The sequence below is a fragment of the Planctomicrobium mucosum genome, assembly GCF_051466335.1.
Taxonomy (GTDB): domain Bacteria; phylum Planctomycetota; class Planctomycetia; order Planctomycetales; family Planctomycetaceae; genus Planctomicrobium.
In genome coordinates, this window is the sequence record NZ_CP195793.1 from 1,872,672 (window position 1) to 2,103,357 (window position 230,686).

Annotated in this window: 183 protein-coding genes and 1 tRNA gene (2 of these 184 only partly in view); 89 read left to right on the forward strand and 95 right to left on the reverse strand. The window is 52.5% G+C overall.

Annotated elements, in window-relative coordinates; genetic code table 11:
- The 5 genes from pheS to guaA form a co-directional block, all read right to left on the reverse strand.
- On the reverse strand, window positions 1-71 hold the 5' end (the start) of the coding sequence (gene pheS, locus SH668x_RS07630) for a phenylalanine--tRNA ligase subunit alpha (RefSeq protein WP_437188097.1). It extends 1,462 nt beyond the left edge of the window; only the first 71 of its 1,533 coding nucleotides appear in the window; it begins with the start codon at window positions 69-71; its stop codon lies beyond the left edge, outside the window.
- A 363-nt stretch (window positions 72-434) separates the two neighbouring features.
- Entirely contained in the window at window positions 435-845 is a 411-nt protein-coding gene (locus SH668x_RS07635; protein ID WP_437188098.1) for a hypothetical protein, read from the reverse strand.
- Window positions 846-917: 72 nt separating this feature from the next.
- A complete protein-coding gene (locus SH668x_RS07640) occupies window positions 918-2,417 on the reverse strand; it encodes an OprO/OprP family phosphate-selective porin (protein ID WP_437188099.1) in 1,500 nt (499 codons plus the stop codon).
- A gap of 404 nt (window positions 2,418-2,821) precedes the next feature.
- Window positions 2,822-4,345 (reverse strand): sugar ABC transporter ATP-binding protein, encoded by a 1,524-nt coding sequence (locus SH668x_RS07645; RefSeq protein ID WP_437188522.1) that lies wholly within the window; start codon window positions 4,343-4,345, stop codon window positions 2,822-2,824.
- A gap of 105 nt (window positions 4,346-4,450) precedes the next feature.
- The gene (gene guaA, locus SH668x_RS07650; protein ID WP_437188100.1) at window positions 4,451-6,025 is read right to left on the reverse strand and encodes a glutamine-hydrolyzing GMP synthase; all 1,575 of its coding nucleotides are present in this window, start codon (window positions 6,023-6,025) and stop codon (window positions 4,451-4,453) included.
- Window positions 6,026-6,615: 590 nt separating this feature from the next.
- On the opposite strand from guaA, the gene dnaK reads away from it, so the two are divergent.
- Together dnaK and SH668x_RS07660 are read left to right on the forward strand one after the other, a co-directional pair.
- Window positions 6,616-8,505, forward strand: a complete 1,890-nt coding sequence (dnaK, locus tag SH668x_RS07655; protein WP_437188101.1) for a molecular chaperone DnaK — start codon at window positions 6,616-6,618, stop codon at window positions 8,503-8,505.
- 216 nt (window positions 8,506-8,721) lie between these two features.
- Window positions 8,722-9,789: a zinc-binding metallopeptidase family protein gene (locus SH668x_RS07660; protein WP_437188102.1), complete on the forward strand. Its 1,068-nt coding sequence runs from the start codon at window positions 8,722-8,724 to the stop codon at window positions 9,787-9,789.
- Window positions 9,790-9,814: 25 nt separating this feature from the next.
- Here the strand turns inward: SH668x_RS07660 and SH668x_RS07665 are convergent, their stop codons facing one another.
- On the reverse strand, window positions 9,815-10,681 hold the full coding sequence (locus SH668x_RS07665) for an NYN domain-containing protein (RefSeq protein ID WP_437188103.1): 867 nt from the start codon (window positions 10,679-10,681) through the stop codon (window positions 9,815-9,817).
- 191 nt (window positions 10,682-10,872) lie between these two features.
- Here SH668x_RS07665 and SH668x_RS07670 point away from each other — a divergent pair, with 191 nt between their 5' ends.
- Entirely contained in the window at window positions 10,873-11,337 is a 465-nt protein-coding gene (locus tag SH668x_RS07670) for an ATP-dependent zinc protease family protein (RefSeq protein ID WP_437188104.1), read from the forward strand.
- Between the two features lie 195 nt (window positions 11,338-11,532).
- Window positions 11,533-12,513, forward strand: a complete 981-nt coding sequence (gene rimK / locus SH668x_RS07675; RefSeq protein WP_437188105.1) for a 30S ribosomal protein S6--L-glutamate ligase — start codon at window positions 11,533-11,535, stop codon at window positions 12,511-12,513.
- A gap of 48 nt (window positions 12,514-12,561) precedes the next feature.
- Here rimK and SH668x_RS07680 read toward each other — a convergent pair whose 3' ends face one another.
- Window positions 12,562-13,866 carry a YkgJ family cysteine cluster protein gene (locus SH668x_RS07680; RefSeq protein WP_437188106.1) on the reverse strand — a complete coding sequence of 435 codons (1,305 nt, stop codon included), beginning with the start codon at window positions 13,864-13,866 and terminating at the stop codon, window positions 12,562-12,564.
- Window positions 13,867-14,137: 271 nt separating this feature from the next.
- On the opposite strand from SH668x_RS07680, the gene hflX reads away from it, so the two are divergent.
- Both hflX and SH668x_RS07690 read left to right on the forward strand, forming a co-directional pair.
- On the forward strand, window positions 14,138-15,466 hold the full coding sequence (hflX, locus tag SH668x_RS07685; protein ID WP_437188107.1) for a GTPase HflX: 1,329 nt from the start codon (window positions 14,138-14,140) through the stop codon (window positions 15,464-15,466).
- Window positions 15,467-15,596: 130 nt separating this feature from the next.
- Entirely contained in the window at window positions 15,597-16,478 is an 882-nt protein-coding gene (locus SH668x_RS07690) for an RAD55 family ATPase (RefSeq protein WP_437188108.1), read from the forward strand.
- A gap of 111 nt (window positions 16,479-16,589) precedes the next feature.
- Here SH668x_RS07690 and SH668x_RS07695 read toward each other — a convergent pair whose 3' ends face one another.
- Window positions 16,590-17,498 (reverse strand): hypothetical protein, encoded by a 909-nt coding sequence (locus SH668x_RS07695; RefSeq protein WP_437188109.1) that lies wholly within the window; start codon window positions 17,496-17,498, stop codon window positions 16,590-16,592.
- Window positions 17,499-17,746: 248 nt separating this feature from the next.
- On the opposite strand from SH668x_RS07695, the gene SH668x_RS07700 reads away from it, so the two are divergent.
- Window positions 17,747-17,992, forward strand: a complete 246-nt coding sequence (locus tag SH668x_RS07700) for a hypothetical protein (protein WP_437188110.1) — start codon at window positions 17,747-17,749, stop codon at window positions 17,990-17,992.
- Between the two features lie 129 nt (window positions 17,993-18,121).
- On the opposite strand, the gene SH668x_RS07705 is transcribed toward SH668x_RS07700, so the two are convergent.
- Together SH668x_RS07705 and SH668x_RS07710 are read right to left on the reverse strand one after the other, a co-directional pair.
- Window positions 18,122-19,045 (reverse strand): hypothetical protein, encoded by a 924-nt coding sequence (locus tag SH668x_RS07705; RefSeq protein WP_437188111.1) that lies wholly within the window; start codon window positions 19,043-19,045, stop codon window positions 18,122-18,124.
- Window positions 19,046-19,785: 740 nt separating this feature from the next.
- Complete coding sequence (locus tag SH668x_RS07710) at window positions 19,786-20,703, reverse strand: HEAT repeat domain-containing protein (RefSeq protein ID WP_437188112.1); 918 nt, start codon at window positions 20,701-20,703, stop codon at window positions 19,786-19,788.
- A 436-nt stretch (window positions 20,704-21,139) separates the two neighbouring features.
- Between SH668x_RS07710 and SH668x_RS07715 the strand changes: the two genes are divergently transcribed.
- On the forward strand, window positions 21,140-21,337 hold the full coding sequence (locus tag SH668x_RS07715) for a carbon storage regulator (RefSeq protein ID WP_437188113.1): 198 nt from the start codon (window positions 21,140-21,142) through the stop codon (window positions 21,335-21,337).
- 218 nt (window positions 21,338-21,555) lie between these two features.
- Here SH668x_RS07715 and lpdA read toward each other — a convergent pair whose 3' ends face one another.
- Window positions 21,556-22,980, reverse strand: a complete 1,425-nt coding sequence (gene lpdA / locus SH668x_RS07720; RefSeq protein ID WP_437188114.1) for a dihydrolipoyl dehydrogenase — start codon at window positions 22,978-22,980, stop codon at window positions 21,556-21,558.
- Window positions 22,981-23,057: 77 nt separating this feature from the next.
- On the opposite strand from lpdA, the gene SH668x_RS07725 reads away from it, so the two are divergent.
- Both SH668x_RS07725 and glpK read left to right on the forward strand, forming a co-directional pair.
- Window positions 23,058-23,186 carry a hypothetical protein gene (locus tag SH668x_RS07725; RefSeq protein ID WP_437188115.1) on the forward strand — a complete coding sequence of 43 codons (129 nt, stop codon included), beginning with the start codon at window positions 23,058-23,060 and terminating at the stop codon, window positions 23,184-23,186.
- 24 nt (window positions 23,187-23,210) lie between these two features.
- Window positions 23,211-24,692 carry a glycerol kinase GlpK gene (glpK, locus tag SH668x_RS07730; protein ID WP_437188116.1) on the forward strand — a complete coding sequence of 494 codons (1,482 nt, stop codon included), beginning with the start codon at window positions 23,211-23,213 and terminating at the stop codon, window positions 24,690-24,692.
- A 199-nt stretch (window positions 24,693-24,891) separates the two neighbouring features.
- On the opposite strand, the gene SH668x_RS07735 is transcribed toward glpK, so the two are convergent.
- The 5 genes from SH668x_RS07735 to ligA form a co-directional block, all read right to left on the reverse strand.
- On the reverse strand, window positions 24,892-25,371 hold the full coding sequence (locus SH668x_RS07735; protein ID WP_437188117.1) for a hypothetical protein: 480 nt from the start codon (window positions 25,369-25,371) through the stop codon (window positions 24,892-24,894).
- A 182-nt stretch (window positions 25,372-25,553) separates the two neighbouring features.
- Window positions 25,554-26,480: a DUF1559 family PulG-like putative transporter gene (locus SH668x_RS07740; RefSeq protein WP_437188118.1), complete on the reverse strand. Its 927-nt coding sequence runs from the start codon at window positions 26,478-26,480 to the stop codon at window positions 25,554-25,556.
- Window positions 26,481-26,866: 386 nt separating this feature from the next.
- On the reverse strand, window positions 26,867-27,781 hold the full coding sequence (locus SH668x_RS07745; RefSeq protein WP_437188119.1) for a metallophosphoesterase family protein: 915 nt from the start codon (window positions 27,779-27,781) through the stop codon (window positions 26,867-26,869).
- Window positions 27,782-27,886: 105 nt separating this feature from the next.
- Window positions 27,887-28,561, reverse strand: coding sequence for an ExbD/TolR family protein (locus SH668x_RS07750; protein ID WP_437188120.1), 675 nt, complete (start codon window positions 28,559-28,561; stop codon window positions 27,887-27,889).
- An 87-nt stretch (window positions 28,562-28,648) separates the two neighbouring features.
- Window positions 28,649-30,688, reverse strand: coding sequence for an NAD-dependent DNA ligase LigA (gene ligA / locus SH668x_RS07755; protein ID WP_437188121.1), 2,040 nt, complete (start codon window positions 30,686-30,688; stop codon window positions 28,649-28,651).
- Window positions 30,689-30,978: 290 nt separating this feature from the next.
- Here ligA and SH668x_RS07760 point away from each other — a divergent pair, with 290 nt between their 5' ends.
- The 5 genes from SH668x_RS07760 (at window position 30,979) to SH668x_RS07780 (ending at window position 38,823) form a co-directional block, all read left to right on the forward strand.
- Window positions 30,979-31,800 carry a ParA family protein gene (locus tag SH668x_RS07760; protein ID WP_437188122.1) on the forward strand — a complete coding sequence of 274 codons (822 nt, stop codon included), beginning with the start codon at window positions 30,979-30,981 and terminating at the stop codon, window positions 31,798-31,800.
- 367 nt (window positions 31,801-32,167) lie between these two features.
- Complete coding sequence (locus SH668x_RS07765; RefSeq protein ID WP_437188123.1) at window positions 32,168-33,175, forward strand: DUF1559 family PulG-like putative transporter; 1,008 nt, start codon at window positions 32,168-32,170, stop codon at window positions 33,173-33,175.
- A 206-nt stretch (window positions 33,176-33,381) separates the two neighbouring features.
- Window positions 33,382-33,846: a carboxypeptidase-like regulatory domain-containing protein gene (locus SH668x_RS07770; RefSeq protein ID WP_437188124.1), complete on the forward strand. Its 465-nt coding sequence runs from the start codon at window positions 33,382-33,384 to the stop codon at window positions 33,844-33,846.
- 437 nt (window positions 33,847-34,283) lie between these two features.
- Window positions 34,284-37,394: a DUF1553 domain-containing protein gene (locus SH668x_RS07775; RefSeq protein ID WP_437188125.1), complete on the forward strand. Its 3,111-nt coding sequence runs from the start codon at window positions 34,284-34,286 to the stop codon at window positions 37,392-37,394.
- Window positions 37,395-37,455: 61 nt separating this feature from the next.
- Window positions 37,456-38,823: a DUF1501 domain-containing protein gene (locus SH668x_RS07780; RefSeq protein WP_437188126.1), complete on the forward strand. Its 1,368-nt coding sequence runs from the start codon at window positions 37,456-37,458 to the stop codon at window positions 38,821-38,823.
- A gap of 79 nt (window positions 38,824-38,902) precedes the next feature.
- Here the strand turns inward: SH668x_RS07780 and SH668x_RS07785 are convergent, their stop codons facing one another.
- The 5 genes from SH668x_RS07785 to SH668x_RS07805 all read right to left on the reverse strand — a co-directional run bounded on the left by SH668x_RS07785 (window position 38,903) and on the right by SH668x_RS07805 (window position 45,302).
- On the reverse strand, window positions 38,903-40,039 hold the full coding sequence (locus SH668x_RS07785; protein ID WP_437188127.1) for a sialate O-acetylesterase: 1,137 nt from the start codon (window positions 40,037-40,039) through the stop codon (window positions 38,903-38,905).
- 54 nt (window positions 40,040-40,093) lie between these two features.
- Window positions 40,094-41,782: a potassium channel family protein gene (locus tag SH668x_RS07790; RefSeq protein ID WP_437188128.1), complete on the reverse strand. Its 1,689-nt coding sequence runs from the start codon at window positions 41,780-41,782 to the stop codon at window positions 40,094-40,096.
- A gap of 96 nt (window positions 41,783-41,878) precedes the next feature.
- Complete coding sequence (locus SH668x_RS07795; RefSeq protein WP_437188129.1) at window positions 41,879-43,996, reverse strand: hypothetical protein; 2,118 nt, start codon at window positions 43,994-43,996, stop codon at window positions 41,879-41,881.
- Entirely contained in the window at window positions 43,993-44,910 is a 918-nt protein-coding gene (locus SH668x_RS07800) for an ABC transporter ATP-binding protein (RefSeq protein ID WP_437188130.1), read from the reverse strand. Before SH668x_RS07800 ends, SH668x_RS07795 begins: the two co-directional genes overlap by 4 nt.
- Window positions 44,907-45,302, reverse strand: a complete 396-nt coding sequence (locus tag SH668x_RS07805; RefSeq protein ID WP_437188131.1) for a GntR family transcriptional regulator — start codon at window positions 45,300-45,302, stop codon at window positions 44,907-44,909. Before SH668x_RS07805 ends, SH668x_RS07800 begins: the two co-directional genes overlap by 4 nt.
- Window positions 45,303-45,476: 174 nt before the next feature.
- On the opposite strand from SH668x_RS07805, the gene SH668x_RS07810 reads away from it, so the two are divergent.
- Window positions 45,477-46,076 (forward strand): hypothetical protein, encoded by a 600-nt coding sequence (locus SH668x_RS07810; protein ID WP_437188132.1) that lies wholly within the window; start codon window positions 45,477-45,479, stop codon window positions 46,074-46,076.
- 73 nt (window positions 46,077-46,149) lie between these two features.
- On the opposite strand, the gene SH668x_RS07815 is transcribed toward SH668x_RS07810, so the two are convergent.
- Together SH668x_RS07815 and SH668x_RS07820 are read right to left on the reverse strand one after the other, a co-directional pair.
- Window positions 46,150-47,685, reverse strand: a complete 1,536-nt coding sequence (locus SH668x_RS07815; protein ID WP_437188133.1) for a Do family serine endopeptidase — start codon at window positions 47,683-47,685, stop codon at window positions 46,150-46,152.
- Between the two features lie 214 nt (window positions 47,686-47,899).
- Window positions 47,900-48,616: an NAD(P)H-hydrate epimerase gene (locus tag SH668x_RS07820; RefSeq protein WP_437188134.1), complete on the reverse strand. Its 717-nt coding sequence runs from the start codon at window positions 48,614-48,616 to the stop codon at window positions 47,900-47,902.
- Window positions 48,617-48,822: 206 nt separating this feature from the next.
- Between SH668x_RS07820 and SH668x_RS07825 the strand changes: the two genes are divergently transcribed.
- From SH668x_RS07825 to SH668x_RS07835, 3 genes are all read left to right on the forward strand, one after another.
- Window positions 48,823-49,854 (forward strand): zinc-binding alcohol dehydrogenase family protein, encoded by a 1,032-nt coding sequence (locus SH668x_RS07825; protein ID WP_437188135.1) that lies wholly within the window; start codon window positions 48,823-48,825, stop codon window positions 49,852-49,854.
- Between the two features lie 1,431 nt (window positions 49,855-51,285).
- Window positions 51,286-54,783 carry a hypothetical protein gene (locus tag SH668x_RS07830; protein WP_437188136.1) on the forward strand — a complete coding sequence of 1,166 codons (3,498 nt, stop codon included), beginning with the start codon at window positions 51,286-51,288 and terminating at the stop codon, window positions 54,781-54,783.
- Window positions 54,784-54,940: 157 nt separating this feature from the next.
- Window positions 54,941-62,896, forward strand: coding sequence for a hypothetical protein (locus SH668x_RS07835; RefSeq protein ID WP_437188137.1), 7,956 nt, complete (start codon window positions 54,941-54,943; stop codon window positions 62,894-62,896).
- A 37-nt stretch (window positions 62,897-62,933) separates the two neighbouring features.
- On the opposite strand, the gene SH668x_RS07840 is transcribed toward SH668x_RS07835, so the two are convergent.
- From SH668x_RS07840 to SH668x_RS07885, 10 genes are all read right to left on the reverse strand, one after another.
- Window positions 62,934-63,323, reverse strand: coding sequence for a hypothetical protein (locus tag SH668x_RS07840; protein ID WP_437188138.1), 390 nt, complete (start codon window positions 63,321-63,323; stop codon window positions 62,934-62,936).
- 775 nt (window positions 63,324-64,098) lie between these two features.
- Complete coding sequence (folP, locus tag SH668x_RS07845; RefSeq protein WP_437188139.1) at window positions 64,099-64,980, reverse strand: dihydropteroate synthase; 882 nt, start codon at window positions 64,978-64,980, stop codon at window positions 64,099-64,101.
- 59 nt (window positions 64,981-65,039) lie between these two features.
- Window positions 65,040-66,227: a M20/M25/M40 family metallo-hydrolase gene (locus SH668x_RS07850; RefSeq protein WP_437188140.1), complete on the reverse strand. Its 1,188-nt coding sequence runs from the start codon at window positions 66,225-66,227 to the stop codon at window positions 65,040-65,042.
- Window positions 66,228-66,355: 128 nt separating this feature from the next.
- Entirely contained in the window at window positions 66,356-67,930 is a 1,575-nt protein-coding gene (locus SH668x_RS07855; protein WP_437188141.1) for an MFS transporter, read from the reverse strand.
- 304 nt (window positions 67,931-68,234) lie between these two features.
- Window positions 68,235-68,465: a carbon storage regulator CsrA gene (gene csrA / locus SH668x_RS07860; protein ID WP_437188142.1), complete on the reverse strand. Its 231-nt coding sequence runs from the start codon at window positions 68,463-68,465 to the stop codon at window positions 68,235-68,237.
- 231 nt (window positions 68,466-68,696) lie between these two features.
- Complete coding sequence (gene lysS / locus SH668x_RS07865) at window positions 68,697-70,271, reverse strand: lysine--tRNA ligase (RefSeq protein WP_437188143.1); 1,575 nt, start codon at window positions 70,269-70,271, stop codon at window positions 68,697-68,699.
- Window positions 70,272-70,329: 58 nt separating this feature from the next.
- Window positions 70,330-71,571, reverse strand: a complete 1,242-nt coding sequence (locus tag SH668x_RS07870) for a M16 family metallopeptidase (protein WP_437188144.1) — start codon at window positions 71,569-71,571, stop codon at window positions 70,330-70,332.
- Window positions 71,572-71,865: 294 nt separating this feature from the next.
- On the reverse strand, window positions 71,866-72,978 hold the full coding sequence (locus tag SH668x_RS07875; protein ID WP_437188145.1) for a formylglycine-generating enzyme family protein: 1,113 nt from the start codon (window positions 72,976-72,978) through the stop codon (window positions 71,866-71,868).
- Between the two features lie 220 nt (window positions 72,979-73,198).
- A complete protein-coding gene (locus tag SH668x_RS07880) occupies window positions 73,199-73,633 on the reverse strand; it encodes a hypothetical protein (RefSeq protein ID WP_437188146.1) in 435 nt (144 codons plus the stop codon).
- A gap of 121 nt (window positions 73,634-73,754) precedes the next feature.
- Window positions 73,755-74,786: a DUF1559 family PulG-like putative transporter gene (locus SH668x_RS07885; protein ID WP_437188147.1), complete on the reverse strand. Its 1,032-nt coding sequence runs from the start codon at window positions 74,784-74,786 to the stop codon at window positions 73,755-73,757.
- 492 nt (window positions 74,787-75,278) lie between these two features.
- Between SH668x_RS07885 and SH668x_RS07890 the strand changes: the two genes are divergently transcribed.
- The 5 genes from SH668x_RS07890 (at window position 75,279) to dgt (ending at window position 82,907) form a co-directional block, all read left to right on the forward strand.
- Complete coding sequence (locus SH668x_RS07890) at window positions 75,279-77,618, forward strand: serine/threonine-protein kinase (protein WP_437188148.1); 2,340 nt, start codon at window positions 75,279-75,281, stop codon at window positions 77,616-77,618.
- 798 nt (window positions 77,619-78,416) lie between these two features.
- The gene (locus tag SH668x_RS07895) at window positions 78,417-79,436 is read left to right on the forward strand and encodes a DUF1559 family PulG-like putative transporter (protein ID WP_437188149.1); all 1,020 of its coding nucleotides are present in this window, start codon (window positions 78,417-78,419) and stop codon (window positions 79,434-79,436) included.
- Window positions 79,437-79,619: 183 nt separating this feature from the next.
- A complete protein-coding gene (locus SH668x_RS07900) occupies window positions 79,620-80,078 on the forward strand; it encodes a hypothetical protein (RefSeq protein ID WP_437188150.1) in 459 nt (152 codons plus the stop codon).
- Window positions 80,079-80,449: 371 nt separating this feature from the next.
- A complete protein-coding gene (locus SH668x_RS07905) occupies window positions 80,450-81,331 on the forward strand; it encodes an alpha/beta hydrolase (protein WP_437188151.1) in 882 nt (293 codons plus the stop codon).
- A gap of 199 nt (window positions 81,332-81,530) precedes the next feature.
- Window positions 81,531-82,907 (forward strand): dGTP triphosphohydrolase, encoded by a 1,377-nt coding sequence (gene dgt, locus SH668x_RS07910; protein WP_437188152.1) that lies wholly within the window; start codon window positions 81,531-81,533, stop codon window positions 82,905-82,907.
- 26 nt (window positions 82,908-82,933) lie between these two features.
- Here dgt and SH668x_RS07915 read toward each other — a convergent pair whose 3' ends face one another.
- Window positions 82,934-83,686 (reverse strand): hypothetical protein, encoded by a 753-nt coding sequence (locus SH668x_RS07915; RefSeq protein WP_437188153.1) that lies wholly within the window; start codon window positions 83,684-83,686, stop codon window positions 82,934-82,936.
- 76 nt (window positions 83,687-83,762) lie between these two features.
- Entirely contained in the window at window positions 83,763-84,584 is an 822-nt protein-coding gene (locus SH668x_RS07920; RefSeq protein WP_437188154.1) for an OmpA/MotB family protein, read from the reverse strand.
- Between the two features lie 730 nt (window positions 84,585-85,314).
- Between SH668x_RS07920 and rpsD the strand changes: the two genes are divergently transcribed.
- Complete coding sequence (gene rpsD, locus SH668x_RS07925) at window positions 85,315-85,920, forward strand: 30S ribosomal protein S4 (RefSeq protein ID WP_437188155.1); 606 nt, start codon at window positions 85,315-85,317, stop codon at window positions 85,918-85,920.
- 175 nt (window positions 85,921-86,095) lie between these two features.
- Window positions 86,096-87,229 (forward strand): A/G-specific adenine glycosylase, encoded by a 1,134-nt coding sequence (gene mutY / locus SH668x_RS07930; RefSeq protein ID WP_437188156.1) that lies wholly within the window; start codon window positions 86,096-86,098, stop codon window positions 87,227-87,229.
- 168 nt (window positions 87,230-87,397) lie between these two features.
- On the opposite strand, the gene SH668x_RS07935 is transcribed toward mutY, so the two are convergent.
- The 3 genes from SH668x_RS07935 to SH668x_RS07945 all read right to left on the reverse strand — a co-directional run bounded on the left by SH668x_RS07935 (window position 87,398) and on the right by SH668x_RS07945 (window position 89,889).
- Window positions 87,398-88,177, reverse strand: a complete 780-nt coding sequence (locus SH668x_RS07935) for a hypothetical protein (RefSeq protein WP_437188157.1) — start codon at window positions 88,175-88,177, stop codon at window positions 87,398-87,400.
- Window positions 88,178-88,510: 333 nt separating this feature from the next.
- Entirely contained in the window at window positions 88,511-89,080 is a 570-nt protein-coding gene (locus SH668x_RS07940) for a 5-formyltetrahydrofolate cyclo-ligase (protein ID WP_437188158.1), read from the reverse strand.
- Between the two features lie 38 nt (window positions 89,081-89,118).
- Window positions 89,119-89,889, reverse strand: coding sequence for a biotin--[acetyl-CoA-carboxylase] ligase (locus SH668x_RS07945; RefSeq protein ID WP_437188159.1), 771 nt, complete (start codon window positions 89,887-89,889; stop codon window positions 89,119-89,121).
- A 268-nt stretch (window positions 89,890-90,157) separates the two neighbouring features.
- Between SH668x_RS07945 and SH668x_RS07950 the strand changes: the two genes are divergently transcribed.
- The 8 genes from SH668x_RS07950 to SH668x_RS07985 all read left to right on the forward strand — a co-directional run bounded on the left by SH668x_RS07950 (window position 90,158) and on the right by SH668x_RS07985 (window position 99,471).
- Entirely contained in the window at window positions 90,158-91,561 is a 1,404-nt protein-coding gene (locus tag SH668x_RS07950; RefSeq protein ID WP_437188160.1) for an MBL fold metallo-hydrolase RNA specificity domain-containing protein, read from the forward strand.
- 131 nt (window positions 91,562-91,692) lie between these two features.
- Window positions 91,693-93,129, forward strand: a complete 1,437-nt coding sequence (locus SH668x_RS07955) for an aldehyde dehydrogenase family protein (RefSeq protein WP_437188161.1) — start codon at window positions 91,693-91,695, stop codon at window positions 93,127-93,129.
- A gap of 380 nt (window positions 93,130-93,509) precedes the next feature.
- Entirely contained in the window at window positions 93,510-94,937 is a 1,428-nt protein-coding gene (locus tag SH668x_RS07960) for a YeiH family protein (protein ID WP_437188162.1), read from the forward strand.
- Window positions 94,934-95,227, forward strand: a complete 294-nt coding sequence (locus SH668x_RS07965; RefSeq protein ID WP_437188163.1) for a hypothetical protein — start codon at window positions 94,934-94,936, stop codon at window positions 95,225-95,227. The genes SH668x_RS07960 and SH668x_RS07965 overlap by 4 nt, the downstream gene beginning before the upstream one ends.
- Before the next feature lie 436 nt (window positions 95,228-95,663).
- Window positions 95,664-96,056: a CAP domain-containing protein gene (locus SH668x_RS07970; RefSeq protein ID WP_437188164.1), complete on the forward strand. Its 393-nt coding sequence runs from the start codon at window positions 95,664-95,666 to the stop codon at window positions 96,054-96,056.
- A 243-nt stretch (window positions 96,057-96,299) separates the two neighbouring features.
- Window positions 96,300-96,617, forward strand: a complete 318-nt coding sequence (locus SH668x_RS07975) for a DMT family transporter (protein WP_437188165.1) — start codon at window positions 96,300-96,302, stop codon at window positions 96,615-96,617.
- A gap of 122 nt (window positions 96,618-96,739) precedes the next feature.
- Window positions 96,740-98,362, forward strand: coding sequence for an alkaline phosphatase (locus SH668x_RS07980; protein ID WP_437188166.1), 1,623 nt, complete (start codon window positions 96,740-96,742; stop codon window positions 98,360-98,362).
- A 326-nt stretch (window positions 98,363-98,688) separates the two neighbouring features.
- Window positions 98,689-99,471, forward strand: a complete 783-nt coding sequence (locus SH668x_RS07985; RefSeq protein WP_437188167.1) for a metal-dependent hydrolase — start codon at window positions 98,689-98,691, stop codon at window positions 99,469-99,471.
- A 684-nt stretch (window positions 99,472-100,155) separates the two neighbouring features.
- Here SH668x_RS07985 and SH668x_RS07990 read toward each other — a convergent pair.
- Window positions 100,156-100,404: a hypothetical protein gene (locus SH668x_RS07990; protein ID WP_437188168.1), complete on the reverse strand. Its 249-nt coding sequence runs from the start codon at window positions 100,402-100,404 to the stop codon at window positions 100,156-100,158.
- 424 nt (window positions 100,405-100,828) lie between these two features.
- Between SH668x_RS07990 and SH668x_RS07995 the strand changes: the two genes are divergently transcribed.
- The 3 genes from SH668x_RS07995 to SH668x_RS08005 all read left to right on the forward strand — a co-directional run bounded on the left by SH668x_RS07995 (window position 100,829) and on the right by SH668x_RS08005 (window position 103,467).
- Entirely contained in the window at window positions 100,829-101,425 is a 597-nt protein-coding gene (locus tag SH668x_RS07995; RefSeq protein ID WP_437188169.1) for a hypothetical protein, read from the forward strand.
- Between the two features lie 262 nt (window positions 101,426-101,687).
- The gene (locus SH668x_RS08000; RefSeq protein WP_437188170.1) at window positions 101,688-102,029 is read left to right on the forward strand and encodes a PEGA domain-containing protein; all 342 of its coding nucleotides are present in this window, start codon (window positions 101,688-101,690) and stop codon (window positions 102,027-102,029) included.
- 169 nt (window positions 102,030-102,198) lie between these two features.
- The gene (locus SH668x_RS08005) at window positions 102,199-103,467 is read left to right on the forward strand and encodes a multidrug effflux MFS transporter (RefSeq protein ID WP_437188171.1); all 1,269 of its coding nucleotides are present in this window, start codon (window positions 102,199-102,201) and stop codon (window positions 103,465-103,467) included.
- A 221-nt stretch (window positions 103,468-103,688) separates the two neighbouring features.
- Here the strand turns inward: SH668x_RS08005 and SH668x_RS08010 are convergent, their stop codons facing one another.
- The 6 genes from SH668x_RS08010 to SH668x_RS08035 form a co-directional block, all read right to left on the reverse strand.
- Window positions 103,689-104,744 (reverse strand): hypothetical protein, encoded by a 1,056-nt coding sequence (locus SH668x_RS08010; RefSeq protein WP_437188172.1) that lies wholly within the window; start codon window positions 104,742-104,744, stop codon window positions 103,689-103,691.
- Entirely contained in the window at window positions 104,741-106,825 is a 2,085-nt protein-coding gene (locus tag SH668x_RS08015) for a hypothetical protein (RefSeq protein WP_437188173.1), read from the reverse strand. Before SH668x_RS08015 ends, SH668x_RS08010 begins: the two co-directional genes overlap by 4 nt.
- Before the next feature lie 458 nt (window positions 106,826-107,283).
- Window positions 107,284-108,030 (reverse strand): DUF4142 domain-containing protein, encoded by a 747-nt coding sequence (locus tag SH668x_RS08020; protein WP_437188174.1) that lies wholly within the window; start codon window positions 108,028-108,030, stop codon window positions 107,284-107,286.
- A 455-nt stretch (window positions 108,031-108,485) separates the two neighbouring features.
- Window positions 108,486-109,628 carry a tetratricopeptide repeat protein gene (locus SH668x_RS08025; protein WP_437188175.1) on the reverse strand — a complete coding sequence of 381 codons (1,143 nt, stop codon included), beginning with the start codon at window positions 109,626-109,628 and terminating at the stop codon, window positions 108,486-108,488.
- 113 nt (window positions 109,629-109,741) lie between these two features.
- Complete coding sequence (locus SH668x_RS08030; protein WP_437188176.1) at window positions 109,742-111,142, reverse strand: sigma-54-dependent transcriptional regulator; 1,401 nt, start codon at window positions 111,140-111,142, stop codon at window positions 109,742-109,744.
- A 215-nt stretch (window positions 111,143-111,357) separates the two neighbouring features.
- On the reverse strand, window positions 111,358-111,939 hold the full coding sequence (locus SH668x_RS08035; protein WP_437188177.1) for a redoxin domain-containing protein: 582 nt from the start codon (window positions 111,937-111,939) through the stop codon (window positions 111,358-111,360).
- Window positions 111,940-112,507: 568 nt separating this feature from the next.
- On the opposite strand from SH668x_RS08035, the gene SH668x_RS08040 reads away from it, so the two are divergent.
- Entirely contained in the window at window positions 112,508-114,232 is a 1,725-nt protein-coding gene (locus tag SH668x_RS08040) for a serine/threonine protein kinase (protein WP_437188178.1), read from the forward strand.
- 119 nt (window positions 114,233-114,351) lie between these two features.
- The gene (locus tag SH668x_RS08045) at window positions 114,352-115,443 is read left to right on the forward strand and encodes a PA0069 family radical SAM protein (protein WP_437188179.1); all 1,092 of its coding nucleotides are present in this window, start codon (window positions 114,352-114,354) and stop codon (window positions 115,441-115,443) included.
- Window positions 115,444-115,507: 64 nt separating this feature from the next.
- On the opposite strand, the gene SH668x_RS08050 is transcribed toward SH668x_RS08045, so the two are convergent.
- Window positions 115,508-118,432: a secretin N-terminal domain-containing protein gene (locus tag SH668x_RS08050; RefSeq protein ID WP_437188180.1), complete on the reverse strand. Its 2,925-nt coding sequence runs from the start codon at window positions 118,430-118,432 to the stop codon at window positions 115,508-115,510.
- A 185-nt stretch (window positions 118,433-118,617) separates the two neighbouring features.
- Window positions 118,618-119,604: an AAA family ATPase gene (locus SH668x_RS08055; RefSeq protein WP_437188523.1), complete on the reverse strand. Its 987-nt coding sequence runs from the start codon at window positions 119,602-119,604 to the stop codon at window positions 118,618-118,620.
- 320 nt (window positions 119,605-119,924) lie between these two features.
- Between SH668x_RS08055 and SH668x_RS08060 the strand changes: the two genes are divergently transcribed.
- Window positions 119,925-121,139, forward strand: coding sequence for a serine/threonine protein kinase (locus SH668x_RS08060; protein ID WP_437188181.1), 1,215 nt, complete (start codon window positions 119,925-119,927; stop codon window positions 121,137-121,139).
- Between the two features lie 18 nt (window positions 121,140-121,157).
- On the opposite strand, the gene murA is transcribed toward SH668x_RS08060, so the two are convergent.
- Genes murA through prfA form a run of 3 tightly spaced genes read right to left on the reverse strand, consistent with a single transcriptional unit; the run spans window position 121,158 to window position 124,592 of the window.
- A complete protein-coding gene (gene murA, locus SH668x_RS08065) occupies window positions 121,158-122,513 on the reverse strand; it encodes a UDP-N-acetylglucosamine 1-carboxyvinyltransferase (protein WP_437188182.1) in 1,356 nt (451 codons plus the stop codon).
- Window positions 122,514-122,570: 57 nt separating this feature from the next.
- On the reverse strand, window positions 122,571-123,476 hold the full coding sequence (gene prmC, locus SH668x_RS08070) for a peptide chain release factor N(5)-glutamine methyltransferase (RefSeq protein ID WP_437188183.1): 906 nt from the start codon (window positions 123,474-123,476) through the stop codon (window positions 122,571-122,573).
- 45 nt (window positions 123,477-123,521) lie between these two features.
- Window positions 123,522-124,592, reverse strand: coding sequence for a peptide chain release factor 1 (gene prfA / locus SH668x_RS08075; RefSeq protein ID WP_437188184.1), 1,071 nt, complete (start codon window positions 124,590-124,592; stop codon window positions 123,522-123,524).
- A gap of 29 nt (window positions 124,593-124,621) precedes the next feature.
- On the opposite strand from prfA, the gene SH668x_RS08080 reads away from it, so the two are divergent.
- A complete protein-coding gene (locus SH668x_RS08080; protein ID WP_437188185.1) occupies window positions 124,622-124,798 on the forward strand; it encodes a hypothetical protein in 177 nt (58 codons plus the stop codon).
- Here SH668x_RS08080 and SH668x_RS08085 read toward each other — a convergent pair.
- Window positions 124,795-125,052 carry a type B 50S ribosomal protein L31 gene (locus tag SH668x_RS08085; RefSeq protein ID WP_437188186.1) on the reverse strand — a complete coding sequence of 86 codons (258 nt, stop codon included), beginning with the start codon at window positions 125,050-125,052 and terminating at the stop codon, window positions 124,795-124,797. The genes SH668x_RS08080 and SH668x_RS08085 overlap by 4 nt on opposite strands.
- A 402-nt stretch (window positions 125,053-125,454) precedes the next feature.
- Between SH668x_RS08085 and SH668x_RS08090 the strand changes: the two genes are divergently transcribed.
- Both SH668x_RS08090 and SH668x_RS08095 read left to right on the forward strand, forming a co-directional pair.
- The gene (locus tag SH668x_RS08090) at window positions 125,455-126,651 is read left to right on the forward strand and encodes a peptidase (RefSeq protein ID WP_437188187.1); all 1,197 of its coding nucleotides are present in this window, start codon (window positions 125,455-125,457) and stop codon (window positions 126,649-126,651) included.
- A 256-nt stretch (window positions 126,652-126,907) separates the two neighbouring features.
- Window positions 126,908-127,306, forward strand: a complete 399-nt coding sequence (locus SH668x_RS08095) for a bifunctional nuclease family protein (RefSeq protein ID WP_437188188.1) — start codon at window positions 126,908-126,910, stop codon at window positions 127,304-127,306.
- A 227-nt stretch (window positions 127,307-127,533) separates the two neighbouring features.
- Here the strand turns inward: SH668x_RS08095 and SH668x_RS08100 are convergent, their stop codons facing one another.
- Complete coding sequence (locus tag SH668x_RS08100) at window positions 127,534-127,986, reverse strand: hypothetical protein (RefSeq protein WP_437188189.1); 453 nt, start codon at window positions 127,984-127,986, stop codon at window positions 127,534-127,536.
- 115 nt (window positions 127,987-128,101) lie between these two features.
- Here SH668x_RS08100 and SH668x_RS08105 point away from each other — a divergent pair, with 115 nt between their 5' ends.
- The 6 genes from SH668x_RS08105 to SH668x_RS08130 all read left to right on the forward strand — a co-directional run bounded on the left by SH668x_RS08105 (window position 128,102) and on the right by SH668x_RS08130 (window position 136,152).
- Window positions 128,102-129,772: a glycine--tRNA ligase gene (locus tag SH668x_RS08105; protein WP_437188190.1), complete on the forward strand. Its 1,671-nt coding sequence runs from the start codon at window positions 128,102-128,104 to the stop codon at window positions 129,770-129,772.
- A gap of 136 nt (window positions 129,773-129,908) precedes the next feature.
- Window positions 129,909-130,904 (forward strand): zinc-dependent alcohol dehydrogenase family protein, encoded by a 996-nt coding sequence (locus tag SH668x_RS08110; RefSeq protein WP_437188191.1) that lies wholly within the window; start codon window positions 129,909-129,911, stop codon window positions 130,902-130,904.
- A gap of 269 nt (window positions 130,905-131,173) precedes the next feature.
- Entirely contained in the window at window positions 131,174-131,671 is a 498-nt protein-coding gene (locus SH668x_RS08115) for a hypothetical protein (protein ID WP_437188192.1), read from the forward strand.
- A 252-nt stretch (window positions 131,672-131,923) separates the two neighbouring features.
- Window positions 131,924-132,781, forward strand: coding sequence for a sensor histidine kinase (locus tag SH668x_RS08120; protein WP_437188193.1), 858 nt, complete (start codon window positions 131,924-131,926; stop codon window positions 132,779-132,781).
- Window positions 132,750-134,108, forward strand: a complete 1,359-nt coding sequence (locus tag SH668x_RS08125; protein WP_437188194.1) for a hypothetical protein — start codon at window positions 132,750-132,752, stop codon at window positions 134,106-134,108. The genes SH668x_RS08120 and SH668x_RS08125 overlap by 32 nt, the downstream gene beginning before the upstream one ends.
- 301 nt (window positions 134,109-134,409) lie before the next feature.
- Window positions 134,410-136,152, forward strand: coding sequence for an ExeA family protein (locus tag SH668x_RS08130; protein ID WP_437188195.1), 1,743 nt, complete (start codon window positions 134,410-134,412; stop codon window positions 136,150-136,152).
- A gap of 29 nt (window positions 136,153-136,181) precedes the next feature.
- Here the strand turns inward: SH668x_RS08130 and SH668x_RS08135 are convergent, their stop codons facing one another.
- Window positions 136,182-136,592 carry an HIT domain-containing protein gene (locus SH668x_RS08135; protein WP_437188196.1) on the reverse strand — a complete coding sequence of 137 codons (411 nt, stop codon included), beginning with the start codon at window positions 136,590-136,592 and terminating at the stop codon, window positions 136,182-136,184.
- A 256-nt stretch (window positions 136,593-136,848) separates the two neighbouring features.
- On the opposite strand from SH668x_RS08135, the gene tpiA reads away from it, so the two are divergent.
- The 6 genes from tpiA (at window position 136,849) to SH668x_RS08165 (ending at window position 140,768) form a co-directional block, all read left to right on the forward strand.
- Entirely contained in the window at window positions 136,849-137,619 is a 771-nt protein-coding gene (tpiA, locus tag SH668x_RS08140) for a triose-phosphate isomerase (protein WP_437188197.1), read from the forward strand.
- An 80-nt stretch (window positions 137,620-137,699) separates the two neighbouring features.
- Window positions 137,700-138,374 carry a preprotein translocase subunit SecG gene (secG, locus tag SH668x_RS08145; protein WP_437188198.1) on the forward strand — a complete coding sequence of 225 codons (675 nt, stop codon included), beginning with the start codon at window positions 137,700-137,702 and terminating at the stop codon, window positions 138,372-138,374.
- 18 nt (window positions 138,375-138,392) lie between these two features.
- The gene (locus SH668x_RS08150) at window positions 138,393-139,274 is read left to right on the forward strand and encodes a YicC/YloC family endoribonuclease (protein ID WP_437188199.1); all 882 of its coding nucleotides are present in this window, start codon (window positions 138,393-138,395) and stop codon (window positions 139,272-139,274) included.
- 60 nt (window positions 139,275-139,334) lie between these two features.
- On the forward strand, window positions 139,335-139,748 hold the full coding sequence (locus tag SH668x_RS08155; RefSeq protein WP_437188200.1) for a VOC family protein: 414 nt from the start codon (window positions 139,335-139,337) through the stop codon (window positions 139,746-139,748).
- Between the two features lie 247 nt (window positions 139,749-139,995).
- Window positions 139,996-140,193 (forward strand): hypothetical protein, encoded by a 198-nt coding sequence (locus SH668x_RS08160; RefSeq protein ID WP_437188201.1) that lies wholly within the window; start codon window positions 139,996-139,998, stop codon window positions 140,191-140,193.
- A 239-nt stretch (window positions 140,194-140,432) separates the two neighbouring features.
- A complete protein-coding gene (locus SH668x_RS08165; RefSeq protein ID WP_437188202.1) occupies window positions 140,433-140,768 on the forward strand; it encodes a hypothetical protein in 336 nt (111 codons plus the stop codon).
- A 32-nt stretch (window positions 140,769-140,800) separates the two neighbouring features.
- Here the strand turns inward: SH668x_RS08165 and SH668x_RS08170 are convergent, their stop codons facing one another.
- Both SH668x_RS08170 and SH668x_RS08175 read right to left on the reverse strand, forming a co-directional pair.
- Window positions 140,801-141,637, reverse strand: a complete 837-nt coding sequence (locus SH668x_RS08170) for a hypothetical protein (RefSeq protein WP_437188203.1) — start codon at window positions 141,635-141,637, stop codon at window positions 140,801-140,803.
- Entirely contained in the window at window positions 141,637-142,299 is a 663-nt protein-coding gene (locus SH668x_RS08175; protein ID WP_437188204.1) for a MotA/TolQ/ExbB proton channel family protein, read from the reverse strand. The genes SH668x_RS08170 and SH668x_RS08175 overlap by 1 nt, the downstream gene beginning before the upstream one ends.
- Window positions 142,300-142,635: 336 nt before the next feature.
- Between SH668x_RS08175 and SH668x_RS08180 the strand changes: the two genes are divergently transcribed.
- Entirely contained in the window at window positions 142,636-143,763 is a 1,128-nt protein-coding gene (locus SH668x_RS08180) for a hypothetical protein (RefSeq protein WP_437188205.1), read from the forward strand.
- Window positions 143,764-143,935: 172 nt separating this feature from the next.
- Here the strand turns inward: SH668x_RS08180 and SH668x_RS08185 are convergent, their stop codons facing one another.
- The 3 genes from SH668x_RS08185 to SH668x_RS08195 form a co-directional block, all read right to left on the reverse strand.
- Window positions 143,936-144,373 (reverse strand): hypothetical protein, encoded by a 438-nt coding sequence (locus SH668x_RS08185; RefSeq protein ID WP_437188206.1) that lies wholly within the window; start codon window positions 144,371-144,373, stop codon window positions 143,936-143,938.
- Between the two features lie 211 nt (window positions 144,374-144,584).
- Window positions 144,585-145,562, reverse strand: coding sequence for a DUF1559 family PulG-like putative transporter (locus SH668x_RS08190; RefSeq protein WP_437188207.1), 978 nt, complete (start codon window positions 145,560-145,562; stop codon window positions 144,585-144,587).
- A gap of 665 nt (window positions 145,563-146,227) precedes the next feature.
- Window positions 146,228-146,314, reverse strand: a tRNA-Ser gene (locus SH668x_RS08195).
- 312 nt (window positions 146,315-146,626) lie between these two features.
- Between SH668x_RS08195 and SH668x_RS08200 the strand changes: the two genes are divergently transcribed.
- Together SH668x_RS08200 and SH668x_RS08205 are read left to right on the forward strand one after the other, a co-directional pair.
- Window positions 146,627-147,139, forward strand: coding sequence for a shikimate kinase (locus SH668x_RS08200; protein ID WP_437188208.1), 513 nt, complete (start codon window positions 146,627-146,629; stop codon window positions 147,137-147,139).
- Between the two features lie 157 nt (window positions 147,140-147,296).
- Window positions 147,297-148,697 carry a prepilin peptidase gene (locus SH668x_RS08205; protein ID WP_437188209.1) on the forward strand — a complete coding sequence of 467 codons (1,401 nt, stop codon included), beginning with the start codon at window positions 147,297-147,299 and terminating at the stop codon, window positions 148,695-148,697.
- A gap of 70 nt (window positions 148,698-148,767) precedes the next feature.
- Here the strand turns inward: SH668x_RS08205 and SH668x_RS08210 are convergent, their stop codons facing one another.
- Window positions 148,768-149,787, reverse strand: coding sequence for a sugar phosphate isomerase/epimerase family protein (locus tag SH668x_RS08210; protein ID WP_437188210.1), 1,020 nt, complete (start codon window positions 149,785-149,787; stop codon window positions 148,768-148,770).
- Between the two features lie 272 nt (window positions 149,788-150,059).
- On the opposite strand from SH668x_RS08210, the gene SH668x_RS08215 reads away from it, so the two are divergent.
- Both SH668x_RS08215 and SH668x_RS08220 read left to right on the forward strand, forming a co-directional pair.
- On the forward strand, window positions 150,060-151,277 hold the full coding sequence (locus SH668x_RS08215) for an argininosuccinate synthase (RefSeq protein ID WP_437188211.1): 1,218 nt from the start codon (window positions 150,060-150,062) through the stop codon (window positions 151,275-151,277).
- 84 nt (window positions 151,278-151,361) lie between these two features.
- Window positions 151,362-152,060, forward strand: a complete 699-nt coding sequence (locus tag SH668x_RS08220; RefSeq protein WP_437188524.1) for an ATP-binding protein — start codon at window positions 151,362-151,364, stop codon at window positions 152,058-152,060.
- 69 nt (window positions 152,061-152,129) lie between these two features.
- Here the strand turns inward: SH668x_RS08220 and gdhA are convergent, their stop codons facing one another.
- Window positions 152,130-153,473 (reverse strand): NADP-specific glutamate dehydrogenase, encoded by a 1,344-nt coding sequence (gdhA, locus tag SH668x_RS08225; protein ID WP_437188212.1) that lies wholly within the window; start codon window positions 153,471-153,473, stop codon window positions 152,130-152,132.
- Between the two features lie 512 nt (window positions 153,474-153,985).
- Between gdhA and SH668x_RS08230 the strand changes: the two genes are divergently transcribed.
- The 3 genes from SH668x_RS08230 to SH668x_RS08240 all read left to right on the forward strand — a co-directional run bounded on the left by SH668x_RS08230 (window position 153,986) and on the right by SH668x_RS08240 (window position 159,296).
- On the forward strand, window positions 153,986-156,694 hold the full coding sequence (locus SH668x_RS08230; RefSeq protein ID WP_437188213.1) for a HEAT repeat domain-containing protein: 2,709 nt from the start codon (window positions 153,986-153,988) through the stop codon (window positions 156,692-156,694).
- 172 nt (window positions 156,695-156,866) lie between these two features.
- Window positions 156,867-158,243, forward strand: coding sequence for a tRNA modification GTPase (locus tag SH668x_RS08235; RefSeq protein ID WP_437188214.1), 1,377 nt, complete (start codon window positions 156,867-156,869; stop codon window positions 158,241-158,243).
- A gap of 48 nt (window positions 158,244-158,291) precedes the next feature.
- Window positions 158,292-159,296, forward strand: a complete 1,005-nt coding sequence (locus tag SH668x_RS08240) for a hypothetical protein (RefSeq protein ID WP_437188215.1) — start codon at window positions 158,292-158,294, stop codon at window positions 159,294-159,296.
- A gap of 23 nt (window positions 159,297-159,319) precedes the next feature.
- Here the strand turns inward: SH668x_RS08240 and ispF are convergent, their stop codons facing one another.
- Window positions 159,320-159,808 carry a 2-C-methyl-D-erythritol 2,4-cyclodiphosphate synthase gene (gene ispF, locus SH668x_RS08245; RefSeq protein WP_437188216.1) on the reverse strand — a complete coding sequence of 163 codons (489 nt, stop codon included), beginning with the start codon at window positions 159,806-159,808 and terminating at the stop codon, window positions 159,320-159,322.
- A gap of 430 nt (window positions 159,809-160,238) precedes the next feature.
- On the opposite strand from ispF, the gene SH668x_RS08250 reads away from it, so the two are divergent.
- Together SH668x_RS08250 and SH668x_RS08255 are read left to right on the forward strand one after the other, a co-directional pair.
- A complete protein-coding gene (locus tag SH668x_RS08250) occupies window positions 160,239-160,445 on the forward strand; it encodes a carbon storage regulator (RefSeq protein ID WP_437188217.1) in 207 nt (68 codons plus the stop codon).
- Window positions 160,446-160,509: 64 nt separating this feature from the next.
- Complete coding sequence (locus SH668x_RS08255) at window positions 160,510-162,444, forward strand: S41 family peptidase (RefSeq protein ID WP_437188218.1); 1,935 nt, start codon at window positions 160,510-160,512, stop codon at window positions 162,442-162,444.
- Window positions 162,445-162,683: 239 nt separating this feature from the next.
- On the opposite strand, the gene SH668x_RS08260 is transcribed toward SH668x_RS08255, so the two are convergent.
- The 3 genes from SH668x_RS08260 to SH668x_RS08270 all read right to left on the reverse strand — a co-directional run bounded on the left by SH668x_RS08260 (window position 162,684) and on the right by SH668x_RS08270 (window position 165,565).
- Complete coding sequence (locus tag SH668x_RS08260) at window positions 162,684-163,727, reverse strand: DUF3500 domain-containing protein (RefSeq protein WP_437188219.1); 1,044 nt, start codon at window positions 163,725-163,727, stop codon at window positions 162,684-162,686.
- A 519-nt stretch (window positions 163,728-164,246) separates the two neighbouring features.
- Entirely contained in the window at window positions 164,247-165,239 is a 993-nt protein-coding gene (locus SH668x_RS08265; RefSeq protein ID WP_437188220.1) for a hypothetical protein, read from the reverse strand.
- Between the two features lie 59 nt (window positions 165,240-165,298).
- The gene (locus SH668x_RS08270) at window positions 165,299-165,565 is read right to left on the reverse strand and encodes a hypothetical protein (RefSeq protein WP_437188221.1); all 267 of its coding nucleotides are present in this window, start codon (window positions 165,563-165,565) and stop codon (window positions 165,299-165,301) included.
- Window positions 165,566-165,996: 431 nt separating this feature from the next.
- Here SH668x_RS08270 and SH668x_RS08275 point away from each other — a divergent pair, with 431 nt between their 5' ends.
- Entirely contained in the window at window positions 165,997-167,316 is a 1,320-nt protein-coding gene (locus SH668x_RS08275) for a Gfo/Idh/MocA family protein (RefSeq protein WP_437188222.1), read from the forward strand.
- A gap of 80 nt (window positions 167,317-167,396) precedes the next feature.
- Window positions 167,397-168,584 carry a lactonase family protein gene (locus SH668x_RS08280; RefSeq protein ID WP_437188223.1) on the forward strand — a complete coding sequence of 396 codons (1,188 nt, stop codon included), beginning with the start codon at window positions 167,397-167,399 and terminating at the stop codon, window positions 168,582-168,584.
- A 13-nt stretch (window positions 168,585-168,597) separates the two neighbouring features.
- Here the strand turns inward: SH668x_RS08280 and glpQ are convergent, their stop codons facing one another.
- From glpQ to SH668x_RS08300, 4 genes are all read right to left on the reverse strand, one after another.
- A complete protein-coding gene (glpQ, locus tag SH668x_RS08285; protein ID WP_437188224.1) occupies window positions 168,598-169,533 on the reverse strand; it encodes a glycerophosphodiester phosphodiesterase in 936 nt (311 codons plus the stop codon).
- 224 nt (window positions 169,534-169,757) lie between these two features.
- Window positions 169,758-170,255 carry a host attachment protein gene (locus SH668x_RS08290; RefSeq protein ID WP_437188225.1) on the reverse strand — a complete coding sequence of 166 codons (498 nt, stop codon included), beginning with the start codon at window positions 170,253-170,255 and terminating at the stop codon, window positions 169,758-169,760.
- A 201-nt stretch (window positions 170,256-170,456) separates the two neighbouring features.
- A complete protein-coding gene (locus SH668x_RS08295; protein WP_437188226.1) occupies window positions 170,457-171,446 on the reverse strand; it encodes a malate dehydrogenase in 990 nt (329 codons plus the stop codon).
- Window positions 171,447-171,620: 174 nt separating this feature from the next.
- Window positions 171,621-172,118 carry a DinB family protein gene (locus SH668x_RS08300; RefSeq protein WP_437188227.1) on the reverse strand — a complete coding sequence of 166 codons (498 nt, stop codon included), beginning with the start codon at window positions 172,116-172,118 and terminating at the stop codon, window positions 171,621-171,623.
- Window positions 172,119-172,373: 255 nt separating this feature from the next.
- On the opposite strand from SH668x_RS08300, the gene SH668x_RS08305 reads away from it, so the two are divergent.
- The 10 genes from SH668x_RS08305 to SH668x_RS08350 all read left to right on the forward strand — a co-directional run bounded on the left by SH668x_RS08305 (window position 172,374) and on the right by SH668x_RS08350 (window position 182,902).
- Window positions 172,374-173,033 (forward strand): hypothetical protein, encoded by a 660-nt coding sequence (locus SH668x_RS08305; protein WP_437188228.1) that lies wholly within the window; start codon window positions 172,374-172,376, stop codon window positions 173,031-173,033.
- Window positions 173,034-173,601: 568 nt separating this feature from the next.
- Window positions 173,602-174,462: a transposase gene (locus SH668x_RS08310; protein ID WP_437186800.1), complete on the forward strand. Its 861-nt coding sequence runs from the start codon at window positions 173,602-173,604 to the stop codon at window positions 174,460-174,462.
- 174 nt (window positions 174,463-174,636) lie between these two features.
- Window positions 174,637-175,032 (forward strand): transposase, encoded by a 396-nt coding sequence (locus SH668x_RS08315; protein ID WP_437185515.1) that lies wholly within the window; start codon window positions 174,637-174,639, stop codon window positions 175,030-175,032.
- Window positions 175,032-175,436 (forward strand): transposase, encoded by a 405-nt coding sequence (locus SH668x_RS08320; RefSeq protein WP_437185516.1) that lies wholly within the window; start codon window positions 175,032-175,034, stop codon window positions 175,434-175,436. Before SH668x_RS08315 ends, SH668x_RS08320 begins: the two co-directional genes overlap by 1 nt.
- Window positions 175,437-175,681: 245 nt before the next feature.
- Window positions 175,682-176,734, forward strand: a complete 1,053-nt coding sequence (locus tag SH668x_RS08325) for a DUF1559 family PulG-like putative transporter (protein WP_437188229.1) — start codon at window positions 175,682-175,684, stop codon at window positions 176,732-176,734.
- Window positions 176,735-177,063: 329 nt separating this feature from the next.
- The gene (locus SH668x_RS08330) at window positions 177,064-177,546 is read left to right on the forward strand and encodes a hypothetical protein (RefSeq protein ID WP_437188230.1); all 483 of its coding nucleotides are present in this window, start codon (window positions 177,064-177,066) and stop codon (window positions 177,544-177,546) included.
- 398 nt (window positions 177,547-177,944) lie between these two features.
- Complete coding sequence (rsmH, locus tag SH668x_RS08335) at window positions 177,945-178,832, forward strand: 16S rRNA (cytosine(1402)-N(4))-methyltransferase RsmH (protein WP_437188231.1); 888 nt, start codon at window positions 177,945-177,947, stop codon at window positions 178,830-178,832.
- Complete coding sequence (locus tag SH668x_RS08340; RefSeq protein ID WP_437188232.1) at window positions 178,727-180,499, forward strand: LysM peptidoglycan-binding domain-containing protein; 1,773 nt, start codon at window positions 178,727-178,729, stop codon at window positions 180,497-180,499. The genes rsmH and SH668x_RS08340 overlap by 106 nt, the downstream gene beginning before the upstream one ends.
- Before the next feature lie 73 nt (window positions 180,500-180,572).
- On the forward strand, window positions 180,573-180,845 hold the full coding sequence (locus SH668x_RS08345; RefSeq protein ID WP_437188233.1) for a hypothetical protein: 273 nt from the start codon (window positions 180,573-180,575) through the stop codon (window positions 180,843-180,845).
- A 107-nt stretch (window positions 180,846-180,952) separates the two neighbouring features.
- Window positions 180,953-182,902 carry a peptidoglycan D,D-transpeptidase FtsI family protein gene (locus SH668x_RS08350; RefSeq protein ID WP_437188234.1) on the forward strand — a complete coding sequence of 650 codons (1,950 nt, stop codon included), beginning with the start codon at window positions 180,953-180,955 and terminating at the stop codon, window positions 182,900-182,902.
- Between the two features lie 74 nt (window positions 182,903-182,976).
- Here SH668x_RS08350 and pyrH read toward each other — a convergent pair whose 3' ends face one another.
- The 12 genes from pyrH to SH668x_RS08410 form a co-directional block, all read right to left on the reverse strand.
- Window positions 182,977-183,726: a UMP kinase gene (pyrH, locus tag SH668x_RS08355; protein WP_437188235.1), complete on the reverse strand. Its 750-nt coding sequence runs from the start codon at window positions 183,724-183,726 to the stop codon at window positions 182,977-182,979.
- Window positions 183,727-183,800: 74 nt separating this feature from the next.
- Window positions 183,801-185,009 (reverse strand): pilus assembly protein CpaE, encoded by a 1,209-nt coding sequence (locus SH668x_RS08360; RefSeq protein ID WP_437188236.1) that lies wholly within the window; start codon window positions 185,007-185,009, stop codon window positions 183,801-183,803.
- 179 nt (window positions 185,010-185,188) lie between these two features.
- On the reverse strand, window positions 185,189-187,105 hold the full coding sequence (locus tag SH668x_RS08365; protein WP_437188237.1) for a hypothetical protein: 1,917 nt from the start codon (window positions 187,103-187,105) through the stop codon (window positions 185,189-185,191).
- A gap of 336 nt (window positions 187,106-187,441) precedes the next feature.
- Window positions 187,442-188,512, reverse strand: a complete 1,071-nt coding sequence (gene cpaB / locus SH668x_RS08370; RefSeq protein WP_437188238.1) for a Flp pilus assembly protein CpaB — start codon at window positions 188,510-188,512, stop codon at window positions 187,442-187,444.
- 431 nt (window positions 188,513-188,943) lie between these two features.
- Window positions 188,944-189,498, reverse strand: coding sequence for an A24 family peptidase (locus tag SH668x_RS08375; RefSeq protein ID WP_437188239.1), 555 nt, complete (start codon window positions 189,496-189,498; stop codon window positions 188,944-188,946).
- A gap of 387 nt (window positions 189,499-189,885) precedes the next feature.
- A complete protein-coding gene (locus tag SH668x_RS08380) occupies window positions 189,886-190,059 on the reverse strand; it encodes a Flp family type IVb pilin (RefSeq protein WP_437188240.1) in 174 nt (57 codons plus the stop codon).
- A gap of 219 nt (window positions 190,060-190,278) precedes the next feature.
- Window positions 190,279-190,452 (reverse strand): Flp family type IVb pilin, encoded by a 174-nt coding sequence (locus tag SH668x_RS08385; protein WP_437188240.1) that lies wholly within the window; start codon window positions 190,450-190,452, stop codon window positions 190,279-190,281.
- A gap of 703 nt (window positions 190,453-191,155) precedes the next feature.
- Window positions 191,156-193,888 carry a GDSL-type esterase/lipase family protein gene (locus tag SH668x_RS08390; RefSeq protein WP_437188241.1) on the reverse strand — a complete coding sequence of 911 codons (2,733 nt, stop codon included), beginning with the start codon at window positions 193,886-193,888 and terminating at the stop codon, window positions 191,156-191,158.
- 516 nt (window positions 193,889-194,404) lie between these two features.
- A complete protein-coding gene (locus SH668x_RS08395; RefSeq protein WP_437188242.1) occupies window positions 194,405-196,006 on the reverse strand; it encodes an amidophosphoribosyltransferase in 1,602 nt (533 codons plus the stop codon).
- A gap of 281 nt (window positions 196,007-196,287) precedes the next feature.
- Entirely contained in the window at window positions 196,288-196,509 is a 222-nt protein-coding gene (locus SH668x_RS08400) for a hypothetical protein (RefSeq protein WP_437188243.1), read from the reverse strand.
- 452 nt (window positions 196,510-196,961) lie between these two features.
- Window positions 196,962-197,267, reverse strand: coding sequence for a Dabb family protein (locus SH668x_RS08405; protein WP_437188244.1), 306 nt, complete (start codon window positions 197,265-197,267; stop codon window positions 196,962-196,964).
- Between the two features lie 65 nt (window positions 197,268-197,332).
- Entirely contained in the window at window positions 197,333-198,052 is a 720-nt protein-coding gene (locus SH668x_RS08410) for a CvpA family protein (protein ID WP_437188245.1), read from the reverse strand.
- Between the two features lie 334 nt (window positions 198,053-198,386).
- Between SH668x_RS08410 and argB the strand changes: the two genes are divergently transcribed.
- Both argB and SH668x_RS08420 read left to right on the forward strand, forming a co-directional pair.
- Window positions 198,387-199,262 carry an acetylglutamate kinase gene (argB, locus tag SH668x_RS08415; RefSeq protein WP_437188246.1) on the forward strand — a complete coding sequence of 292 codons (876 nt, stop codon included), beginning with the start codon at window positions 198,387-198,389 and terminating at the stop codon, window positions 199,260-199,262.
- Window positions 199,263-199,402: 140 nt separating this feature from the next.
- Window positions 199,403-200,599: an aspartate aminotransferase family protein gene (locus tag SH668x_RS08420; RefSeq protein ID WP_437188247.1), complete on the forward strand. Its 1,197-nt coding sequence runs from the start codon at window positions 199,403-199,405 to the stop codon at window positions 200,597-200,599.
- A 227-nt stretch (window positions 200,600-200,826) separates the two neighbouring features.
- Here SH668x_RS08420 and SH668x_RS08425 read toward each other — a convergent pair whose 3' ends face one another.
- The 4 genes from SH668x_RS08425 to SH668x_RS08440 all read right to left on the reverse strand — a co-directional run bounded on the left by SH668x_RS08425 (window position 200,827) and on the right by SH668x_RS08440 (window position 205,130).
- Window positions 200,827-202,023 carry a hypothetical protein gene (locus tag SH668x_RS08425; RefSeq protein WP_437188248.1) on the reverse strand — a complete coding sequence of 399 codons (1,197 nt, stop codon included), beginning with the start codon at window positions 202,021-202,023 and terminating at the stop codon, window positions 200,827-200,829.
- 184 nt (window positions 202,024-202,207) lie between these two features.
- Window positions 202,208-203,389, reverse strand: coding sequence for a hypothetical protein (locus SH668x_RS08430; RefSeq protein WP_437188249.1), 1,182 nt, complete (start codon window positions 203,387-203,389; stop codon window positions 202,208-202,210).
- A gap of 16 nt (window positions 203,390-203,405) precedes the next feature.
- Entirely contained in the window at window positions 203,406-204,257 is an 852-nt protein-coding gene (locus SH668x_RS08435; RefSeq protein WP_437188250.1) for a hypothetical protein, read from the reverse strand.
- Between the two features lie 99 nt (window positions 204,258-204,356).
- The gene (locus SH668x_RS08440; protein ID WP_437188251.1) at window positions 204,357-205,130 is read right to left on the reverse strand and encodes a hypothetical protein; all 774 of its coding nucleotides are present in this window, start codon (window positions 205,128-205,130) and stop codon (window positions 204,357-204,359) included.
- A gap of 298 nt (window positions 205,131-205,428) precedes the next feature.
- On the opposite strand from SH668x_RS08440, the gene SH668x_RS08445 reads away from it, so the two are divergent.
- The gene (locus SH668x_RS08445; protein ID WP_437188252.1) at window positions 205,429-206,208 is read left to right on the forward strand and encodes an EF-hand domain-containing protein; all 780 of its coding nucleotides are present in this window, start codon (window positions 205,429-205,431) and stop codon (window positions 206,206-206,208) included.
- A 118-nt stretch (window positions 206,209-206,326) separates the two neighbouring features.
- Here the strand turns inward: SH668x_RS08445 and bshB1 are convergent, their stop codons facing one another.
- Window positions 206,327-207,034 (reverse strand): bacillithiol biosynthesis deacetylase BshB1, encoded by a 708-nt coding sequence (bshB1, locus tag SH668x_RS08450; RefSeq protein WP_437188253.1) that lies wholly within the window; start codon window positions 207,032-207,034, stop codon window positions 206,327-206,329.
- 248 nt (window positions 207,035-207,282) lie between these two features.
- On the opposite strand from bshB1, the gene SH668x_RS08455 reads away from it, so the two are divergent.
- From SH668x_RS08455 to SH668x_RS08475, 5 genes are all read left to right on the forward strand, one after another.
- Window positions 207,283-207,552 (forward strand): hypothetical protein, encoded by a 270-nt coding sequence (locus tag SH668x_RS08455; RefSeq protein WP_437188254.1) that lies wholly within the window; start codon window positions 207,283-207,285, stop codon window positions 207,550-207,552.
- A 681-nt stretch (window positions 207,553-208,233) separates the two neighbouring features.
- Window positions 208,234-209,211: a sugar phosphate isomerase/epimerase family protein gene (locus tag SH668x_RS08460; RefSeq protein WP_437188255.1), complete on the forward strand. Its 978-nt coding sequence runs from the start codon at window positions 208,234-208,236 to the stop codon at window positions 209,209-209,211.
- A gap of 209 nt (window positions 209,212-209,420) precedes the next feature.
- A complete protein-coding gene (locus SH668x_RS08465; RefSeq protein WP_437188256.1) occupies window positions 209,421-210,122 on the forward strand; it encodes a PTS sugar transporter subunit IIA in 702 nt (233 codons plus the stop codon).
- 46 nt (window positions 210,123-210,168) lie between these two features.
- Window positions 210,169-211,206: an SMP-30/gluconolactonase/LRE family protein gene (locus SH668x_RS08470; protein ID WP_437188257.1), complete on the forward strand. Its 1,038-nt coding sequence runs from the start codon at window positions 210,169-210,171 to the stop codon at window positions 211,204-211,206.
- A gap of 469 nt (window positions 211,207-211,675) precedes the next feature.
- A complete protein-coding gene (locus SH668x_RS08475) occupies window positions 211,676-212,518 on the forward strand; it encodes a CPBP family intramembrane glutamic endopeptidase (protein WP_437188258.1) in 843 nt (280 codons plus the stop codon).
- 4 nt (window positions 212,519-212,522) lie between these two features.
- Here the strand turns inward: SH668x_RS08475 and SH668x_RS08480 are convergent, their stop codons facing one another.
- Both SH668x_RS08480 and SH668x_RS08485 read right to left on the reverse strand, forming a co-directional pair.
- Window positions 212,523-213,392, reverse strand: a complete 870-nt coding sequence (locus tag SH668x_RS08480) for a hypothetical protein (protein ID WP_437188259.1) — start codon at window positions 213,390-213,392, stop codon at window positions 212,523-212,525.
- Window positions 213,393-213,527: 135 nt separating this feature from the next.
- Window positions 213,528-215,231, reverse strand: a complete 1,704-nt coding sequence (locus tag SH668x_RS08485; RefSeq protein ID WP_437188260.1) for a response regulator — start codon at window positions 215,229-215,231, stop codon at window positions 213,528-213,530.
- 845 nt (window positions 215,232-216,076) lie between these two features.
- Here SH668x_RS08485 and SH668x_RS08490 point away from each other — a divergent pair.
- From SH668x_RS08490 to SH668x_RS08505, 4 genes are all read left to right on the forward strand, one after another.
- Window positions 216,077-217,375 (forward strand): DNA-directed RNA polymerase subunit alpha C-terminal domain-containing protein, encoded by a 1,299-nt coding sequence (locus SH668x_RS08490; protein WP_437188261.1) that lies wholly within the window; start codon window positions 216,077-216,079, stop codon window positions 217,373-217,375.
- A gap of 223 nt (window positions 217,376-217,598) precedes the next feature.
- Window positions 217,599-218,741, forward strand: coding sequence for an aminofutalosine synthase MqnE (gene mqnE / locus SH668x_RS08495; protein WP_437188262.1), 1,143 nt, complete (start codon window positions 217,599-217,601; stop codon window positions 218,739-218,741).
- A 69-nt stretch (window positions 218,742-218,810) separates the two neighbouring features.
- Complete coding sequence (locus tag SH668x_RS08500; protein ID WP_437188263.1) at window positions 218,811-219,398, forward strand: LutC/YkgG family protein; 588 nt, start codon at window positions 218,811-218,813, stop codon at window positions 219,396-219,398.
- A gap of 6 nt (window positions 219,399-219,404) precedes the next feature.
- Window positions 219,405-220,562, forward strand: a complete 1,158-nt coding sequence (locus SH668x_RS08505; RefSeq protein WP_437188264.1) for an aminotransferase class V-fold PLP-dependent enzyme — start codon at window positions 219,405-219,407, stop codon at window positions 220,560-220,562.
- 18 nt (window positions 220,563-220,580) lie between these two features.
- On the opposite strand, the gene SH668x_RS08510 is transcribed toward SH668x_RS08505, so the two are convergent.
- The 8 genes from SH668x_RS08510 to SH668x_RS08545 form a co-directional block, all read right to left on the reverse strand.
- Complete coding sequence (locus SH668x_RS08510) at window positions 220,581-221,456, reverse strand: NAD(P)H-hydrate dehydratase (RefSeq protein WP_437188265.1); 876 nt, start codon at window positions 221,454-221,456, stop codon at window positions 220,581-220,583.
- 20 nt (window positions 221,457-221,476) lie between these two features.
- Window positions 221,477-221,914: an ExbD/TolR family protein gene (locus tag SH668x_RS08515; protein ID WP_437188266.1), complete on the reverse strand. Its 438-nt coding sequence runs from the start codon at window positions 221,912-221,914 to the stop codon at window positions 221,477-221,479.
- Window positions 221,915-221,935: 21 nt separating this feature from the next.
- Window positions 221,936-222,577 carry a MotA/TolQ/ExbB proton channel family protein gene (locus tag SH668x_RS08520; RefSeq protein WP_437188267.1) on the reverse strand — a complete coding sequence of 214 codons (642 nt, stop codon included), beginning with the start codon at window positions 222,575-222,577 and terminating at the stop codon, window positions 221,936-221,938.
- A gap of 69 nt (window positions 222,578-222,646) precedes the next feature.
- Window positions 222,647-224,479: a phosphomethylpyrimidine synthase ThiC gene (thiC, locus tag SH668x_RS08525; protein WP_437188268.1), complete on the reverse strand. Its 1,833-nt coding sequence runs from the start codon at window positions 224,477-224,479 to the stop codon at window positions 222,647-222,649.
- A 410-nt stretch (window positions 224,480-224,889) separates the two neighbouring features.
- Window positions 224,890-225,780, reverse strand: a complete 891-nt coding sequence (locus SH668x_RS08530; protein WP_437188269.1) for a Gfo/Idh/MocA family protein — start codon at window positions 225,778-225,780, stop codon at window positions 224,890-224,892.
- 166 nt (window positions 225,781-225,946) lie between these two features.
- The gene (locus SH668x_RS08535) at window positions 225,947-227,323 is read right to left on the reverse strand and encodes a hypothetical protein (RefSeq protein ID WP_437188270.1); all 1,377 of its coding nucleotides are present in this window, start codon (window positions 227,321-227,323) and stop codon (window positions 225,947-225,949) included.
- Window positions 227,324-227,357: 34 nt separating this feature from the next.
- Window positions 227,358-230,423, reverse strand: coding sequence for a PVC-type heme-binding CxxCH protein (locus SH668x_RS08540; RefSeq protein WP_437188271.1), 3,066 nt, complete (start codon window positions 230,421-230,423; stop codon window positions 227,358-227,360).
- A gap of 33 nt (window positions 230,424-230,456) precedes the next feature.
- Window positions 230,457-230,686, reverse strand: the final stretch of a protein-coding gene (locus SH668x_RS08545; protein WP_437188272.1) for an alpha/beta hydrolase family protein. It continues 928 nt past the right edge of the window; 230 of the gene's 1,158 nt are visible here — the last part of the coding sequence; the start codon falls outside the window, past its right edge; the stop codon is at window positions 230,457-230,459.

Consider the following 230,686-nt stretch of genomic DNA (forward strand, 5'->3'; position numbering starts at 1 on the left):
GAATTCGGATGCTGGGCAAGGGCCTGCCAAAGGGAGTAAGCGATGTCATCAAGTTGGAGCGAATCGGCCATATGTCGATCGGTTGTTTGCTTTTGTGGGCGAGAATTCCCCGTATCGTAGCAGTCGAATGAGAGTTCGGGGAGTGGCGGACAGGTGATCTTTCCAATTGACCGGCGTCTGGTAAGATTGGAAAAATCGCTACAATTGAAAAGGTTGGACCTGCGGATGAATCCCCTGCGAATTCTCGTTGCTCGAAGCGTCCTGCTCTGCATTGTCGGCGGGATTTACGTCGCCAATTTCGGGGTTCCGAAAATCACCCTTGATTCAAATTGGAGCCATTCCGGGGAAAGCGAATCCGCGAATCTGACGGGCCAGTTAGATCGTAAGTCTAATTGAATCAGCGTGTTGCATTTGAGTTGTAGTTTTGTTGCAGCCTATTGAGTACACGCTTCCGAGTGTGCAGCCCCATTTGCCAGACAACGAGGGCACTCATTCACAACAACCCATTTGTATTTCGTTTCGGGCTTCTCTTCAGTCTTTTTGACGAGTGTGGTGGTCTGGTAGATCGAAGCGGATTGGGCGAGCAATTGACTGCCGTCGCCGGTGCAATTTTCAACGGAGCTATTGCGCCCCTGACAGAACCCGTGCTCCGGAAGACAAATTTCACCAGTGTTTACCGAGTACGTGTCCTTGGGGACCATCTTGGTTTCGGTGATGACCTGACAGCGTTTCGAGGTGAGCTCGGTTCCGCACTGTCCACAAGTGCGGTGCGATGATAACTGGGAGCAGGCGTTGCTTCCCAACGTCAGTAAGGTGGCAAAGAGAGTTTGGACGACGCGATTCATGCTGCCACTTCTTATCACTGAAATTGAACGACCTTCGGTTGGTCCACCTGATTCGCGTCCGGGATGGCGGAATCAGAAATCGACCTGAACTCGGGAAACGAACAGGTTGGCTGTGCTGTGACCTTTCTCCACGTTGTTCAACATGCAGTGAATCCAGTTCCCTTGAAGTTTGGTGTGCTTGTTGAGGAACCAGGTGAATCCCAGCGTGGTGTCGTGGAGAATTCCGTTCCCGTTCCTGCTGGTTCCATTCAGGTAGTGTCCGTTCAGAGAATCTGGATTGCGGATATCCACAAAAGACCACCGGGCTCCGACTTCCCATGCTCCCCATCCACGAATTCCATCTTTCTTCAGTGGGATGAAATCGGCGAATGGAGTCAGGCTGGTCAGCGTTCCGGTTTTTTTGTTGTATGACCGGTGTTCACCTGTCAGACGATAGGCCACCTGCGCGTAGGCCCCGTGGTAGACGATTGTGCCGACATCGCTATCGACTGCTGTCACCATGTACTCAGAGGTGACGCCCCACGGACCGTTTTGATAGACCGTCTCCAGCCCAGCGAGATTGAAATGGCTGGCAGGGTATCGTCCGGAATCAATAAATGACGGGGTTGAGCTATGCGCTGAACCAAATGACTGAGAGCCTTCGGAATAGCCGAGTGGACCGAATTCCGGCAGAACCCGGGTCTGGTAGAACGGGGTCTTCGTGGTGCTTAGCGGAGCATCATTCGCCCCGAGCATGCTGAAGTTATAGCTTCCTCCGATGTGCCACAAATAGCGGTCATCGGCATGAGGATCGTATTGAATGAGGTGCGTTGAACGCATCGAGAAGGAAACGCCCCCGATGTCACCAAAGTCTGTCCCGTAGCGATTATCGCCTAGCGGAGCATTTTGGTAGGCACCTGTCCGAAAGACGCTGAATGCAAAGTTCGTCATCTCGTCATCCGAAATCATGGAGGACTGTGCTCCGATGCGGCGGAAGGGGACGAATGCCAGGAACGGGAGAGAGCGTTCCAGAAAAGTCAGGTTGCGAAATCCCGTAAGTGAGTCCACGCTGAAGGGCTGGCAGAACTGTCCAACTTTGACTTCATTGAGGTAAGGGACATTGCTCTGCGACACCCATGTGTCGAAGAAGCTGGGACGGCCAGCGGTCGCGAAATCCATTTCCAGCTGATAGTTTGTGAATTCGGCAACTTTTCCGTACACAGCCAGACGGGCGCGACGAAAGCCTGTTCCGTCCTGAGCATCTCCGACTGTCGCCACGTTATTGGGGCTCTGTACGTAAACTACGGAGTCGAGTTGCGTAAATCCTGTGATCTTGAAGGATGGAAAGTCGTTCTTCTTCGGCGCTGGTGCCTCAGATTTCTTTTCTTTTCCTGCTTTCTCCAGCTTGTCGAGACGGGCTTGTAGATCGTCGATCCGACTTTTTAGGAAACTCGATTCGTCCGCTTGGATTGATGTCTCTGGGGCCGGCGGCAGTTGGTCGTAGGCTGCCAGCGTAGATTCCAATGTGATCGTGGCAGGTTCCGCGAAGATCTCGTCAACAAGTTCTTCACTTCCGAACAGCGGCATGCTCATGAAGATGCACGCCATCAGTAAACTGAAGGAGAGCCGAGTGAACTGGAGAATTTGCGGGAGTGGCGACACGCGAGAGATCTTGTTTGCGGATGTTGTTGGAAACTTGAGGGAGAATTCCAAAACGGTCGCAGAATTCGAAAGGAGATGGCGGTGGGGAAGGTTGGGGAGAGTTTGCGATGGGCCCGCATGTGATGTATCGGCAATTCATCTGTTCTGGATGAATTGATTTAAGTCCGTCATGAAATTGTCATTTATAACTGCCGGAGTGACGCAAATGAGCGCACTGAGTCACAGTTTTGACGGGCGAATTGCAGCGAAGAATAGGCAGCGCAATTCTGCGTCGAGTCCCTGAGCGGGAACATCTGCTTGGCGACAATCTCTTTTCCCGCGACGGTTGACCAGAACTATGCGGTAACCGCTAACGGAGATTGTGTCGCGAATTCCATGATTCGCTCTTCGGAAAACTCATGGCGAGCGAGTTCCCCGGTCAGGCGTCCTTCGCAGAGAACCAAGATCCGATCGGAAACGGTGATCAACTCGGGCAATTCGCTCGAGGTCACAATGATGGAAAGGCCTTCTCGGCACAGCGAATCGATGATCTCATAGAGTTCGGCCTTCGCCCCGACGTCGATTCCCCGTGTCGGGTCATCGAGCAACAGGATGCGTGGGTGCGTGCGAAGCCATCGAGCGATGATGCACTTCTGCTGATTTCCTCCGGACAATCCGGTGATGGCGGATTCCACGCTCGCAGTTTTCACGTTGAGTTGAGTGACCGAATCCTGAGCGCATCCACGTTCCAGTCGGGAGCTGACGAGTCCATTTCTGACGGACTCCTCCAATGTACAGATCGTAATGTTTTCTCGCACAGTCATCTGTGCCAGCAAGCCGAGACGTTTACGGTCTTCAGTGACCATTGCGATGCCGGCATCTTTGGCTTCCGCCGGATGGCGGAAGCGGACAGATTTTCCATCGAGGAGAATGTCCCCCTGAATCGGATGTGTATTTGCCCCGAACAGGCATTCCAGAAGTTCAGTCCTTCCCGCGCCCATCAGGCCAGCGATGCCGAGGACCTCACCTTTTCGCAACTTGAACGAGACGTTTTCCAGTCGCCACTTGCGCGCGTGTCCGGGCCACTGCATGGACAGGTTGCGAACTTCCAGCAGTGTTTCACCGGGTGAACGGTTTTCCCCGAGCCGTTGCTGGCTAATCTCCCGGCCCACCATCAGATGAGTGATCTGTGTGGGAGTTGCTTCATCGCGAGTCAGTGTTCGGACATGCTGGCCGTCACGCATCACTGTCATACGGTCGGAGAGTTTGAAAACCTCTTCCATTTTGTGAGAGATGTAGAGGATCGTCACTCCGTTTTCGCGAAGAGTCGCAATCACCCGGTAAAGTCGCTCGACTTCATTTTCAGTGAGGGCGCTTGTCGGCTCATCCATGATGAGAATGCGGGAATTGAGCGACAACGCCTTGGCGATTTCCACCAGTTGCTGATCACCGACTCTCAGTTCTTTGACCGGTTGATCGGGGCGAATCGGGCAGCCGAGTTGATGGAAGAGGGCGATGGTCTTTTCGTGCATCGCCCGTTCATTCAGGAAGAGTCCCTTGCGGATTTCCCTACCGAGAAAGATGTTGGCTGTAACGCTCAGTTCATCCACCAGATTCAGTTCCTGATGAATGATGCTGATTCCTGCGGCTTCGGCGTCGCGAGTTCCAGAGAATCGGGCCGGTTCGCCGTTGACGAGAATCTCTCCTTCGTAGTCTAAAATGACTCCCGAGAGAATCTTCATCAACGTGCTTTTGCCCGCTCCGTTCTCGCCGCAAATCGAGTGGAGCTCGCCTGGTCGAATGTCGAACGATACAGAGTTGAGTGCGATGACTCCGGGAAACCGTTTGGAGACGTTGCGAATGTCGATCACTGGCTGCATGCCATCGCTCCGGCTGTATCGTCGTTTCGGGAGGTCGTGGTTCAACTCATGGCAGGCAGCTCTCACTGGCCATGAGTTGATGTCCATGTTCTCAACCCGTTGAAACTATTCCCATTCAATTGTGCTGGGTGGCTTCGAGCTGATGTCGTAGACCACGCGGTTCACCCCACGCACGCTGTTGATGATCTTCGTCGAGACTCGCTGAAGCAAGTCATATGGCAACTTGGACCAGTCAGCGGTCATGAAATTATCGGTGTCGACGGACCGCAGTGCGATCACCTCTTCGTAGGTGCGACCGTCCCCCATGACTCCCACTGTTTGCAGCGGGAGAAGAACGACGAATGCCTGCTGCACCTTTCGGTAGTTTCCTGTCTCGAGAAGCTCTTCAATGAAGATTGCATCTGCTTCACGAATCGTCTCGAGCCGTGGTTTGGTGATTTCTCCCAGACAGCGAACTGCCAGCCCCGGGCCGGGGAATGGATGCCGCCAGATCAGCGAATCGGGTAGTCCCAGTTCGAGACCCATGCGACGGACTTCGTCTTTGAAGAGCATTCGCAATGGTTCGATCAGTTCGAATCCAAGCTCTTTTGGTAAACCGCCGACGTTGTGGTGATATTTGATTGTGGCTGCTGGTCCGTCCGGATTTGCACCAGATTCAATGACGTCGGGATACAGCGTTCCCTGCGCCAGGAATCGTGCATCGTCGATGGACTTCGCTTCGTCTTTGAAGACATCGATAAAGATCTTGCCGATCGTCTTACGCTTCACCTGCGGGTCGGTCACGCCAGCAAGTGCGTCGAGGAATAGCGCTTCCGCATCGACCACTCGCAGGTCGGTTTTGAAGTGCTCGCTGAACTCGTATTCGACCTGTTCGCGCTCTCCTTTTCGCAGCATTCCGTTATCGACGAAAATGCAGGTCAATTGCGGGCCGATCGCTTTGTAGAGCAACGCCGCGACGACAGAGGAATCAACACCGCCGGAGAGACCGCAGATGACTCGGCTCGTTCCAACACGAGTGCGGATCTCTTCGATTTGCTGATCGATAAACGAGGTGATTTTCCAGCTTCCTTTGCATCCGCAAATATTGCGAATGAAGTTGCCGATCAGGTGCTCGCCGTGTTGAGTGTGAGAAACTTCTGGATGGAATTGCAGCCCGTAAATTGGCTTCGTCTTGTGCCGGATGGCTCCGTTTGGGCAGTCTTTTGTTTTTGCGAGGACGACAAATTGATCGTCCAGATTTTCCACTCGATCCCCGTGACTCATCCACGTGGTGAACGTCTTAGGGAGACCCTTGAAGAGAGCGTTGTCATTATCGCAGTGCATTTCGGTTGAACCGAATTCACGCGATGTCCCCGGTTTCACTTCGCAGCCCAATGCTCGGCAGCTGACCTGCATTCCGTAGCAGATTCCCAGAACAGGAATGCCGAGATTGAAGATCTCTGGATCCAACTGTGGTGAGCCCGGTTCGTAGCAACTCGCAGGACCGCCAGAGAGAATCAGTCCTCTGGGATTAATCTCTTTGATGCGGGCTGCGGTGAGATCGTGTCGAACAAGCTGGCAGAAGACCTGCTGATCGCGAACGCGGCGAGCGATCAGCTGCGCTGTTTGCGAACCAAAGTCGAGCACCAGGATTGTGTCCTGCTGTTGTGGGGAAGCCGCGGATGTAGCCACAGACGTCATAGTAATAACCAGTTTGCTGCCACCATCTGCGGGAGCAGGAATCATTGAATGACTGAGACAACTTCCTGGAAGGATTTCGACGAAGTTCGCTCAACCAGACCTGCAAGCCTTTGAGGGCCTGCGGGAAAAATAGGGAATCCAGCATTGTAACCGCGACGACACAGCACGCAACGACGCGGTTCCATATCAGGAGGCCAGCCACGGAAGTCGCACAGATTCGGTTTTGTTGAAGTGACTTTTGAAAAAGGCGCGATGGAGACGACGTGGCTGGTTGAGCAAAAGTTGAAGGCTGTGTGCGTTGCAGAGATTGTTTTGAGGGACCGTGTTTGGGTGAAAAGGTGTGTCCGGAAGCAGGGAATCGGGGTGCCCTGCGGATTTGGCATGTCGGGTAGGCGGTTTGCAAAGTTGCTGCGGTGCCAAGTTGGCAGTTGGTCTCAGTCGTTGGTTGACGTTAGTTTTGAAATGGCAATTGGTTACGAATAACAGTGTTGTTGATTAATTTTGGCGCGAAGTTTGCGTGGAGAGAGTGCAGTCAACACTGACTCCCAATTCAAGAATTTATTTGCTGATACGCTGGAGAATAAAAAATCATGGCCGTTTCGGAAAAAATCATCGGCATCGACCTGGGCACGACGAATTCCGTAGTGTCCGTGATGGAAGGTGGAGAAGTCAAAGTGATCGCCAACCAGGATGGGGCTCGTACGACTCCCAGTGTGGTTGCGTTCAACGATAAAGGAGATGTTCTGGTCGGTGAACCTGCAAAACGTCAGGCGATTACCAACCCAGAAAACACGATCTACTCTATTAAGCGTTTCATGGGACGTCGTCATGACGAAGTCCAATCTGAAGAGAAGATTGTCCCCTACAAAGTCGTCGGCGGTAAAAACGAGTACGTCAAAGTTGACGTTAAAGGGAAGGATTACACTCCTCCTGAGATCTCGGCGCAAATCCTGACCAAGCTGAAAGATGCCGCTGAGAGCTATCTCGGTCATCGCGTCAACAAAGCAGTGATTACCGTTCCTGCTTATTTCAATGATGCTCAGCGACAGGCCACGAAAGATGCTGGCCAGATCGCTGGTCTGGAAGTCGCCCGAATCATCAACGAGCCGACCGCCGCCGCCTTGGCCTATGGTCTTGAGAAGAAGCAGGACGAGAAGATCGTTGTGTTCGACCTCGGGGGAGGAACTTTCGACGTCTCTGTTCTGGAAGTTGAAACAGGATCCGTTGAAGTGCTTTCTACAGCGGGGGATACCCATCTGGGGGGAGACGACTTCGATGAAGCACTGATTAAATATGTCGCCGACGAGTTTGAGCGAGAGCAAAGTGTTGATCTCCGCAAGAACCCAATGGCTCTTCAGCGTCTGCGTGAAGCCTGCGAAAAAGCAAAGAAAGAACTCTCTTCACTGCAGAGCACAGAGATCAATCTTCCGTTCATTTTCGAAGCAAAACACTTGCAGATGAACATCAGCCGTTCGCAATTCGAGCGACTGATCGACTCGCTGGTTGAGCGATGCCGCAAGCCAGTTGAACAGGCGTTACGCGATGCAAAACTGACAGCGAAAGACATCGATGAAGTGGTTCTCGTCGGTGGATCGACGCGCGTTCCAATGGTTCAGGAACTCGTGAAGAAGATCTTCAACGGGAAAGAGCCACACAAGGGTGTGAATCCGGACGAAGTGGTCTCCGTTGGAGCAGCTTACCAGGGTGGTATTATCGCGGGCGATGTGAAAGACGTCGTTCTGCTGGACGTGACTCCATTGTCGTTGGGAATCGAAACCGAAGGGGGCGTGATGACCGCTCTCATCGAGCGTAACACAACGATCCCTGTGACGAAGGCTGAAACGTTCTCCACTGCGGCTGACAACCAGACAGCAGTCACCGTCCGGGTCTTCCAGGGTGAACGGCCAATGGCAAGCGATAACCGTTTGCTCGACCAGTTCAATCTCGAAGGACTCCCAGCGGCACCACGCGGAGTTCCGCAGATCGAAGTGACTTTCGATATCGACGTAAACGGAATTCTCAGCGTGTCGGCGAAGGACAAGTCGTCCGGCAAGCAGCACAAAGTGACCATTCAGCAGTCCAGCGGACTGTCTGAAGCGGAAATTGAGAAGATGCGTAAGGACGCTGAGTCGAACGCTGAAGATGACAAGAAACGTCGCGAATTGGCTGAAGTACGCAACAAAGCAGGGAATGCCGTTTACCAGACTGAGAAAACTCTGAAAGAGCACGAAGGGAAATTGGACGATTCTGCGAAGGCTGCAATCGAAGCTGCTATCGAAAAGGTTCGGCAGCTCGAGAAGGGTGACGATCTCGCTGGGCTGAAGTCCGCGATGGATGATCTTGAGCAGGCAAATCACGCACTGAGCAAGCACATCTACGAAGCGTCCAGCAGTGCCGATTCTGGTGCTGCAGGAGGCGACGCTGCCGGTCAGCAAGGTGGTGATGACGACGTCATCGACGCAGAGTTCGAGAAGAAGTAATCCACGTCTTCGCGAGTTCGCTTGAACACGAAGCCCCGTCTGGCAATCAGACGGGGCTTTTTTGGTTGAGCTGCGCCGGAGTGGCAGTGACCCGTCGGCATAGGCTTTGCTGAATGCATTGGTACCGGTTTCTCGGTCGGAGGACTGGTTATATCAGCATCCGGCAAGTGCTCGGCCAGGCTCGGATTTCGAACGCAGAACCACTCGAGTTGTTTCATGAAAACGTTTTTTTGTGAGTGCGGTAACCGGTTGTATTTTGGGAATACGGGTTGTCTCAAGTGCAATCGAGAGACGGGTTTTTGTCCCGGGTGCCGCGGGGTCGTTGGATTGAATTCCAATGAAGATGGGACTTACACCTGCTCGAATCTTGAGTGTCAGATCCTGTTGAAAAAGTGCCATAACTATTCGTTCGAGAACATCTGTAACTGGTGCGTCGCAGTGAGCGACAATACGCCAGTCGCAGCCGGTGATGTGGCAGACAATCGATCACTTTGCCAGTGCTGCCAGCTGACGGAAGTCATTCCGGATTTGTCAATTCCGGAGAACCACAAGCTTTGGGCAAGATTGGAGGAAGCAAAACGTCGCGTCCTCTTCACAATTCAGGAACTGAATCTCCCGATCGGCCGCGGTGATGGAGATGGAACTCTGCCGCTGAAATTTGATTTTATGGCAGACGGGGAGAAGCCCGTTTTCACGGGGCATGATCAAGGTCATATCGTGATCAACATTAAAGAAGCGGACGATGTTGAGCGCGAGAAAGCACGCGTGGCGTTTGCAGAACCGCAACGGACACTCGTCGGACATTTCCGCCATGAACTGGGGCATTACTACTGGGATGTGCTCGTTCTCGGTCAGGTCGAAGATGAATTCCGAGCGATCTTCGGTGACGAGAGAAGCCCGACTTATCAGGAAGCGTTGAACAATTATTATCAGAACGGCCCGCTTCCGAATTGGGAGTCACATTACATCTCGGCGTATGCGACGATGCATCCTTGGGAAGACTTTGCGGAAACGTTTGGAGCGTATCTCGACATGATGAGTATTCTAGATACGCGCAAGAATCTTCCTGGAAAGCAGCTACGCAGTCAGCACTTCGAAAATTTGATCGCTGACTACAAGCAGGTTGGAATTCTGGCTAACGAACTCAACCGCGAAATGGGATTGAAGGATCTGGTCCCAGAAGTATTCGGGGAAGAAGTGGCCAAGAAGATCGGCTTTGTCCATCGACTTGCAGTAGAAGCGGGGGCTCGTGAAGTCCGAAAAGCTGCGCTGGCATCCCCCTGAGTCATTGAGTTCGAATCAGGCTTCTCTATGCGCTCGGGGGGGCCTGCTTCGTTTGACGTCGAGGTTGAAAGTCCAGCGACGGATCATCTTTGAGATCTTGAATCCGCTGCCGCCAGAAATCGAGTTCAGCCATCGAGGCTTCTTCCGCATCGTCGGTCTGCATCTGTTCCGACTTCACCGCAGGAGGTGGGCGGTGCTGCTTTTGGTGGACCTGCTGCGGCGACTTTTCAATCAGAGGGTTCACCCCCTTCTGTGGGGTTGAATTTCCGGCGGAGGGAAGTGTCGGAGATGCGTCAGGCTTTTCTGGCGTCGTCGATTTGCGACTTCTTGACAGTTCCTTTGTGACCTCTGCTTCAATGGAATCGACGCTGATGTCTCCGAATTCCTCAAGCCATCCGGCAGAGTCAATTTTGCCGGTACCAAACGCGTCTTTCGGATCCTGGGAGTTGGATTCCTTTGCGGCGTCTTCTGATTGGCTGCTGGCTTCTCGCCGGTCATCGAGTTCAACGAGGAACGCGTCGCTACTCATGAATTTTGCGCGTGAGGCTCGGGCCGCCCTGTGCAAGCGATGGTCGGATGAAATGACGGTAATGTCGCTGGCGGTGGAGTTCCCGGAGAGCAGGATTTCAATCAGGTCGTCCGCCTGACGTCCACGGGGAGAGAAGAGGACCTGCATGCCGTAAATGTTCATCGGTCGACGATCAGAGTCGGGGGCGTACTGGGCGTCGAAAACGATTGTCGTGTGGACTCGCTCTTCTTCGGTCAAACTGAGTTGAAGTCGCTTGAGGAGTTTATCTCTCATCTTCTCGAACTCGCCAGGACGGAGTTTTCCCCGGGCAAGTCCAGCGTTGTGGAGCAGGTTGTATCCGTCGATTAAGTATTCAACGGGCATAACTGATCAATCAGAAATTGAAGGAAATTTTCAGAAGGACAACGCATTGCAGGGCTCGCAAGTCAGGAACCGCGTTCGCTAGATTGTAATCGCGTAAAGCGACGAGTGGGAAGAGTCTGTACAGATGTCGGCATTTGCGAATGAGTTCGAATTGCGTTCTCGAGTTCATCTGAAGCGGAAATAGGGATCTCATGGCCAAAGCACGAAGATCGGCTTCGATTATCGGTTGGCGGGAATGGGTGGCACTTCCAGAACTCGAAGTTTCCGCGATCAAAGCGAAGATCGATACCGGGGCGCTCACTTCATCCCTTCACGCGTTTCAAATCGAGATTTTCAAGAATCGTGGTCAGGATTACGTGCGATTTCAGGTCCATCCGCGTCAAAAAAGTGCCCGGTTGGCGGTCGAGGTCGAAGCTCCGTTGCTGGAGATGCGGTCCGTCCGGAGTTCGAACGGGCATCTGTCGGAGCGACCAGTTATTGAAACCGAAGTCCAATTGTTCGATCAACGCTGGATGATCGAATTGACATTGGCGAATCGGGACCAGATGGGGTTTCGGATGTTGTTGGGGCGGGAGGCGCTCCGGGGGAGATTTCTGGTCGATGTCGGGAGTTCTTTCCTTGACCGCACGAGAATTCCGTCCAGCAAAAGGAAATAGAGAAAATCTCCCCTTGATTTTCTTTTCGGCGTCAGAATATTTGAACGTCGCATCAGCGGATTTCCAACTCTTTCCCGGTGATTGCAAATCCTGTTCGCCCCGCGTTCGCCCTGTAGCAAACCTCTATCGCAGTCGGATAAACTCCTCGGTTGGTGCCCAAACAGGGACGAAATTCATCTGCAATCGGCGTATTTTATGTCAACGAACGACCTCGATTTCTTTGCTCCAGCCGATTCATTGCCAGCGGATGAGGCTCCTTCGACTCGCTCGCTCAAAATCGCCATTCTTTCCCGGAAGGCGTCGTTGTATTCAACACGGCGTCTCAAGGAAGCAGGAGAACGGCGAGGGCACAAGGTGCAGGTGATCGACTACCTGCGCTGTTACATGAATATCACCTCACATCGCCCTACTGTGGTTTACTCCGGTCGTGAACTGAATGATGTCGATGCTGTGATTCCGCGAATCGGGGCGTCGCATACGTTCTACGGGACAGCGGTTGTTCGCCAGTTCGAAATGATGGGGATCTTCTCAGCGAACGAATCGCAGGCCATTACCCGGTCGCGCGACAAGCTACGCTGTCTTCAGTTGCTCTCTCGCGAAGGGGTCGGGCTCCCGGTGACAGGATTTGCCCATTCGACAAAAGATATCGGGGGACTGATCGACATCGTCGGTGGCGCTCCACTTGTCGTGAAAATTGTGGAGGGGACTCAAGGAGTCGGCGTGATTCTTGCCGAAACCCGCAAAGCAGCCGAGGCCGTCATCGAGGCGTTTCGAGGTGTCGACGCAAACATTCTCGTCCAGCAGTTTATTAAAGAGGCATCCGGGAGCGATATTCGCTGCTTCGTCGTTGATGGCAAAGTGGTCGCCTCGATGATGCGCACTGCCAAAGAGGGAGAGTTTCGTTCGAACCTGCACCGAGGCGGAACCGCGAGCTACGTCGAGATTTCTCAACAGGAAACACAGACCGCATTGCAGGCAGCGAATCTTCTCGGCTTGCGGGTTGCGGGGGTCGACATCCTCCGCTCCAACAACGGGCCAGTTGTGATGGAAGTGAACTCTTCCCCTGGCTTGGAAGGGATTGAAAAAGCGACCGAAATCGATGTCGCAGAACGCGTGATCCATTTCATTGAACAGAACGTCGGCGTCACAGATTCGAAAGACCGGATCAAGGGCTGATCAAACACCAGTGCTCAGAACAAAAAGGTCTTGGCTGCGCGGACCAGATTATTTCGAAGTGGGCTGGTTCTCAGGACCATCGCCTGTTTGCTGAATCCAGACGATCAGTTTTTGAAGATCCTCTGAGGCGACGAGATTTTTCACACGTCGGCGAGCAGCCCACTGGCCTAAAGCGGGGAGGTAGGCGTGTTGATGGTCGACGATCGTCAACGCCTTCAAAACGTGATCGTGTTGAGCCTCCGCTTTCGACTCAGATGCAGCCAGCCATTTCGCGATCCAAAGAACTGCGGGATAGACCAACGACAAGCTTTGAAATCCCTCAGCGACGGGAATGTTGTAGTAGGCCGCCCCGCAAAAGTGCATCCCTTGAATCTTCACTCGGAAGTAACGAGTCAGCATCTCTTCGGACTCCGGGGTGAGTTGAGTCCGAACCGCCTCGAGTGCACTGAATGGGATCTCCGCCAAACCTTCGTGGAGAGGGGGCAGGCTGCCAGTTCCCTTTGCGAGTCTGGTGGCGTTTTGAATTTGTCGCCAGCGTCCACGGAAGGAGAGATCGATGTTGTCGGCAGTGTCTTTACGGGCGTATTGCCCGCAGAGGAGTCGAAACTGCGACTGAGCAATCGCAGACGGCGGCGCGGCCTCTGGGAGTTCACTGATTTCAATGGTCGAGGCTTCCGTGAGAAGTTCGAGCAATTCCTGCAATCGCTCCCCCTGGATCTTGTGCAACTTGGCCTTCGAGATCAGATCGAGCCAGAACAATGTCTGGAGGAGTTTGACCGCGACTGGTGTTGCTTCTCGTCCCATCGAGTGGTCGAGCGATTCAACAATTCGAAGCGTGTCTTCCCAGTGAGTTTGTGAGCGATCGGTCAGTTTGGGAGGGAGTCGACCCTGATAATGTTCAGGCACGACGAGTTGCGACATCTCCCGGATGTCCGACTTTTGCTGAAGTAGTGATCTGCCTCGATTCGCTGCGACCGAAGGGCAGCTGAAACGCAGACTCACTGTGATTTCGTTTCCGGACGGATGAAAAGCATAGGGGTAGATCCGGCATGCAAGCGGCTTGGCGGGCTCCCCGAACTTCGCGTGAATCTTGCAGAGTCCTTTTTCGTTGAGAAAAACGCAGGCACCATCTGGCTGATGCGCCAGAAACGTTTTGCTCCCGCCAAACAGACTCTTCGATTCCGAAAACAGGGGCTGCGTCGCGGGGATTCCGTCCGCAGGAGTCCATTTCTGCGATTCGATTCTGGACTTCTCTTCCGGAGTAATCGCGATGGCGTGCTGCCGGCAGCAGCCGCCACAGTTATGGCAGCTCCAGTTTTGAAGAGTGGGAAGGTGAATCGGAAATGGTGTCATGTAGAAATCATGGTGTACGTGTGAGATTTCGTCTATTGTTTCGATCCAGTTTTATGGCTGAACCTACTGGCGACGGGAATTGTCCATGATTCCTGAAGACGACGGAAGTCGCCGTTTTCAATTCGAAATCAGATGAAATTCAGTATTTCTAAAGGTTGGCGTCAGTCCCATGAAAATTCGTCTCTGAAATTGTTGTCGGATATCGTAAAATCAGGAGAGATGCGATCGTATGGATCGCTGATCCTTAACAATCAATCAGGAGCGAACACGTTTGGGTGAGTTACAACGAGAGTCTCTGAAGGTCCATGCCAGAAAATGTGTTCTGGTGGCGGTTCGTGATCAAGATCAGGCGAAGCTGAAGGAACAGGTTTTTGAAGAGATTCATGGCCTTGTCGAAACCGTGGGATCGGAAGTCGTTGGGACGATGATGCAGGTGCGCGAGCGTCCTGACCCAGCCACGTACCTTGGAAAAGGGAAGGTACAGGAGTTAAAGGACCTCGTTGGAGCCTGCGGTGCCGATCTGATTGTCTTCGATAATTACCTCTCTCCAAATCAAGGGAAGAACATCGAAGAACTGACGAAAACTCAGGTCGTCGATCGGAGCGAAGTGATTCTGGACATCTTCGCGACTCATGCCCGGTCATATGAGTCTCAACTACAGGTCGAATTGGCTCAGCTTCTGTACATCCGTAATCGGCTCACGCGGATGTGGACCCACCTGGAGCGTATCGAGGGGGGGATCGGAAGTGGACGAGGCCCCGGAGAGAAGCAGCTTGAGACCGACCGCCGTTTGATCGACAAGCGGGTCGATGAGCTCAAGCGAAAGCTCGAAGGAGTTGAGAAACGCCGCGAGTTGCAAGTCGCCAGCCGTTCTGAGCAAATGTCCGTCTCCCTCGTTGGGTACACCAACGCCGGGAAGAGCACGTTGATGAACGCTCTGACCAATGCTGATGTCTATGTCGCGGACAAATTGTTTGCGACGCTCGAAACAAAGACGCGGAAGTGGAAGCTCCCTCAATGGGGTGACATCCTTTTGAGTGATACCGTCGGGTTCATTCAGAATCTTCCTCACCATCTGGTTGCTTCGTTTCGATCGACGTTAGCCGAGGCCCGTCATGCTGATTTGTTGTTGCACGTCGTCGATGCCAGCCATCCGCGCGCACAGCAGCAGATCGACACTGTGAATGAAGTTCTGGCTTCTCTCGGAGTCGACAGCGAGAATCCGATTCTGGTGCTCAATAAGATTGACGCCTCTGAAAATCGGGCCAATATCGACGTCTTACGGGCGAAGTATCCAGACTGCATCACAGTGAGCGCGAAGGAGCGTATCGGGCTCGACAAGCTGGAGAAAGCGGTTGCAGACCGACTCGACAACGGTTACCTCCGTGTCGTCGTGCATGCCGACGTCAGCAATGGACGAGTTCCTGCGTTTTTGAAAGAACACGCAGACGTCACGACGACCGATTACGACGAAAATCGAGTCCAGTTTCAGGCCAGAATTGCACGTCGGTTCGTTCACAAACTGATTCAGGTGGGAGCTGATGTGACGCATCAGGATGGTTCTCCTGTCATTGAACAGGATACAGCTGACCTATACTAATCGCGTTAATTGGACGACGGAAACGGTCTTTGAAATGAGATCTTCCGTCGTCCTTTTTTATTTGATTCCGATCTGTGACACTGGATTCGTTCTGTCCGACTTCTCCCTACTCACAAGGTGTTGTTCAAAAATGGCGTTGAGGCATCAGACTGGAATCCCTGAGTTGGATGAAATGCTCGGGGGCGGGCTTATTCCGGGAACCCTGACCGTTGTTTTAGGAGCAACGGGGATTGGAAAAACGCAACTGGGAATTCAGTATCTGAATCAGGGCAAGGAGCAAGATGGGGCGACCGGGGTGCTGTTTGATATGACATCGCGAGGAGACTCGCAAAACCATGTCGAATATGCGGACCGGATGTTCAATTGGAAATTCCGTGATCGCCCAATTTCTTGGGTGCTGGAGAGTCCAGAGTCGATCTGGGATCCGAATGTCGCTCGCTGGGATGCTCTTCACCTGTTTCAACAGACTGGCAAGCGTGTCACGATGAGTGACATGAATTTCGATGAGCAACGTGCCTGGAAAGTGGAGATCAACCGGAAGCTGATTGATACGATCGCCTTCTTTTACGGAAACTTCTGCCAGGGCGTTCGACGTTGTGTGATCGATGGCGTGGAACCGACAGATCGTGCGAGCGACTCATTTCAGTTCGAGCTGTTCGAGTACGTTTACCATCAGATCCTTCGTAAAGAATATGACTGGGTTGCGAGGGATTTGTTGCGGGCGCGGTTTCGCGAATTTGAGGTGGAAGTCAAACGTCATGCTTACGACTACCAGCAGGTGAGCGGCCTGATGCTGTGCACCTCCCATGAAATGATGCTTGAAGCACTGATTTCTCGCCCCATCGAAAGCGGTGACGTTTTTTCGAACGCCAACACGATCATTCTTATGGGTAAAGTGAGGGAGGGCTCAAAAATGGGGCGAGCACTGTACGTGGCGAAACATCGCGGCAGTCGCCTGGATGATTCGATTCGTCCTTATGAAATTACCGAACACGGCCTCAAATTATTGTGAACCGACCTGCGAGTGCTGCATACTCAATGTAAAAGAGTCGTTCTTCCGATATCGAAGAGCGACTCTTTTTCCGTTTGTGATCAGGATCACACCGAGCATGACCAAGCTGTGTTACTTCAGCTGATTGCGAGTTGGCAGAGTCCTTGGCTTTGCTTCATCTGGCTCGTTTGTCATACGCTCAGCGGCTTGAGCCTTTGCTGCATTTGAAATCTGCATTGCAGCCTGAATGTTCGCTGATGAGAAGTAATTATCGCCAGGAACTCGTACAGGGCCTTTGCCTTTGTTCGCGAGTTGTTCCCAGCTCAGCCCATCGGTGACGTGCCAAGTCGCGGCCTGTGCACTTTGAGAATCGAGTGACCCTGTCCCGACCATGGTGATGAGGGCCTGGAGAACTGGATCCTGCGTGTATTGATCGACCGGAATGACATTGAATTTCGTGCGAGGATTTGGCTCATTCAGGCCGTGGTTGAGGCACACTGAGTTGAATGACACGCGGAGTGTTTTTTGAGCCGGGATGGACTGCATCATTCCCATGCCACCCATCCCTCCCATGCCACCGCCCATTCCCATTCCGCCCATGCCGCCGCCCATTCCTCCCATGCCGCCACCCATTCCACCGCCCATGGATTGCATGCCGCCACCCATTCCTCCCATTCCGCCGCCCATTCCTCCCATGCCGCCACCCATTCCCATGCCACCCATGCCGCCGCCCATTCCTCCCATGCCTCCTCCCATTCCGCCCATGCCAAATTGGGCAGAGACTGGAACGGCAGCGAAAGCTTCCGGCAATTGAACGGTCAGTGGTTCATCGGTGTTATTGGTGATGAGCAGGTTGCCACCCAGGGCATTGCGAGCAACGAGTTTGACGTCAATCTGTCCCTCTTCCATCGCAGAGAACATTTCGACCTGCTTTGCTGACGGGTCGAGCTTCGTTTTCGAGAGAGGGCGATCCGCGAAGAGACTTCCTTGAACGGAAATAATCAAAGCGAACGACAAGAAACCAATCAGAGGGCGATTCATACGGAACCCGAGAGACCAGCGAATGGCATTGAATTGGAAAATGGATGTCAACGACTACCGTTGGTCGAGTGGGACCGACAGGTACAGACAGAAGCGAGTGCTATTGAAAATTGCACTTCAATCCGGACGCCAAATTCCGCGCAAGGTCACCCAGCTTCTGCTCGAATGGTATCGGAGGGGAGAAGGGGGAGGCAAACTTCAATCACCGAGGAAAACTCTGACATTAGTGTGTTTCGATGGGTTCGTTGATGCGATCCCTAGATCTGGAAACACTGCCCGCTGGTGTTTTTGGAATATTCGCTGCAACAGGATTAATCGCTCGGGCGAAGTCTGAGACCTTCAGCGAACCAGTGATGGTGAGCGACTTGTTCTGTGAAAAGAGATTTGATGACGTCGCTGCACTGATTTTCAGTCAGGACGTTCGGAAGCCCGTCGTTGGAGAGCTTCACATTTTCTTCGGGGCATTTCTGAACGCCGAGTCCGCTGGCAATTGAACTGCCTCACGCGCATCTACCCGATAACAGGCAAACGAGGACAGCTTCAGCAATTGCAATTGGGACTGAACTTGATTGAAGAGGCAGCGCGCTAAAAGGGTTGCTGCCTCTTCGAGGTGAAATCATTGCCTACTTCAGTTGATTGCGGGTTGGGCTTTGAGTTTTTGGCTGAGCAATAGTTGGATCTTTTTGAATCCGCTCAGCAGCGAGTGTTTTAGCAGTCCCGGCAATCTGGATTGCAGAGTTCAGGTGTTGAGGCGAGAAGTAATTGTCTCCCGGCACCCTTACTGGTCCAGTTCCTTTCGCAGCCAGTTGATCCCAGCTCATGCCGTCTGTCACGTGCCATGTTGCTGCCTGAGCACTTCGTTGATCGAGCTTTCCAGTTCCAACCATGTAAATCAGAGACTGGAGAACTGGATCTGCGGTGTAGTCCTCAATGGGCATGATGACGAAGTTTGTTTTGGGATTTGGCTCATTGAGGCCATGGTTCAAACAGACAGAGGTGAATGACACACGGAGAGTCTTCTGAGCCGGGATGGACTGCATCATTCCCATTCCGCCCATGCCACCCATGCCCATTCCGCCCATGCCGCCGCCCATTCCCATTCCGCCCATGCCCATTCCGCCCATGCCCCCCATGCCTCCGCCCATGGATTGCATGCCGCCGCCCATTCCCATTCCACCCATGCCACCCATTCCCATGCCGCCCATTCCTCCCATGCCGCCCATTCCCATTCCACCCATGCCACCGCCCATTCCCATTCCACCCATGCCGAATTGAGCGGAGACTGGAACGGCAGCGAATGCTTCTGGCAGCTGAACCGAGAGCGGCTCGTCCGTTTTGTTGGTGATCAACAGGTTGCCTCCTGTCGAATTTCTGGCAATGACTTTTACCTCGATCTCCCCTTCATCGATCGAAGTGAACATTTCGACCTGTTTTGCATCGGGATCGAACTTAGTCTTGGTCAGCGGACGATCTGAGCCAGCCTGGAGAAGTGGTGCTGAAAGAAGGAGGGCTGCACAGCAAGAGAACGCGGTCAGTCGAAGATTCATTTCAGCCTCGTATGGAGCCACCGTAAGTGGACTTGGCTTTTTTGTGATGAAATTCGTTCGGGAGCACCCTGGGGGACAATGAGACCTTGAGAACTCGTTTCTCGTGATGCAATTGAAAAGCGGGGTGCAGACTGTCAGTAACGAGTATGTAAAGATCATATCGATCCCCGCTTCTGGTTCGCAAACAATATTTTTGCGCCAAAAGTTGATTCTTTCGCATTCTGCCCGGTTCTCGTTGCTCAACCTGCACAGCTAGCAGATCCAGAATGAGCATTCGCACCTGTGCCTCATTGAATTAGCGTGCGAATTTTCCAGAGGAGCCCTCTTCGCAGGCGAGCAATTCGATCTGCCCCTGTTGAAAATGCCCTCGAAAATGTGGATTCGCTGTGAGCCCCGGAAGCAAGAACCGGTAGAGAGATGAGGAAGCGTCAGCCCCGACTGCTCGATCGCCGTCGAAGATGAAAACTGCATTCCTGCGGGGTCGAATTGAATTCGTTGGCGGTGGACACCTCTTGTTGCAGGCGACCCTTGCGGCGGGCTGTCTGCAGCAGCTCAACCTAGCATGCCAATTCAACTTCCCTTGTCGTGAAGGAATTTCAGAGGAATCGACCGGTACGATTTCTGTTCGAAAGCCGATGCCCTCAGCAGTATGGTTAAGCAGAACGACTGCTTACTTAACTTACTGGGGCAATTCAGGTTCAGGTCAGTCATTTGAGATGAACTGAACTCGTGATCTGGTTTCACTCGCTGGGAGTGTCTTCGTTGGAGTCGTCAATCGCCGGCATCTCGCCGTTAATCAGCTGAATCGCCGTTTGAGCAGCAGAACCCAAATCACCAGTTTGTTCCTGTGCAATTCTCTCGAGTCGAGGAATGAGCGACTCAGCAGGAGGTCCAATTCGTCCCGCTACTTCGAAAAGCTGTGTAAACACTTCTTCTGGTTGATCGATGTTCAAAGCGTCTTGTATTGAAGCGATCAAGTTTGCGTCAGATGTTCCCGTTGCATTTAAATTAAACGCTGCTTGAATTCGCAACTGAGGGTCGTCTGCTTTCAGTAGCTTGAGTAGTGTCGGGAGAACTTCATCCGTTTGGTCTGGAATCTGGAGCAGGGCGGCGACTGCATTTGATTGAACAAATTCATTTGGATCGTTCAGGCAGTTGAGCAATGCTTCCCGAGCGGGGGCTGCATCTGGCCCGAACAGAACCAGCGTTGAGACCGCAAGTTCTTTTGCTTCAGTGCTTTCGGATCCAATGTTCTCTGCGAGAACTCGGACGGCACTCTCTCCTTGCTGAACCAGTTTATCGTGGAGTTCATCCCAGGATGATGCATCCGATTGCGGAGCGAGCAATTGTTCGAAAAGCTGTCGCGCGACAGAATCGTCTGGCTTCTGAACGATCGAATCCGCTTTGAGCTCACGGGCAGATGACGGTTCAATCAAACCCGGAGAATCAGCAGTCGTAGATGTCACGACTTGCTCAATTGCGGGAACTGATGGCTGCGGCTTCTGTTCCTGCTGACAACCGGTGAGGAGAAGCCCAAGACAGAAAAGCGGACAGGCGATCCTTTTTAGAGAACCTAACTCCTCAAACGTCGATTTTCCATAATATCGGTTGCCGATTTGAGTAGTTCCGTTCTGCAAATCTGATTGAAGTCGATCCATGACTGTTGCTCGTTTGACATAACTGTCGTTATGGGGTTTGGTTATGTTCAGGAGTCTGGAGAGCATTGCCGTCTGCTCTCTGTGATATCGACTCTTTCGGCGTCAGAGTTTCCATCTTAATCCCTGAATGTTCGTCTCTACGAACGAGAACTCGCGAAGTCATTCTTTGAGCAGTGAGGTTTGTGGCGACCCCAGGGCGGCGAGGTCAAGTTGGGAGACCTAATCTGCTTCTTGTGGGAATTTTAGTGAACTCAGGCAAACGCTTGCGGGTGATTCGAGGTAATTATTGTGAATTTTACACAGCATTGGGAACTTTTTCTCAAGGTCTGCGTCTAATCGGCGCGGGATTCGCAAAATTGGAGTAACTGTGTGATCCGATGCATCTCGGTTCGCGTTTTCATGAGAGATCTGAACCAACAACTACATGGAGGGAATAATGCTGGTACTGTCACGGAAAGCAGGCGAAAGTATTTACATCGGAGATAACGTTCTGCTGACCGTTTCTGCGATTTCAGGGAATCGAGTGAAGATCTGCGTTGAAGCGCCGAAGCAGTGTGCAATTCGACGTGGAGAGATTTACGACCAAGCGGGATCGCAAATTGAGAAGGTCGTCGTGGAAATGAACCAGAATTAGACGAGTCGCGTGAGGCTGATTCGATCGCTCTATCGTGCGTCGCAGATTTTTAGAGCAACGAAATTTCTGGAGTCGTCGACGCGGATCGCGTCAGTAAGGATTCGACGGCAGGTTGTGACTTGTGACCCATCGGTTCATGAGGTCAACGGTCAAGAATGGTCGACAGGTTCGTCTCGCGTTCGGACGGCCCTGCCGACTGTTCTTGAAGATCCCGATGATCACTTGCGCTTCGGCGCGTATTTATGAGTCGCCTGTCCAAACACAGATTCAGCTGCCTCCATGATCGATTCAGAGAGTGTTGGATGTGCGTGAATGCACTCCGCCAGATCTCTTGCAACTGCTGCGGTTTCAACCGCGAGAACTCCTTCGGCGATCAATTCACCAGCCCCAGGTCCGACGATTCCCATCCCGAGCACGCGTTCGGTTTCGGGATCGACGATCAACTTTGTCAGACCTTCTGTTCGGGCAATCGTTTGTGCTCGTCCCGAAGCGGCCCATGGAAACTTGACGACAGTCACTTTTTGGCCGCGTTCTTTGGCCTGTGTTTCTGTCAGTCCGCACCAGGCGACTTCCGGGTCAGTGAACACAACCGCTGGAATAGCGACATTGTCGAACTCTGCTGGTTCGCCCATCAGAACTTCGACGGCGACCTTCGCTTCGCGAGTTGCTTTGTGAGCAAGCATTGGCTCGCCGGCGACATCGCCAATCGCCATGATCTTGGGATCAGCCGTTCGCATTGAGCGGTCAACTTCGATGAAACCGCGTTCGGTGACTTTGACCTTGGTGTTTTCGAGCCCGATTCCCAGACCGTTTGGAATACGACCGACAGAAATCAGCACGCGGCTGAAGGTTTGTGGTGATTCCACACCTTCGCCTTCAAGCTCCGCGACGATACCTTCTGGTGAGGATTTGAGTGACTTGACCTTGGTGTTGGTGAAAATCGCTTTGAACTGGCTTTGGAGCCGTTTCTTGAGAGGATTCGCCAGATCGCGGTCGGCCCCCATCAGGATGTCCGGGAGCATTTCTACAACTGTGACTTCCGATCCGAGGGCGGAGTACACTGAACCCATTTCGAGACCGATGTAGCCTCCTCCGATGACGAGCAGGCTCTTTGGAATTTCAGGCAGGCTGAGTGCGCCTGTCGAATCCATGATGCGGTCATCTCCCAGATCAAACATCTTGGGCATCGCTGGTCGCGAGCCGACGGCGACGATCGCAGTGTCAAATGTTACCTTGCTGGTGCTGCCATCCGCGTGTGACAATTTCAGGGTCGAGGAGTTTTCGAACGTTCCGCGTGCCTGAATCAGTTTGACTCCGCGTGCATCGCAAAGCTGGCGAATTCCGCCTGTCAGCTTCGAAACGACCGACGACTTGAAGTTGCGAACTTTGTCGATGTCGATGGTTGGTGCGTTGTAGGTCACGCCCCAATCCTTCGATTCATCTGCTTCATGAATCAGCTTGGCGATATGCAGCAACGCCTTGGAGGGGATACATCCACGATTCAGGCAGACACCACCCGGTTGTGGGTCCTGATCGATGAGAATTACTTTCTTGCCGTGATCAGCTGCCTCAAAAGCGGCAGGGTACCCTCCAGGTCCACCCCCAAGAACAACGACATCCGCGTGCAGAGTTTCATTCGCCATGTTCATGCATTCCTACATTGAAAAATGTGAGTTGGAACAATAGAGGATTCGGCTTCGGGACGAAAGGAGAACAGCGGATGAAGCTGAATCGACAACTCTTGTCTCACGAAAAGTCCGGAATTCAATTCCTTTGCTGGTTTCGGCTTGCGGAACACGAGCAGAACATTCACGATGAAAATGCCTTGTCTGGCAAGGCGTTCCGTTGATGTCCGATTTTGATGGAATTCTCTATGTACATCCTCGCTCTGGATCAGGGTACTACTTCGAGCCGGTCGATTCTGTTTGATCAGCAGGGAACCCCGCTGAAAATTTCGCAGAAAGAGTTTCGACAGTTTTACCCCAAGCCGGGACATGTCGAACATGATGCGGAAGAAATCTGGCAAACTCAATTAGAGACCGCCCAGCAGGCGTTGCAATCAGTTCGCGATCCCGAGGCCGTCGCAGCCATTGGAATCACGAATCAGCGGGAAACCGTCGTGATTTGGGAAAAGGGGACCGGAAAACCTGTTGCCAACGCAATCGTCTGGCAAAGTCGCGTTACGGCTCCGCGATGCGAACAGCTTCGTCGGGATGGTTACGCTGCGATGATCCAAGAGAAAACTGGGTTGGTGATCGACCCTTATTTCTCTGCAAGCAAAATCGAATATCTCCTTGACAATGTTCCCGGGCTCAGGCAGCGGGCAGAGCAGGGTGAAGTTCTTGCTGGAACAATCGACTCATTTCTGATCTATCGGCTGAGCGGCGGGAAGGTTCACGCAACTGACGTCAGTAACGCGAGCCGAACTCAGTTATTCAACATTCGGACGCTCGAATGGGACAGCGAGTTATTGGAACTTTTCAATGTCCCCAGAAACATTCTTCCACAAGTCGTACCTTCCAGTGGAGAGATGGGGACAACGGACCCGGCACTGTTCGGGCGGCCGATTCCAATTGCGAGCGCGATCGGGGACCAACAGGCAGCGACGTTTGGTCAAGTTTGCTTCAAACCCGGAGATGCGAAGAACACATATGGAACCGGCTGTTTCATGTTGATGAACATTGGCGAACAGCCCCGCACATCGGAAAACGGACTGTTGACCACGATCGGATGGCAGATTGGTGGCAAGACGACATACTGCCTGGAGGGGTCTGTCTTTATCGCCGGGGCAGCGGTGCAGTGGCTGCGTGATGGGCTGAAGATTATTGACCGATCAGATGAAGTCGAAGAGTTACAGATTTCGGTCGAGGACACAGGCGGAGTTTATTTCGTACCCGCATTCGTCGGTCTGGGGACGCCGTACTGGGATTCTACTGCCCGTGGGACAATCGTCGGAATTACGCGAGGAACCACACAAGCTCATATCGCACGGGCTGCAGTCGAAGCGATGGCATATCAGACAATGGACGTGCTGGAGACCATGCAGCAGGATTCCGGGATTCCGTTGCAGACTCTGAAAGTCGATGGCGGTGCCACGGTCAACCGCTCGCTGTTGCAGTTTCAGGCAGATTTGTTGGACGTCACGGTCCAACGTCCAAAGGTTCAGGAGACCACTGCACTCGGAGCAGCGTACCTCGCCGGGCTGGCGGTTGGGGTTTGGAAGGATCAGTCAGAACTGACGAAGCACTGGACCCTCGACCAGCAGTTTGAACCAAAAATGAACGAGGAAACGCGAACCAAACTCTCCTCCGAGTGGAAGCGTGCTGTTCAGTGCTCCCGCGGCTGGGGAGGATGATCGCGCTACTGCGAATTTCAGCAATGGGTTTGAGGGGGCCGTGAAGTAATCGGTCTCCCAGTGTGCTCGAGATGGATCAAGATTCAGAAGTGAACTAAATCGCCCTCACTAGAGTGTGACGTTCCGGAGGTGATAATCGCAGCATTTGATGGGGTTTTTGCCTCCATTGGCTGTCAAACGCCCCGGAGACTGACTGGCGTTAATCAATCTTCTTGATGGTTAAGTTTGTGTACTCTGCAATCTTGTCGATTTTTCGATCCTTTTTAATCACTTCGATGATCAGTCGGTACTTGCAATTCGGGAAATACTGTGGAGTCTGTATCTGGGCTTTGCAGGTGATTGTTCCGTCTTTGCATTCGAATTTCGACGATGGAATTACAAAGGAATCTGCATCGATCCATTTTGAAGAGTTTTTAGTGACCTGAAATTTCAGGAGTACGTTCATGACCTCATCACAAGGGGCTTGAATTTGCCCTTGGAATTTGAACCGCTTTCTTGGATGGAGTTGGAGTCCTGTCTTGGACAATTTCGCGTGTTCAAAAAATTCCAACCGGTTTCCGTTTTCAAGGTCGATGGCTACCGGTTCAGGTGCTGGGATGGTGTTCTCGACTTTTTCGGGAGGTCGTTCGCATCCAGCGATCAGCGTGAAGAGTGCCTGCAAGGCAATTCGGTGAATCATAAATTCTCCCGGAGAGAGGGATTTGAATGGATCGTTTCAGTTCAGTAGAGAGTTGGAATTGCCTTATCAACAGCCGCGGACGCATCGAGGGATTGAGGTTGTTCGTTTTCAGGTTGAACAGTAACACTGTTGAGTGTGCTCATTTTTAATTTGCACGATGTCGGGGATCGACTTCTTCCGTCCTAGAAAGCAGCCCCTACTGTTTCGGATCGGCGTCCCATCGACTTCCAGACTTCTGCATCAATTTGGTCTGATTGAAAAGCGACATGCCCGTCGCCGAATAAACAGTTGCTGCCGCCGGGATGCTCGGATCCGGCACTGAGTATCATCGCTCCTTGCCCGCTGGCTTCGCAGGACGGAGAGTTCGGCGGGAGAATATGGTTGTATTTCCCCGCTAGTGGCGAGCCAGTTGACCAGAAGAACCCACGAGGAGGAACTGTAACGTGGTTTGTTGGAGCGACTTGCCAGCACTCAGCAGCTGCCAGTGGCAATTCGCTTTCATCCAGATAGAACTCAGCGAGTATCCAAATCGTCCGACGACGGTCTCCACGATAACGGAGCTCCTGAGAGTTCTCCGTAACCGGATAGCTTCCCTGTACATTTTGAATAAGGAATTCGGACATCGCACATGTATTTGACAGTCCATTCGTGATGTCCGAGGGGCGGGTTCTATTTCCTCTGAGGAAGCTGTGGAAAAAACCATTTTCCGCGTGATTCTGAAATTTCGTTCCGATATTAGCTGCGAAGTTTGTCCGTTCCACGTTAAAGGGAACTTGAGCGTCCGAAGGACACTTCATCACGGGAATGTCAGGCGCTCCAGCTGTGAGGGTGTTTGTTTTAATCTGCTGGTAGAGTGCGGACTGTTCAAGATACGGTAGCAACTCGATATGAAGCTCGTGAATAAACGGGAATTCCTTTTTTGTGTCAGCATGAGCGTGAATCGCTAACCCAAATTGCCTCAGATGGTTGGTGCAAATGCTGCGTCGTGAGACCTCGCGAACTCTCTGTACAGCGGGGAGGAAGATCGCGACGAGCACCGCGGTGATTGCTAATGAGACGAGCAATTCCACAATAGTAAATCCGTCCGTCTGCCTATGAAGACTTCTCATTACACCATCACGGAGCTTCCGGTTTATTAAGTAGGCGCATTGATCGAGAGCGACTTATGATGTTGACGTGTTCTGATGGGTTTGTCCACCTGAGATGGTCGTGCGAGTTGTTGTGTTGATCACTTGAAGGGTTCGATCGTATCGAGGCTTCACTTCCATTCGAATTTCGAGAGACGCTCTTTGAAACGAGCAGATGTCTCGTCATCTCGGAACACAGATTCGAACACAGCTGATTACCCCGGAACAGTCATTCTTGCGTGGTGATCGATTCTTCCAGTTGTCGATCACGCAATCCACGTCGATGGTCAAATGAATCAGGGGAGCAATTTTTCGAATCGCTCCCCTGTGTTGAGATCGCAGGAATTGTGTCGCTGATTGAGTAGCTTCTACTCAAACGACACTTTGAAGGTTTCCCCCTGCTTGGGGTGTTCTGTACTGTGGGCAACGAGTTGGAATGTCATCCCTTTGGAGGTGATGTTCCCGATGGTCCATCCGTTGGGGACTTCGTCGCTGAAGGTGTAGGCGACAGCGGGGAGATTGATCAGTTGCAGATCGCCCTTGCTCGTGTGACTCCAGACATGTGAGTGGCCGAAGACGAACGCTTTCACATTCTTTTTCGATTCGAGCAAGTTGATGAAGGCTTCTGTGTCTTCGATACCGCCCCAAGGCTTTCCGGCTTCTGGCGCCTGAAATTGTGGTGTGTGGTGTGCAAATACGATCGCAGGTCGATCGCTGCGTTCGTCGAGTGCTTTCGCGAGCCATTCCATCTGCTCAGAACCGATTTGACCAGTCACAACGTTGGTCTGCGTGAGCGTGTCCAGCAGAAACAGGTTGGCAAACGGAGTCTCCAGGACGCTGATGTGTCGGGAGTCAACCGGGGGATGTTCCGGCTTCTGATGGGCAAGGTGTGTGTAAAGCCGTTCGCGGTTATCGTGATTTCCCATGAGCAGGTGTAACGGCAATTCAGCGTCGAGCAATGGCTGCACGCAGCTCGCCAGATTCTTGTAGTCGTCGTCCAGACCTTGCAGGTAGGCGCAGTCTCCGTTGATCAGAACACCTGCAGGCTTCTCCTTCATTTGCAGAATCTGGCTGACAACACTTTTGATGTTGTCCGTCATGTTGACGTTGCGGCCTGTGATTGTCGGATTGGAGGGGACGTGGGTATCAGAGAGCAGGGCGAAAGTGATTGACTCGTTCTTAACAGCAGCGGGGGCGACGCGAAGGACAGTCAGACTGGCCAGAGCCGCGGCTGTGCTCGCCAGAAATGACCGGCGGCTCATTGGTTGGAAGTGGATCGGCATTGTGTTCACTTTCTCGGTTTCAACGTGGTGGGAAGAGTTGTGATGAGGCCCGCGGAGGAGTGATTCTTGCGCGTGTTGATGAACTTCTGATGAACAAAGTCGGTACTATTGGTCACCTTTGGAAACTCGTCGGATGTGTTGCATTCTGGCAGTCATGCCAGCGTCTGTCACCGCGACAACGGTTCCGTGTTTTGCCAGAGGGTGAACTTCGATGAGAAGTTCATATTTCTTCTCCGTGACCATTTTTGTGGCGAGCAGGGAAGCAAGCTCTTCAGTCCCTTGCAACGGATGGTCGTCAAGTGAGACGACGTTGTCTTCATCGATTGAAACGATGATCGACTCGCTGGCGATATCATCCGCACTGGCGATTGATCCAGACCCCGTCTCATCCATCTCTGGAGTTGTTGTAGGAAGTGATTTCTGCGTGACAAAAGACGCTGTGATCATAAAAAAGATCAGCAGCAACATGACGACATCAACCATCGGAGTCATGTCGAGTCCGTGGCGCGGGACGGCGTCGCGCCTGCCGATGCGGACATACTCTTCGTCTTCCTCTTCGTCTTCCTCTTCGTGATCACCTCGAATGACTGAGGATGGGGGCACTTGACTAACTGGTCCGGACGATTGAGGAATCGTGATTGCCTGTTCGATCACCCTGACTTCGCGGGATTCGTCATTGCCAGTGACGATCTCTCCTGTATTCAATTTGGGAACCTTCGTTCTCCGAACGCACTGCGGGCAGGTGACATCCTCGCCCGCTTTACGCGTCGAGATGCTCATCTTTTGTCCGCAATGGGTACAGTGAAAGAGGATCGGCATTGAGTGAGTTGTCCACACTAAGAGTTTCGGGGACTCCATTCGATGAGTCTACAGCTTTCCAATCTCGGCGAGGAACTCGTCCTCGGTGATGATCTTGATGTTCAGCTTCTTAGCCTTTTCTTCCTTGGTTCCTGCTTTGTCACCTGCGATCAGGAAATCGGTTTTGCTGGAAACACTTGAACCAGGTTTGCCACCTGCTGCATAGATCAGCTCGTGAATTTCATCTCGTGTGAATCTTACCATTGTTCCTGTCACTACGAGTGTCTTACCAGCGTACGGTTGATCCGCTGCCGGAACCGCGGGTGGACGTTCTGAAAGCGGAGTTCCAAAGTTCAGACCGCATTCCCGTAGCTCTTCAATGATTTTATTGCCTGCTTCGGAATGGAAAAAGTTTGCGATCGAATGGGCAATGACCGCTCCGATGTCCTGCACTTCGCTGAGCTGTTCGGCGGATTGCTGCCGGATGTTGTCGAGTGTTCCGAAAGTCTCCGCAAGTGATCGGGAAACGGTCGTTCCCACGTGGCGAATGTTGAGAGCTGTCAGCAATCGCCAGAGCGGTTGTGATTTGCTCGCTTCGATCCCATCGAGCAAGTGGTCAACTGACTTCACCCCCATACGGTCGAGTGCCAGCAGTTGAGATCGTTTGTCTTTCAGACGGTAGATATCTGCAAAACTGGTGAGGAGTTGATTTTCCAGAAGCTGCTCGATGATTTTAATTCCCATTCCGTCGATCTCCATTGCTTGTCGAGATGCGAAATAGCGGAGGGATTCTCGTAGCTGCGCCGGGCATGCCGGGTTAAGGCAGCGAATGTAAACGCCCCCTTCATCCTGTCGGACTTCAGACTGGCAGTCTGGACAGCGGGTCGGGAACGGAAATTCCTGTTCTGTTCCATCGCGTCGGTGTTCTTCGACACGAACAACATGGGGGATCACCTTGCCCGCCTTTTCGACGACGATCCAGTCTCCGACTTTGATCCCGAGTCGTTCAATTTCATCACGATTATGCAGGCTGGCTCTTGAAATCGTCGATCCGGCAATGAGCACAGGATCAAGATGTGCGAGTGGAGTGAGTACACCCGTTTTTCCGACGCAGACTTCAATGTGATTCACCCGTGTGACCGCTTCATACTTCTCCCATTTGTACGCAATTGCCCAGCGAGGGCTTTTGGTCGTGTAACCGAGCTCGGCCCGTTCACTGAACGAATTGACTTTGATGACGAGGCCATCGACTTCAAAATCCAGCTCATGCAGCGAGTCCATCATCTGCTGACACAGTGTTACCGTCTCACCGATGCCACGACTGGTTTTTGCGCCTCGCGTTGTTGGCAGACCCGCTTCCCGCAGCCAGTGCAGGAGTTCGGAATGGTTTGCAGCCTGAAGTCCTTCCTGATCGCCTACCCCGTGAGCGAGAAATCGGACTTTCCTCGCAGCGCACAGTTTTGGATCGAGTAACTTCATTGCACCCGCTGTCGTGTTGCGTGGATTGGCGTAGGGTTCTTCGCCTCGCTCAACTTGCTCGGCTCTAAGTCGGGCGAAATCGGAATTGGCAATGTACGCTTCACCACGCACTTCGATGCGAGCAGGTGGATGTTCCATGTCAAGGAGGAGCGGCACCCCGCGCAGCGTGCGGGCATTGCTGGTGACGTCATCACCGCGGCGACCATCTCCTCGGGTGACGGCCTGTGTCAGTTTTCCGTGTTCATAAATAAGAGCGAGAGCGACCCCGTCGATTTTGAATTCAACGGAGTATTCCACAGATTTCTGGCCGAGGAGTTTCTGGATACGACCGTCGAATTCATGCAGCTCTTCCTCGGAATAAACATTGTCGATGGAAAGCATAGGGATCCGATGATCGATTGATTTGAACGAATCGATCGGTGCCCCTCCCACTTTGTGGGTTGGGCTATCGGGGGAATCGAGCTCCGGGTACTCCTTTTCGAGTCGTTCCAGCTCCTTGACGAGATTGTCGAACTCGAAATCGGCAATTTCTGTTCGATCTTCCACATAGTACAAGCGGTTGTGGTGTAAGATCTTCTGGCGAAGTTCTACTACGAGGTCCCGGATTTGGGCGTCTGGAAAGGAACTCATCTATCTTCCCAATTCAGGCGAAATTATACTCCGCGCCGAAGTTCTTTTCGGCATGGAGACTACTTGGCCGGGGCATTTGTCAGGTCATCGCGATGCGAATTCTAAATACGAATTCGTAGATTTGAACCGGTCTCAACAACAAAGAGTGTAACAAGCTGAATCACTTCGGTGCGAATCCGTGTTCGGTCCTGGTATCGGTCGTCGGAAGTGCGAAGGAATCGTTGAATATTGCCATCACTATGCGAGTTGGAAAAACTCGCCAGTTCAAGAAGCTACGTCGAGGTTGCAGGATGCGGACAATCGCCGTAATGAATCAAAAGGGAGGAGTCGGAAAGACCACCTCCAGCGTCAATCTGGCGGCCGGACTTGCCAGACAAGGACGACGTGTCTGCCTGATCGATCTCGACCCGCAGGCGCACGCATCGCTGCATCTGGGCGTTGAAGTCTCGAGTGGGGTCAATTCCGTATATCAGGTTTTCGCCGGTGCGAAGTCATTCGACGAAATCACCCAGATGGTGAGTCCGAATTTGTGGCTTGCACCCGCTGAATTGGATCTGGCAGCGACTGAACTGGAGCTTGTTGATGCTCCTGGACGCGAATTCATTCTGCGGAATTCACTGCAGGCCACGAATGCCAGCGAGCGTTTCGATTACATCATCATGGACTGTCCACCCTCTTTGGGTGTCCTGACGATCAATTCATTGTCCTGCGCCAACGAAGTGTTCATTCCGTTGCAGCCACACTTCTTTGCGTTGCAAGGTCTTTCGAAGCTCTTTGAAACGACTGCGCTTGTGAGTCGTCGGCTAAACCGAGGCTTGCGAGTCACCGGAATCATGTTGTGCCTGTACGAAACGGGAACAAGACTGGCCGGCGATGTGACCGACGACTTGATGATGTTTCTGAACAACAGCGATCCGCAAGCACCTTGGTCGAGTGCCAAAGTCTTTCAATCCAGAATTCGCCGAAACATCAAGCTGGCAGAAGCACCGAGCCATGGCCAATCGATCTTCGAGTACGCGCCGAATTCATCTGGGGCTCAAGATTATTTCGGTATGGTCCAGGAAATAATCTCTGTCGAAGCGATGACAAGCGGTAATCGTACCGCTGCGTAGCATTGCCGTAAGCACGCAAACCTGATCGAAGATCAAGCCCTGCAACCTCGCGTTGTAGGGCTTGTTTTATTGGTACTCGCGAGTGATTTCCGCCAACTGAGCCTCCTCGTTGAGGGGAAACTTCTGGAGCCTTCTCCAATCGCTCGCTGTGCGATGGATCGCAATAGGGAATGCTCGAAAATCCCTACGGAAACAGTTTGCGAAGAGTTCTCTTATAAGCCCTCTTGAATTTACGACGACGGTTGCATCAGTGCTTGCTGTTGTGATGTTGTAGCGTTGTGATTAACATGGTCTGATGTTTGAGGTTTTCGTGCTCCTTTAGTTCTCGGATTTGTTGGTTGTAAATGCGTACAAACGAGGAGGCAGAATGAAAAATCTTTCTCTAAAACGTCGCGGTTTTACTCTCATTGAATTGCTAGTGGTCATCGCAATTATTGCCGTGCTCATTGCCCTGTTGCTTCCTGCTGTTCAGCAGGCCAGAGAGGCCGCCAGAAGAACGCAGTGTCGAAATAACTTGAAGCAACTTGGACTCGCCTGCCACAACTATCACGACAATTTCAATCAGTTTCCGATTAACTGGTTTGATGCTGGGGCAGGGGGGAACAACCTGTCAGTCTTTACTGGGTTGTTGCCATATTTTGATCAACAGACTCTCTATAACGGAATTGATTTCAATTCGAAAAACATCGTTCTGTATGTGGTGCAAGGGAAGCGTGTTGGTGACTACATGTTGCCAGGCCTGCAATGTCCATCTGAGCCATTTGCGAATATGCCGATGCCAGGAACGAACGCGGCTCCTTCAAGCTACGCTCCCAGCATGGGAGCGCAGGATATGGAGTCGAATGGAAACGTTTGTGATCTCGGTGTTCATGCCGGGATGTATCCCGCAGGACTCGGGCTGGATACAAACAATGATGGGGAAGATCCGTTTAACCGTGGAAACGTTCGTGCAGACTATGGCCGCGCATCACAGATTTCGGGTGTGTTCGGGCGTGGATACTTCTCGGGATGGTCTGCTGGGATGAAGCATGTCACCGACGGAACTTCAAACACCATTATGATGGGAGAAGTCCGAATGGCGTGTAACACTTATGGTTCGTGGGGATGGTCCTGGCCTGAGTCGCTTTGGTATGCGACGACTGCACCGATCAATTATCCAACTTGTCCGGATACGCCGGCAACAGGTTCAAACCCATGTGCGAATCATGGGAATACCACCTGGAATACGATCTTCGGATTCAAGTCGAAGCATGTCGGGGGGTGCAATTTTGTATTCACTGATGGATCTGTGCATTTCCTGTCAGAGAATATCGATAAGCTGACTTACGCCCGTTTAGGGGATCGTTGGGATGGCGGAGTGATTGGGAGTTTTTAGTATGCGACCTCGGAGGGCATGGCGATTCTGCGGCAAGAAATTGAACGTTCACTGTTTCTTGCCACCCGCGTCATGTCCTCGGTCAGCTATGGCGGCAAGTCTTTTTATCTAAGCGAAACCCACCGGATGAGTGACGCCCGATTCCGGGTGCCACTCATCTTTTCTTTTTACAGGCCAGTTTTATGAGATCATTCATTCGACTTTTTATGCTGAATTCTTTGGCGATGATCATCATCGCAGGAAGTGGATGTTGGGGGACATCGTATCCCAAAACCTATCCATTGAAGGGAACTGTGAAGCATCGCGGAAAAGCTCTCGAGGGAGCAACTGTGACTCTGATTCCGACCGATCCCCAAGGGAAATCGGCCAGTGGCATCACCGATGCTGAAGGTAATTTTCTTGTCAAATGTTACATGGGGCCAAACCATGCCCCTGAGGGAGTGATTCCCGGAGACTACAAAGTGACTGTCAGTAAGTTTGAGGCTGTCGAAGCCCCGAAGGTCGAAGCATCAGGAGCAGACATGGGCCCTGCGATGATGGCGGCACACATGAAGATGAAAGAGCCAAAGTCATTAATTCCGATCCGCTTTAACAGCCCTGTCAACTCCGGGTTGTCTGTGAAGATCGAGAGTGGGGAGAATCCTCCTTTCGCAATCGAGATCACGGACTGATCGGCTCCGCGATTTGCTCGCTCACAATCTTCGATCGTCACGCCGTGCGGATTAAATTCCAACGGCGTGTTTTCATTTTACGGAAAACGTTCTTAACCGCATCAATCGGCGACCTTCATGGGTGACCGCAGATCAGCGCCGGATCTGGCCGCCGGTAGGTAAAGGTGAGGAGATCAGCTTCACCGAGTTGGATGGATTGGCCTCAGCTTCGGTTCCTGTCGATCTGCTTCGTCGACACCTCGTGTGATTCTCCCTAGAATCGATTTCCTCCTGCTGATGGTTGAGAACTTGAAGTATCAAAACCCTCAGTCCTACCTGGCAAACGATGCGTATCACGTGACGGAATGTCATACGCACCCCGCGAACACAATGTCTGATACCATTGAAGGAAACTTCGGTGGAAGTCGAAGGCATCTGGTCAACAATGGAGCAGATTGATGAACCTGGGTTGGCTCTTCAGATTCGCTGTCATCTCCTTATTGTTTGCATTACCGCAGAATGTTTCGGCGGAGGTGTTTGACGCAGAAGGTTTGCGACTTTTTGAAACGAAAATTCGACCTGCGCTGATCGAGCATTGCTACGAGTGTCACTCGGCTGAAGCCAAGTCGCTCTATGCGGGATTACGTCTTGATTCGCGAACCGGGTTGCTTCAAGGAGGGGATTCCGGGCCAGCGATCGTTCCCGGGCAACCGGGGGAGAGTCTAATTCTATCGACGCTCCGTTATGATGGCAGCAGTTATGAAATGCCGCCGAAGGGAAAGCTTCCTGATGATGTGATTGAGCACTTTGAAAAGTGGATTCAGCTCGGGGCTCCTGACCCTCGCACTGATGAGCCTCCGCAAATCCGGAAGCCAGCGACTCTCAGTGAAGCAAAAGAAGCGTTGTGGTCGTTACAGGTTCCTGTCGCAAAGCCTGCGCCCGATGTCGGTGAGACAGATTGGCCGCGAGTAAAACTCGATTGGTTTATCCTTCAGAAACTTCAAGACGCGGGGCTAGATCCTTCGGAGGTTGCAGACAAACGAACGCTCATTCGTCGAGTCTATTTTGATCTGACCGGTCTGTCACCGACATTTTCGGAGGTTGAAGAATTCGTTAATGATCAGGACGCTGATGCCTATCATCGACTGGTCGAGCGATTACTGGCATCGCCGCATTACGGTGAACGTTGGGGGCGTCATTGGCTGGACGTCGTTCGGTACGCTGAGGACAACGTTAATATGGGGCCTCACAACGGGCCTTACGCAAATGCTTATCGCTATCGCGACTGGGTGATCGCTGCTGTGAATGCCGATCTCCCTTATGACGACTTCATCCGCTTTCAGCTCGCAGCCGATTTTCAACCCGATGCAACTCCCGAAGACCTGGCTGCCTTGGGGATGCTCGGACTTTCCCCTCAATATCACAAAGAGCTTCTCCTTTCTGTTGATGCACTGGACTCGATTCATGCGGATGAATGGGAAGATCGCATCGATGTGGTGACGCGGGGGCTGATGGGGCTGACTGTTGCCTGCGCACGCTGTCATGACCATAAATATGATCCCGTTACGACAAAGGATTACTACGCGTTAGCCGGCGTCTTTGCGTCGCTTCAACAGACCACTCGCCCCATGATTTCGGCGGATCTTGTTGCCGCTTCTCAACCAGCGAGAGACGAAGTCGAACGCCTGCGCAGCGAAATTAAAACGCTCGATGAAAAAATCGCCGGCTTGAAATCACAGGCGATCACAGCTGAATTCACTGAATCGATGCGAGATGAGCAAGTCGCTGCAAGCACGACAGCAATCGCTGAGCATCAACGGGAGATTGAGCGGATTCAAACAACCACACCGCATTTCGATTTCCCGGTTGTCGATGCGATTAAAGAAGTGCAGGTGAGGTTCGAGCCTGAATCGGAATCACAGCAGAAGTTTGTTTTCTATGAGAAGAGTCCGAGAGATCTTCCGGTATTCATCCGGGGAAGTGTGACCGCAAAAGGAGAAATCGTTCCTCGACGGTTTCTGGAAGTGCTCACGGACGGAGAAATACGCCACTTTCAGCAAGGAAGTGGACGGTATGAACTCGCTGAAGAGATTGTCTCAGCAAAGAATCCATTAACGGCTCGCGTCTTCGTGAATCGCGTTTGGCAGCGTTATTTTGGAACAGGAATTGTCGAGACCCCCAGCAACTTTGGGGCGATGGGTGCTCTCCCCAGTCATCCGGAATTGTTAGACACACTTGCAGCCGATTTCATGGAGAATGGCTGGTCGCTGAAGTGGTTGCATCGACAGATCGTTCACTCCGCGACGTACCGTCAGAGTTCGAAGGCTTCTTCGGAAATCGGGGAACTCAAAGATCCAGCGAATCGCCTGAAATGGCGATTTGAACGGCGACGGCATGATGCTGAGACGCTTCATGATGCCTTGTTACAGGCCAGTGAGAGTCTCAACCTCAAAGCTGGTGGACCTTCAGGAAATATCGACGACCCGACTTTTGATCGTCGATCGGTATATGCAAAGGTTTCCCGAGACCGCCCAAGTCTGTACCTGCAGATTTATGATTTTCCTGATCCGACGATCCACGCAGAACAACGGTCGCTCACCACGTCCCCGTTGCAGCAACTCTACCTTCTGAATTCACCATTCGTCTCAGGACAGGCAGAACGAATCGCGAACCAGATCACACACGATTCGGTTGAAGACCAGATTACGGAGTTGCATCGACGGGTGTTCGGGCGAGACCCATCCGAGGCTGAGTTGAAGAGCGGCGTGCAATTTTTGAATTCAGTGAATTTGAAAACACCACTTCAGGTGGAATTTGAACTGCCGAAGTTCGCTGGGCAACGGATGTCGTCAGTCATCCCGGAAATTGGGGAAGCATATTCTGTCAGCATCTGGTTTAAGAATACACTCCCTTTGTCTGCCCGACCGATTACGACGTATTTGTTTTCGCGTGCTGAACTGGATGATCCTGAGATCGATGGTGATCATCTGGGAATTGGAGGAACGCACGATCCGGAAAGTACCGGACGGTTGTTTCTGTTCAATGGAAATCGAATGAAGTCCTCACTCGTCGGGAAGACAGTGCTGGTGCCGGATCAATGGAATTACGTGACTCTGGTGCGACAGGGAAATCAGGCGACAGTATATTTGAATGGAAATCCGGAACCGGAAATTCAGGGGGAACTACTCGCTGTTTATGGCAGAGGAGCGGGCCAGTTTTTCGTTGGAGCGAGATCTGACTTCTTCGCACCATTTGAAGGATCGTTCGGAACGATTTCATTGTTCGATCGCGAGTTGAACACCCAGGAAATCAGTGTTGAAGGGATTTTGGAAGTCCATCAGCAACCAGACCATGAGGTAATACTGAAGCGTGCGTTGAGTCTCAATCCACATGCCCTTTGGCCGCTTTTCTCCAGACCATCGGCTAACGGGGCGGTTGAGGATGCAACCGGAAATCAGCGGCAAGGACTGATGAGCGGAACGGTGCAGGGAGGGGCACGGGGGTTGACTCCCTGGCAACTTTATTGTCACGCCATGTTGTGTAGCAATGAATTCTTGTATGTCGATTAAAGATGTGAATACGGATGTGAATTGATTTTGCTTCCCTGTTCTCGATCAAGGCGAAACATCGATGAATCACTTAGGAATGACTCGACGTGAGTTACTTCAGGCTACTGGTAGCGGGGTCGGGATGCTCGCATTCGCTGGCCTATTAGAAGCGGCGGAAGCACGGCAGGTTTCTGGAGGATTGCACTTTCCCGCGAAGGCCAAGCGGGTGATTCATCTGTTCATGGGAGGCGGCCCATCGCAGATCGATACGTTTGATCCGAAGCCACATCTGGTGAACTACGAAGGTCAACGTCCTAACGAAGTGAATCTGCGTACGGAACGTGCGACAGGGGGAATTCTCGCTTCACATGTGAATTTTGCTCCTGCAGGGGAATCGGGGACCCCGTTCTCTGAGCATTTCCCGGAGTTGTCGAAGCACGCTGACGAGATGGCAGTGATTCGGTCGATGCACACCGATTTCCCGAACCATGCTCCCGCATTGTGCATGATGAACCTGGGGATTCTGACCCCGACGCGACCCAGTCTGGGGGCATGGCTGACTTATGGTCTGGGCTCGGAAAATGAAGATCTCCCCGGATTTCTGGCACTCTGTCCGGGAAATCCGGTCGTGGGCCCCAAGTTGTGGGGCAATGCGTTTCTTCCCGGGAAATATCAGGGAACCTATATCAATCTGCAGCAGAAGCAAGCGTCGCAGATGATCCCTCACCTGCAGAATTCTCAGCTCGCTGCCGATGTTCAGAAGCAGCAACTCGAGTTGATTTCGTCGTTGAATCGAAATCATCTTTCGTCCCGGACGCAGTCATCCGATCTTGAGACTCGCATCTCATCGATGGAACTGGCGTTCCGGATGCAGTTCGAGGCTCTCGATGTCTTCGATGTGACTCGGGAAACGAAAGCGACTCGGGAAGCGTATGGGGAAACCGAGTTCGGAAACTCTTGCTTGTTGGCGCGGCGGTTGAGCGAACGTGGAGTGCGGTTTGTTCAGCTATATCATGGAAACGGACAACCCTGGGATACGCATAGTAATCATGCGAATGCCAATGCCAGTTTGTGTCGGGACGTTGACCGTCCAATCGCTCAGCTGCTGACAGATCTCAAGCAACGTGGATTGCTGGATGAAACATTGGTGATTTGGGGAGGTGAGTTTGGGCGAACGCCGACTTCGGAAGGGGGAGATGGCCGCGACCACAATCCGTTTGGATTCTCCATGTGGATGGCAGGTGGCGGGGTGAAGGGGGGAGTCGTGCATGGCGCGACGGACGACTTCGGAATGAAAGCTGTTCAGGACAAGGTGCATATTCACGATCTGCATGCGACGATCCTCCACCTGATGGGGATCGATCATGAGAGATTGACCTATCAGTACTCGGGGCGAAACTTCCGGTTAACCGATGTTCATGGCAACGTCGTTCACCCCGTTCTCGCTTGAGAAAACAGGTATGAAATGCGAACGGACTGACGTATTTGTCAGTCCGTTCGCATTTCATGCATTCACAATTCCCTGTGGTTTACTTCAGTTGCCCGTGCAGCCAAGGGGTGATTTTTTCCTTCCAGCAGTCGGCGAGCTTCTTCAAACCCCCTGCTGAGAAGTGAACTCCGTTCCCGCCATTGTCACGGAACTCTCGTTTGAGTTGGTCGGAATCGGGGCCTTCAATCGCGATTCGATCTTTCCAGAGAGAGGCTTGAGCTTCCCGAATTGCAGGATCGGATTCATCTCCAGGAACGTGATAGCTGACTTGAGCAACGATCCACGGTGCCTCCCAGCCGATTTCCTTTCGGGAATCGACGATGAGTTGTTCGAGGTACTTCCGATAGAGTGGGCCGGAGAGTGTGTTCAGCGGGTTACTTTGATTGGCGTCGCTTTCTCCCTGATGCCAAAGGACTGCGCGAAATCCATTTTGACCAAGTGATTTCATGCGAGCGATGAACATGTTGTAAGGGCCGCCAAGCGATTCCCATTCTTCAGTTTCGAGTCGTCGAACATTTGAAAGCAGCGTCGGCGGGTGCGGGAATGTGGTTCCGGCAGGCAGCCACTCGCGAACGCTGGTCGCTCCAATTCCACAGGCGACAAACCCGATCGGGACGTTGAATTCCTGCAGGAGTTTATCGCCGAGTGCTGGGATGAAACTTCCATCGCTTCCAGATGCGCCCGGTTGCGGGTCCGCTGCGATTTGCCATTGGTTTCCAGAGAAACTGACGACTCGATCGGAGGCTGGGGTCAATCGTTCTTCTCCATGATTGGCGGAATTCGACTGCCCCGCCACGACGAAGATTTCCCCGACACCCACGTGGGGCACCATACATTCAGCGACAATCTGATCTTCACTTCGAACCCGAGCGTGGAGTTGATACCAACCTCCGGCCGGAGCGATGAGTTGAGCTGTGACCAGGTTTCCCTGTCGCTCGATTCTAAGAGCCTCCCAGTCTCCCTGCTTCGATGTGTCCTGCAATCGACACTCAATAGTCACGTCATGAGGGAGGTCCCGGAGTTCTCCTGTGATCTGCAAGACTTCTGTATTCGTTCGATCACGTTGCACAACTTGATAGTCGGTCGGGGAGGTGATAACGATTTCAGCAGAGTGCAGTGCGGGTTGACACATCCCCCAGATGAACAGGGTGGAAGTGATGAGATGGAGTTTGTTCATTGGCCCACTTTGAGAGTTCTGTGTCCGTGCAAAGGATTTCATTCCGCAAGCATCTTAACTGTTGGTCCATGCTTCAAAGAAGCGGGTTTCGGCACCAGCATCGCCGATGATGATCAACTCACAGCCCTCGGGAAGAGGCTCATTCGGGTTTGGGTTTACTTGAAACTGATTGTCTTTGACAACAGCGACGACGTTGCATCCGGTGACTCGGCGAATGTCGGTCTCGGCGAGTGAGCGGCCGACCAGTGCCGTCGGAATGGGAATCCGGATCAGATCGAGTCCTTCCGCCAGCAGGAGGATCTTTCCTCGACGGAGCAAATTGATAATCACATTTGCTCCGGTCGACGCGTACGACATCACGAAGTCGACCCCGGCACGATGAAGCGTCGAGACGTTGCGATCCTGATTCGCTCTTCCGAGAATCTGGAGATCCGGTCGTAACTTACGACAATAAATGGCCAGATAGATGTTCATGTCATCATCGTGCGTTGTAATGATCAGTGAGGGGGACTCCATGATCCCGGCACGTTGCAGGACTTCCAGTTCCGAAGCATCCCCTTCGATGTAGCGTTTCGGGTCACGAATCCGGGCGCTCAGTCGCTCCACAATACGGAAATCGACTTCCTGCTGAGCGAGCGACTTGGCTGCAGCACGTCCAACTCGACCTGCTCCGATGATGACCACCGGGACGTCGGAACCTTGATAGATACAGAACAGACTATCGTATTCCTGAAGTTGTTCCCGCGTTCCAGCGAGAACGAGAACAGACGTTGAGCTCAACACCGTGTCTGCATAGGCATTCTGAAATTTGCCGCGATCCCAGATGCCGACAACGGTGACTCGGGCATGTTCGGTCAATCGCGTGTCGCGCAGAGTTCTTCCTACGAGTGGTGTTCCAGCAATGATCGCCTCAGCGACCAGCAATTCCCCAAAATGGCCGACCACGCGAGATTTTGCATCGCGACCCAGTGCGTGACGGGCGAGTGATTGGCCGAGCATTTCCCCGAGTTGAAGGACTTCGTTGCAGCCTGCGAGTTCAAGAACATCGACTGCCGCAGGGCTGGAGGCGGAAGCGACAATCAAGACGGTTTCGGAAATTTCGCGAACTGTAAAAACAATGTTGGTATTTGTTGTGTCTTTCTGTAAGGCAACGACCATGGCTGCCTGCTTGACCATTGCCCTGGAGTATGTATCGGGATCGTCCAGTTCACCGACCATGACGTGGTACCCTTCATCAACGAGTCGGAGTGCCTCATTCAGGTCTGGAATGATAATGACGTAGGGGATTTTCATGCGGACGAGTCCGCGTACCAGCGATTGTTCGACAGGTCCCAGACCGGTCAGGATCACGTGGTTGTTGATCGTTGAAGGGAGGTTGCGTGGGGCACGGGCGGCCGCTTGCGCCTCGATCCAGTGGACATAGAAGAACTGAATGAACATGAACGGCAGAAGGACGAGCATAAACACCGTCCCGGTGAGCAGGACGACGATGGTGTAGAACCGTCCAAGGTCAGAATGGAACGTGATGTCCCCGAATCCGAGGGTCGACATCACCGTCAGCACCCAGTAGACGCCTGTCAGCCAGCTGAAATTCCGCCCCTCGTAAATCATCAGGGTGTGAAACAGAACTGAAAACAGAGCGACCAGTCCAAGGAATGCCAAGGTCAGGCGAAAGAGAATGAGAATGTTTCGTCGTCGAAGCGGATGGCTGAGAAAACTCAGGACGATTCCAAGTGATTTCATGGGGCGTTCGATGGGGAGATTGCTTGGTCGTACGGAAGAGGAGCCATCCGAACTCTGTTTGGATCCGTGCAATTCTAGCACATCAATGAGTGAATCTCAGCACCATTCTCGCTCCAGACACTTTTTATAGATCCACAGATTCAGCAAAATTCCAGTGACCAGAGCGGCAAATGCTGTGGAATAAAACCAGATGGGGAGTGTCGGAATGTTCCAGTCAGGGTGCTTGATCATCGTGACCATTATCGCCAGAAACAGAACTGCGAACAGACCAATCACAATCGCGGACAGGCCGAATTGCCAATTGTGTTTGAAAGCGAAGACGCCAGCACCCGCTGCAAAGATGATCGGAGCTGTCACGAGGGCAACGACGGCATAAGCGACAGCTGGTGAGTAGAAGTTTGTTTCTGGTGTGACATAGCTGGCGTAGAGCACCAGAAGACCAACCGGAATGAGGGCGAAGCTTTGATCAATCAAAAGACTCGCCAGGAGTTGTTTGCAAAACGAGGTTCGATTTGCAGGCCTACAGAAATCAGTCGCGAGTGAGCTTCGTCTTTTGAACCATAGGAAGATGGGAATCCCAAGAACAATAAGAACCCCATTCACAAGTTGCGATGTGATATTGATCACGGCAGAAGTCGACCTTAGCCAAGTGAGGAGGGAGTCCCCAGTTGTGAGCGAGTGACCGGCCAAAAAGACTGTCAAGAAAGTGACCACAAAAATCGCAACGATCCGAAGTGAGTATTGGGAGCATTCGAGTCTCTGTAAACGGACCTGCTTCCAGAAATTTCCCCGATGAAAGTCAAGTTGAAGAATGCGGGAATCCTGCCCTTGGAGACTCCTGTCAACTCGTTGCCATTGCGACGCAGATTGTTTCTGAGGTGAAGATACAAACAATACAGAACTGGGATTCAGTTCCATTTGACGCCGGGCTAGATTCATGAGCTGGCTGAGAAAAAGACTGATGATGACGACCATGAAAGCGAGAATCAGGATTGTGAAAACAGGGAAGTGCCCCTGCAGGAACCAGACGAAATTCCCCGCGAGTTGAGGAGGCAGGTACCGCCAAAGCGCGATGGGAATCCACCAAAAAGATATCGATACGAACAGCAGTATCCCCAGACTTCGGATCCAGCGTCGGCTCGACATTGAGCACAAGGCCGAGAGTGAAATCACCGACGGCAACGCGAGTGGGAGTGTCAGCGCAGGGAGCAGGGAAAATTCGTTGAGGAGAAGAGCACCCGAATGCAGCAGTGAAGCGATTCCGAAAAGGAGGCTCACAGCAATGATCTGAGGCCTGAGAAACCCTGGAGTTGTCCAGGATGCAGGTGTCAGGAAGAGCGCCTTCAGTTGTAAAAAGATGCCAAACGTGAGTGCTGCGGACATCATCAGGCTGGGTATCAGGAGATCTGCCAGGGTTTTGTGCGCCCAAAGGGGATACGCGTGGATCTCTCTGAGGAACCGGCGATCGCCTTCTAACTGCCAAGGCCAATTGGCAAAAATCGCATTCAGATGTGGAAGTTCGGCGAGCGGTTGTAAGGCCGATTTTGTGAGCAAGGTCGAAATGGGATCGATCACTGGAAAACGATGTTCCTCTTTTCTCGTCGGATTCCAGAAGGAGTCTGAAATGACGAGAGTGTTCAGCTGAGGAATCGTTTTAACAGCATCCACGATGTCGCTGATCGGCGCGCTTCTGTCGACACGAAGCAGGCTGAGTTGCGAAAGGTTCTGCAACTCATCTCGGTGCTTCAGGAGAATTGCGGACGGTATTTCCAATTCACGGAGCTGTTTCCCCTGTGAGGAGAGTAACCCGGAAGGGAGGTAGTCTCCTTGGACGTGAAGAGTTCTGAGATGCGTGAGCTGTTTGATCTGATTGAGGAGTTCCTGGCCCTTTTCAGGAGAAAGCAGTGAAAAGGTTATTGCTTTAGTGTTGGTGAACGGGCTCAGATCAGGAACGTTCAATTCGCCACCGATGGTCACCCACAGACTTTGGACATCCTCAGGTTTTGCCTTATTATTCGATGTCGTGTGTGATCGGTCCGCAATGCTCAGAGTTGAATTGGGAGTGTGCAGCTTCGGAGCAATTTCGAATGAGGTTGTTCGAACCGTCGAGTAGTAAACCAATCCAGCTAGAAAAATTATCCAGAGAGCTGACAGAATCCGAGTTGCGGAGCGAGTCCAGTAGGTTCGGAAGATCTGAGAAATTTGGCCGCTCATCTCGCACCTACTTTCACCGGTTCTTGAGTCGCTGAGACTCCACTCAGTTCGAGAAAGATCTCTTCCAGGTTCAGATCTTCAATCGAAACTCTTGCGTTCCATTGCTGTTCGATTGTTGGAACGGTTTCTTCATCAATCTCGGAGACTGTCACGGTTGCGTGCTGCTCTGAAACCTCGCTACGGATCGTTCCTTTAATGTTGAGGTGCGGTGGCAATTGGCTTGCCGAATGGATGCGAAGTCGTTTGCAATTTTCCTTTAGGGAATCGAGCTCTCCATAAAACTTCAGTTTTCCCGCCTCTAGAAACGCGACGTGACTGGCGACACGTTCGAGGTCGGAAGTGATATGAGTCGAGAAGAGCGTGGTGTGACGTTCATCGATGGAAAGATCGATGAGAGATTGGAGAAACTGTCTTCGAGCAATCGGATCGAGACTGGCGACAGGTTCATCGAGGATTAACAACTCAGGCCGGTGTCCCATCGCGAGAATGACCGCCAGCTTCTGCCGTTGCCCGATCGACAGTGTTGAAACCCTCTTCTCACGCGGGAGATCCCAGTCTCGCAGAAGTGTTTCGACGTAAGCGTGATCCCACGTCTCGTAAAAGCACCCTGTGTAATGGCACAATGCATGGACCTTCATCCACGGAAGAAGGGAGAAGTCCTGAGAGACATAGCCGAGTCTTGCCTTGGACTTGTCGCTGAGGGTCCATGAAGTTTCTCCAAAAACCTCGCAGTTGCCCGACGTGGGACGCAGGAGTCCAAGCAGGCACCGCAATAAGGTGGATTTGCCGCTGCCGTTGGTTCCGATGAGACCGACGACGTGCCCCGGTTCAATCTGCATCGTGATGCCCTTCAGTGCGACCTCTTGTTGAAACTGCTTCGAGAGATTTTGGCAGGAGATCACTGGAGAATTCATTGTGAGATTTCCTTAAGAAGTTTCTCGACGACGTTTAGAATGTCTTGATCAGTCAGTTTCAACTGGCGTCCGCGAACAATGGCCATCTGCATCGCACTTGAGAGTTCTTTTTGCCGTTGATGCAGGTTTCCTTGCACTTTGAGTTCGCTGATGGCCATTCCTTTTCCGCGAACGCGTTCAACGATCCCGTCTGCTTCCATCCTCGCGTAAGCTTTCGAGATGGTCATCGGATTGACACTCAGCACGCTCGCCATCTGCCTCACGCTGGGAAGCATGTCACCCGCTTCAAGTTGACCCCCAGCGGCGAGTGCCTGTACTTGATCGATGACCTGTCGGTAGATGGGCACCCCCGAGGTTGGATGAATTTCAAATTGTTGAGGGCTGATCGTCATTGGTGTGTCCGTGTGTATTACTAGAGTGATACACACGGGCGGGGTTCGAGTCAAGTCAAAACAGCAGATGTGGATGAATTTGCAGAGCGGAAATTGACATTGCTGAAGCGATGGGACTCGTATTAGCTCGAGGTGGAGCCGTTTCGAAAACCGACGGGAAGTTGGTATTCTCCGATGATGAAATCGATTCGGTTCACACTTTTGATCGTCGCGGGGGGCGTCATCCTGCTGCTTGTGATGCTGCGCGAACGACAACTGCGCCACTGGAGTGAAACAGCCGCTCCAGCGAGAGCGGCGCCTCGTCAACTTGCGCCTCGGTTTCAAGTCACCGACCATCGACGACATCTCGTCAAATTCGAGCGATTTCTCGGCCGGCAGCGGGTCGCATTGCTCTTCTTTGACTCCAGAATCGGCGCTGCAAATGATCCTCGAGTTTTGTCGTTGCTGCAGGGTGAAGAGCCTCTGAGACGTGCAGGAATCGAGATTGTTGCGATCAGCGATGCGAATCCACATGAGAATCAGGAAGCGGAGAAAACGCTCGGCATTCCGTTTCCATTTCCGTTACTGACCGACATCGATCTTTCCATTCCCGCGAAGTTGCCAGTGCATCGGCTTTACGGCCTTTACGATGGTGCGAGTCAACAAGTCCGAACGGGATTGTTTCTGATCGAGCGGGACGGGACTGTACCGGTAGGGCCGAATGGATTTCCATTGCCGGTCGCGGATGAGGAATCTGCTGTCGAACAACTCTCGCAGGGAATTTGGCCGCGATAATGCGGTGTTGAGCAAATGAAAAGAGCCCGAAGTTTCCTTCAGGCTCTTTTCAGAAGCGTATCAATATCCTCGATTAGTCCTGAGGTTTGAGTACGACGAACGAGGACGCGTTGCCTCGTCGAATGTGCAGAAGAATTCCAGTGGAAAGATCTGCTTCGCTCACAGCCGTTCCAAATTCCTGAATGGAATTCACTTCCGTTGTGCCGACCCGTTGGATCAGGTCGCCCGGTTGAAGCCCCCCTTCTTCAGCAACGCTCCCTGCTTTCACTTCCTGAACGACGACTCCCTTGGTCCCTTTCGCAATGTCGAGTTGGCCAGCGAGTTTGTCGTCCAGCTCCGCGATTGTCAGGCCGAGTTTGGAAACCTCCTGACGGTCCTTTTTCGGCTGCTGGGCAGTGTTGTCATTAACGCGGGCTCGACGCAATGCGGCTGTGTAGTCGTTTGGCATTTCTTCGAGTTTGACGCTGAGCGTCGTCTCTTTGCCGTCCCGAATGACCTTCAAGTCGTAATTCTTGTTCGGAGCAGATCTCTCCACTTCGTCAACGAGGACATCTCGGTCTTTGATGGGACGATTGTCGAATCCAACGATCACGTCTCCCGCCTGAAGTTCTGCTCGCGCTGCTGGTGTATCAGCTCCCACATCAACGATGAGTGCTCCTGTTCCAGTTGGAACTTTCAGCTGCTTGCGGATGTCCGCGGTCATTTCCTGTAGCTGAACGCCGAGGTAAGACCGCTTCACTTCTCCGTCCGCGATCAACTGATTCGCCACCCAGCTGACGTACTTCGATGGAATTGAGAATCCAATGCCGTCGTAACCCCCACTGCGGCTCGAGATGGCAGTGTTGATTCCGATCACCTGACCATGCAGATTGACGAGTGGTCCGCCGCTGTTACCAGGATTGATGGCAGCGTCGGTCTGCAGGTATTGCTCACGCTCGTTAATTCCGGGCCCGCGACCAGTCGCACTAATAATCCCGGACGTGACAGTCGTTCCCACGTTGAACGGATTACCAAGTGCCAAAACCCAGTCTCCAACCTGCATTTGATCGCTGTCCCCCAGAGTGACTGCGGGAAGTGGTTCATCTGTGGTGACTCGAATAATCGCGATATCTGTACGAGGGTCGAAGTTCCAGGAGTCGGCAACGACCTCACTTCCATCTTCGAGTTTGACGATCACTCGGTCAGCACCTTCGACGACATGGCTATTTGTCAGGATGATGCCAGAGGAATCAACGATAAATCCAGAACCGGCTCCTTGTTGACGAGGTGCTCTTCGCGAAGATCCACCACGCGGGAACTGCTGTTCGAATCGCGGATCCTGCCTGAACAGTTCTCTGAGCATCTGCTCCTGCATGTCGTTGAGCGGCTGACCCCGTGAATCTGTGATCTCAACATCTCGCCCTTTCGTTTCCGTTCGAATTGAAACGACGGAAGGGAGGACTAGTTTTGAGACCTCCCTGAAAGCAATCGACAAGTCCGAAGGGCTTGCAATTGGTGTCAGAGTGAGTGGCTGTACTGCAGGTTTGATTTCAGACCAACCGGAACCTGCGACTCCCAGGCAGATCCCTCCCACAGCTGCCAAAATCCAGCTTGCGTTTTTCATACTCATTATTGGCCTCTCTATAAATCAACTTCCGAACGCGCCTGTGATCTCATCTCAACATTGCAATTGCGATCAGAAACTTCGAGACAGGGCGTTAAGAACTGGAGTGATAACAATTTGCGTTCGTCACCGGGTTTTCTCCAGAAATTATTGGTGGAAAACCGGAATCAGTTGAACGCTTTCATGGTCTGATCGTTGCCGATCAGTGCCTCGTCTCGGGTTATTTTCTCTCGTCTTTTTCGGAATTGAAGGGGATTTTCCCGGTCCGGGAAAGGACGATTCGGGGGATTCCGATTCTAAGTGTATATAGGTCGCCAAGATACGGTTTGACAACATTTGAGTGGAAAGCAGGTTTGGGGGCGACAAGTGTCGCGGTGACGGTCGCTCGGATAGCCTTTGCGGGGGAGTCCTGCGAGTCGCAATCGAGTCCAGAAGGGAGGTCGACGGAGAAGACCCGTTTGCCGGATTTATTGATTTCGTCGATCACGAAATCGTAAGGTTCGCGAGGGGCTCCTCGGCTACCAGTTCCCAGCAGGGCATCCACAATCCACTCTGCTTGCGCGAACTGTTCTCGCATGCTGCCGAGATCTTTCGGAAGCTCGATGTGATGGACTGGGATGTTCGTCCTCCTGAGGAGTTCGTAGTTGAAGAGTGCATCGCCACTCAGGCTTTCTGGAGGCGTGAACACAAGAACGACGACGCGATACAGGCTCTCGTCCAGATGTCTGGCCATCACGAATCCATCGCCACCATTGTTCCCTTTGCCGCAGCAGATTACGACCGGTGATTGCAGATCGGCTCCTTTTTGAAGGAGAAGATCGGAGCAGCCTCTTCCGGCGTTCTCCATTAAAAGGAGGCCGGGGATGCCGAATTCCCGGATCGCGATCTGGTCGACTGATCGAATCTGTTCACGTGACAGCGGGGAGTGGTCAGGCATAGCTGCGGAACTTTGGGTGAAGGCGAAGCGATCAATTCGAGTCTGCTCAAAGTGCAGGTGTGATCAATTTTTCTTGATGGGAGCAGGGTGAGGCAGGCTTCCGAGTGGCTCCCGATCTTTCTACGATCCCAGATACAGGTCAGTAATCAAGGTACGTTGATTGTTTGTTGTGACTCGGCGCAGATATTAATGAAGGAACTGTCACGATGAGGGCGATTCGACTCGAGGAACCAAAGCGATTTGTTGAAATTGAAGTTCCTCATCCCGGAGCGCCACTCGCAGGGCATGCACTCGTTCGAACTCATCGAATGGGGATCTGCGGAACGGATATTAGCGGCTATCTGGGGAAGATGCCTTTTTTTGCATACCCTCGCATTCCCGGACATGAACTGGGAGTTGAGGTCCTGGCTGTCGGGGAAGGCGTTTCCAATGTCTCTGTTGGTGATCGCTGCAGCGTTGAGCCATACATGAACTGCGGGGACTGCTTTGCTTGTCGCCGCGGGCAGGGGAACTGCTGTGCAAAACTCAACGTGATTGGCGTGATGATCGATGGCGGGCTTTGCGAAGAGTTTCACATTCGGGCTGACAAGCTGCACGCTTCGAAGAAGCTGAATTACGATCAACTGGCCCTCGTTGAAACGCTGGCTATTGGATGCCATGCCACCGACCGCGGCGCTCCCGAGAAGGGGACACACACGTTGATCATCGGGGCAGGACCGATTGGCCTCTCCGTTTTAGAGTTCACTCGTTTGACCGGAACGACAGTGACGGTCATGGACATGAACGCAGAGCGATTGAAATTCTGTCGTGAAACTTACGGAATTGAGCACACGATTCAGTATCGCGGGGACGGCTCTGAGATCGAGCAGATGAATACCATTACGAATGGGGATCGCTATCTGGTGGTGACCGATGCCACGGGGAGTAATCGATCAATGTCGGGGGCTTTACGGTATGTCTCCCAGACCGGCCGGTTGGTCTATGTCGGCATCACCACAGCGGAAGTGAGTTTTCTGCATCCACAACTGCATAAGCCCGAGGTTTCGATTCTTGGGTCACGCAATGCGATGCCCAGCGATTTTACCCGAATCATTCGCCTGATCGAAGAAGGAACGATTGACACTGCTCCCTGGATCACACATCGGATTGATTACGCGGAGTTCACGCACTCGTTCGAAGCATTCACGAAGCCGGAAACAGGGGCGATCAAGGCTCTTGTGAATGTTTCAGGGGAGTGAGCTATTGTCCCTGGGGGGTTCGGAGAGCCCCCCGTCGTGGAACGCGACTCAGCTCGAACGGAGTGAGTTCGATGGCGTTTTGTCGGCGAATTCGAGGTACGTTCGCCAGACTCCTCGAGCGCCTCTCATGAGATTGTGGCGTTCCGGCGGCGATAAAAGGCAGCATTCGATCGAGTTTTTGCCATCATCCACCGCCACTCACACCTGAGACAGCGGCCGAGGGGCGAAAAAGACGATCCGACTTCCGTGTGAACTCTCGTCAGAGCAGGACAGTCGGGTTAGTTGGTGAAGTTCGTCGCTGATCTCTCGCCTCAGCCCATCAATAACAATCTCGGTGCCTCGTCCTTTCACACTCAGTCAGCAGTCGGGTGTCTATCGGACACCACGTTCTGGTGGCAGCTCAAGTGTTCGCCACCAACCAGACCCGTGATTAAAGGCTTTGCTTTAAAGAAGCCTGATCAGGCTTTTCCGAACCGCCGTCAACAAACGATTTGAAGGTCGCGGGGAAGGAATTGTCCAAGTATTTCACGTATCCAACAACACCGCACGCGATCGCAGCGACAATCGCATAGTGCATCCAGAGGTGAGGGATGAGGTGCACAGTTTTTGTGAGTTGAAGCGAAAAAATTCTGTCGTTGCACAAGCGACATCGAACTGGGCGATGGATGAGGAGCATCGCGGGAAGATCTGCGATGCGAAATCGAGAGCGTGAGAGATCAGAAGATTTAGCATCCTGGCACATCTTTACCTCGCGGTGGTTTCACTGTTATTGACCTCAGGTAAAACATGTATTGTTGAGCGAAAATACTGCTTGAGATCTAAGTGAAGTCTATCGGCGTTTGGCTGCAGCATGTTGAGACTAAGTGTTTAAATTTGCAGCACATGAGTTTCGTCAATTGTCTTCCGAGTGCGTTGCTGAAAAAACTTGAGTCGATCCACCAAGTTTTCTAGCAAATTTCAGCGAAAGTTGTCAATGAAATGGGTGATTTTCGTACATGTGATGCACTGGAGTGGGTCTGGTTTACAATTTGACGTGGTGTTTTGATGCAGTTGTGTCCGGCCTCCGAGAATGCTGCTGGTAAAGGGGTGCAGTGTTTTGATTCAGTGTCTTTTCTGTGGCAAAGGTAGGTGAACTTGTTCAGCGCTGCTCTTAGTATCTTGAGTGATACTCAGGTGTTGCGTGGGCGATTGGGTTGCTGTCCCGACCTCAAGCGATTGAATCGAATGCCCCTGTTTCACGCTGAAGAACGATCAACTTCACCATCCCAATTCAGGCCAGAAATAAAAAAAGAAAAAAAGTGAAACGGTACTGAGCGGTGGTGCGTCTATTTCCGCGAGTTGCTTCATTCCCAAAGTGTTCAGCTTCGCGGTATGCTCACCAGTTTGAGGGCTACGCCGGTTGTGCAGGAAGAGTTGGTGAGGGGAATTCCCATGTTGAATCAGAAGTGGCTGGTTGTGGTGCTTTTCCTGCTTGGGACGCTGTTTTTAGAAACGAGTCAAAGTTTCTCGATGCAGCCTCCGGTGGCACCGACTCCTGAAGTGATTTCGGAGCAGGAGCAACCAGACGATAGCAATGCAGTCGATGAAGCTATCGTGCCGGTTGACGCAGAGGAGGGGGCTCATTCCTCCGCCGGCGATGACAAAGTTGAGCCGATGCGTCATCGCGGCTTGATCCTTGTTCCATTTGATGAACTCGGCAAGACGCTGAAATCACCGCAGAGCGATGTGATTCTTCCCTATTCGGAATATCGCCAGCTACTCGACTTCTGGAAGAAAGCTCATTCTGGAGATGAAACTCCAGTCGCAGTGCTGACCTCTGCTGACTATGTCATTCGCGTTGAAGAGGGTGTTGCTCGTGTTGCCGTGAACATGACCGCACGAACGCTCGGGAAAGGGTGGTCACAGCTCCCCATTCGATTTGGTGATCCGACCGTCGGCAAATTCAGTAGTGACCAAGACGTGCTCGTTCAGGGAATCGACGATGGAAGTATCATTCTTCATTTCCCCGAAGCAGGCAATTATGAGTTCAGCTTCGAGTTAGATGTCCCGGTTCACCAATCTCCTGAAACGCGAGAGTTGAAATTCGAAACGCCCCCCGTCGCGTTGACGACTGCCAAGGTGACGGTCCCAGGAAAGAACCTGGACATCACTTTCAATCGCAATCAGTTTGAGCTTCCGGTTGACGAAGAAGCCACCGACGACGTCACGACGAAATATGTCAGTTTGCAAAACGGGCGAGAATTGACAGTCAACTGGCGTGTTGTTGACACCAAGATGCCGACGATGGAATTGCTGACAAGTGTGAATCAACGAACACTCGTCACCATTGCCGACGGATTGGTTCATACAGAAACTTGGCTGACATACGACGTTCTCCGTGGTGAAATCAAAGAGGTTCGGATCGTACTGCCCAGAAACTTGCGTTTGCTGGACGTCTTTGCGGACTCGGGCAATCTGGGAGCCTGGGCGACACAGGACTCTGGTGAAAACCAGATCGTGACTGTGACCCTGCCTGCTGCGACAAAAACTCCTCCGACAATCATCGTCAGAACCGAACGGCCTCTGGGCGAATCAGACTTTTCCGTGATCGGAATGAGCGCTGACAAAGTTGCGCTCGGGATTCACGCGATGGACGCCGTCCGCGAAAGCGGGCAGATCGCCGTCCGTCATGCTGGCGATCTCTCGGTGAATGTCGATGAGCAAAAAGGGCTCGTGAGAATTGAACCGAGCGAAGCCGATCCGAAGCTGGCCGGCACGAATGCATTTCTCTTCAAGTTTTACTCACAAGATGTGCTGTTAAAGCTGACTGCCAAACCCGTCCAGCCGCGAATTACAGTGACGTCGCTGATCGATGTCGCCGTTCAGGAAGATGAACTGAGCTTTACAAATCACTTCAGGTACTCGATTGCTCAGGCTGGCGTCTTCGAATTGCTGTTGAAAGTTCCTGCTGGAGCAGTGATCGATTCCGTAGAAAGCCCTGCGCTGAAGGAGTTCATTCTCGATGCAGCGAAAACGACACTCCGAGTCACTTTGCGGGAGAGAGCTCTCGGGGATGTGGACCTCGCCATCAAAGGACACGTGTCGACGAAAGCGACCGGTGATGCGGATTCGCCATTACCGCTGATTGAACCGTTAGGGGTAGAGCGGGAATTGGGACAGGTTTTCGTCCTTGCCAAAAGTTCGATGGAAGTTCAGGCTGTTCAATCCGGGATTGAGGCTGCTCAGCCCATTCCATTAGGTGTGACTCTCACACGCAATGATCTCCCTGTCGTCTCTGCCTGGAGCTTTACTCGCCGCCCTGTCGTGATTCCAATTCGAGCGACACGCAAGCCGACCCGATTGACCGCGACGTCCGGAGCTTCCATTCAGATCGATCCGGAGATCGTGCATGTCTCGACAATCATCGGTTTCAATGTCGAGTACTCGCCGTTGAGTGAATTTCGAATTGACGTGCCCGAAGCCGTTTCAAATCTCTTGCAAATCGAACTCATCTCGGATGATCACCAGTCAGCCCCGATCAAGCAGAAGACCGCGGCTCCTGCGGTGAACGGCCGAGTCGTATGGACGATTCAAACGCAACGTGAAGTCGTGGGACTCCAACGGTTTCAGGTGAACTACGACCTTCCTGGGAATGATTCAGCAAATAAAGAGCGAGAAGTTGCACTCTCGATGGTGCGTCCTCTGGAGGGAGTGAACGAAGCGGGTGAAATCACAACTCCACTTGTCAGCGTTCAGAGCGAAATTTCTGTCAAGAAGGACAAGAGTCTCGCAATGAGTGCCGTTTCATCCGGAAATGGCATTGAGCAGATTGATGTCCGTGAATTGAAGTTGGTGCCCCAAGACGGCACCATCGCTTTCCGTTACTTCAAGGACAGCGACGAGAACCCCATCGGATTGACAGTCAAACTCAGCAGCTTTGAGTTGCAGGATGTTGTCGCGACAGTCGTCTCGCGGGGATTGGTTGAAATTGTCACCAGTGAAGACCGGTCCGCGACCTATCGTAGTCGTTTCTGTGTCAAATCCAGTGAACGGCAGCGGTTGCTTGTGGGGCTTCCCAGCGAGCTTGAAGTTCTCGGTGCGTTCCTGAACGACCGTGAAGTTCGTCTTGAGAAAGCCGATGTCTCGTTGCCAGAAGGGCTCCATTCCGGGCTGGCACCGTTCTGGGTGAATGTTGCGAGGCCGGAGTCTTCTGAAACTGCGTTCCAACTCTCGTTTCAGTTTCTGTGGAAGTTGCAGGGGGCCTCTGCTTCGTTACTTGAAGAGGGGCAACTTGAGTTACCGCTCCCTGTGATTTCAGGAGGGAAACAAGGGGTCGTTCAGGATCTCCGTGTCGTAATTTGGATGCCAAAGGAGTTTTCTTTGGTGGGTGATCCGGTTCCGTTTCTGCTCCAGAAGAAAAAACGACTGTTGTCCGTGCTTCGAGGGCAACTTGCAGACCATCAGGTCTCAGCACTTGAACAATGGATCTCCGAAGGCTGCCCGAACTCGGGAGTTCAGGGAACTCTTCCAACAGAAGGGCGATTCCCATTCGTTTATTCGACTCTCGGCGAGAGCAGTCAGATCTCAGTACGAGTCTGGAACAAGCTCTGGATGACAATTCTGATCAGCAGCGCACTGGTGATCATTGCGATGATCCTTATCGGAACGTCGTGGGAAAATAAATTGGGCTTCGTATTGCTACTGGCGTTCGCGGCAGCACTCTATGGAGTGAAAGATCCTCAGGGACTCTCACAGATTTATTCCGCATCGCGTATCGGACTCGTTTTCATGCTGCTTTTGTGGGGCTTGCGAGGTTTGTTGGGAGCGCGAGCACCGCAGCGGAAGAATCCCCCGTCGTCATACACGTCGACGAGTATTCCTTATGCTGTGATTCCTCCTCCGGGAGTGTTTGATTCGTTCAAGCCCAAATCCGGCGATGCGACATCTTGATTCTGTTTCAGGAATCGGTTTGGACGCGTCGAGATGAATGCACTTTGAAGAGATTACGGTTGTTCCTCAAACGGGAACACCGGCAGCTACACGGAATCGCATGCACCTTTTTGATCGACAGCATGTGACCAGAACTGGGATGCTCAGAGGCCCGCTCATGCCAACTCGCATTTTTACTCTGATTCTTGCAGCCATCCTGAACTGGTCCGCTGTTTCTGCACTTGCGGACGGGGAACCTGCGACTTCGGTGCCTCCTGCCGCAGCGGTCCCATTGGATTTAGAGAACCTCCAACATCTCTTCGTCCCGTCTCGAGAATTGGGAGTGATTTTCGAGCAAGATCGTCCCGGGGCTGTCATGCCCCTGGCGGAATTCAACGAGCTACTCGAGAAAGCGAAGAGTACCCAGAGTGATCCCGGTGTGCCTCCTCTCCCCTCAGTGACCAGCAAAGCTCACTATCAATGCAACCTTGATGGAGATGTGCTGAATGCTGTCGTTGAGGTGGAAATTCGGACGCTCGTTCCGCATCAGACATGTGATCTGCAGGTCGGAAAATGGCAGATTTCGTCAGCTCGTATTGGAGATGAACAGGCGATCGTCACACGAACCGGAGAAGGCCTGAAAGACTTACGCGTATTTTTCGCAACCCCCGGAAAGCACGTCGTCCGGCTGGAGATGTCGACCAATATGATGAGCAAGGGGAATTCGCAGGTTCGATCTGTTTCATTGATCCAGGCTGCGGCTTCCAGCTTTGAAGTAACAATTCCAGCTCAGCGATCTCTCATCGTGAATCAACGGGAGTTGAAGCGGCCGGCCGAGAATAATCTCCCTGCCACCTATCAGCTTGCAGTCGGAAAATGGAAAGAGATGGAATTGCTCGTCACAACCAGTGAAAAGCTCTCCACCACCGATAGTCTGACGTTCGCCAGTACTGCTTATGGACTCCGCGTGGAACCGGGTGAAATCAGTTGGACAGCACGGACGTTGCTTCAGGTTTACGGTCAGCAGATCGACCGGCTCGTCTGCTGGATTCCTCATTCGCTCGAGATCACACACGTCGACTCTCCGGGACTGGATTCCTGGGAGCTCGCTGATGACCCGGAAAAGCCAGAGCACTTCAAGTTGACACTCCATTTCAATCTGGGCTTCAAGGGTGACCGCGAAATCCAGTTCAAGGGAGTGACCTCCAACAATCCCGGGGAACCGTGGCGTGTTGCTGATCTGGTGATTGCCGAGGTGACTTCACATGTTGGCATCGTCAGCGTGGGACACTCTCCAGCGGTTCGTATTCAGACACAGGTCGAAACCGGCGTGCGTCCAGCGATCCCCACGCCGCAGCTTGTCGAACGTGCTGTGGAATTTGGTCCGGAGCATCTCTTTTTCGAAGTGTGGCAACAGGATTTTGATCTCCAGTTCACGACCTCCCTGAAGGATCAGCGGGTGCAGGCAGCGATTACGAATTTACTGTCGATCGAAACTGAAGGATTACGTCTCTCGACAATCGTGAGTTTGCAGACTCAGCAAATTCCTTTGTTCGAAGCAAGAGTTGTGGTCCCTGCAGATTTTCAAATGACCTCTGCGCTGCGAGATGGGTCGCCGATTCTTTGGGAGGTCATCCCATCGGATGCGGGGCAGAATGAGATCCGATTGAAACTTGATCCGACACTTACGCCCGGACAGTCGACCACTCTCATGTTAACTCTCCAGAATCTGCCAACTGGTTGGCCGGTCGAAGCGACCCCGATCACCGTTGGAATCCCGGTGATTCGCATGCCCATTACGGACATGGTGGAAGGGCAACTGGTCGTCGCCTCGCCTGCGGAACTGGATGTCGTTCCGCAGAATTTGGTTGGGCTCCATCCTGCAAGTCAGAATGAGTTAAACGCACTCCAATTGAAACTGCAGGAAAGCGGGCAGACCTTACGGCAAGGGTTCAATTACCAGAATACGGAATATCAGGGGCAGTTGCAGATCTCCAGAAAGCAGACGCTATTCACGACTCGCTCATTGATCTTCTTTCGTGTTGATCGGGAATCAGTCTTCACACGTTTGGAATCGACGCTGAATCTGACCGGTGGAGGACTTCGAGAACTCACGCTGCAATTGAGTGAATCAGCTCCGTTGTCCACCCGCTTCCTCTTAAGTGTCGGTTCCGCAGGGACCGAAGCAGCTCAGATCGTTGAACAGCTCCCCGGTGAGGTCGCGAATGGGATGAGGTCCTGGGTTCTGAAATTCGACCGACATCTTCAAGGAGAGTATCTACTGACGACTCAGGTCGAGCTGAACCGCGGGAGCGAGGCGACGTTCAGCCCGGTTAAGATTCTGTTCCCGCAAGCGAATGCCCAGATTGGCTTCCTGGCGATTGAAGGGCCAACCGATGAGCAAGTCTCGATTGTTGCTCAATCTCAAACGGGGCAGGCTCTCGTTCCGGTCGATCCGGTCGATTTTCCGAAAGGAAGATATCAGCCACGAGAACGAGTCGTTGCTGGATTTCAGTCGCCTCGTCCAGACTGGAACGTCACACTCTCAACCACTCAATTTGCGAGAGAAGCGATTCCCGGCGCGATTGCTCAGACAGCGATGATCAAAAGCGTGCTCGGCGCCGGTGGGGAGTTTCAGACCCACGCAACATACTCGTTTACTGCATTTGGAATGCAAAGTCTGCTGATTGAACTGCCAGAAGCGGCGGTTCTCTGGTCAACAAAACTGGATCAGCAGACGATTGAAGCCCGCAAAATGGGGAATCGCGTGCAAATCCCTCTCGCTGGCCTCAACCCGCAACAGCAACACGAACTGACTGTCATTTACTCCGTCGATGGTCTTCCGCTGCAGGAACGCGGAGAAATTCGGGCTGTTCCCCCGCTGTTACTGTGTATTTCGGGCGATGGAAAAACCCAGCCGCTCCCAGTGATGGGGCATCAGTGGACGCTGCATTACCCCGACGACACGATCCTCATTCACAGTGCAGGGCGATTCTCTCCCCGAACAGGAGCTTGGGATCAGACATGGCTGCAGACTCTCAGTCATCTTCAATTTGCTCCTCGTCTCAGTCGAATCAGCTCCGGAATTGGATTGCTAATTGGTGCGCTCTTGATTTGGGGGGCCGTCGCCTTCCGACGACGTTCTCGAGTCATCTTGATGGGGACGGCTTTTGTTGCGATCGTCATTATGATTGTTGCTCCAGCCGTTTGGATCGTCTCTCGCATTCAGAATCCGAGGATGTCTCTATCGCGTCCAATTCCGGCGACGCCATTTGAAATTGATCAGAGCAAGAATTCCGACGTCTCTTTATTTGAGCGGAAAGATCAGCCTCAGCCGGGGTTCCCGATGGTTGAAAAGCCTGCAGCCTCTTCCCCGGTGCCAGCAGCTCAACCCACAGATGGGACGGATTCAGATGGGACGGATTCGATGGGCTCTGCGATACGGTCCGAGCAATCGGATGCTGACATTTCCGCAGTACCATATTCGCGCAATCCGATCACGTTTGAACGAAATTCGCCCAGTGGTCCTCCTTCTCCTGATGATGGTCCTTCGGTTTCACAATCTGATTTGGCCCCGGGTTCTGGTTTCGTGGCTCCAGCCGACAAGTCAGGGGTTGATCAACTCGCTCGAAACCGGTTCTCAACCGGAGGTCTACTTTCGATGAATCTGGATCTGGAAGTCCCTCTGAATACGAAGTCGAAGGAGTTTCAGTACTACGGCAATTCTGCCGGTGGACAACCTGTCGACCTGCAAGTCGCCTACGCGAATCGGACGACATGCGAAATGCTGTTCTTCTTGATCATTTCGGGGAGCGTGCTACTTGGATGGTGGATAAGAAGGACATCGTGGAGAGTGAAGTCGCTGTTCCTGTTCTTCTTTGTTGTACTGCCGGTCTCACTCCTCGGCATCGTCAACCTTGGTGTTGCGATTGTACTTCAGGGATTCATTATCGGTGGATTGCTCTCCCTGCTCATTTGGGGACTGTTTAGCTGCGTGCAGTGCTGCTCCAATCTTCGAGTGGACTCCGGCCGAATCGCGCGTGGATTCCTTGGGGCCCGACTCTGGATTGCCGGTTTAGCCATGGTGAGCGGGGCATCCGGCGTCATGGCACAAGATGTGGTCCCGCCCGCATCGGTTCCATTTGTCGTCATTCCGTATGAATCGATTGATCAGATACCAGACGCCAATCGCGTTTATGTGCCGGCTGCACTCTACAAACAGCTTTGGGAGGCTGCACACCCTGAAGATCAGACTCCTGCCGACCCTGCCGTGGCTTGTGTCATTGTTGATGCTGATCACAATCTTACTTTTGAGCCACAGGGAGATTTGCACAATCTCGCTGCTACATCCCGGTTTGTTGTGATGAATTTTACGAGTCGACCTCAAACGGTTCGGTTTCCACTGCAGACGAATCGGCTGCAGGAAGTGCTCGTCGATGGCGAGCCCGCACTTCTGAAATCGCTGGATGATCAGTCGACTGGTGTCGTGATTCCGACTGCAGGGATTCACATCGTCGACGCGAAAGCGATGCTCAAAGGAAATGTGAAGGTTCAACAGGATCTTTGCGAGTTCGTGACAATTCCGGGGATCATCGGTCGCTGCGTGATCGAGTTCCCATTTGACCGACCAGACTTCACTCTGACGGTCGCATCGGGGCAGATTGGAGTTCAGAAGAAGATTGAAGACGGCAAGCTACAGTTCAGTTTCCCTGTCGATAGCGACCTTGTGTTGCGTAATGGTCTTTCTGTGATCAACCTTGCATGGGCAGATCAAAACGACGCTCCCGACAAATCTGCAAAATTCCAGTCAGTAACGAATATCGAGACGCTGATTGAAGATGCAGGGATTCGCCAGTTTTATCGGGTGACACTCAAACTTCGTTCATCTGGCGAATTCTCCCCCAGATTCAAAATCCCTGATGGACTCGGAATTCGTGAGATTTCCGGGGATAACATCGATAACTGGGTGATCGAAACAGCGGACGGAGAACGCTATCTCAAGATTAATCTGAACACCGCTGTAGTCTCCGCCGGGACAACATTGACGGTCAATCTGGAGTGCTATCAAAGTCATCTGCTTCCTCCTGAAGGGGGAGCAATGGATCTGCGATTCGCGACATTGCTCCAGGCGGAATATGAGTCGGGGCAGGTCGCCGTTGCAGCTGCAGATTCATTGCGACTGCGGTTGGCCGAATCGCAGAACCTCCAACAAATCGACGTCATTCAGCTAGATTCCCTGAAGGAAGGGGGCGTGCAGAAGTTCTCTCAAAATCCGCAGCTGGCGTTCAAGTTCAATGCTCAGCCGATCGCATTGCGGTTTGACGTGACTCGACGAGACGCAGAACTTCAGGCCACGATTGAACACGGAGTCAATATCGGGAGAAGGAAGACCACAATCGCCAGCCGGATCCTGCTGAACCTGACCGTCGCTCCGCAGCGGTTGTTGCAATTCGAAATTCCCGAAGGCTATTTGACGATGGATGTCGTCTGTCCTAATGCCATCGATTGGTACGTCATCAAGTCGAGTGGAAAATCTCGCCTTGTGATTGAACTGAATCAGCCTCAGTTGGGGACAATCGAGATTGGTCTGGAAGGACACCTCATCAAAAATCCTCAGGATCCTTCGTTCACCGTCGATCTCCCTCGACCATTGGGGGCCAATCGGTTTGCCCGAAGTGTTGGTGTCTGGGTTGATGAGCTTTATCAGCCATCCTTGCGACAAGCGGGGAATTGGCGATCGGTGAATCAGACACAATTGCCGGAGACGATTCGTCAGCTACGCCCACTTCCTCCTCAATTCGCATTTCAGTCGAATGAGGGAACGACACCTTTGGAGTTTCAGCTCAACCGAAATGCTCCGGAATTCGTTGCGGATGCCGGGGTGCTGATGGCTGTGGGCGATTTCACAGTCGATTATGGTCTGACGCTGCAATGGAAAATTTCTAATGCAGCTGCCGATCAATTCATTTTCAACGTCCCCAGCTGGTTGGGAAATCTGGAGTTTACTGGTCCTGGAATCAGGCAAATTCAGTCTGAGGCAATCGATGGTGGACGTACCCGCTGGACAATCTCGTTGATTGATGCGGTCCGAGATCAATATCTGATCACAGCAGCCGCGACGATCGCCTCACCAACGGATTTGACGGTTCGAACTCCACGGATCGAATTCGAAACATTGAGCGAAGTCGGGGTGTCGACCGTACTCGGGACACAGCGGCAATTCGCCGTGTTGGTGAATCTCTCCCAACAGCAATTGAGTCCTGTAGACGTCTCGCAAATTGAATCGGTCACTCCAGAACAATTGTCATTAGCGATGTCTCCACAACTTGTGCAGCAGGCAATGCAAATCGTTCGGGTTCGCGATGACAAAGTTCCTGCCTGGACAATCCAGCAAATGGAACAAGCGGTTGGTGCTCAGGCAATTATTCCGTCCTGTTCGTTAACAACAGTCTTGCAGATGGACGGCAGTTGGCGCACGCAGGCGATTTATGGTGTCCGGAATCGTGGCCGTCAGTTCATGGCGATCCAAATTCCAAGTGGATCGGAACTGCTGTCCGTGTTTGTGCGGGAACAGCCTGCTCGAGCAGTAGTGACAACGCTGGGGGCGGAGACGATTCACCTGATTGCACTCCCTCAGACGAGCGCTGCGGATCTTTCATTTGATGTGAAAATTCAGATTGCAGGTCAGCTGGACGAATGGCTCCCAAGGCCACGGAATCTGTTGGGAAGAAAACTCTCCATTCCCGTTCCACGAGTCGTGACGACAGCAGAGTCTCCAGAGTATGGGCTCACTGTCGCGCAAACCATCTGGTCGGTGCATGTGCCAGATGAACTCGACGCCTATCCTGTCGAGCGCAAGGGAATGACGAATGTCACATTTCACCGTGGAGAAGGGACTTCGCTGATTGTCGACCAAAGTCTGAATCGACTCGTCAGCGATATCGCAGAAATGAAGCGGATCGTCGTTGATCAACGCACCACATGGACACGTCGACAGCAGGTTCAGTTGAACCTGGTTGAACTGCAGGAAAAGTTGGATTCGTATAGCTCATTTGGATCGGCGAGCTATGAGGAGGCCGCAGAGCATAATTACTTCAACGGGAGTCTTTACGGGAAGAAGCTCAGCGACGCTCGAAAGGAACTCGAGTCAATTGAAGTCGATAACGAAAGAAAACTGAATGAAGCGAATACCCATCAGTCCGTTACTAAGTCCTTTCAACAAGGGAATCGAGCGTTCATTGAAATCAACAATGGAATACTGATGCAGGCGAACACCTTGCAGCAAGGGCAGCTAGGTTCAGGGCGAGATGAACCGACATTGAACTTTTATCAATCCGGGGATGCACGTCGACAGTCGGGAATTGGAAAGAAATCCCAAGAAGAAAGTGAATCCAGAAGCCGCCTCAAGTCACAAATCCAATCTCAACAATACCTCGGGATTGAAACTAAGAGTCTTCGGGAAGAGTATTCGGACCAGCTCGCTTACCCCAACCAAGATTCTGCTCAGAAAGAGATGCAGCAGCAATCGAACCAGCAAAACTGGAACGGTAGCGACGGCATGCCTTTGAGCGGGGATATGGCCGGAGCCATGGGGGGGATGGGCGCCATGAGCTTGGGTGGCGGCATGGGAGGCGGCATGGGGGGATATGGAATTCCTGGGCGAGATGGTGCGATGAATGAGGGGCCATCCAATACTCCTGTGAGCGATTCGTCCCCAGGGGAACGCGGTGCAAGAACGACTGTCGCCCTACCGACGTCGTCGCAAGGACTTTCAGTCGCATTGTCCCTTCCTGTTACTGGTCAGGAACTGACGTTTAGTAAGCCGGGAGGCAATCCAGAATTGATTCTCTCGGTGCGCCCCAAACAAGCGATCACTTTCGCATACGGAGCAGTATGGGGGGCAGTGGCCTTGATCGTCGGCATCTGCCTATTGAGATACCTGTTCAGAAATCCAACGTGGTGGAAGTTCGCGAATGCGTTCTGCTTCCTCGGAGTGGTGATTGGGGTGATCGGCTTTCTCTATCTCCCCGCGGAACTCTGGTTGCTCGGCGTTTTTGTGATTGCAGTCTCACTACTCGTCAAGCTGTATGTGAGCCTTGCGGATAAGTCTTCAACAGTCGTCCCATCACCATAGTTTCCGTGAGTCCTCCAATGGCCCCATCACCAGAAGGTCAGCTGTGAGCGTGGGGCCGATGAATGTTGAACCATTTTCCGCAGTAGGTGCATTGAATATCGCCCAGTGGTGACACAGTGGACTCTTTGTCGAGTTTTGCCGAGCAGTGTTCGCAATGGTAGCGGGGAGATTGTGATTGCCCCCCGTGGGGCATGGCAGGCTGTGAAGAAGCTGGCGACTGACTGACAATCCGCATTGAATTCGCGATCATTCCCACTGTGACGCTGATGGCACAAATCCCAATCCAAGTCCCCACGATTTTAAAGAACACGTGAACGGGACCGAACACCCCCGACCAAATAAATACAATGAGAGTGGTACTCAGTCCCAGAACTGCCACGATAAACGGGATAACAGTCAGTAGGTGCAGTTTAGGTGATTGTCTCATCGCAGATTCATCTCGATTTCTGGTACGGACGTCTGGATATTTCTCTGAGTGAATCCTGACAGGCGGCAATGCAAACGATTCCCATGAGCTTAGCTTATTGGTTGAGAAACGCTTGAATTCACACGCTTGCGGATACGTCTTCTTCTTTGATTCGATGGTCTTTTAAGGCTTCGCCAAGCGTGAATCGCATTCCGTACAGCAGCGACATCATGGACTCGAATGAAGTCTGCCCACTGAAAGATCAGCTCATGTGTCGGGGCTGGTGAATGTTAAACCATTTGCCGCAGAAGGTGCATTTTACGTCGCCCAATGGAGAGACTTCTGCATCCTTGTCGAGATTGCCTGAGCAATGGGCACAACGGTAGTTCAATTCTCTTTGGCTCTCGGGAGTGCTTTTCTGGCGAAGGATGTCAGAAAATTTATTCGAAAATCCTGCCGCGTGAACTGCAATCGCAAGCGATAGGAAGATGAAGAAGCTCCCAACACAAGTGGACATGATTCGAAAGATGAAATCTTCGTTGCGAAGTAGCCCATTGCTGAGTGGTACCGACCACGAAAACCAAATGAGGCACACTCCGGCCGCCAGGAAGGGGATCAGTGGTAGAATGTGAAAAAATTTAGGCAGCTTGGGCGTGTCCTTCATCTTAGCTCCGTTTCAAGTGCTGACGCAGACTGAAGTGATCTCAGATGAACGATTCTGGTTCTTCAAGAGGCCAAATTAATCGCCGTGAGAGATCGATTTGGTGGAAAAACGCTTCCGAGTACTTCTTCTCCTTCAGGCTGTCCCACGTTGGAGGCTTCGCCACGCTTGAATCGCATCGCGAACAGCAGCCACATCATGGACACGAATGAGATCGGCCCGCTGTTGAGCCAAGGCAATCGACACTCCGATTGTTCCCGCAAGGCGTTCATCAACCGGCCGGTTTAGGAGCGATTTCAGAAAGCCCTTGCGTGAATGACCAATTAAAACCGGACGTCCGAACCTTCGGAATTCAGCGACGTGGGTCAGCAACTCCAGATTGTGCTGCGCCGTCTTTCCGAAGCCAATTCCGGGGTCAACCATCATTCGTTCTGGGGAAATTCCGCGTTCTGCCAGGGTCTCGCAACGTGTCCTCAACCAATCCCGAACTTCAGTCACGACCTCGTCGTACTGAGGGTTCAGCTGCATCGTTTTCGGGGTCCCCTGAGTGTGCATCAGGATGACTCCGCAATTGCTCTCCGCACAAACCTTCGGCATCTCGGCATCAAATGTGAGACCGGAGATGTCGTTGACGATCGCTGCACCAGCTTCCAATGCGGCCTTGGCGACTGCTGCTTTCGTCGTGTCGATCGAGATGGGAACCTCGGTCCTGCCTGCGAGTTGCTCTATGACTGGAACAACTCGCGACAACTCTTCGTCTACACTAATGAAGTCGGAACCGGGACGGGTCGACTCCCCGCCAATATCGAGAACATCTGCTCCTGCTTCGGCGAGCTTCAATGCATGGTCCACTGCAGCGGTTGTTTCATTCCAGCTTCCGCCATCCGAAAAACTATCCGGAGTGACATTCACGATCCCCATGATTCGGGTGACATCCCCCATACTCCATGTTGTCTGGTTGAATCGCCAGATTCGAAGTTCATCGCTGGGAGTGGAGAGGGGGTTCTGAAGGTTCATGGAGACCGTGCCACGATTTGGAGATAGAGAAGTCGATGACGCAAATGGAGCGGCTCGCATCAGCTTGTTGCAATGAGCAACGCGATTCGGCACGCATTCAGGTAAGCGTCGATGTCGAGCACTTCGTTAACCGTATGAATTCCTGATTGACCGCAACCAAGGGTGACCGTCGGCAGTCCGTGTGCGAACATCCAGTTGGCATCGAGTCCGCCGTTACTGATCCTGGTTTTCGGTTCCAAACCAATCTGTTCAATCGCAGCTTTGGCGGTTTGGACCACTTCGGAGTCTTCCGGGATACGGAACGATTCGTATTTGTGCATCGCTTCGAACTGGACGCTCCCGCGTTTCCCTTCGCTGTTCTTCAACTCCCTGGCAGCCTTCAAGAACGCTTTTCGATAGGCGTCAACGATCTTGGCACGGAATGCGGAATCATGACTGCGAGCTTCTGCCTTCAGGAGAACATGGTCAGTGACAACGTTGGTCGCGTCTCCACCTTTGATCACGCCGATGTTACTGGTGCCGGATTTCTTTCCCTTCGTGACCTGACCAAACCAGCCATCTGCCACGAGTGATGAAATTGCATTGGCTGCGATGGCAATCGCGCTGACTCCGAGTTCGGGATGGGCACCCGCGTGGCTGGCCAGCCCGGTGATCTCGATCACGATTCCGTCATCGCCTGTCGCTCCAATCGTGGTGAGTTCAGCAGGGCCACCATCCCAGTTGAATCCGTACTTCGGCTTGCCAAGTTTGCTGATGTTGACGTGACGAGCACCAACAAGACCGATCTCTTCCTGGACAGCCCACAGGAACGTCAGTGGGGGATGGGGGAGTTTGTGCTTGTGGATCAACTTGAGCGTATTGAGGATCGTGGCTGCCCCGGAGCGGTCGTCACCACCGAGTGCAGTCTTCGGGTTCTTGGAACGAATCAGATTCCCCTCACGGACAGGTTCGCAGCCAACGCAGAGCGGCACCGTGTCGATGTGTGCCATTAACAGCTTGCGAGGCCCTTTTTTCGTTCCCGGAAGTTTGACGATCAGATTGCCAACTTCCCCGCCGATGGGGCTCTTCTTGTTGGCTGTGTCAAATTGAATGAGCGACTCTGCGACGCCGGCGGATTGAAGTTCCTTGACGATAACGTTCGCGATTGCCCCTTCCTCACCACTTTTTCCGGAGATCGGGAGCATCTGCATGACCAGATCGACAGCGGATTCATCAACGTAGGAAGTCAGTTCAACGGCGGTGCTCATGGATGCTTTTTCATTGATCAAAACAAAACGACCCTCGGAGAATGAAATTTCCCCGAAGGTCGTTTTATAAAATTGGTCAGCGTCATGAAATGTCGAATGAAAAATCGACAGAGTTCATGCTGGCTGTCTTACGATTCTGCCGTTCCGAGAGCTTCAGGGGATTCTTCGATTCGAACCACCTTGTATCCACCAGCCAGGCGGAATCCGATTAATAGGATCAGATAGCAACCAGCCATAATCGCTGGGACCATCGAAGTACTTAGAAGAGCCTGCTTTCCACCGACCACGCCCGCTTCTTTCACCAGCGGTTTGTCGGCGTCCACTGTGGTTGAAGCATTCGTCCACCATTCTGCGAGTTTTTCATGATTCGCATCGGTGCGATTTTCAGCTTTGAGTAGTTCAGTCACACGTTTGATTTCTTTGCCGTCGTCATCCAGTGCCGCGACTTTCGCACCGTCGAGGCCGGTCGTCTTCATTCCCATGAATGAACTTTGGTTCTCTGCACGGTACCGTTCGAATGTTGTTTCGGACTTCGAGCGAAGTTCAGTCGACGCGTAGTGGTCCTGCTGGAAGCCGATTGCAGGTCCGCCAAGGAGACCTGCTGACAACATTCCAACGCCTCCCAGAAGTCCGATACCAACCGCGCCCCCTTTAGGGTACCGCTCAGACGCGACAGCCAGCATTGTTGGCCATAGGAATGTTTTTCCACACGCGTAGACAGTCGCTGCAATGACGCAGGCTGTGACTGTGGCTGCATTTCCGAGTAGCTGAAGCCCAGCAAAACCGAGTAAAGCACTGACCAGCAGAAGGCCCAACGGCGAAATACGGTGAACGATTGGACCTGCAACAAATCGTAGCACGAACATCAACATCGAGGTGTAAACAAACAGTGCCAGTCCGCTTGCTGGGCTTCCCATGATTGAGCCTGTGATCTTTGAGATCCAGGAGTCTGTTCCGAGTTCGACGTATCCAACCATCGCATGGATCACGATCAGGAACAGGAAGAGCGGAGCGGCCAAGCTTTTGATCATCTGGCCGACATCGAGACCTGCTTCGGCTGCTTCTGATTTCGGGAATTTCTGACCGAGAAGCATCACTCCATAGATGATCACGGGAATCAGGAAGAGTGACATTTGGATCTTCCAGCTCACCGCCTCCTTGATGATTTCCCCGTTCGTTCCAATCTGTCCGGACATGAAGTAGGACGCGAGTCCACCGAGAACGAGACCAGCAGGCCAGCCCGCGTGAAGGATATTCAGGTAATGAGTTTGGGCTTTCGGGAAAAGCGTTGCAGTCAACGGGTTCACAACCGCTTCACACAGTCCATTCCCGATTGAGAAAATCAGCATGGCCGCGACGAGACAGTAATATGCTGCGTCTTTGCCAGCAGCTTGGAATGCGTAGGTGGCGCTCAGAGTGAGAACAGCCGAAATGAAATGCAATACAAACGCCGTCACCATGATTTTGCCATAGCCGATTTTGTCGGCGAACAGCGATGTGAGAATGATCACCAATCCGAATCCGACGAGGCCACCCCCGGTGATTCCGCCCAATTCCGTCATCGTAAAACCAAACTCTTTGGCCCATTGTCCGAGGATACCACCTCGAACTGAGAAGCCGACACCGGCGGCAAGAATGGCCATAAATCCGGCATAGAGTAAACGATGCGCGTTCGGCGCGATTGGCTGCGAGTCATTCTTCATGAGCGGCTCTCCAGGATGTTTTCGGGGCAGAAAAACAAAGTCGGGATCAGTGCCGAGTAACAGCAACCGACGTCAACGGGAGTGAGCCACGTATCAGTGCGCAGGCCACTCTCACCTCAAAATATCGAATTTATTCGATAAAGGATGAGTGATCCTATCGACCGACGTTTAATTTTTCTACGCTCAAGCAGCGTCGATGCCAAAGAAACTCATTGAGAAAATGAGCAAAGGCAGAGAATTTCATGCAGACAACAGCGCACTGCAAAATCCGACAGTGCATCGTCAGATCACTATACCGGGACAACTATTCCGCCGGCGGAGCGTCTCCCCGCAATGCTGGTTCCGATTGGATAGCAGCACGCTCTGCAGCTGCCGCTCGGGCCAAGGCATCGTAAACTTCACTGCGGTGAATCGCGACGTCCCGCGGCGCTTCGATACCCAGGCGGACCTTGTCCCCACGGATTTCGATGACCGTAACGACAATCTGGTCGTCGATTACAATGCTCTCGTTCTTCTTGCGCGAGAGGACCAACATTTTGATACCTCGGATCGATTTGACATCCCGTCGAGAAGAGAAAACGGAAGTGGTCGTTTTTTAATCCTAAGTTCCCCGAGAGTCGGCAGAACCTCTCTTTTCTCACTTGACATAATAGAAGCGAGTATTTAGTGAGTCAACGAGGGAATCGGCAAGATTTGCCGAATTGTTAAATGGGAGACAGACTTAGAGCAAAATGGATTTTTCTCCAAGTCTGTCTCTGAAATCCGGCTATTCCTTCTCGGTCTTCTTATCTCCCTTGGTAGCAATGGTTTCCGGGCGAAGGAGAGGGAAGTAAATGACGTCGCCGATTTTGCGGCTGTCCGTCAAAAGCATCACCAATCGGTCGATTCCGATTCCTAATCCACCGGCTGGCGGCATCCCGACTTTCAGTGCGGAGACGAAATCGCGATCCATTTTTGCCATGGAATCTTCTTCGGAGAGACCGCTCAATTGAGTCATGAAGAGGTCTTCCTGAAGTTTGGGGTCGTTCAATTCGGTGTAGGCATTCGCCAACTCCATTCCATGAACGAATAACTCAAACCGCTCTGCAATCTCGGCGTTTCCTTGCTTTCGCTTTGTCAAAGGACAAAGTGAAGCAGGGTAGTCGATCACGAAAACCGGTCCGACCAAAGCATCTTCCACACAGGCTTCGAAGACTTCACTGATGATGACGTCAGGATGTGCCTGACCGGCATCCATCAGTTTGATGAAGTCCCCTTTGATTTTGCCAGTCTTGGCGAGTTCGCGAGCCTTGGCTGCAACTGCAGGGGCATCATGCATCTCGCAACCAGCATTCTCCTTGAAAAGATCGCCGTACTTGCGACGTGGCCAAGGGGACGTGAAGTCGATCTGGAGTTCTCCCCACGGGAGGACCAGACGTTCTGGCTCCTCGTAATTTTCTTCTGAGATTCCACTGAGGATCGCCTTTTCTCGAAGAACCAGGCGGGCGGCATCGGTAATGATGGCTTCTGAGACATCCATCATCGTTTCGTAATTGCCGTATGCCTGGTACAGCTCGATCATGGTGAATTCCGGGTTGTGAGTCGCATCGACCCCCTCGTTCCGGAAAACTCGTCCAATCTCGTAGACCCGTTCGATTCCACCGACCATCAGTCGCTTCAGGTGCAGTTCCAGCGCAATTCGCAGAAAGAGAGGGATGTCCAATGCGTTGTGGTGCGTTGTAAACGGCCGTGCGGCCGCTCCCCCTGCGATGGCGTGCAGAACCGGAGTTTCGACCTCAACGAAGTTTCGCTTCGCCAGAGTTGTTCGAATGGAGTTCAAAATCTTACTGCGAAGTAATAGCTTGTCCCGAACTCCGTCCGTGTAGATCAGGTCGAGTTCGCGGTGTCGCAACAGGGTTTCAACGTCGGTGAGCCCGTGGTGCTTTTCAGGTGGCTGAGTCAACGACTTACAAAGGATCGTGAGTTCCGAAACTGCGACGGAGACTTCGCCCGTGTCGGTACGCTTGAGAGAACCATCGATACCGATGAGGTCTCCCAGGTCGAGTTGACTCATCAACTCCCATTGTGCTTCGGTAAGATCCCCACGTGAGAACAGCAACTGGATCTTGCCCGAGGAATCTTCGATGTCCAGGAATCGCAACTTGCCAGCCTTACGGCGAAGCATGATTCGTCCTGCGACTCGAGTCGATTCTCCAAGAACTCCGTTCTCGGAAGGTGCCCGCGAGCGCGCTGTTCGAATGGGGACATGATTCTCGAACAGCTGACCAAACGGGTCGTGTCCGAGTTCTACAATCTTCTCTAACTTGTCGATACGAGCTTGTTCGAAACGATCGGGCTTCATAATGAAAACAAATCAATAAAAAGGTTCGGAGTGAGGACGAAGGGGGTGCCTTTCGACATCACGATCCGGGGAAATTCAATGGCTTCTCACCGATCGTCAGAAAGGTGAAATCCCGTGCGGGATATCGACACGCGAAGTCGAGAATTTGTTCGACGGTGAGTCCGTCGACAGCATTGTGAACATCTTCCAGTGTGTTGACTCTCTTCAAATGGAACCAGTCCCGCGCAATGGCGCTTGCCCGTGCACTCGTCGATTCCTGCTGCATGATCATCGCGCTTTTTGCCCGAGCCTTGCAGCGAGTCAGTTCAGCTTCATCAATCCCCTCTGGAAGTCGAAGGAGTTCTCCCAGCATGACATCGAGCGTCTCCTGAGCTCGCTCGGTCGTTGTTCCAGCGTAGGCTAAAACACGGCCTTCTGTCAGCAATGTGCTGAGTGTCGCGTAAACGGAATAGCAGAGCCCTCGTTTTTCCCGCACTTCGGTAAACAGCCGTGAGCTGCTCCCGCCGCTGAGGATTCCGACTGCAGCCCACGCTGCATAGTAATCCGGGTCGCCGTAAGGCACGGCCTGATAGGCTAATGCGATGTGTGTTTGTGCAGATTCGTGTGGGATGTGGAGGTTTTTGTGTGATCCGGAAGTTCGTATGATGCTTTGTTCCGGTTTGGCCTCCCAGTCTCCGAACGCTCTCTCAATGGCATCGCGAACTTCGAGAGCATCGACGTTGCCTGCCACTCCGATCAGCGTACCGTTAGGTCGAACGGAGGTCTGATAGAAGTCTTGAACGCCGCTCAGTGTGATCTGTTCGAGTTCCTCCAGCGAACCGTCATTTGGACGATTCCAAGGGGAGTCGTAGCAGTGTTTTCGGAGTTCGACGAGTGCCCGTCGCTGCGGTTCGTCTTCTTCGGCAAGCAGGCTTTGCTCAATTCCACTCATCACTGCAGGGAACTGGGATTCCGGCAGAAGGGGGCGGCGGATGATATCTGCATAAAGCGGGATTACCGGAAGCAGATTGACTGCCAAGGTCGCTCCCGAGAAGGAAACAAAGTTCCAACCGACGTTCTCATTTCGTTGCACCCCGAGATTGTCGAGTGCACTGGACATCTGGCGGCTATCACGGGTGCCGGATCCGCGTGTCATCATGTCGCATAAAGCGGCCGCAGTCCCATTTTTGCCCGCTGGTTCGTAGATGGCTCCTGAGGGGACCATCATCGAAAACGACGCGGACTGGACGTGCCGCATTTCCTCGACCAAGAGGGTGAGGCCGTTTGGGAATTCAAAAATCTGGATGGACTGCGAGTTCATGAGCTTCCGAGCGTGCCGATGCGTGGGAAAGCATGAGATTCTAGAGCAGTCAGGGTGTCTCCGGAAGTGGAACGGCCGGACTCTCAGCGTCGTAGGGACTTTTGCATGATGGCAGTTTGATGTGTTAGTCGGTCTTGAGACTCGATTTTCGACGATTTTGCCGGTTGAAGTGACATTTTTCTGAGTCCGCAATCGCGTTTCGGGCGGGATCGCGAACTCAGAATGCAACGTTATCGTGGGGTGAATTAGTTGAGGCAGAGAATGCCGAGTGCCGGCGAGTGTTGTGAATCGGCACTATTTGGGTAGGCCCAGGCAAACTCGGAATCCATCGCGAGAATCAGAGTAGGTCGGGGAATGGATGCCGAGGCGAACGGCGATACGAGCGTTTCCTGGGACATCATAATAATTGCCACCGCGGCAGACGGGGTGAGAAACGCTTTTCGTGGCAGCGTCTTCGTAGTGAACTTCTTCGTGTCCACCGGTGGGGTCGAAGTGATCGATGACGAATTCCCAGACTCCTCCGCACATGTCTGCCAGTCCGAACCCGTTCCGGCCCCGCGCCCCGTAGTGATCGACAGGGGAGACCATCGCGTAACCATCCTGCCAAGGGAGCTTGGCTCCGGGCCAGGCATAATCCTTTCCGGGAAGGAGATCGAGACCGGAAATGTTCAGCCGACCTTTTGCATCATCCAGATTGCTTCCCCACCAATAGTAATGGCTTTCCTTGCTGCCTCCTCGGCAGGCGTACTCCCATTCTGCTTCCGTTGGAAGTCGATAAACGAGACCTTCAGGGAGGCGCCCGTTCGCTTTTTCTGTTTCCGTGAGCCACTTGCAGAATGCGTTCATGTCGTTGTAGCTGACACAGACAACCGGGAAGCTGTCGAGTTGCGGGGTTGCATAATTCGGATCGCGCCAACTCTTGTCATTGCGAACGATCCACGGATTTGGAAGGCTTCCCGAATGGGTAATGTTTGGTTTCCAGTCCTGATCGAAGACATTGGTCACTCCTTCAGGCTGTTCTGCGTCACTGACATAGTTTGTCGCTTCCACGAATGTTCGGAACTGCCCGACGGTCACTGCGGTTCTGCCCATCCAGAAACCATCCTTGACCTGCATCGGACGCGGAGAACCTTCGTAGTTTTCTCGTACCCCGTTTCCGGATGAGAACAGCGCTCCCCCATCTTGACTGACTGCCCAGATTTTTTCCTCGTCGGTACTCCCCATCAGGAAGTGACCGGGCGGAATGTAAACGACTTCCAGCGGCACGTCGGCTGCGAGTTGGGCTACCTTTGTCTGCTCTTGCGGTGGGGCTTCAGCGACAAGCGTTGTGGAAAAAAGCGGACCGAACAATGCGGTAAAGGCAGTTGCGACGGTGAGTGAAATCATTCCCGGAAGTAGTCGGTTCATGGCAACTCGCTGGAAGTTTCTTAGGGTGGATTTGTCGGTCCGGAGAGTTCAGCTTCAAAAACCGTAGGAGATTTAACGAGAAATCTCAAGAGCGGCACAGTCAAACTCGGTGAAGCGGTTTGCGAAATCGGCGCATAAGAAAAGCACTGTCACCGGGGTTGCCGATGTCAGTGCTTCCTACATGCCTGAGGGAAATCCCGAACGGGCGGGATTGACGAGATTACTTCTTAATCGCGACGTCAAATTTGACTTTGGAATCGTCCCCAATGAGGACCTCAAGGCCGCTGGAGTCAGCAGACTGATACTTCTGCGGAATCTTGATCTTGCTTGGTTTTATATTTCCAGCATCGGCTGCGCTCATCGCGACAATCGCGTCCGGTAGGACCTTGACGAGATACTTCTCGCCCGCCTTGGCGTTTTTGAAGTTCAGCACGTAAGTTCCGTCGCTGTTCAAGTTCGTGTATGCAGATTCCCCTGAAGTTGCCGAGACAAAGTGGATACTACCTTGTTCCAGTGGAGAGTCATTGAACGTGACCGCCCCATGGATCTCCAGGTCTTTGCGCCCATCCGATTTCCCGCAGCCTGACGTTGCCAGTGCGACTGGAATTATCAAAAAGGCGAAAGTTGAAAACTGATGCAAGAATCGCTGCAGCATGATGTCGTCTCAGTTGGATAACGAGTGAGTTCAAGGATGATTCAGTGAATCAGAATGTTCCGAGTGAACGTTGGCAGTACGCCATCGTTCAGTGTCGACTGTGTTGGAAGTCCTGACCTGATTACCACTCACCAACGACGTTGCCGTCGCTGATTGTGCAAAGGCGTTGCAGAGTCAGTCGGTCGATGTTGTCGCCGACAAACCTGACGGATCCATCACCAACGAGCGAGTGAACTCCACCCGTGTGAAACGATGTGAGCGGTGTGTTGAACTTCCAGCCAGTATTCCCTTCCGCTCCCATTGATTTCGGATTGGGAGTGGTCATAACTGCGGTGACTCCGCATCCGTAAATGTGAGCTCCAGACTCCGCCTGGCTGCGCCATGTCTCCAGTGTGCCTGGAGCATTCATTCCTGCGAAGCTGGCGTGGTAGTTCGAAGTCATTCTCGTAGAGCGATCGATGTTGGAGTTGCCGGATTGCTCAGCAATCATGATCGAGTTGGAAGAGCCGTCTGTCATGTCCCGCATTGCTTTGCTGGTGCCTGCAATCATCGATCCGTTGTTTGTTGGGAAGTGTCCGGAACCCGCAGCGTAAACCATGTTCGTTCTACCGGCTGGGTCTGGATTGGCCCCCATGATCCCTGCGTATTGAACGAGTTGGGTGACAGCCCCCCAACTGCGATGCAGCGATTCGAGATTCGGGTCCTCATCCTGTCCACGGGCATACATCGGGTCCAGTGAACTTGATGGACAAGCGTAAACGGGAATGGATTTTCCCATCAGCTTCATCGTTGATGCATTAAAATCGGAGGGACTTCCGCCAATGACAAGAAGATTGTCTCCCGATTCCGCCTGCAGGTTGAAGAGTGCGGCCTGCTCGAGATAAGGCAGCAGTGAAAATCTCCAATTCGTTCCCGCGTAAAAGTTATTGTAGCGAGCGCCAATTGGGAACTTATTGAAAACGTCATGGTAGTTGTGCAGTCCCAGACCAATCTGCTTCAGATTGTTTTTGCACTGGGATCTTCTGGCAGCTTCACGTGCCTGTTGAACCGCCGGCAACAACAGTGCAATCAGTACTGCAATAATTGCGATCACGACGAGAAGCTCAATGAGCGTGAAGCCTCTCCGATTTGAGATAGAAGTAAAACTCTTCATCGGCACTCTCCTTGTAGCAATAGAGGATCTGAAAAAGGATCTGAAAAAGGATCTGAAAAAGGATCTGAAGATGTTCAAAAGCAAAAAGGCGGCGATTTCCCTAAATGAAATCAAGAAGTTTTGCGGCTTTTTAGACACTGTCGCCAGAAAGCTTCCTGTGCGAATCAATTAGGAGATGAACCGAACTCTATATTGTTTACAATCAGTTCAATGTTAGTCGATGTTTAGGACAAATCAATAATGATTGTTGACAATTTGTGCGTCTGTGTGGCAGATCAGCAAACGGGATGTTCATTCTGCATTGCCGCAGTGAGTCCGGAGTGACTCCTGTTTTTGCTGAGTGGCGTAGCTGCAACTTACTGTCGCAACTCGCCGTGTCAGAGACAGTCCAGATCGTCCCCGTGAGAACGTGATTTCCTGCGATTTCTCGATGTGCAAATCTCTGAAAAACGTCCGTACTCAAGCGGTTAACGAGTGCTAAGCTGGAGAGAGTTGGAAGACTTTGAAGTGCTCTGGTTTGGTGAGGGGCGGGACGTGGACAACAACGATTCTCTGTACTCTGCAACGTACGTCTCGAACTCCGGACCCTATGTCAAAGAGCAGAAGGACGTAGCACTTGCATCGACATTGCTCCGCATGGGGTTGCTGACAGAACGACAGCTTTCAGGAGTCCTGTCGAATTGGACGCTTCACGGGAACCTCTCACTTGCCGAGCATATCCTCGACGAGGAAGTGTTGGACGGGGACGTGCTGAAGCGCGCGGAGGTGGAAGCAGAGCGACGCTTGGCGACTGTCGCTGGCGATCTTACGGCTTCACAGACCGGGAACAGTCGTACCGGAAGCGTTGTCATACGAACTCTTGAAGTGCTGGATACTTCAGGCACAATTTCCAAGCTTCTTGGGATTCATGCTTCTGCAGGGGTTGCGGCGGAAGAGGGGCGCGAACTTCGTGAGACGGTCGGTCGCTACAAGTTGCTTCGAAAATTAGGGCAGGGAGGATTAGGGCGGGTCTGGCTCGGTTATGACGAGATTCTGAGGCGTCATGTCGCCCTCAAGGAGATCGCGCAAAGTGCTGACCCACAAGCGTTGGAGCGATTTCGACGGGAAGCTGAGATCACCGGTCGACTCGAGCATCCGGGGATCGTCCCGGTCTATGGACTGGGTGAAGACCTTGAGACCGGCGATTTCTTTTATGCCATGAGGTTTCTTGGCAAGCAGACGTTGCATGACGCCATTCTCGAATATCACGAACGCCGTTCCGATGGGACGGATCATCCGCTGATTGTGCGGCAACTCCTGACAGCGTTTGTCAGTGTCTGTCAGGCAATCGGACATGCCCATTCCAGAAAAGTCGTCCACCGGGATCTCAAGCCCGAGAATGTGGCGATCGACAGTTTCGGTCAGGTGATCGTCATTGATTGGGGGCTGGCAAAGGTCCTTGATGAGACGAACGGCGGGGATTTGATTGTCGAATGCAACGACTTCGACGCGGAGGTCAGCGCTCCAAACACCATTGAAGGTCAAGTCATGGGGACTCCGCTGTACATGTCTCCGGAACAGGCAGGTGGACGTCTCGATGAGTTGAATGAAAAGACCGACATCTATGGTCTGGGCGCAATTCTGTTTGCGATTCTGACAGGTGCCCCGCCCCATGAACTCACGCGATCACACGCGTCGCTAGCGGGAGGGACGCAGCGAGACCTGTTGACTGCAATCGCAGCCGACCCGACTCCTTCCGTTCGGGCATTGAATCCAGATATTGATCCTGCTTTGGCAGCGATCTGTGAAAAAGCACTCGCCCGGCGACAATACGCCCGATACGACACTGCGATGCAACTCTCTGAAGATGTGCAGCGTTGGATGGCAGGTGAGTCTGTGACCGCGCTCAAGGAGACGCTTCCACAGGAGCTCTGGCGATGGATTCAGAAGCATCGCCTGTTGTCGCAAGTGATTGGCGGTCTGCTCACAATGATGGTGGTTTCTCTCGTCGCACTTGGGATCTCATCGCGACTCAATATGCAGGCCAAGCGAGATTTTCTGTTTCAGGGGATGATTGGAAAAGAGCAGGAGCTGACGCGGGGAATTCAGGCAGTCATTTGGAGAGTCGCAAAAGACACACGTTTTATGGCGAGCGTCCCTCCGATTGAATCAATCCTGAAAGGGAAGACTGGAGCCGCTGCAGGATTGGGATTCGAAGAGTCTCGCATGCAGCTGTGTCAAATTTTTGAGGGCTTGCTGCGGGCCAATGAAAATTATCTGTCGATTTCCTATTTTCAGGTTGGCGAAAATCCGGCAGGTCTGGGAACGGTCGAGCGGCAACTCAGCGGCTCACCTTATGTACGCACTCTCTCTGCAAGCCTTTTGAAACCCTTCAACGACACGATCGCACTGGAAAAGATTTCCAAGCTTTATCCGGGGGAAATCTGGATTGATCTCGACGATCGCTTGGTTTCGAGTGGGGTTGTGCAGCTGCGAAGTTATCTGCCTGTTCACGACGAAACGACTGGTGTGCTCTTTGGGTTTCTGCGTGTGGTGACGGATCTCACAAAAGAGATTGAAAAGGTCGTCTCTGGGATTGAACTTCAGCGTGGACGGATTCTTGTCACTGATGCAGCGGGCAAGATTTGGTCTGAGACAACGAATGCGACAACCCATTCGACGTTGGCTGGAACCAACATTAGTGAAACGTTTCCTGCCCTCGATTCTTTTTTCAGTGTGAAGGACCGACCCAGGTATCTAGATGAAGACGAAGGTCTCATTGCTTCGCGGCTGGACCTCATTCGACACAACTCGAACCTCGGGATTGGCCTGGTCTTGCTCCTCGACGACTAGCGTGGACCGCGCCTGAGAGAGTGGCGTTCCGGCGGCGATCAGCTCGGCGTTTGGATGACTGTTTGCCTGCATTCGCAGCCACGCTCCCCGGAGTCTGGGGCTGATCCTAACCGCCCCCATTCGGATCTTCGCGGTTTATTGGCCGTGCCCGATTTGCGCGCACGAAGTCGCAAGGTTTATCGCATCTACGCGACAACCAAAAAGTTTGGTCGTCATCGGACTGGGATTTCCTCGGTCTGACTGCTGCGCCCCGCGAGGTCGCTTTATTTGGAAGGCACAAGGTTCGTTCGATAGAACGAGAGGCTGTCCTTCCACATTGGGAAAAGGGAATGGACGAATCGTTCTGGTATGACATCACAGTACGCGGGCTGAGGTGGGGCCAATTCGGACGGTCCGATCACGTAATCATCTGAATCGCGAGGACTTATGATTAAGTCTGAATAAATGGATGTCTGTACCGTCGGGCTGTTAACCGAGAGTGATGAATTTTTGGTCGTCCCCTGCTAATTGTTTTGGCATTTCACCAAGCAGTAATGCGGAAGAGTCTTCCCAATTATCCTGTGATTCTAAACATAGTTTTCAATAGTGGGGTGCCCGCGGTGTTTGTATAGAAACCTGTAAGGGGCTTTCAGAAGACGGGTTAAGTCGCGACACGGCTGCGAGAACAGGGGCCTGAGAAGGTCAGAGCGTCTCAAACGGCATGGCGATTGCGAATCAATTGAGAAGTCATTGTCGTACTTCTGATATCGAATCGTTCTTGTTCGTCGAATTCTCTTCTTATCCTTCGGAGGGGCTCTCATGAGTGGAATCGTTCCTAACCCGGAACTCTCTTCTGTATCAAACACTCTGCGTTGCAATAGACCAAGGCAGCGAAGAAAAGGTTTCACATTAATTGAGTTATTGGTCGTTATTGCGATTATTGCTGTTCTTGTTTCACTTTTGTTGCCAGCTGTACAACAGGCACGTGAAGCCGCGAGACGGTCACAATGCAAGAACAATCTCAAGCAGTTAGGTCTGGCGCTGCACAACTATCATGATACGCACATGAAGCTTCCAGCTGGTGCAATGGGGCGAATCAATTGGCGCGTCGCAGTTCTTCCAATGTTGGATCAGGCGGCAGCTTACAATGCTTTTGACTTCAATGCTGGCCGTTTCATTGGTGACGCCGACACTACAACCAACACCGTGAATCATCCGATTCTCGAGAAACTGATTGTCCCAGGATTCATTTGCCCATCGAGCCCGCTCGACGCACGATTCAACCCGGGTGGATGGAATACGCAGAGGTATCAGGCTCATCAATATGCCGCGGTTGGTGGCTCACGACTTGAAGGTGCCGGAGATTGCCTGTCCTTCTACGGGGTGATGTGTGGAAACGGGGCAATGATGACCAACGTCAATAAAGGGTTTAAAGACCTGACTGACGGGACAAGCAACGTGATTGTGGTTGCTGAGCAGTCAAACAGTGTTCGTTGGACTGGTAGTCCGAGTTGGGAATTTGTGAACAACAGGACTCAAGGAATTACGGGGATGCGTGGAGGATGGTACGGTCCGGAAAATAATGATGGACCAACCTCGCAGTACGGAACTTATCCCGGAACTGGAGCCATCATTGCCGGGCCAAATGCGCCTTGCGGGGACTTCTTTGAATGCGGAGTGGCCTATTCAAACTCCAATCACTACGCGTCCGCTCACACAGGCGGAATTCATGTTCTGATGGGTGATGGATCGGTTCACTTCGTGAATGACAACGTCGATCTGGTCACCTTTAAACGATTGGGAATTCGTGACGACGGTGTTCCTGCATCCATTCAGTAGTGAGTGTCAAGGTCGATTCACGCTCGCGTGAGTTGCGGACCCCTGGAGAGTGTCAACGGTGCGATCTCGGAATCGGTGGGCATCACCGCCGACTCCGGTAGATCGACGGTTTGCTATGCACTCGACTTCTACTAGGCGTAATGAACTTCATTATGTTGCACGACTGAGATGGGATCACTTGAAATGCTACTAAGAAACGTGTTTTTGTTCGCTCTTGGTTGTTTACTTTGCGGGTGCGGTGGGGCGTCGATTCCTTCGGAAACAGTTCAGGGTACGGTTTCGTTGGACGGAAAGCCGCTTCCCTTTGTTGGAGTTCGGTTCACTCACATCAAAAAGGGATTCGGCACCGTTGCCAACGTGAATTCAAAGGGTGAGTTCCAAACTCCTAGCCCCTTGGAGCATGGCACGTACGAGATCAGCATCACAGGGTTACAGCCAAGCACCGATCTCGAACCAGATGCTCCTCCGCCGTCCCCCGCTCCTCCAGAGTCGGTCCCGAATAAATACTTGAAGGCCCACACCAGTCGGTTGACTTTCGATGTCAGCGCGACGAGCAAGTCGATTCCGGTGGCTCTTGACAGCAAAGGGGATAAGAAACGCGGAAATGGTCCAACGCCGACTGCAATGGCCCCTGCGAATTAGCCCTTTTCTCAAGGGATCGTGACGGCGAATTCCGGCACATCGTTGTTCAAACCCCGCGTTTATCGCTGCCGGAACGCAACACTCTTGTGGCGGGCGATCTCGTTTTGAAGTGAGTACTGCTTTCTACCGTCCTGAACTATTAGGAGTGGATCTGCAACGTTCTTTGACTCGTCAGTTTTTCCCCAGCCCTGATCGTGAACCGATCGGGGCTCATTTTTTGACGCTGTCTTGATAATAACTGCACGGGATGAGGTCGAGCTTCCAACTTGTTGAGGATGGAGAAATGAGGGGGCACACAGGTTTCGCTTGCGATGTCCGTACGAGAAGCTGCTATGATCTTCCTGGCGTGTTCCTGTTAGTAAGGAGTGGTCATGAAGAAAATTTGGTTGATTTGGGCTCTGGTTCTTTCGATGTTTCCATCCTCGCACGACTTGTATGCGGAATCAGAAATAGAGAGTGGTTTGGCCCCGCCCGCCGGATTTGATCAGCCTCGTGCTGAAATAGAACATGGCAAGTTGGAGTTAGTCGACTATTACTCGACGACGATCGGTGGTGTCCGGCGTGCCCATATTTACACGCCTCCAGGGTACTCTCTGGACAAGAAGTACCCTGTACTTTATCTGCTGCACGGAATCGGCGGAGACGAACACGAATGGGTGCGTCATGGCGAGCCACATGTCATCCTCGACAACTTGTATGCAGATCAAAAAATTGTGCCGATGATTGTCGTGCTTCCGAACGGAAGGGCGTCGAAAACACTGACAGCGGGTGATTCGATTCCGGCTCAGGAACCAGCGTTCGAACTCTTCGAGAAGGAACTGCTGAATGATCTGATTCCATTTGTTGAATCAAAATACTCGGTGCTTGCCGGTCGTGAATCTCGCGGATTGGCTGGCTTGTCGATGGGGGGAGGGCAGTCGTTGAATTTTGTCTTCAGTAATCTCGAGACATTTGGAGCACTGGGGGCATTCTCACCCGCTCCCAATACCCGATTGAATGGAAAGCTCTTCAATGAAAAAATCGATCCGGCCAAATTACCGTCCCCGTTCTATCTGTCGTGTGGTGATCAGGATTTTCTTTATTGGGTCACTCAATCTGTTCACGAGGATCTCACGAGCCAACAGTTTCCGCACCGCTATCAAGTGGTCGAAGGTGCTGAGCACGATTTTGAATTTTGGAAGCGAAGTCTTTATGAGTTCGCACCGCTTCTGTTTCATTCGGATCAGCGACCGGAAGAGTCGGAGCAGGAATGAGTCTGCTGTCATTTCTCCGTGGTTATCTCGGTTGCGTTAACCCGACGGAGACCGTTGAGCTCCTCCGACACTGCCATGCGAATTCATGAAATGCCAGTGTAAACAGGAGCACTGATCGCTATAAATGGCTCCTTCGCAGGAAGTTCCGTGACGGACGGCTGCGAAATCAAAGCGATTTACGGTGGATTTGAGGATAACGATGTCTTACAGGCTTACATGGGAGCGGCTTCTTTCGGGAGATCGTCCACGTCGCACTTCGGATCAGCCCGCTTCCTCCGGGAGTCCTAAATCGGTCAGCGGAGATGAGCGAACTCCGTTTGAAGTGGATTATGACCGCATTGTGTTCTCTGCTCCCTTTCGACGTTTGGCGCGAAAAACACAAGTTCATCCACTCGCTAAAAATGATCACATTCACAACCGCCTGACTCATTCGATTGAAGTCGCCAGTATCGGTCGTTCCTTTGCCAGAAAACTCTCGACTCTGTTGAAAGAACGCTGTCCGAACGAACGGGTTCCCGACAGCCATCTTGCATGGATCATGCAGTCTGCAAGTCTGGTTCATGATCTTGGAAATCCCCCTTTTGGTCACGCTGGCGAAGAGATTATTCGTGTGTGGGCGGAAGATCACGTGGAGGAGATGTTCGCCCCACATCGATTCGAGAACGAACGGCAACTCACCGATGCAAAATCCGACTGGTTTCATTTTGAGGGGAACGCGCAGGGATTTCGTCTGGCCGCACGTCCAGATAATCCTCAGGTGGCCTATTTGCGTTTAACGCACGCGACGTTGGCCGCTTCAATCAAATATCCCTGGACGGCTGCCGATGAGCGTGCAAGAAAGAAGCGGAAGCACAGCGTCTATTGCTCAGAAGAATCGATTTTCAGAGCGATGGCAGAAGATCTCGGGTTAGTGCGAGAAGGTGGTCACGTCTCACGTCACCCCTTGTCATTTCTGACTGAAGCAGCGGATGACATTTGCTACCGCGTTATTGATCTAGAAGACGCGGTGGAGATGGGAATCCGAAACCATCTTTATGTCGCTGAACTTTTCTGCCATATCGCTGGACTTCCACTGGCAGACGCTAGTCAAAAAGGGCTCCCCGAGTTGCGGGCAGCGGTCATCAAGTCCCTGATCGGCAAGTATTGGGATGTCTTCGTTAATGACTTTGACAACATCATGAACGGTGTGCGGGATGTCGATCTCAAATCGTCATTGGACGAGTCGACTCAACTGCAGATGCATCAGATCAAGCTCGAGTACGAAACCATCTTCAGTCATTCGAAAAAGGTGGCGATGGAATTCGGGGCGTATCACATTCTCGGGCGGATTCTGAAAGCGTTGATGAAGACTGTTAATAACATTCACGATTGCAAATCGAAGTCCTACGAAGAGATTCCCTTCCTATCCCGCCGATGTGCTGAGATGGCATGGGGAGGACAGTTCGTGAGAGAGAACCTTCAGCGGCCTCATGTCTGGTGGTTGTGGCGGATGCAGGATTTTGTCAGTGGGATGACCGATGACTTCGCGACATCACTCTCGGGGGAAATCGACGGTCACAGTCTGTACAGCAGATAGCTCTGCATGGACGGTGAGGCAGGAGTTCAGGGGCTGCGATGCAGCTTCCCCAGAGATCCGGGGTGAGACTGGAGTTGAAATCCACTTTTCCAGTGCCAAAGCATGCTGGGCGCGTCACCCAAAAGAAAACTGCTGGCTAGATGGGTGTAGTTCTGGGTTTTGAGTTCGGCTTTGGAAGCGTTGAGCAATGCTGTTCCAAGGCTTCGGCGTTGCAGTTCTGGAGTGACGAAGATCCATGTGAGGTGCGGTTGTCCCCATCCTTCTGAAAAGGCATTCGGGGGCGGTGACTCTTTCCAGTGCTCCGTGTCGAAATCCTCCAGATTTCCAGATGGAATCAGTGTGATCAACGACGCCCCTAAAATGTCGCCTGCTTCCCGATCAATGATCACGAAGGACGATTGCGGGGAAAATGAGCCGAAGTGTCCGGCGAATGTCCCGGAAAGAATCCGCTCGCACGCGGCTTGTTGCTGGGACATTTGGAGTTGCGAGAGAGGAGGGGATCGGTTGAACGCTGATCTGAAAACTTCTCGCAGCAGTTGCCAGTCTGTTTCCTGAACCTGTCTCAGTTCGAATTCCGAGTAGAAACAGGAGACCGCCTTCGATGGAGGCTCTGCAGACGGAGAGGACAGAGCGAGCAGGCAGTGATAATAACGCGGGTTCGCGGTGATCGATGCGGTGTTGTTGAAGTATGTGTATCGAAACGCGGGGTTTCGAGGCAGAGCTAAAAACTCATTCCAGGAAACGCTGAGTTCTATGGGGAGAAAGTAGTCATTGAGCATCAATATTCATCCAAAAAAGGCAGTTCACTTTCTGCGAACTGCCTATCGGAAAATTTAAGATTCTGTATTGATGATGTTAGTGTTTCGCAGAGTTGTCAACACCGGCAATCGCCATGTCGGAGGCAAGGACGAAGACTTCGATGCGGCGATTCTTCTGCTTTCCGTCAGCTGATGTGTTGCTTGCCGCTGGCTGAAACTTGTTGTATCCAGCCACTCCCATTCGTGGTTCTGACATTCCGTATTTTGCAAGTTGACGGACGACAGCTGTTGCCCGGTGTGCCGAGAGCTCCCAGTTTGTTTCGTGCTTTGATCGCGTAGTTGGAAGCACCACAGGGTCCTCATCAGTATGACCGACAACAAGAATGTTGAATTGGCGTCCATCAGGTCCGTTCATAATCTGAGCGAATTCCTGAAGTGTTCGCAGAGTCTCTGGGCGCAACTCGTTACTTCCTGATGCAAACTGCATTTCGGCGTTATAGCGAGCGACTCCGCTAATCGGATCGAATTCGAACTGAGGATACTTGCGACAGAGTTCCTCGAACATCTTTCCGGTCGCGCTGGAGTGGGCTCCAGGGGCGGGGAGAGAAGTGAGGAGGTTCTTGTATTCGTCGTTGAGTCGGCTTCGCTCTTGTGCAAGATTGCTCAGGCGTTCATTGGCAACACGCAGGCTCTCTTCAAGCTGACCGGCGCGGAGGTCAGATTGCTCTTTGTCCATCGCCAATTGGTGGATCATTGCTTCGCTATCAGCGAGTTGACCCGAGAGGGCCTGGCTTTGCTGATAGAATTCGTAAGCTTTGAGCTGCGTCTGTCGCGTCTGCCAGCTTGGTGTGAACTGGTGGCAGCCTGTCATACTACCGAGTGCGAGGATGGCAACTAGCTTTCGCATGTCCATGGACATCGAAGAGCTCCTGATAAAAGGGTGGGCGCAAATCTGAGGGGGTGTTCGCAACAGCGGGCCACTTCTCGATGGGAAGCCGAAGAGGAGTGGTCAGGTTGTTGGTGATCAGACGGGGGGCTCGGGATTTTCTGGGAGAAGTAAGGTTCTCTTCGAAGAATCTGGAGTGACTTGAGGTGGGATGATCGATTGGATGTTCTCGGGGACCGGCGAATGCGGCCGTTGAACGACTCGATTTCTATTTGGAAATTTCCCGGAAGCCTAGAGCTTTTCCTCAAGTTTCGCTCCAGCAGGTGTGAGAAATGGAACTTTAGCGAATCTGTGGAGTTTTTCGAATTTGTGTAAGTGGTTCTGCGCAATTTGTTTGCGGGTGATCTGCGTTGGCATTTGTAGGATCGCAGGGCGATTAGGCCATCCGGCAGTATTAGCCGAAATGGAACAGAAACGTCGGTGAAACATGCCGAAGAATCGTCCGACATTGATCGGACTGGCCAGCACGCGAGAACGACGCATACGAGTCGAAGAGGAAGATGTCGACGGAACGGTCGACATGGATGGGTGAGGGTGCCTCACATTGATTCTAAAAGAAATTTCTTCACTATCCGGATCCACCGCTGCAGTGGCTTGACGCTTCACGCCAGAGTCGTCATTATCTCGCGTTCCCCCGCCCAGCGGGTGGAGTTGTGTATTGTAGTTTGCATCCATTTCCGGACGTCATCAGGAAACAGAGTCGATGGGTCGTTACACCGGACCAAAAGCGCGGATCAATCGCCGCCTTGGGTTTCAGATTTTTGAAAACGCAGGAGCAATCCGAGCGTTGGATAAAAAGGCCTATCCACCGGGGATGGCTCAACGCCGACGCAAAACCAGCATCTACGGCGAAGCTCTGACCGAGAAACAAAAGATTAAGTACTATTACGGTCTGCGAGAAAAGCACCTCCGTAAGTACTTCGACAAGTCAAAGCGTCTCAAAGGCAACACCGGGGAAAACCTGATGGTGCTGTGTGAGCGTCGCCTCGACAACGTCGTTCGTCGTGCTGGCTATACTCTGACTCGCCCACAGGCACGTCAGGGGATCGTCCACGGTCACTTCCTTGTGAATGGACGCCGTGTTGACCGCCCATCTTTCCTTTGTAGTGCTGGCGACGTTGTGACGGTCAAGAATCGTCCAAACCTCCAGAAGCTCTACTCTGAAATGGGTTCAGGAGCTGATCAGAGCGCAAGCTGGATCAACTTCGACAAAGAAGAGCTCAAGGCAATCGTTACTTCGCTGCCAACAGCAGACGACGTGAGCTTGCCAGTGGACGTCGGGGCAGTTGTTGCCTTCATGTCTCGCTAATCGGATAGCGTGTGATACAAAAGCGGTCGATGATTCATCGGCCGCTTTTTTTATTGCGCGGGGTTGTCTGGGGGACTGTTGGTCGTTTGTTCTTTGTCCCTGAGATCAGAGTGTCTGTCGTTATTCGGGGTGAGATCCTTCTCGCTCCTCGGTAGGGGTGGAGTGGTGTGAGTCGATGAGTCTTGATCTGCTCGAGATTTTTGATGCAAATCGGTGTCGGGACCTTCGCAAATCTCTCGGGAAGTGGTATCTGCGCGAGGGACGCTCGCTTCCGTGGCGGGAAAAAACTGATCCGTACGAAATCTGGATCAGCGAAATCATGCTACAACAGACGACCGTGAAAGCTGTCATTCCATACTACGAACGCTTTTTAAGTCGGTTCCCGACGGTCTTCGACCTGGCTGCTGCCTCCGAATCTGAAGTTCTGCAATATTGGGAAGGACTTGGGTATTACAGCCGGGGGCGTAACCTGCGTTTGGCGGCGCAGAGGGTTTGTGAAGAATTCGGAGGGGTTTTCCCTTCCGATCTTGCTGAATTGCAGTCACTCCCGGGGATTGGCCGCTACACCGCAGGCGCTATTCGCTCGTTCGGTTTTGATCTGCCTGCTCCCATCGTGGAAGCCAATACGCTGCGACTTTATTGTCGACTTCTCGGATTTTCTGGTGATCCGCGTGGGAAAGAGGGGCAGAAAATTCTCTGGGCTCTTGCGGAGCGATTGCAGCCATCCAAGGTTGCTGGTCATCTCAATCAGGCGTTGATGGAACTCGGTGCGACGGTGTGCACCCCCACTTCCCCGAAGTGCGAGGAGTGCCCGGTTGTCCAATTCTGTGAAGCGTTTCGGCAGGGGATTCAGGCTGAAATTCCAGTGAAGCAGTCGCGTCCGGTTGTTACTCAAGTTGTCGAGGCGACAGTTGCGGTGCAGTGCCAGGGGAAATGGCTGGTCCGTTTTCGAAACGCCGAGCAACGATGGGCAGGGATGTGGGATTTTCCCCGCTTTTCGATCAGCGTCGTCGGTTCACAAGAGAAGTTGACTCCCTCGAAGTTGGCTGCCGTTGTGGAGCAGGCGGGCGAGGAACTGTTCAAGGCGAGTGGACTTCGAATTGAGCAATTGGAAGAGGTGATGCAGACTCGTCATACCGTCACCCGTTTTCGTATTCGTCTTCTCTGCTTCTCTGCATCCCTGTCCGCCAGCGACTCGCGAGAATTGCAGGGAGAGGGGTGGAGGTGGGCGACCAATGAAGAGATTGAGTCGCTGCCGATGCCCGTGACTGGACGAACGTTTTTTGAACGGCTGACGAGTTCGAGATAGAAAAAGGAAAACGCCGTGGCAAGTTGTCAGCGGCGTTTCCAGTTCCTGATTGGAGTGGGATCGAAGGAATTCCCCAGCACTGGAGTGGGTGTTGGAGGCTGGATCCACAAGGATCTGCAATTGACGAAACTCACTCAGCTAGGATTTCAGGTCGGGTGAGGATGAGACTTAGTTCTCTGTCAGTTCCGCAACTGGAATTCGTTTCGGGCTCGCTGGGAACGATGGACTTTCGTTTCCATTGCTGGGCGACTGCGCGGGATACTGGATCGGCTTTTCGGCCTCAGGGATCGGCTGAGTCTGTGGAATCACCTCCGCCTGTCCTGATGATTCCGAGCTTCCCTGTGACTCCACATCAGCTTGTGGCAGCACTGATTTGAGTAAGTTCTGGACCCAGCCACGCTGAGGTTGTTCCGTTGTCGCAGCTTCAGCGTGTGCTGAATCTGGAAGTACCTGTTTCAGTGTCGATTCATCTGGATCGGGAACTGTTCGAATCTGGGCAGAGTTTGTCGCAGGGGGGAATTCAAACGGCACTGCTTCGGGAGCAGGGGTCGATTCGCCCAGTGTGATTTTGCCGAATTGCAACGGGCCAAAAGGATGACCCTCGCTGTTTTTGACAGCGTCGATCGTTTCGGTGAGCGGCTTGAGTGTGGTCTGACTGACACTTTGGAACAGCTCTGCGCTCCCGCCGTTTGTGTTGACACCGGAAGGCTTTTTCTGAACGAGCAGGTCTTCGCGTCCCGCTTTAATGACCGCCTCTTTCAGTTCCGGAACCTTCTCCCACGCCTCTTGAGTCCAGGAACGAACGTCCGCATACGTGCTTCGCAGTGGAACCTGTTGTGATCTGCTGACCACGATAAAACGTTCATCCGTTCGGACAAGATGGTAATGCGTCGCGAGCAGCGTTCCGACGCTCCCTACCGTCAGGCCAAAAATGAGTGGTTTAAACATGGTGTCTCTCTTCCTTTTATCCGGATACCAAGGAGAGCTACGCTTCTCGGGATTCGGCGGTGTTGGTGCAAAACGCTATCACACCCACCAGAAGCGGCTTGAGATTCGCTTCTGATTCAAGACAGAATTCCCTGAATGGAAATCGGTCTCGTTGTGCATGAGGAAGAACGGTCAGTTGTTCGCTGATCGGAAAACCTTTCCTGAGCGACACTGGCCTAATAAAGAGAGAAGACCAACTCTGTTCTGGCAGCTTACGGGCACGCCGGTCTCTATGAGAGTTCAGGCGTATGGGTGTATGAATGAGAGAAGAGGGCGATCGTGTTCTGACTCCCGCTACGGGAGAATGATTTCGTCCTCTGTGATGACCAGATCCATGCGTTGATCGTGCTCTTCCATCGGGATTTTGCGGACAATTTGGCGCGAATACGCGAGGCCGACTTTAATGCAGTCGCTGCGGAGATGTGGAATCAGGCGGTCGTAATACCCGCGGCCATGCCCGAGTCGACCTCCGCGACGATCAAACGCTACTCCCGGAATGATTGCTAGATCGATTCTATTTGGATCAACTTGCCGAGAATGTTGCGCTCGAATTGTCGCATCCGGTTCGAGGATCCCGAATGCTGCTGGCGATAACTCGTCGAGACTCTGTAGCTCGATTAACCTGAGTTCGTTTTTCATGCAGTAGGGGACGACGCAAACCTTCGTGCTGTTGACGCTCTGCTGGATCAATGGAAGCGTCATGACTTCGCTTCGCACATTGACGTAAAAGAGAATTGTCTGAGCCTGAGCCCATCCGTCGATCGTGACAAGTGTGTCGAGAATCGATTGACTTGCCTCTTGGGGAGCAGGTTGCTGACTCCGTTGTAAGGCTGCAAACTTACGGAGAGTTTCTTTCGTATTCATGGGTGCAGATTGACATTCGCTCTGAGATGGGAAGGTGTTCAGTCGAAGTGGATGATTTGACCGCTGATGAAGTTCATGGGGCCGCTCCCGGTCATCAGCCGTAATGCTCCGTCGTCGTCGATTCCCTGGCACATCCCTGTCACCTGAGATTGCACATCCTGAAGCGTCAGCATTTTTCCGGTAAGGAAGCATCGCTCCCGGCAGTGCTGGATGATCAGTTGTTCGTTCTCTGAGAGTGCGGTCAGCTCTTCATGGAAAACCTCAAGGAACTCCAGGAGGACGTCAGTTCGATGGATGGCGGCGTCCGCGTGATCGATCAATGCGGTCGCTGATTGTCGAAGCTCTTCAGGGCCATCAAGCATACTGTTGTTGACGTTAATCCCCACCCCGACGACAAGTTTGTCCGGATACTCCGGAATGGATTCGTTGAGGATGCCGCAGACCTTGCGCCCGTTCAGGTAAACGTCGTTAGGCCATTTCAATTGGACTTGCTTGGTGGGGGCGAACTTCTCAAGAGTTTTGCAGACTGCCAGGCCTGCCGTGATGGAGAGGATGGGCCATTGGCTCAAGCGGATTCCGGACTCTCCCGGGCGGATTACCAGTGAGAACGTGAGTGCTCCCGATCGGGAGACCCACTGGTGTTGATTTCTTCCTCTCCCCGCGAGTTGGGATTCCGCTCCGACCAGAGTCGGGGTTTCCACAATTTCCGCTGCCGACTCTCTCGCGAACGTATTTGTTGAGCCAGTTTCTTCCAGCCAGATGACCCTCTTCAAGAAGGGCGATTTTTCGAGTCGTTCGATAGAGATCAATTGAGCGTCCAGAAACAGTCGGGGGCGAAGCCTGCCTGATCAAGTTTGCCGCTAAGAGAAGGCAGGCTGCGTGTATGGTATGAAAATGAAAGATGTTACGCCATTCGATTGGGCGCCATTGCCGGAGGGCGGAGCAGCGGAATTCAGAAAATGAATGAATAGGGACAAGCCAATCGAATCGCCCCCTCGAATAATTGGAAATAGAGGATGATTTGAGAAAGGGGATTTCTCTCTGGACGAGTATCACTCGATGCGAGAGAGTGCTGCAATGAAAATTACATTTTTGGGCGCGGCCAGTGAAGTTACCGGAAGCCAGCATCTCATCGAGACGCCCTTCCGAAGCATTCTCCTCGATTGCGGGATTTTTCAGGGGGCTCGAGCGGAGTCTCGTCGGAAGAACGAGCAGTTCAAGTGTGATCCCAAAACGCTCGATGCAGTCATGCTTTCGCATGCCCACTTGGACCACTGCGGAAACATCCCCCGGCTTTACAAAATGGGATTTCGCGGACCGGTGTTCTGTACCGAGTCGACCGCTGAAATTGCAGAGCTGATGTTATTGGATTCTGCCAAGATTCAGGTCGAAGATGCTCAATACCTCAGCCTGAAGTTGCCGGGTGGCCATCCTTCCGTGGAGCCTCTCTACACAGAGGAGGATGTGCGGGCGGTATTGAAGTTGTTCGAGCCTTGTCCCTTCAATGACTGGCAGTCGTTGGATGACCGCGATGAAGTTCGCGTTCGATTCAGTCCCGCGGGGCACATTCTCGGCTCGGCGATTATTGAACTCGACATCGACGACAATGGAGAACGCAAACGCATCGTCTTTACTGGGGACTTGGGGCGACGGGACATGCCGCTGCTCAGGGACCCGACGCTGATTACCGACGGAGCGGATGTCGTGATTTGCGAGTCGACCTACGGGAATCGAATGCACAGCTCCCCGCAGGATCTCAAAGGAATTCTGCTGAACGTGCTGCAGGAGGCACATCTGACAGGGGGGCGGGTGATTATCCCGGCGTTCTCGCTCGGTCGGACTCAGCAAATCACCTACTACCTGAACACGCTGTATAACGAAGGGGTTCTCCCTCGCATCCCGATTTTCGTTGATAGTCCTTTGGCGAACAAAGTGACCCATCTATTTCGACGTCACATGTACGAGCTGGACGAGGATTGCCAGAAGACTTTGGAGCACGATCAAGACCCCTTTGGTTTCGAGCAATTGACGTATATCGCGAATGCTCAGGAGAGTCGTGCTCTCAATCAACGGATGGGAGCATTCGTCGTCATCTCTGCAAGCGGGATGTGTGAAAGTGGTCGCATCGTGCATCATCTGAAACATGCTGTCGGTGATTCTAAAAACACCATTCTGCTGATGGGGTATCAGGCCCCTCACACGCTGGGACACCAGATCGCCAAACGGCAGTCGGTCGTCAAGATTTTTGATCGACAGGTTCCTTTGAAAGCGAATGTCCTACAGCTGGACGGCCTGAGCGCTCATGCCGACGCGACAGATTTGAAATGGTGGTTCGATGAATCGACTCGCGACAACAGCTTCGGGCAGGTCTTTTTAGTTCACGGTGAACGTGAAGCTGCGGAGTCACTAGGGATGATGATTCGCGATAATATCGACGAAGACGCGATTGTTCCCCGCTTCGGAGATTCATTTGAAGTTTGATCGACGGGCGATTCTGAGTATCTGCTGAATCCCGGGAATCTCTGAACTGCTGCTGCGGCTTCATCTCGGTGGGGTTTGATGCTACCCTTTTTGGGTCAAGTCCTCTGCATTCCGAGTTGAGAGTTGTTGAAATGCTGCAAATTCCAGTGATCCGATGGGGAAAACCGTACGAATCGATGGAGAAGGCTCCCGTCGTCCATTTTGAGACTGGGGTCGAAATGGCCCAAATGGATCAGGCGAACGGCGGCCTGATCAAAATGGACATGCGAAAAGCTCTCAAAGCTCGTGAGATCCTTCGCCAGTTCACTATCGAAGATCTTTGCAAGCGATGTGAACAGGCTGGCGACTACTTCCTGAATGACACTCTGCCACTTGGAAATGGGACACAATCTCCGCAAGAGTTCTGTCATATTCAGTCGGCAACAACAGGCATTCCCGAACACATGTGCGCATTTAATATGCGCAAAAATGCGTTTGTGATGAAACACATGCGTGAGGTGCTTGATTGCCTGACTCGCGGGCTGCCGTTTGACATTCTGACTCGCGGGTACGGCATGGAGAGTCGCGGGGTGATGGTCAGCTATCAGGCGACCGCACCTGTTCTCGGAGCAGTGCTGCCCAACAATTCACCTGGCGTGCATACTCTTTGGCTCCCGTTGATTCCCCTGCAGCTTGGGCTGGTTCTGAAGCCCGGTTCACAAGAACCTTGGACTCCGTATCGTATGTTCGCAGCGATGACCAAAGCGGGAATCCCGGCTGAAGCATGGTGCCTGTATCCGGGTGGACATGACTGCGGCAGTGCAGTGATGGAAACGTGTGATCGCTCCATGATTTTTGGTGGTCAGCAGACGCTGGACAAGTATAAAGACAATCCACGGGTTCAGCCGCACGGGCCTGGATTCTCGAAGATCGTGATTGGCGACGACAAAGTCGACCAGTGGGAAGACTATCTCGATGTGATGGTTGACAGCGTCTTCGCGAATTCCGGTCGGGGATGTATCAATGCCAGTAGCATCTGGGCGTCGCGTCACACCCGTGAGATCGCGGAAGCGATCGCTGCACGGCTGGGGCCGATTGAGCCGAAGCCGATGGCAGATTCAGATTCCATGTTGGCAGCTTTCACGACCAAAGGTGTCGCAGAGGCCCTCAACAATCAGATCGAAGAAAAGATCAAAGAAGCTGGCGTGACGGACATGACCGCGAAATATCAGCCGAATGGCCGATGGGTTTCCCATGAGCGTTATGATTTTCTGCGTCCGACTGTCGTGCACTGTTCCAGCCCGGAACCATTCCTTGCCAACACGGAGTATATGTTCCCGTTCGTGTCGGTGGTCGAATGCCCCCAGAATCAGATGCTGAAGACGATCGGGACGACGTTGATTTGTACCGCAATTACTGAGAATGATGCGTGGACTCAGCAGTTGCTTGATGCCACGAACATCGACCGTCTGAATATCGGCAAGGTGAAGACCGTTCAGTTGAACTGGTTGCAGCCACATGAAGGGAACATTATCGATTTCATGTTCCGCAATCGTGCGTTCCAGAACAGCCCTCCCCCGGCTCACTGATCAGTTAACGTTCAATCGAATTTGAATGAACAGGCAGTCGTGGCAATAGCGTCACGGCTGCCTTTTTGATTGGTGAATTCGGAATCCTACATCCAACGGCAGCAGGGTTGTCGTTCGTCGAGTCAGTCGGCAGAGTCGAGTGTGCGGAGTTTCGCTCCGCGGGCAAAATGTCATCCACTCCGAACGAATTCATGTAGCGATTTCGTCGTCGTTTTGCGTCTGTTCATCTTGATTCTCAAGCAAGAAATGAGCGATCGGATTTGTTGTTGTCTGGACCGGCTTTTACGCGTGCGGTTGATGTGAATTGTTGAGATCACTACCGTTTGAATTCGATCTCTCCTTCCGCGGAATGTGGTATGACTCAAAGGATTTTGGACTGAATGTCAGATACAGACGCCAACACTTGCCCACCGTCAACTTTCTCATCGCTCTGGAAAACAGAGGACTGGATGGCGATCTGGGTTGGAGCTATTTTGCTTTTTGCGACATTCCTGACTGTCGGTCAACCAGTCGCTGACGCCGAAGGGAAGCTCAAGGCGACGAGCTCCCTGAAGAGCTGGCTGAAGACTCCCGATGTCTGGGGAGAGAATCCTGTAGACTCTCTTTCTTCGCCCATCAAAGGGGCGGTGCCGGAAGTGGAAGGAGGTCCAGTTCCTCGAAAAACGCTGTTGCCGGCACTCGGAGTGACGTTCCTGCTTTTGTTGGCCCCATTCCTCTTGGGGAGCGGATTGATGGGCAGGGGATTTCTTCGATTCTTCCCTGCCTTCGTTGTGATTTGGTTGTTGGGCGTCCTTTCGTTCGTTCTTTCGAAGCAAGAAGTGATCAACCAATATAATCTGGAGTATGTCCTGTGGGCTCTCGTGATCGGTATGGTGATTTCGAACACTGTCGGGGCACCATCCTGGCTAAAACCTGCGCTTTGCGGTGAGTTCTACATCAAGACTGGACTCGTGTTGCTGGGCGCGGAAGTTCTCTTCGGCCAACTCGTGAAGATGGGGATTCCCGGGATCTGCGTGGCGTGGGTAGTGACTCCCATTGTATTGATCACCACGTTCATCTTTGGTCAGAAAGTGCTGAAGATAAAGTCGCCTTCGCTCAACATGGTGATCTCTGCAGACATGTCAGTCTGTGGCGTGTCCGCTGCGATCGCGACGGCAGCAGCCTGTAAGGCTAAGAAAGAAGAGCTTTCATGTGCCGTTGGGCTTTCATTGGCCTTTACGGCCGTCATGATGGTTGTGCAGCCGATCTTCATTAATAGCGTGAAGATGGATCCGGTGGTTGCGGGAGCGTGGATCGGCGGAACGATTGATTCCACCGGGGCTGTCGTAGCGGCCGGAGAACTTGTCAGCAAAGAGGCTGGCGAAGTTGCATCCCTTATCAAGATGATCCAGAACGTGCTGATCGGTGTCGTGGCGTTTGGTGTGGCGGTTTATTGGACGACAGTCGTCGAACCGGGATCGCAAAGTCAGGCTCCAAGTCTATTCGAGATCTGGAGGCGTTTCCCCAAGTTCATCCTAGGATTTGTGTGTGCGTCGCTGGTTTTCTCGTACCTCGCGCAATCGGGCTCAGAAGGAGCCGCGATGGTGACTGGTACGATCGACGTGACAAAGATGTTCAGGACGTGGCTGTTCTGTCTGGCGTTCGTCTGTATCGGGTTGGAAACCAATTTTCGAACTCTGTCACCTTATTTTGTCGGTGGGAAGCCGCTTGTGCTCTATGTCTGCGGTCAGACGCTCAATCTTCTGCTGACCTTTCTGATGGCCTATCTGATGTTCGGGATCATCTTCAAGGAAAAGGTGAGTTTGTGAACGAGGATGTCCCAAACCCCCGAGGCAGATCGTATCTGGTGATCTGCATCGTGGTGCTTGGAGTAATTTGGCTGGGGGTCTTGCCACGGCTGCAAGAGGTCCCCGCAGTGAGGTCCCATCTCGAGAAGCTCCGCGAGCGAAACGTGGATGCTGGCGTCATGTTCTACACGGAGAATCCCCCTGAAGTTCGTCCGACACCGGAAAAGGCCGCCGCCTTTTTAAAGACTCGGCAGGGGCGGACGTGGTTCTGGGACACCATTGAAGAACCGACGAAAGAGCAGCAGGACTGAGCTCGGCTACAAACGGGCGCGGGGCAATTCGGATAGGATTCGTCTACCCATCGATCGGTCAATGCCCAACAATTTTCGATTTTGATATCCAGATTCAACGGATATGGAGTGTGAATCGGCTGTGCTTTTCGCAAGGCGATTCGCTGATTTCCTCAAGCGAAATGCAGCCTTGCTTGCTTGAGACTCAGTGCCTGCGGTTTAAGATTGATCGCTAGAGATGTTGTCAAGGTGGAGCGGATGGATCGGGGATTCCGGATGCGTTTTTGAGCGAAGCTGCGTGGAGTTGTCAATCCTCCCGACGCACTAAAAAGTGGATCTGAAAAGTCCTGCTCGAACTCCGTTTTGCACCTTGTATCGGCGTCGTCGGTTTCGCAACATGACCATCTAGACGGACTGTTTGGGATGTCCATCGGATGGTTCAACAAAAGGCCTTTTCATGAAGATTCAGTTAGTCGCACTTGCTTGTACGATGTTGTTTATCGCTGCGGCACCCGCTCAGCCGCTTACCGAGAACGGTAACATTCAGGCAATGTACGCAGCTGCTAATCGGCATCGAGCACAATACTCTTTGCCTCCGCAGCAATTGGACGAACAGCTTTGCCAGGTTGCCCAGCGATGGGCGAACAACATGGCCGCTCGTCACTCGATGTACCATGGCGGCGGTGAACAGATTATTGCAATGGGATACGCGAATCCGGCAGCCTGTGTGCAGGGATGGATTTACTCACCAGCTCATCGAGTTTGGGTGTTGAGTCGAAATGCGAAGGTCGGGTTCGGAATGGCCTTCAGTTCCACTGGTCAGCGATACTACGCAGGCGTCTACCGTTAAGACGGCATGCGAAGGGTTAAATTCAGATGAAATCGACCCGGACACATAGTGGCCGGGTCTTTTCATTTCTGGCGGGGTTTGAAACAATAACTTTATGATGTGGCGTGGAAAGAGATTTCCCCGCTTGTCTCAGCTCGAATATGGCGATGTGAAGAGCATCGGTCGGGCGACCGCTTCGGGACGACCCGATGGCGGAAGTGAGGTGCGGGGACGACCCCATTGATGATTCATGGGAGTATCTCCATGGCATGGTGGATTCTTTTTATCGCCGGTCTGTTCGAAATCGCCTGGGCAAACGGGCTTAAAGCGTCGCACGGATTCACGAAAATCGGGCCGTCGATTTTCACGGTCGTCACTTTGGCAATCAGCATGATTCTATTGGGGATTGCATTGAGAACGATTCCAGTTGGAACAGGCTACGCAGTCTGGACCGGGATTGGAGCGGTTGGAACCGCAATTATCGGGATGGTTTACTTCGGTGACCCTGTCACCTTGCCCCGAATTGCGTTTTTGATGTGCATCTTCGCTGGAATTATTGGTCTCAAATTCGTCTCGCATTGAGCGGTCTTAAACCCCTCTGTCTCGACTTGATTGGATCGACTTGGGTCAAGGCAGTGCTGAAAGCCAAACCTGATTCAATTGACGAACGTCTCAATGATTCAATTCGGAGTAACACTAGATCTATGAATTTTCTCAAAAGTGCTTTGCTACTGGCTTTTGTTCTTCCTGGAGTCGTCCACGCAGATCACATCCGAGAGTTGCAGACAAACGCGATTGAAGACGGAAAGTCTGTCCTCGGCCACTGGGGCTGGGATCCCGAGAACTACCTGGCTTGGGGGTCACATTCCAATCGTCTGATCCCGGTCTATACATACGGTACTCTGAATGCCGGTGCCGGAATTCAACTCGATTCCTACAAGGGGGCCAACAGCCCCTACGCTTCAGAGGAAAAGCTAAAAGCACTTTACGATTACGTGCCTTACGGAACTCTGAATCCATCGCCGGAGTACTTCGATCAGACGAATGTGTTTGACATTCAAAAAGCAGCGCTCAAGGCGGGTAAGAAGCACATCATTCTTGTTGTGTTTGACGGGACTGACTGGCAAACAACTTGGATCGCAGCGATTCACAAGAGTAAGGGGGTCAACTACACCAGCGGACGTGGATCAGGGTTGCATCTGCAGGACTATCAGGCAAATGGCACCACCGAATTCGGGTATATGGTGACGGCTCCTTGGTGCACCGATTCTGAAGTTGATCTGAACACCCAAAAGGTCGTGTCCGTTGATACGAAACTTCGAGGAGGATACGCCTACGAAACCGCTGGCGAATTTCCTTGGAGCGAGCCGTTCGACCTGAAGTACCTGATTTCTAAAGCAGAATTGCCTGAGCTTCGCCAGTCATACACCGATTCGGCGTGCTCAGCTGCCAGTATGACAACCGGAATTAAATCGTATAACGCTTCGATTAATGTCCGTGTTGACAGCTCTCAGGCTGACTCGATCGCTCACCTCGCGCAGCGGCAAGGATACAAAGTGGGTGTGGTGACCAGCGTTCCAATCTGTCACGCGACTCCCGGAGCCGCATACTCGCACAATGTTCATCGTGACGATTACCAGGACATCACCCGTGACTTGCTTGGGCTTCCATCTGTCAGCCATCCATCTGAACCACTTCCCGGCGTGGATGTTCTCATCGGATGCGGAGCAGGCGTGGAGCGAGCCAAAGATGATGGGCAAGGGAATAACTGGATTCCCGGAAACCCTTACCTGACATTTGAAGATCGCTTGAAGATCGATGTTCGGAACGGCGGCAAGTATGTCGTTGCAGAACGGACATCCGGAGTCATGGGAATTGAAGAATTGAAAGAAAAGGGAGAACTGGCGAAAGAGCAGAATCAACGCCTGTTCGGTTTCTTCGGAACACAATACTCACACCTGCCGTTTCGAACAGCTGATGGCCAGTACGATCCAACTATTGGCCGCAGCAAGAAAGCAGAGACGTATACGGATGCCGATATCAAGGAAAATCCAACGCTCGCTCAGATGGCAGAAGTTGCATTGGATGTCTTGAACAAAGACTCTGCTCCATTCTGGTTGATGGTCGAAGCAGGTGATGTCGACTGGGCGAACCACGACAACAATATCGACAACTCCATCGGAGCGACGCTCAGTGGTGATGCGGCCGTCAAAGTGGTGACGGATTGGGTCGAAAAGAACAGCTCATGGGATGAGACGGTCATGATCGTCACCGCAGATCATGGGCACTATCTGGTCGTAGAGAAGCCGGAATTGCTGGTTCCGTAATTGTTTTCGGCGACAATTAAGTTTTGAGATCCCCTCGTCTTTTTGTGAGAAGACGAGGGGATCGTTTTTCCTATTGATTCGAATGACCGAAATTCGGTACAAGCCCGGTTGCCGCCGCCAATGGCCATGCCAGCGGTGCGCACCAATCCCCCTCCTGTCTCCACACTTCATTTTGAGGATTTCAATGGGAGCGTCACCGTGACGATTCCATAAACATTGAGATTTTCGCCAGATCCGTTCGAACAACCACCTTCAATTCAATCAGTCCACAGTTGCGAGATCTCCCTCACGGATGAGTGGAATTCAGTTCGCATCATGGAGGATTCATGGCATCGTTTCGAGAACACATTGGGTTTAGCAGTCTGCTGGGCGTTTGCTACGGAGTGGCAGCGGGTGGATTGTTGAAGTACAGCGTTCCCGAAGCCATGCTGGCGGGTTATCTCACCGGTGTTGGCGGGATGTTGCCCGATTTGGACAGCCCGACAGGCAAGCCCGGACAAGAGGTTTTTTCGCTCGCCGCCGCAGTGATTCCATTGATGGCGGTGGGGCAGGTCCTTGAAGTTTCAAAACTCCCAGTCACAACGGAATCGATGATTCTGGTGATGCTGGTGATGTATTTTTCAATTCGCTACGGAATGGCCTGGCTCGTTTCGAAGTTGAGCACACATCGAGGGATGTTCCACAGCTTACCTGCGATGGTGATTGCGGGTGAGGTGGTTTATTTGGTGTATCCCAGCCCGGAACCGTGGGTCAAACTCCTGATGGGTGGGGGGCTCGCATGCGGATTCTTCTCGCATCTCCTGCTGGATGAATTTTATTCGATCAGCTGGAACGGAGCGGTGCCGAAGATGAAAAAGTCTTTTGGAACTGCGTTGAAATGGGCAGGTCCGACTCTTGGTCCGACCCTCTTCACATACGCGCTCTTGTTGGGAATGACCTTCCTTGCAGGCGAGCAGGCTGGAATTATCGGTCCGCCCGTTGATCAAGCTCAGGTCGCTCCAGAACAGAAGGCTGAAGGTGAGTTGCCGCCAGCATCAGCGCCTGCTCCATTCGTGCGCTCAGCGGCGGTTCCAGAAGAAGATCTGGATGATGCTCCACTCTTCAAGTAGCGGGTTGCAGGCTCGCTGAATCTGTTGTGGTCCTCAGCGCGAGCACCTCACCTGAAGGAGATCAGACGCTTGGCTGGCCACTTTGGGATCGACTGCGATATAGGGCGCCACAACTCAGGAGAGGGTCATGTCACCGATCTGCGTTGACATCATGACCAATAAAAAAACCACGGCCTTCTTTCGAAAGCCGTGGCTACAATCCGAATCCCCCGCCTGTTGCGCAGTCAGGAACTGGCTGCGAGAAGAGCGACGGTCAGGTCATGTCTAGCATGTACCTTTGGTGACCGCGGCTCACGCGAATTTTTGGTCCTCTGGCGAACAAGTCTGCGAGGGATTGGTGTTTCGGTTGGTCGCTCATTGCGACGGGCGAACCTTCGCGTGTTGAGTCGTTCCTGTCAACGGCGATCTGTCGATTTTCAGGAGGACTGAGCGAGAAAGTGAAGCCCGTTTGCTCCGAGTGCTTTCTGGCTCGGATCGACATCGATCGACTTGAGTCAGATTTCAAAAAAAGGTTCTACAAATGAAATTCTAGAGGGCGCTGCGTGGGAAAAGAAAAAGGAGACAGCACCACCTGGTTGCTGTCTCCTGTCCTTCCGGGAAGAAGGTTGATCGCTGATTGAATTCCTGCCCCTGCTGAAAGGGGGAACAACGTTCAGCAGGGGAATTCCCGCTCGTATGCGCTGTTTAGTTCAGCATTGAGTGGTCGGAATCGGACTCTGGTTCATCTGACTGCTCATCTTCCCAGGCATGGAAAGCGGCATACAAGTCGGAAGAGACCTGAACAGCTTCTCCGGTGCCAACGAGCAGGTTGAGCTTGGTTGGACCCAATGCACAACGGATTTCTCGCAGAATGGACAGTGGGGCCACCAGCGTGCTTGGAGGCAGTTCCCGGCATTCTTTGAAATCCAGGCAAGCGAGTTCGGGGCTGAACATGGAAACTCCAATTTATGGGACTGAGTCAGGAGAGGGGGGTGTCTCCCTCGTCTTTTTGTTTCTTTCTTGAAACATATGGTCACGTTGAGCGAACAAATCTTCAATAAATCTTTAGGTCAGTCCCAAGAATTGCGGAATTATCCTGTTTTGAACAGCAGTTAAGAAGAGTTTGTGAGTCGGGAGAGTTGCACGGAATGGGGGATTTGGTTTGCTTGTTTACGTCCTAGGCATTGATTCTGATTCAATGATTGGAAACCTTCACTGATTGCTTTTCGCTACAGGATCGGGTGTCTGCGGTGGGTTTGACGTTCCCTGAACACATCACGCCGTTGGATCCTGCTGCACTTCAACTTCAGATGCGATGACGCTTATACTGGATCTGACGATCTGACTGTTTCTTGAAGGTCTACAGAAGGAGTGACGCATGCGGCTCGTAGTGATGGGGTTGATTTTCGCTTTCGGAATTTGTTCCGTTGAAATCCGGGCTGAAGAACCGGGTGAAGCACCAGTCTCGGCGGAAGTGACTGCTGCCACGGAGGCAATTCGAGCCTTGGGAGGGAACGTCATTCCACTCGCCGTCAGTGATCCCCGTCTTGATGTAACGTTGAATCTGGCGTCCAAGCCTGTGACAGACGAAGCACTCACTCATGTCGCAAAGTTGCCAAACGTTGCGTGGCTGAATTTGGCTGGGACCAACATTACCAGTGAGGGGCTGAAATCACTTTCAGGCCTCAAAACCCTGGAAAAGCTTCGACTGGAGAAAACCGAAATTGGTGATGAAGGACTGGCTCATCTCGCTGGCCTTGAGAACCTGTCGACGCTGAATATTTATCAAACAAAAGTGACCGATGCGGGCGTGAAGCATCTCGTCGGTCTCAAAAAGCTGAAGCACCTCTACATCTGGCAAACAGGTGTTACGGACGCCGGCGCGGCTGAGCTGAAGAAAGAGATTCCTGAACTGACGATCATCGGCGAAGTGAAACCGCCGCAGCCCGCTCCAGAGGAGCCGAAACCAGAATAGTTTTGCGGTTGGCTCGTCCAATGAGTCACAAAACAGGATGGGTTGAATGACCCATCCTGTTTTCTTTTGCCCGGGTGAATTCGTCCAGAATGCCGCAGCGAAATCTTCTCTTGGTCGAAATCGCAGTTTCGGCGTAAACTTCGCGAGGTTCTGAGACCCGTCGTTCCTGTTGCTTACTGAAATGTCCATCACTGATTTGATCAGACTGACTCTCATTTGCAGCCTTTTGGCCGTTTGTGGCTCGGGGTGCGTCAGTCGCCGGATGACAGTACGGACCATTCCTTCCGGAGCACTTGTGGAAGTGGATGGAAAGCGTCTTGGAACCTCTCCGGTCTCCACAGACTTCACCTACTATGGGACACATGAGTTTACGATCTCAGCGCCGGGGTATGAGACCCTCACCGTACAACAGAAGGTGACTCCCCCATTGCATCAGCGGATTCCGCTCGATTTTATCTCAAATCACTTTCTTCCGTTTCGAGTGACGGACCGACACGATTTCACTTATCAGTTGCAACCTCGAGCGACTCCTATTGATGAAGAACAGACGCTGATTGACCGTGGTCGTAACTTCCGGTCGCAAGCAGAAATAGGCCGCCCCTGATCTTATCTGCCATATCGAGAAGTGCAGATGTTACTCGGTGTCGATTCGCTGCGGTTTGTGTCCTGCGGGTCTGGACTGTTCATTCTGATCTGCGTATCGTCATGTGAGTGGTGTGCTCTCACGCGAAATCGCGTCTCTGAAATTTATGCTTCGGACTTACTGAATCTTCATGTCCCTGCCCGAAAAACCGACGCAGTCTGCTATTGAAAAGCGGCTGTCAGCGCAGAGTTCCCGCCTGCGATTTATCCTACTTCTCGGATTGCTGGATGCCTGCGGCCCTTTGGGGATCGACATGTATCTCCCCGCCTATCCCGAGATTGAAAATGAATTTCACTCTGGTGTCGGTGCTATTGAATTAACGCTGTCGATGTTCCTCGCTGGCCTGGCAATCGGACAGATCATTTGTGGACCGATTTCCGATCGGGTCGGGCGAAGACTCCCGCTGATCTTTGGAAGCGTCGCGTTTGCAACAGCTTCCATTGTTTGTGCGTTCGCAACGTCGATTGAAACGTTGATTGTTTCGCGTTTTATCATGGGGCTGGCCGGTTCGACTGGAATGGTCATTACCCGCGCGGTTGTAAGAGATTGTTTCGAAGAGCGGGATTCGGCACGCGTCTATTCGATGTTGATGCTCGTCATCGGAGTCGCTCCGATTCTTTCTCCATCGTTCGGCAGTTGGCTCATGCTTTACGGGAGCTGGCGACTGATCTTCTGGGGACTAGGCCTTTGTGGGTTGGTTTGTTGCGGATTCGTGCTGTTTGATATGCCAGAAACTCTTCCAGCCGAACGACGACGCAGGGATTCGATCGTCGGGATTGCCGGGCAGTATCTTTCGATGGCCTTTGATTGGCGGTTCATGCGCTTCGCTCTCCCAGCGACGCTCATTTTCGGTGAATTGTTTGCCTATGTGGGGTCTGCTCCGAAGTTGTTCATGAACGTTTTTGGACTGACATCGACGCAGTTCAGCATCGCGTTCGCACTCAATGCCGTTGGGTTGATTGGGGCGGCTCAATTTAACGGGATGCTGATTGATCGTTTTGGGGGCCACCGTGTTTTAAAATACGCAGCCTGTGTGAATCTCGTCTTTGCTGCGATGCTACCGGTGCTGACCTGGACGCAATTTGGTGGCTTCACTCTGTTTTATGCTGCGAACTTCATTGCCATGGCTGCAATGGGAATCGTGCTTCCGAATGCAGCCGCCGCTGTGATGGCACCATTCGGTCGTCAAGCGGGAGCAGCTTCGGCGCTCCTCGGGATGATTCAGTTCACTTTCGCTGCCGGGGTGGCGGCGGTTGTTGGAAAAATGGCAGACGGAACTCCACAGCCGATGGCGCTCGGCATGGCATTCTGTGCCTGCTTCGCCTGCTTTATTTTAATGTTCGCAGAACGCACCACGTCGCCGTCGCAAGACTGTGAAGTACTTGACCCTGTTGTCTGACCTGTGTGACGAAGAAGATCTGACTGAGGTGATTTAACAAGCAAAGGGGGACGCGAAATGGCGTCCCCCTTTGCTTGTTCGTTTCGATCTGTGACTGCCGTTCGTATGAACCTCATGCAACTTCAGCGTCGTCTCGGTGATCGACACTGCAATCGATCGACACTGCAATCGCTTGATGAAGTCTACTTTGGTCTGTCTTTCTGCGACAATAGTGGAAGAAATCAGGCTGCTTCGACAGCGAGTGTGTGATCGACTTTCTCGCCGGCGTTCAATGTTGCCTGAATCAGAAGGCCTCTAGCCACTGAATACGGCTCGAAGCTCGCTGTTCGTACCGTGTGAATCTGAACTGGCAGGTCGCACATCTTCAGCACTTCGCCGGTGAGGTCGAGCAGTCCATGTAGCTGCATGGAACCACCCGATACGACCATTTGAAGTGGCCGTTTCAGGATCGGGTCGTTGCAGAAGTGGAGCTTGTGTTTGGCTGCAATGAACGTCGAAATCAACAGCTCCGCATAGGCGTCACGGAGCCAGACCTCTTGATTCAATTGCGGCGCTGACAGCGAGATGTCCCCCGTTTGCATCCAGTTCATCACAGAAGCGAGATCCAGATACGAATTCCCTTCGTGATCCCAAAGATATTTTTTGTGGGCATGAGCGAATTGTTCGACCAGATGTTGCGTCCCTTTGGGATAACGGACGTTCAGGACTGGCTTAGACTGTCTCATTAGTTCGAATTGAACGGAATCTGCGCCGATGACCAATGCGATTCCAGTGAATTCGTTCTGGTTCATTTCCGCGAGTGAGAGTGCGGTTCCCTGAGACAGCACCTCTGTCTGGTAACCCTGCAACTGAACCACGTGCTCCAGAAATTTTCCAGACCAGTCCTGAGCGGATTGTGTGTTATCGGTGGGGTTCATTTTAGGTAACGAGATCGAACAATGCTTAGGGGCACCGGGGTTCGCCGGCAGAAGTAGCTCGATCAACCAGGCGCAGACCTGACGGGAAATCGCATCCTGTTCAGCGATCTTTCCCCGGTTGAACAAGGGGATGAGCGGGCGTGACATGAGCGTCGAGACTTTGACAGCGGCATCCCCAATAACAATCAGTGATTGGTCTGCGATTGCATAAGGGTAGAGTGTCTGCTCGAGTGCTTTTCTGTTTGCTGGTGTGTCATCGACAACGGTATAGACTGCGGGGAGCCGTCGGGCGATCAGTTGTTGATCCTCTCGGCGAAGTGATCGGAATTCGTCCGTTCCGAAATCCAAAGCAGCGGTCATCCATTTTTCTCCGAAGCAAGTGTCCTCAGTGCTCGTTCAAGCGGACTTTGCGTAGGTGTAGTTTGCGACACTTGAGGTTGAACGATGTCAAACCCATCGTCGGAAGGATTCCTAGATGGAGCGGGGAGTGGTTGAACTCTTTCAGTTGATGGAACAGGTTGTCGTACTGCCGGGGCAGGGGACTTCTGAACCATCGAGGTTACATCTTCTGAAGTCAGCGGTTGCCGCGCTGCTGATTCAGTCGGTTGGTGGGATTGCCGATTCATCTGAACAACTCCGGATGGACTTTCGATTTCGAAAGTGTCGACCTCATCAAGCATGTCGTCGTGATGAGGTCCAACGTTGGCCTTCCGGAACACTTCCTTCAGGCGTTCACGAATCTCGCGCTCAGAAAGTGAGGCCGTCGGCAACGGGCGTTTCGGGTGATCACTCTGGTTGCTTGAGAAGTGCGGGCCAGCTAGTTGTTCGTGTCGTTGATTCAGGATGATTCGTTGGTGCCCAATCACTTTTCCATGCAATGGCCACTGGCTGGGAACCGCTACGAGTTCTTCCACAACAGGCAATTTCCGGTCGAGGATCTGTTCGACTACGTTCTGGCGTTTAGGAGCAACGACCACTTGAGGAGGGAGGAGGTCGATTGGAGGCTGCGATGAATCTGGTCGGACTGATTTTGAACCTTCCGCAATCTCATTGAGGATGAGTTTGTTGGACTTCATGTCCAGCGTCATGGCAATCGTCGCTCCGATTGCGATAAACAGACACAACGCCAGTCCTGCGAGTGCAAGATATCGGAGCTTTGCAGATGGGGTGGAGGCACTGCTTTCGTCGGAACCGCTATTCGTGGGGACCTTAGCAGGAGTCGCTGATTGGCCGCTATTGTCGACGAGAGCGGGTGACGAGGTACGTTCTGAGGAGAATGGAGGGACGCTCGAACCTGAGGTTGAAAGTGCTGTCGTCAGTGGTTGTTTTGCAGGGGCGGAATTTGCGTTCGAATCCGTCACATGATGGTAGCTCGGTGGAATTGTCGTCACCGTTGAAGGCGCAGGAGCCTCACTGGGCTTCTCTGAAAATTGATTCAGGGCCTGTGCGAGATTGACTGGCATGGCATCCGTGGTCGTCGGTCGTTGAGACACTACTGGCGATTCAGTCGTTCTTGGCGACTCCATGTTCGAGTCCGAGATGATTGGCAGATCCAGAGTGAGTTGATTCTGCGATGGTTCGCTCATCACTCGCTGCGTGTTATCAGCGGTTTGGAGAGTACCGGGATTTGGCTGAATCATGTCCGCGGAAGCGCGTTGGATTACTTCGGCTCCCGGAACATCAGGAGGAGCGACAAAATTCATCGGCCGGACGCCAGGGAACGCGGAGGTTCTTTCGGCTGGAAGTTCAGTCGGTTCTGGCAATGCTCCCGGACGGCGCAATGGGAGGCGGTCGACTGCTTTCGGGTCGAAAACGACCACCGTTCCTGCGACCAACGCGCCTTCATTTAACCCACGAATCGGTTGGATCAACATGACCGGAAGTTGCGGACCAGCCTGTTGTTCCAGGAGTTTCTTGAGCTGTTCGACCGCAACAATCGAAGGATGGAGTGGGAGGACGACCGGGATATCGAGCAAGCCGATGCAGGCGATCGGGATCTCTTCCGGGGGGGTGAATTTCTCTGAAGGAGCGAGCTGACGTGGCACAACGACAACCACATCTCCGGGAAGAACGACTTCAGCGGCACCAGCACCTTCTGGAGTGAACTGGAACTGATATCGCACTTCACGGTTTCGGATAATGCGGATGGTGTTTGATGCTTTGGGCGTCAGGCCTTGAGCCGCTTGCACGAGTTGCCCCACGGGAATCGACCTGTCCAAACTCTTGAACACTCCACTCGCTTTCACCTCTCCGATGATGGTGAAGTATGACGGAGTCCGTTCATCGGTTGTCGCAGGACTGACTTCCACCACTCGCATTCGACTGGCGGAGTTTGAGACTGGGACTTGTGGGCGGTTCTGTTGCGCTGCGGCAATCTGCGCAATGTTGATTAGCAGAATCGCTAACAGAGTCGACTGGATGATTCTGCACAAAGTTGCCATAGGACTGTCGCTGTTCGTTTCAACCTTGTTGCGTGAAATAATCGGCATCAAAGTTGTCATCGACAAAACTGGTAGGGCGAGTTCAGCGATTGGCGAGAGATTTCGGATAATCGCAATATTCACTCAACTTTTACTGAAGAATGCTGTGTTTTTTTAAGAGAGAACGCGGCCGGCGGGGATCTGTGGAGATTGATTTCGATTGATGTCTTAGGGGTTTTAGCAGGACGGAGTTGGGAGAGTTCTCCGGTCTTCGAATGCCTGAATGTACGGTTGAATCGAATCGCAGACCGGAAAACCCATCGTGCGTCTGCATCGCTATGCCGAGGTGAGGCGATTTCGCGTAGACGATATGGGGGCCCGAACAACGAATCGTCCCGCACTTCACAGCTTGAAGTGCGGGACAGTGCAACCGGTCGATGTGAAAAGAACTGTTCAGAGTAGAACACCCTCAGACGGGATTAGTCCAGTTCTTTATCCAGCGACCTGGCGTGAGCTTCATGAGCTTTCGTGGTCTTAATGGCATCACGAATCAGTGCCTGAAAATCACCTGTGACGTGCTTCTCAACGGCGTTCAAATTTGCGAGCGCCATTTCGTGTCCTGCCAATTGCATCTCGACGAAGCACTCATCGAACTCTTTCCCCTGTTTCTGGGCAAGCTTCTCTTTCACATTCTTCAGGCAGTTATCGAGGCATTCACGCTCAATCTGGTAAAGCTGATCGTTGACTGAAGGTTGATCTCCAGCATACCCCACACGCACTTCGACCTTGTCTGTTTTGATCGGAGGGATACCCCCTTCGACAGCGCGGTCGGCGACGTGCACATGCTTCTTGCCCATTGAATCGTGCACAGAAAACTTCAGAAGGCGTTCTTGAAGCTGCTGATGATCTTTCATCATCTCTTGGGCAAAGGCTTTGACTTTTTCGTTTTTGGAGTGCTCGGCAGCGAATTTACAGAGCTCAATCTGATGCTGGTTTCTCAGGACTCCGCAATCGGCCAGTCGCCCTTCAAGTTGGCGGGCCTGATCGCCGCGTTGGCCGGTCACTTCAGATGCGATTTCTCGAATTTTTTCTGCCTGATCAGCCCGTTCGGCCGCTCTTTCTTCCTGCCGTTCCTTGCGGATCTCACGAGGGGTGTCTGCAATCGCACCCAAGGTTGATGCAGCAGAAAAAATGGTAACAAGCGCAGCAGTTTTGTACTTCAACATGCCTTTTTCCCCTTGAATTCGGTATTCGCTTGGCGAGTACGCAATTGAGAATCTGGCTGACGACCGTGTCGTACGGAAATCTGCGACGGAGGCAGTACCCAGTGCGGAGAGTCCGCATGTTGCGACGGAAATCTCGACAGTCAGGTTGCAGCGAAGAGTGCTGCATTCGCGTCAGTTAACGGCTGAGAGGAAATGCAAGGGACGTTCCGCGAGGCTGTCATAATTAGGGAACTGGCGACAATCCGGTCAAAATAACGGATGCCATCGTCCAAACATTATTGAAAATTTAACCCAACGGAAGTTTGGGGAGACTGCGGTGAATGTGGAACAACAACCTGATGCCGAAGTGCATCAAACGATTCGTGATTGCTCGTTCTCCCGGCCTGTGTGAGCGATTGGCCATTTACAGTGCTAAATGGTTACTGAGCGACCAGCTTGGGCAGCCCTCAGTCAGACTATTCTCTGAGTGGGCGTTTCTCACTGAACTCCTTGAGAATCGCTTGGTACTGCGCCTTACGGGCAGGTGACGCGAGTTCGACTGCTTTCGTTTGCGTTTGCACCGCTGCTTCAAAATCTCCAACTTCAGCATGTGCAGCTGCAAGTGTCACGAGGTAATCCGCATTACTTGAATTTGTTAAACGCACAGCTTCCTTGGCAAGTTTCAAAGCCTCTGTTCCATTACGAAACTGTTCGTTTCTGCTCGTTGCGTAGATGCGTGCCAGACTATTCATCGTGATGAACATTTGAGGATCGTTCCGCAATGCAAGTTTCAGATCTGAAATAGCATTGGCGACGTCTCCCTTTCCTCGCAGGATACCCGCTCGATTGTGGTAAGAGCTGGAGAGCTGCGGATTCGCTCGAATCGCTTCCGTGTAGTCCTTGAGCGCATCATCGAACTTGCCTTGCTGATGCAGAAGCAGGGCGCGGCTTTGGTACGCGGAACTGAAATCGCTGTCGAGTCGGATGGCAGCAGTGTAATCTTGGATCGCGAGCTGGGGGATTTTCAGATTCTCGTGTGCAATCCCTCGGCCGTAGTATGCCCAAGCAAACCGGGGGTCGAGTTTGATGGTTTGGGAGTAATCCTGGATCGCTTTTGCGTTTTCGCCCAGGCTGCGCCAAGCGAGTCCACGATTATAAAAGGCCCATGTGAATTCCGGATCCAGTCGGATGGCCTCATTGTAATCAGCAATCGCTCTTTTGTATTCCCCTTTGTAGTGCCACGCGGTTCCTCGGCGATTAAAAACTGCTGCATCCCCGTGATAGAGACGGATTGAAGCGTCGTAGTCTGCGATCGCGTGGTCATGATGGCCGAGATTCTGCCAGGCACGTGCGCGATTGAAATAGGCAGCAGCGTCTTTCGGATCGAGCTTGATTGCCTGCGTGTAGTCTGCAATCGCTCGTTCCAGGTCTCCTGTGTTCTGCCATGTCAGAGCACGGTTGAAGTAAGCGGTAGAATTCATCTGCTCGTCAGCCGCAGAACAGACTGCCGGTACGAATGCAGACAAGAGGGCCGCCACCCAAATGAATGCAGCGGGGTACGCCGCTGGATATCGCTGACGTTTCAAGAGCACGCCGAACAGTCGGAGGGGAGTTTTCATATCAAGGCACCAAGTCCCGAAGTGAGACGTCGTGTCTCTCAATTGAGTTTCACACGTTTCAGATACATGTTTCAGATAATTGTAGCGAATTCGATGACAGCGACTGGAACCATCTACTTCAAGTCGAACTCTTTGATCTTGCGGTACAGTGTTCGCTCGCCGATATCGAGCATCGCTGCGGTTTCCTCCCGTCGGCCGCCGGTCAGTTCCAGTGCCCGTGCGATATAGAACTTTTCGACTTCTACTAACGGTCGACCAACAAGGACATCTGCTCCCGAACCGATTCCAGAACCGTCCGAGACTCTTCCAGCAATGGCTGCCAATTCTGTTGGAAGATCATCCAGATCCAGCTTTCCGTCAGTGTCGAGAGCCAGCATTCCTTCCACGACATTTCGTAACTGTCGAATGTTTCCTGGCCAATCGAACGACATCAATACCTGTCGTGCTGCCCGAGTAATTCCTTCGACTTCCCGGCCGTTGCGTTTACAGAATTCTTTCAGGAAGTGATCCAGCAACAGTGGAATGTCTTCTCTGCGATCTCGCAGAGGTGGCAGATAGATCGTGACAACGCTCAGACGGTAATAGAGATCGCTTCTGAAGCGACCTTGCTCCATCATCTCTTTCAGTTCAGCGTTTGTAGCGGCGACAAGCCGAACGTTGATGGAACGTTCTTCATTTGATCCGAGCCGAGTGATCTTGCGATCTTCGAGTACTCGCAACAGTTTGATCTGCGTTTCCATCGGCATTTCGCCGACTTCATCCAGAAAGAGTGTTCCTCCATTCGCAAACTCGAATTTACCGATTCGGCGAGTGGCAGCACCGGTGAAGGCTCCCGGTTCGTGACCCCAGAGTTCGCTCTCAAGAATGCTCTCCGGGAGTGCAGAGATATTCAACGGGACGAATGGCTTGCTCTTGCGAGGGCTGTTTTGATGCAGCGCACGAGCGACCAGCTCTTTACCAGTTCCGCTTTCTCCCAGAATTAAAACCGTCGTGTCGGTGGGGGCGAGGTTCTTGAGTTGTTCAATGACCCTGTGCATGGAAGGGCTGTTTCCGATGACCCCTTCAAAGCCAAACTTTTCATCGAGCCCGCGGCTTAATGCCACGTTTCTTCGAATCAGGCGAATACGACTGGAAGCCTTATCGACCGCGCTCCGCAGCTCCTGAATATCAAGCGGTTTAGTGAGATAGGTATACGCTCCACCTTGCATGGCTGTTACCACGGAAGGAATCGAGCTATGGGCAGTCAGAACAATGACTTCCGCATCCGGGAGCTCGTCTTTTGCTTTGCGAAGGATGGCCAGACCGTCGACGTCTTCCATCTTCAAGTCTGTAATGACGACGTCAAAACTCTGGCCCTCGATGAGCCCAATCCCCTTTTTGCCAGAGTTGGCGATCGTGCAGTCGCAGCTAAGAGAGTGCAGACTGTCTGCAACAGCCTGAGCATGCGGTTCATCGTCATCGACGATCAGCACGTTAATAGCCACACTGTTGGGGTCAATATGGTTGACTGCCACGCCTACTGCTCCGCAGAGAGTTGCCGAGAATATCGAGTTGGTTGCTCCTCCTGCATGAATCCGAGTCGCCGAATTGGCAGGAGAGGTGCGTTCGTTCTATTTCCCGTCATTATGACAGGTTTTTCGAAATTGAGTTAGTGATCCAGTTCCATCCACCCGCGATCCCGGACGATTTTTCCGGGTGGGGCCTCCAAGCGTTCAAATCCAAGATTGACTCAAGATGGATGGGGTAAGGTGATTCGATGATCACAAGTTGTCGTCTCTGCCTGAGAACAGGCCCAGTTGAGATAGTCGGGGCGTTCGGAAGCGTTTTTGTAGCTGTAACTTCCGATCACTACTCCATCTTGAAGCAGAAAAAGACCCGGCATTCTGAAGCCGTTTCCATCCCAGAGACCGAATCCGTAACCCCGCAGGATTGCTGACTGAAATCCCTCCCAAAGTATGCTGGGGCCGAGAAGTTGGCTGGCCGTTCCCTGTTTGATCCCGAAGGCAACGTAGAGGCGTTGCTCGGGATCGCTTCGTCTGGGAACTCCATTCAGTCCCGCCTTCTCAAAGACCCTGTCCCCCTTTTCTTCACTCGACATGTGTACGCATGCAAGCTCAATCCCGTTTTCCTGCAAATATTTGAGTCCGGTTTTCAGGTCGTTGAGAGCCTCTCTGCAAAACGTGCAGCCAGAATGACGAAGAAAGACGAGCAACAGTTTCCTGCCGGCCGAAAGTTGTTGCAAAGTCTGCCCAGTAGAAAAGGGGACAGTGTCGATGGCATCTCGCAAAGTCAATTCGATGTCAGTAGTCACAAGAATTGACACTCCTTTCTCAAGCTTTTGGCAATTTTGCAGACAGTGCTGCCTGCTGATCGATAGTTGAACGATTCATATGGTTCCCCTTCTACGGAATGAGAATTCAAGGGGTAAGATCCATATAACGGCAGTTATAATCTGCTGTTAAGGAAAAAGGTGATCGCCGATAGGCATTGATTACCGATGGGATTCTGGTGACGACAACATTTCTTTTCTGTGTTTTGCAACGAATCCTCGTACATCCGTGGTACTTGGTATGGGATTGGCGTGCTTTAAGGAGCCGGGGTGGGTTCGCGGATGAATCATTCAACCAGATTAATGTTGAGTGGTACGAACGTGCACTCCTCCCAAGTGTCGAAGAGATGAGATTCGATTTTAGCGTTTTTTGGGGACTCAATTCTTTGAATCGATCGGAACTCTCCAAGTTTCGATATCGTCTGATGTTGAAGAACTGAGCCTCCGAAGACCCCGTTATCGATCATCGAATAGATCAAGATTTACCCCTGACAACATCCTCATCCCCAAATAGGATGTTGAAACTCCTCCACTTTCGTGACCGACGATTATGGCGAATCTGCAAACCTTCGACTCAGTGGAACAAACTGTTGTCATTCCGTTGCCGGCAGAGTTGCAACGTGAACGCGGCACCAAACCTGTTTCTGCTCCGAAGGTTGCCCTCCTTGAAGGGTCCTCCCCAGACTTCACCACCGAGACAAACCGCATCCTGAATACTCGGCTGCGCTATGTCTCGATGATCTTGTTTCTGGGGTATTTCGCATTCTGGTTAAAGGGGCATCTTGTTCCGAATGCGACTCCGTTTGAACAGCGGATTGTGCCGTACACCGTGTTTACTGCGGTCACCGCCACAATGGGTTTGATCTGGTTTCGATTGTCTCGGAATTGCAAGTTCGCGTTTGCCAATCTGCGAAGCATCGAAATCCTGATCTTTGGTCTTTCAGCCGCTCAGTTCTTCTTCTTCGGGCTGAAAAACATTCGCACCGCAGCTGCCTTGGGATACCTCCCGAGTGTGATCGCTTCGTGGACGCTACTGATTTTTACCTACGCCCTCTTTATTCCCAACACGTGGAAACGGTCGTTGTGGGTCATTGTCCCGCTGGCGTGCGGGCCAAGCCTGACGCTCGTTTACGCGTTCCTTGCGGACGTAAATGTTTCGAGGCTGATCCGGGAAACGACGGAGTTTCATCACGTCTTTCTCGAGGCAGCCATGGCAATGACCTTCGTGACAATCATTGCGACGGTTGGAGTGAAACTCATTCGGGGACTGCGCACCGAAGTGTTCGAGGCCAAGCAACTCGGACAATACCGCCTCAAGCAGCAGCTCGGACGGGGAGGAATGGGTGAGGTCTATCTCGCTGAGCACGTCATGCTGAAACGCCCCTGTGCGATCAAGATCATTCGCCCTGAGAAAGCGGGAGATCCAGGAACGCTAGCCAGGTTCGAACAAGAGGTCCGGTCCACAGCACGGCTGACTCATTGGAATACCATTGAAATCTTCGATTTCGGACGGACAGAAGATGGGACCTTCTATTACGTCATGGAGTATCTGCATGGAATGACGATCGAACAGATTGTCGAGATGCATGGCGCCATGCCTCCAGAACGCGTAATTCATCTCCTCTCGCAAACCTGTGATGCACTCGGTGAAGCTCATGCCGAAGGGCTGGTTCATCGAGACATTAAACCCGCCAATATTTTCGCAGCCAGACGAGGCGGAACTTACGACGTTTCCAAGCTCCTCGACTTTGGTCTTGTCCGTGACCTCGACGACGATGTCGATTTGAGGCTGACTCAGGTCGGAACAGTAACGGGGTCTCCGTTGTATATGTCCCCCGAGCAGGCACGGGGGGATTCTGTGGATGCCCGAAGTGACATCTATTCGATGGGGTGTGTTGCTTACGCAATGTTGACCGGGCGCACACCGTTTGTCGAAGACCGGGCTGTGAAGTTGATCCTCGCGCATGCTTCGAAAGAAGTTGAACGTCCATCAAAATTCCGAGCGGACATTCCTGCTGACCTCGAAAGTGTCGTTCTGCGATGCCTGGAGAAGTCCCCTGAAGATCGCTTCGAATCAGCAAGTGCTCTCCGTGATGCACTGCTGGACTGTCGGGACGCAGGGAAATGGAATCGTCATGATGCGACCGATTGGTGGACGAATTTCGGCTGTCCGAAGAAGAAGACGCTGGATGCAATGATCAGCGCAGGCGTCCCACTCACGCCGGATATGGTCAACACGTTGGATATTCCAAAACACGCTGGGTCGACAATCTGACCTCCTCGTCGATGGGGAAAGTGATTGCAATCACGATCACCGCATGTTAGTGTTCCGGTGTACACTTCATGCGGTTTTTTCATGGTTGTTTGAATTCACTTTCTCTTCATGGAACTCCAATGGAACCCGGACGTCCAGACATCGGTCCCAAGGGAAGAGGATCGAGGCTGAAGCCTGTGAATCGTTTCGACAGAATTCATGTCGAAGAGGATTTTGAACAGCTCGAATACGATGAAGATCTGATTGCCGGCTTGCAGCGGGTTCCGACCGAATATTTGGCCGACGATTCCCGGACAATTGTTTCAGAGAATGAAAGCCCGGATATTCCGTTCCGGTTCTCTGCGAATCCGTATCGTGGCTGTCTGCATGGCTGCTCATACTGTTACGCCCGGCCCTACCACGAGTACCTGGGCCTGAACGCCGGGATCGATTTCGAGTCGAAGATCTACGTGAAGCACAACGCAGCTGCGCAATTTCGCGAATTTCTTTGCCGGAAAAACTGGACCTCAGAACTCATCCATTTCTCAGGTGTCACTGATTGCTACCAACCGGCCGAGCGGGAATTTCGGTTGACGCGTCAATGTCTCGAAGTCGCATTGGAAGCACGGCAGGCTGTTTCCATTATTACCAAGAACGCACTGATCATTCGCGATCTCGACCTCTTGCAGCAACTCGCGGTATTGAATCTCGTTCAGGTGAATCTGAGCGTGACGACTTTGGACCCTGCGCTGGCGAGATCGATGGAGCCTCGAACAAGTACACCAGCAGCCAGGCTACGGGCAATGCAGACGCTTTGCAGTGCCGGAGTTCCCGTGAACATGATGGTTGCTCCGGTGATCCCGGGACTGAACGAGACCGAAATTCCAGCGATTCTTAAAGCCGGAGCGGAGGTCGGTGTGAGACACGCCAACATGACGATCCTAAGGCTGCCGCTGACGGTCCTTCCAGTCTTTCAGGAGTGGATCTCCCGGGAGTATCCAGAGCTACAGGAGCGAGTCGAGTGCAGGATTCGGGGATGTCGCAATGGTGAAATGAACTCCGCCCGGTTCTCTGAGCGTATGCATGGTTCGGGGCCTATTGCAGATCAGATCCGGCAGACATTTCAGGTGTTCAAGAAGAAGCTGGGGATGGGAGAAAAACTCCCTCCACTCGATTTCAGCAAGTTTCGTCCTCCCACGACGACCAAGGCGCAGAAGTGGCTTTTCGACTGAAAGCCACTCTCGCAGTGTGCCTCGTAGGAGCGTTGTTGAACGCTCGTTTCGGAACGCTTGATCACTATTTGGGTGGTGTCTGCGGCGGAGACTCCGAGAGTGGATGCTGGTTTTCCGGTTTCTTTCCGGTTTCGGAGCTGCGAACAATCGGAGACGCAAACGAACTCTTCAATCGTTGTTGAATCATCTCGGGACTGACATTGTGAACTTGTAGAACCTGTATTGTGTGAGATGGTCGAGCGGCAAGGTCAAGTTGTTTGATGAGGGCTTTGATGTCATGCATCAGCCCATCTGTCGACGAGACGATGATGCTGTTGGAAATCTCATCGACTCCAACTGAGAGAAGTCCCTTGAATCGGATTGGTTGGGCTGGGCTTTCTTCTTTCGTTTCTTCCTGATTTTGACGCCCGAAAATGTAACTTACCTTCTGATCTTCAGGGGGCTTTTGCTGCGCATTGTTGTTTTGCAACGCGGGATCATTCGAACTGAGAAGGTCGCGGTAGACCTGCTTAACTGCCTCTGCAACGGCGGTTGCTTTGGAGTATTCCAGATGGAAAATTTCGGTCTTGCGGACAGATTGCGGGTCATTCGTCGATGGGGTGTCATAGACGTCGATGAGCTCCTGAATCACCATCAACTGCTCGGGAGTCGCTCCCTGCACGAGCACTGTGTGCGAGTCATCATTGGAGATGATTTTGAGTTCACGCTGGTTTGAAAGCCTTTGACTTCGATTCGTGCGTGTTGTTTTCGTTGTGCCGTACCACGGATCGTAAGTCGACTCGGTCAGCGATTCATCTTTGAAGAAGTCTTTGAGGATCGTTTCGATCCCAAATGCCCAAGTCGATGGATATTTCAAATGAAAGACATGGTAGTCCTTTAAAGGCGGAGCGAGTTCCGTGATGAGATCTTCAAGACGGTCGAGTGAATCGGTATCGGGAGAATTCAGAATCAATCGGCCGTTTGGGAGTATTCGAATGGAAATCCCGGGTGTGGCCGGTGACAGCCCGTCCTCTCCAGCGAGCAGGGGATGAGGCTCACTGGGGGACGCGATTTCGTTTTGCCAGACGATGTTGTTGAAGAGCGGAGGAGTTGGTTGAGATGTGACTGCCGGCGGCTTGACCGGAGTGATTGCCTCAGGTTTGGGCTGAAGAACCGGAGACGGTTGAAATTGAAGTGGTGCAGGCTCCAGATTCGGCCAAACGCTTTTCAGTTGCTCGATGACTCTCGCTGCTTCTTCATCAGAGTGGAGATCGATTGCTCGCTGCGTTTCAAGATTCTTGGTGCCCGGTGGGATTTCACCCATCTTGATCAGAAGGGCGTCGACCTCTTTCAATTCGCTTTCGTTCGCCCACAGCAGCAGGCGATTATTGACGATATCAGCATCGACTTTGAACGGGCGCTGATCCTGCTTTGCTGTTGAGGATTGACCTCCGAAAGGATCATATCCGAAATAGCTATAACGATTATTGTTAGAGCTCTTCTTCTCTTCCTCGCCACCCATCAGATAGTGAATTGTGCCGGCGACAGCATCGGCCTTTAGTCGTCGAAGTCGTACGACTTCGAAGCTGCGATTCGCTCCATCCAGTCGCTTGATGAGTTCTTGAGTCGTGTAGTGGTCCGCGATATTCCCGTAGAGAATGATTGATTTCGTCTTGTCATCGACCTGAATTCGCGATTGCGGGGAGAGTTGGCCCATTTCCTTGAGGATGGAGACGATGGGGCCGGGGGCTGCTGTCGACAGGCGATACGGCTTGACGTGGTTAATATTTCGATCCAGACCGGAGACATCGCTTCCCGCAACATCAATCGCTTTGATCGTTTGAGTGATGATCTCCATTTTGTCGGGAGTCGCATGAGCGAGGATGCTGTTTTCGTTTCCATTCACAATCAGACGTGGCTCTGCCTCTTTTACCTTTCCACCACTGTTCGCCGCCTGCTGGCTTTGCTGCAACATCTGTTGCATTTGCTGCATCTGTTGCATCATCTGGAACGACATCATGTCGCCTCCCGATTCGCCTCCGATTTGAGGGGCTGGTCGCTTCGGTTCCAGGCCCAGGATGGCTTCCACAAGGAGAACAACATCAGCTGCCCGGCGATATTCCAATCGAAACTCTCTGACAATCGTCGTCTTGGTCGTCTCTTCTGATTGCGATTGCTGCAGGACTTGGTAAATGTCGCGCAGGTTGCCGACAGAGTCCATTGCCTCGACCCGGTTGATCTCCTTGAGGGGAGTCAACTTCCCATTCGCTGAGAGCATAGGCTTCAGCTCTTCGACAGCTTTTTCTGCCAAGAGGGATCGGAGTGGAAAGGAGACTTTGACAAACTCAGCGTCGAGCCTTTGTGCTAGGTCATCTGGATCGACGCGAGGCACCATGGAGACATTCAGCTTCGCGATCGATACGACTGTCAGCAGTTCGTCGTTCTGAAGCAATGTAAAACCGCGAGCGAGCAGATGCCTGTTAATGACGTTGCGTGCTTCGGGAAGAGTGTATTCCCGCTGCGTAATCAGGTTGAGATGGTCGTTCGGAAGCTCTTGCCAGTCCAGACTCATGTTGGAGACTCGAGCCAACCATTCAATGACGGCGGGCCACGGCTGCCCGGAGAAATTAAAACGGACCATGCCAGCTGGATTGGGGGTCATCTCTAACTCGAGCGGATTCGGGGATTTCTCCGGGGTCGAGGGGCGGGTCACCACTAAAGACGGGGTGGTCTCCTTCGTCGGAGTGTTCTCTTTTTTCTCTCCATTCTTCTCGTTCTGCGGACTTTTTGCTGCCTCGTCAGCGGGTTGGCTTGGCGTCCCGTTCGGGGGAGTGGCTGGACCTTCGGCGACTCGAGTTATCCTGGATGTGGCTTGGCGGATTTCGAAGTCGTCAACTCTCAGCGGGAGAATGAGTTGAGTCGTGATGCTGCTGGGGGACGAAGCGATGCCGGAATTCGTGATCGCAGTCACGATCACAATGAGAGCAACCGCAAGTTTGAAAAGTGCCACGAGCGCCTCACCCTTGTTGTCGCACCAAAGAGATTTCTGGAAACTTACATAATATGATGCCGCGTTCGACTGGTGAACGATATTTTATGTCTGATGTGAGTTTTTTCGTGAAGATGGGTGTCCGGAAATGCCCCAGAAATTGAAAAGGGGGAGCGTTAGCTCCCCCTAAATGGTTGTGCGATCGGTTACTTGAAATCGTCTTCGTCATCCTCATCGTCTTCGAAGTCGTCGTCATCGTCACCGTTGTAGTCCGGGTGAAGAGGATGATTCGGATCAAAGAAAAAGTCACCCAAACCCATCGGGACTGCGTTGCCTCCAAGAGAATGCCGCTTCCGATCCGCGAGCGACTGGAGGTCCAGCGCATCCTGACCAAGGCACTTTTCGAGTGAATCCCGCCATGCTTGATCGCGAGCAATCGGATGGTTCGGATCGGCAGCGAGAATCTTGAGAGCATAGCGCAGCACGTTAATGCCGTCGCGAGTTGAGAAGTCGAGTTTGAGTTCGTGCGACTGTTGCAGGAACTCGACGGTGAGGTTCAGCATTTCCTCATCGGAAAACGGCAGATGGTATTTCAGGATGGAAAGTTCATCGTCTTTTGACGGAAATCCAAGAGTCAGTGTCGGTTGCAGTCGGCTGAGAATGTAGTCCGGGATTTCGAACGTGGAATCATCCTCATTCATCGTGACCGCACATCGGAAGTCAGGATGAGCGGGAATTGTGATCCCTGCGACGATCGACTCAACGTAACGACGCTGGTCAAGGAGGGGGGCCAAACTTGCCCAAGACTTCTCGTTCATTCGGTTCCCCTCGTCGAGAACACAAACGCCCCCCCGAATCATTGCGGTCACCAACGGTGATGCCATGTATTGGATCTTCCCGCTTTCTGCCAACACAGGCGTGACCAGTAAGTCTTCTGGTCGTGTATCTGCCGTGCATTGATAGATATAAAGTTCTTGTTGACGAGTTTTTGCCGCTGCGATTGCCAGCGAGGTTTTCCCAATTCCGGGCGTTCCGACAAGCCGAGGAGCCAATGGGAGATCTCGCGGATCGACGACGAGCCAGCAGGCCAGAAGTTGCTTCAGAATCTCTTTCTGACCGATCCAATCGACTGCGGATTGATCCGGATGTCCCAGATGCAAACGAATTCCGTCGATATCGACAAATTCCTTCATGGCAACTTTCAGAAACTTCGGGTTGTATGGCGTGTGTGATGTGACCGGTATCTTATCTGCTTGCGACACGATCAGCACATGTCGCTGGTCTGGAAGTCGCTGGATTTTCCCGAATGGCACGAACAAGGGAAGTTTTAATAATTTGAAAGTTCGGCGAAAGTTACAGAAAAATCTCGACGTAACTACTTTGATGAGTGAAGATTGATCGATATGATTCAAACTGCCAATCAGCGGATTCGGAAATCTCCACTTCTCCGCTCAGATCAGACCCATTGCATGCCTTCGGGTATTTTACTCACAAGTCATGAGGTTCAACGCGTATGCTTTCGACATCGGAGGCTTTCGCCGAGCAACTTGTAAAAAGTCGGGTTGCCCCGGAAGAACAGATTCGTGAGTTTTTAAAATCGCGACCTGTCGTCCGAGTAACAGACCCTCTCGAGATGGCCAAGCTCGCCATCCGCGCTCGGGTTGTGACCCGATTTCAGGCTGAAGAGATTCTGAAGAGCCGTGGTCGACGGTTGCGTATCAACGACTATGTGCTGACGGAAGTGCTCGGTTTCGGAGGGATGGGGCAGGTTTACATTGGTCGCGATCTGAATACTCAGGAACGAGTTGCGATCAAAATCCTCGGCGAGCAATTCAAGCACGATTCCGGAATGCGAGCCCGCTTTCGAATGGAAGCGCAGGCCGGAATGAACATCAATCATCCGCGTCTGGTTCGGACAATCGAATTTGGAACTCGCGAAGACCTGTTCGGAACAACAGACTTCATGGTGATGGAACTCTTCGAAGGGGTGACGTTGCTTGAAGGGATCAGTTTTTCCGCTGGTCCAATGAAATGGGATGCAGCCTGTGACGTGATCAGTCAGGCAGCGGTGGGGTTGGCTTACCTCCACGAACGGAACATGGTTCATCGGGATGTGAAGCCCGATAATATCCTCATCGATATGCGAGGGGCTGCGAAGATCCTCGATTTCGGGTTAACTCTCGGCGATCAGAAGATCGATCAGGATGAGTTTTCACTCGCGATGATTTTCGGTCACGACTGTCTTGGAACAGCGGATTACATTGCTCCTGAACAATCGATCGATAGCATGAAAGTCGACGCCCGAGCGGACATCTACAGCTTGGGATGCACATTGTACGTCGCGCTTACTGCGCAGCGTCCGTTCCCACGTCCGACCCGGGCAGCGACCGTGGCAGCACATCGAACCGGACCAAGGCCTCGCGTGGACGCCGTCAATCCAAATGTCTCAGTTGAATTGTCGGATATCATCGTGCGGATGATGGCGATCGATCCCGCAGAGCGACCCGCATCGATGGACGAAGTTCGGGAACTGCTCAAACCATTTTCTCGAAGAAGAAACTGGGCGTTCGAGTTCCAGCAGGTGCTGACTCAACGCTGCGAGTTGAAACGTCAGTTGATGACGAAGTCTCGTCTGGAAACGATCCAGGCAGAGCGGGCAACGAAGCTTGGGACACAAGGTGCGACGGATGCCCCCGGGCAGGTCAAACCTAAAGACGAGTCCACCTAACGGCTCAACGAATCTGTTCTACGCAGATTTCTTGTGGCGAGGATCGCGTGCTTGTAACGACTTCGAAGTCTGCGAGGGAGTCTCGTTGCTTTCACTCAGGCGTTGAATCTTCGCACCAAGTTGAGCGAGTTTTCTTTCGAGCTGTTCGTATCCCCGGTCGAGATGATGGATCTGATTGATCGTCGTCTCGCCTTCTGCCGCCAGTCCTGCGACGACCAGAGCGGCCGCGGCCCTTAAGTCTGATGCCAAGACGTGGGCACCACTCAGCGGGGGAGATTTGGAGATGATGACCGAGTCTCCCTGCAGGCGAATATCTGCGCCCATACGGCACAACTCTGCCACGTGTGTGAACCGGTCCGGAAACACCAGATCTCGAATGACAGTCGTCTCAGGGATGGTGCTGACCAGAGACATGAACACTGCTTGCAGATCCGTAGGGAATCCGGGGTAGGGGAGCGCGGTAATGTCGACGGCTGTTGGGCAGTGTGATGAAGTGAGTGAAACTCGTTGCACCGCATTTGGTGTCGATGGGGAGTGCAGCCTGATTTCAAAACCCATCTGCCTGAGTGTGTCGATGACGCAGTGGATATGCCCTGGGATGGTGTTCTTCAGGGTGACCGATCCGCGGGTGATCGCTGCAGCCAGAAGCAGAGTGGCTGCTTCAATTCGGTCCGGGATGATCTGGAAAGATGTGGGGTGAAGCTCTTCGACCCCCTCGATCACAAGCTGAGTGGTTCCGTGGCCGGAGATCCGGGCTCCCATCTGGTTGAGGAAGTCTGCTAGCGCGACAACTTCCGGTTCGCAGGCTGCAGCGTCGATGATCGTTGTCCCACGTGCGAGTGTCGCTGCCGACATGACATTGCAGGTCCCCGTCACAGTGCTGCCACTCGTGCCAGCGAGGTAAATATGGGCTCCTCGTAGTTGCTGGGCAGAGGCGTGAACGTAGCCCGCTTTCACATGAATTTCTGCTCCGAGGGCAGCAAGTCCTTTCAGGTGCAGGTCAATCGGTCGGTTACCGATGTTGCATCCTCCGGGGAGAGACACAATCGCCTGCTTCCGACGTGCGAGCAGGGGGCCGAGAACACAGATGCTGGCACGCATCTGTCGAACGAGATCGTAATCGGCTGTGACCACCGATTCATCGACGACATCCAGTGCAATCGCGCCGTCGAGGCGCCTGGTAACCTTGGTTCCGAGTGATTCCAGTAGCTGGGTGAGAATCCGCACGTCCATCAGCTCGGGGACGTTGTGCAGTTGAGTGCATCCCGGCGCAAGGAGTGCGGCGGACATGATTGGCAGCGAGGCGTTCTTGGCGCCACTGACATTGACCTCACCGGCCAGTCGATGACCTCCTTGTATGAGAATGTGATCCATGCTGCGAATCCGTTCGCGAATATCGTTTTGTAATGGACTAAACAGCAGGTTAGGGATCTACTCAAAGCATCCGAGGACAACACGTGCCTGCCCCGACAAGTCGTTCTTCACTCCGGCTTTTGTATAGCCCGCATCGTTCAGGAGTTTCACCGCATCTGCAGCCTGCTCGGGGCTGAGTTCAAACATCAGCCATCCACCAGGTTTCAGCCACTGAGGTGATTCTTGCACGAGAATACGGATGACGTCCAGCCCATCCGGGCCGCCATCCAGCGCCAGATGCGGTTCATGGTCCCGAATGTCGGGGGCGAGTTCTGCAATTTCGCCTCGCTGGACATAAGGAGGATTACTGACGATGAGGTCGAATCGGCTCCCCTCAGGAACTGGCCCGAAGAGGTCTCCTTCGAGCGAATTCACTCGGCTTTCGACCTGATGTTGCTGGATGTTCGCCCGCGTGACTTCGATTGTCTCGGGGCTGATCTCAACGGTCGTCACTTGAACCTTGGGGTGGTTCTTGGCAATTGTGATCGGGATACAACCTGATCCCGAGCAGAGTTCCAGAAGCGTCGGCTCTGGGCGTTCTTTGAGTTTTTCCAGCGCAGCCATCACGAGGATTTCAGTGTCCGGACGAGGAATGAAGACTCCCGGTCGAACTTGAAAATTCAGGCTGAAAAATTCGCGATGCCCCACGAGGTACGCAACAGGCTCAGCGGCCGCTCGCCTTTTGACCAATCCTCGCATCGTTGTGCGTTCATCGTCGGTCAACAGTTGGTCGAACTGCGTGTAGAGCTGGATGCGTTTGCACTTGCGAGCATGGGAAAGCAAGATCTCGGCGTCGAGTCGCGGAGTGTCGCTTCCTTTTTCGGTCAGGAATTTGACTGTCCAGTCGAGGATGCGTTTGACCGTCCAAGGTTCATCAGCGGTGGTTCCGTTGGCGGTCAAATTCAATCCTCCGTGGTCCTGCATCAAGTCGTATTCTGCGCTGATCCGTCTCGCAGCAAGCGACGCCCGTTAGATGTTGTTCGCGTTGAGTCTCTCTTGTCGATCGAACTCGAGCATTGCCAGAATCATTTCGTCCAGATTCCCCTGCATAATCTGATCCAGCTTGTACAGGGTCAAACCAATTCGGTGATCTGTGCAACGGCCTTGTGGGAAATTATACGTACGAATGCGTTCGCTGCGGTCCCCGGACCCAATCAGTGTTCGACGCTGGCTGGCTCGTTCTTCGTCCGCTTGCCGCTGTTGCGCTTCGAGAATTCGGCCTCGCAACACGCGCATTGCTTTGGCTTTGTTCTTGTGCTGGCTCTTTTCATCCTGGCACTTCACGACGACTCCTGTCGGGATGTGTGTGATGCGGACGGCACTTTCGGTTTTGTTCACCTTCTGTCCGCCCGGTCCGCCAGCACGCATTGTTTCAATGACGAGGTCTTCGTCTTTGATGTCGAGCTCGACTTCGCTCGCTTCTGGAAGAACGGCGACAGTTGCTGCGCTTGTGTGAACTCGACCTTGTGCTTCTGTTTCTGGAACTCGCTGCACGCGGTGTCCACCGCTCTCAAACTGCAGCTGATGGTAAGCACCTTCCCCGGTGATGGAGAAAACGATTTCCTTGAATCCACCCATTTCGGATTCAGCGGACTCCATCAGTTCGATCTTCCACCCGCGTGCTTCAACAAATCGAGCATACATGTTGAACAGGTTGCCAGCGAACAGGGCCGCTTCTTCTCCGCCAGTTCCAGCACGAATTTCCATGATGAGACCACCGCGGGTAATGGAGTCTCCAGCGGTGACAATTTCTTCGAGTTCTGCGGCGAGAGCGTCTCGTTTCTCTTTCAGTTCCCGAAGCTCATCCTGCGCATAGGTTCTTGAATCGGGATCAGTTTCCGAGTCGAGCATTTCCTGGGCGACAGTGATGTCGTCTTCCAGTTGGTGGAATGTCCGAACCGACATTGCCACTTTGCGTAAACCGCCATATTCCCGTTGGACTTCAACGAGTTTCGTGGGGTTACTGAGCGTTTCGGTGTCTTGAAGCTGTTGCTCAAGCTCTTCAAAGCGTTTGAGCTTGGATTCCAGACTGGGGAACATGAGTGACCTGCAATTCGACCAGAGAAGTAATGAACGACGACCACATCTCCGACCGACTTCGCTGGTGCGGGAGCAGGCAGCAGCTCATCAACTCGGTCGAACCCATCCAAGGTGGTTCCCGAGAGAGTGCCGGAGAAGTAGAACAGGACGTTCTCCTTGACGAAAAGGAAAACGTCCTGAAGCTGCTTCAGCAAATTGTGAGCTAGCCTTCTTTTTTGGCCCAGCCGTATTTCTTCTGGAATTTCTCAACGCGTCCAGCGGCGTCGACGTACTTCATCTTACCTGTGTAGAACGGGTGAGATTCAGAGCTGATGTCCACGCTGATGAGTGGGTATTCTTGTCCATCGGTCCACGTAATCTTCTCTTTGGAAGTCATTGTGGAACGTGTCAGGAATTTGAAATCGGCTCCGACGTCAAAAAAGACGACCGGCTGATAGTTCGGGTGAATACCGTCCTGCATGGCTCAGACCAACGTTATGCTTAAGTCAAAATGGGATCACTATTTTCACTGAAAATAGCTTTATCCATGAGAATTCGAAATTCTAGTGACAAAAGGAATTTGCGGCAATCGTGTGCTGCAAATTCCCTTCTGTGCATGTAAGTGATTCTGTCGTAACGAGTTGAGCCGTGCGAGTTTGCCGAATTCGGTTTTCGGAGAACCTGATCCGGAGAATTTATCGGCGAAATAGAGCCGGCAGAATCTTCGGGAAATATCAAGGTTTCGCACTTGAAGATTCACTTGTCGCTCCCGCGAATCTTTGCGTATGAGTGTGTTGATGTGATATGAAAATGATTAGATTGTTTGACTTGATGGCCGGCGTGCTGGGGCAGTCCGGGTGAAAATTCTTGGAGATGGATTCTAATGACAATCGGGACAGATCGAAGGACGTTTCTCAAGGCTGCTGGAACCTCTGCCTTGGCTATTGGAATCGCTCCCGCGTTTCTTGGAGCGACTGATAAAGCAGGGAAGAAACCGGTTGTCATCGGGAATGGCGACTATCTCTACGAATGCCATCACCTCTGGGGTGAAGTGCCAGACCATATTCAATATCTGAACACTCACGGGACCGCTGTTGGTAAAGATGGACTGGTTTACATCTCTCACCAGGGGAGAGGCAATGCTCCCTGCGACGTCGTCGTCGTCTTCGAACCGAGCGGTAAGTTTGTTCGCTCGTTTGGAAAGGAGTACGCAGGCGCCGGTCACGGTATTGATCTCCGCGAAGAAGGGGGGACGGAATTCGTTTACCTCTCGAACACTTCCAATCAGTCCGTTGTGAAGTGTACGACTGACGGTGAAGTCGTCTGGAAGAAGCTGATTCCAGAAGAGCCGCATCTGTACGATGAGCCGACCGCCGCTGCGATTCAGGCAGCCAAAGATGCTGGCAGCCCTGCACCCGCGAGACCGAATTACAGCCCGACAAACGTCTGTTTCGGTCCGCATGGCGGTTTCTATATCGGTGACGGGTATGGATCGAACTATATTCATCAATACGATTTAGATGGAAAGTGGATCCGAAGTTTCGGAGGGAGCGGCCAGGAAGCAGGCAAAATGGTGACGCCTCATGGGCAGTGGATCGACACTCGCGGGGGCGAGCATCGTCTGGTTGTCGCTGACCGCGCGAATGTGCGCCTCCAGTACTTCACTCTCGACGGCAAGCCAGTTGAAATCTTCCAGGGGGTGCCGGAAGCGGAGAAGGAAAAAGCAGGCACAAAGGGGGTTGCGGCTGTGGCCGGCGGGGGCGAAGTCCCTGTGACCTACTTCTATGGGATGGGGTTCCCGGCAAATGTTGAAACCCAAGGAGACCTGCTACTCGTTCCCGATTTGCACGCCCGCATCATTCTGATGAATGTAAAGAACGAAATCGTGGCGAATCTCGGTTTCGACGAAGAGTGGACGAGAACGGTTCTTGATGGATTTAAGGTTCGTGGGCAGGACCCTGCAGGCTACCCTGCCGGTAAATTTGTTCACCCTCACGATGCAACGTTTGATGCCGATGGAAACATCTATGTTGCCGAATGGGTTGACCGAGGACGATTGACGTTCCTTAAGAAGGTATGATTTGTCCCAGACATTGAGATTTGTAGAGACGAGTCGGGGAGACACTCACTTCAGTTGTTGTGTGGATCTCCGCTGGAACGTGAAACTCTCGTGAGATTCGCTCCGGAAAAAAAATTCTGATTCAATCAGTGCGAGATCATTAGCGGCGCAGACGCCTGTGCCGCTAAACTCGTTTCTAGAGAACTGAATTTGATTCAAACGTCTACCAACGTTGGATCATCGAAGACGTCGTTGAGAATTCACGGGAGAGTTGACTGTGTTGGTCCGTATGGAACTGGCTCGCATCATCATCAGCGAGATCAATGATCAACAAGTGGTGTTCCTCCGCGAAGTGGATGGCGAACGCTCTTTCCCGATCCTGATCGGGATTTTTGAGGCGACAAGCATTGATCGCCGCGTGCAGGGGCATGTCCCCGTTCGTCCCCTCACTCATGATCTGTTGAAAAATACGATCCAGGAGATGGGAGGCGAAGTTCAGGACGTGGTGATCACAAATCTGGTCGAGCGGACTTATTACGCTGTTATCCGGATTCGTCTCAACGGAGAATTGATCGAAATCGACAGCCGACCAAGCGACGCAATCGCACTGGCGGCCCACTTCGATCCTCATTTGCCGATTTACGTCGACGACGAAGTGATTGAAGAAGCAAGCTGAATGATTGGAAAGTGCTCAATCCGCACTCTGAACCGCGATTTGGCAGGAGTTTCAGGGCGAGGACATTCGATTCGAGCAGCGGTTGGGGGGCGTCGGCCTGAATCTCTTACTTAGACCGACAATTGGTCTGGAACGCCACGCACGAGAGTGTTGTGTTCCAGCAGCGATATGCACGGCGTTTGAATAAGATTTTCCAGCATTCGCCGCCACGCTCCTTGAAACGGGGGCTAAGTCTGTGAACCGCCAGTTTTTTCTGCGAGCAAGTCGAAAAGGCCTGCCACATCATCGGTTCCGATGCGCACCGTCCGTTTTTCGGTGGTGATGCGGATGCAATCGAAGCCCCAGACGTTCCACAGCCAGCCTCCCCGAACGTAGTGCAGGCCCCAGCCATCGGTCCAGCTCGTCTTTTCCTCAGCGTACGAGACGATTTCGTCATATCGAATTCTTGTTCCGAGAATCCAGACTTTTCCAAACGCGGCAGCGATTGTTTCTCCCTCGTCAACAACTGTCAGACGCGAAAAATGCCACGTTGCCAGCAGCGCAACCCCTGCGGCCCACCAGATCATGAGGTCCGCCCCAGGGGGGAGATCTGTGATGAATGGAACGATTGCCTGCAGGAACCAGATCGGGGCGAACAATAAGAACAGCGGGGAAGTCTGTGTGTGACGATATGAACTCATGGGGGATTTTCGGGTCTGGTGAATGCACGGATTGTCGAGTGTTCCCAGTTCGAGGGATCGACTACACTTTCGCATCACCCGACACACTAGTTCAGAGACAGGAAAAGCAGCAACCATGGCCGATACGGATCGTTCAGCATTGATGGACAAAATCGTTTCGCTATGCAAACGACGTGGATTCATCTTTCAGAACTCTGAAATTTATGGCGGTCAGAACGGTTTCTGGGATTACGGTCCTCTCGGGACCGAATTGAAACGCAATGTCCGTAATTCCTGGTGGGAAGACATGATCACCAGCCACGACTCGCTGGAAGTCGCGGAGGGGGCCCCCGGCACCTACCAGATGGTTGGAGTCGAGACCTCGATCATCATGAATCCACAGGTCTGGAAGGTCAGCGGTCACTACGATCTGTTCTGCGATAAGATGGTTGACTGCCGTGAGGCGAAGGGCCGCTACCGACTCGACCACACCAAGGGACGATGGGTCGAAGGGAAATTGGCCAAAGCGACCGACGGCGTCGTGAAGTCTTATTTCGTGACCGCGCTGGTTGAAGACAATCTCGTTGATGAAACGTTGACGAAGAAGGCGTTGTCGCTGTTTGGAATGAAAAACAAAGAGGCTGACCAGCTTGTCTGGAAGGGAAGTATCATCAGCCTTGCCGAAATTTCATTCGAACAATACGGGGACGTTGTTGCTCCTGACGCGACCCAGCCAGGGACACTGACAGAGCCACGCGATTTCAACTTGATGATGAAAACCGTGCTCGGTGCTTTGGGGAATGAAGCGACGGATTCGGCGTTTCTGCGTCCGGAAACCGCACAGGGGATTTTCATCAACTTCAAAAACGTGATGGATTCCACACGGGTGAAGTTGCCAGTTGGAATTTCGCAGATCGGAAAGAGCTTCCGGAACGAAATTACTCCACGTAACTTCACCTTCCGCTCACGAGAATTTGAACAGATGGAGATCGAGTTCTTCTGTAAGCCAGAAGAATCGCCAGCATGGTACCAGTATTGGCGAGATCGCCGTTTTGCCTGGTACACAAGCTTGGGAATCGGTCCAAAGCACTTGCGATTGCGAGATCATGCTGCTGACGAGCTGTCCCACTACTCCTGTGGAACCGCGGATATTGAATACCAGTTCCCGTTCCTTGAAGAAGGGGAATACGGGGAATTGGAAGGGGTCGCCCACCGCGGTGACTTCGACTTGCGCTCCCATATGGAAGGGAAGCTCAAGAACGAAAACGGGCAGTTGATTGTTGAGCAGGGGGCAGACGGAAAGCCGAAATATCAGGGATCAGGCAAGGATCTGACCTATTTCGATGAAGGCACCAAGTCGCGTTACGTGCCGCACGTGATTGAGCCAAGTGCTGGTGCAGACCGGGCAACCCTCGCGTTCCTGTGCGAAGCCTACTACGAGGATGAGGCTCCAGATGACAAGGGGGTCATGCAGACTCGTATTGTCATGCGATTCCATCCACGGTTGGCTCCTGTCAAAGTCGCTGTCTTCCCATTGGTGAAAAAAGATGGCCAGCCTGAAAAGGCTAAGGAAATCTACCGCGCTCTGCGAAATGCCGGGATCGCGACCACATATGATGAACAGGCTGCGATTGGGAAACGCTATCGCCGTCAGGATGAAGCAGGAACACCGTGGTGCATCACAGTGGATAATGAAACACTGAGTGCTGGAACGGTGACGATTCGAGATCGCGATTCGCTGGAGCAGGTCCGCCTGCCCGTGGATCAGATCGTTGATGAAATCGCACGACGCCTGCGTAAGGCATAATGGGACAGGACGTCAGGAGACGTTCAGGCCGCGTACCCTCTTGGGGACGCGGCTTTTTCTTTGAATTTGGCGTCCTGATTCTATGATAGAGTTTAGTGGCCGTTGCTTTATTCACGTTCAACAGGAAACCAGTCCTATGTCACGTGTCGTTCGATTTCACTCAACAGGTGGTCCGGAAGTACTTCAAATCGACACTTTGGATGTCCCTGCGCCAGCAGCGGGTGAAGTCAGAATTTCAGTAAAAGCGATCGGGTTGAATCGCGCTGAAGCCATGTACCGGAGTGGGGCCTATCTGGAGGAAGCGCATCTTCCCTCGGGGATTGGCTACGAAGCCTCTGGGATCGTGGAAGCAGTGGGCCCGGGCGTTAGCCAATTCAAAGTTGGCGACAAGGTGAGCACGATCCCTGCGTTCTCGATGAACCAGTACGGGGCCTATTCGGATCTGATGTTGGCTCCAGTTCATGCCGTGGCACAACTTCCAGAAAATCTCTCCTGGGAAGAGGGAGCGTCCATCTGGATGCAGTATTTGACCGCTTGGGGAGCACTCGTTGATATCGCTCAACTGCGGGCGGGTGAGTTCGTCTTAATTCCTGCGGCTTCCAGCAGTGTGGGACTGGCTGCGATTCAGGTTTGTCATGCGATTGGAGCAATCCCCATCGCATTGACTCGCACCAGCAAGAAAGTTCAGGAACTCAAAGATCTTGGCGCAACACACGTCATTGCGACCGAAGAACAGGACCTCGTCGCAGAAACTCAGCGAATTTCCAATGGAAAAGGGGCACGAGTGGTTTTCGATCCGGTCGGCGGTCCAACTGTTGCCCGACTGACGTCAGCGATGGCAAACGGGGGGATTTTGTTTCTGTACGGCGCTCTGAGTACCGATGCGACTCCGCTCCCGCTTTTTGAAGTGCTGAGCAAAACTCTGACGATTCGTGGCTATCTGTTGTTCGAATTCACTTCCAGTCCAGAACGTGTGGTCAAAGGAATTGAATTCATTCTCAACGGGCTCAAGACTGGGGCGTTGAAGCCGATTGTCGCGAAGGTCTTTCCGTTTGAAGAGATCGTGGCGTCGCACCAGTATCTCGAATCGAATCAGCAAATCGGAAAAGTTGTCGTGAAGGTCGCAGATTGAAAAGGTGAGAAATCGAAGGTTCTCTACTGGCTCTCGCAGAAGTCATCCTGAGCACATCGATCAGGGTGACTTTTGTTGTTTGAGATCAGTTGAAATTCACCTTCCGCGTACCGGATTTGTGATTGAAGAGGGAGAAAGCAAAGTATATTGAAACGTGTGAGGTGAATTGGCCACCGCGATTCGATTTCCTATCGCACTGGAACTGGAAGCAAAGCTATTGTTCCAGTTCAAATGAGCAACATCAGTGAAACGCACGTGACGGGGGAAAGATGAAGGCCAAACGAGTTGTAACAGGCGGGGCTGTGGTCGGGCTGCTGGCTTTGGGAGTCTGGTTGGCAAATTTCTGGAAGGGGCCGGGGCTGGGGGGATCAGGAACCGGGTACGGCGTTTCTTCGGCGCCAGAAACCAACATAAATGAGACTCAGGTCAATACCGCTGTCGAATCTCCGGCGCCGGCACCCTCCGTTGAAGTTGCAGCACCGAAGAACGCCTTCGAGTCCTATCCTTCCGACATCATGACCATTGTGATCGAAGGAGGTTCTTACCGGCTGACCGATGGCGTCTTGAATTCCTCGGGAACCCCCATTTCACTCGAAGAGATTAGTCAGCGGGCGCAAAATTTGACGGGGACTGCGGAAGGTCTACGTGTGCGGATTTTGAAGGAAAAGTCGGCTCAAGAGGGGGCCAGATCGGATTTAATGCAGGAACTGACAAAAAATGGGGTAAAGCGGGAGGAGATTCAGGAACGCGCCGACTTCATCAACTGACACGATTACGGACATCGTGTTGAGCAACAGGAATGATCGGATCGTTCTTGGCCGAGTGAGCAGATGATGCCCATTCGCATGAAGTCCTGTCGCTGGTCGTGTCGATGCCTGAATACAGACGAAATGGCGAAGTGATGAACTTTCGATCCGACGTCGGCATTCAAATGGATTTGTAGTACGACGAGCGAATTTCAGTCTCCAGACCGATTCGCAAGATTTTGTCTCACTCTGGCGCTAGAGCGGCGAACAACTGTGGTCTCTCAAAACGAACAAGAACTGATCACATCTGCTGAAATCGACAACCTCAGAGAGCGACTGGCAGAACTGGAACACCAACTTCTTCTTGCACAGAAGCTGGCGTCGGTCGGTGAGCTTGCAACGTCGATTACCCACGAATTCAATAATATCCTGACGACGGTGATCAACTACGCCAAACTCGGTCTGCGTCATCAAGACAAAGCCAACCGTGACAAGGCCTTCGAGAAGATCCTGTCAGCTGGTCAGCGGGCGGCCAAAATCACCACTGGCATGCTGTCCTATGCCAGAACCAAGGATCAGCGACGAGAAGCGAACAGCTTGAAAAAGCTCGTCGATGACATGGTTGTGCTCGTTGATAAAGACCTGCACGCGCATCGCATTTCGCTCGATCTCCAGATCAAGGGAGATCCGTACGCTGAAGTGAATCCGGGAGAAATTCAGCAGGTTCTGTTGAATCTGATCGTGAATGCCCGTCAAGCAATGGGGCCGGGAGGAACGCTCACGATCTCGATCTCCGAAAATCGCGAAGAAAATTGGGCTGAAGTGGCGATTCAGGACACCGGCAGCGGGATTCCGGCTGATAAATTGCCCCATATCTTTACCCGTTTTTTCAGCACCAAAACTGCAGACAAAAACGGGCAGGGAGGAACCGGACTCGGACTTGCGCTCTGTAAGAACATTATGGATACGCACCAAGGCCGAATTCGTGTGGAGAGCGCCCTGGGGCGTGGAACCCGTTTTACACTGAAGTTCCCTTTGGTAGACCGACCAAATTTCGCTGCTGCGTGCGGAATTTCCGGGAACACTTTAAAATCCTCCCGTGAAAACTCCGTCGAGCCGACCTCCGTCTGATCTTGTCTGGCAGTGCAGTCTGCTGGGGGGATTCATTCTTATTCGCCTGTTGGCGATTTGGCATTATCGAGGCGACCTGTCTCTCGACCCTGATGCCTATCTGGAAATCGCCCGAAATCTCCGCGATGGTTTTGGATTCGCCACGGGCGAACCACCCATTCCCAATGCCTTTCGCCCGCCACTTTATCCCTTGCTGCTCGTTCCCGTTTGCGGAACGGATCAGTGGTGGGCGCGGGGACTGATGAATCTGGCGATGGCAGCGTTGACGTTCTTTTGTCTCGCCAAGACCTGTCGTCACCTCGGGTTTCATCGCTGGCAGACCGCTTGCGCGCTGGTGCTGTTCACATTTGATCCACTCTCCGTGCGGTATCTTGCATTTTCAATGACAGAAACGGTTTGCGCGTTGCTGATCGCCGCATTGCTGGCGCTGTTGACGGTGCCGCGTCGGACTCGTCTCATTGACTTTCTGACCGGAGTCGTCTTCGGTCTAGCTGTGTTGTCCCGGCCGACTTTCTGGGCTTTCGGCGTACTTCTCATGATCATGTTGTTCCTGGCAGCGATTCTGAAGGGGGACCTGAGGGAAACCCTTCGTCGACAGCGTCTCGGTCTGATCTACGCGCTTCTGGGAACGGCTGTTTGTGTTCTCCCCTGGGTCATTCGCAATCAAATCACGTTGAAGGCCCCAATCGTAATGACGACTCATGGGGGCTATACCTTGCTGCTGGGAAACAATTCGGCGTTTTATCGGGAAGTGGTGGATCAGCCTTGGGGGACGATCTGGGATGGGACTCGAGGACCAGGGCAGGAACAGTGGTATCAGAATCTCAATCGAGAAGCCGAGCTTGCCGGAGCAACGTCCGAACTCGCACGAGACAGGTGGATGTCGCGTAAAGCGTTTGAGACGATTCAGAGCGAGCCAATAACGTTTCTTCGGGCATCGTTATTGAAGTTCACCTGGTTTTGGAATGTGGGGCCTCATGGTCCTGAGGCTGGCCTGATGAATCCACTCGTTTTGTGGGGCATTCGCACGTTTTACGCGCTGTTTTGGCTGGGACTTCTCTGCGGCGGATATCGAATTGCACGTCAGTTGCTGAGTGGACGGAATTTCACGTTCGCTTGGCTGGTGCCAGTTTCTTGCATTTTCTCGCTGACGATGGTGCATCTATTTTATTGGAGCGATGCACGCATGCGGGCACCTCTGATTACATGTCTGGCGATCATCGCTGCGTATGGTTTCGTCAGAAGTGGAATTGCAGCAGATGCGTCAACACGATTGCGAGATTCTTCTGCATCCAGCGATCCAAGCATGAGTGCAGCCAATGGCTGAAACAATCTTCACTTGTTGATTGTGCCTGGGGATCGCGGGAGCGATCTTCGATGGACTCAGGTGTTAATAGAGTCGCAGTGGCAATCTCTGCCTGTCGTTAAATCTTCTCTGGATTTCCAGGTCTTTGCAGGTGGCCCGCGAAGGTTCGGTTCTGACGACAATCCGTGTTTTCCTGAATGCCGGGCTGACAGTAATTCGATGTGAGTAATCGAGGGGGCATGCTCGCAATTCAAATCGACGCATCGTCCTGCATGGATGCAACGTGCCAGTCAGGGCACACTCTGGAAGATGAGGTCAGCCGGTGTACGAGAACTTTTTTGGACTTCATGAAAGACCGTTTTCAACGGCTCCAAAAGTGGACGAGTTTGTCGGCATTGCTTCGTTTCAGGATGCGCTTGATTCATTGGTTCATTGCATCACCCAATCCAGAGGAATCGCGATTCTGACATCGGCTCCCGGGATGGGAAAGACGATGCTCTGCAAGCGACTTGGAAGGTTGCTCAGCCAGAATCATCAGACTGTGATTCTGAACTCATCAAGCATCGAAAATCGCCTTGGGCTATTGCAGGGGATCCTCTTCGAGTTCAACATGGGATACGTTGGACTGACGGAGCAGGAAGCTCGGTTAAAACTGTTGCAGGTTGCCCGCGACATTCATGCTGAACAGAAGCGAATTCTGTTGATTCTGGACGATGCCGATCATCTTCCACTCAGAGTCTTTGAAGAGATCCGGACGCTCACTGAATATGCTCCAGATGGAGAGCACCTGATCCAGGCAGTGCTCAGCGGGACATTCTCACTGGAAGAGCAGTTGGCGGATCCCGCATTAACTTCGTTTAATCAACGAGTTGGCGCTCAGATCTGTTTGCAGTTGCTGCCGCTGACCGACGCAATTCGGTTCCTGGGCGAGCGATTCAGGGCTTGCGGCCAGCCAGATCTGCTGAGTGTCTTCACTGAGGAGGCGTTGGATTTGATGTGTCGCGCCAGCGATGGAAATCTTCGCTGCCTGACACAACTTGTTGATCACGTGTTGCTGCTCGCTTTCGCCGATGAACAGCGACCTGCTGACCAAGGCACCGTTCGCAAGGCTCTTCTGAGTTTGCGTGAATTGCCATTGAACTGGAATGAAGTTCCGGGGGAAGCCGCTGCGATCGAAGAAGCGCCAACACAATGGAATTCCAGTCCCCTCGATGATTCCTTGGAGCACGAAGGAATTGAACTCCATTTTGAACACCCCGGCCCAATTTCGCCGACAGAGCTAGAAACCGATGAGTTTCCGATTCCAGAGTTTTTGCGGCTGGACGATGGAAGCATGACGTCAGTTTCGGACCATCTGGTGGACGTGGACTCATCTTCGGGCGAGAAGTCATCACACGCACATGACCGAGCGTGCACTCTTCAGGAAGCCCCGTCATCCCCATTCAGCAGTGAGCAGGATTCCATGGAATTTGCTGTTTTTGAAGTCGGAGCGGGGATCGATGTGGTGCAACCAGAATTGACGCCAGAGGAAGCGGTCGAGCATTCATCGGAGTGGAGAGCGACAGAACAGATTCTCAGCTTCCCGATCCCGACCTACGAACTCGCGGAAGAGCACGAGTCGGATTTGAGTGAAGTGGTTGTCATCGATCGCTACACGATGCTGGACAGGATCAGCGAACTTCCAGAAGAACGTCGTTCTTCGGTGGACATGAGTCTGCTTGATCAGGTGGAAGCTGACCAGAATTTTGAGACGACCACGCGGATTGAGCAGCCTCCGAAATTTCAGATTCCAGAAGAAGACATGCTGGAACTGGTCAACACGATTCGCACCGAAATTCAGGAGTATGTGGAGCCTCCATTCGGCTCCGAGATTCGGGAGTATTCTGAGCAACGTGTGACGCGACGAATCGATTCACCTGAACCGTTGGTTGTGCCGACAGTCGAGCAGAAGCCTGAAGCGAAAACTCCCTCGACGATTGAACGTCGATTTGAGCAGCTGTTTACTCGACTTCGGTTGCGCCGTCAAAAAGTGCGATCAGAGCTCGAAGGGGAAGCACCGCGATAGATCGTGTGGTGGGGGTGACTCAACGCCCATTATTGGGGCGTCGAGCTATTCATCTCTCGCTGAAGTCCGGTTCTGATCGCTTGGATTTCCCGTTCAGAGTAAGGGCGGGAATCGGTCAGGTTCCCCCAGATGGGTTTTGGCCAGCAGGCATCTTCCGGTGTTCGCCCAATAATATGGATATGCATCTGTGGGACGACATTGCCTAGTTGAGCAAAATTGATTTTCTTTAGGTTCCAGTGCTCGCGGATAAATGCTGCGACGACTGCAGCTTCTGCGACGACGCTCTCTCTCTCTGCGGCCGGCAGATCCAGAAGATCTGACGTTTCTGTCTTTGGAACGAGGATGATCCACGGGACGGATCCGTTCCGATTCAACAAGACCGAGTTCAGCTTCGTCTCAAAGAGAACATGGCAGTCTGCAAGCAATTGTGGATGGATCATTCGCTACTTCTCTGTGGAGGGGAAATCGGTGAAAAAGGCCTAGACATATTGATGTGGGTTGATTTGTTGAGGCGCTGGCGTCGCTTTCAGGCGAGAATGCAGCTTTCATTGCTGATTCTGGCCAGTTTAAGTGGCCGAGAGCCACGAAGCACACTCGCAGTGCAGGAATTCCCCTGCTACGATTCCTCAAATTCAAATTATTCGTTATGTAAAGCGGGTCGCTTCGGACTCGCAGATCAATTCTTGAGGAATCGTCATGCGTCGTTACATGGTCGCCGGCAACTGGAAGATGAACACAACTCGCGCTGAAGGGGTTGCGCTGGCGAAGGCAGTTGCTGAAGGCTCAAAAGATGCTGGCAGCATTGATGTTTTGATTTGCCCACCATTTCCGTATCTGATTCCAGTCGTTGACGCAGTGGCAGGCAGCAACGTCGTCGTCGGCTCACAGAATGCCTATTTCGAAGCTCCAGGGGCATTCACTGGCGAGACTTCGCTGGAAATGTTGCAGGACGTCGGCGTGAAAGCGGTCATTCTGGGACATAGTGAACGTCGTCACGTGCTCGGCGAATCCGATGCTGTGATCAATCGTAAAGTGTTAGCCACACTGAGCAAAGGTCTCCAGCCAATCCTGTGCGTCGGTGAGTTGCTCGAAGAGCGACAAGGCGAGAAGACAGAACCCGTTCTCGACAGCCAGATGGAAGGCGGACTTGCAGGCGTCACCGCGGAGCAGATGGCAAATGTTGTCATTGCTTACGAACCGGTTTGGGCCATCGGCACCGGATTGACCGCCACCCCTGAGCAAGCAGACTCAGCTCACGCCCACATTCGCAAATGGCTCGAAACCCGTTACAATTCCTCAGTTGCGCAAGCAACACGGATTCTCTACGGCGGCAGCGTCAAAGCAAACAACGCGTTGACACTGCTCACTCAGCCCCATGTTGATGGGGCACTCGTCGGGGGAGCCAGTCTGAAAGCCAGCGACTTCCTGCCAATTATCGAAGCAGGAATCGCAGCCTCGAAGAAATAATGACAGCGGATTGATCACCGCTGACTAAGATCTAAAACTGCTGGTGCACGGACCGCCCAGCTTTTCGAAAGGGTTCAAACGTGGTTGTGTTGCTTCTGCAGTTGATTCTGCTGTTTCTCGGGCTCTTCCTGATGCTGATCATCCTCCTCCAACGAGGACGTGGGGGTGGTTTGGCTGGTGCATTCGGGGGCGCAGGTGGTCAAAGTGCTTTCGGTACCAAAGCAGGGGATATGTTCACCTGGCTGACTGTTGGAACAGCGACTGTCTGGGTACTGGTTGCCGGAATCAGTGGATGCATGATGCGCAGCAGCAGCGATGAATTCGCTCGAGGCGCGTTCGGCGAAGACGAAACGAAAGTTGAATCGACTGAAACCGGGGCAACTGGAGCAGCCGAGTCAACGATTCCTGCGCTGGGCACACCTGAGATTCCAGTGACTCCAGAAGCGACGCCTGAGACGCCTGCGACTGAGCCTGCTCCAGCGACGCAGGAAAGTGCAGTCACCCCAGAAGTTGCACCAGCGATGGAAGCTCCAGCGGCGGAAGCAGTGCCAGCAACTCCAGATGTTCCTGCGGAAACTCCAGCCGCTGAGCCTGCTGCAGAAGTGCCGGCAGAAGCCACACCGCCTGCGGTTCCAGAGGAGGCGCCTGCGGCCGAAGCGACTCCAGAAGCCCCTGCAGAACCTGCTCCAGAGGCTCCAGCAACTGAGTCTGTACCGGAAGCTTCAGAATCCCCAGTCAGCCCAGCTGCAGAATAGAACTGTTTGAGGTCACTCATGCTGTTGAGCATGACTGGGCACGGAGATGCTTCGGGCCAAAATGAACGAATCGGCGTCACTGCAGAAGTACGCAGCGTCAACAATCGTCATTTGAAAATTTCGCTTCGTTGTCCCGATCCATTTCTGGCGTTGGAATCGAATGTGGATCGTGTTGTCCGCGAGATGGTCTCTCGCGGGACATTCACGATTCACTTACGAGTTCGTCAGTTAGGTGATCTTTCTGCTTACCACCTGAATCCCAGCGTCGCGAGGCAGTATCTTGCTCAGATGCGTGAGATGTGCGCTGAGATGGACCTGAGTCCGCCAGCCACGATCGATTCGCTCCTTTCGCTCCCGGGAATCGTGGGTGATGGCGAGACGCGCGCTGTGCAGGAATCGGACTGGCCTCTTCTGGAAGAAGTGCTCGTCGCAGCAATGCGAAATCTGCAGGAATTCCGACGCGAAGAAGGTCAGAACATGGCGACTGAGTTGAAGTCGCTATTACAGATCATTGAAGACAATGCCGAACAGATTGCTTTGCAGGCTCCTGCGGTCATTGTTGATTACCGTGATCGCCTGAAGACCCGCGTGAATGATCTGCTGGCTTCGAACTCAGTCAAAGTAACCGACAACGATCTGATTCGCGAAGTGAGCCTATTCGCGGATCGCTGTGACATCACAGAAGAGCTGATGCGGTTGCGGTCTCACATTCAGCAGTATCGCAACCTGCTCGAAGGAGAGGGATCGAACGGTCGTAAGTTAGAGTTTCTCGGTCAGGAACTCTTCCGCGAAATCAACACGACGGGCTCAAAGGCGAACAACATCGACATTGCCCATCGGGTCGTTGAGATGAAGGCGGCGATCGAGAAGATGCGAGAGATCATCCTGAACGTCGAATAGTCGTTTCGCGTCATCTTTGTCTTGTCGGCGTACGAGCTAAGTGGTTGAGGAGATTCTCTGATGGAGTTGCAACCAATACGAGTCAAACAGATTGATCATGTTTCGCTCGTCATTGCAGACCTCGACGCCTCGCGTCATTTCTATCACGCTGTGCTGGGGATGGAAATTGTTCCCAGACCGGATTTTGATTTTGACGGTCTGTGGCTCCAGGCAGGGTCGACTCTGATTCATCTGATTGTTGAGCACGAGAAGTCGGGGCCTGCAGGGAACCGGATGGCGAGCGGAACGCAGCCTGGGCGGACGTGGCATCTGGCATTCGAAGTGGACGACGCCATCCTTGCTCATGCTCTGTTGGAGCAGTGGGGGATGAAAGCTGTTTCTGGTCCCAAGGTACGGCCCGATGGTGCTGTGCAAGTTGTTGTTTTGGACCCGGATGGATACGTGGTTGAGTTGTTCCATCTTCGCCAAATGTGACGATGAAAGTGTCTGGTACGAATCAAATTACGTGAGATTTTGTACGTTCGGGATGAAATCGGTAGAGAAATTTGCAAGTCTGGTCGAGGATCGACTTGAAGAGGTTTGTTTAGCGCTAGCCGATCGCGTTGGTTGCAGTCTATACTTCGACCCAGCGTTTCCCTCACGGTCAAACGAGGGAATCTGATTCAAGACTTCACGATGGTCGTTTCACATCTTTGGCTTGGCTGATCCTACAGAGAGTATTATGCAAGATACCGCAAAAAAGGTCGTCCTTGGATCGATGGCTGTCGCGGGAGTTGTGGCATTGGCTTCGCTCGCAGATTTAATCATCAAGGTTCCTTTTGGTGGGACCTCTCACACGATGCTGATGGATATTCTCTTCATCGTCAGTAGCGGCATCGTGATCTATCTGGGGCTGAACTCTCTCAAAGATTTGAGCTAGGTTCTGGCTCGGGGGATATGTCGGCGAAAATTGAGATCGATGCGGTCTTCACCGACGCTGTATCCCAAAACTCTCAATCGTCTTTTGAGTGGTGAGTTTCTTTTTCGCGTGGGGTGTTCCCCCTAGAAGTCGTCGCGGTGGTGCTTTACTGCTCGCTGGATTCGCGTTGACCTGATCCGCAATTTCGCTTTAGTCTCCCGGTCCTCGTTCATTCTCTCATAGGACATGGAGGTTCGGAGATGTATTGGATCGAATTGTTGCGAGTGTTCGTGATGACAATGGCTGGAAGTTCGCTCGCCATTGACGTCCCTACTTTGGCTCCCGAGAGGAATCCGCCACAAACGCGACCTGTACCTGAACTCCGGTTCGCAGGTATTCAGGAACTTCAGCCCGAAATTGCACGGGTAGAGTTTGTGTCAAACGCTGAGCCAGCGCCGGCAGAACTTCGAGAGCAACGACGTGCTCGCAACGTGATACATGCTGTCCGCGATTTACGTGCTGCTGGACTTTATTTCGAGGCTGATCGAATCGAGCTTCTTTCGTTGGAAGTCATCGCTCCGGGCGAAGCGGAGTAGTTTGGGCTCAGGGCTGATGAAATCGTAGAGACTCAATCGAGACGGAACCCAAGGTCTGCGTATTCGAACCTGACAGATCCAAAGTGATCGTTTTGCATTCTCGTAACGAGTACTGGAAGTGCCCTGCGGATTGACTCGGTCATCGCGATCCGCGAAGAGCGATCGTAAGTCATCAGGATGACAACGAGGCTTTTCGGCTCAGGGAGAGTTTTGTACCAGGCATAAAGTTCTGCCACGAGGGCTTCGCTGTCGACATCCTCATTGGCGAGCATCGGGATCTGAATTCGCGACTTTTTGGGGCCTGAAGAAATTGAGATGAATCCGCTGGCGTCGACGTGAAGTTCCCAGACATCACAGCGTTTTCGAATCTCTTCATAGGAGAGCAGGTGTTCAACAACTCGCCCGCTGCTCTTCTGCGAGAACTGTCGGAACTGGTCTTTCAGGCGGCTCAATTCCTGTGGTGACCGCTCTAGTGCGGGCATTCGGGTCGATTCGAGCAATCGGTCGACTTCCTGCTCGGGGATCTGGAACATTTCGGAAATCATGTCCGAGACAACCTTCTGCCGTTCGACAGTCAATTCCAGTTCTCTTTGAAATTGCATTGCTTGTTGCTGTTGCTGTGTCAGAGCTAGCTGGGTTTCGGTTCGCAATGCGCGTGAGACCTCAATCTCCTGATGCAGGGCTTCTTCTTTCAGGAGCAATTCCAGAAGCCTCGCCTTTGCGTCGGCGAGTTCTGTGACAGTGACCGCAGCTTTCTGAGTGATACGATGTTCCGTTTCACGCATCTCCAGGTATTGTGCGAAAACGATAATGAGCAGCATGTCGAGCAAAGGTGTCAGTTGGAGCGCCATGCGACGCGGTGTCAGCATCAGGCGTCCTCCTCTTGCGAGGCAATTAAAGTCAGTTCGCGTTTGACGCGAGCGACGGTCTGCCTGACCTGATCACGATTTTCAGAGAGCCGCATAAATGCCGGTTCAAGGCAGCTGTTGATGAACATCAAAATCATTGCAGCGAAGATACCCGCTGCTGTCGACCAGATGGCGTTCCCCAGTTCACCGAGCAGGTTCCCTGTGACGGAGACGGACAGGTCGGCAGGTGGTGGAGTCTGCAGCACTGCACCAATCGCGAGGATTGTTCCGAGCACGCCTGCGAGAGGATAGGCTTCGATCATCGTGCGGCACATGTTGTAGACCGTCTCGAACGTCATCGAATTCAGGTACATGCGTTTTTCGTCCAGAATCTTCATTCGCGCCAGAATGGTTCTTCGATCGGTCTTGCGAGTGGTGTCATCGATGGTGTCATTGACATCCGCCAGAAATGCTTCAATCTGATCGGAAAGGTGAGAGTTGGACCCAAGCAGGCTTTGGTTCCGGATCCCCTTTGTGAAGTCAAACAGCGTTGAGACAATCGCGCGACGATCGTGTCGGAACCAGATCCAAAGGACAAAGAACACAAAGAGGTGGAACGCGAAGCATCCACAAATGAAGTAGGTCGATGCTTCGGAAAGCTGATTAAGTAAGGGACCGTACACTGGCAACCCGGTGTTATCAGGAGGGAGAAGGACTGAGGGATCGATCGTCTTCAGGGTGGCGAAGCCATTTGTGAATTCGCCGACGACTCGATTCCTGCTCTAACCTTCGCGATCGTGATTGTTTCGGTCAAGATCGGCTTTCGTTTCGATTCCTGATTTTGAAGCGAGGAGCTTGGAGTGGAGACGGCATTTTGAAGTTCCGCGAGTGTGAGATTCGCGATACAAAAATTGAACTTCGCCTCGAAGTTTTGCGTTCGGTCCCCTATTGTGCCTCTGTCGTGAGGAGGCGGATGAGGCCTCATAAACAAGCAGTGAAATGAGATAGGAAGACTCCGCATGTCTGATTCAGACTCTACTTACGGGGAGAGTGTGGATGGTGGGAAGGGGAGGATCTTCCCTTGCTTAACATGCGGTGCGGACATGGTTTTCGAAAAGGGGACCCAAAACCTCATCTGCAATCATTGTGGCGGTAAACGGGACATTGTGCTGCAGCCAAATGCTCGGGTGCAGGAACAAGACTTCGATGCGATGATGCAGAAGCTGATCGAGGAGAAGCAAAAAAAGGCCGAGACCGAGGCCCCAGCTGAACATCAAGAAGTCCAGTGTGAGGCGTGTGGGGCGACGGTCGCCTTTATCGGAACGTTGACGAGTTCATCGTGTCCCTACTGCGGAACTCCAATTCAACGGGCTCGAATTCACAAGGGGGGAAATCGAATCCCCGTGGACGCTCTGAGTCCGTTCGTCGTACGAGAAGATAAAGCACGGCAGATTTTCCAGAATTGGGTGAGCACCCGTTGGTTTGCGCCGAACAAATTTAAGCATGCAGGCGACGATGGCAAGTTCCAGGGGAGCTATCTTCCGTTCTGGACTTTCGATTCAATGACCTACACGCGGTATACCGGGCAACGCGGTGAGCACTATTATGTTACCGTCGGTAGTGGGAAGAACGAATCTCGGCAGCGGCGGACACGGTGGTATTCGACAAGCGGTCACGTTCGTCATTTTTTTGATGACCGACTCGTCTTTGCCGCCAAAGGGATGCCGACCAGCCTGATAAACAATCTCGGTCCATGGAAGTTGAATAAAGCGGTCCCATTCACACCGGAATATCTCGCAGGAATCACTGCAAGAACATACGACGTTGAACTGAAAGAGGGATACCAACTCGCCAAACGCCAGATGGAGACCGAAATAAGGTCGCTTTGCGAAGGGGATATCGGTGGAGATGACCAACGCCTTGATACTGTGGATACTCAGTTCGCCGATGTGACGTTCAAGCACATCCTGTTACCGATCTGGATTCTGGCTTATCAGTTTCACAACAAACCGTACGTCGTCGCGATTAATGCTGTCACCGGGAAATTAGATGGGCAGCGACCTTATAGTATGATCAAGATCGGCCTGGCGACTCTGCTCGGACTGATTGCATTCATAGTTGCTGGCACCGTATTGCAACAGAGATAGTTCGACAATGGACCAACTCATCAGATTTCAAGGCGGTTGTTGAGTCGAGCAATTGTATCGATGAAATACAAACAGCCTGTCTGTCTGAGATGACAAGCAGGCTGATCGGTGAATGACAATCTGTGGTCATTGCTCTCGTTCGGTTGGAACGAGCAACCCTGACGAGCGTTGATTACTTGGTTAAAGTAAAGTCTTCTTTGTTGGCTCCCGATTTGATGTCGACCTTGAGTTCGCTCTTCTTGTTGTACTTGTCGGGGATTGCTTCTTTTCGTTCGTCAATCTTTGTCCCAGCAGGCGTTGGTGATCCCGCTTCGATCTGCTTGCCGGTTTTCTTGTTCCACGAAATGTGAACCGTGTTATTGCCGAGCATCGGGCCATTTTCAGATGGAATGGAGTACGTGCCATTTGAAATAGCCCCTCCGGTGGAGGGCCCTTTTTCTGCGATGAAAGTAATTGAACCTTCTTCGACTGGTTCACCGTTGAAAGTGACCGATCCAGAAATTGAAGCACGGTTGTCGTTGCCGCCACCGCAACCGCTTAGGATAGGGCTGATTCCAAACGCGAAGATCGCGAGAAGCAGAGTCTGAGTTCTAAATTTCAAAGTGAGCATCCTTTTGCTCCGGACGACCAGTGCGTCGTCGATATGATTAATGTGAAATGGATGAAACTGAAGAACCACTCGCCACAAACAGATCGCTGGAAACGTTTGCAACGAGTGATTCGCTTTGTGATAAATTTTTAACGGCAGAAACAGCCGCGCAATTTGTATTGCCGCATTCATTTCTGCCGCAGTGCAAAATTAAATCATCATGGAATTCTCTTTAGAACTCTCCGATGACTTGGCCATCCGCGATAAAGCCGAGATTCCGCCAAGTCGTCAGATTGATGTTGTCGCTGACAAACCGCACCGAACCGTCTGCAAGCAATGCGTGAACACCGCCTGTGTGGCGACTTCGTGGGGAAACGAAGTTGGTGGACGTGTTTGAATCTGGAAGGCATGGAAGATTCATGAGCGGAAGGTTCGCTCCATTTGTGTTGCTGCATCCTTCATTCCATTCGAAGATTCGGTCTGGTGCGCGGCTGTTCGGAGTATTGGTCACGTGCATGTACTTGTCGCCAGCACGAGACGTATAAAAATGACCTCGCCAGTCTCCCGGAGTTCCAGTCAGGTATTCTGCCATCAGCATTGTGTTGGAAGTTCCATCCAGAATATGTGCGATCTTCGCTCCGCGGTTGGGGGCGAAGGCGGCGCGAGTTCCCTGGAGGTCAGCCCATGTTTCCCCATCATTCAGGCCGGAAGTGAACCCCATATAATTTGTGCAGGGGAGCTTCATTGGAATCTGCTTGGTGGGGTTCATTCCATCCGAAGGACAGAGGATTGAAGGGATTGCGACTCGCACTTCTTGTGGCCAAGCGGCCTCTGCGGACCCATCCCAGGGTGGAACACGTCCCCAATCTGCTGCCAGTGCGTTGTACATGGGAGCCTGATCGAGGTAGGGAAGAATGAAGTGGACGATATACGGCCATTCTGGTGCCCAGCTGGGCGGACGCATAATTGTCGCAGGGGGGAAGTTGCCAGCGATGTCGTGGTAGTTGTGAAGTGCCAATCCCAACTGTTTGAGGTTGTTCTTGCACTGCGAACGTCTTGCTGCCTCCCGAGCTTGCTGGACTGCCGGGAGGAGCAGTGCGATGAGGACCGCGATAATCGCGATCACGACGAGTAGTTCAATGAGCGTGAATCCAGTGTTCTTTGACCTTCTGGGCGCCGGGTGGCTGCACTGAAATATGAACCTCAACATACTGCACCTTTCAATCAATATGACGGAACGAGATGTTCTTGGGAATTCAGCGAGTCACGGACTCAGTGCCTCAACTATCTAATCAAACTCTGAGTTCTTAGAGACTCGAACGGGTTCCCGCCTGAGTAATGGGAAGCAGATGAAATGACGTGGTTAATCTGAACGCGTGAACAAATGCTGCGTTGTGGATGTGTTCTGTGTCTGTGAAGATTATCAGATGATTTTATTAGGTCAATCCTGGATTTTTTACTTAACCGATCAGTTGATCCAATTTTTCCGTTGAAGCGACGACGCCACAGAAGGTTGGGTCGAGGAGAAATCCACAGGAATGACCGCGTCTTGCACTGGCTGGTACTGTTTTTTGCGGGGAGCATCAGGCAAGCGACCGCAGTCGAACTATGATCAGTTCCGCGGGGATAGCTTGTTCGTCAACTGCATCGACTTCGACCGACCAAATCAAACTGGTGCGCAAGAGCGAGCCCAGAGTGTGGGGAAAGCATGATTCGAAAATTCGCGACTCAATCCGTGGGAAGACATTGTCCGAAGCAAATTTCGGGAGGGCGCGCGATCGGTCTTGTTCTCTCGAATCGCGACGACATGTGACAATTGAAGAAGCAAAAAAGAAAGCCCGTCGACTTCAAATGCCGACGGGCTTTCTTTTTGAGCGGAGAGGCAGGGATTCGAACCCTGGGTACCCGCGAGGGTACTCCGGTTTTCAAGACCGGTGCAATCGGCCGCTCTGCCACCTCTCCGTGTGAGCGATTCGCTGCTGACCGAGGAGTGTAAGCAATGGGCGGAACCATAGCAACGATCTACGGCTTTGGAATTTTTCGATTTCGGAGAGGTTCGAGTCTCCGTTTTTGCAGCGTGGAACCCAATTAAACCGCTCTCTTAACGATCGTTCTGTGTACAGCGACGTCGATTCCGCCTCTTGAGGCCTTGGACAATCCATTTTGGTCCGATGGCCTGCTGAAAGTTCGCGATTCGCAATCCCGGACGTGATGCCTGAAGGCTATGTATTCGTTATCTTTAAGGAATTGAGACCTCCAATCGGTGCGGCACACATGGCGATCACAATTATTGGATATCGTGGGACTGGGAAAACAACCGTCGGTGCGGAACTGGCACAGCGACTCGGATGGGAGTACATCGATACCGATCCTCAGATCGAAGCGAGAGCCGGGAAATCCATCAAAAACATCTTCGCGGAGGATGGGGAGCCTGCATTTCGTGATTTGGAACGTCAGGAGATTGCGAGGCATCTTGGACGCGGTGATGTCGTCCTTTCCGTCGGGGGAGGGGCTATTCTCTGCGAGAAGAACCGGCGACTGATGAGAGAAGCCGGGAAGGTGATCTGGCTCGTGGCAGAGGTCTCGACGATCGCAGCCAGGCTTCAGGGTGATCCGACAACCGCTGATCGCAGACCTACACTGACTGGAACCGACCCTTATAGCGAAATCGTCGAGGTATTGAACCGTCGAAAGCCGCTGTATGAGGCCGCTGCATCACACGTGATCGATACCGAAGGAAGACTCCCAGAGGCGATTGTCGACGAGATTCTCCGGCAGATCCGTTAATCGGTGGACTGTGTTTTCAGCATTGTGTTCGTCGGGGGCACGATGACAGAATGAAGCTTTTGAGGTTTTTGGAACTGTGGATGGTTGTTCAGTATCGCGAGGGATTTGTTCCCACTGAACTTTGGAAATTACTCCTTCTGTCAGGCACGCCCAATTCATGCTCGCGGTTGATTCTGCCATTCATCTTCGCATCGATCTCCCTCTCTGGATGCTGCTGCCATACCTGTTCATTCTGGGGGCGATTGTCGGCAGCTTTTTGAATGTGTGTATCTACCGCATTCCGACGCAGGAACGATTTCTCAATCAATTAAAGTCTCTTTCCAATCGACCTTCACATTGTCCACGATGCAAGACGGACATTCGGTGGTTTGACAATGTGCCAATCTTCGGGTGGTTGAGGTTGGGGGGGAGGTGCCGTGCATGCAAAATGCGGATTTCGCCCCGTTATCCGCTCATCGAATTTTTGAATGGGTGTTTGTGGGTACTGGTCTTCTGGATGGAAGTCCCGGTTTCAGTTACGAGCACTCTTGCTGACAGTTGCGTGTACTCGGCGCTGGGGCCGCAGGCTTACCCGGGATTGGGGGGCTGGTCCCCGGAATTTTTCGTGTTGCTGCGCTATTTCTTTCATATGATTCTGATCGAAGCACTGCTGGTCGCTTCGTTTATCGATTTTGATCTCCGAATCATTCCCGATGGTTCCACGCTGCCAGCGATGGCATTTGCGATCGTCACCAGCTTGATTTTTGGTTGCGTGCATCTGGTTCCGGTCTGGTTCCAAAGTCCGAACCTGGAACAGTCGTTTTCAGTGGTAACACCGGACTGGGTCCATCCGTTCCTCGGCGGCCCTGAGGTTCCTGCGTGGATTACTGCTCATCCTCATCTCCATGGACTGGCGATGAGTCTGGTCGGTCTGATTGTTGGGGGCGGAATTGTCTGGCTGGTGCGGCTGATGGGATTCTGGATCCTTCGTCAGGAAGCGATGGGTTTTGGTGACGTGATTCTCATGGGGATGGTCGGAGCGTTCATTGGCTGGCAGGCGTCGATCATCGCATTCTTCATTGCCCCGATTTGCGCATTAGTCGTTGTGGCGGCGAATTTCGTCTGGGAGATGGTGATGCGGATGGCGGGGCGGCGCAAGACGCTCGATCGCATGATCCCGTACGGCCCGTATCTGAGTTTAGGGACGCTCCTGACGATCCTGTTCTGGAATCCGCTATTTGAGGGGACCCGTCACTTTTTCGAGCTGGGGGTTTTGCTGATTCCGTTCACCGTATTGATGGGACTTTTGTTCTTCGCGGCGCTCTACAGCGTTCAACTGGTGAAACGGATTTTAGGAATTCAAACCGTATTCGAACCTGAAATGCAATCTTGGCGGCCAGCGGATCAGACTTGGTTCTTCAAAGGGGAAAACGTCAATCGTCATACTTGCCGGTGGAAAACTCGCGACTGGGATGGCTGTGCTTCATCTCATGGGACAATTCACGAGGAGCGTTGGCGAGGGGGCCAGAGTGGAGCAAGTGGTCTGGCTGCTCACTTCAAGAATACAATGAGGAAATGAAAAAGGCCGCACGTGGAAACTGGCCGAGTGGCGAGGCTCCGCATGCGGCAAAGATGCTGACTCTTGTCGGTTAAAATCCTCGAGCGATCTTGATGTCGTTCATGTTGCGGAGCTTGTACTCGATTCCGACGTAATCGAGCAGCGAACAGAGGGCCCGCACTGCGACTCCCATTCCATCTGGTCCGCTGAACCCGCCGAACTGTCCACCACCTTTCAGGTGCGGTTCCAGTTCCAGAAAAGTGCCGGGAAGGCCGAATTTCTGCATCCGGGCAGTTGCCGTCGGAATGTGCTCCCGGAAATCTCGCAAAATCGCCTCGTGTCCCGAATCCCCGATGTCGGCGGGGACGAAATTCTTGAGGCGTTCTTCATCGACGTAGCCCAGCCATTCAAGGTCCGGGTCGACGCAATAGTCCTTAATGTGGATCCAGCCGATGTAAGGTCGCATTGCAGCGTATTCCTCGAAACATTGAACCGGAGTCATGTTTTGAGAAGAGAGGTTACCGGCATCGTAGATCACCACGAGGTTGTCCCGGTTGAGCTTTTCGGCGAGTTCAGCGAGGAGACGACCGTTCTGGCCGATCAGATTCGCTTCGACTTCCAGCCCATAGACGATTCCATGTTTTGCGAATTCGTCAGCAATTTTTCCGATCAAGGCGACCGCTTGATCGACATATTGTGCCGGGTCTGTCCCTTTGGGGTGGTAGAAGGAAAAGCCTCGGATCAGTTTTGCATTCAGTGCGAGAGCGGCACGAATGGTGTTGGCGACTTCCCCTTGCATGTACTCTTCAAACGGGACGAATTTGTTGTGTGAACCATCATCCTGATCAAGTAATTTGATTTTGCCGATGCGTGAGCCAATGCTGGTGACGGACATTCCGTACTCAGCGTGAATTTTATTGAGCTCGGCAAGTTCCGCTTCGTTCAGCTCGACGACATGTTTGACCTGACCATTCCCGAGAACGTCCACGAAGCGGGGGCTGTAATATCTGAGCCCCAGGGCAGAGAGGGCTGCCATTTGTTCGATCGCAGTCTTTCGATTTGCAGCTTCATCTGCAAAAGCACTCAAATAGACAGATTTTGAAACTTCCATTGGGCATTCCCAGTAGGTGGGGGGCGAGCAGGTCAAGAGGCCGATTTTGGGGACCCAAATCCAATCCTGCAACAGACGGGACTTTCGGTTCGATTTGAGCAAATTGCAAAAAGTGAGACTCCCGACAACTTTTTTTCGTCTCGCTGGGTTGCACCTTGGATTGTCTTGCGAAGATTCGACATACTAGCAGGGGTAGACTCAGGCAGGCGGACGCTTGCTGAGGCTGCATTTCCATACAGTAAGTTGTTCATTGAACTTTGGCTGAGGCTGTCATGTCGGAATCTGTAGTATTGGCGTATAGCGGTGGGTTGGACACGTCTGTGCTGGTCGCCTGGTTGATCGATCAGGGCTTGGATGTTCACTGCCTGTATGTCGATCTGGGGCAGCCCTGTGAAGACATCGAAGCCATTCTGAAGAAGGCAATGGATATCGGCGCGAAAACAGCAATCGCCGTTGACGTCCAGAATGAGCTTTGCAGCGACTTCGCGTTTCCTGTGCTGCAATGGCAAGCCAAGTACGAAAACATTTACTTGCTCGGAACCAGCATTGCCCGTCCGCTGATCGCGAAGGCCTGTTTGCAACGTGCTCGCGAAGTCGGTGCGTCCGGATTCGTGCACGGAGCGACAGGGAAGGGGAACGATCAATGCCGTTTCCAGTTGGCAGCAGAAGCACTCGATCCAAAGTGCAAGATCATCGCTCCTTGGCGAGTCGAATCGTTCCGCGAACAGTTTCCTGGCCGAACCGAGATGCTCGCTTACTGCGAGAAAAAAGGGATTCCGGTCAAGGCGACCGCCAAAAAGCCTTATTCTTCTGACGAGAACTGTCTGCACATCAGCTACGAAGCTGGTCTGTTGGAAGACCCTGCAGTCGACGGGATTCCGGTCATTGATTTCGGGATGACGATTTCTCCTCAGCAGGCTCCTGATCAGGAAACAACAGTCACCATTCACTTCGAGTCGGGTGTTCCAACCGCAATTGACGGCAAGGAACTCTCCGCTGTCGAGATCGTCAAAACACTCAACAAGCTCGCAGGAGCCAATGGTGTTGGGCGAATCGACATTGTTGAAAACCGATTTGTCGGAATGAAGAGCCGCGGTGTTTATGAAGCTCCGGGGATGACCTGCCTGTACGCTGCTCATCAGGCATTGGAGCAACTGACTCTCGACCGTGACGCGACTCACTTGCGTGACCGCTTGAGTCCTGAAGTGGCTGAGATGGTTTATTACGGCTTCTGGTACTGTGCGAAGATGGACGCTTTGATGGCGTTCATCAACGAACTTCAGAAACCAGTTACGGGCGACGTGACACTTGGCCTGTACAAAGGGAACGTCCGCGTCACCAGCCGAACCTCGCCAGTCAGTCTGTACGACGAGGCGATTGCGAGCATGGAAGGGGGCGGAAGCTACAACCAGACTGACGCTGAAGGCTTCCTCCGCATCATGGGCTTGCCACTCCGAGTGCAGGGGCAGGTTCGTCCTCGTGCATACTAATCTGATATGCACCGCATGAGTTTTGTCCAGCCGTACATGAATCGTGTACGGCTGGATTTTTTCTGTCAGTACAAAGGGCTTGCGATGTCAGTCACGATCTCAGCAAACAGAAGCAAGCGGGTCGCTGTCTCCTGGAGTTCCGGAAAAGATTGCGCATGGGTGTTGCATCTGCTCCGTCAGGACCCTGATGTTGACGTTGTCGCGCTGTGTACGACATTCAACGAAGAATTCGATCGAGTGGGGATGCACGCTGTTCGAAGCGAGTTGGTCGAGTTGCAGGCTGAGCGGGTCGCACTTCCTCTCCATCGTGTCAACTTGCCGTGGCCGTGCTCGAATGAGAATTATGAGCGGAAGTTTGGGGAACTTTTGGAAGTGCTCGCTGCGAAGGGGGCGACACATTTAGCATTCGGCGATTTGTTTCTCGAAGACATTCGCGACTACCGGATTCGACTACTCAGCGGATCGGGGATCACACCGATCTCTCCAGCTTGGGTTGGAAGGGCGGGAACCGCTTTGCTGGCTCGACAAATGATCGACTCTGGCTTTGAGTCTGTACTGACATGCGTCGATCCGCGTGTTTTGGACGAATCCTTTTTGGGGCGTCGATTCGATTCGTCTCTGCTTCGCGATCTCCCGGGAAATGTCGACCCATGCGGAGAAAACGGTGAGTTTCACACCTTTTGCACGCATGGGCCGATCTTTAGTTCTCCTCTGGATGTCAGCACGGGAGAACGAGTGGATCGAGAGGGATTTTGCTTCATCGATTTGACGAAATCGAAATGAAAAAGGAGTTGCACGTTCCCGATGCAACTCCTTTTTCATTTCTTCATTTGCAGTCGATGGTGGACTCGCTTAAACGAGACCTTGGGCCATCGTTGCACGTGCCAGCTTCAGGAAGCCTGCAATGTTGGCACCACGCACCAGATTTCCGGGAGTGCCATACTCATCGGCTGCTTCAGAGCAGTTCTGATGAATCGACTTCATGATCTGGCGGAGCTTAGCGTCGGTTTCTTCAAATCCCCACGCTTCACGGCAAGCATTCTGCTGCATCTCGAGGCCGGATGTGGCCACTCCTCCCGCATTGGCAGCTTTACCTGGTCCAAACAGAACGCCCGCCTCAAGGAAGACCTGGACAGCGTCCGGAGTGCTGGGCATGTTTGCCCCTTCTCCAACTGCGACGACACCGTTCTTCACGAGAATTGCAGCATCTTTGCCTGTCAGTTCGTTCTGTGTCGCTGATGGCATTGCCACGTCACAGGGGACCGACCAGATGTTTCCGTCCGCGACGTAATGCGCTGTTTTGTGAAGATTCGCATATTCGCTGATGCGGCGTCGCTCGATTTCCTTAAGCTGCTGCATCGTCTCGAAATTGATTCCAGATTCGTCGACGATGATGCCGTCGGAATCGCTCATGGCGACGACTTTTCCGCCGAGTTCGATCACCTTCTGCAATGCGTAAATCGCGACATTTCCGGAACCGGAGACGACGACTTTCTTTCCTTCAAAGTTCTGCTTACGCGAGGCGAGCATGTTCTCGACGAAGTAAGTACACCCATAGCCTGTCGCTTCTTTGCGAACCTGGCTTCCCCCGTAGACAATCCCTTTTCCGGTGAGCACACCTGCTTCAAACTTGTTGGTCAGCCGTTTGTACTGCCCGAACAAATAGCCGATTTCGCGGCCACCGACGCCAATGTCCCCCGCTGGTACGTCGGTATATTCTCCAATGATGCGCCAGAGTTCTGTCATGAACGACTGGCAGAATCGCATCACTTCTGAATCGGATTTCCCTTTAGGGTCGAAGTCGGATCCCCCTTTGGCTGCTCCGATAGGAAGTCCTGTGAGCGAGTTTTTGAAGATCTGCTCAAAGCCGAGGAACTTGATGATGCCCAGATAAACGGAGGGATGGAAACGAATTCCTCCCTTGTATGGTCCGAGGGCACTGTTGAACTGCACCCGGAATCCGCGATTGATCTGGATTTCACCTTTGTCGTCCTGCCAGGGGACTCGGAAGATCAATTGGCGCTCGGGCTCACAGACCCGCTGAAGCACTTTGGCGTCTGCGAATTCACGGTGTTTTGCCAGAACCGGGCCAAGGGTTTCAATGACTTCACGCGCTGCCTGATGAAACTCAAGTTCATTGGCGTTGCGTTTCACGACTTCCTGATAAATTGACTCTAAATCTTCCGATAGGGCCATTTGGTTTCTCTTTCTGACGAGGCTTCAGAATGAAAGGTAAAATGTCCTGTGCACCTGATCCGAATCTGGAAATTGCGATACGGCGTATCAGTGAAAACGAGTTAGTCGGAATCACTCAATTCGCCCTCATGGGGGAAGCGGCTGTCGTGAAATCCGCAACGCAAATCGATATCCCGAAAAGGGACATGTTTTGAGGAGCAGTGAGGAGACCCTCACATTGACTTCGTTCAGAATGCGGATCGATTTGACACAGAACAGCCGGGCAGTGTCGGGACTCTTGGCTCTCTGGTCAAGTTCGCTCAATCGTGGGAAGGAGGGGACGATTGTTGCTCCGCTCACCTCTGACAGTGTGAAATTCGCTATTTTACACTGACGAGGGTATTTGATGATGTTACGATAGGGGCGACCCAAGGGGATTTCATCTTGGTGCGGTTATTTACGGTTGCAGCGGTCCACTCATCCTGACGGTTCCGTGAATCGCTGATTACTTCATGAATTGCTGAAACGAATCCATGAAATCGAGCAGTCTACAGCAGCGCATTCACGTTCGGTTTCGAGAACTTCTGGTACTCGTTCTGGTTTTAATCTCTCGTTCAGGTTCGGCTGCTGAACTTGATCCGCTCGACCTTGTCTGGAGTGGAACTTCCCAGGCTGTCCGTGACTTTATCCTTCGCACCGCAGACCTTCCGGGAGGGGAAGTTGTGCGACCCCTTGCCGACGCTCCAATCATGGTCTGGTGCGAACGTGGATTTCTCGGATCAGATAATGTTTACGCCGATGAGAGCAACCGTTATTGCGTTCTTCGGCTGATGATCGGGAATCAAACCGACCACGACATTCAGGTTACGTCAGATTCGATCGAGCTCAAAGTTGGTGAAACGCGATTCAAAATCGGGGCGGCTTCAAAAATGTCGCGACAGATGCCTCTCGAGATCGATTGGCATGAAGACGGCAACACACGACCCCAGTTTCAACTTCGGACACCGCAGAAACTGAACATCCCGCAAGGAAAGGCAGTGGCGTTCTGGTGTGTGTTCGCTGGATTTGAACCGATTCCGGTCGTTCCCCCGATGCTTCTCTCCATTCGCACCGAGACCGGCGAAGTTGTAAATCTGGACGTCATTCAACAACAGAACGCTCGTCTTGGACTGAAAACAGCTGAAATCGGCCCTCAAAAGTCGTTGGTGATTTTGAGCATTATGGGGCAGTTGAATCGATTCAACTGTGCGTATCTCGCGTCTGAGATGAAAGCGTTGTCTCAAAATGGAGGGAAACGATTTCTCGTCGAATGGGGACCAGATGCTCAGCCGTCGGATGACGTACTGATCGGGTGGCTATTGTCGATGAATGCAGCCAGTCGTGAGGGGAATCCACTCGAGATGCAGCTCCCCGTTCTCCCGGCGTCGAGACAGGTCGTACTCGCAAATCTGACTGACGGAAACCGTGAAGTCGAAGATTGGGCCGATGAGACACAAGGGGTGTACCGGGAATCGCGTGTCGGGGCGATTGCAGCCCTGCGTGATGTGTTCGAACGGGTTGATTCCAGCACGATCGAGCAGGAACTCGCTAACGGGCATACCTGGTCTCAGGAAGCCGCGATGATCGTGGGTGGGGAGCGGCTCGATCCAAAGGCGATTCCTCTTCTAATTGAATTATCACACTCAGCGAACCCGGATTTACAGGCTGCCGCTGCAATTGCACTCGGTGAGCAGTCCTCGCCTCTTGCTGCAAACCGGCTGCAGGAGATGGTCAAGAGTCAGAATACAGACCTGACGCGAGCAGCGTTTCGGGGGTTGTTGCAAACGCCAACTCCGGCTCACCGCACTAATGTTCTGGCGATGCTGGCACAGGGGACTGTTCGATTACCCGGTCCTGAAATCTTTCGGCTGTTGGCCGACAATTATCACCCGGATTGGCAGACGTATCTCGCTGCCGGAGTGAACGATCCAGATGCAAAAAACCGGGAAGCGGCACTCGAAGTTCTGTACCAGATTGGGCATCCCCAGCTGGACAGAATGTGTCAAATCGCGTTGTCCGATCCGGAGGAAGCTGTCCGAGTCCAATCGTTTCGGATTTTGATGGACCGTACCGATCGAGCTTCATTGGAAGCCGCAAGTCAGTATTCGCTCGCGGAGCTCTCACAAGGGAAGATCACTCCACAGATTCTTGAGCACGTGGACCGGACTCGAGACTCGAGGGCAGCTTCTGCACTTCTTGTTGAACTCGAAAAACTGAATGGATCGCGTCATCGACTGATTGAAGTGATCGGGGCGATCGGGACTGAAAAGCATCTGGAGGCAGTTGTTGCCAGCGTGGGGAAATACTCTGACGATGAGCAAGTCATCGTCGTGTCATTGTTGCCACGATTATCGCTGGACCTTCAGCTCAAGGTGCTCGGGGATCTGGCAGCTTCGCCGGTCGCAAGCGTTCGCTACGCTGCGGTTGGGAATCTGAAATCGATCGGAAATGAAGAAGCACTGACGATTCTCGGTCGGATGTTGGAGAACGAAGCCAATGAGGGTGATCCTCTCGTCGTGTGTGTCGCGATGGGAGAGATTGGAACGGAAGGAGCAATTCGCCGGCTGCGCTCTTATCAGGAGAAGGTGATTCAGGCTCAGGATAACAATGGAATCGCAGCGGTGGATCAGGCGTTCAAGGCATGGCGTTCCCGGTTTCCGGGTTACAGTTTTGTCGAGTCTGGTTTCGCCTACGTCTCTGCCGAGGACGAAGAGCAGGCTTTGAAGGCGTTCTCAATGGCGATCATGATCAATCCAGAGTTGGCGGACGCCTATTCTTCTCGCGGCAACGTCTATCTGCGCCGGAACGAGTTTGAGAAGGCTGATGTCGATTTTCGGAAAGCGATGAAACTGGACATTCATGACGGACAGGCATTGACGGGCGTCGCGATCGTCGCAGCGATCATCGGGGACTGGGAATCGGCTGTTAGTATGGTCGAGGTGAACGCGCCGAGATTTCGGACTGACCGCTTTTACTCCTACAACTCAGCCTGTGTCTATTCCCGATGTGTCGAGCGACTTCGTCAATCGACCGATTCGCCTGACGTCAAAGAAAAGATTGCCAATTTCGAAAAACTTGCGATCGAACGTCTGCAAGAGTCAATTACCCGCGGTTTTTCTCAGTTTGAATGGATGAAAGAAGATCCGGATCTCAGTGCAATTCGGGACCTTCCTGCTTTCCATCAATTGGAAGAGATGGAATAACTGCGGAGTCTTGTGCCGTTGCATCAAGATTACTTTGGAGCACTTCTGCGCTTATAGCTGGGCCAAAATCGCTTCTGGTCTGCTGGTTTCTGTCGGAAAAATGTGGGATGCTTTCCGCTTGCTCGCGTTTTTGTGCGAGGAAATGTGTTACTCCGAAAAAGCCTGAAGTGCGATGAGATTCACGCTGGACGATACAATTGCTGCGATTGCCTCCGCTCCCGGTCCAGCGTTCCGGGGAATCATTCGCGTGAGCGGTCCCGACACTCCAGCTGTCCTGAATAAGCTCCTGATGACAGAGAGCTGGCAGGGGAATCGGGAAAAGCAATCCCGGAGAATTTCAATCCTCATTCCTGTCGGGGATGGACGCGTCTCGATTCCGGCTGACCTTCTTTATTGGCCAACCGCTCGTAGCTTCACTGGAGAAACTCTGGGTGAGCTACATCTTGTGGGCTCTCCACCGCTGTTGAATGAAGTGCTCGCCAAGATTCTTGTGAACGGAGCACGACCTGCAGAAAAAGGGGAATTCACGTTACGTGCGTTCCTGGCTGGTCGAATTGATCTGGTTCAGGCGGAGGCTGTTCTTGGCGTGATTGATGCAGGTGATTCTGGAGAACTCAAAACCGCACTCGCGCAGCTGGCGGGTGGGATTTCAACTCGTATGGCTGACTTGCGGGAAGAATTGTTATTGCATCTCGCTGATCTGGAAGCTGGGTTGGATTTTGTTGAAGAAGACATTGAGTTCGTTGCCCGTGAAGAACTGACCAGAAGGCTGAACGCAGCCCATTCGATGATCTCGGCGTTGCTGTTACAAGCTTCTGGACGCATGCAATCACATGGGCGAAAGAAGGTCGTCCTCGCAGGGCTCCCCAATGCGGGGAAGAGCACGCTGTTCAATCGACTGGTTGGTAAAGAGGCGGCGTTGGTATCCCCGATTGCGGGTACCACTCGCGATTATCTGTCTGCCCCTGTATCCCATTCTGGGGTCACTTTCGAACTGATTGATACTGCGGGGTGGGAGCAGGCACGAGACGGGATCGAAGCTGCTGCCGCGGAACTTCGGTCTGATCAACTTCAACGTGCTGACTTGGTTGTCTGGTGTACTTCCGCTGAGGATAATCCTGAGAGTTTGGAATCCGATGAACAGCTCTATTTGCAGTGTCGGGAAGTGGCCACGCAGGTGCTGAGAGTCCGGACGAAGGCGGACCAATCATCGACAAATAAGCATGCTGACAAACTGGACGACCTGTCGGTTTCGGTTCAGGAAGAGATCGGTTTAGAGGAAATGCTTGATGGTGTGGTCAAGCATTTATCCAGTGCTCGAAGTGACGCCGAACTGATCGGGGCAACCGCTGCGCGGTGTCGTGAAAGCCTTCAACATTCGTTGTTGGGAATTGAACGGGCTCTCGAACTGATCGAGATTCAAGCGGGAGATGAATTGATTTCATTAGAACTGCGGGACGTGTTGGATCAGTTGGGCCGAATTCTTGGTCAAGTTTATACCGACGACATTCTGGATCGCATCTTCAGTCGATTCTGCATTGGAAAATAGTGGATCGTTTGCTGTTCATATGGCTGTGATTCACGAAGTTTGCTGGGTATGAAGGTTTCCGTTGAAATGAATCAGAATGCAGATGTCGGAGGAGTTGCGGGGCTTTTTGTTGGCATGGATGAAGCTGGCTATGGCCCAAATCTCGGGCCACTCGTGATCGTCGCCACTCGTTGGGCGCTCCCAGAGGTGCCTCAGCAATGCGAGCTTTATAAGTTGCTTCAGGGCATCGTGAGTGTGAGCAGGGATCGGCTCGGGCAGAAATTGCACATCGCGGATTCGAAGGTTGTGCATGTTGGTAAGCACGGGTTCCGCGCCTTGGAAACTTCCGCATTGACGTTATTGCAGTCGTTGGGGTGGAAGACAGACACGTTTCAAGGATTGTGGCGGCAACTTATTGGGGGTGAAGCCTATGACAAGCAAGTCCAGCATTTGGCCCCCTGGTATGTCGACGATCTCAAGCTTCCCGTCGCTGCTGAAGCATCGGTGATTCGCGGCATGATGCAGAAATTGCAGTCTTGCATGGAGATCTCGGGGGCAACGTTGCTGGACGTGCGAGGCGATCTCATCGTTGAGGAGAGATTCAATCAGGAAGTGGAGCGATTCTCGAATAACAAAGGACAAGTGCTGTCGCAGAACGCCTTTCGATTACTTCGGTCGACGTGGGATCCAGGAGAGACTGTGCCGACTCTCTTCGTTGGGGACAAGCACGGCGGTCGGAATCGGTATGATGAACTCTTGGCGGGTGTGATGGATGGGGAGATGATTCTGAGGTTGGAAGAGGGCCAGCAGATGAGCCGGTATCGTGTGGGATGCACTGAATTGCGCTTTCAAGTCGGTGGAGAATCGCATTTACCGGTCGCTTGTGCGTCGATTATCGCGAAGTATCTGCGAGAGTTATCGATGGATCTTTTGAATCAGTACTGGGAGAAATTGTGTCCAGGAGTGAAACCGACGCGAGGTTATCCGATGGACGCTCGGCGATTTCGGGACGATGTCAACGACGTCCGCCAGAAGTTGGGGCTTTGTGATCAGCTTTTCTGGAGAAGTCGTTAATACAGTTTGTGCAGCGGGCGGAGTCAATTACCTGTATCACGGAAGAGAAGGACGACGACTTCCGCGGAAATCGCTTCCTCGCGGCCGATCGGGCCCACTTTCTCACCTGTTTTCGCTTTGACGCTCACTTGCGAAATGTCGACTTTTAAGAGCTTGGCAAGTTCGGCTCGAATCGGGTCTTTGAACGAAGAGAGCTTCGGACGCTGGGCGAAGACAATGCAGTCTGCGTTTCCGATCTTCCAGCCTTCGCTGAAAACTTTGTTGAGCACACCTTGAAGCAGTGCGACTGAGTTCGCCCCGCGGTATGCAGGATCGGTGTCCGGGTACCACTCGCCAATGTCTCCCCATGCGAGCGCTCCCAAAATGGCGTCCGTCAGGGCATGCAGGAGGACGTCGCCGTCGCTGTGAGCGACGCATCCCTTTTCGTGCGGGATTTCTAACCCGCCGATCACGAGCCGAAGCTCCGGCGCAAGGCGATGGGTGTCGTGTCCTAGTCCAATCCGCATGTTCATGGGGGTGACCTCTCCAGGTGAAGTAGCGACTATAGATGCAACTGTTTGTTTTCGTCAAAAGAGGAGACGCCCGTTCAGTTGTGTCATCCTGTCGTGGACAGAAGCTTCGTCTACCATTCGGCAGTGATTGCCGAATGTCTCCAAATCGATGTCGTGTCAAATTGTAATGTCGCCAATTTGTGAGAAAGAAGGGCTTCAAGCTTACAAAGAAGTTCTTCGATTTCTGTCAATGCCAATGTTTTCGTGGTGTTGAAAATAATTTTTAATTGTTTTTTAGTAAGTGGTTGCGTTTAAATTTCTGTTGTTGTTTTTGGAAATGGCACGCTCTCTGCATTAGGTCTTTTCAGATGGCAGCGACAAAGACAAGTTCAGTGAAACTGCCAAGACTTGATGAAATTTGTCAAAAATTCCAAGGACAAGGAACGCGATTATGTTGGTTTTGACACGTAAGAAGGATGAGACGATTCGAATTGGTGACTCGATTGTAATCAAAGTGATTTCATGCGGTCACGGCAAAGCGAAGATCGGAATTGAAGCCCCAGTCACCACTCGAGTGCTTCGAGGCGAGATCCTGGCGGCACTCCAAAAGGCCGTTTGTGACGGCGAAGAACAAAAAAATTCACTTGTCGCCCACTAAATTTCAAAAACGACTCATTGACGCTGATTACAGACCTGAAACACTTCTCACTGGAATGACTCCTATGAAGACGACACACAATAATTCGAACAGCTCTTTCGTCCTCGCAATGGTAATGACTCTGGTTGTTACCTGCGGATTTCTGAATGCTTCCGAGCCAATCAATACCAGCTCTGCACTGGTTCCTGTGACATCTGAAAATGACGTCATCAGCAACAGTTTCGTGCAAGTTCGCCACGAAGCGATGAACGAAAATGGAATCGGCATACCTCGGGCTCGTGAAGATGTTGTCCCCTTGAAGACAACATACGGGGATAGCCAGAACCCGGTTGAGATTTCCAACGCGAAGATCACCAACCGAGCGACGGATGCAAAGATGCAAGGGTTTCTTGCACGAACAAGCATGAATCAGTTGGTGACCGTTTACCGCGAAGCATCTCAGATGGTTGATCAGCGACACGTTGATCCGCCTGCAGTCGAAATGCGATCCAGAAGCTCGATTCAGAACGTGATTTACGCTCTCAACAACGAGCACTTTCTTCGGGCAGGCAATGCAAGTATCAATGTTCAGGGGATTCAGAACGTACAGGGACAGCTCCAGCAGCTGATGAATCAGCCAGCTCGAGACACAAATCAGGCTGTGGCGTTAATGCAGACAGTTGCTGAAACTGTGAACCGAGGAACAGGGATTCGACGCGAAGCGGTTGCACTTGAGTTCTTGAACGGAATGTTGGATTCCTTGGACAAGTACTCTTCCTTTATGCCAGAAAGTGGTTCGGCGAGTAACGGAGCCATGATTGACAGTGCGACCGTCACAGCTTCTCTCGAAGAGAATATCGTCGGCTTGGGAGTTGAATTGAAGGCACATGCACAAGGGGTGGAGCTGGTTGGTATTGTTGAGAACAGCCCAGCAGCACAACTTGGACTTCAGGAGGGCGATTTGATTGTCGCAATCAATCAGCAGAGCATGGCTGGAAAGAGTTTGAACGAGATTGCAGACAAGTTGGCTGGTCCAGCTGGAAGCTCGGTCACATTGGACATCGTACGAAATGGGCAGAAGTATCGAGGTGCAGCAGTTCGTCGTAGCTTCTACGTCGGAAGTGTGGCTGGGACCAAAATGATCGATACTGTGAACGGAGTGGGTTACATCCGACTCAAGCAATTCTCGGCTTCTTCTGCAAAGGATTTGGAAAAGGCTTTGTTCACTCTCCACAATCAGGGAATGAAGAGCCTGGTGTTCGACTTGCGAGGTAACCCAGGAGGATTGCTCGACGTCTGCATCGAAATGTCGGATATGTTTCTCCCACGAGGAACAATTGTCTCCACAAAGGGTCGAAACGCATCTGACAACTCCACATCGACAGCTTCTCAGCCAAAGACCTGGAGTGTGCCGTTAGTGGTTCTTGTTGACGATAACTCTGCAAGTGCCAGCGAGATTTTCGCAGCAGCGATTCAGGAAAATGGACGAGGTGTGATTGTCGGTCGGAATTCATATGGAAAGGGAACTGTTCAGACTCACTTCCCAATGAACTCCGTTCCAGCAATCCTGAAGTTGACGACAGCCAAGTTTTACTCTCCATCAGGACGTGAAATGGCTGGTGCAGGAGTCGCTCCTGACGTCCCAACAGCAGCTCCTGCTGAGGGACGGGTGAGCAACAACGACAGCGACGTGCAGACAGCTCGACAGGTCATCGCTTACGGTGCTCCTGGACAGATGGCTACGAATCAGACTGGGAATAGTGCGGGGAACAAGGCTCCAATCAACTTCCTGCCAGCAAACAACAATAACAATTACAACTTGGGGAACTACACTCCAAATTACAACACCAACTTCAACCCAGCTGGTCACTCCAACATCAACTACAACGGTTACAATGTCGGGAACGGAAGCGACCGTGGTTTCCACTCCCTGAGCAACCCACACGCTGCTCCAAACAGTAACTACGGTGGAGTCAACAACACCGGACGCGGTTTGCCAGAAGGTGTTCGTGAGTACTAATCTGGTTTGAGTAACGCAAGCTACTCAGTAAGAGCCCGGTGATGAAAATCGCCGGGCTCTTTTCATTCAGTGGTGCTACTTCGCTTCTGGCTCGACGCTCTCCGGAACTGCATGAGCGTTTCGCATTTTGCTGACTCGGTTATTCATGTTTGAGTCAGTTGCTCGCTGCGGATGAAGTCAAAAAAGAAAGCTCCGCAGTGTGTGCGGAGCTCTCTCGTCTCGAAACAGACGCCGTTTGACTACTTTGCAGCGCTCTGGCCGAAGTCGTTGACCGAGCTGCGCCAAACAGAATGGATATGGTTGGCAATGTTTCCGGCTGGATCTGGCTGAACGTTGATCAGTTCCAGTGAGAATGTCGGACCTTGTACACGGAAGCAGTGTCCCACTCCGGGTTCAGTTGCCCCCAGCCATGCAAAGTGAATGTTTTCAATTCCCGCTTCCTTGATCTCATCGAGTCGGGTTTTTGCAAAATCTTCATCAAGATGGCTGTTGTAAGTGGTCAGGATCGTCCAGAGAAGATCCTTCTGCTCGGCGGACAGTTCTGAAGCGGAGATTCCTTCTGGGGGATTCGAAACTGGAGGGACAGGATTTCCTGCATTGCGGTAGTCTCCAGGGGCCGTCTCTGCGATGACTGCCGTGGCTTTCTGTGAGGCGCTGAGTGAATTGACGAGTTCGAATGCAGATTGTTCTTCATTGGCGAGTGTGCGTGTGCCGACTTTCGGACCGCCCGGAATGTAAGTGATGACCGTCGCTGGGCAGGCACCCCAGAAACTAGGTGAATCTCCGACGACGACGTTGTTTTTGATGACCAGATTCTGAGAGAAATGGTGACCTTCAAAGCTCCAGCCCCATGTTGAGTCGTTCGCAGGTTCGCCGAAGATCGTGAGGAAGTAGCGTGCAGAGTCTCGGTACGGGGTTCCCTGTTTTTCGCGTTCGCCGATCAGAAGGTTGTGTTCGAGCGCCATGATTGTGACAGCTTTGTCGAAACCGTCATCGCTGAGTGCTGCGTCGAGTAGTTGATAACAGAGCACTTGTTGCTCTGAATTCATATCGCGGTATTGAATTCCCTTACGATGTTCCTTCGGAATGTTGTGCCAGTCTTGTCTGGCCGGGTCGTTGAAATCCAGAACGACCGCTTGCTTCTGTTCGGGAGTGAGTGTCGCGATGAACCGCTGAGCAACTTTTGTCATTGTTGCACCGGAGGAGAGTTTTTCCTCAGCAGCGATCACAGAAGAAGTTGCCAGTAAGCAGATGGCAAGCAGTGAAGAGGCGAGACTTTTCATGCGTGAGTATTCCTGGATTGAAATAGGGGAGAGGGGCAGCAGGACGAAATTGTAATCAAGTCAATTCCATCAAACATCAGCTACGCATTGTGAAAAGTGCCTAATTCACAAGTTCTTGCAGAAGTCCGAGCGAGGACGAAAGCGGGCAAGAACGCGTCAGTTGTCTGCGATTATTGCTGTGGAGAGTCAATCTCGCTGATGATACTTTTTAGCGGGTCTTTTTCGTGATGAGAGAGCCGAATCCCGCCTTAGTGAGTTGTGTTTTGTTTCCGAAGATCCATTTGTCTACGGTTTTGCCGCAGTGTGGGCAATCAGGGTGGTAGCTGGACGGTTTGTTGTCGAATACGACTTCGGGGTCTGCCCAGATGGCTTCGCATTCATCACAGATCGCTGACCATTTTTCACAGTGGTTACACTTCGCAAAATGAACCACTCCCTGTTCGCAGATCGGGCAGTTTCCCATGTTGGGGCGTGACGCTGCTTTTTTCATGTTCGTCGAAGAGCCTTAGGGTGAGTGTTCTATTTGGGAAACGCTGTGATGATTTCGGAAGTTCCGCGTCTAACGACGATGAAAATGGTCGTCAGAGGTGGGTTCTTTCTTCGTTTACCAGTCTCGCCTCCCAGGAAACCGACTCGTCGTCCCATTGGAACGGTGTAGGCATCGCGACCGCTTTCGGTATCGGGGGAGATTTTGTCTGATTGCACTTTTTTCCAGGCGAGGTCAACCCAGGCGAATGTCAGGTCTTCTCCACCATCGAACACTCCATGCGGTCCGGGGCGATCGGGGTCGTCCTCAGCATGACGCAAGACGTGCTCTTTTCGTGTGTTTCCATCTGGATCAAGACCTTCGTAGCGGACCCCAGCAGGACTGACCCATTTGTTTTTTCCAGTTGACTTGAGCTCAACGGGTTCCGGGGAGCCTGCCACCAGCATTGGCGGGCCACGCGGCATCTCAAGCAGTTCGATTTCGTCGGGGGCCCGTACTTGAATCTGGAGTTTGTCCTGATGTCGATTCAACGTGCCTTGAACAGAAACGGATTTCCCTTGATAGAGCGTCTCTGGATCATTCGTCCAATTCTTTTTGACATCGTCTGACGAGACGAAAATTGAGAACTCACGATTTCCCTTGAAATCGATGAAACGGTGCCCAGAACTGGATTTTCCGACGCGAGTTACCTCGCCCGTCAGAATGATTTCCTGGCCTACACGCCCTCGAAGCTCCTGAATGTTGGAAGCTGCGACTGTCGGCAGAGCGGGAGCTTCGGCAAACACCACCTGCGTCGGCGTTCCACCGCGAGGTGATAGCGTGGTCGAATTGGCTGTGGCGTCTTTGCGATCGCCGCGCAGCAGTTCCGGTGTGTCGGATTGCTCGGACCAGCGTGACTCCTGCGTGATTTGCTCAGGAATGGCCGGAAGGTCCATCCCGCAGCCGGCAATTAATCCGAGCAGACTGACGAGAATTGCCGCGACGAAAGTTTTGCCGCACTGAGTCGGAGAGAGACTGGTTGACATCAAAGAGCACTCGCTGACAAAAATCGGCGTCAATCATGCACACGGGTGAATGGAATTTATTATGGGGCCGAGTCAACAGGCGAATCAACAGCTGATTGTGGAATTGCTGGTGAAGCAGGAACCTCCTTTTCGTCGACTTCGATGCCCTGTGGGTCTCCGGGAATGATCATTTCGTCCATTGAGACGACGTAGACGATCATCCCAAGAAGGGCGAGTACAGCTGTAATCGCCATGAAAAGCTGGCGAGTTCTTTGAGAAGCGGCAAACGCCACTTCAAACTCACCCTGCGATCCTTTGTTCTGTTCAACCGATCGATTGTGGGCCATTGCGATCCAATTTTTTGTCAGGGGCTGCCACTTTTTCAGTCGAAGTGTAATCCAAGATTCAATCGAGTTTCCATTTCAAGCCGCTAAATGGACTTGAAACATTGTCTTGTTTATCAAGGACTTTTCGTGCAGCTGATCACGTAAGTCAATTTGTATAATCGGGTTGTGTGTGGAACGACTGCCAGAAGCTGCGTGGGATGCGGTGCGAAATGAATTTCTTTCAGTCACCTGTATTTTCGCCAGTTCAGTGATGACCTATGCGTGAAGTTCTGCAGAGTATTTGTCAGAATAAACGGTTGTGGATGAACCTGTGTGGTTGTTGGTCAACAGCATTTGCTGATAGCCAGTACCGTTGGACCTGAATTCTGAAAAGTTGCTCAATCGCAATTTTGGTTCAGTGTTCATTATTACCAGCGAAGGAAAACAGAGCGATGACAAATCCGAATCGGCGTGACTTCTTAAAAACAGCATCGATTGCGGCAACTGTGGGAGGAACGTTGTTTCACAGCGTTTCAAACCGTGCCTACGCAGATGGCGACGATACGATCAAAATCGGATTGGTCGGTTGCGGTGGCCGAGGATCAGGCGCTGCTGCTCAGGCATTGCAAACTTCAGGAAAGACAAAGCTGATTGCAATGGGCGACATGTTCAAGGATCACCTTGACAATTCATTGCGCCAAATTCAGGCAGAAGTTTCCGGCAAGCCTGACGTGGAAATTGACGTTGAAGAGGCGCGAAAGTTCGTCGGCTTTGACGCATACAAGCAAGTCATCGACGCTGGCGTTGACGTTGTGATTCTCGCCACTCCACCGGGTTTCCGCCCGATGCAACTTGCTTACGCCGTTGAGCAGGGCAAACACGTATTCATGGAGAAGCCCGTCGCAACGGATGCTCCCGGAGTTCGCAGCGTCCTCGAGTCAGCACGCATTGCCAAGGAAAAGGGACTCAAGATCGGTGTTGGACTCCAGCGCCATCACGAGAAGAGCTACATCGAAACAATCAAGCGAATTCACGATGGTGAATTCGGTGACGTCCGTGCTTTGCGCGTTTACTGGAACAACCCAGGAGTCTGGGACCCACGTGCCACACGTGATCAGTGCAAGAACGAGATGGAGTACCAACTGCGCAACTGGTACTACTACAACTGGCTGTGCGGCGACCACATTTGCGAGCAGCACATCCACAATCTGGACGTTGGGAACTGGGTCATGAAGGGCTACCCAGTCAAGGCCAACGGAATGGGTGGTCGACAGGTTCGCGTCGATCCGAAGTACGGCGAAATCTACGATCATCACGCTGTCGAGTTCACATACGAAGACGGAACCGTGATGATGAGCCAGTGCCGCCATATTCCAAACTGCTGGAATGATGTCTCCGAGCATGTTCACACAACCAAGGGAATCATCAATCCAGGTTCCGGTGTTGAGCGTCTGTTTGACGGCTCAAAGGGTGAACGGTTCCGCGGACAGAATCCAAACCCATACCAAGTTGAGCACGATGATCTCTTCGCAGCGATTCGCAACGGCGAAGAATACAGTGAAGCTGAAAATGGTGCGATGAGCACAATGACTTCAATTCTCGGACGGATGTGTACCTACTCCGGTAAGGTCATCAGCATGGAAGACGCCTTGAACAAAGGTCTCAGCATCATGCCGACAGAATTCGGAATGGATGCGACACCACCAACACTGCCAGATGAGCACGGAGCTTATCCGATCCCAACTCCTGGTGTGACCGTGGTTCTTGGCTAAACCCGATAAGACAAATTGAGTTTCAATCGAATCGCCGTACAGCCATCTGTGCGGCGATTCTTTTCTGTGGATCTGATTCTATGTTGAAAGGGCTCTCAATGCGATTTGTGACTCTCTTCGGGATGGGCGCGCTCGTCGCCACTCTCGGGCTGTTTTCTGTTTCCACCGTTTCCGCAGATTCTCCTCGACCGAAAACGATTCGGGTCTATACCGGGACATACACCAACGAAACCAGCGAAGGGGTTTATCTCTTCGAGATGGATCCCGTCACCTGGAAGGCAACAGAGCCAAAGCTGGTGGCGAAAATCGAGAATCCGACCTACATGCAGTTCGATCCGAAATTCGAACACCTGTATGTTGTGAGTGAGGTCTCGGTCCCTTCAAAGATCAAAGGGAATAAAGACACAGGGTTCATCTCTGCTTACAAAGTGGATGCAGCGACTGGAAGCCTCACTTTGTTGAACACGGTGGAGTCGCACGGAGGACTTCCTTGTTACACCGAAGTCGACAAGGCGGACAGGTACTTGTTGATTGCGAATTACTTTGGTGGAAACGTTGCCAGCTATCCAATTCAGGCAGATGGCTCGCTGGGGGATGCCATCTGCGTTGTGGACCATGTGAGTGACAACAATGAGAAGAGGGAAGCACGTGGCCATTCAATCGTGTTCTCGCCTGATGAGCGTTTCGTCGTTGCGGCGGATGCGGGGATCAACGAATTGAAGATCTACAATTTTGATCACTCGACCGGAAAGTTGACGCCTCACTCGACTCCATCGCATTTCACTGGCGTAGACACTGCTCCACGTCACTTCAAGTTTCATCCGAACGGGAAGTGGGCGTACAACAACAATGAGCAGAACTTCACAGCAATGGCTCATCACTTCGACGCTGAGAAGGGTACACTGAAAACATTGCAGACCATCACGACGCTGCCAGAAGGTGTTCCGCACGAAGGAAGCACCGCTGAGTGTTTGCTGCACCCAAATGGAAAGTTCTTGTACGTTTCGAATCGCGGGCCAAACAGCATTGCTGTCTATCAGATTCAGAATGATGGAACGTTGAAGTTCACAGGTGCCATCGACACGCTGGGTAAGATTCCTCGCAACTTCCGCTTCGACAACACCGGACACATCATGTTGGTGGAGAATCAGGACAGTGGCACAATCGTTCTGTTCAACGTCGATCAGAACACTGGTTCACTGACTGCAACAGAGAATGTTGTAAAAATTTCACGTCCAGTATGCATCAAGATGGTGGACGTTTACTAAAGCGGACGTTACGTTATGCCTCACCCGCGAGTGATCGCAGGAGAGCCTGACTTCGGTCAGGAAAGTCAGTGAATAGACCATCGATTCCAGCCTGCATCAGTCGTTGGTGCAGGTCTTCGAAACTGCTGAATTCGGCCTGGGGCGCATCAGCGCGACATGTCCATGGATGGACGACCAGCCCGGCAGTGTGTGCGGTGTGAACGAACTTGTTTTGTTCCCCGCGCTGAAATATGCCGCTGATCGACGGACCGATCCCGTCGGCATATTTCGCGATGGTCTTGAATGTCGAAGCGAGTGTGGAATCGGTCAGGCTCGCCGCGAGACATTCCTCAGCTTCCATCAGCTTGATGAGCTTCAATCGCGTGCCGAGTTCATTTCTCAGTCGGCGAAGTTCATTGCCATCAAAACATTGAACGTAGCATGTCGAGTCTCTTTCGGTGTAGCCATGTCGAGTCAGTACCTGTAGCACAACCGACGTGATGTCTTTTCCTTCAGCGTGATGAAATGCCGGTTGTTTGATCTCCGGGTATATGCCTGCTTCTCTTCCTGTGCTGGTATTCATTCCTCGAATGAAATTGAGTTCTTCTTCAAGCGTCGGAATCGTGAATCGTCCAACGTGTGCCGGGAACCGCTTTGGGAAGACAGCGACTCCTGTCTGGTGATCGAACCGTTCTGATGCAGTGAGTTGCCTGACTTCTGCGAGAGAGAAGTCGATGGCGTAGAACCGTCCATCTGCGCGTGCTCGACCAGGAAACTTCGTGGCGACGTCTGAAACGGTGTCGAGATGAATGTCATGGAGAACAATCGGGATGTCATCCTGAGTCAGAACAACGTCCTGCTCCAAAAAATCAGCTCCCATTGCGTGGGCCATGGCTTTGGCTTCGAGAGTGTGCTCCGGGAGATATCCTGACGCTCCGCGATGGGCGATGGTGATGGGGTGTCTTGGCAAATTGGCCTCAGTTGTCGAGATGAAATGTCGAAGTCAAAACGTTGCTACTGAATCATTGCTCGTTGGGATTGTGGACCGTTGCTCAAGATTGGCATAGAGGAAATTCGGCGATTGACGACTGAAGTGTGAGTCATGTCTGGAGAAACGAAAACTGGCAGGCCGAAGTCGACCTGCCAGTGGTGAGAGAATAAGTTGTCATCGCAGTGAGAATGATACAGCCTCAACTAACTGGCTGCAGCGAGCGCCTCCGTTTGCTGTGTGAGTGCATCCTCAAGGTGTGAGGAGATTTCTTTGACGGTGGCGTCCGTGAGGCCTTTGCAGATTTCCAGAACAACTTTCTTCGACAGGGGAGCGGAGAGCTGGTCTCGCAAAACTCCCAGCATGAGTGCAGGGGCGATGATGATGAGTCGACCGAACTGGTTCGTCATCCTTCCTTGTTCAAGTCTGTTGACGATCTCGATAGAAAAGTTCTTCGCAGTATGGTGTCGGAAGTCGGTGTGAAGTTCGTGTTCTGCATGGTCTACAGAGGAGCCCATCATACGACTGATCCGGTTTGATGATACCTCACTATTTCCGTTCATTTCGTCTGCATACTTTAGTGAGAATACTTTGGACAACGGTTGTAGATCTGGCCAGTTCGCTTGGTAAACGGTCGCTTTGGATCGATCTGCAATCAGAACCCAAGTGTTCTCAACAACCCGTGCCTCACGTCGGTAGCTCATAGTCTTTCCTTGCATTGAGGAACTGTTTACTACTGGAATTCTACACCGGAACACGTGTCGAGAAGAGACTTTGATTTCATTATTTTCGAAACGTGTTTCTGATGATTTTTTGACACTTGACCACTGTCGCTGGTTCGCCAAAGAAAAACGGCTCGACCATTTCAGGTCGAGCCGTTGAGACTTTCGGTTGTTGCGAAAATGCTACTGGAGCAAGTCCTTGACTGTCTCTCTTTCGCTGCGCAATTCGTCCAGTGTAATCTGGATTTTCGACTGTGCGAATTCGTTGTTCTCAAGTCCTTTGACGATGCTGACCGTTTTGCCGTCGCTTGTAAGAGGGAAGCCGAAGATGAGCCCCTCATCGATGCCATAGCTACCATCGCTACAGATCGCAGCGCTGAAGCAGTCGCCAGCTGCAGTTGGGCGAACAATACTGGTCAGCGTGTCGATGATCGCGTTCGCGGCACTGGCTGCGCTACTTGCACCACGTGCTTCGATGACCGCTGCTCCTCGCTTTTGGACGATGGGGACAAACTCATTGTGCAACCAGGCATCGTCTTTAATCGCTTCAGCAGCAGGTTGGCCATTGATGGTCGCGTGCTGGAAGTCCGGGTACTGTGTCGCGGAGTGGTTACCCCAGATTCCAACATGTTTCACATCACGCACTGCAACACCAGCCTTCATCGCGAGCTGTGATTTCGCTCGGTTCTCGTCGAGCATGGTCATTGCAAACCAGCGGTCACGTGGAACGCTCGGAGCATTGTTCATGGCGATCAGGCAGTTTGTGTTGCATGGGTTTCCGACAACCAGAACGCGAACGTCTTTTGCAGCTGTCGCGGCAATCGCTTTTCCGGTGTTGGTGAAGATTGGTCCGTTGATGCGGATGAGGTCACCACGTTCCATGCCTGCTTTACGAGGAATGCTTCCTACGCACAGGACCCAGTTGCAATCCCGGAACGCTTCTTCCAGGTTGTTGCTGTCGCAAAGTGTGACTCCTTCGAGCGTCGGAAATGCACAGTCCTGCAGTTCCATCTGAACGCCAGTCAGGGCCTTCATCACTGGAGTGACTTCGATGAGGTTCAGGTGGACAGGTTGATCTGGTCCAAACACTTCACCGCTGGCGATACGAAAAGCCAATGCGTATCCAATGTTGCCTGCCGCCCCTGTAATTGCCACTCGAATCGGTTGAGCCATCGCTGCGCCTTACTGACTGAAAATCTGAAAAAACAGTTCCAGCGGACAGTTTTAGCATAGTCAGGAAAGCAGGGCGAGTGGACGGACCCCGAAACGAATCGCCCGGCTGGATGGCGGCACCGATATTTCACTCAAAATCGAAATTTCAGGGAATTGAATTGCACCGCATTGAGGTTAGTCTCCGGAAGGCCCATACATGCCCGGGACAGGGAGATCGTTTAACCGCAGGTAGGAGCAGAGCATCGCTCGGTGGTGAATTGTATGGTTCATGACATATGTCCGTATGACTTCGTGCTTGGGAAGCGTGAAGTACGGATTTCCGCCTGCCAGTAGCGACCACTGTGCTTCGAGTTTCGACTCGTCGGTCGACTGAAGGGCGTTTCGCCCCTGAGCGACCGCCTGATCAAATTTCTGCAATGCCTCGTCTCGCGAAGTGAAAATGTGTGTCTCGTATGGCTCGCCACCGGCGGGAGCAATGTCCCAGGAATCGCTCTCAATAATTCCGGGGATCCATTCAACGATTTCAACGAGGTGTGAAACGTTCCAGCCGATGGTGTTCGACTTCGGGTGTGACTTCCAATTGAATTTGTCGTCAGGAACCGCTTCAAGTGCGCGGCGCGTGTTCGCGGTCTCTGATTCGAATTCCGAGAGGAGCTGTTTTAGTGCGCTCATTGGGGGTTCTCCGATTGAGAGGAAGTTGGCCACGTGCGCTATCATAGACGAATTGATTTTAAATCTCGAATTCGATCAAGCCCGATTGGGCTCGGTCGGGAAGGTCATTTGTTGCAACAGAGTTCCGCTGGTATTGCGGTGACTTCAGGGGGCTGAGTGTTGCAGGTGAAGTTGGCTCTCTGATATATCGATGATTGCAAGTGCGTTTCCGGGCGTTTTCGTTCTAGTTCAATTCCAATCAAAAGGGATCTGTCGATGGACGCGGAAGAGGAAGGTGAGGACGTTCAGATTGCTCAGGCATGGTATGACCGGAAGTCCAAGTATCTGGAGAAGGTACTCGGTCCGCAGGATGATATGGTCATGCATTCCTTGTTCCCCTATGCAGTCGGAGGTGCACTCGACCTCTACTACTACCCGAAGAGTCGGTATGGGACAGCCTTCGTTACTAAGGAACTTTGCGAACAACCAACTGGAGGCCCGTCCAACGATCAATTCGATGCTTATGAGCTGGTCATGTTTACGAGGCATCCCATCGACCTTGAAATCGCGATGGACGAAAAGACCCCCTTTGGGAAGGTCCACCGTGATTTCAATATGTTTATGAACCACATCGCTCGTTACGCTGAAGAAGCGACGTTGAATCGCTTTGAAACCTGCGAATTTCCTAAAGAGATGGAGGTCGTTGGAGGACGTGCTTTGGCGTTCGGGACGATCTCTGTTGCGAAGGATCAAGATGCGGGGAAGTTTGGCTTGCTGATCCTGATCGAGATTTTCCGATCTGAACTCAAATTCGCGCGAAAAGAGGGGACAGAGAAGCTGATGGAATTGCTGAAAGAGAAGAGGCATTTTCCCTTTTCGGACATGGACCGCAAACCGGTTGTCGAGTCATCGTCCAAGTGGTGGCCTTGGAAGTAGCGTCAGGGACCACCGTTCTCATCGATTCCGATCGGTGCCGATCAATGCCCGTCGGTCAACTCTCCCAGTTGGCCGACGGGCATTTTTGTCTTCAGTCGCTTCGAGGCTCGTTCATTTTGGCGCGCCAAAGCTGTGGACCGAAGTTGAGGTGCAGCGAACGGTACGCGACTTTTCGAGGGTCTGTGAAGTCGCTCGTTGTCTGTGAAGGTGTCCCCCGGCGTGGGATCGGACTGATGAGGGCAATGAGAACGGAGCGGAGCAAGCATCGTGTTTACGTGTGCCAATCGGAGAAGTCCGGGTCGATTGTTTGTGATTATCACTAATAAAATGGTGTTTAATTTTTTGATATCCTGATGTTCGTTAATGCCGTTTCTGGAAGTGTCCTTCTTCGCTTAATTCTATTTGTGTTAGTGGTTTGTGTTGCTTTTGTTGTGATTTGCGAAATTTAGTAATGGAATTGGGGCTTGAGGTTGAACGAAATCGCATTATGAAATTGACCTATGAAGCAACTTTGCCTTGTTGAAAACGTCTCTTGAATGTTCGATTGTGTCGCGCTAAAAGAGGTTGCATGAGCGAGTCATCACCTACAAATATCCTGCTGGAAGTCACTTCACTCTCAATGCGGATCGCCCGCAAGTACGTCGCTCCCTATTCGCACCGCTTCAGTCCCCAGAAGTTTACTCAGGAGCAGCTTCTCACCTGCCTGATTCTGCGGGCGTACCTGAAGGCAACCTACCGGGGTGTGATCGAGGTTCTGGAAGTCTCCAGTGACCTGCGTGACCGTCTGGGGCTAAAGTCCTTGCCGCATTATTCGACGCTGAAGAAGTTCGCTGACCGCTCCAGCGTGCTGGAGATCGTCGACGCGATGCTGCATGAACTGGTCCAGAAGTTTGCACTGGATGCAGAAGAAGCCGCCATCGATTCCACAGGCATGGAGACGAGCTCAGCGAGTGCTCACTTCCAGTCTTGCAGCGGAAAACAGCGGACAAAGTACGTCAAATTGTCCGTGTGTGTACTGGCCGGATCACTGATTCCCAGCGGACTGGCGGTGAGTTGGGGGCCCTGCAATGACAAGGCTGAAGCAGCTGAAGTGCTGGCCAAGGCGGCGACGAGTTCGCAGCCGAAAACTCTCTTTGCCGATGCAGGCTACGATGCCGAATGGGTCCATCGGTTCTGCCGGGAGGATTGGCAGGTGGACAGCGTGATCAACCCTGCTGTGCACCGAACGGATGGTGGGCTCAATGGAATGTATCGCTCCGAAATGACTGCAGAAACACTCAAGGAGAAAGGCTACGGCAGACGCTGGCTGGTGGAATCGTACCTGAGTGGGCTCAAACGCACCACCGGAAACGCCCTCTCAGCCCGGAGTGAGCGAAGCTTGTTTGTGGAAGCAGCGATCCGAGTCCTGGCCTACGCCCTGAGGCGTTAGGTGAAACACAATAACTCACAGGCCTTTCAACAGAGCAAAGCAACTTGAAGTGATGTGCTTCATTTTTTGTTGCTGCTGCATGTTTCTTCATTATGAGCGTTCGGACAAAACTGATCTTGGCACGTTTTGAGGATTGTGGGAAGGTCTGGTTTTTCTGTTCATGGAGGAACCGACATGGCTGGCCAATTGCTCAGTGATGATTTGTGGAACGAGATCGAATCGTTCTTCCCAACCTACGAGTTCTCTCCCAAAGGGGGCCGACCTCCTGCGGAGAACCGCACCGTCTTCACCTGCGTTCTGTTTGTGCTCAAGACTGGGATCGCCTGGGAAGACCTGCCACTGGAGCTGGGCTGTTCTTACAAGACCTGCTACCGGCGGCTTCGCCAATGGATCGATCTGGGAGTCCTGCAAGACATTCATCGCCACCTCCTCACGCAGCTCAACGCCGCTGGTCGCCTAGAACTGGCCGACGTGCTCATCGATGCTGGGTTGATTAAGTCCCCGCTGGGAGGACAAAAATCGGCCCGAATCCGACAGACCGCGGCCGCTGCGGCAGCAAGTCGCACCTGATGACCACTCACAACGGGATTCCATTGGCCAACACGCTCACTGCTGCCAATGTCCCTGATCTGAGACAACTTCTCCCGCTGGTGTTTCTGAAGTTTCCCAAGATTGGTGGCAAGCGAGGACGGCCACTGGACCGTCCCCGTAGCGTGATCGCGGACAAGGGCTACGACTGCCAGACCACCCGTGATCTTCTCGCCGTGGCCGGGATTGAAACGCACATCCCCAAGCGCGGAACGCGACAGGCCTCTTCTCTAGGCGGCAGCCGCTGGCCCGTTGAACGGACGATCGCCTGGCTCAAGCAGTTCCGTCGAATCCGGATTCGCTGGGACAGGCGGGAAGAGATCTTTCAGGCGTTTCATGACATCGCTAACTCACTGATCACCTGGCGATTCCTCAACGCCGATTAAGTTTTGTCCGCCGGCTCTTAATTCTATTTGTGTTAGTGGTTTGTGTTGCTTTTGTTGTGATTTGCGAAATTTAGTAATGGAATTGGGGCTTGAGGTTGAACGAAATCGCATTATGAAATTGACCTATGAAGCAACTTGAAGTGATGTGCTTCATTTTTTGTTGCTGCTGCATGTTTCTTCATTATGTCTGATTGTCATATTTCTTTGTGTTTTTGGTTTTACTGAAGTCTTAAAGAAGGCTAATCATGTTTCCTAAGAGTCGTCGGAAGTCCGGGTTTACGTTGATTGAGTTATTGGTGGTCATCGCGATTATCGCGGTACTGATTGCACTACTCTTGCCAGCGGTGCAGCAAGCACGAGAAGCAGCGCGTCGCACTCAGTGCAAGAATCACTTGAAGCAGTTCGGATTGGCGATTCACAACTACCACGATGTGTATCTCGTGTTTCCTCCAGTTGGCTTTGCAAACCGCGTCAACTGGAATGTCATGATTCTTCCGTATCTCGAACAGTCTGCTGTCACGAACCTCATCAACACCGGAGGAACGGCAGCAGCGGTCAACGGAACAACTGTCTACGGCAATCAACCAGCGGATGCGTGGGACTCGAACTACCGACCATGGACAACTTCAATGTCGTTTCGGAGTTGTCCATCCGATCCATTCGGTGGGCAGGGGCCTAGTGACACGTGGTTTACAGGATCCAGCAGCTATCGCGCTTCCATCGGAGACTCCGCGGTCGATTACCAGCGGAATGATTACGCCCGTCTTTATCGAGGTGCCTTCATGTACGGAGGCGTTCGCGGAATGAAGGCTATCACTGACGGGACCTCGAACTCATTGCTGCTCGGCGAGAAGGCGATCTGTGGACCTGGCGATACGAAAAACGCCAAGACAGCCGTGTTCATGAATGCCGATACGCCTGCGGCTTGCCTCGCCTCAGTGGATCCAAATAACCGCAAGCGTTTCCCTGATAGCGCCCATACCGAACAATACCTGGGCCGCCGCTGGAACGACGGAAGCTGGTATTATTCAGCATTCACAACAATGTCCGCTCCGAATACACCAAGCTGCATGGGCTGGGGCACAAATGAGCTGAACGCTGGAATCTACCCTCTCTCCAGCCATCATACCGGAGGGGCACAAGTGGCCATGGTTGATGGTTCAGTCCGATTCATCTCGGATAGCATCAATTCTGGAAATGCTGGCCACACCATTTACAACACCTCAGGGCTCTCCCCGTTCGGTGTGATTGGTGCGCTCGGGTCAGTGAGCGGCAGCGAGGTAGTTGGAGAATTCTAATTCATTGATTTCGTCAATGAGTGAATGGTTACTACCTCAGGGGCTGACTCGGTCGATCGCAATGATGTTGCGTGGGGGCGTAGCGCCGTGTTCCAGTTGCCTGTCAGAAAGCGATTCACAGCCTTCTGACAGGGCTGGGTAGCCTCTCTTTCTCGTGAAGTTCAATGCCCGCTCTCTTTTGTAAAGAGAGCTTCTGCTGGGCGTTTGAAACGCTTCTAGTGTCTGTTTTTATCGTTGATTCAGCGCAGCGGCCGCTTCAACCGGTCGTTGCGCTGACTCTCAATTTTCGATTTGAATTTTCAAGTAGCTTGTATTTAAGGGACGGGGCGATGAGCCGGCGATATTTGAGTTTGATGCTGTTGGGCTGTGTTTGGTCGTTGATCGCTTTGAATGGATGTTCTGGCGATCCTGGGGTCACCGTCAGTAAAGTGACCGGTGTTCTATTGGTCGATGACAAGCCAATCAAGGGGGCAACCGTTGTGTTCAATCCCGTCGACCCGGCCATTGGGCGGACGGCATCCGGAAAGACAGTCGAAGATGGCTCGTTTGAGCTACTGACGTCCGGGGCAACTCGGAACGGAGCGATGCCTGGTGACTATATCGTGACGTTCCAGAAGAACATCGAAGTTGATAAGAGCGGAAAAGAGATTGTGTATGAGGTGAAGGAGTACAGACCAGATAGTCCGCCGCAAGTCCGTGGTCGAACGGTTTCGCAGATTCCTGAACGTTACGTGGATGTGAAAACAACTGATCAGAAAGCCTCGGTTACGACGAAGGTGAACCATTTCGATTTCAACCTGAAGTCAAAATAGTTCAATGGTTAATTCTGTAGAATGTGAGAGCTCGCCTCGGAATTGCTCCGCGGCGAGCTTTTCACTTGATGGCTGCGGCCAGGTTCCCCAGTCCAGCCTGTGTGTGTGTGACCGACGCGATGAACCATTCGTGCTTTTGCGGGTGCTTCGGAAATTGGTCTTTCAGAGAATTTCGCTTTGGTCTAAAAATCTTCTCAAGTTTCCCTATCGAGATGCCGACCGGTCGATTTTCACCGGTTCGAAATCAATGACTCCTCCCGAATCCGTCCTGGATTTAACTGACTCACCCAAACAACTTGCATTGATTATTGGACTCTGCATCCGCGTTGTCCCTGTCCGTGTCTGGTTGCTTCGATCGATCCATTCCTGTTCGCCTTTCCTCCTGCGGATTTTCAACCATGTCGTCAGAACGGACGGTGCATGTGCCCGTCATGCTTCATGAAGTCCTTGAGCAGCTCGATTTGCTGCCAGGGCTGACGGTCGTTGATGGAACATTGGGAGCAGGGGGCCACAGCCATAAAATCCTACAAAAATTCGGTCCTGACAATCGCCTGATTGGCTTGGATCGCGACCCTTCCATGATCGAGCGGGCGGCTCAGATCGTGAATGGTCCGCAGGCTCATTTGCAACACGCCAGCTACGCCCAACTTGAAACGGTGCTGGATGAACTGGGGCTCGAAACGGTTGATCGGGTGTTGCTCGATCTCGGACTTTCCTCGGATCAACTTGCGGATACGGAGCGAGGTTTCGGCTTCGAAACGTCCGGCACTCTCGATATGCGATTCGACACATCGAGAGGTAAGTCTGTCGCTGAACTGTTGCAGTCAGCATCAGAAGAGGAACTCGAACGAATTTTTCGTGAATACGGGGAGGATTCCGAATCCCGACGACTTGCCAAAGAGATCGTCGCTGCCCGGAAAGCGCGGACGCCGATCACGACTGCTTCAGCTTTGAAGCAACTCGTCGAGAAAATCACTCCTGTCACCAAGAACAAATCCCATCCAGCGACTCGCATCTTTCAAGCGCTGCGCATTGCTGTGAATGGAGAATTGGAACAACTCGAAACCTTCTTGAACGAGATTCTTCCCAAACGGCTGAGTCCGGGCGGGAAGGTTCTGGTCATCACTTTTCATTCTCTGGAGGACCGCCTGGTGAAACAGGCGTTTCGCGAGACGACACTATGGGAAAACCTCACCCGCAAGCCAATCGTCGCGACACCGTCCGAAGTGCGCTGGAATCCTCGTTCCAGATCCGCCAAGCTCAGGGTCGCTCAGCGTCTCAACTGAATCCTATTGAGCCGATGCTCGAACTCGGACCGGTTGCCAGTCAGTCTGCCGCTCCAAAGTGGGGAGCAGCAGCGATTGTTGTGCTGCTTGGTGGACTCGGCTTCGCCCTGCACGATCGAATGTCGGACGGAGATTCCAGCTGGACTCGCTGGGAGAAACATGAACTGTCAGGAGTGGTTCTGGGGCAAAGTCCAGAATCTCCAGCGACTGTTGTGCCCGCTCGTGCTGAAACACAGGGGAGTACCGGTGCCGCACCGGCGTGGGCGAAAACGCCTCAAAAACGGCCACAGGTCCCAGTCCAAGGGGACATCAAGCTCGTTTCTGACATGGTAGAAACTGAGAGTGCTGATCCATTCAGTGCTCCCGCACGTTCTGCCCCAGCACAGGTTCCGGAAAACCCGCAAGCAAGTCCGCTTCCTACACAACTTCCCGCTCAGGCTGGGGGACGAGTTGTTTTTTCAGGAGATCAGGCTCCGGCACCGGGGGCAGTTCCACAGCGTCAATCCGTACAGACTGGCCATCAGGCTGCACGACAAATGGGCGGAGCAACTGCGCAAGCCGGTAAGGGACGCGTCAACGCCCCACCGCAGCATCCTCTTGATCTGACATTGCCGGTTCAGGAGAAGCCAGCGCGGTCACAGGGACCCCACTCAGGGAGACCGGCACAGGAACTCCGGACTGTGCAGCAAGCTGGAGCGGTTGAAGAGATTCCGAATCTGGATTTCCCTGAGCCGCAATCATTGAACCAGTTCGAATCTGCTCAACCAGTGGAATTCGCTCCGCGTGATGCTGTTGAAATGCCATCCCGAAGTGGATTCTCTTCTCCAACGGAACATGGTTTGGCTCCAGCGAGTCTTGAGTCGGATCTGCCATCGCTGGATGAGATTCCAAGTCTTCCGGGTGAGCAGGGGGAAGACCAGTTCAATTCCGGATTCGAATCACAGCCGACACCTGCGAATCCTGCGGTGAACGAGTTCAATTCGGCTCCTATGCAGAATGACCTTCCAGCATTCTCAAATCAGCCATCCATGCCTGAGCCGACTTACACTCAACCGCAACCAACTTTCACTCAACCTGAACCCACATTTTCCCAACCGGGGTCACCACTTTCTCCCGTGAATCAGCCGATTCCACAGGCAACTCCACAGCGATTGATGCAGCCTGTTCAGCCGGTGGCTGTACCACAGGTTACCGTCAAGGAAGATGAAATTCACAAAGTTGAAGCAGGTGAAAACTACTGGACAATTTCGCGTCGATACTATGGAACAGCCCGGTTCTTCTCGGCGTTAGCTGAGTACAACAAGCACCGCATTCCTGCACCAGACAAGATGAAACCGGGAATGTACGTCCTTGTGCCGGATGTGGAAGTCCTGCATCAGTCATATCCGCAATTGACCGGAGGTGGACCACGTGATCCAAATGAGAATGCTCCTCCTGGATTTTTTGTGGACGCTGCTGGTCAACCGTGCTACCGAGTCGGAAAAGGAGAGACCCTTTCTGATATTGCCCAAGGTACACTGGGACGATCTTCTCGATGGGTGCAGATTCATAATATGAACAGCGACCAACTCGTAGACGGCAGACCTCTTAAAATTGGAACCGTCTTGCGGCTTCCTGCGGATGCCAGCCAGGTGGTCCGCGCCCCGACCGACTCTGACATCCGATAACAATCTGGAATACGCGATCCCTGTTCAGCATTGAGTAGGGATCGCACTGTTTCTGTTGATTGGAGTGGTTGTGGTGTTCTTCCGGATTGCGGCTGCGATTGGGCTGGCGACTGCAATTGGACTCACGGTCATCGCGGTGGAAAAACAGAAGTTGACGCTTAGGCAAAAAATCTCGCTGCAGCATTACCAGTTGGAAGTTTTGAATGAGCAAAAGAACCAACTCGTCCTCGAGACCCAACAACTGACATCTCCTTTGCATTTGATGGACCAGTGGAAATTGCAGCAGGAAGATCTGAAGTCGCAAAGTAAGAAGCCTTTCAGGAAGAAATCGCCATCGTCACCGTGATGGAAGACTCCGAGCACGTTTAGAGATTGCTCCGGAAAGCAGGGAATGGGATGTTGAACGCACGGATGTTGCCAATTGAAGTCGAGCGGAATTGAGCCATCCACGTCGTGTCGTCTTTCAAGTCCATTCTGAATGCATTTGGTCGGCGGTTTCTTTCCCGCTGGATAGCGTTTTCTCAGCCTGACGACTTGGAACCAGACGACGGGTTGGCCGATTTCGAAAAGTCATCGACGACTCCTCCTGACGCTGACGGGATGATGAGAAGACATCATGAGCAGCGCATTTCGCCACTTGTGTACTGGCTGCAACGTTCAGCGTCTCGGCAAGTGAGCAGTACAACGCGGGAAACGGTCATCCTCTGGGGAGTAGTCATCGCGGCATGTGTGATCGCCATGCGATTCGCACACATTCAGTGGATTCGTGGAGACCACTACGCAGCACGGGCTGTCAGGCAACAGCTCAGTTCAGAGCCAATTCTGGCGCGTCCCGGTGATCTGTACGATCGCCGAGGTCGCCTGCTCGCAACGACCATTTCAGTACCGAGTCTCTTCATTTATCCCAACAGAATTAGCGACATCCCAGGTTTGAGTCAGAAACTCGCAGACGCATTGGGGATGGATGCTGTTGGGCTACAGGCTCGAATCGAAGCGAACTCAACAAAGCAGTTCCTGTGGATCAAAAGACGCCTCGATGAAACGCAGGCAGCTGCCATTCGTGAGCTGGAAATCTCTCCTCGGCTTCTGGGATTTCGCAGGGAATTTCAACGGCATTACCCACAGGGACATCTGGCTGCGCATGTCTTAGGAATTCGGAATATCGATGGTGTTGGGGTGGGGGGAATCGAAGAGTTTCTCGATGAAAAGTTGAAGGGTGCCGATGGGGTACGACGTTTTGTGCGGGACGCTCGTGGATATGTGTTGAACATTCTCGAGGATGTCACCGAACCCCCGATCGACGGGACATCCTACGTGCTGACAATCGATGCCATTCTCCAATTGAAGACTGAGCAGCAACTCGATGCGCTGATGGATAAGCATCAAGCATTAGGAGCGTGTGCGATCGTCATGGACCCTCAAAATGGGGAAGTCCTTGCGATGGCGAGTCGTCCTGCATTTGACCCGAATCATCCTGAACGGGCATCGCCGGATGCTTGGAAGAACATGTCAACATCCGCGGTGTTCGAGCCGGGATCGACCTTCAAACCACTAGTCGTGGCTTGGGCGCTCGATCACGGCTTGATTGAGCGAGATCAGGACTATGATTGCGAGAACGGCGTGTATCGCATGGGGAAACGACTTCTCCACGATCACCATCCATACGGGGTCCTGTCGCTGACAGACGTGCTCGTGAAGTCCAGTAATATCGGAATGGCAAAGATCGGCGAGACACTTGGCAATGATCGCCTTTACGATCTCGCAAGAGCATTCGGCTTTGGAAAGAAGACGGGCATTGAGCTCCCCGGCGAACTCGCTGGAATCCTGCGATCCCGTGAAAAGTGGAATCACTACTCAACGGGTTCGATTCCGATGGGGCAGGAACTCGCAGCGACTCCTTTGCAGATTCTTGTGGCGCATTCCGTGCTGGCGAATCATGGACTTCGTGTCAGTCCACATCTGATTCTCGATGTGACTACAAAAGTAGGATCACCTCGCCCGACCAACGTTCTGATGAATCGGATTGTCGGTAGTGAGTCAGCAGATTGGGTGGTGCAGGGGCCGATGCTAGAGATCGTCGAACGAGGGACGGGAAAACAGGCGTATGTTTCCGGTCGCGACATCTTTGGGAAAACAGGCACGGCGCAGAAACTCGCTGAAGATGGTCAAAGCTATTCTCAGACGAGGAATTTCAGTTCGTTCGTGGGTGGCGCGGATGCCGATGCTCCACGTCTCATGGTTTTGGTCAGCGTTGATGAGCCTCGCGGAACCGATCAATTTGGAGGAAGCGTGGCGGCTCCCTACGTCGCAGAGATCCTTAAGAGCGGAATGGAGATCGTCCAAAAAGAAAAGGTTCGCTCACCCGAAAAAGCGGCAAGCGAACTTGAATTGATCGCAGATTAAGTTCTGTTATCGACTGCAGGAGATTCCGGCGGTCTCAATTTGAGACAGAGCACCAAGGAGGGGTACCCTTCGAATTAAACCTGAACCCCTTCGTTGTGAACGATTGTCCCAACACGTTCCCCCTTCATCGCGCGGAGGATATTCCCCTGCTGATTGAAGTCGAAGACCATGATCGGGATTTTGTGTTCCATGCAGTGATGGATCGCAGTGGCATCCATGACCTGAAGATTCTGTCGCAGAGTCTCTTCGAAGGAAATTGTCGAGTAACGGACAGCGTGTGGGTTCTTCGCGGGGTCTTCTGAATAGACACCATCGACTTTTGTTGCCTTCATGAGAATGTCGGCACCAATTTCACGGGCTCGCAGTGCAGCTGCCGTGTCAGTCGTGACAAACGGGCTACCTGTGCCTGCAGCCAGAATCACGACACGTCCTTTTTCCAGATGTCGGACGCAGCGACGACGAATGAACGGTTCAGCAACCCCTTCCATGCGAATCGCGGACTGAACACGGGTCGGAACCCCTTCGTGCTCAAGTGCGTCCTGCAAGGCCAGAGCGTTCATTACAGTTGCGAGCATGCCCATGTAATGAGCGGTCGATTGATGAATGGCCGAGCCGACTTCCGAGAACTGCTTCCCGCGCAGGATGTTCCCACCGCCACAGACGATTGCCAACTGAACTCCGAGAGCAGCGACATCTTTGATTTGCTTCGAAATCTGGGTGACCTCAGGCATGCTGATGCCACCTTCGCGCTCTCGGCAAAAACTTTCTCCGCTCAGTTTTAAGACAACGCGTTTGTAAGCTGGTGACAGTGAATCCTGAGGCATCTGCAATCCAAGAAGTTAAAGAGAGTGAGTCGATTCGACCAGCGTTGATGAATCAATCGTTATTGGAAACGATTCTACTTATTTCCGCTGCCTAGGAAACTGAACAAACTCTTTTTCGGTTTCAAGGGCTGTGCCTCAGTCGGTTCGACGGCAACTGTGCGGGAATCGATCTGATGAGCCATCTGCTGGATTGCTCGAGTGATTTTGGCTTTAGGGAACTCGCTGACCAAAGGAACTCCGTTGTTCCGCGACTCCACAACGACCGCGTACTCATTCGGGATTTGGGCGAAGACCTCGCGGCCAATTGTCTCCAGTCCCTTGCTCAGGCTGATCTGCTTGTCGCCAAGTCCAACGCGGTTGACGACAACCCGAATCTTGTCATTCAAGCCGATTTCCACCAGGAATTGGTTGATTCGAATGACGTTTCTCAGGCAAGGTAAGTCAAGCTGAGTGACAACCAGGATGTTGTCGGACATCTCCATCGCAGCACGATCCAGTGCTGAGAACGACTTGCTCACGTCAATTACCAAATGCGTGAACGTTGCCTTGAGCAGAGTGATCACACGCTGAAGTTCATCTGCCTGCATTGGCGCATGGGTATCGAGATCAACTGGGCGAGGAAGCAGAAATGCTCCACTGCTGTGTTGGGTGAGAGATCGTTTCAACATCGCAAAGTCGAGACGGGAAATGTTGTCCGCGACGTCTTGAATCGTGTAATCAGGGATGATGTCCAGCCAAACGTCGGCATCACCCAATGCGAGATCGAGGTCGAGAATGGCGACGCTGTTCGCTTTGTTAGCGGCCAGTGCACATCCCAGATTCACAGCGAGAGAAGTGCAACCGACACCGCCGCCGGTTCCGACAACCGTGGTGACAATGGTGCTGCGAGGACGTCCTTCTTTACCGCTATGCGTTTGCTGAATGCGGTCGAGGGCGGCGAGGAAATCGTTGAGATTCAATGGCGAAGTCAGGAACTCTTTGGCTCCGTTGCGCATCGCCTGCAGAATCAGCGTTCCTTCTTGTGATTTACTGACCACAAGCACGTGGCATTGCGGTTCGTCTCGAGTGATTTCCGCGACAAGAGAGAGTGCTCGCTGTGGATCGGAATCTAATGAGATCAACGCAATCTGAGGATGAGTCTGTGTAACGATATCGCTGAAAAACTCATATCTAGAGCACTCTGCCTCGAGCCAGACGGAATCAATTCCGAGGAGGAGGTGCTTGATCGAATTTCTCGAAGCATCGTTTGGGTCAACGATCGCCAAACGGTTCACGTTACTCATCAAATTCTCCTGAATTTCCCTTGGACCGCATGAGCGGATAGAGGGGATCTATTTGTATTTGAGGAGTTGAACTCTAACTCCGAATTGCCGCGGTGCGATAAAAAGTGCGGAAAGATCAGCACGATTCGCCTATTCCTCACATTGATTACCGGAAATTTCCGAGTGAGGCTAGCGAGTAGTCATTTGGACTCTTTTGCTCCAGGTTTTGGGGCGATCATCCCGGGAAGTGTGCGAGACTCAAAAATCGAACTCTTAGGACGGGAATCTCCGAATTTGTTGACTTCGACCGTTTCAGTCGCAGGCTGTATCTCACTGGCAGATGTTTTTGGCTTCGCAGTCTGCGGCGATGGTCCAGGTTTCCCAGCAGGAAGTTTTGACCGGACAGAGGCATCGTCAGCGGTTTCAGCTCCTGCCCGTTGGATCGATTTTACCTCACCTGAAGTTGCCGACGATGGAACAGAGTCCTTAACGCCGCTCGCTTGTTGAATTTGTGGTGAGACAGCCTTCACATTCTTGCTGTACGTCGGCTGAATGGGCAATCCATCCGGTCCGCATTCAGGGTCGACACCTTGCGTTGCTCCGTTGTTGATCATGAACCCAGCAGATGTCTCACACCCCGGACAATCAGGTCCGTAGTTCGGGACTTCCAGAAGTCCGTCCAGATACAATTCACGGTCGATTGGTGCCGTTGTACTTGATCCCGGATAGGCTGCCGGAACCTGATGTGAAGCCATTGGTGCGACCATTTGTGGAGTCACCAGAATGACGAGTTCTGTTTCACCCATGGTGTAGGACTTCCGACTAAACGCCGCCCCAATGAGAGGAAGTTCTCCGAGAAACGGGATTTTCTGCGTCGTCCCCTGATTACGGGAAGAAATCAGTCCCCCGATCATGAGTGTCTCACCAAATCTCATTTCGACCTGTGTATTGACGCTTCGACTGTTAATACCGGGGACAACCATCCCGTTAATCGACACGGAGTTACTGAAGTCTCGTTCACTTACTTCAGGAGCCAAATCCAAGCGGAGCCGACCTTCTCCAAGGACGATTGGAACCGCTTCCAGTTTGACACCAAATTCCCGCCACTCGATGCTCAGATTACCGAAAGATTGCGGAACAAGGACCGGGAACTCTCCCCCCGAGTGCACTGTCGCTGGTCGACCGCTCGTTGTAACGAGAATCGGTTCAGCCATGATTTTGGCGAGACCTTCTGCCTGTAAAGCATGAATAAAGCCTTGGAAAACGGCATTATTCCCAGTGATTGCGAAGCTCATTTCTGAGTTAGGGAGAGACGTCGGGCTAATCATGGGAACTGGAGGTCCGCCGAATGGTGCGGTCAGGCCTGAAAGTGGTGCCAATCCTCCGATTGAGTTGTTCAAATAGAACTGCTGACCTGTCAACAAGAAGTTGAAGCCCAACTCACGCAGCTTGCTTCGCTGCACTTCAATCACTTTGACGAAGAACTTCACCTGATTCGGTCCAGCTACAGTCAGCTGAGGATGGACGATTTCGTAGAACTGCTTGGTGATCTCCATGATCTGAGGGATATGAGCAGGTTCTGTCACCCACCCTCGGAGCACGACTCCTTCACGGATTCCGACGACCTCAATCGAAGAGGCCGGGAACAACCTTTCCAAGTAGGCTTCCAGCTCGCGTGTATCAGGTTCCACGAAGACTTCGATCACGTGTGAGTTATCGAACTCGTCGACCAGTTTGACTGTTGTCACTCCGGGATTTTCAGCATAGAGCCGGACACGATGTGGCGACATCGCGTTGATGGCAACCTTCTCCTGATCGAAACCGTCTACGACCTTAATGCGGTTCGAGAGTTCAAGCACGCGAGTATCAAGGTGACGGAGTTTAATTTTCGACTGAGGCGCGATCACCAGGAAGAGCTGTTCTCCCGGCTGGACTTGAGTATCGCGTTTCGGCGCAGCCGCCTTGGCTGGTTGAGGGCTAAGAAAGCCTTGAGGAGCACTCAGTGGAGAATCACCATTGAGGGCAGGAGGAGCAGTGGGGCGCTGAGTGTCAACTGGAGGCGGAGGGGCCAGTTGTGCATCTGGAATTGGAAGCGGAGGCTGTGCAAATGCACTCACGGCCGGCAAATTCATTGCTGCAGCGAGCAATGCTGCGCAGAGGCGGTTTTGAATTGATTGAAACGGTAATTTGCGCATCCATGCACCTTTTGATTCGCTTCTGAATCAGGAGTCCCAACGAGGCGGGAATCAGCTGATTGTTCGGGCGAGAGTGAGTTTCAATCCTCTGGAAGGCACGGGAGGGGCATCTTTCGATATCCGTATCTTGGAATGCTCCACCGAAATGTCGTGCCGACGTTGACTGCAATGAATCTTGTTCGTAAAGCATCGATAAAAGTCACGACAAAACTGCGTCGTGACTTTTATCGATGTGATTCCGATTCCACTTCAATCTGTTCAGTGAGCCGCGCTACTGAGTTCAACCGGCTCTTGAGCAGACTTTTCCTGAGTTGGCTTGTGTTCGGTTTCTGGGAGAGAAACCGGTCCCGACAATGGTTTCCCGATCTCGAAGTTCTCGACACGGGATTCCTTGCCAGTGTAAATCTGAACTCCCCAGTATTCCGGTTTGACTTCTGGAACGGCCGGGGTTGTATTCGTTATTGAGGCCTCTGTCGCAGTTGAATCAAGGAACTTCTCTGCCTCAGACGTTTCCTCTGAATCGAAGTCATCGTTGTTTTTTGCATGACGTCCGGTTCTTGTTTCAACATTTGCGACGGAAGATCCATCGAGTGATTCATGGAGTCCAACTGTGCCCTGCAGTTCTTCCATTAACTTTTCATCGACATCCTTGGTTTGAGCAAGTTCATCGTCGCCTCGACGGCGCCATGACAAGCTGAGTAATCCTTTTCGTTGGGCTAGGATCACGAAACCTGCTTGCTCTGGAGTGAGGAGCAAGGCAACGTTTTTGGCGTGTCCTGCGTCCTGTTTCTCTTCAATTTTGTTCGCGGTCTGATTGTCGATCGAGAAGACTTCAACGTATTCAAGGAGAGTTTTGGTTTTGGAGATTGCAGCTCCACCCATTGCTCGCCCCTGGTAAGTGACGAGTACGTCGACTCGGTCTCCTGCTTTCAACAAACCACTGATTGTGTGTGTCTCATCGACGGGGATCGAAATGACTCGCATTCCCACTGGGATCGCGACCGATTTCCCCCATTCACCTTTTTCTGTCAACTTCGATTTACGAACGACGTCGCCAACCATCAATGGGACTTTTGCAGCCCGCAGATCAAAGTCCTCTGGTCGTATCACCGCATCTTCTGGAATGGATCCGATGGGATGCGATTTAAAAGTTGTGTTCTCGGCAGTCAACTTTTGACCACTTTCGATGTTCTCCAAAGCCACCAAAACTTTGGCGGTTTCAATTCGAACTGGGCCCTGGCTGCCTTGCATCGCCTGCTGGACTCCCAGCATTGCGACCAAACCGCACGCACATGCGACGACCGTAAGAATCAAAGTTTTTGGTTTCATCTCGAACCCTTTGTAACAGCTGTTTCTGCCGCTTCAGTCAGGTTCATGGACGTTGACTCAATGACTGAATCGGCTGCCTGAACCTGATTGCTTCAATTTATGCGGGTTGTAGTGATTAAAATGGCAGATTGAACTGCGTGCGATTCGCGAGGACATTTCTCTGTGTTCCGCATGTCACCCAGTTTTTCACCGCGTTTACGGCATCGAGGCTGCCCGTCTTTTTCACGGGCAGCCTAAATGGTGAAACCAGAATGTCTTCCATGCCTATTCAGCCGACTCGTGTCTCAGGGAAACCTGACGTGTCAGGATCGGTGGATCTCTGAGATGCGGGCTGACTCGAACCACTCGTCGTTTGAACTCCTCGAGTGACGTCGTGGTCACAGACGATTTGGAGATGGCTGATCGAGTGATGGTGACGATCTCTTGCAGGCTTAGTAAATCATTCCTGCATAGAGGAAGTAGCCGATTGAACCGACGCAGATGGGAATGCCGTAAGGAAGCAACAACATCCGTGGTTTACGCTCTGCTGCGATTTCAGAGAGTTTATTTGGGTCTTTGACGTTGGCGAATTCGCCAAGGATCAGAAGGAACTGGCCGTAGTGCTTGTCCCAAGCTTTGCGGTACAACACCATCGCAATAGCCATAATCGCACCAACAACTACTGTTGCGACAAATGCGTGCCAAGTGACAGTTGCACCGAGCCAGGCTCCGATGCCAGCCATCAGTTTTACATCGCCGGCGCCCATGCCTCCAACGGAGTACAACGGAAGCAGAGTCAGCAGGCCGACGACCATACCGAGGAGTCCGTAACCGAGACCTTCCAGACCGCCGACAGCGGTGCTGTAGATGAGGCCGGAGAGGACCATCGGGAATGTGATCCAGTTTGGAACGCGAAGTTCTTTGCCATCAATGTACGCTGCCACGATGAGAATCAGACACACGACTTTGACGTGCCAATTGTCAATAAAAAGTGCTTGCCAGTCCATGTTATGAATGCCTTTCGAGGGGATATCAGGCGTAATGGAAACATCCGCTTGTGCGGGATTCTTCGGAGAGTCGACAGCGAGACCAGCCGCCCTGCGGTCATCAATCTGTGTTCAGAACGAAGAGTTTGAATTAGGAACGGCTATTCAGACCTGCAACCGGTGTGAACAGCATCGCGACACAGGCAACGACGAACGGGATCAGCTCGAAGCAAGGAAGAGCTCCCAGATCGATCCAGAAAGGTAACATGGCTGATTTCCTTAAGTTGCGTGCGAAATAACTTGTTTTGGGGTCTTGTTTGCCAGCAACCAGTGGAGCCGCTTGAAGGAAAAAGAAGTCTTTCAAGCGGCTTCAACTGTTGATTTGCTGCTTCAGAGCATCGACCAGGACTATGTCAACTGGTTTGAAATCTGGTTGAAACGAGCAGAAGCGTTTGAACCGACAGCGCGGATCGCTGTCAAACAGACGATGACGATCAGAGCGAGCATGACTGCATACTCAACAGCTGTTGGTCCGTCTTCGGATTTCAGGAATTTTGTAACTTTTGCGGTCAGGTTTTTCATTTTGTTCTCTCTCAATTGAGTCGGGCTCTCACCACCGACAATGTGAAATAAAGGAGCGACAATAAATTCAAGGCGCTCTTTAGAAACTCTGCGATTCTTCGTGCGTACAGCCAGATGAATTTGCCCACTCAATCGAATCTTGCTGTCACTGTTTTTCGAGCCGCTGGACCATGAGGCATTCAGCAGCCCCTCTCGCCAGAACCGGCCCCTCAACCAGGACTATGTCAACTGGTTTGAAATCTGGTTGAAACGAGCAGAAGCGTTTGAACCGACAGCGCGGATCGCTGTCAGACAGACGATGACGATCAGAGCGAGCATCACTGCGTACTCAACAGCTGTTGGGCCATCTTCAGATTTCAGGAACTTGGTTACTTTGGCGGTCAGGTTTTTCATTTTCTCTCTCGAGGGCGTGGTGCGATCGGCTTCTCATTTCCGATCTGTTTACGTAGGCGGCCCGTCCGGACATCGAAACGAAGGCAATTCGCCTCTGAGACAAGTGATTGAATCAGGTCGACTGCAATTCGCGGTGCTCACTGCGAGTTGCGTTGACACCAGAAACCTAGGTCGCACTTTTCTCAAGGCAAATTTTCCTTCTACATTTTTCAATTTGCTTTGGATCGCACTGTTTTGATGCTTTTGTGCGACGTTGCAGGTTCTGTTGCCCCTGCGAGGATTGCGGTGTTCCCTAAGTGTCTTTTTCTCAATTGGTTGCGGTGCTGTCTGTGTCGAGAGATGAGAGGTGGGAAGCAATGGTTTCGTCAGGTTTTACGGAAGAGCCTGTGCGGTTTTTGCAGCAACCTTGCCGTCACTTAAACCAGTGAAAATCCCCGCACGAGCGAGTGGAGATACCCCAGCAAGATTGGAATGTTTGGATTATTCCTTCTGAGCATATCTGTTTTCATTACGGAAAAACTGAAAAGAGATGACATCTGAAAAGTCAGATGCGAAGAATGGCCGCCAGCGTAGGAATCGCGGCTGCGCAACATTCGATGAGGAGCGAGAGGTGTGCGGAGACGCACGTTGAAAAGATGCAGGCCAGCAACCTCTGTATTGGAGGAAGCTGGCCTGTGCGGAGATCGTGTGACAGATCGGTCGGTTACTTCGAAAGAATCAGGTCGACAATATCGCTGATCCCGATCGCATTGCTGCTGAGTTCAAGCTTTTCGGGGGACTGCTGGAAGACCGTCTTCAAAGCGTGGAATTCGTTGGATTCTGGTTGGACTCCTGCAATATGCAACGGGATTGGATAAGCGACCGATGCAAGTCCGCCCACTCCTCCATATTTCAACGCGCCGGGAAGCATGTTCTCCGTGTTGTTCCGTTTCAGGTCGCCGAAGGTGAAGCCCTGAAGGTCAACAATGACTCGGTCTGCTGCCAGCGGATTGCCGGATTCCACTGAGAGAAGGGACGGCAATGCACGGCCATCAGTGCCGACAAGAGTAACGTGCTGATACCCAGCGTCCTTCAGATACTTCACAACAGCCTGAATGTCGCGAGTCCGTTCGGCGATTAGAGTTCGATTGTAACCATATGCGAATCCGGTGTATTCCACGTCATCCGATGTCGGTTGATGGGCGATGGAGGTATTGTTCATTCGTTTGGTGAAAATGTTGTTTTCCTGCAATTGATTTCCAGAGAACAAAACTTCCGCTGTTGCGACGTCGTAGCCACCATCGAGGAGTTTCTGGATCTCAGGGATCACCTGCCCATTGTTGTGAACGACCGATTCCCGTCCTTTAGAGCTGATCCAAAGTACAACCTTCTTCTTTTCGTGGTTTGGAACTGACAGAATTGAGGCAGGTATACGGGCTTGCTCATAGTTCACGACGAAACTGTCGATCGTAATCCCGGATTCGAGTTTGTGTTGTTGCTCAAGTGCTCGCTTCAACTCTTCGCTTCCGTTGAGAGGGAAGAGCATGTTCTGGCGAGCAACATGGATTGTTTTGCGGAACGTCTCGGGATCGCTTGCGAGCAAGTCTGCAAACATATGCTCGTCTCTGCTGCGGAGCGCCTTTCGTAGCTCTGGTTCGGTCAACTCATTGTTGGGGCGAGGATGCTGGTCGTTGTAAACACTCATCTCTTCGATCGTCAGAGGCCAGAAGTCGGTCTGCTTCACGGGAGTGGTGAGTCCAAGACTGAGGTGTGTGTTGAACCAGTCATACATCAGTTCTCGAGCCACTTGATTGTAGTTGTGGTAGAACTGTTTGTAGGTTTTGGCGTGGACGAGATCTGCCTTGTCGTAAAAGCCGTACACCTGTTTCAGTTCAGGCAGGCCGAGTGTTTCGATATCAATCGTCCAGTCATTCGCCCCGGACATGGCGAGTGGCCGAGGAGCACACAGGGCAGCGATGGCGATGTTGTTAATTCCAACTCGCAGGTAGTCGGCATTTTCACAGATGCATCCTCCCTGCATGCCAGTGGAAACCATCACAGCGGGAAATGCGACTTGAATCCTTGGGTCGAGAGCTGCAACCAACATGGTCTGGGTTCCGCCGCCACTTTCTCCTGTCACAGCAATTTTCTCTGGATCAACATCCGGGAGTGACTGAAGGAAGTCGATCGAGCGGATTGAGTTCCATGTCTGCAAACCGAGCTTATTGTGGAGCCAGAGTGACGACTCTGTGTCGCTAAATCCTTGCCGATGCGACAGAACTTTTCCATCAGCTTCGCCCATCATGTCATACAGAAAGACAACCGTACCCATACGGGCCAGCTGCACTGCCCGAGCCTGCAGATAAGAGTGGGCGCCCGATTGGAAGTCTTCTCCGCCAATGCGGAGTTCTTCGGCGACGTTGGCAGGAGGGTTGATATGAAATCGACCATTGTGAGCATGACCGTGCGTCGCAAGAACTCCGGGGAGCTTGCCCGATTTGTGTTTTGGTCTGTACAGATTTCCTGTGACGTACATCCCCGGGAAGCTCTCGAAGAAGACTTTCTCGATGGTGTAGTCGCCGCGATCAATTTTCCCGTGGATGACAGGCGTCATTTCGGTTTTCTCGGGGAGTGGCCAGAGACCCGTCGCGACGAGAAGCTGCTCTCGTAGTGCAGCTGACTGTGTTTCCCATTCAACCAGTGAACTCGCAGGAACCCAGCTGTGATAGCGGTCGTTGAGAGTTCGAAGGTTGGCTGATCGTTGATCAAAAGACAGATATGGCTTGAGAGCCTCGTTCCAAACTGCATATCCCTCTTCTGTCAGATGCAATCCATCTTTGGCGAGCATTTCTGGACGTGGCGTTCCATCTGCTTGAATGGAAACCGCATCGATATCCAGATAAGTTAGAAGTGGATCTTTTTCACAAGTCGTCCGGATCAGCTGATTCGCTTGGCGGATCGATTCGATGTTGTTCCAGCGAGCGATGCTTGGTTTGATCGAAATGAAGACCAAGGGTGTTTTCGGTAGATCGCGATGGAGTAACCCCACAAATGTGCTGAAGTCATTCGCCACCTGTTCGGGTGACTTCCCATTCGCGAGGTCGTTGTCACCAGCGTAGAAGACAACCTGTCTGGGCTTGTATTTCAGGACAGTTCGGGGAAATAGTTCGATTGAATCGGAAATCTCCGATCCCCCGAAGCCCCGATTGAGTGCGTCCAGTTCCGGAAAAGACTTCTTGAGATCCCACAGAACAATACTGGAGCTGCCCGTGAAGAGAACCGCTCCATCCTCAGGGGCGTCCTTTTGATCCTGCGATTCGAATTTTTGAATCTCTTTTTCGAATCGATTCTCTGCGAAAACCGAAGTCGATGTCAGGCCGATCACCAACACGGAACAGAGGAGGGCGATCTGAAAATGTCGCGACGGGAAGATGATTGAGAGCGACGAGAGCAGCATAGACTTCTCCGCTTGGGTGTGGTCTGCTTTGAGGGACTTCGAATCTGCGGCTTGGACAGCGAGATGCGACTGAAATTGATGACAATTTGTAGTGCGGGGAGCACTACAATTACCAATCCAAATCGCTTGGAATGAAACTAATTGATTCGCGGAAACATTGCTAGTTTCCAATGATTTCTCGTGAATTCATTTTTGATTTAGAAAAGCTGACGCTGCCAATTCAGGAGATGTTGGAAGTCCGGGACTCAAACGAAATCAGCCCTCTCCTTACGAGAAGGAGAGGGCTGATTGATTTCGGTGAAGATGCAACATGCACTCAAAACATCCGAGCGAACCCAGTGCGAGTCGGACTGTCCGTTGTGACGAAAACCGAATGCCGATGTCGGTTAACGAAGTGTCTCGTCAAACCGAGTTAGCCGCTGTCGCAGGCGATCGTGGCGGCGATATGTAGGAAAAAAGGTCGTTAAACCGCCCTGTTTATCGTCGCCGGAACGCCACACGCACGTGAGCGGTGCTCTAGAGTCTCGCCGGTGGCAATTCTGCCTGCAGGGCAACACCTTCGATCAACCGTCGGTCCGATGTTGACCCAGATTTGGAAATATTCAGCGTCAACTGATAGAGGTCCTGGCCAGCTGGTGTTGGATACTCGCCTGTCAGGCAGGCCTGGCACAGCTGATCCGGATCTTTATTCAATGCGTTGGAAATCGAACTGACCGGTAAATACCGGAGCGAATCCGCATTGAAGTGCTTCGCCATTCTCGCTTCAATTTCAGGGGTGATTGTCTCACCCTGAGCGGCAAACTTCGGAGCGAAGAGGTCGCCGATGTTCGACATATCAATGCCGTAGAAGCACGGAGACATGATCGGCGGGCAGGCAACGCGGATGTGAACTTCCGCTGCGCCCCCTTTTGTGCGGATCTGATCGACGAGAACTCGCATTGTGGTTGATCGCACAATGGTGTCGTCGACGAGGAAAACCCGCTTCCCTTTGAGCACTTCAGGCAGCGGGATGTATTTCATCCGAGCCTTCGCTTCTCGATCATCGCCTTCGATAAAGGTTCGGCCCAGAGCACGGTGTCGCATTAAGCCTTCGTGGCAGGGAATTCCGAGTGAAAAGGCCATTCCTTCTGCTGCCGCCTTTGCGGTATCAGGAACTGGAACAACGATGGCATTCTCAGTTGATTCGCGTTCCTGCAGTGCGAGTTCGTCTCCAAGAACTTTGCGGCTCAGGTAAACGCTCTGTTGATCAATTCGGCTGCAGACGTTTGCGAAGTAGATCCACTCGAAGAAACAGTGAGAGAGTTTTGTCGTGGGGGCGTATCGCTCGACGCGAAGGGTGCCGTTTTCAATGATCACCGCACAGCCAGCATCGAGATCGATGACTTCATCAGGCTGAAATCCAAGATTTGTCAACGCGACGCTTTCACTTGCGGCAGCAAAGAAACCATCACGGACAGCATAACAAAGCGGCCGGAATCCGTTCGGATCACGGGAGACGAACATCTGCCCGAGCGAATTCAGAAATGTAATGTTGTACGAACCATCAAGACGTTCTGAAAATCGGGAGATGATGGAGCAGAGATCGTTGTCAGTGCTCTCTGCAATCTCCTGACTGATCAGATGCATCAGGGTCTCGGTGTCCGTTTCCCTGGCGAAATGGAAATCACCTTCATCGCAGATTTCCTTACGCAGAGCGGCGTGATTGGCGAGCTGCCCGTTGAAGCCGAACGCGAACCATTTTTTCTTTTCGAGATGTGATCGCTCGAATGGCTGGGCGTAAGAAGGATCCTCTTTGCCGCATGTTGCGTATCGAACATGGCCGATCGCAGCAGGGCCGACGTGGGCATCCATCAGCTTCTTGTACTTCTCCTTACGGCCCATGCGAAAGACTTCGGAAACAAGTCCGACGTTCTTATGGGTGAGAAGGAGTTCGTTGCCGGTCCCTTTGTAGGTCGTCATCCCCGCTGCCAGTTGGCCGCGGTTCTGGATGTCCAGCAGCATGCGGGGAATCAGCTTGGAAGCTTCCTGAGGTCCATACGGATGGATCAGAGGAGAAACCGTGTCCTGACCGAAATGATAGACAGCAGCAATCCCGCACTCGTGATGCAGTTCAGACATCAGCAGGTGGTCCGATGACTTATAGAATAAAAGAGAGGGAGGAAGGACTCTTTACCATTCTATCGGAGAGAGTTGGGATTGCTACCAGCACGATGGAAGGAGCTTCAAATTTCTCGACGAGAACGTCCGTGAAAACAGAGACGCTCCGCATTCAGAGCAGAAAACTCGGGTTTTGAGTCATTCCCTGATTTAAGAAGGGAAATCGCAAAAGGCCCCGAGTCTGCTCTGGTTCTGCGGGTGAGCACAGTGGACATTTCGATCGACACTTGAAGGATCAATCGTTACCAACCCATTGCGCGACGGATCGCAGCGTTTTTGCGTTTCTCCAGTTCCCACAGGCGGGCGAAGAAGCCTTGGCGACGTGGCCCCTCATTGTATGTCGTCACCTGGGATGAAGATGTTGACCCGTAATAGGTCGTTGTGTTTGGCTTGGCAGCTTGTGCGGACCCTGCAACCACAACGAAACTTGAAAAGACTACAGCAATCATCAACAAGCGTTTCATCGATACCGTCCTGGAAACTATAAGGAATAGTCAGCAGTCCCAATCGATTGAATCGGCCGGGACGCATTCCATTTTCGGCACTGCTGCGAATGTTGCATTGCCCGCATCGAAACAAAATGTCTCGACATCGCGAGTCTCGCTGTGAGGAGCTTGCAGATCAGGTACAGGCTGATCATCTGGGACAACGGTGATAACCTTCAAAGGGAGTATTTTGAGTCGATCCCCGGTCCCCAAATAGGCCACCTCAAGAGAAAGAGGGCGTTTTGATCATGAAACGCACGGTGTTCCCGCTTGAACTCATTGCGGAAATATTGCGGTTTCCTGAATAAAAACAGCTTTGGAACCACGTTACCGCGATTCCAAAGCTCGGTTCGGACTGCATGCTACAGAACGGAAGCAGTGAATCTCCTGCTGAAATAAAATTCTGCTGCTGTATCAAGCGAAAATGTGGGCTAATCAACCCAAGAGTCAAAGACTCGCACTTGCTTCCAGCTTGGCTTGTTTTCTTCGATAAACTTGATGTGATCGGCAGCTGTTTGATATTCGTCGTGTGCGGCCTTGTCGGTAAAGACAACGTGCAATGCGACATCAAACGCCACGTCATTCACAGGTCGAGTGAATTCCTTGGCAAGTGTACCAGCTGCGAAGAAAACAACACCCGGATGATTCTTCAGATATTTCTGGCAATCGGCAACCAGCTTTTCCACTGCTGGAGCGGAGTTATCGTGCAGTGTGAAAAAGACGTTGTGAGAGAGCATTCCCAACTTTCCTGTCGGTTGAATTCAATGTCGTGTTATAAACGAAGCGGATTGTGTCATATCAACTAGAAGCCACCTGTGCCAGCGTTTGGAGCTTGGCTTCCACCAGAGTTGGTGGGAGGAGGAGCAACTCCCTGATTCGACGCGGCTGCTGCTTGTCCAGCTGCGTAATTTTGGCGGCGAGTGGCGTATTTGATCGGAAATGAGGCCCAGTTCCTCATTGTTCTGCGATCGTCTGGATTTGATGGAAACGCAACTCCATCAAAGATGTTCAATGTACCGCTTCCGTTCACATTCCGCATCGATTTCTCGGACACGTATTGGGTGAATGCCAGCCATTGTCGGTCGGGGGCAGTGCCGAGCAAGTTGGCACGTTCGGGGGCGAAACCCAAGAATTCACGTGGCAACGGGGCCACATGAAGTGAGGTGCAGAGAACCGCCATGACGACGTAGCCGGTCAGCGCCGCGAATCCCCATCGAGTGCCATCATAAACTGGACCGATGACTTCCGCATAAGTCGGAAGGAGTTTGTCGCCCAGAAATCTCAAACCAAATACGGACAAAGCAAAAAGACCCAACAGGCAAATGATGTCGAGTCGTTGTTGCCATTCAAATTGGGTTGCGACTGTCGCTGACAGAAAATTTGCCAACGGCTCGAAGTAATTCATAGCGATCAAGCCGCCAATGATCGAGCTGATAAAGGCAATCGCAGCACTCCAGGCTCCATCACTGGCAACGAGCCAAGTGACGAGGCCAATGACAGCGATCAGAATGATGTCGATCATATTTGGGAATCGCCCGAAGTCTTGGGAGGACTTTCACACTGTCTATTACGGGATGAAGGAGAGAGGTTTCGGTGGGGGATGGACGATTGTGGCATCAGCTCCACACGAAGATTGATTTCTCGATCAAACGCCGATTGTCTGTTAATTGGAGCCAATTTGCGACTCCCGGTCAACACGCAGGAAACACTCATGGGAGTTATTGCCGGTGTTGTTTCAGCAGATAGGTGAGTAGTTTCTGGGGGCCGAGGCTGCACTTTTCCGTTTTGCTGATAAATTGACTCGGAGATTGTGCGACATAGAATAGCTCCTTTTCCATTTGAGCAGGATCACGTCGTTGGAAGATGCACTCAGTAAGGTCAATGTTCTTGTTGAAGCCCTTGCGTGGATCCGCCGCTTTCGCGACCGCTACGTCGTGATTAAGTTGGGGGGAAGTGCGCTCGATGATCCGGAATCCGTCTTTCGGTGCCTCGCAGATGTCGTCTTCATGGAAGCGGTCGGGATGCGTCCAATCGTTGTTCATGGTGGGGGCAAGTCCATTTCCAGAGCGATGGGTGACGCAGGGATCGAAGCCCGCTTCGTGCAAGGCCGACGTTACACCGACGATGCCACGCTCAAGATCGCAACCCGTGTGCTGACAGAAGAAATCTGTGAATCGCTGGCTGACCAAATTAACACTCAAGGGGGACGGGCCGTTCCGCTTCATTTAGGAACGCAAAATGTCTTGAACGGCGAGCGCCTCACGCTGCCCGACGAGCAGGGAAATCCCATCGACCTGGGGCGTGTTGGTTTCGTGACATCGATCAACCGGGAGATTTTGCAGGCGGTTTGCCGCGGCGGTGCAATTCCCGTACTCCCATCGATCGCACTGGACGCTGACGGACTGCCGCTCAATGTGAATGCCGATACCGCAGCAGCGGCGATTGCGAAATTGATGGATGCTGAAAAACTCGTGTTTTTAAGCGATGTTCCGGGGATTTTCCTCGATAAGAGCGATCCTTCGACATTGGTCCCGCACATGACTGTGCGTCGATGTCGGGAATTGATCGAGGATGGCACAATCGCTGCGGGTATGGTTCCCAAGGTGCAGGCTGCGTTGGAAGCTTTGGAAGTCGGGGTCGAGAAAATCCATATCATTGATGCTCGAATTCCCCATTCGTTGTTGCTCGAGATTTATTCCAATCAAGGGGTGGGAACGGAAATCGTTCGATAGGAAAGAACGAGACTGATCCGAACCCACATTGTTGTATCGATGTCCGGTGCTGATCTCGCAGCGCCGCGTATTCCAGCGTCCCTGGTGACGAGTCCCACAACCCGTCGTATCTGAATCCCTTTGAATTTCGGCTGATTAAAATGCATACTTCTTCCCGCACAAGCACTGATACGATCGCGCTCTTCGATAAGTATGTCATCGGGAACTACCGTCGATACCCGGTGAGCCTAGTGAAAGGGGAAGGTTCCCGCGTCTGGGATGCAGAAGGGAATTGCTATCTCGACCTGTTTCCGGGATGGGGTTGCAATATCCTCGGGTATTCGCCGCAACGAGTGATTGAAGCAGTGCAGCAGCAAGTTGCCCAGCTGATTCATGTTCCGAACACATGGTACACCGAAGCGCAAGGGCTATTCGCCGAGGCGATCTGTTCACGCAGCTTCGGCAAAGCGTTTTTCTGCAATAGCGGTGCAGAGGCAAACGAAGGAGCGATCAAACTTGCTCGCCTCGCTACTTCCAAAGAGAAGTACAAGATCATCACGTTCGAGAATGGGTTTCACGGCCGGACATTCGCAGCGGTGAGTGCGACTGCGCAGCCGAAGTACCATGAAGGGTTTGCTCCTCTGGTTGCGGGGTTCACCTATGCTCCTCACAACGATCTGGAAGCTGTTCGCCGACTCGTGGATGATGAAACTGCGGCGATCATGATCGAACCGGTACAAGGAGAAGGGGGGGTAAATATCCCTGAACCCGGATTCCTGGAAGGGCTCCGCCAGATTTGCGATGAAAACAACATGCTGTTGATTTTCGATGAAGTGCAGACTGGGATGGGGCGTACCGGGTATTGGTTTGGATACCAGACCTTCGGCGTCAACCCGGATATTATGACCATGGCCAAAGGGATTGCAGCGGGAGTTGCCTGCGGTGCGATTATTGCCAAGGATGACGTCGCCACTGCACTGCGACCGGGGATTCATGCCAGCACGTTCGGCGGGAATCCTTTGGCAATGTCAGCTGGACTGGCGACTGTGCAAACCATCGAAGAAGATCACCTGCTCGACAGCTCAATGATGATGTCGGACCGTTTCCGCCATCGATTTGAACAGCTCAAAACCGAGTTGCCAATTATCGATGAAGTTCGTGTCTGCGGCATGATGATCGGAATCGAACTGAACATCGAAGCGACACCCGCAGTCAAGAAATGTCTTGATCGTGGTCTGCTGATCAACGCAACTCATGATACCGTTGTCCGTCTGTTGCCAGCGCTCAACATCACAGAGGAAGATGTCGATCAGGGCTGCGACATTATCGCGGAAGTTCTGCGAGAAATGGCTGAATAGCTCTCGGAATGACTCCGTTTTAAATGACCAACGGCAATGACCAACGGCTGTGTGACATGTTCACACGGCCGTTTCTGTTTCCGCCTCCTGAGTTCGCTGCTTATTAGCATGCCTGATGAGTTGAGGACGTTAGAATCGCTTTGAGTGTGACGAACTCTCGTTGAGTGAGAGCTTTCATCTTCGCAGGAACGCCTTGCGATCGGAACGGGACGTTGTGACGGCACTGTTCAGTCGAATGGATGCCTTTCGACATACTTCACATTCTCGGGGTCGATTTCTCTGAGTTGGTTGAGATGGTTCTGCGCCTTCAGGCGGTAGTCGATCGATTCATTCGGTTCTGGAGCATCTTTCGTGGCGGCGATCAGATAGCGGAGTACGCATTGACGAGGATGGCGATCCTCAAAGTGATTCTTCCCGTACTGCGAGACGAGATGATCCATGATTTCCCAGTCCTGCCAGCGGGATAGGTCGAGTACCACGAGGCCTGTGAGACCGGGGCGATCGATCATCTTACGGAGAGTTTCTTTCAGGACTTGAGGATCCGCATGATCCTGCCCGTACGACCACATGAACTCGAGTGCCTTCAGAAACGAGTACACTTCGTTGTCCGAGGCTGCTGGATCGTCCAGCTTCCACTGAGTGAGATTCTTCAATCCCTCGTTTTCTGTCAGCAACATGTATCCAGCCATCATCCCGTCGATTCCCATGCGGCTGTCTTCTGGCTGTTGACGAATAATCGTCTCCAGAAAAGCAGCGTCATCGGAATTACCGCACAGTCCAAGCATCAACCCGTAGAGCCCAAAACGCGTGGGAGTCGCTTCAGGGTTGGACAGCCAGCTGACCAGTTTTTCGCGTGGAAGATGGTCCGCAATGCTTTGAAGATCAGCGTAGGAAATGCCTGCGAACTCGGCATAGGCGTCCATGGCGATATCGGGGTCGGCGTGCTCTAACGCTTCAACGTAATAGAGAAGGCGAACCTGATTGGGAGTCTTTCGATCCGGCGCCGAGTTGATGTACTTCCACACTTCTCGATTCGTAAGGACTGGCAGCCCCCAGTTCACTTGGTCATTTTCGGTCTTGGTGACGAAGAATAATGATTCATCTTCTTCGGTGCCGGAGAGGTACAACGGGATGGTAAACCGGGTGCCGGCTGGGTATTTCTCTTTCTCTTTTCCAGCTGAGAGCAGCACCTCGTAAGTCGTTGACCCTTCAGAGAAGGTGTTGGGGTCCGGAATTGAAACGGAAATCCATTTCGCCAGCAGCGTTGCTTGCGCGGTGCTGTGCTGTTCCCCAAGAGTAGTAGTTGGCGCATCGCAGAATGGGCAAGCGACGACCACTCTTGTCAGAAAAATGGAAAGGGTCAGGCTCAGCAGAGTGAGAGCCCGCAAGTAGTTGGAATCTCGAAATTGCAGTCCGTTGCGCATCGTCGTTGATCCAGCATTCAGCGGATGGTATTTGGAAAAAGAGCTGACCGACCTTCCTTCGAAGGGGCGATCAGCTCGCAATTCAGTACAGAGATGAGTCAATTGAGTGGCTGTGAGTCTCGACTGGTCGTCGCTTACATGGCAGATCCATTGTCGTACGACCTAGCCTGCTCTGGTGTGTCGTTCAGTCAAAGAAGTAACGTTCGGCAGCCTTGACGGTCTTGGGGTCTTTCTCGCGGAGGATCTCAAGGTTCTTCCGAGCAGCTGTGACGTATTCCGGGACCGGCAAGTTTCCATCTTGAGGGGCATCCTTTTCCGCAATCAACATGAAGCGGACAATCGCTCTTTTTACAGACGGGACCTGGTAATCCTTGTTGTCATACAGCTCCATCAGATGAGGCATGGTGCCCCAGTCCTGCCAGCGGGCCAAGTCGACAATGACGAGATCGGCAAGGTTTGGACGCTTCAGCAGGAGTTGCATTGAACTACGCAAATCCTCGGCTGGAACGCGACCTTTTGCGTAAGTCCACATGAATCGAAGAGCCTGCATGGCAGCGAATGTTTCGCTGAAATGAGCTTTTGTGTTTCTGAGTTTTGTCTCGTTGAGAACCTCAAGTCCTTCAGATCCGGTGAGGAGCAAATAGCCGCCCATGACGCCGTCGATCCCGAGTCGGAAATCTTCAGGTTGCATGATCACAATGGACTTGAGGAACTCTGCGTCTTCGGGATGTCCTCCTAGCCCCAACAGCAAACCGTAGAGCCCCATCCGCGTCGGATTGAGGTCTTTGTTTGAGAGCCATTCTCGCAGTTTGTCGCGAGGCATTTTATCGCCGAGCGGAGTGATGTCATCGTACGGGGCGTTTGCGAATTCTGAATAAGCATCAGTCGCAATTGTCTGGTCTGGGAACTCCAGAAACTTCAGGTAGTATTCGAGTCGTTCGGTCGTTGGGGATTCTTTGCTGGGGGCCTGGATGATGTAGTTGAAGCTGGTTTCCGTCACTTCAAGCGGGCTGCTCCACTCCAGTCGATCCTCAATCTGCGTGCCGAGGAGTAGGGATAGATCCCCGGGCTTCCCGCTGCGAAAACGATCAATCGCGATCTTTCCGCCCTTCTTGAGTTGAGATTCATCGCCGCGGACGACCTGCAGGATCTCGTATTCAGTCGTACCGGTGAAACCTCGTTCACGGTCTGCTTCCGTGCCGCTGGACCATTGAACCAGCACTGCAGCCTGTGCGGCAGCCAGTTGCTCGCTCAAAGTGAGTGTCGGGGCACTGCAAAACGGACAGCTGATGGCATACGTTGCGGTTGCGACGACCATGCCGATCGCTGCAACAGCAGCCAGACTGGTATGGAGTAATGAGCGCATCAAGGGCTCCTGTGTTCTATTGGACAACGACCTGGGCATCTTCGAGACGGTACAACCACCAAAGTCCCTCATCGGTCCCTTCAATTTCTGGTTCGATAATCAACGTCGCGATAACGTCGAAAGGGCGATTGGCAATATAGCTTGTTGTCTTACCGGATTGCATCATTGTCCCCAGTTTGTCGTAGACCTTAGGGTCTCGGCCAAAGCAGCAGATTCCGTTATCACGCACGAACATGAAGCTTGAGATTCCTTCCTGTCGACCGGAAGGGAACATCCATCCTCGCAAGATAATCTTCTTGCCATTCAGATTCCGCAGCCATTCTGGAAGGTGGTCCATCACATCAGGCGGGACGGGCTCCATGTTACAGACTTTGAGCAAATCGAGATCGTCAAACGTGACCCTCAGGGCGTCACCCTCGGTCGTGAATTCTCTCTCGGGGACTAGGATTTTGATTTCGTTTGGCTTGGCGAAACTTTCTGGCGTAGCAAGTGGAACGACCGTTGTCGGGGGTTCGTTCCCTGCCTGTTCCGGAGTCGCCATGTTGTCCTGCTCGGTCGACGATGGGCTTTCTACGAGAGAGGGACTCGCTGGTGCAGAATCAGCGGGCGCTTCGCTTGGATTCATTTTTGGAGAATCCTCGGGTGTCGGCGCGGCTGGTTGATCTTCAGTCTCGAGTGGCTCAACTGTCGCTACTTCCTGAGCGGGCTGCTCGACCGGCGATTCATCGAGAGGGACGTCAGGAGTCGACACTTCTGGGAGCGCGTCCTCTTCAGTCACCTTCCGGTATTCGCTTTGATCGCCTGAGTTGCAGCCTGCAAGCGTTCCCATGAAAAGAAGGCACAGGAATGCGAGCTTCTTGACATCCATGATTTCTGTCCAATCGGGGGGACCATTCCGTTGTGGTGGAATGATGTTCGGTGAGCACTGGTTTTCAGGCAGCCAGAGGAGGGGCGCCCGGTAGGGGATTTAGAAGTCGCTGATACGAGTCGTAAAGTGATCCGCAGTGATCACGTAGAGTGGCTCTAGCTGCCCCTCTGGATTGAATTCGGGATTGAGTCGGAAAGTCCCAGCCACTGCAACTCGACCTGCATGGTAGTTGATCGTTTTTTCACCATCCATCACAACACCGAGTCGGTCCCAGATTTCAGGATTCGCTCCAAAGCAGCAACTTTGGTTGTCCTTCACAAACAGAAACGAATGAAGGTTCTCCGTTTGTTTTGTTTGGTAAATGTAACCCTTGAGGAAGACCTTTTTTCCATCCAATTCTACGAGTCTTGGTGGCGGGCCAATTTTTCCGTTTTCCTCGACGACCTTCAGGTCGGAAATGTCTTTCACAAAGTTCAATCGGTGGTATCCATCTGGAACCTCTGTCTGGTACATATAAAGCTGCAGCGAGATTCCGCAAATCGCGAAGAGGGGAGCCAGTAGCAAGCCGACGATCGACGTAGCCCAACCACCATAGGCTCCGTCAGAACGGATGATCGTCCAGAGCCCGAGTCCGCAAAACAGAAACCCCAGAAAACAAAGCGGCATCGCCTGCCAGACGAAGATCGCAAGGAACGACAGTAACGAGAGAATCAGCCCCACGACCGAAAGCACGGGGACGGGACGGTACGAGAACTCGCCGAATTCATTGGATGCGTAAGTCGTCCCCTTGCTGGAGAGCTTGACCTGCGACTGCTGAGTCGGTGTTTCCGAATCCGAAATTTCGCCCTTCATCTCAAAAGTCTGAGTCGTCACTCGATCTCTCCACCACAAAATGTATGCATCGCTGAGTGAAGTGTTGGGATGTCCACCCACTTCTAATGAAAAAGGCCAGCTGTATTATAGAATAAGGGGTGGGTAATTGTTCAATCATCTCGTCAGATTGCGCTGAATTTCATCGAATTTAGCGGGACTTGCAGGACTGGCTGGGCAATATTGGGAATTAACAGACGATTGATCTGCTTTTACAGATCTTCTTGCCGTTTCTGGGGTTGAATGTTCAGCACTCCAGGAATCGCCGGGGGAGTTGTTGAATTCGTGTTTGGAGAGATCAATGAAGCGAGTATTCGGTTGTTCTGCGTTTCTAGCCGCCTCCCTATGCCTGATTGCTCAGGGAGCCGATGACATCTCACCTGCGGATCTATTTGCCCAACTTGACAAAAACGGCGACGGAAAGCTGGTCGCCGACGAAATTCCAGAGGGGCAGTTTCCGTTTTTCGAGCGCCTGATTCGAGCGGGCGACGTGAATCAGGATCAGGCGATTTCCCTGGTCGAGCTGACCGCCATTCTGCAAAAACGTGACGTCTCCCCAGCCGGGAACGGGGCAAAAAATGACGCAGCTCAAGCGACTCCAATGCCCGCTCAGCCGCAATCTCCTGCCGTGAATCTCCCCTCGTCCAAAGTGGTGGCTCGACCGACGGCGGATGAAACATTCCGTCGTCTCGACCGAAATGGTGACGGGAAACTCGAACTCGACGAGTTGACTGAACGGGGGCGAGCACGACTGGAGCCACTTTTCGTGTTGCTCGAAACGAAAGCAATCACGATTGAGCAGTTCCGGGAATTCGGGATCGGAGGAGGCCGCGTCAGGTCTGCTGATCAAGGGCCGCAGTTGGAAGCTGCTGCGGGGACGCTGTCGACGGGGCACCGTGTGGAACTCGGTGGGCCAGCCTTCTTGAAACTCCTCGACACCGATCAGAATGGGAAGTTGAGTGGTGTCGAGTTACGAGAAGCTCCCGGACTCATCGCCAAAATGGATGCTGATGGAGACGGTGAGCTAAGTGTGCATGAACTGCTGCTGACACCAAGAAAAACGATCCCTGTCAGTGAATAGTTCTGTCCACAAGTGAGACAGCCGCGTCGCGTTTCGACACCGTCAGTGGCAGGATGTCAGCTGCATCTGTCGAAGGATGTGTGTGGAGACGGGAGGATGAGGTCGACTCGGGAACCTGTTAAGTCAGGTGGCTGAGATCATCGATCCTGATCTCTTCCCGGCTCGCAAAGGGCTCGGCGTACCCTTTTTCGATCGACCAACCCCAAAATCGAGCGCGGTCTTTAATGTCATCCAGCAGTCTCGGATGTGCACTACCTCTTCCTTTCACGACTTGGCTTTCGTAGCAACCGACCGCTTCCATTTTTCGGTCGATAAAATCTGTGATGTCGACGACGAAGGTCGGTTTGGGATGAATGCGGAGATGGATGCTCCAGTAATAGTAGATTTTGGGTGGATGAAACGGCGTCCCCGCCATATCCGTACGTGAGAGCTTTGACCAGAAGCGGGCAGCGTCAATCAGGGCGCTTGCGGCAACATGGTCAGGATGGGCATCTTCCCAGTATGGGGCAAGTATGATTTGCGGCCGGGTGAGTCGAAAAACTTCTGCGACACTCCTTCGAGCTTCGAGGCTGTTTTCTAGCTTGCGATTCGGCAGATTCAGCTGATGTCGCCACTGCAGACCAAGGATTTCAGTCGCCCGATCCGTTTCCGCTTTGCGGATTTCGAGAGTACCGTGAGGGGTCGGTTCCCCGTTTGTCAGTTCCAAAACTCCGACCCGCTTTCCTTGCGAAATGCTGCGCAGAATTGTCCCGGCGACGCTGATTTCGGCGTCGTCTGGATGAGGTGCGACGACAAGGATGTCCAACGGTTCGGCCAGTGGAGTCATAAAATTGCTCTTTACCTGCGCGGATGTTCTGAGATATGAGCCCGACCAACTGATGCACTCGGCGCGAAGTCGCGGAGCATCGAGCTTGTGTCGATGGATTTCAGTTTAGTTTGTTGCAAAAGGGTTTCCACAGTCACTGGAGTGATTCCAGGGAAGTTTGACTTCGGGATTTCCGCTCCCCGAGGTCAGATTCACAGCAGTGGATCAAAGGCACAGGACGTGTCGCGTCGTTGCATTGGAGGCAGATTGTGGCAAAGTTTCATCAATTGAGTTGTGTGGTACTCCTGCTGACATCGTTGGGGTGTCAGTCGATGATGGGGACTCAACGGAACGTTGCTGAAAAAGAAGCTGCCAGTAATACGAGTGCTGCCATTGAAGATCCGTTTGCAGCGGAAGTCGGCAAGATGGCACGCAAGCATCACGACTACGAAGAAGTGAAAGATCCACTAGGAGTACGAAACTACTTCACTACCGCAAAATCGCGAGAGATTGAGCGTAACGTGGGGATCGGAAAGTGATGGTTTGCTGAGGACTCTTTGTGTTCCCCAGTGAACCTGTAAGGGCAGTTGAGTAGTGTTATGTTGAACCATGCTGAGTATGGTTTCGAATCCCCGAGGTCGCTCATCTCTTTTGCCTACTTGGTGGAATAGGTTGTCGGAACTCGATTCGTTTCGTCGAAGGTCATCCACAGACTCTCGTGCAGCGATCTGTCAAGATGAATCTCTCTGAAGTTGATGACCTAAAAAATCTTTAATGAAAGCTGCCCCCGGTGATGGTATTCACGGCGTATCCCGGGCATACTACGCCGAGCCTGATGCATGTCTTTGCCTGGGCATCAACTGCATCGGCGGCATAGATCGCATCGGACTTCAAAGATGTTCTGGTCAGAACGTTCAAGTCTCGATATCCTGCGATCAGAAGTGTTGGTCTGATCAAGGTCAAAATGCATGGTGGGTCGTGTTCACGTAACTCTCTGTGTGCGTGGTGTTGGTCAGAAGTCGGTGTCAGTCATCGGTCGATGTCGGATCGTTCAGAGTTTCGTTGCCGTGTTCGAAACAGAGAGAGTGCGCTCTTGGATGCCTTGAATCACTAAGTTCATCGAGTGATGTTCGAACTGACTTCGGGCTATTCATCTCTTGCTTTGTTCATGTGTTGCGTCGAAATCAATCACTTTGGCGGGAGAAGCTGTGAATCCTTCGATGCAAAAGGTCTCTCATACCCCTTCGCTGATTACATTCGAGTTGGATCAGCTGCAGTCAAGAAAAGCGACTTTGGATTCTCAGATACGTGAGGTGACTTCGACCGGGGTGTCCCCAGAAGCTGTCCTCACAGCTTGCACGCCCGAAAAAAGTGTTCCCTGTTTGAAGAGGTTCAAGCAGCGGGTCGCAGTGAATCAAACGACCACACTTCCCTGGTGTCTCTCAGAGGATGTTGACGGGTATGGTCAATCGGGTATTCACGGGATTGGCCTGAGCTGGCGTAAGATGACCGAGTTTGGTCTCCGCCGCGCTGTTCGACTGGTGAGTGATTCAGATCTGGTTGTGTCCAGTGTCGGCCCCATCGGGGGATTCACCGGGAAAAATGATTACTCGATCAAAGATGCCATGGCAGACGCTCGACGGGTGATTCGAGTTGCTGGTCAAGTTCGTGCGCGAACCGTGACTGTTCTCAGTGGGCCAATTGCGGGCCATATCCGGAAACATGCGAACCGGATTGTTGTCGAGGCATTGCGGGAACTTGTACCGTTTGCTGCGTTGTACGGCGTTGAGTTGGCATTGCAGCCAATGCATCCGATGTTCGCTTCAAATTGGTCGTTTCTGCACACTCTCGATGAAACAGTTGAGCTGATGGATCTCGTTGGGGATAGTCGGCTGAAACTTGCATTCGGAACTTACCACCACTGGCAAGATTCCAGCTTACTGAGTCGATTGCCAGAGTTGGTTTCTCGCATCGGGCTTGTGAGTCTCGCCGATTGGGGAAGTGCTCCTCGTCACGATTACGACAGACTGTTTCCAGGGCAGGGTCGGTTGCCGATTCACGATATGATTCTGGCGCTGGAAAACAACCACTACTCCGGGTGGTACGAGCTCGAGGTTTGGTCTCGAGACTTGTGGAAAATGGATCGCCGCGATTTAATGCAAGAGTGCGTTGCAGTGAGAGACAAGCTGTTGTCATAGCTGCAATTCTCGTTACCATCAGGTTGCTGATGATCACTCGTGAATTGACGACGATCAGCCGCTTGTTAACGAGTATGACTCCATTATGACTCCATGTTGTGTCCAACTCTGATTTCTGTTGTGCGGGTCGCTTCAACAGAATTGGTTTCAGAATATGGAGTCGGTGTTCAGGCGAATTTTTTCCTGTTGAAACCACTGAAAACGTCCTCATGGCTCACGAATGGTACTCTGTTGACGAACTCGCCCGGCAGCTTGGTCGCGATCGACGTGAAATTGAACGACTGGCGAGTCGAGGGCGAATTCCGGCACACAAGCGTGGAAATGAATGGCAGTTTCATGCTGCCGAAGTGACGCATTGGCTTGAGCAAGAGATGCGGGATTATTCAGACTCGCAGCTTGCCTTCATCGAGAACGCTCAGGCCAGCTCGACAGTCAAAAAAGAGATCCCTGTCAGCAGCCTGCTCAAACCAGAATTAATTCAGGTTCCAATGGATGCGAGGACGAAACGTTCCGCACTGGAAACCTTGGTTGAAATCGCTGGCCGAACCTGGCAAATCTGGGAGCCAGCAGCGGTTCTCAAGGCGGTTCAAGACCGCGAATCACTCCAGTCGACGGCGTTCGATAACGGCGTCGCGCTCCCTCACCCCCGCAATCCGCTGACAGATGCAATTGGAGATTCTCTGATTGCTTTCGGACGGACGTTGAGTGGCATTCCATTTGGCGCGTCCAACAACGCGCCCACAGACTGCTTCTTTCTAATTCTCTGCAAAGATGCACACACCCATCTGCAAGTCCTCGCCCGACTCTCGCGGATGATTCAACTGCCTGATTTTCTGTCGACGCTCCGGAACGCGGACTCGGCAGAGTCGACATATGAAGTCATTCTCTCGGCTGAGCGTCAGTTCAAATAGACTCTCAGCTTCCCTTCGTTTCGACAGCCTGCCAGGAGTGTTCTTTATGGCCCCCCGTGTGTTTACCGGTTTGGCACTTGCTGCCACATTGGCGTTGAGCCCGTTGGTTTCGAATGTCGCATCAGCTCAGGACAGCGTGAACTTTCCTACAATCGGAGAGGTTCAAAGTTATGACCCAGCGTTTGAGAACCTGGTCGCCAGCGACGCGAAATTGCAAGTCGTCACTTCAGGGTTCATCTGGAGTGAAGGTCCGGTCTGGGTGCCTGAGAAGGATGGTCCCGGGTACTTGCTGTTCTCGGATATTCCGCGAAATTCCATCATGAAGTGGGTGGAAGGCGAAGGGGTATCGCTGTTCATGAAGCCTTCGGGCTACACCGGCGTGTCAGACTATGGTTTCGAGCCGGGTTCGAACGGACTGGCTTTGGACCCAAACGGGCGTCTGCTCATGGCGGAGCATGGGGATCGACGGGTTTCCGTGTTGACCGTGGGCGGCGGTAAAATGACGCTCGCCGACAAGTACGAGGGAAAACGCCTGAATAGCCCTAACGATCTCGCCTGCAAATCAAATGGCGATATCTATTTCACAGATCCTCCTTACGGCTTGCCTGAGCAACTGAAGGATCCTCGTTGTGAACTTGATTTCTGCGGTGTCTATCGCGTCACACCCAATGGCGAGTTGACGTTGCTGACAAAAGAAGTGACTCGTCCAAACGGCATCGAGTTCTCTCCTGACGAGAAAACGCTGTACGTGACTCAGTCCGATCCAGCAGCGGCACTGGTTTACGCATTTCCAGTTCTGGAAGATGGCACACTTGGGCCGAAGTCGGTTTTGTTTGATGACACCGAATCGGTCAAGAAGGGGATCAAAGGATTGCCTGATGGATTGGCAGTTGATCGCGATGGAAACATTTTCACGAGTGCTCCTGGCGGAGTAGCTGTCATTTCGAAAGAGGGGAAGCTACTCGGTCGAATTCTGACTGGAGAGGCGACTGCCAACTGCAAATTTGGTGGTCCAGATGGATCAATCCTCTACATCACCGCCGATACTTACATCTGCCGCATTCAAACCAAAACCGGGGGCTAACTCCGTGATTATGAGAGCGGATGTACGACATTCCCCTCATTGCCTTTGACTTTCGAAGATCGCCCCGCGTCATGATCCGCGGGGCGATTCCATTTCCAGAGTGCTCTCAATCCGATTTCAAAATAAGACCTTGGAATCGTCCTGTTCAAATCCACCGCATTCCCCGGAGCGCCGCTCGCGAGATCGTTGAGTTTCGGTGGCGATCAACTCAGCGTTTGAGAGTTTTTGCCACCACGGGCCGCCGCACGCCTGAGACTGTCGTCAAGAAAACTAAGAAACTCTAATTCGTGTCGGAAATCACTTGTTGAATCTGGTTGCCGCTCCCCGTATTTTCGGTAGGCGACTCTACGGGAGACAGCAAATGAGAGATGGGCATTGCACTGTTTCGAGAGGTTCCGAGGAGGCTCTCGATTCTCGGAGCAGAAGTGCGAAAGAGATCTGCTGGGTTCTGTTTGAGTCCATCATTTGGATGTTGGGAGTTATACTGGCCCAGTGTCTTGCCTTGGCCTCGCTGTTGATGCTGTTTATCGGTGCCACATACGGGTTGGTGATTCCGAGTTTCGATCAGGTAATCGCGATGGCTCTGGAAACCAACCTCGATACCTCATTTCTGATGCTTGGGGTGCCGATTCTTGGGGCTCTGTTGATACTGCTGCCAGTAATTCGATTACGCGAAGGCCCGGATTTTCGAGACAGATTCGGCTGGCGAACTCCGAGTGCTGATGAACTGGTTTACGCTCTGGCAACGATCGTCCCTGTCGCTGTTCTAGGAAATCTATTGCATCAACTGGTGAATTGCTGGCTCCAATCTCTGGCGGCTGAAGATGTCGGTCAATGGGTTCCTGGCGATTCACTCGGTCAAATTTATCAACTGATGCAGGGGGTGCCGTATCCGCTTCTCATTGTCGTTATGGCGCTCGGTCCTGCCGTCCTCGAAGAATTTGTTTTTCGAGGTGTGATCGGTCGACGGATGGTGAAGTACGTCGGCGTTCCTGCCGGCATTTTGATCACGTCGCTGTTGTTTGCCATCAGCCACGGTGGTCCAGCCCATGCGCTCGCCACTCTCCCTATCGGAGTTCTTCTCCACCTGCTGTACCTCAAGTCAGGGACGATCTGGATTCCTGTGATCGTGCACTTTGGGAACAATTTGCTGGCCGTCTCTCTCTTTCATTTTCAACTGAAAGAACTGACCCATGTTTCTCCTCAGTTTTGCGCAGTACTGAGTTGTTATCTCGTGCTGATTCTTGTGCTCATGTCGGTTCGAGTCTCTCAATCGGAGAGTGTCGGAAACACGCGATTGGACATCTCCTGACCGGTCAGTCGGAGGTCAGGCAAGATTCCAGCAACAACAGCATTTCCTCCCATTGAATTTGTTTGACGTCTCGTTTGAAAATTGGGTCTGCATGTTGTTCTGCGTCCCGGCAGAGATCGACAAACGCAATTGAGTCCCATTTGGAGGAAGAGACCTTTGCAATCCAGTTGTGTGAAGCAGATGAACTTGATCGCGTCATGATGCGGTGAGCGATGCGAGCGAGTTCCCCAAAGTTCGGGTGTTGCCCAACATTGCGGAACCAGTATTTGGCGTTGCTGTAATCGGGCTCTCGGCGATGAAGGATTGCGTGCCAGTAATCTCCATTGCGGAGTTTTCCTTTCCCTTCAATGCCTTGGGCCAGATCATGGCACCGGTCGACATCTCCCGCAATTTGAGCGAGTCCAGCCTGAAGAGCCGTTCGATTGAACTGCGAAATCAGTCGGTCTGTCTCCCGATTCAATCGATTGGTAACAGCCACCAGATCAGGAAATCTGGGATCGAGAAGGTCCGACTCGACCGTCGATGAGATGATGACCTGTGATTCATTCTGCTGAAGAATCACTTCTCCGGGGCTCTTCGCGGTTTTGATGTCGAGGAAAGCCGTAGCAGGCAGGATTAGAATACATTCCGGACGCGTCTGCGAAGCGATTTGAGCGACTTCGAAGGGGAGAGATTGCCAGAGACGTGATCCGAGTTCGCTGACGGGAACAATTTGGCACTGCAAATTGGAGAGTTCCTTTGCTTCAATTTGCGGGAGAAGGGGTTCGAACTCCTCTGGGCCATACGCGACGTAGGAGGGTAGGTCGTCAGTCGGTGGCTGGAACTCTTGTGGCGGAAGATGTGCCGGATGAAAGAGTAACTCGCGTACAGCCATCTGCTTCTACCCATCTTGCAGACTGGATCCGAGAGAATCGCTCAGGCGAGAGTGCGCAGAACGACACAGGGGATCGCTTGTCAGGTCAGTGGAAACTTGAAAATGCTCAGCCGGTGATGCTGCTTCGCCCTAAAACTAGTTGGGAGCAGGGGTGAACGCATCTTCAAGTGCCTTGATCAGCTGGTTGATGATAAAAGGCTTGTAAAGAACCGTTTTCAGGCCCATTTGGCGGGCACGAACAATTGTGTGCTCTCCATCGTACCCAAACCCGGTCATCAGAATGATTGGCAGGGTCGCGGAAGTCTCGCGAAGTTTGCGATAGAGTTCAGAACCCTTCATGTCGGTTGGCTTGATGTCTGAAATCACCGCGTCGTACGACAGGGTGCGCACCATCCTCAGAGCTTCATCACCGTTTTTGGCAGTTTCGACGATCGCATCCAGCCGATCCAGGATCTCGTGACTGCTGTGCCGGATTTCGATGTCGCTGTCGACGACGAGCACGCGTTTGCGAGACAGAATGGGATGCTGAAGCTTCTTGATTGGAACCGTGCCAGACTCGGCGTAAATTGAAGTTCCTGTTTGCCGGATCGACTCACGAATGCCCTGTGTGTGTTGCAGGATGCGTCTGAGTCGTTCGTTGATCGCTGGATCCGCATCAGCGAATTTTTCGACCAACCAGGAAGAATCGTTGAGAATCTCATCAGCTGGATCAGCCACTTCGCAGAGCAAACGCTTGGTGCTCTCTTCGACTGTGGTCGCTTTTTCTGCGATCAACAGGTCCAGAGTGTTGAGGGCGACCGACACCTCACGACAGAAGAGCTCGAGAAACTGAAGGTCTGTCTGAGAGAATGCACGTGGTTTAAAACTCTCGACGTTGAAAGTCCCAAGAACCTGATCATGGCGGATGAGGGGGACCGTCAGTGAACTGCGAGCACCCGTGGCTCCGACCAGATAGAGTGGGTCAGTGGTGGTGTCTTCACACAGATAGCTTTGGCCAGTGGCAGCGACGAAACCGGTAACTCCATTCGCTTCAGTCGAAACCTTGAGTTCTCGCTTCTCCGCTGTTTCATCCATCCCGAGTGCGAGCAGGGTACGAAGAGTTTTGGTTTCCTCGTCGACAATTCGGACTTCAACAGTCTCGAACTCCAGCAGCTCTTCGGTGTAGTGCCGGAGTTTTGATTTCAGCAACTCGATTCGATCGTGAGTGGACAGCTCGAGGACTTCATCCGGTTTCAGATCTCCGAGGTCGAGACCTGCTTTGTAGATCGCATTGAATTTTTGCTGCTGCAGGATTTCGTCGGAGTTGTCTCGCAGCGTCACGAGGAGCAGTTGTTCGGTATCGCTTTCCACCATGGGGACCGGACTGACAACGACGTCAAAGAACGTTTTTTCGTTGGTTCGAACTCGGGTTTTGACCTGTCGGCCTGTTGCGAGGACCGTGTTGATTGGACAGAAGCACTGTCCGATGATTTCAGCGTCCTGCCAGGATTCAAAGAGTCGTTGTTGTGAATTGGGAGCGAATCTTTGCAGGTCCAACGTTTGCTGGGCCATCGTGTTGGCCCACAGGATTTCTTCCCGTTCGTTGAGGAGCAGGACAGACTCCGGGAAGCTATTGAGCAAGCCGGCGGCTTCGATCATTAGCCCGGCACCAGCATTATCATTTCCGACAAGACACATTCCGGGAGGCGATGGCTGTTTGAGCCGCATCAACGCGTCCCCGAGCGAATTCGCTGCGGTCACGTTGCAATGGTCCCTGAGTCGATCGAGCATCGAAGAAAGCGATGATGAGTCGACACCGTAAACCAGCAACTCAACCTTGTCCTGCACTGTCGCTCCCATGAAACGTAACTTCCGTGCGGAAAGTCGATGTTTCCAATCCACGCAGACCGCAGGGATCGAACCAAAACCGGTTCAAGGAGTCCTCACGATTTTGTTCTACGCGTTCAGTAACATCCTCTGATGAATCTTATGTCTGTCTCAGGGAATCGACAACGTAAAATTCGATTGTCGATGCTCCTTTCAGTTCTTTTACAACCAGATTTAGCATCCGTCTAGAGGCTCACTATTCATATCAATTTGCAGTGTTGCGTTCTGTTCGGGATTTGCAGGTTGTGGGAGTGATTGAATCGTGCAGTCGTTGTTCGTTGGGGGTGAACAGTCGCATTCGCTGCTTGAATTCATTTGCCGTGCGGACCGGGTAAGTCTGCACGAAACAGGATGAGACTTGCGTTGGCGATCGTCCGAGTGTGAAGGTTGCGGCAGGTTCGACAACCGACTTGTGAGGATAAATTGAGCAGTTTGGTGCTCCTTTTGGGGATGTGGTTTTGCAGATGTGAGTCGTTGTCTTGATTGCTGTGTGGAGTGGTCAACAATGCGAATATCTGCATAAGCGTATGCTTGTGGGTTGGCGCAATTGATTTGATATAAAATGGTTGCGTTGATTGTTGTGATGAGTAGGAACGGAGGGGCAGCTCACAAATGCGGTCATTTGTGGTTTGTGCTGCTTCGCGGGGGAGTCACGCCCCTGTCGGACTTTTTCGATTGAAATACTGTACGGGGGCACCCTGAATTGAACTCATCACAACTCCTGTTACACTTACGGTTTCCCGATTCATTCGGCTGAATTGGGATTTTCAGACAGCAAAGTCCGCTGAGCACCTCCTGAACTGGTAGTTGACAGGCCAATGCAGACAATCAATTTTGTTTCGATTCTCCGTGACTCTACGATCAACCAAGACGAGATTCGTAACATGATGGCGTCCGCCATGGGGCAGGGTGCTTTGGAGTTCCGAAAAGCTGTTGAACAGGTCGGACAAGAAGCCGAATCCAATCCATCGCTCGCTGTGCGGGCCGGAATTGGCTTTTTCCTGCTTGGTCAGCCAGACAAAGCAGAGAATGCACTGGCTGGATGTAAAGAGGGTGTCGGACGCTACTACCTCGGCAAGACATATGCTGCGACAGGACGTTATGAACTCGCGTCCAAGGAATTCGAAGCAGCAGCCAAGGCTGGGTATCATCCGACTGAGTCGATTCTTCTGGCTGCTGGGGCAGTCCGAAAGTTGGGTCAGCTTGACGAAGCTGAACGTCTGATTCGCACGACCGGCGGCGAAGGGGCTCGTCTGGCTGAGTACTCCTACCAGATGGGGTGCATTCTCGCTGATCGAGGCGATAGTTTCGGAGCGATTGAATACTTCGAACGCGCAGTCGACATGGATCCAAACCACCAGCGCGCCCTGTTCGCACTCGCGGTGCAGAGCAGCCGTCACGGTGATGACGATGAAGCGATTCAACTGTACGAACGCTGCCTGTCACGTCCTCCGTTCTATCTCGGAGCGATGCTGAACCTGGGGTTGTTGTACGAAGATCGCGAGAACTACGGGGCAGCTCAGTACTGCTTCGAGCGAGTGCTCAAGTACGACCCGAATAACGAGCGTGCGTTGCTCTATCTGAAGGATATCGAAGCAACTGGCGACATGTACTACGACGAAGATTCGCTCAAACAGCAGCAACGTCTTGAGCAGCTTCTCGATCGACCAGTTACCGATTTCGAACTCTCTGTTCGTAGCCGTAACTGCTTGGCAACAATGGGGATCAACACGCTTGGCGATCTGACACGGATCAGCGAGCAAGAACTCCTCGCGGGTAAGAACTTCGGGGAAACCTCCCTGACTGAAGTCCGAGAGTTAATGCGGCAACATAACCTGGGCCTCGGTCAATTTCAGCACGAGAAGTCACGGGAACCTGCGTTTGACGCTCGTGACATGAGTCCGGAAGATCAGGTCAAACTCATGCTGCCTGTGAGCGAACTCAACCTGTCGGTGCGATCACGTAAGTGTATGACCCGACTCGGAATCGCAACGATCGGTGAACTTGTCTCCCGAACTCCTGATGAATTGCTCGCAGCGAAGAACTTCGGTGTGACTTCTCTGAATGAGATTCGAGACAAGCTGTCCGAAATGGGCATTACTCTTCGCAACGACTGATACAAAGTCGCCTCGGCGAACATCAAGTTCAGCTTTGATTTCAAGAGTCAGCGGGAGCAACCAGCCATGGTCAATGCTCCCGTAACTCTTTCTAGGGAATGGGTGAAGTTTTCATTCGGATTCCGGTAGCATTGATGAGGAATTCAACTTCTGTCGGTTTATGGAAGTTGTCGCCCCGTCGAAATCGTCACTGGTCCGTTTCAGATTGAACGAAGCTGTTGCTATGAATCTTTCGATCCGTGATCCACAGATGCGTCAGATTGCTGATCGTGTCTACGCCGGCGAGCGGCTTTCTTATGACGATGGTCTTTATCTGGATCAGCACGCTGATTTGATGACTCTCGGAGCACTCGCTCACCATGTTCGACAGAACCGTCATGGGAACGTTGCTTATTACAACACCAACGTCCATCTGAACCCGACAAACGTTTGCGTCTATCGCTGCACCTTCTGTGCATTCCGTTCGGACCTGAAAGCAGAGAAGGCGTATGTCTTTTCTGACGAGATGATTCGCGAGCGGGTTCTGGAAGCGAAATCCCGCGGTGCGACAGAAATTCACGTTGTCGGGGGACTTCATCACCTCCGCAAGTTTGATTGGTACGTCGACGTCGTTCGCGTGATTCACGAAACCTGGCCCGAAATCCACATCAAAGCGTGGACCGGTGTTGAGATTAGCTGGTTTGCCCATCAGACCAAGAAGCCATACGACTGGATTCTCCAGCAGATGATTGATGTGGGCCTGGGAAGTCTTCCCGGGGGGGGGGCTGAAATCTTCGATCCGGGTGTGCGGGCCCAGATTTGCGAGCACAAAGCGGACTCTCAAAGTTGGCTCGATATCCACCGGGCCGCTCACCAACTTGGTTTGCGATCGAACGCGACGATGCTCTACGGGCACGTCGAAAAGGCGGAGCACCGCATCGATCATTTGTTGAAGTTAAGGGATCTTCAGGACGAGACCGGCGGTTTTCAAACATTCATCCCGTTAGCGTTTCATCCGGACAATACCCGCATGACGCACATTCCAAAGCCCACGGCGGCGATGGATCTGCGGATGACCGCCTTGTCGAGATTGATGCTGGACAATTTTGACCACATCAAAGCTTACTGGATCATGCTCGGGGAGCAGACAGCGCAAGTTGCTTTGAACTTTGGTGCGGACGACCTCGACGGCACTGTGGTTCATGAACTGATCTATCACGATGCTGGGGCGAAAACTCCGGAAGGATTAACTGTCTCGCAGATTCACCACTTGATTGAAGAGGCGGGATGCAAACCTGTTGAACGAGATACCTTGTATCGCCGGGTGATTCGAAACGGTGCCGATTGGCATGTCGAATCGGCCGCTCCAAGCGCAGCTGCTTGCTAGGGATTAGAGAGTTTTTATAGACTTTGACCGTCCATCGGATTCTCCAATCTGTCCTCCGCGTGTTGATCAATGACCTCTCGCAGCGAAATTCTCGGCCTCATCCGGAAGAACCTTCCTCAGTCACTGCCATTGCCAGATCTGACTGGTGACTGGATTCAGTACCCCGATCCTCTGCAGCAGTTTAAAGAAGTTCTTGAATTCGTCGGCGGGAAGGCGATCGTCGTTCAGAATGTCGGTGAGATTGCAGAGCATCTGAGCTCGGTCGCAGTCGCCGGTTCCCGAGTTGTATCGGGGGTTCAGGGGGTCTTCGACTACAACCTGTCGGAGATGCCCAATAGCGATCCGCACTCACTTCAGGACGTCCAACTGGCTGTTCTTCCAGGGATTGTGGCTGTTGCAGAGAACGCGGCTGTCTGGGTTCAGGAGGCGGAATTAGCTCCGCGAACTCTGTATTTCATATCCCAGCATCTTGCGCTCGTTGTGAAACTCTCGGATCTGGTCAGCAACATGTACGAAGCCTACGAGCGGATCGACGCTGGCAAGGCCCCGTTTGGCTGTTTCATTTCCGGTCCTTCGAAGACCGCAGATATCGAGCAGTCACTGGTGAAAGGGGCACACGGGGCGAGGACGCTCCATGTGTTTTTGGTAGCAGAGTAGGGTGGAATGGCCGATCGCCGAACCTATCTCGACAACGCAGCGACTAGCTTCCCGAAGCCGGAAGCAGTCTATCTCGCGGTTGATCGGTATCAACGTGAGTTTGGGAATGCTGCTGGGCGAGGAGCGACTCGCAGCGGTGCGGCAGTTCAGCGAGTGATCGATCAGTGCCGACTGCAGCTTGCTCGTCAGTTCGGTGCCCCATCTCCTAGGCACGTCGTGTTCACTTTGAATGGGACCGATTCGTTGAATCTGGCGATTCAAGGACTGCTACGCGAAGGCGATCGGGCCATTGCGAGCGTCTGGGATCACAATTCGGTGCTTCGACCGCTCGCAGAGTTGGCGACGAGGAGAAGGATCGAGGTCGAGATCATAGCCGACGATGGAGCGGGGAGGCTCGATCTCGTATCGCTCGAACAGTCGGTCCAGAATGCCCCGAGATTAGTCGTATTGAATCACGCTTCGAATGTGACCGGCGTTGTGCAGCCCATTCAGGAAGCAGCGGCAATTGCGAAGAGGGTCGGTTCATTCGTCCTGCTTGATGCATCTCAAACAGCAGGTCATTTGCCGGTTCATCTTCAGGAAGTGGGTGTCGATGCGATTGCTTTTCCTGGGCATAAAGGACTCCTGGGGCCGCTCGGGACTGGAGTACTCATTCTAAATGAAGTGGCTGCCAGTGAGATGCAACCGCATCGCTTCGGTGGAACAGGGACGAATAGCGAATCCCCAATTCAACCTGAATCGCTTCCCGAACGGTTCGAATCGGGGAATCTCAATGTACCGGGGATATTCGGTTTGGCGGCCGCATTGGAATGGAGGCAGAATCAGGAGCGTCCGCATCACGAACAGGAGATGATCCAGTTGCTGATTCAGGGGTTGGAATCGCTCCCTTCTATTCAGGTGCATTGCTCCGACTCTTCATTACAACGCGTGGGGGTAGTCAGTTTTTCCTGTGACCGGATTGCTCCGCAGGTTCTGTCTGGTCTGCTTGATGAGCATTTCGGAATTGAAACTCGCGCAGGATTGCACTGTTCGCCCCGAGCACATCAGGCACTCGGTACGTTTAGTGATGGGGGGACCGTCCGAGTGAGTGTCGGCCCGTTCACAACAGTGGAAGAGATCGATCTGACGTTGGAAGCAATCGCTCAAATTGTGGCTGCCATGTGATTCCCTGACGTCATGGAATCAGCCTTGAGAGGAGTTGTCGCCGTCTGTCTGTTGCAGCGTCAACCAGGCTTTCCCGAGATAATCTGGGAGATCAGATGCAATCAGCGCCGGTTTGGAAAGGGCGTCAGCGGCAAGGTCTCCTGCTTTGCCATGCAAATAGACGGCCAGTTGGGCGGCTGAAAACGGTTCCATTCCTTGAGCAAGCAGTGCTGTGGTGAGTCCGGTCAGTACGTCGCCGGTTCCGCCAGTCGACATGCCGCTGTTCCCGGTCGTGTTGACGTAAATACGTTGACCATCGGTGACGACAGTTCCCGCACCTTTCAGGATGAGCGTGATGTTGTATCTGCCTGCAAACTCGAAGGCGAGTTGCTCGCGATTCTGCTGGATGGAACGGACATCAACTCCAGTGAGCCTCGCGAATTCACCGGGATGCGGTGTCAGAATGCGACTCCCGGAGTGAGTCCGTAATTGCTCGGGCTCTTTTGCCAGACAGTTGAGGGCGTCGGCATCGGCTACGATTGGAAGAGAAAGGTCACGATACAGGTTCGTTGTGATTCGATGAAAGACCGTGCCGGTACCAGCGCCCGGCCCGATCCCGACTGCACTCTTACCTTCTGCGGCATCCCAGACGGCCCCCAGGGCAGATTCGTCATCGTTCAATGAGATTGTCAGGTAGGATGGATTAAAACTAGCGACGATCGGTGCAATTGCCGCTGGAACTGCGAGAAACGTCAAACCTGCCCCGCCACGCAACGCCCCCATTCCTGCGAGTGCTGCTGCCCCGGACATGCCTTGGCTTCCGGCCACCAGGAGAACTTTTCCGAAGGTTCCCTTATTGGCGTCGACCGGGCGACATGGGAGTTGAGGAAGGGTGGTGATTTGCAGGGGAGACATAGGGGGGCAGTCTCGGATGGTTAGCGAGGTCGGTCAATGACACCGACATAGTAGGTCAGGTCGGAATCAACTACAGCAGCACTTCTCGCGAGGTCTTCGACGACAATCGACGGGAGATCACGATCTGCTTTGATGATTATATTTCGTTTCATCGCAGCCACACCGGACTGGATATAGGCTGTAATCTCTTCAGGAGTCGCCGGGCCATTCTCTCTGTGGTCGCCGAGGTAAATTTCAGGCGTGTGATCAGTTTTGAAAACACTCAGAACGATTGATTGATCTACGGAAATGTTCGTCCCGTGGATCGCGACGGGTGGTTCCAACGTGGTGAATTGCTGCATGTTGGAAGTGATCATAAAGAAGATCAACAGAAGCAGCACCACATCGATCATCGCGGTGATGTTCAGATCATCGTCGTCTTCCGGAAGTTCGCGTCGATTTTTGAAGTGGCTGAACATCGTCGCCTCGTTGAGAGCGAATTACCGCTTCATGGCCTGTTCCAGATCGAGGAGAAATTCTCCCAGATGTTCCTGCACGGAGTCGGTGAGTTTCCCTTTTTTCACATGGACCGCAGAACTGACGACCGTCATCGCGATGGCAATCGCTAATCCCAGAGCTGTTGAGTACAGAGCAATGCTGATTGTGGAGGCCAGGTGCAGCGGGTCGACTCCCCCTTTGGCAGAGCCAAGTTCAGCGAATGCGCGAATCATTCCGGCCGAGGTGCCAAGAAGTCCCATCATCGGGGCGACTTTAACGATCGTTGCGATCCAGGCACCTCGGTAGTCGAGATCTGCCAGAACCTCACGCTCGTATTTTTCTCCGAGAAGGATGCGGAGTTTTGCGATCCCTCGATCACGGTAAGCGAGTGCAACAAGGATCAGCTGCGCCGTCGCCTTGCTCCAATAGGGAGGCGAGTCACAGAGGTCTGCGACCCCGTCAAAGTGCTGGCGAGCGAGGAGCGATCGGATTTCATTCAGAAACGCTTCCTCCTGCTTGCGAGAAGAGAAGCGTTTCTGATTGATCTTCCGGTAGATCACAATCGCACAATAAGTCCCAAAGATGGCGGCCAGAATCTGACCGCCATAAACCACTGGCTCAGCAAGATGAATCAATTCATCCATTGGAATCTCAGTGCTATCAGGATCTTGCTATGACTGATTCAACGAAGACAGGCTGAATCCAGACTCAGTCTATCGAGTCTGAAGATCAACAATGGTCACCTGCTTTTGCAGGGACTTTGCTGAATCAGAATCGACGTAGTCGCTGTGACAGTCGGCTTTGCCTTCCGTCGCACCAACAGCCTTCTTTGTCTTGCTGGCGAGCTTGTGAATCTCTTCAGGCGACAGAACGCCGCGTTTTTCGAGAATTTCTCTCTGCTCGGCGGTCAAAGCTGCAGACACTTTCGCTTTATCCCAGCGGAACTCGGCATCTTTTCCGGATGAGAACTCGACGATTTCCTTGCTGATTCGAACGCTGCACCAGTCGTGCCCGCACATCGCACAGAAATCTGTGTCGACGTCGAGGTCTTCGTCATGGTAAGCGCGAGCCAGATCCGGGTCGAAGCTGAGATCGAAATGCTTCTGCCAGTTCAGAGCGGCACGGGCTCGAGTCAGTTCGTCGTCGCGGTCACGAGTTCCGGGAATCCCCAAAGCAACGTCGGCGGCATGGGCAGCGATCTTGTAAGCAACGCAACCCTGTTTGACGTCGTCCTTCTTGGGAAGTCCGAGATGCTCTTTCGGAGTGACGTAACACAGCATACTGGCTCCGTGATAGCCGGCCGCTGTGGCACCGATGCAGCTAGTGATGTGATCGTACCCAGGGAACATATCTGTCACCAAAGGTCCGAGCACGTAGAACGGGGCTCCGTGACAGAGCTTTCGCTGCAGTTTCATGTTGTACTCGATCTGATCGAACGGAACGTGTCCCGGACCTTCGATCATGACCTGTACCCCTTGTCGCCAGGCTCGTTCGGTCAACTCGCCCAGTGTGCTCAACTCGCCGAGTTGTGCGCGATCGGTTGCATCCGCCAATCCACCGGGACGAAGTCCATCACCAATGGAGAAAGTGACGTCGTATTCGCGCATGAGTTGGCAGATTGCTTCCCAATGTGTGTACATCAGGTTTTGCTCGCCGTGATCGATCATCCACTTCGCGAGGAGCGATCCCCCACGAGAGACGATACCGATCAGTCGATCTTTCACGTCAGCGAGGTGTTCTTTGAGAACCCCAGCGTGAATTGTGAAATAGTCGACGCCCTGTTCAGCCTGTGCGCGGAGAGAATCGAGCACGATGTCGATGTTCAAGTCGAACAGTTTGCGTCCGATGATCATCGAGTAGATGGGAACTGTCCCGATGGGAACTGTACTGTTCTGCACGATAGCAGCGCGGCATTCGTTAATCTTTCCGCCGGTGGAAAGATCCATAACGGTGTCTGCGCCCCAGCGTTCCGCCCATTTCAACTTTTCAACTTCTTCATCAGTGCCGGATGAAACGGGGGAGGCCCCCATGTTGGCATTGATTTTGGTCTTGGCAGCACGACCGATCGCCATTGGATCCAGATTGTACTGCAAGTGGTTTTTATTCGCAGGGATGACCATGCGGCCTGCTGCGACTTCATCACGTACCTGGGCAGGGGTGAGATGGTCTTCGCGTTCTGCAACGCGGGTCATCTGCGGAGTGATCGTGCCAAGTCGAGCATGTTCAAGCTGTGTACTCGGAACGAACCCTGCTGGGACCCAGACGGTACGCTCGGCACCATTGGATTGCTCGAAAGTAAATGATTCGAGCCCTGCGGTGTTGGCTGGTTGTGCTTCGCCCGCTTCAGCTGTTTGCCAGCCTTCAGGGAGGAAGTCCCAGGCGGTCTTATCTGATGGTTCTGGCATTCCCGGGGTATCTGGGGATGAGAAGGTCCAACGACCTTCAATGCCGGGGGCGATGTTCGGCTTCTTCGCAAAACTTCCAGGGCTGGTGCCCGCGGAAGTGGACGATGGGTTCTGGCCGAGTTCAGGCAATTCGTATTTCATGCTACAGAAATCCTTTCCGCTGGAAAGGCGGTGATTCTGAGAAGGGCTGATGGGAAAGTTTTATCGTACCGCTCGACGTGTCGAGCGTCTATCCCTTCGCCCTTGATCGGGAATACAATCCATCGAAACGGAAGGCATTTTGGATCAGAATCCTGTGATGAGACCCGGGAGTCGGAAAGAATTCTGCTCCGCTGCGGGCTTTTCGCAGGGATTTCCCGATCGACTGGAACAGACCCTCTCAACGATTCGTTCCTGCCAAATCCCTGGTTCCTGAGTCTGGTTTCGCCAGATCGATCAATGATTGTTTCTGTTGAACGGCAAGCGGCCGGGGCGTCTGGGAAAAACCGCACCGGCCGCTTCAGATTCTTCAGGAAATCTGCTTTTCGAGAGTTTGGACCTTGAACGGCCACTCATCGCTTCATTTTGACCGGAACTCCGCCCAGACGATGGCTTTCATTCGCAGCTTCCATGAAACCGAGCACTTCGAGAGTCTCCTCTTCTGGAACTGGCGATTTGCCAGTGCGGAAGAATTTTGAGATCTCGACCATCAGCGGTTGATAGATCGCAGAGACTGTCGCAGCCCCGGAACCCTTGGATCCGACGATCGCAACTCCGTATCGAGCGGAGCCAGCACGAATGCCTCGGAACGTTCCGATACGGCCATCTTTCCATTGGCCGACGATGACGTCGGTTCCATCAGTGCGTGTGCAGGTGACGGTTTCACATCCGGAACCCATGATCGTAAAAAGCATCTCCACGCCGTGAATCCCGTACCAGAAAACGTCTGGATGATGTAATTGCTGTGTGCAGGGCCCAGACGTGTCGCAGCCGATCACTTCGCCATAACTTGACTCGTTTCGATGGTCAGCGACCCCTTCGCAATAGCGCAAAGACGATGTGGAGAAACACGGAACGTTGTGTTCGCGAGCGAGTTCGAAAATTTCCTTTGCTTCAGCGACCGAATTTGCCATCGGTTTGTCGATGTAAAGCGGTTTACCCGCCAGAATCACCGGCCGAGCAAGCTTTGGGTGAACACGGCCGTCGACACTGGTCATCAGGACGACGTCAACGAGTGGCAGGAGTTCATCAATGTTGTCGACGATAGTGATGCCACGCTCGCGAAGTTCCTGAGTGTATTTTTCCACGCGATCGGCGCTGGTCGGAAGGTCTGGGCTGCTTGCGGGGAGACCCGCGACAACTTTCATCCCTTCACAACCAGGATGTGGAGTTTCTGCATTGAAAATTGCAGTGAACGCTGTGGCGTGTGAACTATCGAGTCCGACGAGTCCGATTCGAATCATCTCAGGTTCCTGAGCAAAGCTGCATGTCGTCACGCAGATAAGACTCCAGATAAAAGTAGAAATGCGGATAAGCGGGTTTTTCACGTTTGAAAATCCAATCTGCGGTGTCTGTCTGAATTTCTGGCTTGAATGCCAAATCCAATCGGTTGACTTGTTCGACGATCGACTACGTCCGATTGAGCTGATCGACGCCTGCTTTCAAGATCGATTCGGATGTCGGGGCGCTGAACGCAACGCTCACTTCATATCCCCCTTGAGGATAGGCTTCGTCGATGGGGATGTACCACATTCCATCGTCCCCATACGCTGCCGTCGCCACGAATCGGTCCGGGGTCTTCGATTGACTCCAGAGCTGATATTCGATGAACGACTCTCCGGGAAGATGCAGCATGGTGATGTCGTTGATGTGCAACGCGCTGAGTATCACGGGAATTTTCTGCTGGCAGCGTCGTAGCCACCCCAGCTTCATTGCATTAATGATGCGGTGAGTGGTTCCGGTTTCTGGCGCGGCGATGGACTTCAGAAGTGAATCTTCTGAGAGATCGGGGTGCGGCTCAAAATGAATCGGCGTCTGAGACCAGTTGATCTGCTGAATGGGCTTGGGAGCGAGATGTTTGTTGCTCTCTGCCATCGCTGCGTAGATGCGGTCGGTGAGATCGATGCGAGCCTGAGGAGTTCTGTCGTTGTACTTGCCGGCTGCGACATTTCCACTGCAACCCGTAAAGTAGATTTGTGCCGTCTCAGGTTGCTCTGCCTGCAATCGCTTCCTCGCGAGTCCGACGAAGTCGCTGTTGACTCGGCCATCTCCGTAAAAACTCATCGGATGTGTTGCATAGTAGTGGCAGGCGACGAGTTTCTGATCCTGATTGTAAAAGGCGACTGTCTTCAGTTTCGGGTCAATTAACCCTTCTGGAAGAGCAATTAGGGTGGGGTCGGTGCAGGCGCTCGCTCGCCAGTACTTGATCTTTCCGTTTTCATCCAGAAATCGTCGATTGCTGGCGACTCTCTCAACAGTTGCCTCTGAATGAGCGACATGTGTCACCGGTTGCAACCGGGTGAGAGATTCTTTGACAGCCAAGGCGGCGCGTTGTGTGCATTCATTGAAGAAGTCGAGATCGACCGTATGCGGAATGTCGGGGTATTCCCGGGTAATGGCTTCAGCATCCAGGCAGACAAATGGTGCGTTGTGCTGATGAACACATTGAATGGCGACGTTTTCCGGCGTTGTTCCCGCTGCTTCCGCGAGTCGTTTCCGGAACTCAAGATGAGCATTGTTGAGAAGCCCCGTCCAATCCAGAGCGCAGATCACGACGGGCTGACCCGTGCCAGTAAGAACGAATCCGATCCCTTCGAGTTGATCATCGATCGCGCTCGCTGAGGCGATCCATCCGCCGCAAAGTGGATGGCCAATTGGAGGGGTGGCATCGAAGCGAAAAGTTGCCAACTGAAGGTTTTCCGCCTGAGCAGCATGGCTCCATTTCGGTTCCAGCAAGCAGGCGATTCCAACTGCCAGAGTTGATTCGAGAAATTCTCTACGAAGCATGTGATGACCTCTTCTTCTGTGAATTCCCTGTGATTCAGTTCGACTGGCCCATCGGAGCAGAACTTTGTTCAGGTGCCGCTGGTGCAAGTGACTTGATAAACGTAATCAAATCGGCAATCTGCTGCGGCGTGAGTTCTTTTTCGAAACCTTCTGGCATCAGCGAAAGTCCGCTGGAAACGAGCTGATCAATCTGGTCTCGTTGAATCGTTGCCTCAATTCCTTCCGCTTTACGGAGTGTCAGGCTCACTGGAGACTCCGATGCGATCAAGCCGGTAAACAGATGCCCATCCTGAGTTGATACAGAATAGTTGATGTAGCTGAGCTGCAGCTCTCGATTGGGATCGAGTATTGCGATGAGCAAGTCTTCCGGGCTCTTGTTCTGGACGGACACCATGTCTGGACCGACTTGATGTCCCTGTTCATTCAGTCGATGACACATGGAGCATTTCTGCACGTAAACGAGTTGTCCTCGAGTGACGTCGCCCGTGATTTCCAATGCAGACAACGATTGTTCGACGATTTCTTTCCGGCTGCTGGATGAACTGTCGACGAACAGGGTTGTGGCCCGCTTACGAATATCTTCCTGAGGATGCTGGAGCAGAAGTGCGAGTTTTGTTCGATCGACCTCACTCTTTCTGATCTCTTCCCGCTCGATGGCTTCGAGTAGCTTTCTTGTGGATTCCCCCTGAGCAAGCAGGGCATCCAGAATTTTCCCTTTTAATGCAGGGGTTACACCTTTCAGGCTCTGAATCAGGAGTAATGCTGCCTCAGGGTGCGGGGATTTTCCAATAGTGGAAATGGCTGTTTCTTGAAGCTCGACCGGCTGATGAGAGAGCAGCAGTGTTTCGAGCGTTGCTGCGGAGAGTTCCCAAGGTGCAAGTGACAGTCGCTGAGCCGCGTGAATGCGAGTTGGCGTCAGCGTTTTTTCGTTGGAGGCTGTGATGGCGGATGCTTCCAGCACCGCTGTCAGCAATTTCTTCTCGGGGCTTTCGCTGGGAAGATCTGCAATTGTTTTTGCAATGGACGAGCCCCGTTGAGTCAGGCCCAGTTCCAAATCCAACAGGGACGCGTCCTGAAGTGGCGCGGGGATATCCTCACGAGTGATCGAAATGAGAAGTGGGACGACGTCTTCTTTTTCTGGACGAGCCCCAACGAGTTTGGCGATCTCAGCCAGTATCGATTTTGCCGCGGATGTCTCGAGGAACGTTGGATTCTTGAGCAGCGAATTGAATAGGTCCGCCCCGCGATCACCGACTGCCAGCATGAAAGCCGATTGAAGATCTGGATCTTCTCCGATGCGAGGAGCCATCAGTTCCAGTCCCTGCAACGCCTGCTCTTTATTCATGAATCCCAGAGCTAACACAGCGTGAAACCGGGGCCGAAATTCGGCATCATTTAGCAGCCCGAGAACAGTGGCGGCCAGCTCGCGATTCTCAGCCAGTATCGGTTCAGCGAGGCGAATCGCGTGTTCGCGAAGACCGGAATGCGTGGACCCAAATTCTGTCTCCAGAATGTGCGGATCAAGGGGACGGAGGTCCTTCAAGATGTAGAGTGCGTGGAGTTTTCCTAAAGGAGAAGTGGTCGTTTTCAGGAAATCGCGGAGAAGGCCTGCTGTCTGAGGGTTTTGCTGTTGAACGAGTAGCCGCTGCGCTGTTTCGCGGGTCCACGAGTTTGTGGACGCGAGCGAGTCGACGAGTTCGGATGTCGTGAAATTCCCGAGCTTGTCCGGGATTTGGCGTTTCATTCCCGGTGAAACAAGCCGGTAAATTCGACCTCGATCGTTTCCACTTTCCAGATCGAGATGAGCCTTGATGTCCGGGGGAATGGAGATCGGGTGTTCGATCGTTTCCCGGTACATGTCGAGCACGAAGAGCGATCCATCCGGCGCGTTCACAAAGTTGACAGGCCGAAACCAGGTATCCGTCGAGGTGACGAACTCTGTGTTCTGATCTGCTCGGGTGGCGAGAAAGGAAGCGTTGTTGGGGGCGACCGTTTTGCGATGAATGAGATTGCTGCCGACATCTCCGACAAACGCATTTCCCCGAAATTCTTCGGGATAAGCATCTCCGCGGTAGATGGTGATGCCGGATGCAGAAGTGAAAAATCCGCCGGGGACTTTTTCGGAGGCGGGAAGGCCAGCGAACTTGGGATCGGCCACCCGTCGCGCGGTCCGCACGATGCGCCAGGGTTCAACCGGGCTTCGACGATAGACTGGGGCGGCGCCTCCTTCTTTCGCCACACTTCGAGTGATTCGCGGGACCTGATAATACGGATTGAGATCCAGATAGCGAGATTCGAATGTGACATGCACCATGTGGTCGCTGTTGCTGCAGAGAAAGCGGTTTCCCCAGTCGTCCATCGAATGACCAAACTGAACCGCTCCAGAGGCCCGGCCGACCTGAAGTGTTCGGGGATCGAAGACCCAGTCACTTCTTCCGAGTTTGAGCTGAGTCGTTCCATCGCGAACGATTTCACCGCCGTTCGACCCGCTGGCGACCCAGATGCGGTTGTCCAATCCCCACTTCATATTATTGGCAACACCCTGAACGTTGTCGCGTCCGAGATGGGTGTAGACCAACTTGCGAATATCCGCGATGCCGTCCCCGTCCGTATCTTTGAGGTACAGGACATCCGGCACATCAATTAAAAAGATTCCCCCGTCATAAGGGACAACGGACAGTGGCCAGTCGAGCTTGTCCGCGAAGATGGTGCTTTTGTCGAAAATCCCATCGTCGTTCGTGTCTTCCAGCATGCGCACGATGCCAGTGGTTGTTCGTCCTTTCCCTGCAGGGATGATCTGCTCTTTCTCGAGGGCGTAGGGGTAAGCGTGGAACTCTGCGACGAACATTCGGCCGAATTCATCAAAACAGGCGTCGACCGGATCTCCGACGAGCGGCTCCCCCGCGACGAGTTCCAGTTTGAAGCCGTGCTCCAACTGAAACGTTTCCTGAACTTGATCGACTTCAACAGGCGGAAGTCGAACCATCACCTCCGAGAGTGGCGGTTCCACTGCAAATGACTTTGACGAGAAGAAAAGCCCCCCGCTGACGACGATGAGAGTGACAATATTTCGAAATGTCAGTGAACAGCTTGTCGTCACGAGGAAAATCCGGTTCAAAACTGGAAGGAGACGTTACATCAAAACGGAGTCCAGGAAGAGATACGCCCGTTGCCGCATCTCAGGAACGAAATCGTGTTCACCATCCGGATGAATCACTTGTAAGTTCTTGGGTGAAGTGACGAGGTTAAAGGCTGGGCGGGCAGCCTCTGCGATGCGATCCACACTCTCAGCCCGAAAATTGCTATCGCGAGTCGGTGCGATGATCAAAACATGTCGGTCTGCGAGACCTGCAATGAGTTCCT

Bases quoted from the DNA above. Each gene is read 5' to 3' on its own strand.
- SH668x_RS08005 (WP_437188171.1), top strand. From the start codon at position 102,199: ATGTCCCTGCCCGAAAAACCGACGCAGTCTGCTATTGAAAAGCGGCTG.
- thiC (WP_437188268.1), bottom strand. From the start codon at position 224,479: ATGAAATACGAATTGCCTGAACTCGGCCAGAACCCATCGTCCACTTCC.
- SH668x_RS08250 (WP_437188217.1), top strand. From the start codon at position 160,239: ATGTTGGTTTTGACACGTAAGAAGGATGAGACGATTCGAATTGGTGAC.
- prfA (WP_437188184.1), bottom strand. From the start codon at position 124,592: ATGTTCCCCAGTCTGGAATCCAAGCTCAAACGCTTTGAAGAGCTTGAG.
- prmC (WP_437188183.1), bottom strand. From the start codon at position 123,476: ATGCAGGACCACGGAGGATTGAATTTGACCGCCAACGGAACCACCGCT.
- bshB1 (WP_437188253.1), bottom strand. From the start codon at position 207,034: ATGACTCCACTGGCCGAACCGTTGGACATCCTTGTCGTCGCACCTCAT.
- rimK (WP_437188105.1), top strand. From the start codon at position 11,533: ATGTCAACGAACGACCTCGATTTCTTTGCTCCAGCCGATTCATTGCCA.
- SH668x_RS07825 (WP_437188135.1), top strand. From the start codon at position 48,823: ATGAGGGCGATTCGACTCGAGGAACCAAAGCGATTTGTTGAAATTGAA.
- SH668x_RS07735 (WP_437188117.1), bottom strand. From the start codon at position 25,371: ATGATTCACCGAATTGCCTTGCAGGCACTCTTCACGCTGATCGCTGGA.
- SH668x_RS08480 (WP_437188259.1), bottom strand. From the start codon at position 213,392: ATGGCTGTACGCGAGTTACTCTTTCATCCGGCACATCTTCCGCCACAA.
- SH668x_RS08150 (WP_437188199.1), top strand. From the start codon at position 138,393: ATGCTGTTGAGCATGACTGGGCACGGAGATGCTTCGGGCCAAAATGAA.
- SH668x_RS07960 (WP_437188162.1), top strand. From the start codon at position 93,510: ATGTCAGATACAGACGCCAACACTTGCCCACCGTCAACTTTCTCATCG.
- SH668x_RS08160 (WP_437188201.1), top strand. From the start codon at position 139,996: ATGCAAGATACCGCAAAAAAGGTCGTCCTTGGATCGATGGCTGTCGCG.
- SH668x_RS08510 (WP_437188265.1), bottom strand. From the start codon at position 221,456: ATGTCTCCCCTGCAAATCACCACCCTTCCTCAACTCCCATGTCGCCCG.
- SH668x_RS08165 (WP_437188202.1), top strand. From the start codon at position 140,433: ATGTATTGGATCGAATTGTTGCGAGTGTTCGTGATGACAATGGCTGGA.
- SH668x_RS08315 (WP_437185515.1), top strand. From the start codon at position 174,637: ATGGCTGGCCAATTGCTCAGTGATGATTTGTGGAACGAGATCGAATCG.
- SH668x_RS07775 (WP_437188125.1), top strand. From the start codon at position 34,284: ATGAACCTGGGTTGGCTCTTCAGATTCGCTGTCATCTCCTTATTGTTT.
- SH668x_RS08135 (WP_437188196.1), bottom strand. From the start codon at position 136,592: ATGATCCATCCACAATTGCTTGCAGACTGCCATGTTCTCTTTGAGACG.
- SH668x_RS07850 (WP_437188140.1), bottom strand. From the start codon at position 66,227: ATGAGCACCGCCGTTGAACTGACTTCCTACGTTGATGAATCCGCTGTC.
- dgt (WP_437188152.1), top strand. From the start codon at position 81,531: ATGTCTTACAGGCTTACATGGGAGCGGCTTCTTTCGGGAGATCGTCCA.
- SH668x_RS07715 (WP_437188113.1), top strand. From the start codon at position 21,140: ATGCTGGTACTGTCACGGAAAGCAGGCGAAAGTATTTACATCGGAGAT.
- SH668x_RS07795 (WP_437188129.1), bottom strand. From the start codon at position 43,996: ATGAGCGGCCAAATTTCTCAGATCTTCCGAACCTACTGGACTCGCTCC.
- SH668x_RS08410 (WP_437188245.1), bottom strand. From the start codon at position 198,052: ATGATCGACATCATTCTGATCGCTGTCATTGGCCTCGTCACTTGGCTC.
- SH668x_RS07955 (WP_437188161.1), top strand. From the start codon at position 91,693: ATGCTGCAAATTCCAGTGATCCGATGGGGAAAACCGTACGAATCGATG.
- SH668x_RS08465 (WP_437188256.1), top strand. From the start codon at position 209,421: ATGGCTCACGAATGGTACTCTGTTGACGAACTCGCCCGGCAGCTTGGT.
- SH668x_RS08000 (WP_437188170.1), top strand. From the start codon at position 101,688: ATGACAGTACGGACCATTCCTTCCGGAGCACTTGTGGAAGTGGATGGA.
- lpdA (WP_437188114.1), bottom strand. From the start codon at position 22,980: ATGGCGAATGAAACTCTGCACGCGGATGTCGTTGTTCTTGGGGGTGGA.
- SH668x_RS07750 (WP_437188120.1), bottom strand. From the start codon at position 28,561: ATGAGCATCTCGACGCGTAAAGCGGGCGAGGATGTCACCTGCCCGCAG.
- SH668x_RS07695 (WP_437188109.1), bottom strand. From the start codon at position 17,498: ATGAATCGCCCTCTGATTGGTTTCTTGTCGTTCGCTTTGATTATTTCC.
- SH668x_RS07835 (WP_437188137.1), top strand. From the start codon at position 54,941: ATGCCAACTCGCATTTTTACTCTGATTCTTGCAGCCATCCTGAACTGG.
- SH668x_RS08340 (WP_437188232.1), top strand. From the start codon at position 178,727: ATGGGAAAACCTCACCCGCAAGCCAATCGTCGCGACACCGTCCGAAGT.
- SH668x_RS08090 (WP_437188187.1), top strand. From the start codon at position 125,455: ATGACAATCGGGACAGATCGAAGGACGTTTCTCAAGGCTGCTGGAACC.
- SH668x_RS07830 (WP_437188136.1), top strand. From the start codon at position 51,286: ATGTTGAATCAGAAGTGGCTGGTTGTGGTGCTTTTCCTGCTTGGGACG.
- SH668x_RS08085 (WP_437188186.1), bottom strand. From the start codon at position 125,052: ATGCAGGACGGTATTCACCCGAACTATCAGCCGGTCGTCTTTTTTGAC.
- SH668x_RS08305 (WP_437188228.1), top strand. From the start codon at position 172,374: ATGGACGCGGAAGAGGAAGGTGAGGACGTTCAGATTGCTCAGGCATGG.
- SH668x_RS08310 (WP_437186800.1), top strand. From the start codon at position 173,602: ATGAGCGAGTCATCACCTACAAATATCCTGCTGGAAGTCACTTCACTC.
- SH668x_RS08375 (WP_437188239.1), bottom strand. From the start codon at position 189,498: ATGGACTGGCAAGCACTTTTTATTGACAATTGGCACGTCAAAGTCGTG.
- SH668x_RS08420 (WP_437188247.1), top strand. From the start codon at position 199,403: ATGCATACTTCTTCCCGCACAAGCACTGATACGATCGCGCTCTTCGAT.
- SH668x_RS07970 (WP_437188164.1), top strand. From the start codon at position 95,664: ATGAAGATTCAGTTAGTCGCACTTGCTTGTACGATGTTGTTTATCGCT.
- SH668x_RS08470 (WP_437188257.1), top strand. From the start codon at position 210,169: ATGGCCCCCCGTGTGTTTACCGGTTTGGCACTTGCTGCCACATTGGCG.
- SH668x_RS08260 (WP_437188219.1), bottom strand. From the start codon at position 163,727: ATGAAAAGTCTCGCCTCTTCACTGCTTGCCATCTGCTTACTGGCAACT.
- mutY (WP_437188156.1), top strand. From the start codon at position 86,096: ATGAGTCTTGATCTGCTCGAGATTTTTGATGCAAATCGGTGTCGGGAC.
- SH668x_RS07745 (WP_437188119.1), bottom strand. From the start codon at position 27,781: ATGCCGATCCACTTCCAACCAATGAGCCGCCGGTCATTTCTGGCGAGC.
- SH668x_RS07645 (WP_437188522.1), bottom strand. From the start codon at position 4,345: ATGCAGCCAGTGATCGACATTCGCAACGTCTCCAAACGGTTTCCCGGA.
- SH668x_RS08115 (WP_437188192.1), top strand. From the start codon at position 131,174: ATGAAGGCCAAACGAGTTGTAACAGGCGGGGCTGTGGTCGGGCTGCTG.
- SH668x_RS08505 (WP_437188264.1), top strand. From the start codon at position 219,405: ATGGCCGATCGCCGAACCTATCTCGACAACGCAGCGACTAGCTTCCCG.
- SH668x_RS08475 (WP_437188258.1), top strand. From the start codon at position 211,676: ATGTTGGGAGTTATACTGGCCCAGTGTCTTGCCTTGGCCTCGCTGTTG.
- SH668x_RS08205 (WP_437188209.1), top strand. From the start codon at position 147,297: ATGCTCGCGGTTGATTCTGCCATTCATCTTCGCATCGATCTCCCTCTC.
- SH668x_RS08020 (WP_437188174.1), bottom strand. From the start codon at position 108,030: ATGTTGAAGTACAAAACTGCTGCGCTTGTTACCATTTTTTCTGCTGCA.
- SH668x_RS08320 (WP_437185516.1), top strand. From the start codon at position 175,032: ATGACCACTCACAACGGGATTCCATTGGCCAACACGCTCACTGCTGCC.
- SH668x_RS08530 (WP_437188269.1), bottom strand. From the start codon at position 225,780: ATGATTCGAATCGGACTCGTCGGACTCGATAGTTCACACGCCACAGCG.
- SH668x_RS08295 (WP_437188226.1), bottom strand. From the start codon at position 171,446: ATGGCTCAACCGATTCGAGTGGCAATTACAGGGGCGGCAGGCAACATT.
- SH668x_RS07710 (WP_437188112.1), bottom strand. From the start codon at position 20,703: ATGGATCGACTTCAATCAGATTTGCAGAACGGAACTACTCAAATCGGC.
- SH668x_RS08105 (WP_437188190.1), top strand. From the start codon at position 128,102: ATGGCCGATACGGATCGTTCAGCATTGATGGACAAAATCGTTTCGCTA.
- SH668x_RS08230 (WP_437188213.1), top strand. From the start codon at position 153,986: ATGAAATCGAGCAGTCTACAGCAGCGCATTCACGTTCGGTTTCGAGAA.
- SH668x_RS08080 (WP_437188185.1), top strand. From the start codon at position 124,622: ATGAACGACGACCACATCTCCGACCGACTTCGCTGGTGCGGGAGCAGG.
- SH668x_RS07740 (WP_437188118.1), bottom strand. From the start codon at position 26,480: ATGAGAAGTCTTCATAGGCAGACGGACGGATTTACTATTGTGGAATTG.
- SH668x_RS07990 (WP_437188168.1), bottom strand. From the start codon at position 100,404: ATGTTCAGCCCCGAACTCGCTTGCCTGGATTTCAAAGAATGCCGGGAA.
- tpiA (WP_437188197.1), top strand. From the start codon at position 136,849: ATGCGTCGTTACATGGTCGCCGGCAACTGGAAGATGAACACAACTCGC.
- SH668x_RS08325 (WP_437188229.1), top strand. From the start codon at position 175,682: ATGTTTCCTAAGAGTCGTCGGAAGTCCGGGTTTACGTTGATTGAGTTA.
- mqnE (WP_437188262.1), top strand. From the start codon at position 217,599: ATGAATCTTTCGATCCGTGATCCACAGATGCGTCAGATTGCTGATCGT.
- SH668x_RS08535 (WP_437188270.1), bottom strand. From the start codon at position 227,323: ATGCTTCGTAGAGAATTTCTCGAATCAACTCTGGCAGTTGGAATCGCC.
- cpaB (WP_437188238.1), bottom strand. From the start codon at position 188,512: ATGAAACCAAAAACTTTGATTCTTACGGTCGTCGCATGTGCGTGCGGT.
- SH668x_RS08220 (WP_437188524.1), top strand. From the start codon at position 151,362: ATGTCAGTCACGATCTCAGCAAACAGAAGCAAGCGGGTCGCTGTCTCC.
- SH668x_RS08235 (WP_437188214.1), top strand. From the start codon at position 156,867: ATGAGATTCACGCTGGACGATACAATTGCTGCGATTGCCTCCGCTCCC.
- SH668x_RS07820 (WP_437188134.1), bottom strand. From the start codon at position 48,616: ATGCCTGACCACTCCCCGCTGTCACGTGAACAGATTCGATCAGTCGAC.
- SH668x_RS07880 (WP_437188146.1), bottom strand. From the start codon at position 73,633: ATGCTGCAGCGATTCTTGCATCAGTTTTCAACTTTCGCCTTTTTGATA.
- glpK (WP_437188116.1), top strand. From the start codon at position 23,211: ATGTACATCCTCGCTCTGGATCAGGGTACTACTTCGAGCCGGTCGATT.
- SH668x_RS08290 (WP_437188225.1), bottom strand. From the start codon at position 170,255: ATGAGCTACCGACGTGAGGCACGGGTTGTTGAGAACACTTGGGTTCTG.
- SH668x_RS08210 (WP_437188210.1), bottom strand. From the start codon at position 149,787: ATGGAAGTTTCAAAATCTGTCTATTTGAGTGCTTTTGCAGATGAAGCT.
- SH668x_RS08055 (WP_437188523.1), bottom strand. From the start codon at position 119,604: ATGAAGGAATTTGTCGATATCGACGGAATTCGTTTGCATCTGGGACAT.
- SH668x_RS07810 (WP_437188132.1), top strand. From the start codon at position 45,477: ATGATGAAATCGATTCGGTTCACACTTTTGATCGTCGCGGGGGGCGTC.
- SH668x_RS07875 (WP_437188145.1), bottom strand. From the start codon at position 72,978: ATGAACCGACTACTTCCGGGAATGATTTCACTCACCGTCGCAACTGCC.
- SH668x_RS07975 (WP_437188165.1), top strand. From the start codon at position 96,300: ATGGCATGGTGGATTCTTTTTATCGCCGGTCTGTTCGAAATCGCCTGG.
- rsmH (WP_437188231.1), top strand. From the start codon at position 177,945: ATGTCGTCAGAACGGACGGTGCATGTGCCCGTCATGCTTCATGAAGTC.
- SH668x_RS07815 (WP_437188133.1), bottom strand. From the start codon at position 47,685: ATGAGTATGAAAAACGCAAGCTGGATTTTGGCAGCTGTGGGAGGGATC.
- SH668x_RS08460 (WP_437188255.1), top strand. From the start codon at position 208,234: ATGCAAAAGGTCTCTCATACCCCTTCGCTGATTACATTCGAGTTGGAT.
- SH668x_RS08100 (WP_437188189.1), bottom strand. From the start codon at position 127,986: ATGAGTTCATATCGTCACACACAGACTTCCCCGCTGTTCTTATTGTTC.
- SH668x_RS08060 (WP_437188181.1), top strand. From the start codon at position 119,925: ATGCTTTCGACATCGGAGGCTTTCGCCGAGCAACTTGTAAAAAGTCGG.
- SH668x_RS07640 (WP_437188099.1), bottom strand. From the start codon at position 2,417: ATGAGCATGCCGCTGTTCGGAAGTGAAGAACTTGTTGACGAGATCTTC.
- SH668x_RS08010 (WP_437188172.1), bottom strand. From the start codon at position 104,744: ATGACCGCTGCTTTGGATTTCGGAACGGACGAATTCCGATCACTTCGC.
- SH668x_RS07705 (WP_437188111.1), bottom strand. From the start codon at position 19,045: ATGAATCTTCGACTGACCGCGTTCTCTTGCTGTGCAGCCCTCCTTCTT.
- SH668x_RS08330 (WP_437188230.1), top strand. From the start codon at position 177,064: ATGAGCCGGCGATATTTGAGTTTGATGCTGTTGGGCTGTGTTTGGTCG.
- SH668x_RS08185 (WP_437188206.1), bottom strand. From the start codon at position 144,373: ATGCTCACTTTGAAATTTAGAACTCAGACTCTGCTTCTCGCGATCTTC.
- csrA (WP_437188142.1), bottom strand. From the start codon at position 68,465: ATGTTGGTCCTCTCGCGCAAGAAGAACGAGAGCATTGTAATCGACGAC.
- SH668x_RS08485 (WP_437188260.1), bottom strand. From the start codon at position 215,231: ATGGGAGCGACAGTGCAGGACAAGGTTGAGTTGCTGGTTTACGGTGTC.
- pyrH (WP_437188235.1), bottom strand. From the start codon at position 183,726: ATGCCTCAGGATTCACTGTCACCAGCTTACAAACGCGTTGTCTTAAAA.
- SH668x_RS07950 (WP_437188160.1), top strand. From the start codon at position 90,158: ATGAAAATTACATTTTTGGGCGCGGCCAGTGAAGTTACCGGAAGCCAG.
- gdhA (WP_437188212.1), bottom strand. From the start codon at position 153,473: ATGGCCCTATCGGAAGATTTAGAGTCAATTTATCAGGAAGTCGTGAAA.
- SH668x_RS07915 (WP_437188153.1), bottom strand. From the start codon at position 83,686: ATGCTCAATGACTACTTTCTCCCCATAGAACTCAGCGTTTCCTGGAAT.
- SH668x_RS07760 (WP_437188122.1), top strand. From the start codon at position 30,979: ATGCGGACAATCGCCGTAATGAATCAAAAGGGAGGAGTCGGAAAGACC.
- SH668x_RS08170 (WP_437188203.1), bottom strand. From the start codon at position 141,637: ATGCTGACACCGCGTCGCATGGCGCTCCAACTGACACCTTTGCTCGAC.
- SH668x_RS08390 (WP_437188241.1), bottom strand. From the start codon at position 193,888: ATGCTGCTCTCGTCGCTCTCAATCATCTTCCCGTCGCGACATTTTCAG.
- SH668x_RS07985 (WP_437188167.1), top strand. From the start codon at position 98,689: ATGGCATCGTTTCGAGAACACATTGGGTTTAGCAGTCTGCTGGGCGTT.
- SH668x_RS08500 (WP_437188263.1), top strand. From the start codon at position 218,811: ATGACCTCTCGCAGCGAAATTCTCGGCCTCATCCGGAAGAACCTTCCT.
- SH668x_RS08190 (WP_437188207.1), bottom strand. From the start codon at position 145,562: ATGTTGAGGTTCATATTTCAGTGCAGCCACCCGGCGCCCAGAAGGTCA.
- SH668x_RS08045 (WP_437188179.1), top strand. From the start codon at position 114,352: ATGGAACCCGGACGTCCAGACATCGGTCCCAAGGGAAGAGGATCGAGG.
- SH668x_RS07900 (WP_437188150.1), top strand. From the start codon at position 79,620: ATGCTACTAAGAAACGTGTTTTTGTTCGCTCTTGGTTGTTTACTTTGC.
- SH668x_RS08400 (WP_437188243.1), bottom strand. From the start codon at position 196,509: ATGAAACGCTTGTTGATGATTGCTGTAGTCTTTTCAAGTTTCGTTGTG.
- SH668x_RS07800 (WP_437188130.1), bottom strand. From the start codon at position 44,910: ATGAATTCTCCAGTGATCTCCTGCCAAAATCTCTCGAAGCAGTTTCAA.
- SH668x_RS08430 (WP_437188249.1), bottom strand. From the start codon at position 203,389: ATGCGCTCATTACTCCATACCAGTCTGGCTGCTGTTGCAGCGATCGGC.
- SH668x_RS08040 (WP_437188178.1), top strand. From the start codon at position 112,508: ATGGCGAATCTGCAAACCTTCGACTCAGTGGAACAAACTGTTGTCATT.
- SH668x_RS08515 (WP_437188266.1), bottom strand. From the start codon at position 221,914: ATGTTCAGCCACTTCAAAAATCGACGCGAACTTCCGGAAGACGACGAT.
- SH668x_RS07920 (WP_437188154.1), bottom strand. From the start codon at position 84,584: ATGTCCATGGACATGCGAAAGCTAGTTGCCATCCTCGCACTCGGTAGT.
- SH668x_RS07885 (WP_437188147.1), bottom strand. From the start codon at position 74,786: ATGAAGAGTTTTACTTCTATCTCAAATCGGAGAGGCTTCACGCTCATT.
- SH668x_RS07790 (WP_437188128.1), bottom strand. From the start codon at position 41,782: ATGAAATCACTTGGAATCGTCCTGAGTTTTCTCAGCCATCCGCTTCGA.
- SH668x_RS08405 (WP_437188244.1), bottom strand. From the start codon at position 197,267: ATGCTCTCTCACAACGTCTTTTTCACACTGCACGATAACTCCGCTCCA.
- SH668x_RS08380 (WP_437188240.1), bottom strand. From the start codon at position 190,059: ATGAAAAACCTGACCGCAAAAGTTACAAAATTCCTGAAATCCGAAGAC.
- SH668x_RS08180 (WP_437188205.1), top strand. From the start codon at position 142,636: ATGTCTGATTCAGACTCTACTTACGGGGAGAGTGTGGATGGTGGGAAG.
- SH668x_RS08360 (WP_437188236.1), bottom strand. From the start codon at position 185,009: ATGAGTAACGTGAACCGTTTGGCGATCGTTGACCCAAACGATGCTTCG.
- SH668x_RS08240 (WP_437188215.1), top strand. From the start codon at position 158,292: ATGAAGGTTTCCGTTGAAATGAATCAGAATGCAGATGTCGGAGGAGTT.
- SH668x_RS08275 (WP_437188222.1), top strand. From the start codon at position 165,997: ATGACAAATCCGAATCGGCGTGACTTCTTAAAAACAGCATCGATTGCG.
- SH668x_RS08270 (WP_437188221.1), bottom strand. From the start codon at position 165,565: ATGGCCCACAATCGATCGGTTGAACAGAACAAAGGATCGCAGGGTGAG.
- SH668x_RS08445 (WP_437188252.1), top strand. From the start codon at position 205,429: ATGAAGCGAGTATTCGGTTGTTCTGCGTTTCTAGCCGCCTCCCTATGC.
- SH668x_RS07665 (WP_437188103.1), bottom strand. From the start codon at position 10,681: ATGCCCGTTGAATACTTAATCGACGGATACAACCTGCTCCACAACGCT.
- SH668x_RS07635 (WP_437188098.1), bottom strand. From the start codon at position 845: ATGAATCGCGTCGTCCAAACTCTCTTTGCCACCTTACTGACGTTGGGA.
- SH668x_RS08200 (WP_437188208.1), top strand. From the start codon at position 146,627: ATGGCGATCACAATTATTGGATATCGTGGGACTGGGAAAACAACCGTC.
- SH668x_RS07680 (WP_437188106.1), bottom strand. From the start codon at position 13,866: ATGACACCATTTCCGATTCACCTTCCCACTCTTCAAAACTGGAGCTGC.
- SH668x_RS07780 (WP_437188126.1), top strand. From the start codon at position 37,456: ATGAATCACTTAGGAATGACTCGACGTGAGTTACTTCAGGCTACTGGT.
- SH668x_RS08425 (WP_437188248.1), bottom strand. From the start codon at position 202,023: ATGCGCAACGGACTGCAATTTCGAGATTCCAACTACTTGCGGGCTCTC.
- ligA (WP_437188121.1), bottom strand. From the start codon at position 30,688: ATGAGTTCCTTTCCAGACGCCCAAATCCGGGACCTCGTAGTAGAACTT.
- SH668x_RS07725 (WP_437188115.1), top strand. From the start codon at position 23,058: ATGAAGCTGAATCGACAACTCTTGTCTCACGAAAAGTCCGGAATTCAA.
- rpsD (WP_437188155.1), top strand. From the start codon at position 85,315: ATGGGTCGTTACACCGGACCAAAAGCGCGGATCAATCGCCGCCTTGGG.
- SH668x_RS08490 (WP_437188261.1), top strand. From the start codon at position 216,077: ATGCAGACAATCAATTTTGTTTCGATTCTCCGTGACTCTACGATCAAC.
- SH668x_RS08265 (WP_437188220.1), bottom strand. From the start codon at position 165,239: ATGTCAACCAGTCTCTCTCCGACTCAGTGCGGCAAAACTTTCGTCGCG.
- SH668x_RS07660 (WP_437188102.1), top strand. From the start codon at position 8,722: ATGAAAACGTTTTTTTGTGAGTGCGGTAACCGGTTGTATTTTGGGAAT.
- SH668x_RS07805 (WP_437188131.1), bottom strand. From the start codon at position 45,302: ATGACGATCAGCCCTCAACAATTTGAAATTCATCCAACCTCGGGGGTG.
- SH668x_RS08155 (WP_437188200.1), top strand. From the start codon at position 139,335: ATGGAGTTGCAACCAATACGAGTCAAACAGATTGATCATGTTTCGCTC.
- SH668x_RS07905 (WP_437188151.1), top strand. From the start codon at position 80,450: ATGAAGAAAATTTGGTTGATTTGGGCTCTGGTTCTTTCGATGTTTCCA.
- SH668x_RS07855 (WP_437188141.1), bottom strand. From the start codon at position 67,930: ATGAAGAATGACTCGCAGCCAATCGCGCCGAACGCGCATCGTTTACTC.
- SH668x_RS08280 (WP_437188223.1), top strand. From the start codon at position 167,397: ATGTTGAAAGGGCTCTCAATGCGATTTGTGACTCTCTTCGGGATGGGC.
- SH668x_RS07980 (WP_437188166.1), top strand. From the start codon at position 96,740: ATGAATTTTCTCAAAAGTGCTTTGCTACTGGCTTTTGTTCTTCCTGGA.
- SH668x_RS07840 (WP_437188138.1), bottom strand. From the start codon at position 63,323: ATGAGACAATCACCTAAACTGCACCTACTGACTGTTATCCCGTTTATC.
- SH668x_RS07770 (WP_437188124.1), top strand. From the start codon at position 33,382: ATGCTGAATTCTTTGGCGATGATCATCATCGCAGGAAGTGGATGTTGG.
- SH668x_RS08255 (WP_437188218.1), top strand. From the start codon at position 160,510: ATGAAGACGACACACAATAATTCGAACAGCTCTTTCGTCCTCGCAATG.
- dnaK (WP_437188101.1), top strand. From the start codon at position 6,616: ATGGCCGTTTCGGAAAAAATCATCGGCATCGACCTGGGCACGACGAAT.
- SH668x_RS08300 (WP_437188227.1), bottom strand. From the start codon at position 172,118: ATGAGCGCACTAAAACAGCTCCTCTCGGAATTCGAATCAGAGACCGCG.
- SH668x_RS08385 (WP_437188240.1), bottom strand. From the start codon at position 190,452: ATGAAAAACCTGACCGCCAAAGTAACCAAGTTCCTGAAATCTGAAGAT.
- SH668x_RS08435 (WP_437188250.1), bottom strand. From the start codon at position 204,257: ATGGATGTCAAGAAGCTCGCATTCCTGTGCCTTCTTTTCATGGGAACG.
- SH668x_RS07870 (WP_437188144.1), bottom strand. From the start codon at position 71,571: ATGAACTCGCAGTCCATCCAGATTTTTGAATTCCCAAACGGCCTCACC.
- guaA (WP_437188100.1), bottom strand. From the start codon at position 6,025: ATGACGTCTGTGGCTACATCCGCGGCTTCCCCACAACAGCAGGACACA.
- SH668x_RS07940 (WP_437188158.1), bottom strand. From the start codon at position 89,080: ATGAATACGAAAGAAACTCTCCGTAAGTTTGCAGCCTTACAACGGAGT.
- SH668x_RS07670 (WP_437188104.1), top strand. From the start codon at position 10,873: ATGGCCAAAGCACGAAGATCGGCTTCGATTATCGGTTGGCGGGAATGG.
- SH668x_RS07765 (WP_437188123.1), top strand. From the start codon at position 32,168: ATGAAAAATCTTTCTCTAAAACGTCGCGGTTTTACTCTCATTGAATTG.
- murA (WP_437188182.1), bottom strand. From the start codon at position 122,513: ATGGATCACATTCTCATACAAGGAGGTCATCGACTGGCCGGTGAGGTC.
- SH668x_RS07690 (WP_437188108.1), top strand. From the start codon at position 15,597: ATGGCGTTGAGGCATCAGACTGGAATCCCTGAGTTGGATGAAATGCTC.
- SH668x_RS07935 (WP_437188157.1), bottom strand. From the start codon at position 88,177: ATGTTTAAACCACTCATTTTTGGCCTGACGGTAGGGAGCGTCGGAACG.
- SH668x_RS08520 (WP_437188267.1), bottom strand. From the start codon at position 222,577: ATGGATGAATTGATTCATCTTGCTGAGCCAGTGGTTTATGGCGGTCAG.
- SH668x_RS07700 (WP_437188110.1), top strand. From the start codon at position 17,747: ATGCGATCCCTAGATCTGGAAACACTGCCCGCTGGTGTTTTTGGAATA.
- SH668x_RS08110 (WP_437188191.1), top strand. From the start codon at position 129,909: ATGTCACGTGTCGTTCGATTTCACTCAACAGGTGGTCCGGAAGTACTT.
- SH668x_RS08215 (WP_437188211.1), top strand. From the start codon at position 150,060: ATGTCGGAATCTGTAGTATTGGCGTATAGCGGTGGGTTGGACACGTCT.
- SH668x_RS07995 (WP_437188169.1), top strand. From the start codon at position 100,829: ATGCGGCTCGTAGTGATGGGGTTGATTTTCGCTTTCGGAATTTGTTCC.
- SH668x_RS07785 (WP_437188127.1), bottom strand. From the start codon at position 40,039: ATGAACAAACTCCATCTCATCACTTCCACCCTGTTCATCTGGGGGATG.
- ispF (WP_437188216.1), bottom strand. From the start codon at position 159,808: ATGAACATGCGGATTGGACTAGGACACGACACCCATCGCCTTGCGCCG.
- SH668x_RS08025 (WP_437188175.1), bottom strand. From the start codon at position 109,628: ATGAAAACTCCCCTCCGACTGTTCGGCGTGCTCTTGAAACGTCAGCGA.
- lysS (WP_437188143.1), bottom strand. From the start codon at position 70,271: ATGAAGCCCGATCGTTTCGAACAAGCTCGTATCGACAAGTTAGAGAAG.
- SH668x_RS07895 (WP_437188149.1), top strand. From the start codon at position 78,417: ATGAGTGGAATCGTTCCTAACCCGGAACTCTCTTCTGTATCAAACACT.
- SH668x_RS08015 (WP_437188173.1), bottom strand. From the start codon at position 106,825: ATGGCAACTTTGTGCAGAATCATCCAGTCGACTCTGTTAGCGATTCTG.
- folP (WP_437188139.1), bottom strand. From the start codon at position 64,980: ATGAACCTTCAGAACCCCCTCTCCACTCCCAGCGATGAACTTCGAATC.
- SH668x_RS08395 (WP_437188242.1), bottom strand. From the start codon at position 196,006: ATGTCTGAACTGCATCACGAGTGCGGGATTGCTGCTGTCTATCATTTC.